Source organism: Kribbella qitaiheensis (assembly GCF_014217565.1).
Lineage (GTDB): Bacteria > Actinomycetota > Actinomycetes > Propionibacteriales > Kribbellaceae > Kribbella > Kribbella qitaiheensis_A.
Map to the genome: position 1 here is coordinate 5,553,634 of NZ_CP043661.1, position 224,817 is coordinate 5,778,450.

Sequence of the window (224,817 nt, forward strand, 5' to 3'; positions counted from 1 at the left end):
ACAAGAACAAGCAAGGTCACGCAACGGTCCCGATCTGCAGGGAAGAGTGAGATGAGCCTTGACTTTAGCTGCCAGGTGAGAAAAGTTCTGTCCAGCAAACCGCAAACTTGCGCACTTGTCGGCACCAGGTGTGTCGCGGCGAACACATTAGTCGAGGGGTAGGGCCTCTGATGGCCAGCACGGAAGACGGCAGCACGAGCGTCGACGGGGCAAACCCGGGCGTGAGTGCGCAGTCCTATGTTCATGCGCTGACGCCGATCCTGGCGGCCGTGACCGAACTGGCCGACGGTCCGATCCAGGCCGCGGCCGACCTGTTCACCGCCTCGCTGCGGGCCAACGGCGTCATCCAGGCCTTCGGCTCCGGCCACTCCGAGGCACTCGCGATGGAGATCGCCGGCCGCGCCGGTGGCCTGATCGCGACGAACCGGATCGCACTGCGCGATCTGGTCCTGCTCGGCGGTGAATCGCCCGAGTTGCTGCGTGGCGGCGAACTCGAGCGCGACCCGTCGTACTCCCGCAAGCTTTACGAACTGTCGGCCGCCCGCCCCGGCGACCTGTTCGTGATCGCTTCGAACTCCGGCGTGAACGGCTCGATCGTCGAGCTGGCCACGGTGGTGAAGGAAAAAGGACACCCGCTGATCGCGATCACGTCGCTGCAGCACACCAGTGGGGTGGAGTCGCGGCACCCGTCCGGCAAAAAACTGATCGACTTCGCCGACGTGGTGCTCGACAACCAGGCGCCGTACGGCGATTCTGTGCTCGACCTCCCCGACGGTGGAAAGGTCTGCGCCGTGTCGTCGATCACTGCTGCGCTGATCGCGCAGATGCTGGTAGCCGAGGTACTGCGCCGGTTCACGGAGGCCGGCGAGACGCCGCCGGTCTACCTGTCCGCGAACATCGCTGGTGGCGACGACCACAACCACGCCCTTGAAGCCCAGTACGCCGGCCGGATCCGTCGTACTGCTTGAAACACTCCTTGGAAGGCGGGACCAATGACCACTCCCAACAATCTGTCGCGGCGCCTGTTCCTGCAGCGCGCGGCGGTCGGCACCTTGCTGGCCACCGGCGGCAGCACGCTCCTCGCGGCCTGCGCCAGCAGCGGCGGCGACGACAAGAGTTCCGGCGGTGGGGGCGCCGACAAGACCGCCGACAACCCGTTCGGGATGGCGGCCAAGGCGACCGTCGACGCGGTGATCTTCAATGGTGGGTACGGCTACGACTACGTGTCGTTCGCGGCCGACATCGCGCAGAAAAAGCAGGCGGGCTCGACCTTCAAGGTTGCTCCGTCGACCCAGATCGCCCAGCAGTTGCAGCCGCGCTTCGTCGGTGGCAACCCGCCGGACCTGATCGACAACTCCGGCGCGAACCAGATCGGCTTCAACACGATCCTGGATCAGTTGGCGCCGCTGGACGACGTCTTCGAGGCCAACAACTACGAGGGTACGAAGATCGCCGACACCCTGTACCCCGGCGCCAAGCTCCCCGGCACCTTCGACGGCAAGTTCGTCGCGATGAACTACGTGCTCACCCTCTACGGCCTGTGGTACTCCGAGGCCATGTTCAAGGAGAACGGCTGGGAGCCGCCGAAGACCTACGACGCGCTGCTCGACCTCGGCGCCAAGGCCAAGGCGAAGGGCAAGTACCTGTTCGTCTGGGGCAAGGAAGCCGCGACCTATTACCACACCCTGGCCGTCGACTCCGCGATCAAGGAGGGTGGCGACGAGGTCCGGCTGGCGCTGGAGAACCTGAAGGAGAAGTGCTGGTCGCTGCCGCAACTCCAGGGCGTCTTCAAGGCCATGGAGACCATGGTCAAGAACGGGTACTTCGTCCCGGGCGGCGCCGGCACCCAGTTCACCGCCGCGCAGGCGAAGTGGAGCAACGACCAGCAGGCCATCCTCTACCCCTCGGGCTCGTGGATCGAGAATGAGATGAAGAAGGCCACCAAGAGCGGGTTCCAGATGAAGGGCATCCCCGAGCCCACGCTGACCGACAGCCCGAAGCTGCCGTACGAGTCGCTGCGCAGCGCGGCCGGTGAGCCGTTCGTCGTCCCGGCCAAGGGCAAGAACGTTGCCGGCGGCAAGGAACTCCTGCGGGCCATGCTGTCCAAGGAGGCGGCGACCAACTTCGCCAAGACGCGGCTGGCGCCGACGATCGTCAAGGGTCTTGTTCCCGCGGACGGTTTCGGTTCGACCGCGCTGCAGTCGCAGACCGCGATGCTGGACGCCGCCGGCACGAACATCTTCGACTACCAGGTCTTCGGCCTGTACGGCATGAACACGGACCAGCTCGTGGTCTGGAACTCGTTCCTGTCCGGCCAGCTCGACGCGGCCGGCCTGACGAAGGGCCTGCAGCAGATCACGGACAAGGTGCGGAACGACAGTTCCGTCAAGAAGATCCCGGTCACCAAGTGACCATGACGCCAGATGTCGTGCCGGGCGGCGGACCCAAGCGGTCCGCCGTCCGGCGGCGCCGGCCACTGACGTTCGACCGGGTCAGCTTCATGGTCGTGTTCCTCGGCCTGCCGCTGGCGGTCTTCGTGATCTTCGTGGTCTCGCCGTTCGTGCAAGCGCTGTGGTACTCGCTGACCGACTGGTCAGGCTTCAGTTCGAAGATGAACTTCGTCGGCTTCGACAACTACGTCAAGCTGTTCCACGACGACATCTTCCTGAAGGCCGTGCGCAACAACGTCGAGCTGGCGATCTTCGTGCCGATCGTGACGATCGTGCTGGCGCTGACGCTGGCCACGCTGGTGACGATCGGCGGCTCGGGAACCGGGACCGTTCGCGGACTGCGCAACTCCGGCTTCTACCGGATCGTCTCGTTCTTCCCGTACGTGATCCCCGCGATCGTGATCGGCCTGATCTGGGCCCAGGTGTTCACGCCGAGCTCGGGCGTGCTGGACGCGCTGCTGTCGAAGATCGGGCTGCACCAGTTCGAGAACTACGCATGGCTCGGTGACGCCCGGACCGCGATGCCGGTCTCGATGTTCGTGATGATCTGGGGCTTCGTCGGCTTCTACATGGTGCTGTTCATCGCTGCCATCCGGGGCATCGACCCCGAGGTGTTCGAGGCGGCCCGGATCGACGGCGCCGGCCGGTTCCGGACCGCGACGTACCTGACGCTGCCGCTGATCCGCGACAACGTGCAGACGGCGTACATCTACCTCGGCATCGCCGCCCTGGACGCGTTCGTCTACATGCAGGCGCTGAACCCCGGCGGTGGCCCGCAGAACTCGACCCTCGTCATGCCCCAGCAACTGTTCACCACGGCTTTCGCCAAGGGGCAGTTCGGTTACTCGACGGCGATGGGCGTGGTCCTGGCCGCTGTGACGATGCTGTTCGCGCTGCTGGTCTTCACAGTGAACGCCCTGACCGGCGGACGTGCGCCGAGAGTGAAGGTAGGCCGATGACTACCACCATCGACCGGGTCGAACTGGCCACCCCGTCCCCTTCACCCGGCAAGGGGTCCCGGGAGGGCAAGGGCGTCGCGACGACCGCCCACATCGCGCTGATCCTGTGGTCGCTGCTGGTGATCCTGCCGCTGGTGTGGACGGTGCTGTCCTCGTTCAAGTCGACGCAGGAGGTGCTGGGCAACCCGCTGGCGCTGCCGGGCAAGCTGCGATTCGGCAACTACGCCACCGCCTGGACGACAGCCGGCATCGGTCGCTACTTCACGAACACGGTGATCGTCGTGACCTCCGCGCTGGTCCTGGTGATGATCCTGGGCGCCATGTGCGCGTACGTGCTGGCCAGGTTCACATTCCGCGGCAACCGGCTGATCTACTACTCCATGCTGGCCGGGCTGACGTTCCCGGTCTTCCTGGCGATCGTGCCGCTGTTCTTCGTGCTGAAGAACCTCTCGCTGCTGAACACCCTGCCAGGGTTGATCATCACGTACGTCGCGTTCGCGCTGCCGTTCACCGTCTTCTTCCTGCACAGCTTCTTCAAGGCGCTGCCGGGCGAGATCTACGAGGCGGCGCAGATCGACGGGGCGGGTGAGTGGCGCACGTTCTTCTCGGTGATGTTGCCGATGGCGCGGCCGGGAATGGCGTCGGTCGCCATCTTCAACTTCCTGGGGTTGTGGAACCAGTTCCTGCTACCCGTTGCCCTGAACACCAACTCGGACAACTACGTGCTCTCGCAGGGCATGGCCTCGTTCGCATCGCAAGCCGGCTACGCGGTGGACTTCGGTGCCTTGTTCGCGGCCGTGGTGATCACAGTGGCGCCGGTGCTGGTCGTCTACATCATCTTCCAGCGTCAGCTACAGGTCTCCGTTACCGCCGGAGGCGTGAAGTAGCCACGACTGCAGCTCGCTAGCCCTCGTCACGTTCACCGTGGCGGGGGCTAGTCTGCGTGGATGCTTAGACGGCGGACTCTGTTGCAAGGGGTGGTGGCGAGTGCCCTGGTGACTGGGTGCTCAGGGGGAAAGCCGGCGACGGGACCGGTGGTGTCGGCCGGGAACCCGTTCGGGGTGAATGGGGAGCGGCCGCTCGAGGTGGTGGTGGCCGAGGAGTGGGGTGGGTTCGGCGCCCCGCAGTACCGGAAGAAGTATGCGAAGGCGGTCGTGACGACCACGCCGACCAAGCAGCTCAAGGATCTGCTCGAGTCCAGGTTCGCCGCGGGGAGTCCGCCCGACGTGGTGCTGAACGTAGGCGACAAGGCGCTCCCGGTCGCGCATCTGGTGGCGGAGGACCAGCTGTGGGACCTCGGTGAGTTGCTGAAGGCACCCTCCTGGAGTGGTGAGAACGCCACGGTCCAAGACGCTTTCCTGCCCGGCCTTCTCGAGGCCGGCCGGTACGACGGCACGCTGCGCACGATCAACTACGTCGCAACCGTCTACGGGCTTTGGTATTCGACCCAGTTGTTCCAGAAGCACGACTGGGACGTCCCGCGGACCTGGGCCGAGTTGCTTGCCCTAGGCATCGAGATGAAAGCGGCCGGCGTCGGCCCGTTCGCCTACGCGGGAGTCCATCCGTACTACGTGTTCGAAGCCGTGCTGACCCTCGCTGCCAAGACCGGCGGCCATGACGTGGTGAAGCGGATCGACAACCTCGAGGACGGCGCCTGGAAGGACGAGAGCATCACCCGGGCGATCACCGCGTTCGGCGAGCTGACCCGGCGCGGGTTGCTCGCGAAGGGGACTACCGAGCTGGACCACCTCGCTTCGCAGACGCAGCTGATGAAGTCGAAGGCCGGCCTGCTGCCGTGCGGGAACTGGCTGGAGAACGAGATGAAGGCGGCCACGCCGGCCAACTTCGGGCTGAGCATGTTCGGGATCCCGCCGCTGGACACGTCGGCTGCGTTGCCGCGCGGGCTGCATGTGGCGCCCACCGCCCCGCTGGTGGTGCCGAAGAAGGCCAAGAATCGCGAAGGTGGGGTCGACTACCTCCGCGCGATGCTGTCCAAGGAGGTCGCCGCTCAGGTGACCGCCGAGAGCAACCAGCTGACCGTAGTACGAGGTTCTGCGGACGGGCTGGAGATCAGTACCGCGCTCCGCTCGGCGCGCGATCTGCTCACGGCCGCGGGGGATCAGGCGATCACCTGGTACTTCGCCGATTGGTACCCGGAGCTCGGCAGGACGGCCGGCGAGCTGACCGGGCAGTTCCTCGCCGGTGGGATCCGGGCGGACGAGTGGACAGGCCGGATCCAGGCGGCCGCGGACAAGGTGAAACAGGACCATGGAGTGACCAAGTACCGGCGCAACTGACAGTCTGAGTTAGGTTAGGGATACCTAACTACGACTGTGAGGTCCCTCCATGCGCTCCAGCCTCCGGCCGCTCGCGCTGCTGGTCGCTCTGCCGTTGCTCGCGCTCACCGCGTGTAGCGGAAACGATCAGAAGGACGCCGCCACCCCCCAGGCGTCTTCCGAAGCCGACGCCTTCCCGGTGTCGATCAAGAACAAGTTCGGCGACACCGTCATCAAGGAAGCCCCGAAGCGGATCGTGCTGGTCGGCCTCGTCGAGCAGGACGCCCTGCTGGCGCTCGGCGTGACGCCGAGCGCGACCACCGAGTGGTTCGGCGACAAGCCGGGAGCGCTGTTCCCGTGGTCGAAGGCGAAACTCGGTGAGGGCGCGGTGCCGCAGGTGCTCAGCGACAAGGACGGGATCCAGTTCGAGAAGGTCGCCGCGCTGCGGCCGGACCTGATCATCGGCCTGTATGCCGGGATCACGGCCGACGACTACAAGAAGCTGACCGCGATCGCGCCGACCGTGGCTCAGTTGCCGGGGGCACCGGATTACGGCGTCGGCTGGCAGGACGTCACTCGCACCGTGGGCAAGGCCGTCGGGAAGCCGAAGGAGGCCGACGAACTGGTGAAGGGGGTCGAGGATCGCTTCGCCGAGGTGCGGGAGGCGCACCCCGAGTTCAAGGGCAAGACGGCGCTGATGGCCTCGCCGTACGAGGGCTACTTCATCTACGGCAGCCAGGACCCGCGCTCGCGGCTGCTGACCGACCTCGGCTTCAGTCTGCCGACCGGGCTGGACAAGGTGATCGGGGACAAGTTCGGCGCCAACCTCAGTGCCGAGAAGGTGTCGCTGCTCGACGTCGGCGCGCTGGTCTGGTTCCCGGAGAAGGGCGGCACGGCGAAGCTGAAGGCCGACCCGCTACTGAAGAGCCAGCCGGTGCTGACGCAGGGCCGCAGCGTCTACATCGAAGAGAACTACGACGACGAGCTGTACGGCGCCACCAGCTTCGTCTCCGTCCTCAGCCTGCCGATCGTCCTCGACAACCTGGTCCCCAAGCTGGCCGCCGCCGTCGACGGCAACCCCTAGGCCCAGACCACCTGGTCCAGGAAGTCCTCGACGGCCGTCGCGGTCTGCCCGAGTACCGCGGCAGAGGCGGCGAGCCGGCCGGGGACGTACATGCCGTGATCGGCTCCGTCGACCTCCAGCACGTACGGCGTGAGCTCCCGAGCCAGCCCGGAATCCCACAACTCGTCCGCGGTCCCGCCCACCAGCAGGAACGGCGCGGTCGATCGCCGCAGCGCGTCGACCACGAACTCACTGGTCAACACCGGTGTCAACCAGACCGCCGGGAGCTCGCGCTCGGCTGCGACGACAGCCACATGCGTCCCCAGCGACTTCGCGATCAGCAACGCGCCCGCCGGTACGTCGGGGACCGCTCGCTCGAACTGGTCGAGCACCCAGGGTCCCCGTCCCTCCGGGGTGAGCCGCCACGGCCCCTCCGGGTCGTCCCACGAGATGTGGCGGATCGTGGCACCCCGCCGCTCGGCCGCGTCGGCGGCGTACATCAGCAGCGGAGCGTGTGGCCCGTACATGCCGCCGGGGAGGACGATCGCGTCGCGTGCAGTCATAGTCCACACCCTATGACCGGGCCGGAAACCGCCCCGGTGTGGCGCAGACCCGGGTCGCTGGCAGAATCGGGGCTATGTCAGCAGCCGTCCCCGACGACACCCCTGCGCCGGCTCCGACGAATGCCGAGGCGCCCTCACGCCGCCCGCGCGTTCTGTCCGGAATCCAGCCGACCGCCGATTCCTTCCATTTCGGCAACTACCTCGGTGCGGTCCGCCAGTGGGTAGCGCTGCAGGAGGACCACGACGCTTTCTACTGCGTGGTGGACCTGCACGCGATCACCGTCGAGTACGACCCGAAGGTGCTGCGGGCCCGCACCCGCAGGTCAGTCGCGCAGCTCCTGGCGGCTGGGATCGACCCCGACCGGTCCACCCTGTTCGTCCAGTCGCACGTTCCCGAGCACTCGCAGCTGAGCTGGGTGCTGGGCTGCATCACCGGCTTCGGCGAGGCCAGCCGGATGACGCAGTTCAAGGACAAGTCCGCCAAGGGCGGCGCCGACCGGGCCACGGTCGGCCTGTTCACGTACCCGATCCTGCAGGCCGCGGACATCCTGATCTACCAGGCCGACCGCGTCCCGGTCGGTGAGGACCAGCGCCAGCACCTGGAGCTGACCCGGGACCTGGCGCAGCGGTTCAACCACCGCTTCGGCAAGACCTTCCGGCTGCCCGAGCCGTACATCGTCAAGGAGACGGCGAAGATCGGCGACCTGCAGGACCCGACCTCGAAGATGAGCAAGTCGGCCTCGTCGCCGGCCGGCATCATCGAACTGCTGGACGACCCGAAGGTGAGCGCGAAGAAGATCCGCTCCGCCGTCACCGACTCCGGCCGCGACGTGATCTTCGACCCGGAGAACAAGCCCGGGGTCGCGAACCTGCTGACCATCTTCACCGCCCTGACCGGCCGCAAGATCAGCGAACTCGAGGACGAGTACGCCGGTCGCGGCTACGGCGACTTCAAGAAGGACCTGGCCGAGGTCGTGGTCGAGTTCGTCACCCCGTTCCGGGAGAAGACGCTCGCCTTCCTGGACGACCCGGCGCAGCTCGACGCGATCCTGGCCAGTGGGGCCGAGCGTGCTCGTGCGGTGACGGAGCCGACGCTGGAGCGGGTCTACGACCGGCTCGGCTTCGTGCCCTTCGCCGGCGGCGCCGCCGGGCCGGGCCGGTAGGCGCCGGATGACGACTATCGGCGTCGCGATCCCGATCGCGGAACCCTACGGCACCGAGCTGCAGAAGTACCGGGCCGAGTTCGGCGATCCGATGGCTTCGTCGATCCCGACCCACGTGACCATGCTGCCGCCGACCGAGGTGCCCGACGCGGACCTGGCCGAGATCGACGACCACCTGCTCGAGGTGGCCGCGCGGTTCCCGAGCTTCCGGATCCGGCTGCGCGGTACGGCGACCTTCCGGCCGATCTCGCCGGTGGTGTTCGTCCCACTGGTCGAGGGGATCTCGTCCTGCGAGCTACTCCAGTCGCAGGTGCGCTCCGGGCCGCTGGCGGTCGACCTGCGCTTCCCCTACCACCCGCACGTCACGGTGGCCCATGACCTCGACAAAGAGGCTCTGGATCGCGCGTACGACGCCCTGACGGCGTACGACTGCTCCTTCGTGGCGGCGGAGTTCAGCCGGTACGAGCACGGCGCCGACGGCGTGTGGCGGCCGCAACGTTCGTTCCCCCTGGCAGGCTGAATCTCTCGCAGCGGGGTACGGGAGAGTCATGGGGATCAAGCAACGAGCCAAAGCGGTCTGGGCGCGGTTCAGTCGTACGCAGCTGTGGCGGGCCTGGAAGCGGTACGGCGATCGCCGGGGTAACCGGCTGGCCGGCGCGACCAGCTTCTTCGGCTTCCTGTCGATGTTCCCGCTGATCGTGCTGACGGCGGCCATCACCGGCAAGCTGCTGAACGACGGCGCGGTCAGTGACCTCAAGAACGCGCTGAAGACGAACCTGCCCGGGATCGGCGACCAGATCGATCTGGACTCGCTGATCAGCAACGCGGGCACGATCGGCCTGATCTCCGGCGTCTCGTTGCTGCTCACCGGACTCGGCTGGATCGACTCGTTGCGCGCCTCGATCCGGTCGATGCACGAGCTGGACGACCAGCCCGGCAATGCGGTCAAGCTCAAGGTCGCCGATCTCGGTGCCCTGGTCGGGCTGGGCGTGATCGGCCTGATCGCCACCGGCGCCTCGTCGATCCTGACCGGCCTGTCGAAGAAGATCGCCGGCTGGACCGGCCTGGAAGGGACCTGGTTCGCGAACTGGGGGCTCGACCTGATCAGCATCGTCGTCGGGATCGCGGCGGGCGCGGTGCTCTTCCTGTACCTGCAGACCGCGCTGCCGCGGATCATCCTGCCCCGCAAGGTCGCTCTCATCGCGGCGCTGGCCGGTGGGATCGTGTTCTACCTGGCTCAGAAGCTGGGCAACAGCTACGTCAAGAACGTGATCGGCAACAACGCTGCGTACGGGACGCTGGCTCTGCCGCTGGCGCTGCTGGTGTGGATCTACCTGATGACCAGGGTGATCATGCTGATCGCCGCGTGGACCAAGGAAGCGGCGCTGGACTACCGGTGGCACACGGGCGAGGCAGAGGAGGCCGCTAGGGAGGCTATGCCGTTCGAGCGGGAGTCGGCCGTGCCTGCCTGGCGTCGTACGGACGCTGCTGCGCTAGATGCTGATGACGACGGGTACTTGCCGGGGCCGCCCGGGAAGAAGTTCAAGGTGGTGCCGATTCCCGAGCGGAAGGCTGACACGGTCGCAGTGGCGGCCGGAGCTGTCCTAGGGGCGACTGCGACGGCCCTGGCAGTGCAGTTGGCTCGCGCAGCCCGCTCCATCCGCCGGTGACCCGTACTGCGGGTTACCGGCGCGCGTAGTACGTCGTACTGGCTTAGTGGCGGCGGGCTTTGAGGCGGCGGGCCTGGGTGCGGAGTGCGCGCGGGCGGCGGAGAAAAAGCGGCAGCAGGAGGATCGGCGGCGCCGCGTAGAGCCAGACGGGGATGCGGAACGCCATCGACTGGACCGCCTGGCCGTGCTCGAGGACGGCCAGGCTGCGCTTCGGCAGTGGTATCCGGGTCGAGGACTTCTTGGACGTGTTCGGCCCGTCGCCCGTCTTCGTCTCCGCGGTGACCGGCTTGATCAGGGTGCCGACCGGTGTGAGCGCCGCGTAGTTCTTGAAGGCCCAGTCGAGCAGGCCGGACGCGTCCTCGGTGACGCCGTGCGGCGAGTTCATCATCGTCACCACGACCCGGTGACCGTCGCGCTGCGCCGCACCGATGAACGTGTTGCGCGCCAGCGTCGTGTAGCCGGTCTTCACGCCGAGCGCGCCGGTGTAGTTGAAGAGCAGATGGTTCTGGTTGGCGACCTGGTACGTCCCCGGCTTCTTCACCAGCGGGTAGCTCGTGTACTTCGTCGACGCGTACCGCGCGAAGTCGTCGCGCTCCAGACCTGCTCTGGCGAACAACGCCAGGTCGTACGCCGACGAGTACTGCCCGTCCGCGTCGAGGCCGGTCGGGTCGGTGACATGTGTGTCAAGCGCACCGATCTGGGAGGCGAGCTTGTTCATCCGGTCGATCGTCGCAGGGACTCCACCCTGGTCGTGTGATGCCAGTGCGTGCACGGCGTCGTTACCGGAGGCCAGGAACATCCCCTGGAACAGTAGGTCGACCGTGTAGCGGCAGCCGGGGTAGATCCCGACCTTGCTGCCCTCGATCCCGGCGTCCTGGTCCGTACCGAGCACCTGGTCGGCCTTGTTGAGCCGCGGTAGCAGTACGAGCGCGGTGAGCGTCTTGAGTGTGCTGGCGGGCCGGAGCTTGGCGTGCGGCGCCTTGGCCGCAAGCACCGCGCCGGTATCCAAGTCGGCGAGCAAGAAGGCAGACGCGTGTACCGCCGGCGGCGTCGCTCCCTGTGCGACTACCGTCGGCTCCGTAGTCAGCTGCGCACCGCCGACCGGGCTCTGCTGAGCCTGGTCGGCGGCGTTCGCAGCTAGCGGACCTGAGACCACCAGTGCGGTGGTCGCGCAGGCCGTTAGGAGGACACGCATCGGCGGCACTCTAGACGCCCGCTGGTCCATCAGTCACACGGACCTCTGTCTACGGTCACGCGCGGTAGGCGGTACCGGCCACGATCATGGCCAGAACCTTGGGACGGGTGATGAGAGATCGCATGAAAGCGCTCCTCGAATCATTGGCCGCGGGGCGGGCGGCCGGATCAGCCGATTTTGAGCGCCATCCCGCCAACTGAAAAGCCATTCCCTGTCCGTCTGGTGCCTTGGCAGTACTACGCCCCTCTACCGCGAGGGGTGTGTCCCGAGCGACAGGTAGTGGGTGGCTGCTGGCCCGGGTGTCACGCTCAGCCGGGTGGAGCCGGGGCCGGATTCGAGGACCATTACCTGTCGCTCGGGACACCGGAGGGGTCTGGTTGTGGCTAGCTGGAAACTTTCTATCGGTATAGGCAAGTTTGTTTCCGCCAGGCCGGGGATCGGCCCGGTTCGGGCCGATTGAGGGTGTGGTCGGACGCCCAGGCAGGCAGTGGTGGAGCTGGGCGGGGGTGGTCGGGGCCTACTGGGGTGGAGGTGGCGCTCAGGCTGGTGGTCGGCGGGGGATGGTTTGGGTGGGTGGTGGGGGTGCACTGCCTGGCTGGCGGTACGGCGCGCTGACTTCGGCGAGATGCGGGTCGGCGTACCGGGTGTGTTGACACTGGTGTGGAACGCGCGCCTACGATGGGGGTTAATGGACTGGCCGTAGACCAATAGAATGCATCGGGAGCGATCGTGGCCTCTGAACGTGGGAAGTTGACTGTGCAGCAGCTGCGCGATCTGGTGGCGTCCGGTGTGATCGATACGGTGCTGGTCGCGATCACGGATATGCAGGGACGGTTGCAGGGGAAGCGGTGTGGGGCTCGGTACTTCCTGGAGGAGGTGCTGCGGCACGGGACCGAGGGGTGCAACTACCTGCTCGCGGTCGACGTCGACATGAACACGGTCGGCGGGTACGAGATGTCCTCCTGGGAACGCGGGTACGGCGACCTGCTGATGGCTCCCGATCTCGACACGCTCCGGCTCCTGCCTTGGCTGGAGGGCACCGCGCTCGTGTTGTGCGACGTGCAGTGGCTGGACGGCAAGCCGATGCCTGCCTCGCCGCGGCAGATTCTCAAGGCGCAGCTCGATCGGCTCGCCGAACTCGGCATGAAGGCATACGTCGGGACCGAGCTCGAGTTCATCGTCTTCAACGACACGTTCGAAGCCGCCTGGGACAAGAAATATCGCGGGCTCGACCCCGCCAATCAGTACAACGTGGACTACTCCCTGCTCGGCACCTCCCGGATCGAGCCGCTGCTCCGCGACATCCGCAACTCGATGGAAGGCGCCGGCCTGTACGTCGAGTCGGCCAAGGGCGAATGCAATCTCGGCCAGCAGGAGATCGCCTTCCGGTACGACGAGGCGCTGGCGACCTGCGACAACCACTCGATCTACAAGACCGGGTCGAAGGAGATCGCGGCCAAGCACGGCAAGAGCCTGACCTTCATGGCGAAGTACGACGAGCGCGAGGGCAACTCGTGCCACATCCATCTGAGCTTCCGCTCCACCGACGGTGACGCCGTACTGGCGGGTGAGCGCGAGCACGGATTCTCCGAGCTGATGGAGCACTTCATCGCCGGCCAGCTCGCCTGCCTGCCCGAACTCACCTACCTGCTCGCCCCGAACATCAACTCGTACAAGCGATTCGTGCCTGGCAGCTTCGCGCCGACCGCCGTCGCCTGGGGCCTCGACAACCGCACCTGCGCCCTGAGAGTGGTCGGCCACGGCGAGTCTCTCCGCGTCGAGAACCGCCTCCCCGGCGGAGACGTGAACCCGTACCTCGCGGTCGCCGCGCTGATCGCAGCAGGTCTGCACGGCATCGAGAACCTGCTCGAGCTGGAGCCCAGCTTCGAGGGCAACGCGTACGACTCCGAGAAGCCGCACGTGCCGACCACCTTGCGCGAGGCGGCCGCCTTGTTCACCGGGTCGAAGATCGCGCGGGAGGCGTTCGGCGACGAGATGGTGGACCACTACTCGAATGCCGCGCGGGTCGAGCTCGACGCGTACGACGCGGCCGTCACCGACTGGGAGCTGACCCGTGGCTTCGAACGCCTCTGAACAGGACGCTGCACCAGTGCGGCCGAGGATCGGCATCACCACCTACCTGGAGCCGACGATCTGGGGTGTCTGGGAACGCGAAGCCTCCCTGCTCCCGCGTGTTTACCTCGACGCCGTGCACGCGGCAGGCGGCGTACCGCTCCTGCTCCCACCCGTCGGCACCGACCCGACCGTCCTGGATCTCCTCGACGGCCTGATCATCGCCGGCGGCTGCGACGTCGATCCAACCTCGTACGACGCTCAGCCGCACCCGGAAACCACCGATACCCGCCCCGGCCGTGACGACCATGAAGCCATCCTGATCAAAGCGGCCCTCGATCGCGACCTGCCCCTGCTCGCGATCTGCCGCGGCCTCCAGATGCTCAACGTCACGCTGGGCGGAACGCTGGAGCAGCACCTTCCGGACGTGGTCGCTCACGACGAGCATCGCCCGTCGCCGGCCGTGTTCGGCCAGACCGAGGTCAAGGTCGAGCCAGAATCCCTGACCGGCAGATTGTTCGGCGAACAGACCACCGTCCACTGCTACCACCACCAGGCCCTCGGCATCGTCGCCCCGGACCTGAGAGTGACCGCAAGAGCGGGCGACGGAACGGTAGAGGCCGCCGAGGTCAACGGCCACGATTTCGCCCTCGGCGTCCAATGGCATCCCGAGGAGAATCCCGAAGACCTCCGGCTGTTCACCGCTTTGGTTGCTGAAGGCAAGAAAAGGAGGGCGTCCCGGTGACGCACGACGTGATCAACCCCGCCACAGAGAAGGTGGTCCGGACGATCGAGCTCGCCTCGGTCGAGCAGACCGACGCGGCGATCGACAGAGCCTCCGCCGCGTACGCCGGATGGCGGGCCGTGTCGCCGGCCGATCGGGGCAGGCTGCTGCGCCGGTTCGCCGACGCGGTGGACGCGGACCTGGAAACGCTGGCCGCATTGGAGGTCGAGAACGCGGGCCACACCATCTCCAACGCGCGCTGGGAAGCCGGCAACGTCCGCGACGTCCTCAACTACTACTCTGCTGCCCCGGAGCGCCTGTTCGGCAAGCAGATTCCCGTTGCCGGCGGCATCGACCTCACCTTCGCCGAACCGCTCGGCGTGGTCGGCATCATCGTGCCGTGGAACTTCCCGATGCCGATCGCCGGCTGGGGATTCGCCCCGGCGCTCGCGGCCGGCAACACGGTCGTACTGAAGCCCGCCGAGCTGACTCCGCTGACCGCCATCCGGCTGGGCGAACTCGCCCTTGAGGCAGGGATCCCGCCAGGAGTCCTGGAGATCGTGCCCGGCGCCGGGACCGTGGTGGGACAGCGATTCGTCACCCATCCCGCAGTACGGAAGGTGGTCTTCACCGGGTCCACCGGAGTCGGCAAGCAGATCATGGCGGGCTGCGCGGACCAGGTGAAGCGGGTGACCCTGGAGCTCGGCGGCAAGTCCGCGAACATCGTCTTCGCCGATTCCGACCTGGCAAAGGCGGCGGCCCAGGCCCCGTACGGCGTGTTCGACAACGCGGGCCAGGATTGCTGTGCGCGTTCGCGGATCCTGGTCGAGCGCTCGGCGTACGAGAAGTTCATGGAGTTGTTCGAGCCCGCCGTGAAGGGTGTGAAGGTCGGCGACCCCGGCGACCCGGCGACCGAGATGGGTCCGCTGATCTCGGCCAAGCAACTGGAGCGCGTCGCAGGCTACGTACCCGAAGACGCGCCCGTCGCCTTCCGCGGCAGTGCGCCGAGCGGCCCTGGTTATTGGTTCCCGCCGACCGTCCTCGCACCGGTTGCGCCGAGCGACCGCGCGGCGCAGGAGGAGATCTTCGGGCCGGTCGTCGCCGTGATCCCGTTCGAGGACGAGGCGGACGCGATCCGGATCGCCAACGACTCGCAGTACGGGCTGTCGGGGTCGATCTGGACCCGCGACGTCGGCCGGGCGCTGCGGGTCGGGCGTGGCGTCGAAGCCGGGAACCTGTCGATCAACTCGCACTCGTCGGTGCGGTACTCGACACCGTTCGGTGGTTACAAACAGTCCGGGCTCGGCCGCGAGCTCGGGCCGGACGCGCTCGACGCGTTCACCGAGACCAAGAACATCTTCATTTCTGAGATCTGAAACGGGAGGACTGATGACAGACGTGAAGGCCAGCCGCCTGGAAGGCCGCGTGGCCGTGGTGACCGGCGGTGCCAGCGGGATCGGCCTGGCCAGCGTACGGCGGCTCGCGGCCGAGGGCGCGAAGGTCGTCGTCGGCGACCTCGACCCGGCCGCGGGCAAGGCCGCCGCGGACGAGGTCGGCGGGCTGTTCGTGTCGACGGACGTCACCAGCGAACCGGACGTGGAGAACCTGTTCCAGCAGGCGTACGACACGTTCGGCAGCGTCGACATCGCCTTCAACAACGCAGGCATCTCGCCGCCCGACGACGGTTCGATCCTGGAGACCGGCCTGGACGCTTGGCGCAAGGTGCAGGAGGTCAACCTCACCTCGGTCTACTTCTGCTGCAAGCACGTCATCCCGCACATGCAGCGCCAGGGCAAGGGCTCCATCATCAACACCGCATCCTTCGTCGCGGTGATGGGCGCTGCCACCTCACAGATCTCGTACTCCGCGTCGAAGGGCGGCGTGCTCGCGATGAGCCGTGAGCTCGGTGTCGAGTTCGCCCGGCAAGGCATCCGCGTCAACGCGCTCTGCCCCGGCCCGGTGAACACCCCGCTGCTGAAGGAGCTTTTCGCCAAGGACGCCGAACGAGCGAACCGCAGACTGGTGCACGTCCCGATGGGTCGTTTCGGCGAGCCCGAGGAGATCGCCGCGGCGGTCGCGTTCCTGGCCAGCGACGACTCGTCCTTCATCACCGCCAACACCTTCCTGGTCGACGGCGGGATCTCGGGCGCGTACGTGACCCCGCTCTGACCTGCCCTACGCTGAAGGCTTCAACGGGGAGAAGGTTGGCATGGCAGATGGTGCGGTCAGCCGGGCGGACGAGGCGGTGTTCCGTCCGGTCCGGGCCGGGAACCCGTTCGAGGAGACGGTCGAGCGGTTGCTGCAGGCAATCAAACTCGGCGTGGTCGGGCCAGGGGAGCGGCTGCCTTCCGAACGCGACCTGGCCGCCCGGCTGAACGTCAGCCGGGTCACCCTCCGCGAGGCCATCCGCGCGCTCACCGAGGCCGGGTACGTCGAGTCCCGCCGCGGCCGGTACGGCGGAACCTTCGTCAACTCCCAGCTCCCCAAGCCGCGCCGGCTGAGCGCCAAACAGCTCACCCGCGAACTCGGCGCCGGGGTGGACGACGCCCTCGTACTGCGGGCCGCCCTCGAAACCGGAGCGGCAGAAGCAGCCGCGAGCCGCGAACTCACCGACGCCGAGGCAGAGCACCTGAAACATTGCCTGGCCGAGACGTCATCGGCATCGCTGGCCGACTACCGCCGGATGGACTCCCGGCTACACCTGGCGATCGCGGAAGTCAGTGGCTCACCGTCGCTGACGTCCGCCACCGCCGACGTACGGATGCGCCTGAACGAACTCCTCGACGCGATCCCCTTGCTGGCGGTCAACCTCGACCACTCGAACCGCCAGCACGAGGTGATCATCGAGGCGATCCTGGCCGGCGACCCGACCGCCGCCCGCCTCGCCATGCAGGAACATCTCTCCGGCACGGCGGCCCTCCTCCGCGGCTTCCTGACCTGATTGCTTGACAGCGTCTGGGTCTGGTGTCTCAATTGAGGCCTTAAAGGTCTGTTGGAAGACCATTGGTTCGATTGCGCCGTCACTCCGCCAGCAGGACCGAGGAGGCCCTCGTGAGTACCGACAAGACCGACGGAAGCGCGGGCAGCCCCGCGCTGAGTGAGGACGAGAAGCGCCTGCACCAGCTGGGGTACGCGCAGGAGCTGTCCCGGACGATGTCCGGCTTCTCGAACTTCGCCGTCTCGTTCACCATCATCTCGATCCTGTCCGGCTGCCTGACCCTGTACGGCTTCGGCCTGAACACCGGCGGCCCGGTGATGATCGTCTGGGGCTGGCCGTTCGTCGGCCTGATGACGTTGCTGGTCGGCCTGGCGATGGCCGAGGTCTGCTCCAGCTTCCCGACCGCGGGCGGCCTGTACTACTGGTCGGCCAAACTCGCGCCGTCGAACGGAGCGGCCTGGTCCTGGTTCACCGGCTGGTTCAACTTCCTCGGCCAGGTGGCGGTCACGGCCGGCATCGACTTCGGTGCGGCCTTCTTCCTGAACGCCCTGCTGGACCTGCAGTTCGGTTTCTCCGCGACGCCCGGACATACGATCCTGCTGTTCGGCCTGATCCTGCTGGTGCACGCGCTGCTGAACTCGGTCGGCGTGAAACTCGTTGCCAGGCTCAATGACATCAGCGTCTGGTGGCACATCGTCGGCGTCGCTTTCATCGTCATCGTGCTGGCCTTCGTGCCCGATCATCACCAGTCGGCCGGCTTCGTCTTCGGGCACTTCGTCAACAACACCGGCTGGGGCTCGTCCTTCTACGTCGCGATGCTCGGGCTGCTGCTCGCGCAGTACACGTTCACCGGGTACGACGCGTCGGCGCACATGACCGAGGAGACCCACGACGCGGCCCGGTCCGGCCCGCGCGGCATCGTGATGTCGATCATCGTCTCGCTGGTGGCCGGCTGGGTGCTGCTGATCGGCCTCACCTTCGCGATCCAGAGCTACGAGGGCGCGACCGGCACCGACACCGGCGTACCGCCCGCGCAGATCTTCATCGACGCGGTGGGCGCCTCGCTCGGCAAGATCCTGCTGCTCGTCGTGGTCGGCGCCCAGCTGTTCTGCGGGATGTCGTCGGTGACGGCGAACTCGCGGATGATCTACGCGTTCTCCCGCGACGGCGCGCTGCCGGCCTCGTCGTTCTGGCACAAGATCAACCCGAAGACGCGGACACCGACCAACGCCATCTGGCTCGCCGCTGCCGGCGCGTTCCTGCTCGGCCTGCCGTACCTGTGGAACGCGACGGCCTACTACGCGGTGACCTCGATCGCCGTGATCGGGCTCTACATCGCCTACGTGATCCCGACCCTGCTGCGGCTGCTGCAGGGCGACAACTTCCAGCCGGGACCGTGGAACCTGGGCCGGTGGAGCAAGCCGATCGGCGTGGTCGCGATCGTCTGGGTCGTCTTCATCACGATCCTGTTCATGCTCCCGCAGGTCAGCCCGGTCACCGGGAGCACCTTCAACTACACCCCGATCGCCGTCCTGGCCGTGCTCGGCTTCGCCGGCATCTGGTGGCTGGCGTCGGCCCGGAAGTGGTTCACCGGTCCGAAGGTCCAGGGCTCCGAAGCGGAACTGGCCGCCATCGAACGCGACCTCGAGTCGATCTGACCGATCGTCGGCCCGGATACTTTCAACAGCTCGTTTCGCGCAATCCGCCCGCCCCGCACCGCCGTCCTACGGTGGGGGGCGGGCGATTTCGGCGTGGTTCCGGGCGACACGCCGGGTCGACGCGCACCCGCGCGCGATTACGTGCAGGAACAGATAGGTAACGAGGTGGTGGCTGTTGTGTCTCTATATGTGACACTCGCCGTGTCCACTAGCACTCGACTGTGATGTCGGCGAATGTAATCCTTCGGGGAGAATGTTGATCGATGACTGACGACGAGCTGGTCGGGCGCGCCGGACTGGTCGAGCGTGCGAAGAAGCAGCTCGAGACCAGTGGCTCCGTGCTGCTCTACGGCCCCACGGGGATCGGGAAGTCCGCAGCCGGCCGAGCGCTGGTCGCTGAGCGGACCAGGGCCGGCTGCCGGATACTGAGCGCCGCCCCGTCCCAGAGCGAAGCCGGCCCTGCCGTACGTCACTCTCCTGGATCTCCTGTCGAACCAGCTCGAGCTCGCCTGGCAGGTGCTGCCCGACCACCTGCGGCAACCGCTGGAGGTCGCGCTGCTCAAGGCCAGCGCTCCTGACACCGTGCGAGACGAGCTGGCCGTCCGGCTGGCGGTGCTGCACGTGCTGCGGCGCCTAGCGGCCTCTGGACCGGTATTGCTCGTCGTGGACGACATCCAGTGGGTCGACCAGTCCAGCCTCGAGGTGCTCACCTTCTGCGCGCGCCGGCTGACGGAAGGCGTGCACATGCTCGCCACGGAGCAGGTGGCCGACGGGGACCTCCCGACCATGGCCGAGGCCTGCCCCGAGCCGGTGCTGCAGCTCGAAGTGCCGCCGCTGGTCGAGGCCGACGTGCTGTCGCTGCTGCGCCAACGACTGTCCAGCCCGCTCCCGGTTCGTACTGCTCGACGGATCTTCACCGCCAGCGCGGGCAACCCGTTCATGGCGCTGGAGCTGGGCCGCGCCGTACTGCGCCACCCGCAGGGCGTCTCGCCGAACGACCCGCTACCGGTGTCGAGCCGCCTGAAGACCCTGCTGGGGGACCGGCTCGCCGACCTCAGCCCCGCGACACACGAAGTACTGCTGCACGCAGCGTCGTCGCCACGCCCGACCACGACCCAGCTCAGCCAGTCGCTGGGCCGTCCTGTCGACGCCGAGCTCACCGAGGCGGAGGGACTTGGGCTGATCGACATCGCCGAGCAGCGACTGCGATTCGCCCACCCACTGCTCAGAGAGTTCGTGTACGCCGAGGCGACGTCCGCCGCGCGACGACAGGCCCACGCCCGGTTGGCCGCTGTGGTGGACGAGCCGGTGGAGAACGCCACGCACCGGGCCCTGGCGACGCAGGAGGCCAACGCCGACCTGGCGAGCACCATCGAGGAGGCAGCTGCCGTTGCAGGCGGTCGTGGTGCCCTTGGAGCCGCTGCGACCCTCTGGCGGCTCGCGGCCGAACGTACGCCGATGGAGCACCAGGACGACCGGGCCCGACGCCTCACCCGAGCTGCGGACGACGCTGCTGCCGCTGGTCACCTGGTCGAGTCTGCCGAGATGGCGCGCCTCGCAGTACAGGCTGCTACTCGGCCAGAGACGAAGGTGACCGCGCTACTGCTCCTGGTGGACGCTGCGTGGCCGGAGATGGACCAGCGGCTCGAGTTGCTCGCTGAGGCATTCGAGGCGGCCGGTGGTGACGACCGACTCGAGGCGCGGGTGCGGATCGCCCGCAGTACGAGCGCGTACTTCGACCGGCGCTTCGACGAGGCGCGCGAGGACGCCCAGGTGGCAGAGCGGCTTGCTCGGGCCTGTGGCGACATCGAGGCGGTCGTGGACGCGCTGAGCGCGGCCAGCTCCGTGCAGATCGCCGCTGGTGGTGAGTCGACCTCGGACGAGTTGCTGGAGCAGGCAGCAGAGCTGTCGGTCGGCCTGCCGTTGACGAAGACCGTCCTCGGTGCGCGGCAGATGGCGGCCATGCGGGAGCTGTTCCGCGGTCGCAACCAGGAAGCGATCACCGCGATCACCGCGCTGGTGGACGAGGTTCGCGCGGGTGGTGCGGTTCGCTGGCTGGCCACCGCGTTGCTGTCGGCCACCGCGATCTACGAACGCAGTGGGCGAGGCGCCGAAGCGCTTGCCGCCGGCCACGAGTGCTACCAGCTGCTGCAGGACATCGGCGACGAGCCGGAGGTCGGCCTGGTCATCGCCAGCCGCGCGGAGTGTGCCGGCGGGACGGTGACGATGGCGCGCGAGCTCGCCGAGGCGGCGCTCGAAGGTGTCCGGGTGGTCGGCAACGACGAATGGACCGGTCCGGCGCTGGCCGGGCTCGGGCACGTCGCCCTACTGGCCGGCGACCCCCAGCGCGCGGTCGAGGCGTTCGACGCGATCGCCGACTGTGGCGAGGGCGCGATGCCGTTCGACCCGGTGGTGATCCCCTGGCACGCGGACTACGCCGAGGCCCTGGTCGCCGCCGGACGGTTGGAGGATGCGGCCCGGCTGATCGCGGAGATCCGCGAGCGCGCCGAGACGCTCGACCGTGGTGTGATCCGGATCGGGCTGGCCCGGTCCGAGGCGCTGCTGATCGCCAAGCAGGGCGACCCGGCGGCCGCACTCGACCTGCTGGAGAAGACCGTGGTCACCGCGGGAGACCGGGTCTACCCGCTCGACATCGCCCGCTGCGAACTGACCCGCGGCCGGGTCGCCCGGCAAGCACGTCGCCGATCGGTCGCCCGTACGGCGTTCCTGGATGCGATCGAGCAGTTCGAGGCGTACGGCGCTCCGGCGTGGCGAGAGGTGGCGGAGACCGAACTAGCCCGCCTGGACGTCCCCAGCCGCAGCCGCCAACCCTCCGAGTTGACCGACAACGAGCAGCAGATCGTAGCCATGGTCCGAGACGGCTCCACCAACCGCGAGATCGCGGCCGCTCTCTACCTCAGCGTCAAGGCCGTCGAATCCCAGCTGACCCGCCTCTACCGCCGCTTCGGCGTAGCCAACCGCACCCAACTCCTCCGCACAGTAGACCGAGGCGGCTCCGACCTAGCTCCCCGCTGAGGTCGTCTAACCCACGCCGCCGGCTCTGCGGCTCCACAGCCGGTTGGCGTCCAGCGCGTACCGCGCCAGGCGCCTCGGGCTCCCGAGACCGAGGGGGTGCGGCCCAGGAGTGAGGATGCGTTGGGTCCAGACGCGCATGCACTTCACCCGTTACCCGTCGGTAGCTTGTCGTTGGCGTATTGAAACCCGGATACGTTCTGGCAACGCCGTCTTGCCTTGACTGAAGGCATGGCCTACAGCGAATCACCACGGACGGCGGCCCGTCGCACTCGATCGCAGGCGTCCTGGTTCTCCTCGGTCGTCCCCGAAATCGGCATCACGGTTTATGGATGCGGTCCGGACGAGGCTGCCTTGTTCCGAGAGTTGGCGCCCCGCTTCGGCGTGATGCCAGCAATCACAGCAGCGGCGGTATCCGAAGCCAATATTGACCTGGCCTCTGGAAGCCGTTGCGTCAGTGTCGGCCACAAGGCCCGGATCACAAATCCTACTGTTCTCGCGCTCGCCGAAGCCGGCATAACGTATATCTCCACGCGAAGCATCGGGTACAACCATATCGAGGTGAAGTACGCGGAGAGCGTCGGTATCTCGGTCGAGAACGTCGCCTATTCACCCGACAGCGTGGCTGACTACACCTTGATGTTGATGCTGATGGCAGTGCGGAACGCAAAGGCCATGATCAGACGTGCAGATGTTCACGATTACCGGTTGAATGAAATGCGCGCTCGGGAGTTGCGCGATCTGACCGTCGGGGTGATTGGTACGGGGCGCATCGGCGCCGCCGTCATGGATCGGCTGCGAGGTTTCGGGTGCCGGATATTGGCCCATGACAATCGCCCTAAGGCCAACGCCGACTACGTTCCGCTGGATGAATTGCTGCAGCGGAGCGACATTGTGACGCTCCATGCACCACTCACGGCGGATACGCACCATCTCGTCAGTCGTGAACGGATCGAGCGGATGAAGCAAGGCGCGTTCGTCATCAACACGGGACGCGGTGCGCTTCTTGATACCGAGGCGCTTGCCCAAGCCCTGGAAAGCGGCGGATTGGCCGGTGCGGCGCTGGATGTCATCGAGGGAGAAGAAGGAATCTTCTACTCCGACTGCAGCGATAAACGCATCGAAAGCCGCCAGCTACTGCGGCTGCAGGAATTGCCGAACGTGATCATCAGTCCGCACACCGCCTACTACACGGATCACGCTCTGCGTGATGCCGTTGAAAACTCGATCGTCAACTGTCGCAAGTATGAGAGCAGAAAGCAGCAATGGATATGAGAATCGGAATTCTGTTCGGGGGTTCTTGTGAAGAGCATCCCATCTCCGTCAAGTCTGCCCGAGAGGTCGCGAAAAACCTCAATCCCAAGAAGTATGAACCGTTCTACATCGGGATCACGAAGAGCGGTTCCTGGAAGCTCTGTGACGGTCCTGAGGAAAATTGGGAGGACGGCAACTGCCGACCGGCTGTGCTGTCGCCGGACACAAGCGTCCACGGATTGCTTGTTCTGGAGCAGGGGCAATACGAGACGATCAGGCTGGACGTGGTGCTGCCTGTACTGCACGGCAGGCTTGGCGAAGATGGTGCGATTCAAGGTCTGCTGGAGCTCTCCGGCATCCCTTACGTAGGCTGCGATGTCCAAAGTTCCGCCCTGTGTATGGACAAGTCTCTCACCTACGTCGTCGCCGGCAGCGCGGGAATCGCTACGCCGAACTTCTGGACCGTCACAGCGAACGACAAGGTCGATGCCAGCCGGTTCAGCTACCCCGTCTTCGTCAAACCGGCCCGCTCGGGGTCATCCTTCGGCGTCACCAAGGTGTTTCGAAGCGAAGAGCTGCAAGCGGCGGTGGAGCTCGCCAGACAGTACGACTCGAAGGTGTTGATCGAAGCGGCTGTCGTCGGCAGCGAGGTGGGCTGCGCGATCTTGGCGGACGATCTGGATCTGATCGCCGGCGAGGTGGATCGGATCCAACTGTCCTCCGGCTTCTTCAGAATCCATCAGGAGAGCACGCCTGAGAGCGGTTCGGAAAACTCGATCCCGATCGTCCCCGCTGACATCTCGGCAGCGTCCCGTTCGCTCGTTCGGGAGACCGCGAAGGAGATCTACCGCGCCCTGGGGTGCAGGGGACTGGCGCGGGTGGACATGTTTCTCAAGGAGGATGGCGAGGTGGTCCTCAACGAGGTCAACACTCTGCCCGGCATGACCTCCTACAGCCGCTATCCGAGAATGATGGCGGCAGCCGGCATCCCGCTCGCCGAAGTGATCGACCGGATGGTGGCGTCGGCCTTGGCGGGGAACAGTCGATGAAAGGAGACTTTGTCTTTGTGGACGAGTTCGTGCCCGGGCTGCGGTGGGATGCCAAGTACGCCACCTGGGACAACTTCGTCGGCAAGCCGGTGGACGGGTATGTGGCCAATCGGACCGTCGGTACGAGGGCCTTGTGTGCAGCCCTGGAGCAAGCGCGAGAGAAGGCCGAGCCGCTTGGTTTCGGCTTGCTTCTCTGGGACGGCTATCGCCCCCAGCGCGCCGTTGATTGCTTCCTGCGGTGGTCAGCGCAGCCCGAGGACGGCCGGACGAAACTGCGGCACTATCCGAATATCGACAGAGCCGAGATGTTCGGCAAGGGATATGTGTCCGCCAAGTCGGGCCACAGCCGGGGCAGCACGGTCGACTTGACGCTCTATCACCTGACGACCGGCGAACTGGCCCCGATGGGCGGTGACCATGACCTGATGGATCCGATCTCACATCATGGCGCCGACGGAATCACTCCGGACGAAGCCAGGAACCGTGAGTACCTTTGCTCGATCATGGAGGACTGTGGTTTCGATCGGTACGACAGCGAGTGGTGGCACTACACATTGAAGAACGAACCGTATCCAGATACCTACTTCGATTTTCCCATCGCCTAAGAGGCTGCCTGCAGATCCGGCCGGCACACCCCACCGACGCCGCAACCGGCAACGTTCGAGCGCGGTTACGGCTTGACGGCGCGGGTGGCGAAGTAGCCAGGCATGTACTGGGCGGTGGCATCCGCGTGGTGCGGGGCTTCGTCCAAGTGGGTCAGGGTAAAGCCTGCCGCGAGCTGGCCGCCGATCTGCCCGGCGAGTGAGTGGCTGTATTCGATCGGCCCGGTCCCGTACGAGCGCTGCCGCTCCGCGTCTGTGAGATCAAGGCTGCTGAACGGGAGCTGGTGGCGCACTATGAGCTCACCCCGCTCCTCCAACGCCGTGATGTCGAAAATGAAAATGTCAGGGTTCAGGAATCCGGCCATCAAGATTCCGCCCGGGCGCAGCACACGGAACGACTCCCGCCAGACCGGTGCAAGATCGGGGCAGAACACGTTGGACACCGGGTTGAAGACGACATCGAAGCTGGCATCGGGGAACACGCTCAGGTCGCGCATGTCGCCGAGCACGGTACGGACGGCCAGTCCCTCGCGGGTGGCGACCTCCCGGTCGCGGTCCAGTTGCCGCGGCGAGTTGTCCAGTACCGTCACGGCCGCGCCCGCTGCCGAGAGCACGGGCCCCTGCTGCCCTCCGCCGGAAGCCAGGCACAGCACCTCGGCGCCGACCAGTTCAGCCGGAAACCAGTCGCGCGGCACTGCCTGGTAGCCGATCAGGACGACGGACCAATCGCCGGTCCGTGCCCGGGCGATGACCTCCGGCCCGGCCGGCTGGGTCCATTCGTTACTGTTCTCCACCTCGCGGTCCCAGGCGGCACGGTTGTACGCCACAGGATCAAAGCTGTCCGTCACAACGGCAAAGCTTAGAGGGCCGGCACAAGGGCACCCGATGCGGGCTGGGTACCCGCGGACGGCTGGCGAAGCCCATCATGAAGATCGAGCATCGAGCGATGGTGCGGCGGGAAGTTGCACCGTGACGCAGAGGCCGCCGGCGGGGCGGCGGGTGAGGGTCAGTCTTCCGTCGTGTGCCCGGGTGATGCTCTTGACGATCGCCAGGCCGAGGCCGACACCTGCATGATCGGTGCGGATGCGTCCGGTGCCGCGCTGAAACGGTTCGGTGAGCGTCAAGAGCAACTGTGGGCTGAGCGTCTCACCGGTGTTCTCGACAGTGAGCACCACGGCTCTGGGGCGGATGCTGGTCTTGACCCACACCGTGCCCTGCTCCTGCAGATTGTGGACGATCGCGTTGTGCACGAGGTTCGTCGTCAGCTGCAACAGCAGCGGGTGGGAACCGATGGTGGGGGTCAGGTCACCGGAGGTCTCGATGGTGAGGCCGCGCTTCTCGGCGAGGGGGAGGAGCGTTTCGGCGGCTTCTTCCGCAATCAGGGACAGATCGACTTGTTCCCGGGCGAAGGATCGCTGGTCGGAGCGGCTGAGCAGGAGCAATGCTTCGGTGAGATCGATCGCCCGGGTGTTGACGTAGTGGAGGCGCTCGACGAGTTCGCCGGTGTCGCGGGTGAGATCGTTGCGGGCTACGTCGAGAAGGGTCTGCGTGATCGCCAGCGGGGTGCGCAGTTCGTGGGAGGCGTTCGCGGCGAACCGCTGCTGTTCGGCGTCGTGTGCTTCGAGCCGCGCGAGCATGGTGTCGAAGGTGTCGGCGAGCTCGCGGAACTCGTCGTTGCGGCCTTCCAGATGAATCCGGTGGGACAGCGATCCGTCCGCCGCCAGGCGGGCGGCATTCTTGATGCGAACCAGGGGCGCGAGCATTGCGCCGGAGAGAATCCAGCCACCCACGAGACCGAACAGCAGCAGGAGGAGCAGCATCGCGCCTGCCTTCGGGCCGAAGGCGGCCACGAGGTCGGAGCGGTCGGGGATGGAGATCGCCGAGGGGGCGAGATAGTCCGGTACGTACCGCAGCAGGAACAGCCAGACGACCGCGAGCAGCATGACACCTGCCACCATCAGGAACGCGGCATAGCTGAGCGTGAGTTTGAGGCGAACGCTCAAACCCGGCTGCCTATCCACGGTCCGCTGCCTCACGTCCGATGTCGGGTGCGGTGTCGATGCGGTAGCCGGCCCCCGGCCACGGTGGCGATGATCCAGGGTTCTCCGAGCCGTTTGCGCAAGGCCGAGACCGTGATCCGTACGGCGTTGGTGAACGGGTCGGCGTTCTCGTCCCAGGCCCGTTCCAATAGCTCTTCGGCGCTGATCACACCGCCTTCGGCAGCGACGAGGACTTCGAGAACGGCGAACTGCTTCCTGGTCAGCGCGACGTACCGGTTGTCGCGGTAGACCTCACGGCGGAACGGATCCAGCCGCAGGCCCGCGATCTCCCGCACGGGCGGCCGGTTGTGAGCACGCCTGCGGTCGAGTGCTCTGAGCCGGAGCACGAGCTCCCGGAGTTCGAACGGCTTGGTGAGGTAGTCGTCGGCGCCGAGTTCGAACCCGGTGGCCTTGTCGTCGAGACGGTCTGCAGCGGTGAGCATGAGGATCGGCATACCGTTGCCGGAGGCGACGATGCGTTTGGCGATCTGGTCGCCCGAGGGCCCGGGGATGTCGCGGTCGAGGACGGCGATGTCGTAGCTGTTGATGCCCAGCAACTCCAGAGCGGTGTCGCCGTCACCCGCGATGTCTGCCGCTATCGCTTCCAGGCGCAACCCATCGCGGATTGCCTCCGCCATCAGCGGCTCGTCCTCCACGACCAGTACACGCACACTCTCCATGCTACGAGCCGCCTCATATCGGCGGCGTATCAAAAACCACATACGCGCCGGCCACATCACGCTGCCTTGACTGGCAGAGTGACTGGAACCCCATCAACCGCGCGACCAACGATCCGCCGGATCCGCTGGCTCTTCGCCATCGGCCTGGTAGTTGTCATAGCAAGGATCCCCACCGCCCTCGGCTACCAACTGCCGGACCCCTGGTCGTCCACGACCTCTCGCAGTGAGCACCACGAGGGGCTCGACGAGACCGACGGCATCGTCCCCGACGGCACGACGGTCTTCGCGGACGACCTTCCGGCCGTGGCCAACCTCGATCCAGCTCTCCTCAAATCCCTCCGCCGGGCCGCGACGGAGGCCGCGAACGACAAAGTCGGGTTCTACGTCAACAGCGGCTGGCGTTCCCCGGCGTACCAGAATCAGCTCCTCCGCGAGGCGATCACCATGTACGGCTCCGAAGCCGAGGCCGCCCGCTGGGTCGCCACACCCGCGAAGTCCCCTCACGTGTCAGGAGAAGCGGTCGACATCGGCCGCCCCGAGGCGGCGACCTGGCTGTCCGAACACGGCGCCAAGTACGGCCTCTGCCAGATCTACCGCAACGAACCCTGGCACTACGAACTGCGCACCACCGCGATCGACGACGGTTGCCCACGGCCCTACGCCGACCCCACCGATGACCCCAGAACGCAAGAATAATTCGATTGTGCGGTCTTGTTAGATTTTCAAGATGCCTTCCCAGCGCGCCCTATTGCCGCGATCGACCCCTGCCGCCTCGGGGATGTCGTCCCGCGCGGTCGCCACCTTGCTGGACCAGCTCGAAGCGCAATCCATCGAATGTCACTCCTTCATGGTCGTGCACCACGGTCACGTCGTGGCCGAAGGCTGGTGGGCACCGTACTCCGCCGAACGCCCGCACCTCCTTTACTCGCTGACCAAATCGTTCACCTCGGTCGCTGTGGGGCTCGTGATCGCCGACGGGCTGCTCTCGCTGGACGACCGGGTGGTTGACGTGTTGCCCGACCACGTTCCGGCCGGCATCTCGGAGCAGGGACGCCGAATCACCGTTCACCACTTGCTGTCCATGACGGCCGGACACGGCACGGACAGCCTCGACGAGGCCTGGCAACGGGAGCCGGGCGACCTGGTCAAGGGCTTCCTGAGCGTGCCGTTCTCCGAGCCTGAGGGAACCCGGCACACCTACGACAATTCGACCACCTTCATCCTGGCCCGGATGGTGGAACGGGTCACGGGCCAGGGCCTCCCGGAGCTGCTCGACGAGCGCCTCTTCCAGCCGATGGGCGTCGAGGGTGCCGAATGGGACCGGGTGGCGAGCGGTGCCGCCTTCGGATTTCACGGGCTGCACCTGACGACCGAGGCCGTCGCCGCCTTCGGCGAACTGCTGCTGCGCGGAGGCCGTTGGGGCGACCGCCAGCTCGTCCCGCGCGAGTGGCTGGAACTCGCGACCAGCCGGCACAGCGAGACCCTGCCCCTCCCGGGCTGGTCGCAGAACCCCGACTTTCTTTGCGGGTACGGCTACCAGTTCTGGATCTCGCGGCACGGCTACCACGGTCACGGCGCCTTCGGCCAGTACTGCGTGGTCGTCCCGTCGCACGATCTCGTGGTCGTCGTGACCGCCGCCATCGATCAGACAGACGCGGTGCCCGGCGTGTTCTGGGACTATCTGTTGCCCGGCCTGGACAACCCGGGAAGCGCTCAGGACGACGAGATCCTCGCCGACCGGCTGCGGCGGCTGTCCTTCGCGCCGGTACCGGGCTCGGCCGCCCCGGAGCGTTCCGTCAAAGCGAAAGTCGACGCCTCCGCCGAGGATTCGGCCCTTCCCGACGGAACGAAGGTGGTCGTCGAACCGGTGGACGGCGGCTGGCTCCTGCGGCTCGGGTCCTCCATCGAGGTCGCGATCGGCCACGGGGACTGGCGGGAAAGCTCGCCGCTCGGCCGCCCTGTCGTCGCGACCGGCGCCTGGCAGGGTGACACGTTCGTCGCCGAGCTTTTCGTCATCACCACCCCGCACCGGGTCCGCCTGGTGGTCGACGCCGACGCGGGCACAGCTGCGGCGACATGGAGCACCGTGCCCCTGACCACCCCCAACCTGGAGCTGCATCTGCGGTCGCCGCTGATGACCCGACCCGACGTCGCGTAGGCGATTGGCCCACTGCGTAGCCTGGCGGGGTGAAACTTGAGCGGAAGCATGCGTTGGTGCTGATCGGGATCGCGGTCTGGAATCTCGTCACGTACGTGACGTTCATCAAGAATCTGGCCGGGACCGAGGGACGGCCGACGGGGTACTACGTGGCGCACACCGTCTTGATCATCGTGAATCTGCTGATCGCGGGTGTGCTCGGCAGCTGGGGATTCCGGGCGTACAAGGCGTCGCGGCGTACCGACGTCAAGGTTTGACGAACTGGCCCGGGGTGACGCCGAGCATCTTGCGGAAGTGGCGGGTCAGGTGGGACTGGTCGTAGAAGCCTGCCAGGGTGGCGACTTCGGTGGCCGGGCGTCCGTCCAGGAGGTAACGCCTGGCGAGGTCGACCCGTCGTCCGGTCAGGTAGCGGTGCGGTGGCATGCCGTACTCGCGGCTGAACGCCCGGACCAGATGCGTCGGATGCGCGTGCACCAGCTCGGCTGCTTCGTCGAGGGTGAGCCCGGCAGGCAGATGCCCGTCCAGTACTTCGCGTAGGCGGCGCGCGACTCCCGCGTCCCGGCGGTCTGGTGGATCGATGACCCGCCTGCGCAGGTGTTGCTCCAGCCGTTCCTCGATCAGCGCGAGCCGACTCTGCGCCTCCAGGTCTTCCTGACCGTCAGCCAGTACGCCGTGCAACTGGTGGATGCGGTGCCTCAGAACGGGATCCACCAACTCGGGCTGATCCACCGCCGCGCCGACCAGGCCGGCGCCGAGCCGATCGGGCTCCAGGTACAGCACCCGCTTGCGGAAGCCCTCGGGGCGCACCGACCGGCCGTCGTGCGGCACATTCGGGGGCAACAGAGAGACCTGAGCCTGCGCCAAGCCGTGTTCGCGGTGGTCCAGGTCGTACCGCACGACGCCTTCGTCCACGATCAGCACGGTCCAGGCGTCGTGGGTGTGGCTCGGGTACGCGTGCGACGGGAAATAGGCGTGCAGCACCTCGACGACCCCGCCGATCCCGGGTCGCCAGGCCTTGACCTGCGCACTGCCACTCATGGTGGAGAACATACTCTCGACCTCGGGCCGCGGCGAACTCCTCGGCGGTGGGTGGGTCGTCCAGGGCGCCGATCTGCAGAGAGGCTGAGCGAGGTTGAAGGTCTACATCAGTGCGGACATGGAAGGCATCACCGGGCTGGTCGACGCGGAGGACGCCAGGACGGGTCAGCGGTTGAGCAGGAGGCGTACGGCGGTGGGCAGTTCGAGGCCGAGGCTCAGGCGTTGCCAGGCCTGGGAGAAGGAAGAGGCGGTTCTGCTGGTCTGAAACTGGTCACGCACGGCCAGGGCGGCGATCATGATCAGGACCTGGCCGATCGCGAAGAAGACGATGCCCACGGTCAGCTGCGGCACCGAACCAGCCGTGAACTGGTTGTACAGAATCCAGACGACGCCGATCAGCCAAGCCACAAAGCCCACCACGTACGCCGTAGCGAGCAGCCGCGCGTTCGTCTCTTTCGTCCAGTCCATGCCCGCAAGTATGCGGTCTGTGGGTCCGGAGGACGTCAAGAACGTACAAGACCCAGACGGCTCCGCTCGGGGAGAGTCGGTGCTGTGGAGAACGAGACTGAGCCGATTCGGTTCGATACGAAGATCGCGGTGTTGTTGCGGGACGATCTGCCGACCTGGCAGCGGTTGAACGTGACCGCGTTCCTGGTGAGCGGGATCGCGGCAGTTCATCCGGAGACCATCGGAGACCCGTACGAGGACGCCGACGGTACGCCGTACCTGCCGATGTTCCGCCAGCCGGTGCTGGTGTTCGAGGGTTCCAAGGAGTTCATGGCGACGGCGCACGGTCGCGCCCTCAGCCGCGAGATCCCGCACTCCGTCTTCACCCAGGATCTCTTTGCCACCGGCAACGACCGCGACAACCGCGCCGCCGTCCGGGCGGTCCGCCAAGGCGAGCTCGACCTGGTCGGCCTCGCCTTGTACGGCCCCAAGAACGCCGTTGACAAGATCCTCAAGGGCGCCCGGATGCACCCGTAGAAACCCTTGAGACAAAGGGCTCTCAGCGTGGCTCGAAGCTCTCCCAGGTCTTGCCTCGGTCGGTGCTGGTGGCGACCGTCGTCGCGTGCGGTGACTCGAGCTGGATGCCGTACAGCAGCTTCCCGTCGCCGGCGAGGTCGTCCATCCGGTCGGGCACACCGTTGAGCAGCTTCGCCCTGCCACCGCTGAGGCCGTAGAGCGATGGGCTCGGGTGGTCGGTCCTCAAACCGAGCATCACCGCCGTACCGTCGTCGAAGGCGACCGGACCGCCACCGCGGGCCCACGGTTGGTTGGTCACCGTGGTCCAGTGTTCACGCGGTCCGTCGACATCCTCAGCAGGCCGATCGCCTCCAAAGTGGCGCCATCGAGCCACGAGCTAGCCACGATCGTGCGGCCGTTCTGGCTGACCGAGATCTTGGCGGCCGGGTTGTCCGGGTCCAGGAGCGCGTTGTTCCACGTCCTGCCGCCGTTGTCGGTCCAGGCGATGTCACTGCGCGAACCGCTCTCGGACTTCCCGGTGACGACCCACCAGCGCCCGGTACCGTCCCGAACTGGTGAACGCGCACCTTCCAGCCCGGCCGGTTGGAGCTCGCGCAGGGTCGAGTCCCGCACGTTCAGGACCCGCAACTCCCCGCTCGGTCCGACCTGGTCGGTCAGGATCTCATCCGGCTCGAAGGTCTTTCCCGGTCTCGCGTAGCTCAGGGCGGTCCGCAGCGTACCGTTCGCGGTCAGCCGGAGAAGCACTGTCTGCTTCCAGCTCGGGTCTTCGGCCGTGAGCGTCTCCCCGGTCGGTCCCGAGACAGCGATCGCCTCGTCACCGACCCGCAGGCCGGCGTACTGGGATCGAACCGGCCCGGCGACGCTCTTGCCGTCCCGCTTCACCACTGCGGCGTACCGGCAAGGATTCGAACTGCAGTCTGCCCAGGTCGACGACCACCGCGTAGGCGTCGCCACGAGGATAGAACGGACCTCGGCCGCCTTGCCGTGGATCAGCGCCTCGGCTTCCTTCTCGCCGACCGGTACGCCGTCCACCTGCGTCTTTGTGGGCCCCGGAGCGACCGGGATCTCCTGGCCCCGACGCTGCCGCCCAGTGGCAGCAGAACGGCCAGTACTGCGGTTGCGGTAGCCACTGCGGTCCCCGCTCCGATGAGCACCTGACGACGACGGCGGCGCCGTATGCCGCGGCGCTGCAGGTCCTCGAACGGCATCGGCTCGACGGATTCCTGGACCGACCAGGCGAGATCCTTCAGTTCAGACATGGTCGACCTCCTGGGCGTCGTCGGCGAACTCTTGGACGAGCGGTGCGAGCCGAGCACGTACGCGGCTGAGTCGCGCCTTGACGGTGCCCTCCGCTACGCCGAGCTGTACTGCGATCTCGCGGACCGGCAGGTCGACGATGTGGTGCAAGGCGATCGCTTCGCGCTGTTCGTACGGCAACTGCCGCAAGGCCTCGACCAGGGCGACATGGTCGGGCGACAACGCCGGCACGGAGCCCGGCGGAGGTATGGCCTTGGCGAGCAGCGAGAACTGCCGGCCCTGTCGCCGGAACCTGCTGCGGACGACGTTGAGCGCGACGACCCGTAACCAGGCCTCCGGGTTGTCCACCGCCGCGAACCGGCGAGGCTTCTCCACCGCCCGGACGAACGCCTCCTGGACCGCGTCCTCGGCTTCGGAAAGGCTCCCGCAGATCGCGAACAACTGGCCGACGAGGCGGCGGTAACAGCCGTCGTACAGGTCGCGCAGGCTCTCGCCCATCAGCCCTCCCGAGTGGTCATCTACTACCACGACTCCCGGGAGGACCGGTTGGTTGCACTCAGACGCGGCGGAAGATCAGGGCTCGTTTGACTTCCTGGATGGCCTTGGTGACCTCGATGCCGCGGGGGCAGGCCTCGGTGCAGTTGAAGGTGGTCCGGCAGCGCCAGACGCCTTCCTTGTCGTTCAGGATCTCCAGCCGCTGCTCGGTGCCCTCGTCGCGGCTGTCGAAGATGAACCGGTGCGCGCCGACGATCGCCTGCGGGCCGAAGTACTGGCCGTCGGACCAGAAGACCGGGCAGGACGTCGTGCAGGCGGCGCAGAGGATGCACTTGGTGGTGTCGTCGAAGCGTTCCCGGTCAGACTGCGACTGGATCCGCTCCCGGGTCGGCTCGTGGCCGCTCGTGACCAGGAACGGCATGATGGAGCGGTACGCGTCGAAGAACGGCTCCATGTCGACGACCAGGTCCTTGAGCACCGGCAGGCCCTTGATGGGCTCGACGGTGATCTCCTTGTCCGGGTTCAGGTCCTTGATCAGCGTCTTGCAGGCCAGCCGGTTGCGGCCGTTGATCCGCATCGCGTCCGAGCCGCAGACGCCGTGCGCGCAGGACCGGCGGAAGGTCAACGTGCCGTCCTGCTCCCACTTGATCTTGTGCAGCGCGTCCAGCACCCGGTCGCCGGGCAGCAGGGTGACCGAGTAGGTCTTCCACTCGGACTCGTCCAGCACCTCGGGGTTGTACCGAAGGATCTTGACCTTGACATCCATCAGTACTTCCGCTCCATCGGCTTGTAGCGAGTCTGAACGACCGGTTTGTAGTCCAGCCGGATATTCACGGTGCCTTCGGCATCGACAGACCGGTAGGCCATCGTGTGCCGCATGAAGTTCACGTCGTCACGCTTGTCGTAGTCCTCACGGAAGTGCCCGCCCCGGGACTCCTTGCGAGCCAGCGCGGAAACCACCAGCACTTCGGCCAGATCGAGCAGGAAGCCCAGCTCGACGGCCTCCAGCAGGTCGGTGTTGAACCGCTTGCCCTTGTCCTGCACGGAAACCTGGGCGAATCGTTGCTTCAGGCCCTCGATATCGGTCAGAGCCTGCTTCAGCGAGCCCTCGGTCCGGTAGACCTGCGCGTTGATGTCCATCGTGGCCTGCAGGTCGGTCCGGATCGCCGCCACCCGCTCGGTGCCGTCGGCGCTGCGCATGCCCTCGATCAGCTCGACCACAAAGGCCTCGGGCTCGGCGGGCAGCTCTTCGAAGTCAGCGGTCGACGCGTACTCCGCGGCCGCGATCCCGGCTCGCCGCCCGAACACGTTGATGTCCAGCAGCGAGTTCGTGCCGAGCCGGTTCGCACCGTGCACGGAGACGCAGGCGACCTCGCCCGCGGCGTACAGGCCGGGGATGACGTCGTCGTTGTTGGCCAGCGCCTCGCCCTGGATGTTGGTCGGGATGCCGCCCATCGCGTAGTGCGCGGTCGGGAAGACCGGGATCTGCTCGGTGTACGGCTCGACGCCGAGATAGGTGCGGGCGAACTCGGTGATGTCCGGCAGCTTCGCGTCGATGTGTGCGGGCTCCAGGTGGGTCAGGTCGAGCATCACGTACGCGCCGTCGGGGCCACAGCCACGGCCTTCGCGTACTTCGTTCGCCATCGCCCGGGCGACCATGTCGCGCGGCGCGAGGTCCTTCACGGTCGGCGCGTACCGCTCCATGAAGCGCTCGTTGTCCTTGTTGCGCAGGATTCCGCCCTCACCGCGAGCGGCCTCAGACAGCAGCACACCGAGGCCCGCGAGGCCGGTCGGGTGGAACTGGAAGAACTCCATGTCCTCCAGCGGCAGGCCCTTGCGCCAGACGATGCCCATCCCGTCGCCGGTCAGCGTGTGCGCGTTCGAGGTTGTCCGGAAGACCTTGCCGAAGCCGCCCGAGGCGAACACGATCGACTTGGCCGAGAAGATGTGCAGCTCACCGGTGGCCAGTTCGTAGGCCACCACACCGGTCGCGCGACCGCCGACCATCAGCAGGTCCAGTACGTAGAACTCGTTGAAGAACTCGACGTTCTGCTTGATGCACTGCTGGTACAGCGTCTGCAGGATCATATGGCCGGTACGGTCGGCCGCGAAGCAGGACCGGCGGACGACGGCCTCACCGTGGTTGCGGGTGTGCCCACCGAAGAAGCGCTGGTCGATCTTGCCCTCGGCCGTCCGGTTGAACGGCAGGCCCATCTTCTCCAGGTCCAGGACGGCGTCGACGGCCTCGCGGCACATCACCTCGGCCGCGTCCTGGTCGACCAGGAAGTCGCCGCCCTTGACCGTGTCGAAGGTGTGCCACTCCCAGTTGTCCTCCTCGACATTGGCGAGGGCGGCGCACATCCCACCCTGTGCGGCGCCGGTGTGGGACCGGGTCGGGTAGAGCTTGGTGAGCACCGCGGTCCGGGTCCGCTTGCTGGACTCCAGGGCGGCGCGCATTCCCGCTCCGCCCGCGCCGACGATGACGACGTCGTACTGGTGGCGCTGCATGAGAAGACTGTCCTTACTTGCAGACCGACAGCGTGGAGCTGGGGTCTAGGCAGGGATCGAAGGTGAAGATGACCAGGGTGCCGAGGACGACGATCACGATCGCCGCGGTGATCAGCAGAGCCTTCAGCCAGAACCTGGTCTGGTCCTTCTCGGCGTAGTCGTTGACGATCGTGCGCATCCCGTTGGTGCCGTGCAGCATCGCCAGCCACAGCATCAGCAGGTCCCAGACCTGCCAGAGCGGGTTGGCCCACTTGCCGGCCACGAACCCGAAGTCGAGCGCGGTGATCCCGCCGCCGAGCATCAGGTTGACGAACAGGTGTCCGAGCACGAGCACGATCAGGGCGAGCCCGGACAGCCGCATGAACAGCCAACTGTACAACTCGAAGTTGGTCTGACCGGAGCGGTTGCGGCCGCCGCCCTTCAGCGAGCGGGACCGGGTGGAGGAACGCGGGGTGGCGATCTCGGACATCTCAGCCTCCGAAGACGTGGCTCAGGTGCCGGATCACGAACGGCACGAACAACACGACCCAGATGATCCCGACGCCGATCATCAGCTTGCGCTGGTTCCGCGGGCCCTTGGCCCAGAAGTCCACCAGGATCAGCCGGATGCCGTTGAAGGCGTGGAACAGGATGGCCCCGACCAGGCCGACCTCCATCAGGCCGACGATCGGGTTCTTGTAGGTCCCGATCACCTCGTTGTAGGCCTCCGGGGAAACCCTGACCAAAGCGGTGTCGAGTACATGGACCAGGAGGAAGAAGAAGATCCCGACCCCGGTGATCCGGTGCGCGACCCACGACCACATGCCTTCGTGGCCGCGATACAGCGTGCCGGGGGAATGATGCGCGGTTTGCTGGGCAAACCGATCCTCCGATCGGACGACAGACCAGAGCCGGGGACCGCGGCGACTCCGGGGCGTCCAGATGGCAAAGGGGCCGCAGTCGGCTCGACCCGGCAGGTGACCAGGGCCGTTCTTGATGCTATCGCTGCGCCGCACCGGTTCTGGCCCACCCGCGTGTGACTTCGCTCTCTGAAGTCAGCACAAAGTCTCCCGGGGCAGTTCAGCGGACTCGTTTGCCGATCCGGCCCGGTGCTGGATGATGGCGGGAAGTGACCGGCCGGTCACCGCTGGAACGGCCTGCGACCGGGGTGGTGGGGTGGGGGTCGAATCAACACAGTGGGGTAGGGCCTTGGAAGAGTCTTCACCGCTCAAGAGAGACCTCCCGCAGGAAGTCGGAGGGTTCACCGGTCGCGCCACCGAGCTGGCTGCCCTCGGCAAGCTCAACCGCATCACTGTCGTGTCCGGCACTGCCGGGGTGGGCAAGAGTGCGTTGGTGGTCCGCTGGGCTCGCACTGTGCGTGACCAGTTCCCAGACGGCCTGCTCTTCGTCGATCTGCGCGGCTTCGACCCGGAGCGGCAGCTGCGACCGGCAGAGGCGCTCGACCAGCTCCTGCAGGCCCTACTTGGCCCCAAGGCCGTCCTGCCGACGGACTACGCCGAGCGGGTCGACCGGTATCGCTCACTGACGGCAGCGAAGCGCCTGCTGGTGATCCTGGACAACGCCGCCGGCGTGGAGCAAGTGACGGACCTACTGCCCGGCGGCGACAGTAGTTGCACGGTGATCACCAGCAGACGCGACCTGGCCGGCCTGGTCGTCCGGTACGGCGCGGCGCGGGTCGAGGCCGGCCTGCTGCCGCTCGAGGACGCGGTGGCCTTGTTCAACAAGCTGGTCGGAGCACGCGCCAAGTCAGATCCGGCGGGTGTGATCGCCATGGTGGATCGTTGCGCCCGCCTGCCGCTCGCAGTACGGGTGGCTGCGGAGCTTGCGACGACCCGGCCGCAGGTGCCGTTGGCCGGGCTGGTCGCCGAGCTGGATCGCCAAGGGCTGGACAGCTTGTCCGCAGACGGAGACCCCCGTACTGCGGTCCGCTCGGTGCTGTCGTGGTCCTTGAAACACCTACCCGACGCAGCGCGGCAGACCTTCGTACTGGCGGGCCTCGCTCCCGGACACGAGTTCTGTTTCGCCGCTGTGCGAGCCATGATCGCTCCGGTCGATGCGGTGGCCGCTGTCACCGATCTGGTTCGGGCGAACCTCTGGAAGGAGGTTGCTGCCAACCGGTTCGGCCAGCACGACCTGCTGCGCGCGTACGCCGTTGAGCAGGCCGCTGCGCTTCCCCTGGAGCGAAGGCAGCAGGCGACCGTCCGGATCCTCCGGCACTACCTGGACGGCGCGGCAGACGCCATGGACCTACTGCATCCGGCGGACCGGCACCGGCGGCCACGGTCCAGGACCAGTACGGGCCCTGACTTCATCGGCATCGCCCACGCGAAGGACTGGCTGGACACCGAGGAGGCCAACCTGCTGGGCTGCGTCGAGCTCGCTGCGACCGGCGGCTGGCCTGTCCTGGCCCGGGACCTCACCAGGACCATCGCCCGACACCTGGAGATGGGCGGACACTACGACCGGAGCAGGGAGATGCTGCAGTACGCCCAGCAGGCCTGTCTGGAGCTGGGGGATCGCCGGGGCGAGGCGTTCATGCTCGGCGGGCTCGGCATCTCGTCGTACCGGCTGGGGCGGTACGACGAAGCGTGTGACGAGCACGAGCAGGCGCTGCGGATCCGGCAGGAGATCGGCGATCGGGCCGGCGAGAGCGCGACGCTGAGCAACCTCGGCCTCGTGCACGAGCGGCTCGGCAGCTACGCCTCCGCGGCGAACCTCTTCGGCGCCTCGCTGACGATCAGCCGCGAACTGGGCGACCGGCACGGCAACGCGCACTCGCTGAACAACCTGGGCAACATGCGGCTGCGCACCGGCAAGCCGGCCGCCGCGATCCGCAACTATCGCGAGGCGTTGACCGAGTTCACCGAGATCGGCGACGGGTACGGCAGGGGACTCACGCTGGACAATCTCGGACTCGCGCTGCTCCGGCTCGGGCGGCTCGACGTCGCGATGAACCATCACCGCGAGGCGCTCGCGATCAGGACCGAGCTCGGCGATCGCGACGGTGAGGGCAGCTCACTGACCGGGATCGGCCTGGTGCTGGAGGCGCTCGGCCGGTCTGCGGAGGCGATCAGCTGGTACCAGCAGGCGCTGGACGTGTTCATCGAGATCGGCGACAGCGCCGGCGAAGGCTGGGTGCTCACCGCGCTCGCTGTCAGTTGCCGCTCGGCCGGGCGCGATCGTGAGGCGCTGGAGCACCACCGGCGTTCGCTGGGGCTGGTCCTCGGCACCGACCACCGGGTGGAGGCGGAGGCTTACAACGCGTACGGCGACACGCTGGCCCTGCTCGGCCGCCATCTCGAGGCGGCCGATGCGTACCGGTCCGCGCTCGACCTGGTGGCCACGATCGGTGACCGGTACGAGCACGGCCGGGCTCTGCAGGGGCTCGGTGCCGTCGCGGCCGCGACCGGGAATCTGCCGGAAGCCCGGGCCCGATGGACCTCCGCGCGACGTATCTTCGCGGAGTTGGAGGTCCCCGAGGCGGACGAGGTGGGCAAGGCACTGGCAGCGGTTGACTTCAACCGCCCTTGAAGCCGGAAGCTGAAGTGGCCCGCCCCGGCAGGGCCCGAATGGACCTGGTCGCGGGGGCCGGCCGGACCTAGCGTTGGTCCGGCGACGACACGGGCCCGGCGGTCGCCGGGAGAAGAGGGGACGAGAGTGAGTTTCTGGATCTGTGAGACCTGCGCGGTCGAGCACTCCGAGCAGGTCGAGGTGTGCGCGATCTGCGCCGATGAACGGCAGTGGGTGCCCGCCGACGGGCAGCACTGGACGACGCTCGAGCAGCTGGCCGCCGCCGGCTACAAGGTCGAGGTCAAGGACGTCGAGCCCGGCCTGTACGGCGTGACCTCGACCCCCAGCGCCGGGATCGGCCAGCAGTCGATGGTGGTCCAGACGGTCGAGGGCAATCTGCTCTGGGACCCGATCGGCTACCTCGACGACGACGCGGTCGAGAAGGTCCGCGCGCTCGGTGAGGTGAAGGCGATCATCGCGAGCCACCCGCACATGTACGGCGTACAGGTCGAGTGGAGCCGCCGGCTCGGCGGCGTGCCGGTCTATGTGTCAGAGGCCGACGCCGAGTGGGTCGCCAGGCAGGACCCGGCGATCAAGACCTGGTCCGGCACGCTGGACCTACTCCCCGGCGTCACGCTGATCCAGCCGGGCGGGCACTTCCCGGGCAGCGCGGTGGTGCACTGGGCAGAAGGTGCCGAGGGCAAGGGAGTGATCCTGGCCGGCGACACCCTCTTCGCCAACCCGGACCGCACCTCGGTCAGCTTCATGCGCAGCTACCCGAACAGGATCCCGCTGTCGGGCGCCGTCGTCGACCGGGTCGCCAAGGCGCTGGACGCGTTCTCCTACGACCGCCTCTACGGCAACTTCGGCGCCTCGATCCCGACCGACGCCCGCAACGTCGTCCGCCGCTCGGCCGACCGCCACGCAGCCTGGGCCCGAGGCGACTTCGACCACCTGACCTAAGCGTTCCGATAGGGGGCGCTAAGCCGCGAGCTTTACCGCCAATCGGGTGTGCAGGTTGAGCATGTGCTGCACGCAGGAATCCCAGTCGTAGAGCTCGGCCCGGCTTCGGGCCGCGGCTCTACGCCCTGGCTGCTGCGCGAGTTCCAGTACTGCGTCCGCCAGCAGGTCGGCCTTCGCCGGAGCCCATCGGCCGCAGCTGGAGTCGACCAACTCTCTTGCCCCGCCGGTGTTCGCCGTGACCACCGGCGTACCGGCGGCCAGTGCCTCCAGAACTGCGAGGCCGAACGTCTCGCCAGGGCAGACCGACAGGGCCACGTCCGCCTCCGCGAGGTGCCGCGCCAGCGCGACCCGGCCATCGACGTACCCGTGGAAGATGATCGGCGCGCTGCCCGCGATCGCGAGCAGTTCGTCCAGGTGCGGGCCCGAGCCATAGACGTCCAGCCGCGTCGGTACGCCGCGTCGGTGCAACTCGACCGCTGTCGCGACGGCGAGGTCTGGGCTCTTCTCGCGGGACAACCTGCCCGCGTGAACGAGCTTGAGGATCCCGTCGTCGGCAGGGCTGCCGAGTGACGGGTGGAAGGTGTCCAGATCGACGCCGAGCGGGATCCGGACCAGTGGCGTGGTGACCTCGTCGAACTCGGCCGCCGCATAGCGGGAGGTGACCACCACCGCGTCGTACGTGCGGCTCAGCAACTTGTAGAGCGCGCCGACGCCGGCCGCGACCCCGAGTTGGCGGCCGGTCCGCAGCGAGAGCATCGCGTCGAGCCGTTCGTGGCTGAAGAGGACCGAACCGATGCCCTGCCGGCGGGCCCACCTTGCTACCGGCAACAAAGTGGACTTGTCCGAGATCTCCACCGTCGTAGGGCCGAACCGCTCCAGCGCCTCGATCACCTTCCAGGGATCGGTGATGAGCCGGTACCCGCCGCCGACCTTCGGCGCCTTCATCCGGACGATCGTGCCTACCTCGGTGTCGGTGACGCTGTCCCGCTCGCCGGGCGTGATCAGGATGCGATCGGCACCGGCCTCGCAGTACCCCTGACCGAGATGCTCGATCGCGGTCCGCATCCCACCGGAGGTCGGGCCGACGAAGTTCGCGAGCTGGGCGATCCGTAACGTCATGCGGCCCGCCGTACTGTCGCGATCCCGGCGAGTACTTCGGCGTAGTGGCGGTCGACCAGATCGTCTACAACGGCCGGCCAGGTTCGGGTCTGGACTCTGCGACGGCCGGCCGCGGCCATCGCAGTACGGAGGTCGGGGTTGTCCAGCAGGTGTGAGACGGCTTGGCGTAGTGAATCTGCCTTGCCTGGTTCGAAGAGCAGGCCGGTCTCGCCCGGGCGGATCAGGTCGAGCGGTCCGCCCGCGGCCGGTCCGACGGTGGCGACGCCCGAGGCCTGTGCCTCCTGGATCGTCTGGCAGAAGGTTTCGTGTTCGCCGGTGTGCACGAAGAGGTCCAGGCCGGCGAAGATCGAGGCGAGGTCGGTGCCCCGGCGCATCCCGAGGAAAGTTGCGTTCGGCAACAAGGTCTCCAGGGAGGCGCGATCTGGGCCGTCGCCGACCACCACCAGGTGGCAGTCGAGTTCGCTCAGCTCGGCCAGCCGCTTCACCTTCTTCTCCGCGGCCAGCCTCCCGACGTACCCGACGATCGGCTTGCCGTCGGGGGAAATCTCCCGGCGCCAGGCCTCGAGCCGGTGCGACGGGTCGAACAGGTCGAGGTTCACGCCGCGGCCCCAGTGGTGCACCCGCGGTACGCCCTCCTGGACCAGTTGCGCCACCGCGGACGACGATGGCGCGAGGGTGCGGTCGCAGCGCGAGTGGATCCGGCGGATCCAGGCCCAACAGCCGCGGTCGGCCTTGGCGAACCACGGATACTGCCGGGCGAAACCGGCCAGGTCCGTCTGGAACACCGCGACAGTCGGTACTCCGAGCCGCCGCGCGCTCCGCAGTCCGTAGGCGCCGAGCACGAAGGGAGCCGCGAGATGAACGAGATCCGGCTTGAACTCGGCCATCGCGCGTTCGATCGCGGGATCGGGCAGGCCGACCGGGATCTCTTTGTAGCCAGGGATCCCGAAGCTACGGGCCCGGAGTACCCGTACTCCGTTGTAAGTGTCCGGGCCGGGGCCGGCCGCTATGATCAGCAGCTCGTGCCCGCGGGCCAGTAACCGGTCGGCGACGTGGCGAACCGTGTTCGCCACGCCATTGATCTGCGGCAGGAAGCACTCGGCAACCATCACTATGCGCACAACCCGAAGGTTCCCGTCCCCGCATGAACCCTCGGCGACGCTCTCGTGACCCGGTGTCGATTCCCTGGCAACACATCCACGGCCGTTGGATGGCCAGGCAGTGACCAGCAAGCAGTACTTCAACCAACCCGCGGGTACGACGAAAAGCACCCGCTCCGCGCCCTCCTGCTAGCCGAGTTGGTCGCGGCGGCGGGTTAGGTAGGCGGTTTCGGCGGTGTTGCCGGCTAGGGCGATGGCTTTGTCGTATGCCGCGCGGGACTCCTGGCTGCGGCCTAGTCGGCGGAGGAGGTCGGCGCGGGTTGCGTGGTAGGCGTGGTAGCCGGCGAGTTTGTCCTCGAGGCGGTCGACAGCCGCGATCGCTACCTCCGGGCCGTCGAGCTCCGCGACTGCGATGGCCTGGTTGAGGGCGACGATCGGGGAGGGGTCGAGCCGGGCCAGCTGGTTGTACAGGGCAACGATTTGCGACCAGTCGGTGTTGCGGACGTCGCGGGCGGAGGTGTGGACGGCGTTGATCGCGGCGAGGATCTGGTAGCGCCCTGGAGCTATCCGGGTGGCCAGGCGCTCGCGAACGAGCCGATGACCCTCGACGACCAGCGCTGTGTCCCAGGAGCCACGGTCCTGCTCTTCGAGGGAGACCAGTTCGCCGGTTGCCGAGACTCGGGCCGTACGGCGGGCCTCGGTGAGGAGCATCAGTGCCAGCAGCCCGGCCACCTCGCCGTCGGTCGGTAGCAGCGCACGGATCAGGCGGGTGAGCCGGATCGCCTCGGCGGTCAGCTCGTGCCGGACGGGATCGGTGTCGGCGCCGGTCGCCAGGTAGCCCTCGTTGAACACGAGGAAGAGGACGGCGAGCACGCCGGTGACGCGTCCCGGGAGGTCCTCCGCGGCCGGCACCCGATACGGGATCCGGGTCGCCTTGATCTTGGCCTTCGCGCGGGTGATCCGCTGGCCCATCGCGGTCTCCTGCACCAGGAAGGCCCGGGCGATCTCGGGCACGGTCAGACCGCCGACCATCCGCAGCGTCAGCGCCATCCGGGTCTCCATCGCGAGCGCCGGGTGGCAGCAGGTGAAGATCAGCCGGAGCCGCTCGTCCTCGATGGCGCCAAGAGGCTCGGGCGGGTCGTCTTCGGACAGCATCTGAGCCTCCTTGTGCTTGTCGTCGCGTTTGTTCTCGCGCCGGAGCCGGTCGATCGCCTTGTGGTTGGCGGTGGTGGTCAGCCAGGCGCCGGGATTCGGCGGTACGCCGTCGGCCGGCCACCGCTCGACGGCCGTCGCGAAGGCCTCGGCCGCGGCTTCCTCGGCGATGCCGAGGTCACCGAACCGTCGGGTCAGGGCGGCGACCACCCGCGCCCACTCCTCATGGTGGGCCTGGGTGATCGCCTCCTGGGCAGCGGTCTCGTTCACAGGAACGGCCGCACCTCGACCTTCCGGTTGCAGGCCTTCGATCCCTCGGTGGCGAGTTTGAGTGCCACGTCGAGGTCGGGGGCCTCGATGATCCAGACGCCGGCCATCAGCTCCTTCGTCTCCACGAACGGCCCGTCCGTGAACACCGCCTCGCCGTCCCGGTTGTCGATGACGGTGGCCGTGGTGGGGGAGTCGAGACCCCCGGCGAAGACCCAGTAGCCCTCGGCCACGAGCTTGTCGTTGAACACGTCGATCGCGTCCTGCTCCTCCGGCGTACCGGAGTTGGTCTTGTCGTGGATCACGGAAAGCAGGTACTGCATGTCAGCTCATCTCCTGTGCTTTCGAAGGTGCCCTTTCACCCGTACTACGAACGCCGCTGCCCCGATCCGACACCGCCGGCCGGACCTCTTTCAAGAATCTTCCGGTACGCCGGGGCCCAGCGGCTCGGCGGCGCCACCCGGCTTCGCCTCCGGTTTCGTGTGCAGCACATCGCGGACCTGCTCCGCGGCGCGCAGGATGCTCTCGCTGATGAACTCGCTGAAGCGAGCGATGTTCTCCAACCGGGCAGCAGCCGGCGTTCCGCGGCCGAGAACCCCGACACCCCGCCGCGCGATCTCGGCGAGATGCGCCGTACGCCGGGCGCTGGCGATCGTCGACTGGTACCAGACCTCGTCGTCGACGAAGTAGCGCTCGCGGCGGCGTTCGTCGCGTTCCCGCCGGATCAGGCCCTGGACCTCGAGAAACCCGATCGCCTTGGAGACGGACGCCGGGCTGACCTGGAGGTGCTGGACGAGTTGGGCGGCGGTAACGCTGCCCTCGTCGGCGACGAAGAGGCAGGTCAGCACGCTCGCCGTCATCTTGGGCAGGCCCTGCTCCATCATCAGGGTGGTGAACGCCTCCTCGTACTCACGGACGGCGCCGTCGTCGCGCCCATGGCCCTGCGCCAGCGCGATCTGCCCGCGGGGTACGACGGGTTTGCTTCGGCGGACGCGGTGTTCGGTCGCGCGGTGGGCCAGATCGGCCCGGTACGCCGCGGGGCCGCCGTTCCGCATCACCTCACGCGTGATCGTCGAGGTGGGACGGTCGAGCCGCCGGGCGATCTCGGCGTAGGCGAGCCCGTCGGCCAGTCCGAGCGCGATCCGCTGACGTTCCTGCTGGTTGAGCCTGCCTCCCGGCACCGCGTTCTCCCTTCATGCCTGAGTCGCCAGGATAGCGTTCACTTCTCATCCAACGCAACGAAGCGATAACTGCTCGTTGCGTTAAGATTAGAGCTGTTGCAACGATATTCGTGCTCTGACCTGCGTAAATGTCTTTTCTACGCAACAAATTAGTTGCCTAATCCATGAACGCAACGTAGCGTTTGCGATATCAGAAACGACGAAACGCACACCAGGGAGAACCTCATGCAGAACTTCGCCACCACCGCCGCGATCACCACCGTCCTGGACATCCCCGCCGGGCGGATCCAGATCATCGCCACCGACCGGACCGACACCACCGTCGAGGTCCTGCCCGCCAACGCCGCCAAGAGCCGCGACGTGAAGGCCGCCGAGCAGCTCACGGTCGCCTTCGCCGACGGTGTCCTGCGGATCAACGGCCCGGTGGCGAAGAGTCAGCTCCTCGGCACGCTCGGATCGGTCGAGGTGACCGTCCAACTGCCGGCCGGTTCGAGCGTCGAGGCGAAGGCGGGCCGCCGCCGAGTTCCGGGGCGTCGGACGGCTCGGGGACGTCGCCTTCGAGGGTGCGCACGGTGCGGTCAAGATCGACGAGGCCGCGAGCGTCCGGGTCACCGCCCACGCCGCTGACATCACCGTCGGCCGCCTGACCGGCCCCGCCGAGATCAGCACCCAGAAGGGCGACATCACCATCACGGAGGCCACCACCGGCACCGTCGTACTGCGCACCCAGCTGGGCAACCTGACGGTCGGCGCCGCCCCCGAGGCCTCCGCCTCCCTGGACGCCGGCACCGGCAGCGGCCGGATCCAGAACACCCTGAAGAACACCGAGGGTTCCGCGGCCGGCCTGCAGATCCAGGCAACCACGCAGTGCGGCGACATCACCGCCCGCAGCCTCTGACCGACGACCTGACACCCACACCCAGGGGCCTGCGTCCACACCAGCAGGCCCCTGGAGAGGTGCGTGGGGAGACTCCGGTCACAGAGGGTGCTGGATGTCACCGTGATGGGTGGTGTGGGGCAGACCGGATCGGGCCTACGGTTGGCAGATGAGCCACCAGACCGAGTCGGGGTGGGACTTCGAACCTGTCTACGGTCCCGACAAACTTGCGGAGTTCGACCCGGCGGAGAAGTTGGGTACGCCGGGGCAGTACCCGTTCACCCGCGGGGTCTACCCGACCATGTACACCCAGCGGCCCTGGACTATGCGCCAGTACGCCGGGTTCGGGACCGCCGCCGAGTCGAACCAGCGGTACCACCAGCTGATCGACGCCGGCACGATGGGCCTGTCGGTCGCGTTCGACCTGCCCACCCAGATGGGCTACGACTCCGACGCGGAGATCGCGTCCGGCGAGGTCGGCAAGGTCGGGGTGGCGATCGACTCGATCGACGACATGCGGATCCTGTTCGACCGGATCCCGCTGGACCAGGTGTCCACGTCGATGACGATCAACGCGCCTGGCTCGGTGCTGTTGCTGCTCTACCAACTCGTCGCCGAGGAGCAGGGCGTCAGCGGTGACAAGCTGACCGGCACGATCCAGAACGACGTGCTCAAGGAGTACATCGCCCGCGGCACCTACATCTATCCGCCGAAGGAGTCGCTCCGGCTGATCAGCGACATCTTCGCGTACTGCCAGACCGAGCTGCCGCGATGGAACACGATCTCGATCTCCGGCTACCACATGGCCGAGGCCGGTGCCACGCCCGCGCAGGAGATCGCCTTCACTCTTGCCGACGGCATCGAATACGTCCGGACCGCGGTCGCGGCCGGCCTCGACGTGGACACCTTCGCGCCGCGGCTCTCCTTCTTCTTCGTCTCCAGGACGACCCTGCTGGAAGAGGTGGCGAAGTTCCGCGCCGCCCGCCGGATCTGGGCGCAGGTGATGCGCGACGAGTTCGGCGCGAAGAACCCGAAGTCGCTGATGCTCCGCTTCCACACCCAGACGGCCGGGGTCCAGCTGACCGCCCAGCAGCCCGAGGTGAACCTGGTCCGCGTCGCGATCCAGGGCCTCGCCGCCGTGCTCGGTGGCACCCAGTCGTTGCACACCAACTCCTACGACGAGGCGATCGCGCTGCCGACGGAGAAGGCGGCCCGGCTCGCGCTCCGCACCCAGCAGGTGCTCGCGTACGAGACCGACATCACCGCGACCGTCGACCCCTTCGCCGGCTCGTACGTCGTGGAGTCGCTCACCGATGAGGTCGAGGCCGCCGCGCGTGAGCTGATGGAGCAGGTCGAGGAGTTCGGCGGTGCCGTCGCCGCGATCGAGAAAGGCTTCCAGAAGCAGGAGATCGAGCGTTCGGCGTACCGGATCGCGCAGGAGATCGACTCCGCCGAGCGGGTCGTCGTCGGCCTGAACAAGTACAAGGTCGCCGAGGAAGAGCCGTACGAGCCGCTCCGGGTCGACCCGGCGATCGAGGCCCAGCAGGTCGCGCGGCTCGCCAAGCTTCGCGCCGAGCGGGATCAAGCGGCCGTCGACAAGGCGCTTGCCGACTTGCGGAACGCTGCTCGGGGAAACGACAACTGCCTCTACCCGATGAAGGAAGCCCTCAAGGCCCGCGCCACCGTCGGCGAGGTCAGCGACGCCCTCCGCGCAATCTGGGGCGTCTACGTCCCGGCCGACACCTTCTGACCGACCGCTTCCTCGCTGACGTCCGAAGAACCGGAGGGACGTGCCACTCACTTCTTCGGACGTCAGCGAGGAAGGGGTGGTCAGTCGAGGAGGGCTGTGGCTACCAGGACTGAGGTGCCGATGGTGATCGCATCTTCGGAGGGGTTGAAGCCGGGGGTGTGGAGGTCAGCGGCGGTATCGGTGTCGGTGCCGGCCGGGCGTACGCCGAGGCGGACCATCGCGCCCGGGACGTGCTCCAGGTACCAGGCGTAGTCCTCGCCGCCGAGGCTCTGGTCGGTGGGTGCGACCGCGGCCGAGCCGAGCGTCTGCTCCACCGCAGTACGGAACACCTCGATCGCGCCCGGGTCGTTCATCACCGGCGGGACACCATGGGTGACCTCGGTGTCCACCTCCACGCCGTACGGCGACGCCAACTGCGTCGCCAGGGCCGGGATCAGTTCCTCCGCGAGCCGCCAGGCGTTCGCGTCGAGGCAGCGCAGCGTCCCTTCCGCCTCGCCCCGCGCCGGGATCGCGTTCGCCGCGGAGCCGGAGGTGATCCGCCCCCAGACCAGCGACATCCCCGCCCGCGGATCGACCCGCCGGGACAGAGCGGCCGGGAGCTCGGTCACCAGCGTGGCCAAGGCGTAGACGAGATCGGCGGTCAGATGCGGTCGGGAGGTGTGCCCGCCCGGCCCGGTGAGCCGAACCAGGATCCGGTCGGCAGCAGCTGTCAGCGCGCCGACTCGCAGACCGATCTGGCCCACCTGCAGCCGCGGATCACAGTGCAACCCGTAGATACGCCGTACGCCGTCCAGCCCACCCGCGGCGATCACCCCGAGCGCGCCACCGGGCATGACCTCCTCGGCCGGCTGGAAGATCACCCGCACCCGACGGTCCAGTAGCCCGTCCCGCGCCATCCCGGCGAGGACCAGCGCGGCTCCGAGCAGAGCAGCAGTGTGGACGTCGTGCCCACACGCGTGGGCGACACCGTCGACGGTCGACCGGTGCGGAGTCTGTACGGCGTCCGGCACGGGGAGTGCGTCGATGTCGGCCCGCAGCGCGACGCAGGTGTCGCCGGAGCCGATGTCGCAGATCAGGCCGGTCCCGGTCGGCAGTACTCGCGGGGACAGCCCGGCCTCGGTCAGGCGCTGACGCAGTACTTCGGTGGTCCGGACCTCGTTCCAGCCGAGCTCCGGGTGCGCGTGCAGGTCACGGCGGAGTGCGATCGCGGCGTCGCGGACCTCGTCGACACGCGTTTTCGAGTCGGCGAGCAGCAGCTCCAGCGAAGTCGTCATCCGGCGATTCTGTCACCCGATCGACCCCGAGCCGGGCCACGCCCGGCCGATCTCACCGTCCGTGAGGTGAACTGGCAGTGAGCAAACCGCCGGTCCGGCGGCTGGAATCCTGCGGTGGGTGACGCCGGTCGTGCGGAACGTAGCCGTACCGGAGGAGTTACGTCACAATGCTTCGCGCGCCGGTCACTTTCCGGTATCGAGGCTCTCGCGCCGTTCAAAGAAGGCCGGACTGGCCCCTATAGTCTGCGGATGCGGCACGCTGGGGAAGGTGTGCCCAGGGCAGACAAACTGGTTCGACGAAGGAGACATCCGGTGAAGAAGTACGTGCGGGGACTGGCGATCGTGAGCGCACTGACGCTCGCCGTTGCCGCTTGTGGCAGCAAGCCGACTGACGACGCGTCCAGCGGCAGCGCCAACAAGGACTTCAAGGCGTGCATGGTCTCCGACTCGGGTGGCTTCGACGACAAGTCGTTCAACCAGACCTCGTATGAGGGTTTCCAGGCTGCCATCAAGGCGAAGGGCCTGACCGAGGTCAAGGCCGAGTCGAAGTCGGACAACGACTACCCGACCAACATGACCGCGATGGTCAACGCCAAGTGCAAGGTGATCGTCGCCGTCGGCTTCAAGCTCGAGGACGCCACCGACAAGGCCGCGAACGCGAACGCCGACATCAAGTTCGCCATCGTCGACTCGGCTCCGGCCAAGCCGATCGCGAACGTCAAGCCGCTGCTGTTCAACACCGCGCAGGCTGCCTTCCAGGCGGGCTACCTGGCCGCCGGGATGACCCAGAGCGGCAAGGTCGGCACCTTCGGCGGCATCAAGATCCCGCCGGTGACGATCTACATGGACGGCTTCGCCGAGGGCGTGCGCTACTACAACAAGCAGAAGAGCAAGAACGTCCAGGTGCTCGGCTGGGACGACGCGAAGCAGGCCGGTCTGTTCACCGGTGACTTCGAGGACAAGGCGAAGGGCCAGAACACCGGCCAGAACCTGATCACCCAGGGCGCCGACATCATCTTCCCGGTGGCCGGCCCGTCCGGTCTGGGCGGTCTGCAGGCGGCCAAGGCCAGCAACGGCAAGGTCAACGCGATCTGGGTCGACACCGACGGCTGCGTGAGCGCCGCGGAGTACTGCTCGGTGCTGATCAGCTCGGTGAACAAGGGCATGGACGTCGCCGTCCAGGACGCGGTCACCTCGGTGGTCGACAGCAAGTACGACAGCAAGCAGTTCATCGGCACGCTGGAGAACGGCGGCACCTCGCTGGCCCCGTTCCACGACTTCGACGGCAAGGTTCCGGCCGACATGAAGACCGAGCTGGACCAGATCAAGGCGGACATCATCTCCGGCAAGATCACGATCGCCTCGAAGGCACAGCCGGCAGCGTCCTGATCCAGGACATCAGCACGTAGTACGGTGCGAGCCAGGAAGGTACGGCCCTCACGGGTTGACCTTCCTGGCTCGCCGTCTGACAGGAAGGCTGCCGCATGCATCTCGAGCTCTCGGGGCTGACCAAGAGCTTCGGCTCGCTGGTCGCCAACGACCACATCGACCTGGTCATCGAACCGGGCGAGATCCACTGCCTGCTCGGCGAGAACGGGGCCGGCAAGAGCACCCTGATGAACATGCTCTACGGGCTGCTGCAGCCTGACTCCGGCGAGATCGTGATCGACGGCGAGAAGGTCGCGATCACCTCGCCCAGCGACGCGATCAAGCACGGCATCGGGATGGTGCACCAGCACTTCATGCTGGTGCCGGTGTTCAGCGTCGCGGAGAACATCATGCTCGGCCGGGAGAACACCTACCCCGGCGGCATCCTGGACCGGAAGAAGGCCCACGCTCTCGTCGCCGAGCTGTCCGAGCGGTTCGGGTTCGAGGTGAACCCCGAGGCGCTGGTCGAGGACATCCCGGTCGGCGTCCAGCAGCGGGTGGAGATCATCAAGGCGCTCACCAACGACGCCAAGGTGCTGATCCTCGACGAGCCGACCGCCGTACTCACCCCGGCCGAGATCGACGAGCTGATCACCGTGATGCGGCGGCTGAAGGAGACCGGCACCTCGATCGTCTTCATCACCCACAAGCTCAAAGAGGTCAAGGCGATCGCGGACAAGATCACCGTGATCCGCCGCGGCAAGGTGGTCGGCCAGGCCGAGCCGAGCCAGTCCGAGGAAAGCCTGGCCGAGATGATGGTCGGCCGCGCGGTCGACCTGGTGGTGGACAAGACCCCGGCCCAGCCGGGTCAGCCGGTGCTGCAGATCAAGGGTCTGACGGTGATCGACGAGCGTGGCTTCACCGCCGTCGACGGGGTCGACCTGGAGGTCCGGGCCGGCGAGATCCTCGCCGTGGCCGGTGTCCAGGGCAACGGTCAGACCGAGCTCGCCGAGGCGTTGCTGGGCCTCACCCCGATCGCGGCCGGCAGCATCTCGCTGGACGGCAAGGACCTGACCGGGGTGTCCACCCGGCAGCGGCTCGACGCCGGGATCGGCTACGTGCCGGAGGACCGCGGTCACGACGGCTTCGTCGGCCCCTTCACGGTCGCCGAGAACCTCGTACTCGACCTCTTCCGCCGCAAGCCGTTCGGTGACGGCCTGGTGCTGCACACGGACGAGATCGACAAGAACGCCCAGCAGCGGATCGACGAGTTCGACATCCGCACCCAGGGCATCGACCAGCCGGTCTCGTCGCTGTCCGGCGGCAACCAGCAGAAGGTGGTGCTGGCCCGCGAGCTGTCCCGGCCGCTGAAACTGCTGGTGGCGTCGCAGCCGACCCGCGGGGTGGACGTCGGCTCCATCGAGTTCCTGCATGAGCGGATCGTGCAGGAGCGCGACAACGGGACCGCGGTCCTGATCGTGTCCACAGAACTGGACGAGATCGCGGCCCTGTCCGACCGGGTCGCGGTGATGTACCGCGGCAAGGTGGTCGGCGTCGTACCGTCCGACACGCCCCGCGACGAGCTCGGCCTGATGATGGCCGGAGCCTCGAGGACCGAGGCCCACGAAGTCGCGATCGAGAACCCCACCACGTTGGGAACCATCTAGATGAGCACTGATACAACGACGGAGCCCGAGAAGGCCGCGCCGGATCCGGTTCCGGCCGGCGAGCCGCAGCGGTCCGGGCTGCCCAGCTGGGCGGTCCAGAGCCTCGTCTCGCTGAGCGCGATCGTGCTGGCGCTGATCGTCGGCGCGATCCTGATCATCATCGGCGACGACCAGGTGAAGGCAGCCCTCGGCTACTTCGGGGCCGCGCCGATGGACACCTTCTCGGCCGCCTTCAGCGCGGTCGGCGAGGCGTACAAGGCACTCGCGGTCGGCGCGCTCGGCGGCGTCACCCCGATCACCGAGTCGCTGACGCAGGCGACGCCGCTGATCTGCGGCGGACTGGCCGTCTCGCTGGCGTTCCGGACCGGACTGTTCAACATCGGCGCCCAGGGGCAGCTGATCATGGGCGCGATCCTGGCCGCCTGGGTCGGGTTCGCCTGGCACCTGCCGCCGGGTCTGCACCTGATCGTCGCGGTCGTCGCCGGCCTGGTCGGTGGCGCGATCTGGGGCGGGGTGGTCGGCCTGCTGAAGGCCCGTACCGGCGCTCATGAGGTGATCGTCACGATCATGCTCAACTACGTGGCGATCTACCTGCTCCAGTGGTTGCTCACGACAACGACTTTCAAGCGTCCCGGCCGCGAGGACCCGATCAGCCCGATCGTGGATGCCAACGCGCAGTACCCGCAGTTCGGCAGTACCAGGTTGCACGTGGGCTTCCTGCTCGCGCTGGTGGCCGCCGCCTTCGTCTGGTGGTTGCTGAACCGCTCGACCGTCGGCTTCGAACTCCGAGCCGTCGGCGCGAACGCGGACGCTTCCCGGACGGCGGGAATGAGCGTCGGCAAGGCGTACTTCATCGCCATGCTGGTCGCCGGCGCCCTGGCCGGTCTGGCGGGCACGCAGCAGGTACTCGGTACCGATCTGCCGCTCACCGATGGTGTCGCGGCCTCTGTCGGGTTCGACGCGATCACGGTCGCGCTGCTCGGCCGCGGTACGCCGCTGGGCACCGTGCTGGCGGGCCTGCTCTTCGGCGCCCTGAACGCCGGTGGCCTGCAGATGCAGTTGGAGACGCAGACCCCGCTGACGCTGACCACCGTCCTGCAGGCCGTGATCGTGCTGTTCGTCGCCGCACCGGCCCTGGTGCGCTCGGTCTTCCGGTTCCTGCCCAAGGAACGCGGCCTCGGCGCCGTCCTCGCGAAAGGCTGGAACGGATGAGCGAGTCGACAACGACGGCCGACACCGTCAAGGTCCCGGCCCCGGCCACGATCGAGGCACCGGCCGAGCGGACCCGCCGGTTGCGGGTCGGCGGCCTGATGCTGGTGTTCGCCTTGATCGGGCTCGGTCTGGCCATTGGGACCAAGAGCGGCAAGGCGACCTTCCAGCTCACCTCGGGCGACCTGAAGAACAACCTGCTCCACCTGCCCGCACAACCGGTCGGCATCCTGCTCGGCATCCTCGGTGTGCTCGCCGCGGTGGCGTATGTACTCCGCCGGATCCCGCAGCGGTACGCCGGCTGGCTCGCCGCAGTACTGGGGATCTGTTTCATCGGGGCGTTCCTGTGCTGGGCCGCGGCGGGCAAGACCTTCCCGCTGGCCAACCAGTTCCAGGGCACGCTGAACTTCGCCACGCCGCTGATCCTGGGTGCGCTGGCCGGTGTGCTGTGTGAGCGCGCTGGCGTCATCAACATCGCGATCGAAGGCCAGTTCCTGGTCGGCGCCTTCACCGCCGCCGTGGTCTCCAGTACTACGCACAACGCGGCTGCGGCGCTCATCGCCGCGGCGGTGACCGGTGTGCTGATGGCCTGGCTGCTGGCGGTCTTCTCGATCAAGTACCTGGTCAACCAAGTGGTGCTGGGTGTTGTCCTGGTGGTGTTCGCATCGGGTATCACCGGCTATCTGTTCGATCAGTTCCTGCAGGAGGACGCGGCGAAGCTGAACACGCCGAGCGTGCTCTCCGCGGTGAAGATCCCGCTGCTGGGAGACATCCCGTTCTTCGGACCGATCCTGTTCAACCAGACGGTGCTGGTCTACCTCACCTACATCGCGGTCGCCGTGGTCACCTTCGTGCTCTTCCAGACCCGCTGGGGTCTTCGGGTCCGGGCCGTCGGTGAGCACCCGAAGGCGGCCGACACGGTTGGCATCAGGGTCAAGCGGGTCCGGTACTCCGCGGTCCTGGCGGCCGGCATCCTCGCCGGTCTCGGCGGCTCCTTCTTCACCGTCGGATACGCCGGGTCGTTCAGCAAGGAGATGACCGCGGGCAACGGGTTCATCGCCCTGGCCGCGCTGATCATGGGACGCTGGCACCCGATCGGCGCGATGGTCGCGGCCCTGTTCTTCGGCTTCGCGACCCAGTTGCAGTCGCAGTTGCAGATCATCCAGACCCCGATCCCCGGCGAACTGTTGCTGATGGCTCCTTACCTGGCCACGATCATCGCGGTCGCGGGTCTGGTCGGCAGGGTGAGAGCCCCCAAGGCGGACGGTGAGCCCTACGTCACCGAGTAAGCCCGAGACCGCTGCGTCCGAAGAGGCGAGGGGCAGGACCCTCGCCGATTCGGACGCTGGTGGTGGGTTTGATTGGGTGGCGCTGCGGGCGGTGGCGGTGGAGGCGATGCACCGGGCCTACGCGCCGTACTCCGGGTTCCCGGTCGGCGCCGCGGCGTACGTGGACGACGGGCGGATTGTTGCCGGGTGCAACGTGGAGAACGCGTCGTACGGGCTGACTTTGTGTGCCGAATGCGGGCTGGTCTCCGAGCTGCACCGGACCGGTGGCGGACGGCTGGTCGCCTTCACCTGCGTGGACCACGACGAGGAACTCCTGACACCGTGCGGACGGTGCCGCCAGTTGCTGTACGAGCACGGCGGCCCGTCCTTGCAGGTGGAGACCGCCGGTGGCAGCCGGCCGATGAGCGACCTACTGCCCGACGCGTTCGGGCCCGAACGGATGGGGGAGTAAGTGTCAGGCTTCGACGCGGTCGATGTGATCCGGACCAAGCGGGACAAGGGTGAGCTGAGCGACGGGCAGATCGACTGGGTGATCGACGCTTACACCAAGGGCGACGTCGCCGACGAGCAGATGTCGTCGCTGGCGATGGCGATTCTCCTGAACGGGATGAACCGGCGCGAGATCGCCCGCTGGACGGCCGCGATGATCGCCTCCGGTGAGCGGATGGACTTCGCCAAGCTGTCCCGGCCGACCGCCGACAAGCACTCCACCGGCGGCGTCGGCGACAAGATCACCCTGCCCCTCGCGCCGCTGGTCGCCGCTTGCGGAGTCGCCGTACCGCAGCTGTCCGGTCGCGGTCTCGGCCACACCGGCGGCACGCTGGACAAGCTGGAGTCGATCCCGGGCTGGCGGGCGGCGCTGTCGAACGACGAAATGATGAACCAGCTCGAGGATGTCGGCGCAGTGATCTGCGCGGCGGGCGACGGCCTTGCCCCGGCGGACAAGAAGCTCTACGCGCTTCGCGACGTCACCGGTACGGTCGAGGCGATCCCGTTGATCGCCAGCTCGATCATGAGCAAGAAGATCGCCGAGGGCACCGGTGCGCTGGTGCTCGACGTCAAGGTCGGGTCCGGCGCGTTCATGAAGGACATCGCGAACGCCCGTGAGCTGGCCGAGACGATGGTTGCACTGGGCACCGATGCCGGTGTGAAGACGGTCGCGCTGCTGACCGACATGTCGACGCCACTCGGGCTGACGGCCGGAAACGCCTTGGAGGTCAGGGAATCCGTCGAGGTGCTGGCCGGTGGTGGCCCGGCCGACGTGGTCGAGCTGACGGTCGCGCTGGCCGTCGAGATGCTGGCCGCGGCCGGCGTGACGGACATCGACCCGGCGGAGAAGCTTCGCGACGGTACGGCGATGGACGCCTGGCGCCGGATGATCTCCGCGCAGGGTGGCGACGCTTCGGCCGAGCTCCCGGTGGCTCCGGAACAGCACGTGGTGAAGGCATCGTCCAGCGGCGTACTGACCGGCCTGGACGCGTTGGCCGTCGGGGTTGCCGCTTGGCGTCTCGGCGCGGGCCGGGCGCGGAAGGAAGACCCGGTCTCTGCCGTCGCCGGTGTCGAGTTGCACGCTAAGCCAGGCGACTCCGTGACCGAGGGCCAGGCGCTGCTGACGTTGCATGCCGACGACACCACCCGCTTCGATCGCGCACTCGAGTCGCTCGCGGACGCAGTACAGATCTCAGCAGACGGAACCTACGAGGCCACTCCGCTGGTGATCGACCGCATCACCGCCTGACCTCGATCGCCGCGGATCGCCTGGCACAGCTTGGCCTTTCAGCCGGACTTGCGGCTGAGGGATTGCCTTTGCTGCTTGGTGATCGCGGCGACGAGGGCGGTGTCCGGAGTGAGGTCGGCGGTCAGATCTCCGGACTGGCTGACGCTGATCTCGGTGACCAGGCTGCCGACCACGAAGCTCGACTCGGCGACCGCCTCGGTCCGGCCGACCGAGGTGGCGACGACGATCCGGGCGTCGGTCAGCGCGCCCGGGACCCCTGGTACGGCGAAGGCGCGGCTGTGCGTCTCCTGCGCCCAGAACCCGCGCCGCAGTATGTCCGCCTGGGCCTTGGAGCCGACCCGGAAAATCTTCACGGTGTAGTGCTTCTTCCGGTCCGCGCTGGTCCGGTAGGCCTGGTAGCCCTCGGCGAAGTGGGCGTTCAGCAGCAAGGCGCGGTCCTCGGACGGTGAGGCCGACAGCGTGTTCAGGTACGACTCCCTGCTGAACGGGCCACTCTGCTCGCCCGGATCCGTGGTGTCGCCGGTCAGATAGCCCTTCGGTACGACGACCAGCCCCGCAAGGCCGCTCACCGCGGTCTTGGCCACCGGGGGAGCCGACGGTGCCGGAGCGGCCGCACCTGTCTCGGGTTCGCTGGTCGTCACGGCGCCGGCACTGTTCCCGCAGCCGGACACGCTCATCACGACCAGGGCGCTCAGTACGACGGCGACGCCCGGGGCAGCACGCCTCACGATTCCTCCGCCTGTCAGGGATCTCGAGCCTCGATCGGATCAGACGAAGGTGAACGCCGGGCGAATACCAAGGCTGCAGAACGTGCTACACGGCGGTACGGAGGGCCGCGGCGACGACTTCTACCGCAGGCGTCCGGGTCGCGCGAGTCAGCAGGAAGACCTCGCGGGTGAGATCGCCCTCGGCCAGGGAACGAACCGCGACGCCTGGTACGCCGTAACCGAGGACGAGGTCGGGGAGGAGGGCGCAGGCGCCCGTGGTACGGACCATTTCGACGAGGATCAGGAAGTCGTCGGAGGCATACCGCAGGTCGGGCTCGAAGCCGCCGAGCTCGCGGCAGGCACGGATCTGCATCTCGCGATGGCCGGTGCCCGGTTGGCAGGCGGCCCATCGGGCGCCGGACAGTTGCGCCATTCGTACCCGCTCGGTGGCCGCCGGCGGATGGGTTTCGGGTAGCACCAGGCGCACCTGCTCGCGGACCAACGGCTCCCGGGTCAGGTCGTCGTGGATGGGCCGTGGTTGGCCGGCGTACTCGTCTCCCACCAATGCGTCGAGTTGGCGCAGGCGAAGGGCCGGTATCGCCTCCTCGACTTCGGCCTCGGTGACCTCGATCCGGATGCCGGGATGACTGGCGGCCACTGCGGCGACGGCGGGCGCCACGATCCGCAGGAAGGCGGACTGGAAAGCGGCCACCCGGACGACGCCGGCCGGGTGGCCCGCGGTGAGGGCGGCCACCTCAGCCTCGGCGGCCTCCATCCCGTCGAGCAGGGTGGCTGCATGCCGAACCAGGACCTGGCCCGCGTCGGTGAGCCGCACGTTCCGGCCGGTGCGTTCGAGCAGCTTGGCACCCGCCTCGCGTTCGAGGACCGCGAGCTGCTGGGAGATCGCGCTCGGAGTGTAGCCGAGCGCCCGGGCGGCGCCGTGAACGGTTCCGCGGGCGTCGAGTTCGCGCAGGAGGCGCAGGCGGCGGAGATCGAGCATCGTGCACAAATGCTACTGGGTTTTGTGCACAAAGAGGAGATAGACGTGAATAGTTGACGATGTCAGCATCGGTGCGTGGGTGCCCTCCTCTGCCTCTTGTCAGCTGCCTGTTTCGGCGCGATGGCGATCTTCGGGAAGTACGCGTACGACGCCCGGGTCGACGTCGGTGATCTCCTCCTGCTGCGCTTCGTGATCGCGGCCGTCCTGCTGCTCGTCGTCGCCCGGGTGACCGGTGCTCTCCGCGGCCTGCCGCGACACTCGATCCCGGCCGGGCTCGCGATGGGCGGGATCGGCTACGCGACCCAGGCCGGCCTCTTCTTCGGTGCCCTCCAGCGGATGGACGCGTCGCTGCTCGCGCTGATCCTGTACGCCTACCCGGCCCTCGTGACGCTCGGTGCGATCGCCCTCGGCCGCGAACGGGCCACCGTACGCCGGGTCGTCGCGCTGCTGGTCGCCTCCGCAGGGACGGTCCTCGTCCTCGGCGCTGCGGCCGCGGGCGGCCTGGATGCCCTCGGTACGGCGATGGGCTTCGGTGCGGCCCTCGCGTACACGGTCTACATCCTGGTAGGGGACCGGATCGGTCCCGCGATCCCGCCACTGGCGCTGGCCGCACTCGTCTGTACCGGCGCCGCCGGAACCTTCGCGGTGGTCAGCGCGGTCCGCGGCGGTCCCCAGTTCGACTTCGATGCCGCCGGTTGGGGATGGGTTACGGCGATCGCCGTCGTCAGTACGGTGGCGGCGATCGTCTTGTTCTTCGCGGGCGTCGCCCGCGTCGGTCCGTCGGCCGCTTCCATCCTGTCGACGCTGGAACCAGTGGTCACGGTCGGGCTTGCGGCAGTCGTGTTCGGCGAGTCGCTCGGTGCCGTGCAGTTGGCCGGCGGTGCCTTGGTGCTCAGCGCGGCGGTCGTGATCCGGCCGGCCGAAGCCCGTCGGAGAGCCGCCGAGGATCGGCTAGTGCCCGGCGGCTTGGAGCAGTTGGGTGATGCGGCGCCGCGCGGCCTTCGGGTGCAGGGGTTCACAGCCCGCGTCGAGGCAACGGCGTACGACGCGGGGGTCGTCGCGCAGCAGCAGGAATCCCCGGCGGAGCAGGGTGAAAGGGGGCTTGCGGTGCTCGCGGAGGTCTCGCTGGAATCGACGGGCGAAGGTGACCAGGCGGTGGTGGCGGACGCAGATCGCAGCCGCCAGTAGTCCGCGATCCTTCAGCGCGCTGACGATCTGGTCCGCGAAGATGCCCTCGGCAATCACCAGTGGCGAGCCCTCGGTCGAGACCGGCCGGTGTCCGACTGTGCCGTCGGCGGAGATCTCGTAGATCGGCATGTCCGCGCTCCCCGTCGTACAGAGCGTCTCCAGTGCGGCCACGGCGCGCTCGCCGTCCCAGGAGGCGGGATCGTCCCAGTCGACGATGCCGAGGGGCGAGCGCGGCATCGCCTCGTCGTCGCCGTCGCGGTAGAAGTCGTCGAGCCGCACCACGGGCAGCCCTGTCAACTCCGCTTGATGGGATTTCCCGGTCCCGGACGGTCCCGCCAGCAACACCACACGCGCACTCACCCGGGCATTCTCCGCCATCGCAACCAGCACCCCTACCTATGGGTACTGCACAAAGCTGCAACGGGGAGCCGATCGGCGTAACGCTGCGTCCAGCAGGGGCGATATCCGAGCGACTTCAACTAGTGGTGGGGATGGGCGATGAGGCTGACCGTAGGCGGGGTTCTGGTGTACGCCGGGATCGTGGTGCTGCTGGTCGTCCAGACGGTGCGGCTGATCCAAATGGACCAACTCTGGGCCGATGGGATTGCCTTCACGCCGGTGTGTCTCGTGGCGGTCGTGGCTGCAACCGCGTTGATGTTCCTGGTGGGAGCGGTGGCTCGGCAGCCGTTGATCGACGGCGACGGTCCTTGGTTCAGCACCCTGGGGTGGGCAGTGGTGATCGGTCTGACGGGTGTTGGGATGGCGATCACTGCGCTGGCTTCCTACGGCAACGAGGCGGGGGTCTGGGTGACCGGGCCGGCGGTGTTCGTGCCGTTCTGGGTCCGGAAGCTGGAGGAGTCGTACCGCGAGGGTGTCGAGGAAGGCCTCCGCGAGCGGTCCTGATCCGCCGGCGTCCTGCGTTGGAGACACTAGTGCTCAGTTGAGCATTGGTGTGCTCGGATGTTGTGCGAGGTCTTGACGCATCCGCCCGCCATCGGGTTCACTCATGTTTGAGCAACGGGGTGCTCATATGAGCGAGTGAGGCTGAGTCTTGCAACGGCCGGTTAGGTGATGTCGACGGCGAAGGAGCAACTCGTGGTGGCACAGCGGAAGCGGATCGGGGGTGTGGCCGTCGCACTGCTCCTGGTGAGCGCAGTCGGTGGCTGCGCCGGCTGGGGTGGCGGCGGTGGAGGTGGCGGCGGCGACGCCGTCAACGTGCTGATGGTGAACAACCCGCAGATGGTGGATCTGCAGAAGCTCACGGCGGACAACTTCACCAAGCAGACCGGGATCAAGGTCAACTACACCGTCCTGCCGGAGAACGACGTCCGGGACAAGATCAGCCAGGAGTTCTCCAGCCAGGCCGGCCAGTACGACGTGGCCTCGCTGAGCAACTTCGAGATCCCGATCTACGCGACCAGCAAGTGGATCGCGCCGCTGTCGGACTACATCGCCAAGGACCCGACCTTCAACCAGGACGACGTGCTGAAGCCGATGACGACCTCGCTCAGCGGGGCGGACGGCAAGATCTACGGCGAACCGTTCTACGGCGAGTCGTCGTTCCTGATGTACCGCAAGGACGTGCTGGCCGCGAAGGGCATCACGATGCCGGCCAAGCCGACCTGGCAGGAGGTCGCCGATATCGCGGCCAAGGTGGACAACGCCCAGCCCGGGATGCGCGGCATCTGCCTGCGCGGCCAGCCCGGCTGGGGACAGCTGTTCGCGCCGCTGACCACGGTGGTGAACACCTTCGGCGGCACCTGGTTCACCGACGACTGGAAGGCCCAGGTCAGCTCGCCCGAGTTCACCGAGGCGACCAAGTTCTACGTCGACCTGGTCCGCGCGCACGGCGAGCTCGGCGCACCGCAGGCCGGCTTCACCGAGTGCCTCAACAACCTCGTCCAGGGCAACACGGCGATGTGGTACGACGCGACGTCGGCCGCCGGCTCGCTGGAAGCGCCGGACTCCCCGGTCAAGGGCAAGATCGGCTACGCCCCGGCGCCGGTCGTCAAGACCGACAGCTCCGGCTGGCTCTACACCTGGTCCTGGAGCATCCAGGAAGCCAGCAAGAAGAAGGACAACGCCTGGAAGTTCATCTCCTGGGCGTCCAGCAAGCAGTACGAGGAGCTCGTCGGTCAGCAGCTCGGCTGGTCCCGCGTCCCGGCCGGCAAGCGCGCCTCGACATACGAGAACCCGGACTATCTGAAGGAAGCCGCCGCGTTCGCCGAGCCGACCAAGCAGGCGATCGAGAGGGCCGACCCGGCCAACCCCGGCGTGCAGAAGCGGCCGGCGATCGGGATCCAGTTCATCGACATCCCGGAGTTCCCGGATCTCGGCACCCAGGTCAGCCAGGACGTCAGTTCGGCGATCGCCGGCCGGATGAGTGTCGAGAAGGCCCTGAAACAAGGGCAGACGCTCGCCGACGACGTGGCCGAGCGGTACCGGTCCAGAGAAGCGAAGTGAGGAACCGCCATGACTGTTGATACCGAGGTTCGCCCGGGCCGTCATGCCGCGGTCCCGCCCGGATCATCCGGCTCGCTGCTGCGCAGTACCGGCGACTGGGCCCGGCGGGCGCCGCTGATGCCCGCGCTGGTCTTCATGATCATCGTCACCCAGTTGCCGTTCGTGGTCACGATCATCGCCTCGTTCATGAACTGGAACGCCTACTACCCCGACGAGCGCGGCTTCGCCGGGATCGACAACTTCCGCCGGGTGGTCACCGATGTGAACACCCGGCACGCCATCCTGGTGACGATCCTGCTCACCGCCGGCGTCGTGCTGATCAGCCTGGTGTTCGGGCTGTGCGTCGCGCTGCTGCTGGACCGGAAGTTCCGCGGCCGTGGCCTGGTCCGGACGATGATGATCACGCCGTTCCTGATCGTGCCGGTGGCGGCCGCGCTGCTGTGGAAGCACGCGCTCTACAACCCGGAGTACGGGCTGTTCAACGGCCTGCTGAAGGGGATCTTCGGCGACAGCGCGCCGCAGCCGGACTGGATCAGCAACCAGCCGTTGTGGGCGGTGATCTTCGCGCTGGTCTGGCAGTGGACGCCGTTCATGATGCTGATCCTGCTGGCCGGGCTGCAGAGCCGCCCGCTCGACGTGATCGAGGCGGCCGGGATCGACGGCGCGAGCAAGTGGGCCATCTTCCGCTACATGACGATGCCGCACCTGCGGCAGTACCTCGAACTGAGCGCGCTGCTCGGCTCGATCTACGTGGTGCAGAACTTCGACGCCGTCTTCACCATCACCTCGGGCGGTTTGGGTACGGCGAACCTGCCGTACACGATCTACCAGACCTTCTACACCGCTCACGACTACGGCCGGGCCTCGGCCGCCGGCGTCATCGTGGTGATCGGCACGATCATCATCGCGACCTTCGCCCTGCGTTCGGTGTCCACACTGTTCAAGGAGGAGGGACGATGACCGGCCAGGTGATGATGGTGACGGGGAAGAAGAACCGGGGTGGCGGCTGGGCTCTGAGCGGGCTGGCCTGGGTAGTCGGTCTGCTGTTCGTCCTTCCGGTGCTGTGGATGGCGCTGACCTCGTTCCACGGCGAGAACGACGCGGCGAAGAACCCGCCCGACCTGACCGCGCCGCTGACCCTCGACGGGTTCCGGTCGTTCTTCGACACCGGCCCCTGGCCGTCGATCGCGAACTCACTGACCGCGAGCATCCTGTCCACGGTGCTGGTGATCCTGCTCGCCTTCCCGGCGGCGTACGCGCTGTCCATCAAGCCGGTGAAGAAGTGGACGGACGTGATGTTCTTCTTCCTGTCCACCAAGATGCTGCCGGTGGTCGCCGGGCTGCTGCCGATCTATCTGTTCGCCCAGTTCGCCGGGCTGCTGGACAACATCTGGTTGCTGATCGTGTTGTACACCTCGATGAACCTGCCGATCGCGGTCTGGATGCTGCGCAGCTTCCTGGCCGAGGTGCCGGTCGAGATCCTCGAGGCGGCCTCGGTCGACGGCGCCGGGCTGATCAGGACGCTGCGCTCGGTGGTCGCGCCGGTGGTCACTCCGGGGATCGCGTCGGCGGGGTTGATCTGCTTCATCTTCAGCTGGAACGAACTGCTGTTCGCCCGGGTGCTGACGGGTACGGTGGCACAGACCGCGCCGGTCTTCCTGACCGGGTTCGTCACCAGCCAGGGCCTGTTCCTGGCAAAGGTCTGCGCCGCCTCGCTGGTGGTGTCGCTGCCGGTGCTGATCGCGGGATTCGCTGCCCAGGACAAGCTGGTCCAGGGCCTGTCGCTCGGGGCGGTCAAGTGACACAGCTGGGAACGGCCACGATGGGTGCCCTCGGCAACGAGGTCGGCGGCCCGGAGTACGACCGTACCGCGGTACGCGCCGGCATCGTGCACTTCGGGGTCGGCGGGTTCCACCGGGCTCATCAGGCGATGTACCTCGATCGGCTGATGAACGACGGCAAGGCCCTCGACTGGGGGATCTGCGGGATCGGCGTACTGCCGCAGGACCGCCGGATGGCTGACGTGATGGAGGCGCAGGACGGCCTCTACACACTGGTGGTGAAGTACGCGGACGGCACCTTGGAGCCGCGGGTGATCGGCTCGATCGTGGACTACCTGTTCGCGCCGGACGATCCGGCGGCGGTGCTGGCGCGGATGACGGATCCGGCCACCCGGATCGTCTCGCTGACGATCACCGAGGGCGGCTACCACGTGAATCAGGTGACCGGGGAGCTGGACGCGTCCGATCCCGGTCTCACCGCCGACCTCGGGCCGGGTGCCACGCCGGTCAGCGTCTTCGGGTTCGTGATCGAGGCGCTGGCCCGCCGGCGTACGGAGGGAACCCCGCCGTTCACGGTGATGTCGTGCGACAACATCCCGGGTAACGGGCACGTCGCTCGGAAGATGCTGACGTCCTTCGCGAGGCTGAAGGATCCGGAGCTGGCGGACTGGATCGAGCGCGAGGTGCGCTTCCCGAATTCGATGGTGGACCGGATCACGCCGGTCACGACCGATACGGACAAGGCGGCACTGGCGGAGAAGTTCGGCATCGAGGACGGCTGGCCGGTGGTCTGCGAGCCGTTCACGCAGTGGGTGCTCGAGGACGACTTCGGCGGCGAGCGGCCGCAGTACGAGGAAGTGGGGGTGCAGTTGGTCGCGGACGTCGAGCCGTACGAGCTGATGAAGCTGCGGCTGCTGAACGCGAGCCACCAGGCGCTCTGCTACCTCGGCTATCTGGCCGGCTACCGGTATGCGCACGAGGTCTGCCAGGACAAGTTGTTCGTCGACTTCCTGCTCGGCTACATGGATGAAGAGGGCGCGCCGACGCTGCCGCCGGTGCCGGGCGTCGACCTCGACGGGTACAAGCGGGAGCTGATCGAGCGGTTCGCCAACCCGGAGGTCCGGGACACGCTCGCCCGGCTCTGCGCCGAGAGCTCGGACCGGATCCCGAAGTGGCTGGTGCCGGTCATCCGCGAGCAGCTGGCCGCCGGGCGCGAGATCAAGCGGTCCGCGCTGGTGGTGGCCGCCTGGGCCCGGTACGCCGAGGGGACCGACGAGCAGGGCGAGCCGATCGAGGTGGTCGACCGGCTGCGCGACAAGCTGGTCGAGCGCGCGCAGCACAACCGGGACGAGCCATTGCTCTTCGTGTCCGATCGAGATCTTTTCGGTGATCTGGTCGACGACGAGCGGTTCGTCCAGGCCTACACGTCGGCATTGAGGTCGCTGCACGAGCGAGGAGCGCGAGCAACACTCGAGGAACTGGCTGGGTGAGGGTGTCGTTGTCACTGATGATGACAACTGAGCACTGGCCGCGGCGAACCCCTGAAACAGCTACGGTGCCGCACGGACACGGATAGGGGGCAGGGCGGACGTGAACAACCAGGCGCTCGGTGACGGCGACGATGACGACGAACTGCTGGCGGACGTCGCCCGTCGGTACTACCTGGACAACACGTCCAAGGTCGATATCGCCAAGGACCTGAACCTGAGCCGGTTCAAGGTCGCCCGGTTGCTCGAGGACGCGCGGGCCCGCGGGATCGTGCAGATCCAGATCAAGAGCCCCAGTCCGATCGACCGGGCGCTCGCGGATCAGCTCGCCGAGGCGCTCGACGTACCGCGCTGTGTGGTCACGCATACGTCGGGATCGCCGGACCAGGTCCGCGACCAGGTCGCCGAGGCGGCGGCGCGGACCGTGGCGCCGCTGGTCCACGACGGCGACCTGCTCGGCCTCACCTGGAGCCGGGCCGTCGACGCGATGGTCGACCACTTCGACACGTTGCCCGCCTGCACGGTCGTGCAGATGGCCGGTTCGCTGCATTCGCCTTCGGGCGGCGGCAGCACGATGGACCTGGCCCGTCGCGCGGCCGCGCTCGCGGGCGGCACGGCGCACGCCGTACATGCTCCGCTTGTCGTCGACGACATCGCGGCGGTGACCGCGTTGCGCCGTCAGCCCGGCATCGCCGACACGCTCGCGCTCGCCGATGGGCTGGATATCTCGGTGGTCGCGATCGGGGCCTGGCGGTCCGGTTGTTCCACCGTGTGGGACGCGGTGTCGGAGGAGATCCGGGACGAGGGGCTGGCAAGAGGGGCAATCGCTGAGATCAGCGGGCATCTTCTCGATTCTGACGGCAAACTGGTCGAGTCACCGTTGGAGCAGATGATCATCGCGGTGTCGATGGACCAGTTGCGCCGGCCGGCCGAACGGGTAGCGCTGGCTGCCGGCGTGCACCGCGCTCCGGCGGTGATCGCCGCGGTGCGGGCCGGCCTGGTCAGCACCCTGGTGACCACGACCGACCTTGCCCGCGAAGTACTGCGGCAACTCGCCGCCCTCGAGAGGACCTGATCGATGACTGATCCCAGGCTGGTTGCCGGTGTGGACTGTTCCACCCAGGCGACCAAGGTCGTGGTGTGCGACGCGGCCACCGGGGAGGTGCTCCGCGAAGGGCGGGCGCCGCATCCCGACGCGACCCAGGTCGATCCGGCCGAGTGGCTCCGGGCCTGGGAGATCGCCTCCGACGGTCTGCTGGACGGCGTCGAGGCGATCTCGGTCGGCGGTCAGCAGCACGGGATGGTGCTGCTGGACGGAGCCGGTGAGGTCGTCCACCCGGCGGTGTTGTGGAACGACACGAGTTCGGCCGACGCGACGCTGGAGCTGGTCTCGGAGCTGGGTGGGGCCGATGCGTGGGCTGCCGCTGTGGGATCTGTGCCGGTGTCTTCGTTTACGGTGACCAAGTTGCGATGGGTCCGGAGCGCGGCGCCTGATGCGGCCGCGCGGGCCGAGGCCGTGGTGTTGCCGCACGACTGGCTGACCCACAAGCTGGCCGCCGATCGTGGCGGGATCGAGGACCTGACCACCGATCGCGGCGACGCGTCCGGGACCGGGTGGTGGTCGCCGATCGCCAACTCGTACCGGCCGGATCTGGTGGAGTTGGCGTTCGGTCGCGCTCTTTCGTTGCCGCGCGTAGCTGGTCCTTCTGAGGTCGTCGGCCATACCGCTGCGGGTGCTGCGCTGGCCGCTGGGACGGGCGACAACATGGCCGCCGCGCTGGGGCTGGAGTTGCAGCCTGGCGATGTGGCGGTCTCGCTGGGAACCTCCGGTACTGCGTTCGCGACCAGCGCGTCGCCCACTGCCGACCCGAGTGGCTTCGTGGCCGGGTTCGCGGATGCGACCGGGGGTTATCTGCCGCTCGTGTGCACCTTGAACGCAGCCCGGGTGATGTCCGCGACGGCCGCATTGCTCGGAATGGACCTGGCTGCCTTGGACGAGGCGGCTTTGGGATCCTCCGGCAGTGGTGGCCTCGTGATGCTCCCGTACCTGGACGGCGAACGCACTCCGGACCTGCCGCACTCGACCGGCTTGGTCTACGGCCTCACCCGGGCGACCGCACAACCGGCGACGATGGCCCGCGCCGCCGTCGAAGGAATGCTGTGCGGCCTGGCGGATGCGGTCGACGCACTGCGCGCCCAGGGTCTGCCGGTTGAGCGGGTGCTGCTGCTGGGCGGAGCGGCCCGCTCCCGCGCAGTACAGGCTCTGGCTCCTGCTCTGCTCGGGGCTCCGGTCGTTCTGCCCGAGCCCGGCGAGTACGTTGCCCTCGGCGCGGCCCGCCAGGCAGCATGGGCCGTCTCCGGCGCCGACGCCCCACCCCGCTGGGAGACCGCGGTCAGCAAGCCCGAGCCCTCGGTCATGACCGACTCCGAAGCCGCCCAAGTCCGCAACCTCTACGCCTCTGTCCTCACCGGCACCCGCCCCCTCCTCGCCGCGGCCAAGGACTGGCCCGCCAAGCGCTGACGGGTTCAGCCGACCACCCCCTCGCTCACCGCATGGCGATGCCGCCGCCCGCTGGTGTGGGGGTTAGCTCCGCGTGTGGGGGTTCGCTCCGCGTGTGGGGGTTCGCTCCGCGTCTGGGGGTTCGCTCCGCGTGTGGGGGTTAGCTCCGCGTCTGGGGGTTAGCCCACTCGCATACCAGTGGGCTAACCCCCACTGGAGGAGGGAACCCCTAGGCGGGGGAGGGAACCACCGCTCCCGGCCGGTGGTTCGAGGCCGGGGTGGAGGTGGGGTACTTAGTTGATCAGGGTCTTGACGATGGTGGTCATTCGGTCGACGGGGATGGCGAAGCCGATGCCGATGTTGCCGGCGCGGGAGCTGGAGCCGAGGGTGGCGATGGCGGTGTTGACGCCGACGACCTGACCGGCGGCGTTGACGAGTGGGCCGCCGGACGGGCGTGGCTGACAGCCACGCAGGCCCTCGCCTGTGGTGCTTGAGTGAGGGCCTGCGTCGGGTTGGTGGTTACTTGACTGTGGTGGTGATGACTGGGGAGAGGCCGCCGGTGTGTTGGGTGGTGGGGGCTCGGTAGACGCGGATTCCCCAGGCGCCCGCGGTCGGGAAGGCGTAGGTCATCCGGGCGATGCGGGTGGTGGGGACTGCGACGCTGCGGACCGTGGTCCACGTCGTCGTACCGGGCTTGCGGACCTGGAGGTGGGCCACGTTGCCGGCGTCGTACGGCGAGGCGGTGACCTCGTATGCCGCGGTGACGTTGCGGGTCGCCGTACCTGGTGCGCTTCGCCAGCCGACGGTGGCGACCGAGGACGCCGCGATGGCCGGGGTGAGCACGGTCTCGCCCGGGACGGACGAAGCCAGCACGGCCCGGAAGTTGCCGTTGATCGAGCTGGTGAACGGGACCGAGGCGATTCCGCCGGTCACGGTCTTCGCCGCGCCGATCGTCACCCACGCTGTGGTGCCGACGTTCTGCCGTTGCAGGGTGACGTTGATCCCCGCGGCTGCGCCAGACCAGAGATACCGGTGCCCCGGCCTCATCATAGAGATTTCCGGGTTCTGGTCCAGACCGTCTACAGAGGGTCTACAGACTCAGCGCAGTACGCCGGAGACCGGCGCCGGCCCCGGGTCTTCTTCGGCGTGCCGGATCACCCAGTCGTCGAGGTCCTCGGCGGCTTCGTAGGGATCGTTCAGCAGCCTCGCACGCCAGCTCGATTGATCGGGTCCGGCCGAAGCGAGCAGCTCGGCGATCGCCGGCCAGGGCATCCCGTCAGCCTGCGCGGCCAGCAGAGTAGCGGCGAGAAAACGCTGTGCTGCTTGAAGAATTCGGCCTGCTTCGGCGACAGCCTCCGTCGTACTGCGGTCCGTCGGTACTGCGTGCCGGGCGAGTTCGGACAGCTCGCAAGCCTCGTAGGACAAGGCGATCCGGGCGATGGCCGGTGTCATCGGGAAGCCTTGACGAAGTAGACGACGGTCATCGCGATCGCCAACGTCAGCACAAGCGCTCGCAGTACGGAGGGCGAGAGTCGGCGGGCGACCGTGGCGCCGCTGAAGCCGCCCGCCACCGCGCCGGCGATCAGCGCCGCGAGGGTGGTCGGGCGATCCGCGACGTCGGAGGCGAGCAGGAAGATGACCGTGGCCGTGAAGTAGATCGCCGCGAGCTGGGCGACCCGGGGCGGATTGCCGCGGGCGGGATCGAGGCCGAGCCCGATGCTCCAGAAGGCGACCATCATCAGGCCGACCGCGCCGCCGAAGTACCCGCCGTACAGAGCGAGCACGAACTGGCCGCCGAGGATCGTGGGCTGGTTGAGCGCGCCCGTCTTGAGAGCGGCGGCGACCCGTCGCCCGAAGGCGAGGATGAGAGTGGCGCAAGCCAGCAACCACGGAACGACGGCGTCGAAGGAGTCCGACGGAAGGGAGAGCAGCAGTACTGCGCCAAGCCCGCCGCCGACCACGCTGGTCGCGGTCAGGGTCCTCGTCGAGGTCCCGGCAAGCGGCTGCAGCTCGCGCCGATAGACCCAGAGGCTGGCCAAGCCGCCGGGCAACAGAGCAACCGTGGTTGCGGCGTTCGCTGTGACCGGCGCGAGGCCGGCGGCCACCAGAACCGGGAACGCCACGAAGCTGCCGCCGCCTCCGACCGAGTTCAGCGCGCCGGAGACGAGACCGGCGAGCAGAACGATCAGGAGTTGGGCCACACCTCCGAGGATCATGCCTGCGGGCAGACCTTCACAATGCGCGATTGACGCAGCCAGCCTAAGGTGTGGACATAGGCTGGTCTCATGCGTTACGACCTGGATGACCTGCGGCTGTTCGTACACGTCGTTGCAGAAGGCTCGATCACGGCCGGCGCCGGTCTCATGCATCTGAGCCTGCCTTCAGCCAGCGCGCGGGTCAGAGCGCTCGAAGGGCAGGCGGGAGTGCCGCTGCTGATTCGCGAACGACGTGGCGTCCGGCCGACCCCCGCCGGTACGACGTTGGCTCGCCACGCGCGCGAAGTACTGGCTCGTACGGCGCAGCTCGACAGCGCGGTCGCGAGCTATACCGCGGCCCGAGCCAGACCGCTCGTGATCGTGGCGGGGACATCGGGACTGCATCGCGTCGTACCGGAGGCGCTGGCGACGTTCCTGCGCGAGTATCCGGAGTACGACGTGACTGTCTCCGAGCAGCGCACGCCGCAGAGCCTCCGAATGCTTGCCGAAGGCAACGCCGATCTGGGCGTGGTCGTCGACGAGCAGCCAACGGATCTCTTCACGGAATTCCTGACCGACGACTCGCTCGTGGTGATCGGCTCGGCCGACGGCATCCTCGCGGACCGTACTGCGATGACGTACGCCGAGGCCGCCGAACACCCGATGGTCGGCCTGCACCCGTCGACCGCCCTTCGCCGCTGGATCGACAAGGCGCACGGCCCGCACGCCCCGGTCCCGCGCTACCGGACCCTCGCGCCGAACCTCCACACCGTCATCGCCCTGGCCGCAGCCGGCGCCGGCCTCGCCATCGTCCCCCGTCGCACGGTGGACCCGGCCTTGTCGCAGGCCGGTCGGCAGACTCCTCTACTGGTCCTGCGCCCGCTCCGCGACGCCTGGGCGACCCGCCGCCACCTGCTCTGCTACTCCACCCGCGATCCCAGCCCCGCCACGAAGGCGCTGGCCCGCCACCTGCACCTCGCCGCCAAGCCGGACTAAGGTCAGGGGATGGTGGTATTCGGTGGGCTACTTGCGGTGATGGGTCTGGCGACCCTGATCTTTCGGGACAGTGATGTCGTCGGGGTGTCGCCGGCCGGCATCGGAGTCGTGCTGCTGGTGCTGGGCGCGGCGATCGCGGGTCTAGGCGTCGTACGCCGGGTGGTCGGCCGCCGTCGGCGGGCTGCGCGGGGTGAGCCGGAGCCGGTGGGGAACGTGATCGAGCGCGCGCAGGCGTTGCCGCGATTGGTGCGGGCCGCCCGGAGCGGCGCCTATCCAGGGTTGCCCAAGAGCAGGCTGGCTCTGTGGGGGTTCGCGCTGCTCTACCTGGTTTCGCCGATCGACGTTCTCCCGGACTTGCTGCCGATCATCGGGGTCGCCGACGACGCCGGGGTCGCCGTCTGGCTGTTCAGCAGCGTCTCCACAGCGGCAGGCCTGTACCTCCGCCACGAACGCGACCGCACCAAGCGCCCGCCGTACCTCTAAAAGCCCCGCCGTACCTCTAAAAGCTAGGCGGGGCGGCGGGCGATCGCGAGCAGCGAGCCACCGGCCGGGAAGTTCAGCCCGGCGCGGATCATCGCGCCTTCCAGCCGCATCGCCGCGTAGCAGGCCTTGTTGATCGGGGCCGCCATGTCGAGCTCTTCCTCGACGTTCCCCGCGTCCTTCTTCAGCAGCCGCGACGCCATCATCGCCGGCAGCAGCACGGACACGAACGACGCGATCCGGACCACCTCGAAGCCGGCCGCGGTGATCTCGGCCCTCAGCTCCTTCTTGGTGTACCGCTTGACGTGGTGCGCCGCGACGTCCGCCTCGCTCCACAGCCACTTGTGCTGCGGCACCGTGATCAGCAGGCCGCCACCGGGCTTGACCGCCCGGAACATACCGGCCAGTACCTCGGGCGCGGGCTCGATGTGCTCGATCACGTCGAACGCGCCGACCACGTCGAACTCGGCGTCGTACGGGACCTGGGTGGCGTCCATCTGCCGGAGCTCGACGCCCGCGGGCATCCGGATCCGGGCCTTGTCGAGGCCCTCTTCGAACAGTTCGGTACCGACCAGTCGCCAATCCGGATGGATCTGCCGGACCCGGTCGACGACGTACCCCGTGCCGCAGCCCAGCTCCAGGAACGATCTGGCCGCCGGGAACTGCTTGTCGAGTGCCCAGTTGATGAGATCACTGCGGCCTTTGAACCAGAAACTGGCCGCCTCGACCTGGAAGAGCTGCTCGAAATGCCGCGGGTCGTAGCCGCCTGTTGGACCTGCCGAAGTCATCGCCCGAGCATAGGGGGCGGGTCCATCCCAGCAAAACCCATGGTCGCTGAGAACTTCCCGGTAATTTGCAATTCACCGACCGGAAAGAAACCATCCGCCGGCCCCTGCCAGCACAAGCAAAACCGGCAACATCAGCAACACCGCCCACCGGCGTCGCCTTGGGCCGGCCAAGGGTGCGGTGGTCGTTTCGTCATCGGCCGCGACGAGTTCGGGCAGCGGCGTTTCCTGCTCGACCCGGTACGCCTCCCCTTCGAACCGTTCGGCCAGCGAATCCGCCCGCTGCCAGCGCTCGTCGACGCGGTAGGCGAGCGTCCGGGCCAGGATGGCATCGATATCGCCGACCGAATCCCCCAGCCACGGTCGCAGGCTGGGTGGGTCGGCGTCGGGGTCGCGGGTGATCACGTCGGTGATCGACGACGCGACGTAGGGCGGATGTCCGGTCAGCAGCGCATAGGTCACCGCACCGATCGCGTACACGTCGGCCCGTTCGTCGAAGCCGCCCGACTCGCGGCCCTGCTCCGGCGCCATGTACGACGGGGTGCCGACGGCCTGGGTCAGCCCGGACGCCTCCGCGACGCGTTTCGCCAGCCCCAGATCGGCCAGCACGATCCGGTGCGTACCGCCGCCCGTCTGGTCCGCCCGCGTCGGCCGGAGCAGCAGGTTCGCCGGGGTGATGTCGCGGTGGACGACACCCTCGTCGTGCAGCGCCGCCACCGCCCTGGCCAGGTCCGCGCCCCACCAGAGCGCGTCCGCGGCCGGGATCGGTCCCTGCCTGATGATGTCGGCCAGCGACCCGCCGCCGACGTGGTCCATCACGAAGTACGGCCTGCCGTCGGGCAGTTCGCCGAGATCGAACACCCGGACCACCCGATCGCTGGCGATCCGGCGCATCAGCCGCGCCTCGGCCAGGAACCGCTCACGGACATCGACCCGCGACGCCCAGTTGTCGGCCAGCACCTTGACCGCGACGTCGATGTCGAGGTCGTCGTCGTACCCGCGCCAGACGGTGGCGAAAGCACCCGCGCCGATTTTCGACTGCAGCCGGTAACGTCCGATGCCACCCATACTATTGTCGGTCATCCCGGCTATTGTCGGTGACAGAAAGGATCAAAGCGAACACGGGGCTGTGCAGTAGCTGGGGGAGTATGAACGAGGAGCTGGAACAGCTTGCGGTACGGGCGTCGGCCGGCGACGAGGCGGCGCTCGCCGAGATCCTGCAGCTGATCCGCCCGCAGGTGCAGCGCCGGGTGGCCAAATTCCTGCCGCACCGTGAAGACGCCGAGGAAGCCGTCCAGGACGCGCTGATGACGGTGGCGACCAAGATCCACACCTTCAAGGGCAGCGGTACGTTCGCCGGCTGGATGACGGTGGTCGCGACCAACTGTGCCCGGCAGACCTACCGATCGCTGAAGCGCCGCTCCGTCGAGCAGTCCGCCGAGGTCCTGCCCGAGGCGGTCGACCCGCGAACCACCTCGGTGATCGCCGGCTCCCGCCTCGACCTGCTGGAAGCGCTCGAATCGCTCGAGGCGCACCACCCCCAGCTCGTCCAGCCGCTCGTACTGCGGGATCTCGGCGCGATGACCTACGCGGAGATCGCCACCGAGCTGTCCGTCCCACTGGGGACCGTGAAGGCCCGGATCCACCAGGCCCGCAAGGCCGTCGCCGAACGCCTCACCGCGCGCTGATCAGCTGCGCGCCCGGGCCGGGCTCGAACTTGCCGAACGCGAGTTGCGTCAGCCGAAGGTACGCCGTACGGCGAGGGCGCGGCGCAGGTCGTCGGTAGCGTCCGCCACGCTCCGGCCGATGCTCGGGGCAACGTTGTCGTCGGCAATCACTTGCCCGGCGAGTTCGACCGTCCGCTCGCCGACCGCGAACCGCGGGAAGATCCGGGAGGTCGCCAGCGGCAACGCCATCCCGAACCGGAGCGCGGCGGTGCCGGCGATCTCGCTGAAGTACCGCTCGACATATGGCGCGGTCAGCTCGGCCTGCGCCGGATGCCAGAACCCCTCGGCGACGGCGAACAACTCGTTCACGCCGACCTCGGCATCGGCCATCAGCCGGGCCCAGGCCTCCTCCTTGCCGGCAGGCAATGCGGCCCGGCACTTCGCGGCCGCGGCGACGCCTTCGGTAGAGCGGTCCCGAGCCAGTTCGGCGCCGATCTCCACCGCGCCGAAGACGTCCAGCCGGACCAGGCGTAGGACGAGGGACCATCGCAGGTCGGTATCGATCTGGAGGCCGTCCGGGACCTCTTCGCCGTCGAGCCAGTGCTGAAGCAGATCGGCGTCGTCGGAGGTGCCGATCAGGGCGCGAGTGATCGCCAACTGGCGGCTGCTCCCCGGCTGGGTCTGGGCGAGGGTGGCGGTGAGCACCTCGGCGAGCCGGCGGCGGTACGGCTCGTACGGGAGGTAAAGGCCGAGTAGGCGCTCCTCTGCCCACCGCAGCAGCGAGCCGATGGCGATGTCGCTGTCCTCGTGCGGGATCGCGCTGAGCAGCACCTCGAACGCCACGCGCGGATCCAGCTCCGCATCGGCGGTTGCGTCGCGCAGGCTGTTCCAGATCACGGCGCGCGTCCTACCGTCCTCGATCTTCGGCAGCACAGTGGCCAGGTTGGTCAGGCTCGTGTCGTCGAGGCGCACTTTGGCCCAGGTGTCGTCCTTGGCATCCGGTACGACGACCCGCCCCGGCTGCAGCGCGATCTCGACCGAGTCCCGGTCGAGCAGTACCTCCGCGTACGTCGGGCGGCCGTCCTCGTCGTACGAGCCGACCGTCAACCGGTGCGGCCGATCAGCCGGGTACTGCGCGGGAGTCTCACGCTGCAAGGTGATCCCGGTGCTGCTGCGATGGGCGCGGATCGTGTCCAGGCCGGACGTCCGCAACCATTGCTCGGTCCAGTTCTGCAGATCTTCGGCGCCGGCCCTCGGTGAGGGTGTCGATGAACTCGCGCAGGTCCGCGTTGCCGAACTCGTGCGCGTCGATGTGTGCGTTGACGCCCTCGAGGAATACCTCATCACCCAAGTAGGTGACCAGCTGTTTGAGCACGGCCGCACCCTTGGCGTACGAGATCCCGTCGAAGTCGTCCAGCGACTCGCGAGCGTCCTTGACCGCGTCGGGGGCAACCGCGTGCGTCGAGCTGCGCTGGTCGGCCTGCAGCCCCCACCACTTGCGGACGAAGGCGAAATCCGTCCAATGGCCGACATGTTCGGTCACGTTCGACACCCGGTGGGCCATGTACTCCGCGAACGACTCGTTCAGCCACAGATCGTTCCACCACTTCATCGTGACCGCGTCGCCGAACCACATGTGCGCCATCTCGTGCACGACGATCCGGGCTCTCGTACTGCGTTCGGCGGCCGTCACCTGGGACCGGAAGACCATCGAGTCCGCGAACGTCACGCAGCCCGGGTTCTCCATCGCACCGAGATTGAAGTCGGGCACGAAGACTTGGTGGTACTCCCCGAACGGGTACCGGTACCCGAACAGCCGGTGGTACTCGTCGAAAGCCTGCGCGGTGACGGTGAACAGGTCGTCCTTGTCCCGCTCGAGATGCTCCTTGAGGCTCTGCCGGCAGGCCAGTCCCAGTGGAATCCCGTCGTGCTCGCCGGAGATCTGGTGATACGGCCCGGCCACCAGCGTCACGAAGTACGTCGAGAGCGGTTTCGTCTCGGCGATCTCCCACTCACCCGGCTTCACCCGGGTCGCGGGCCCGTTGCCGAGCACGATCCAGTCCTCGGGGCACTTCACGCTCAACTGGTACTGCGCTTTGAGGTCCGGCTGGTCGAAGCAAGCGAAGTACCGGGGTGCGGACTCGAGCGAGGACATTCCGTACAGATAGACGCGATCGTCAGCCGCGTCGACGGTCCGCTGCAGTCCTTCCCCATCGTGCGAGTACTGCATCCGCGCCTCGACCACGAGCTCGTTCTCGGCCCGCAACCCGCTCAACGGCAACCGCCCGTCATCCAGCGCGTCGACGCCGACCAGCTCACCGTTGAACGTCACCTTCAGGAGCTCGTCCGGCTTCACATCGACGAACGTGCTGTCCGCCGAGGCCGAGAAGCCGATCGTGCTGACAGCAAGGAAGGTCTCCGCACCCACCGTCAGGTCGAACCCGAGGTGGTAGGAGTGAACGTCGACGGCGGCGGCCCGGATTCGGGCGTCTTCCACGGTGAGAGCAGGCATACCCGGACGCTACCCGCCTCAGAAAGGGGCGACATCTGGAGCGTTGTCTCTTAGGGTAATCAGATGACTACTCATTGCAGTTGGCTGCGGAAGTCATCGATTCTGGGCCTGGTACTCACCCTCACGGCTGTTCCAGCGGTGGCCGGGCCGGTGGCGGTCAGCTATGCCTGTCAGGCCGACACCAAGTTCGGGCATCAGCATTTCTCGCTTCGGCAAGGGGTGGGAGCGTCGGCTCCGGCTGTGGTGAAGCCTGGCGCGACCTTCGATGTCGTGGTCAACGCCGACTCGGGGGCGCTGCCCGGCGAGGTCAAAGGGTTCAAGGTCAAGGAAGTCCGGGAGCTGTCGCTGCGGGTGCCGATCCCGGCCAACTCCAGCTATGTCGGTGCGACTCTCAGCGGTGGCTCCGGGCTCGGCTCGACGCCTTCGGTGGAGGCTGCGGGTGGCGTCGTCACCATCAAGGTCGCCGGGCCGATCCCGGGTGGTGCCGGGTACCAACTGCCCTCGTTGACCGTGCAGCTCCGGGCCGGGCGGTCCGGGGCGATCGAGACCAGCCTGCAGGGCACCAGCTTCGACAACCCCGGCCTCACGCTGCAGGCGACCATCAAGTGGAAGTTCGTCACCATCAAGTCCGCGGTCGCTTGCTACCCCGACCCCAACAGTCCGCTGACCCACACGGACATCCGCGCGACTCAGTAAGTGACGGTGATGCGGTGGTTCGCCGGATCGAGCTCAGCGTGGCCGCCGTACGGGAGGACAAACTGCGGGTCTGTGTGGCCGAAATCGAGGCCGGTGACGAGGAGGGCCTTCTCGTTGTACTCCGCCAGGGTGCGGCGCACGACGGCGTACTGCTCCTCGACGTAGGTGGCGCTGTCCTCGGGGGAGAGCTGGCTGTCGATCGCCCGGGACTTCGGGCGGGCCCAGAGGACGGCCTCGAAGCGTTCCAGCAGGCCGCGTTCGCCCAGGTTGCGGAGGGTCCGGTAGACGTGGGTGGCGCTCGGGAGTTCCTCGTCGGTCTCGAGGAAGAGGATGCCGGCGTACTCCGACTGGGGGAGCATCCAGCGGTTGGCGGCGAGTTGCCAGCCGATGATGTCCAGGTTGCCGCCCCAGAGGTTCCCGCTGACCGGTGCGTCGCCGTACCAGCTCCATTCGGTCGGCTCGAACAGGTCCGGTTCGGTTTCCAGCAGGGTCGGGTCGGACCAGTCGCGATCGTCGTCGGTCCAGCCGCTGCCGGGGGTCAGCTCGAACTCGCCGGAGGTGAACAGAGCTGCCCGGAGTGACCGCTCGGTCTCTGGGTGCATCGCGCCACCGCGGCCGAACTGGACCATCACGGTACCGCCGTGGAAGGCTGGAATCCCTTGGCTGTAAAGGAAATTGAGCAGGTTGGTGTTGTCGCTGTAGCCGAAGAAGGGCTTCGGATCGGCCCGGAACACGGCCGGCATGCCGCCACGCTATGCGAGAGGCGCCGTCCCCGGCTATCGGGTTACGGCGCCTCCTCCGCGCAGGCTCAGATTCCGATCGGGTGCCAGACCGTCTTCAGTTCGAGGTACTGCGTCAGGCGGGACAGGCCCGGTGACTCGGTCCAGTCCTCGACGGCGGGACGGCGGACCCGCTTGAGGTTCTCCGCGGCGGCGGCCTCCATCGCCGTCGCCTCGTCGTGGTCCTCGACGCCGGCCAGGTCGATCGCGTTGACATCCAGGTGACCGGCCAGCCAGGGCCCGATCTCCGTAGCCGACCCGGTCAGGATGTTCACCACTCCACCCGGCACGTCGGACGTCGCCATCACCTCGCCCAGCGTCACCGCAGGCAGCGGGCGCTCGAACGACGTGACCACCACAGCGGTGTTGCCGGACACGATCACCGGCGCGATCACGCTGGTCAGGCCGAGCAGGCTCGAGTCCTGCGGGGCCAGCACCGCCACCACACCGGTTGCCTCAGGCAACGAGAAGTCGAAGTACGGGCCGGCCACCGGGTTGCTCGAGCCGACCACCTGGGCCAGCTTGTCGGCCCAGCCGGCGTACCAGACCCAGCGGTCGATCGAGGCGTCGACGGCCGCGCGGGCCTTGCTGATCGAGAGTCCCTCGGAGGCCGCGACCTCGGCGCTGAACTGCTCGTGCCGGCCCTCCATCACCTCGGCGATCCGGTACAGCACCTGGCCGCGGTTGTACGCCGTCTTGGCGGACCAGCCGCCGAACGCCTTGCGGGCCGCGACGACCGCGTCCCGGCCGTCCTTGCGGGAGGCCTGCGACGCGTTCGCGAGGAACTTGCCCCTGGCATCGTTCACGACGTACGAACGGCCCGATTCGCTGCGCGGGAAGGCGCCGCCGACGTACAGCTTGTAGGTCTTGCGCACATCCAGCCGGGCCGGATCGGACTTAGTGGGCAAGGTAGGCCTCCAGACCATGACGGCCGCCCTCGCGACCGTAGCCCGACTCCTTGTAACCGCCGAACGGCGAGGTCGGGTCGAAGCGGTTGAACGTGTTGGCCCAGACGACGCCGGCGCGCAGCTGGTTCGCCATCCAGAGGATCCGGGAGCCCTTGTCGGTCCAGACCCCGGCGGACAGCCCGAAGGGGGTGTTGTTCGCCTTCTCGACCGCCTCGGCCGGAGTACGGAACGTCAGCACCGAGAGCACCGGGCCGAAGATCTCCTCGCGGGCGATCCGGTGGGCCTGCGAGACGCCGGTGAAGACGGTCGGCGGGAACCAGAAACCCTGCGTGGGCAGCTCGCACTCGGGCGACCAGCGCTCGGAGCCCTCGTCCTCGCCGATCTGGGACAGCTCGCGGATCCGGGCCAGCTGCTCGGCGGAGTTGATCGCGCCGATGTCGGTGTTCTTGTCCAGCGGGTCGCCGATCCGCAGCGACGACATCCGGCGCTTGAGCCGCGCCAGTACCTCGTCGTACACGCTCTCCTGGACCAGCAGCCGCGAACCCGCGCAGCAGACGTGGCCCTGGTTGAAGAAGATGCCGTTGACGATGCCCTCGATGGTCTGGTCGATCGGCGCGTCCTCGAAGACGATGTTCGCCGCCTTGCCACCGAGCTCCAGGGTGACCTTCTTGTCCGTGCCCGCGACCGATTTCGCGATCGCGCGGCCGACCGCGGTGGAGCCGGTGAACGCGACCTTGTCGACGCCCTCGTGCTCGACCAGCGCCTGCCCGGTCCGGCCGGCGCCGGTGATGATGTTCACCACGCCCGGCGGCAGATCGGCCTGCTGGCAGATCTCGGCGAACGCGAGCGCCGTCAGCGGCGTGGTCTCGGCGGGCTTGAGTACGACGGTGTTGCCGGCCGCGAGCGCCGGGGCGATCTTCCAGGCCAGCATCATCAGCGGGAAGTTCCACGGGATGATCTGCGCGGCGACACCGAGCGGCTGCGGGTTCACGCCGGCGCCGGCGTACTCGAGCTTGTCCGCCCAGCCCGCGTAGTAGAAGAAATGCGCCGCTACCAGCGGCAGGTCGACGTCACGCGACTCGCGGATCGGCTTGCCGTTGTCGAGCGACTCCAGCACGGCCAGCTCGCGTGAACGCTCCTGGATCAAGCGGGCGATGCGGTACAGGTACTTCGCGCGGTCGCGACCCGGCATCGGGCCCCAGACCTTGTCGTAGGCCTTGCGGGCCGCCTTCACCGCCTTGTCGACATCGGCCTCGCCGGCCTCGCTGATCTCCGCCAGCACCTCCTCCGACGCCGGGCTGATCGTCTTGAACGGCTTGCCGTCGGTCGCCTCGGTGAAGACACCGTTGATGAACAACCCGTACGACGACTTGATGTCGACGATCGCGCGCGATTCCGGCGCGGGTGCGTACTCGAATCTGCTCATGCCTCAGTCCAGCGTGAAGTAGTCGGGGCCGGGGTAGTTCCCGGTGGCCAGCTTGGTGCGTTGCATCAGCAGGTCGTTCAGCAGACTGGAGGCGCCGAAGCGGAACAGCTCCGGGTCCAGCCAATCCGGTCCGGCCGTCTCGTTGACGGTGACCAGGTACTTGATCGCGTCCTTCGCGGTCCGGATCCCGCCGGCGGGCTTGACGCCGATGTGCAGGCCGGTCGCCTCGTGGTAGTCGCGGACCGCTTCCAGCATCACCAGGGTCACGGGAAGCGTCGCGGCCGGGGAGACCTTGCCGGTCGAAGTCTTGATGAAGTCCGCGCCGGCCAGCATCGCCAGCCACGACGCACGCCGTACGTTGTCGTAGGTGACCAGCTCGCCGGTCTCCAGAATCACCTTCAGGTGCGCGTCGCCGGCGGCCTCACGGATCGCGGCGATCTCGTCGAAGACCAGCCCGTACCGGCCGGACAGGAACGCACCTCGGTCGATCACCATGTCGACCTCGTCGGCACCGGCCGCGACCGCGTCCCGGGTGTCCTGCTGCTTGATGGCCAAGCTGGAACGCCCACTGGGGAAGGCGGTTGCGACACTCGCCACGTTGATCCCCGACCCGCGCAGCTCGAACTTCGCCGTCGCCACCAGGTCCGGATAGACACAGACCGCGGCCACTTGCGGGGCGGTCGGGTCGGCCGGATCGGGGCGTTTCGCCTTCGCACAAAGGGCCCGCACCTTGCCAGGGGTGTCCGAGCCCTCGAGCGTGGTCAGGTCGATCATCTGAATCGCCAGGTCCAGCGCGTAGGCCTTGGCGGTGGTCTTGATCGACCGGGTGCTCAGGGTGGCGGCCCGGGCTTCGGCGCCGACCTGGTCGACGCCCGGCAGGCCCAGCAGGAACCGGCGCAGCCGGTCCTCGGACGAGGTCACGTCGGCGAGACTGTCGACGCCAGTGTCGGTAGTGGTCACCCGCACCACTCTACTGCGATTCCAGCCACGCCCATTCTTCGCGTCAACCCGCCAAAACCCGGCCCGGCACGGCTATCGATCGGCCAGCCGCGACACGATCAGAGCGACCTGTTCGGCGTACTTACCGGCGAAACCCGGCGCGGCCGGATCCAGTCCGAGCGCCTGCGCGATCTGCGGGAAAGTTACCGGTGCCGCGGACAAGGCGAACATCGCGAGGCCGACGTACGCCGGATCCAGGTCCGCGGCGAGCTCACCTTGTTTCTGGCGCGCGCGGAAGTCGGCGAGCATGCCCTGGAACCGGGCCTGCTGCCCCTCCCGATCGGCCTCGGTCGCTTCCTGGTCGACACCCTGGCGGATCAGCAGCCGGGCCAGATCGGGCTCGGCGAGGCTGGCCCGGGCGTACGCCGCGACGACCTCCGGCAGCGTAGTCGCGCCCTCGGTGACGGTCTGCTCGCCGTCGCGCCAGCGCTCGCTCACGGCCTGGTAGAGGCCGAGTTTGCCGCCGAAGTAGTACGAGATCAGCTGTTTGTTGACGCCCGCCCGGTCGGCGATGTCACTCACCCGCGCGCCGCCAAAACCGCGAGAGGCGAACTCGGTCACCGCCGCGGCCAGCAGTTGCTGCTTGCTCCGCTCCGCGTCGCGCTGACGCTCGCCGGGCCCTGGCGCTCTGTGCATACGGGCCACTCTAGCGGACCGCTCACCCGTTCTGCTAACTTAATCAACCAGATGGCTAATTGAGTTGAGTTCAGGGATGATTGGAGGAAGGATCATGCAGGTGGCGATCATCGGGGCCGGTATCGGTGGGCTGGCGCTGGCCCAGGGGCTGAAGCAGGCAGGGGTCGAGGTGCGGCTCTTCGAGCGCGCCCGTCGGCGCGCTTCCGCAAGCAGGGGTATCGGATCCACATCAGCGAGGTGGGGGAGGAGGCGCTGGCCGCGGTGCTGCCGGCGGCTGTCCGGCGCCGGGTGATCGACACCGCGACGCATCCGGGTGACCTGCTGGGCGGGTTCGACAGCTCATTGACGCCGACCTTCGAGCAGTCCTTCCCCGGCGCCGGCCCGGACAAGGTCAGCGCGATCGACCGGTACGCGTTCCGCCGCGCGCTGATGACCGGGCTCGACGAAGTGCTTGCCTTTGGCAAGCACTTCACCTCGTACGCCGAGACCGGCGATGGCCGCGTCGAGATTCAGTTCGCGGATGGCAGTACCGAGACGGCAGACGTTCTGGTGGGTGCTGACGGGGTCGGTTCGCGCGTGCGGGCGCTCTCTTCAGCCTCGACCTCAGCGCTTGAATTGGGTGAGCCGGCCCTGGCCCGCGGGGTCTGGGTAGGTGGATGGTCACTGTGCGGAGTCGTCGTGGCCTAACTGGTATGTGAGGTGTGAGGCGAATTCTGGTTCGGGTCGGGGTGGGCGGTTACCTTGTCCCGGTGAAGTCCAAGACCAGTGAGAACGAGCAGTACCTGTCGGCGTCCAACCGGATCACCGGTGTGGTGGTGATGGTGATCGGCGTGGTCGGGCTGGTCGACATCATGCTGGAGTGGCGGACCGCGGGTGGACTGATGGTCGCGGGGCTGATCGGGATCCTGATGGTCCTCGCGTATGCCGGGTTGGTGCGGCCGTCGATCAACCTGGCCGCCGAGGGGCTGTTGATCCGCAACCATCTGCGTGATTTCCAGGTGCCGTGGAACAAGATCACCGACGTCGATGTGACCGACATCCTGCGAGTGCACACCGAGGCCGGCAAGATCCGCTGCCCCGCGGTCCAGCTGGTGATGCGCGACATGCGCAAGCAGCGCGTCGGAGGCCGCAAGCTGAAGGCGGACAGCTCGGTCTCCAAGGCGGACTTCGTGGTCAACCGTCTCGAGACCCACATGGACCAGTACGGCCCCACGGCCGAAGGCGAGGTCGTCACCACCTGGGCCCGCCCCGAACTCTCCATCATCGCGGTACTGGCGGTAGTCGCCATCCTCGGCGAGTTCCTCCGCTGAGGTCCCGCCGCGCCTTCCTGATCACCGCAGCCGGAGCCGCCGGCGCCGTCGCCGGTGCGGCAGGCCTGGTCGAGGCAGGGGTGATCCCAGGCCGCGCCCGAGCGCACGAAGTACTGGGTCTGACCGGCGAGGACGGCGTCGTCCCGGAGGTACCGGCGGGTGCGGTGGACTCCGGCACCTTCAAGTCAGCAGCGCGCCGTACGACGGTCGGCTGGTCGGTCATCTATCCGGATCGGCAGCGGGCCGAACTGCCGGTGGTGCTGGTGCTTCATGGCCGAGGCGCTGACCACACCTCGGCGATCAACGAGCTCGGCATGGACCACTTCCTCGCCGCCGCGGTGTCGGCCGGGGTGCCACCGTTCGCGTTGGCGACCGTTGACGGAGGGCCCGACAACTATTGGCACAAGCGCGCGAGCGGCGACGATCCGCAGCGCATGTTGATCGAGGAATTCCTTCCCCTGCTGGCGAAACGCGGCCTGCGGACGAGCCGGTTCGGCGTTCTCGGCTGGTCGATGGGCGGGTACGGCGCGTTGCTGCTGGCCGCCGACGTCAAGGCGCCGCGGGTGGTCGCGGCCGGGGCGATGAGCCCGGCTCTGTGGCACCACGCGAAGGACACGACGCCCGGCTCGTACGACGGCCCCGCCGACTTCGAGCAGCATCGACTCTTCGGCCGCGCCGCCGACCTCGAGGACATCGCACTACGGATCGACTGCGGTCGCGACGATCCGTTCGCCGGCGCCACCGAGGACCTGCGGGCCGAGGTGCGAGCCGATGGTGGACTGCAGGCCGGGCTACACACCGCTGGTTACTGGCGGCGCATGCTTCCTGACCAACTGCGGTTCTTTGGCCGGAAACTGTCAGTTTGAGTGGAACTTCACAGCAACTGATTGCGTCGGAGCCCATGTCCACCCCGGATGAACCTTTCGGTGATCCAGGATGGCTCCGTTAGTCCCCAAGTACTCGAGAGTGGAGCGTATGTACAACCTCTCCAGCAAGAAGCTGCGCGGGCTGGTGGGCGCCATCGCCCTGGCCAGTTGCGCTGCCCTCGCCATCCCGAGCGCCCAGGCCACCCCGGCCGGCGCCACGGAACAGCCGATCCCGATCGCGGGCGCGGCAGTGAAGCCGCCGACGACGTCCGGCACGCGCGGCATCGAAGCGACGTCCGGCTGGAACGCGTCCAGTTCCTACAACGCGGTCGCCAACAACGCGCTGTACAACACGCCGTACATCCCGGCCTCGGGCTGCAAGCGCCCGAACGTCGCCCTGAACACGGAGTACCGGGTCCGGTACTTCGAGCAGGAGATGGTCCGTTGCATGTACGCCGCGTGGAGGCCGATCATCTGGCGCGCCCACGGCCGCTATGACGTCAAGCCCGGCCTGGTCGTGCACGGCTACAACACCATCAACACCCAGTGCGGCTCGGTCACCGGACCGACGTCGTTCTACTGCTCGGCGGGATCCGGCACGATCTACATCCCGTGGCGCCAGATCGTGAACTACTACGCGCAGAACCCGACGTTCGCCGTCGCGTACGCGACCAACACGATCGCGCACGAGTACGGACACCACGTGCAGTCGATGAATAGCATCCTGACCGCGTCGTGGTGGCGCCAGCAGCACATGAGCGGCGACGCGGCCCTGGCCGAGAGCCGTCGGCGTGAGCTGCAGGCCTCCTGCCTCGGTTCGGCCTACATCAGCGCGAACAAGAAGGCCTACCCGATGTCGGGTGGACTGCTGACCCAGTGGAAGTACGTCGTCTCGCACTCCGGTGACATGCCGGGCTACCCGCGTGACCACGGCTCGTGGACCAACCACAACTTCTGGTCGCTGGCCGGCTACAACGGTGACGGCAAGGGGCAGCACGCAGGTAGCTGCCGGACCTTCACCGCGGCCGGTACCCGCATCTCCTGATCGACCCGGCGGGTGGAGTCTGATGCAGTTCGGTAACACTGCACGGCAACCACGGCCGACCGTGTAACCAAGGCGCCCGGAATGCGTTCTGCATTCCGGGCGCCTTCGCGTTTTGCCGACACGTACACGATCTGCGATCGTGTGGTTACTGTGTTTCGGGTCCGCACGCCTTACAGTCTTGTGTCGAACGACGAACGGCAGGAGTCAAGGGATCGTGAACTACGACGAGTTCAACACCGAGTACACGCGGGTGCTGGACAAGATCAAGAGTGGTACCTGTAGCTGGTCCGAGCTGTCCGGGCATGTCACCCGGCTGCGCAAGGCCACCGCGGGACTGACAAAACCGGTCGAGCGGAACCAGGTGGACAGCGATCTGGCCGCACTCGGCCAGATGGTCGACCTGTCCCGCCGTACGAACGACCGCGAGGACGTCTGGACGATCACGTCCGAGGCGGTTCGCCGGGCCAGCAGCGGTGAAGGCACGGTCGCCGACCGGATCGGCCGGATCGAGGCGAGCATCAACGAGATCACCGACCTCGCGAACCGGAACTCCGACGAGCGAGAGGCGCTGATGCAGTCCACCAGCACCCTGCGGATCCTGCACTCCTCGCTGCAGAGTTCACTACGCGCCGAGCAGGCCGAGCAGCAAAAGGCCGGCGTCCGCTGACCTCAGCTTGGTCAGGGGCCCCTCTCACCAGGGGCCCCTGCTTTTCGCCGGCGCTTGCGTCCGAAGGGGTGAGGGGCAGACCCCTCGCTAGTTCGGACGCAAGCGGGTGTTTCAGATGCCTGCGGCGGCGGCCAGGTCCTTCTTGATGGCGGCCAGTTCATCCGCCGCCTGGGCGCGGGCGGCCGCGACGTCGTCACCGGCCACCGGGATCACGACTTCCAGGTAGCACTTCAGCTTGGGCTCGGTCCCTGACGGTCGTACGACGACCCGCGCACCCTCGGACAGGTGGTAGCGCAACCCATCGGTCGGCGGCAGCGTCTCGGTGCCTTCGTTCAGGTCGTCGACCTGCTCGACCGCGTGTCCGCCGAGCGAGGTCGGGGGCGTCGCCCTCAACCGGTCCATCGCTGCCCCGATCAGGCTCAGGTCCTCCACCCGCGCGGACAACTGGTCCGTCGCGTGCAGCCCGTACTTCTTCGCCAGGTCGTCCAGCAGATCCAGCAAAGTCCGCCCCTCGGCCTTGGCCTGCGCAGCGAACTGCAACACCCGCACCAGCGTCGAGATGCCGTCCTTGTCCTTCACGGCCGACGGATCGACGCAGTACCCGAGCGCCTCCTCGTAGCCGAACACCAGCTCCGGCACCCGTCCGATCCACTTGAACCCGGTGAGCGTGTCGACGTACCGCACTCCGTACGCCGTCGCGATCTTGCTCAGCAGCGACGACGACACGATCGAGCAGGCGGCGACCCCGTCCGGCCCGGACGACAACAGGAACTCGCCGAGCAGCCCGCCCAGCTCGTCCCCGCGCAGCATCCGCCAGCCACCGGCAGCAGCAGGATCCGGTACTGCGACAGCGCATCGGTCCGCATCGGGATCGTTCGCGACAGCGATGTCGGAGCCTTGGGCGCGAGCCAGCTCCAGCGCGGCGTCGATCGCGCCCGGCTCCTCCGGGTTCGGGAACGACACCGTCGGGAAGTCCGGGTCCGGATCCGCCTGCGAAGCAACCACAGCCGGTTCTGCGAACCCCGCACGCGCCACGGCCTGCTCGACCAGAGCCCGCCCGACACCGTGCAACGGCGTGTAGGCCACGTTCAGGTCGCGCGGAGCGTCCGCCGGGACCAGCGTCGCGATGCGGTCCAGGTAGGCGCCCAGCAGGTCGTCCCCGGCCATCTGCCAGCCTTCACCCCGTGGCACGGATGCCAGCGGGCCGACCGCGTCGATGGCGGCGGCGATCTCGCTGTCGGCCGGCGGCACGATCTGCGAGCCGTCACCGAGGTAGACCTTGTACCCGTTGTCCTGCGGCGGGTTGTGCGACGCCGTGACGACGACACCGGCGACCGCCTTGAGGTGCTGGATCCCGAAGGCGACCACGGGCGTCGGGGCCGGGCGGTCCAGCAGTACGGCGTCCAGCCCGGCGCCGCGGACCACAGCGGCCGTGTCCTGCGCGAAGATGTCCGACTTGTGCCGCGCGTCGTACCCGATCAGGACGGGTCCGTCGGTGAGCCCGTTCGCCTTGAGGTAGGCGCAGAGGCCGGCCGCGGCACGGATCACCACCACCCGGTTCATCCGGTTCGGCCCGGCGCCGACAGCGCCCCGCAACCCCGCAGTACCGAACTCCAGCTTCCCGCTGAACCGGTCGGCCAGTGCATCCCCGGCGTCGGTCTCCAGCAACTGCTGCAGCTCGGCCCGGGTATCGGGATCAGGGTCCTCGCTCAGCCAGGCTTCGGCGGCGGCACGAACATCTTCATTGACGGTCACCACCGCACGATATCGCCCGTCTCCACCCCTTGCGTCCGAAGCGGCGAGGGGCCTGCCCCGCAGTTCTTCGGACGCAACGTGTCAGTGGCCGGAGGACTGGCAGGGGCGGGCGCGGAGGTCGGCCACGTAGTCGTCCGGGGCGCCGGCGGCCTCGGCCGCCTCGGCGAGGATGCCGAGGTAGCGAGCCGAGGGGAGACCGCCCTCGTAGGCGTTCAGGACGTACATCCAGGCCAGTTGCTCACCGTCGAGGGTGGCTACCCGGACCTGGATCTTGCGGTAGACGCCCTGGTCGATCCACTCCCACTCGTCCAGCCGCTCGATGTCCTGCGGGCTGATGTCGTAGAGCGCGACGAAGACCTGGTTGCCCGGATCGGCGGGATCCTCGACGACGGTCGCCATCGAGCCCTCCCAGCCGAGCTCCTCGCCACCGAAGGTGAGGCGCCAGCCGACGATCCACCCGGTCCCGCGCAAGGGCGAGAACGGGCACCGCTCGGCCATCAGATTCGGGTCCAGATTCGACGCAAACGCGGCGTACAGGGTCACGAGATCACAGGATACGGAACAATGGCCTCTCGTGGCGCGAGTTGTGATCATCGGTGGCGGTCCTGGCGGGTACGAAGCGGCGAGTGCGGCCGCCCAATTAGGGGCGGAGGTGACAGTCGTCGACTCCGACGGGATCGGCGGGTCGTGCGTGCTCACGGACTGCGTTCCGAGCAAGACCCTGATCGCCACCGCGGAGGTGATGACGGAGGTCGAGGAAGCCGGCCAGCTCGGCGTACGGCTCGAGGATGGAGACGACGATCCGGCGAACTCCGTGCGTGTCGATCTCTCCGTCGTCAACAAGCGGGTCAAGGCGCTCGCGGCGGCCCAGTCCGAGGGGATCTCGCGGCGACTCGCCGACGACAAGATCCGGGTGATCCACGGCCGCGGCCGGCTCGACGGGCCGGAGACGGTCGTGGTCGGTGACGAGCGGCTCGAGGCCGACGTGGTCCTGATCGCCACCGGGGCAAGGCCGCGCATCCTGGCCGGCTCCGAACCGGACGGCGAGCGGATCCTGACCTGGGAGCAGGTCTACGAGCTCGAAGAGCTCCCCGAGCGGCTGATTGTTGTCGGGTCAGGCGTTACGGGCGCGGAGTTCGCCAGCGCGTACGACGCGCTCGGCAGCGACGTGGTGCTGGTCTCCTCGCGGGACCGGGTCCTGCCAGGCGAGGACCAGGACGCGGCCGAGGTGCTCGAGGACGTCTTCAAGCGGCGCGGTATGACCGTGCTCGGCAAGTCCCGGGCCGAGTCGGTACGCCGGCAGGGCGACGGGGTCATCGTGACGCTCACGGATGGCCGGACGGTCGAGGGCTCGTACGCGTTGCTGGCGGTCGGGTCCCTCCCGAACACCGAAGACATGGGGCTCGTCGAGTCGGGCGTGTCGCTCGGCGACGGCGGCTTCATCACCGTCGACCGGGTCTCCCGTACGTCGGCGCGCGGGGTGTACGCGGCGGGCGACTGCACCGGCGTACTGATGCTCGCCTCGGTAGCCGCGATGCAGGGCCGGATCGCGATGTCCCACGCCCTCGGTGACGCGGTCGCCCCGCTGAACCAGTCGACCGTGTCCTCGAACGTCTTCACCGCGCCCGAGATCGCGACGGTCGGGCTGACCCAGGCCGTGCTGGATGCGGGTGGCAGTACTGCGATGGTCGTCAAGGTGCCGCTCGCGGACAACGCCCGGGCGAAGATGCAGGGTGTGCGCGATGGCTTCATCAAACTCTTCTGCCTGCCGAACACGGGGATCATCGTGGGCGGGGTGGTGGTGGCTCCGCGGGCTAGCGAGCTGATCCACCCGATTTCGCTCGCGGTCGGCGCCCGGCTGACGGTCGACCAGATGGCCCAGTCGTTCACCGTCTACCCGTCCGTCTCCGGCTCGATCGCCGAGGCAGCCCGAAGGCTCCACCTGCGCTCCTGAGCCTTCCCACGCTGCTCCTATGTCGCCGCTCCCACCCGCCTGTGGGTCGCGGCTCCTGCGTCGCCGCTCGACGACTGCGGTCGGGCGATGAAGGTGGATGGGTGAATCCCACGCAGCTCCTATGTCGCCGCTCCCACCCGCCTGTGGGTCGCGGCTCCTGCGTCGCCGCTCGGCCACGTCGGTGCGCGGAACCTGATTGGGGCTCGGGGCAGCCGGGCGAGCGTGGATTGCCCAGGTGGTGGTTGCGTGGGGGCCTGGGGAGGCCCCGCCCCCGGCCCCGTTGCCTGCGGCAGGGATGTCTTTGTGCATCGGATGAGTGTTCCGGGCCGATCGCATACTCAGGCCGCGCACAAAGGCGCGGAACGCCCGCATCGGTTGCCTGCCTTTGTGCATCCGGTGAGCGTTTTCCGGGGGCGGAGTGCTCAGGCTGGTGCACAAAGACGTCCGTCCTGCGGGGGCGATGGAGGGGCCGCGATCCCTGGGCGGGTGAAAGCAGCGACGCAGGAGCGGCGTGGGAGCAGCGACGCGCGAGCGGCGTGGGGAGTACTCGCTCTAGACTCGAGTTCTGAGTCGGGAGGTGGGCGTGAAGTTTCTGGTGATCTGGCAGATGGAGCTGAGTTTGCTCTCGCCGGAGATGGCTCGTGCGGTGGGATCGATGCCGGAGTACGGCGAACGCCTGCAGCGGGAGGGGAAGGTGCTGTCCCGATACCACGTTGTCGGATCGCATGGTGGGGCGTGGATCTACGACGTCGACTCGCATGAGGAGTTCGAGCGGCTCCTCGGGCGGGCGCCGGTGTTCAACTTCGCTCGGTACACCGTGCATGCGCTTGCGGAGATGGACCGCTGAGTCTGGGTGATTGACGGACTCTCCGGCCCGGAGGATGGTGGCAGGGACGGGAGGGGGCCGCATGTTCAGTGACAAGGACGACCTGTACGTCGACCGGCACCTGATCGTCTCGCATCGCCTGCGGATCCGTCGCCTGCAGTTGGGGCTGACCCAGAAGCAGGTCGTCACCAGGCTTGGCCGGCGGGGGATCCGGACGACCAACAAGACTCTGAGCAGCTTCGAGCACGGCGCTGGTGTGGATGTCGTCCGGCTGCCCGAGTTGGCGGCGGCGCTCGACTGCACCGTCACGTACCTGCTCGGCCTCACCGAGGAGCCGACCCACTGGGAGCCGGATCACCTCAACGCCCACCGCAGCACGACCCAGCGCCCCGCGATCGCGACTGGCAACTGGATCCTCGGCCCCGACGTACCAGCCCGAGCCCCGCAACGCCGCTAAACCAGGTCGAGCACCGCCGGTAAACGAGGGTGAGGCGCCGCCGGTAAACGAGGGTGAGGCGCCGCCGGTAAACGAGGGTGAGGCGCCGCCGGTAAACGAGGGTGAGGCGCCGCCGGTAAACGAGGGTGAGGCGCCGCCGGTAAACGAGGGTGAGGCGCCGCCGGTAAACGAGGGTGAGGCGCCGCCGGTAAACGAGGGCGAGGCGCCGCCGCTAAACCAGGTCGAGCACCGCCGGTAAACGAGGGCGAGGCGCCGCCGGTAAACGAGGGTGAGGCGCCGCCGGTAAACAAGGGTGAGGCGCCGCCGGTAAACGAGGGCGAGGCGCTCCGCTAGACCAGAGCGAGGCGCTCCGCTAAACCAGGGCGAGGCGGTTGTTGGTGATTTCCAGGTGGTACGCCGAATAGTCGCGTAGGGCGGTCAGGCGGGGGAGGTCGAGGCGGTCGCAGATCCATTGCCAGTGCAGGGAGACCCAGTCGCCGGGCTGTAGTCGGCCGAGGAGGTCGATGCCGTCGGCGGAGCGGATCACCGTTTCCTGGCGGAGCACACCAAGGGCCAGGAGCTGGCCGTTCCAGGTCAACGGGCGGGATTCGACGACGACCTGGTCGCCGGTGTCGGCGATGACCCGGCCCCAGCGAATCCGGCACTGGTCGAGGACATGCAAAGCCTGGCCCGTACTGCGTTCGTCCGCGAGCAGGTCGGCCCACGGGTAGACCGAGAACACCTGGTAGCTGTGATGCGGCATCCCGCCCGCCTTGAACGGTTTGCCGACGTCCTCCAGCAGGGGATTGCCGACCCAGTACGCCTCCACCACCCGCGCGTCGAGCGGGTCGCGGATCCCGGTCGCGCGGGCGATCAGCTCCAGATAAGGCCAGGCCCCCTCGAACTGCCGCGCCAACTCCCGCAGTACGGCGACAGCCTCCCCGTTGGAGGCGGTCGCCCCCCGAGCACTCGCCTCTCTCGAACCACCCGCAGAACCACCCGCAGAACCAGGCGCAGATCCACCCGCAGAACCAGCCGCAGAACCACCCGCAGAACCACCCGCAGAACCAGGCGCAGAACCACCCGCAGAACCACCCGCAGATCCACCCGCAGAACCACCCGCAGAACCAGGCGCAGATCCAGCCGCTGAGCCCGCGGCGAGCAGTGCGGCGCTGTCCGCAGGGCCGCAATACCCCAGGCGGTTCGGGGCAAGTGCGTACCGGGCGAACAACACCGGACCGGTCGTCATCAGTCGCCGCCGAAGAACGCCAGGGCGTCCGCCGCCCGCTCCGGGCTCATGCGTTCGAGCGCGAAGCCGCTGTGGATCAAGATGTACTCACCCTCGACGAACGGTCCGTCCAGCAGGGCGAGGTTGATCTCGCGCACCACGCCGGCGACCTCGACCTGACCGAGGTCGAGGCCCGGGGTGGTGGCGACGATGCGTCCCGGGATGCCCAGACACATAGGCCGCTACATGTTCCGGAGCCGGAGATACCGCAGCGTGTCGGGGACGACCCCGTAGCCGACTCCGAGCACGACTGCGACGACGATTCCGAGGAATACCCAGCGCATCACGACTTCCCTTCTGTCGCCCCCACCGGCGCCTGGGCCGATGTGGTGGCATGGCCGATGACCAGGTCGGTCACCAGTTGTGCGGCGGTCTCGACAGCACCCTCGACCGCGGGGGTGAGTCCGATCCCGGTTCCCAGCTCGGCCGGTTCGCAGCCGACCACGACCACCGTTCCCAAGGTCCCACCAAGTCGCGGAACAAGCGAGAGCACGGCGTCGGGCGCCAGATCGTGCGCGTCCATGCTGACGTCGGGGCCGGGCTCGGCCGGCGGCTCGGCCTCGACGACGTACAGGGTGCCGGGCGGTCCGTCCCGATGGACGGCGTCGACGAGTACGACGAGGTCGTACGGCTCGAGCAGTTGGTACGCCAGGTGGATCCCGCGGATGCCGAAGTCTCGTACTTCGACGCCTACCGGCCATTCCTGCCCGGCGAGCTTCTCCACCACCGAGACCCCGAAGGCGTCGTCGGAGCAGAACACGTTGCCGAGGCCGGCCACCAGGATCCTCATCGCGTACTCACCAGCGGCTCGATCTCGTCCGGGCTGAAGTAGAGGTACCGGCCGTGTGAGCGTTGCACCTCGCCCTCCTCGCCATCGAGTGCGACGGCGATATGCGTCTCACCGTCGACGTCCGACAAAACGGCGACCACGGTGCCGACCCGGTCCGCCAGGAACATGTCCTGCGCGTCGGCCCGCCGGATGCCGGGCCGCAACCGGACCCGTACTCCGTTGCCGACAGCAACGTCGCCGACCATCACCGTGTCGGTCTCGGGGGATACCGAGGCGTCGTTGCCGGGATCCCACCAGGGCGCGTCGGCAGGGGCCGGTTCGGGGGTGGTGACATTGCGAAGGTAGCGAACCGTGCCGTGCAGCCGGTCCAGGATCTCCTGCGGCATCGAGTCGACCCTCTCCAGCATCGCCGCGGCGCGCGGATCGGTACCACGGACCTCACGTTTCTCCTCCTCGGTCAGGGTCATCGTCCGCAGGCTGAGGATCTCGTCGATCTCGGTCGCGTCGAACAGGTCTCCCTGCGACTCCGGCGCGATCTGCGGGTGGTCGTAGAGGATGATCGGCGACGACAACAGCAGGTCGCCGGCCAGTACCGGGAAGATCCCGAGGTTCTCGCAGTCGGCCACGTAGCCGCTCGCCCACTCCGGCGGTTCGAGCAACGAGATGAAGCGGCACCCCTCGGCAGCGACGAGCAGGTGATGCGCGATCAACGCCTGCCGCAGCGCCCCGATGCGGTCGGCGTCGTCGCCGGTACTACGGTTCTCCACCCGCAGCCGTAACCGGTTGACGCCGTACGGTCCGGGCAGCTCTTCCTTGCTCAGGGCAAGTACTCCGGCAAGTGGCTGTCTGGTCCGTCGCAACGACCCGACCGCACCGATCACTTCGTCCTCGACCCCACCGGGGATCTCGAAGTCGCGCTCACACGGCAGGTCGCCCAGCGACACCGAAATGTCGACGTATCGCTCCACCGCCTCGTCCCACGGCACGTACGACGCGTCCTCGGTCTGCAAGGAGTCGACCTCGCCCCCGGCAGCGTCCAGCACCGTACGCCGTTGCGCCTGCAGGAAGCGGATCCGCACGGTGAGCTCAGCGTCTCCACCATCGAGCAAGCAGTCGGTCTGCGACCAGGTGCGTTCTGATGGGTCGACGAGTCCATAGGCAGGCGGCATCAGTACGCCGAACTGCCAGCGCACCCGGTTCTTCCCGTCGGACGCCCGATACGGGTAGAGCACGTACCCCTCGAACAGCAAGGCATCCGCGATCTGCTGAACACTCTCAAAAGAAGAAGTCTGAGCCCCTTCGATGGAAGAACTCATTCCAGCTTCTCCTTCAGCAGCCGTTCGATCGCGTCATCCCAACCAGGCAAGGCCTCGCGGGCCCGGTAGTCGTAGAGCTTGTCGAACGTCTCCCGCCGCAGCCTCAGCCAGGCCGCACCGGGGAAGTGCAGATCCATCGCCTCCCGCCAGACCGGCACCGGCAGGGCGTACGACGTCTCCTTCTCCCACGCCACCGGAGTCACCGAGAGAGTTCCGGGCTTGCCGGTAAAGATCGTGCCGTTGAAAAGCAGCAGTAGGGGCGCGCCGCCATCGCGGAGTGCGTAGAGATACTTGTGCGCGGCGACATCGAAGTCGTAGCTGCACGGCAGGTGCAGATCCACCTCGGTCGTTCCGGTGAAGCCGGGCACCATCTGGGTGACGAAGGCCAGTTGCAGCGGTTTCACCGTCTCACCCCAGCGGGCCCGATCGCCGAAAAGGTCGGCGAGGGCGGCGCCTTCCTCGTCGTCGTAGCGGCGCCGGATCGGCTCGATCCGGATCTGGCAGCGCAACGCGAGCGCGTGCACCGGCGTACCAGTCGTCTCGGTGATGCGCAGGTGCAGCAGGACGTTCGGCGTCGCGGCGTACCGGTCGGCGTCCGCGCCGGTGCAGGTGAAGTCGAGATCAACCACGGCAACGCTCCTTCACGCTCGCGAAGAATTCGTCGATCCGTCCCCAGACCTCCTCACCGCCCGCGAAACCCTCCCAGTACTGCCGGACGATCCCGACCAGCTCGTAGCATGAGTCGATCGGCACCAGGTAGCACTCGAACCCGTCGTCCAGCCGGCGCAGCAGTACTGCCTCGACATCCGTGATCAGGCCGTCCAGCACGGGATCCGCGGCGACCACCTCGTCCCAGCTGGCCAGGTCGAGCAGCGATTCGGTGGCGCCACCCGGGCTTGGATAGAACGCGACGTGCTTGTCCTGGTCGGTCTGGTGGAACATGAACGCCAGGTTCACCGGGATCCCGAGCGCCTCCCACTGCGCCGACGTCATCGAGAAGTCCGCGTTGAAGCGATAATTCTCCGGTACTGCGCGGTAATGGCCGCGGGAGGCCGATTCCACGTTGAAGAGCAGGTAGCACGGCCGGCACGTGCACAGCAGCCGGTGATCCGGTACGTCGGCGATGTGCTGGTGCTGCGGCCCGATCGGTACGGCGCACATCTCGCACTGCTCACCGGGCGCCAACTGCTGCCGTACCCCACCCGTGAACCCGCGCAGCACCGCGACCGGGTCGATGTCCTGCGGTGCTGGGCCCGGGCGTGCGAGCGGTTTGTCCCGCGCTAACGCCCGCAGCGTCGACGAAGGCCTCACGCGGGCTGCCTCCCCGGGATCGCGACCTTCCAGCCGGTACCGTCCGGCAACAGCGGCAATGCTTCGAGGGCAGGTGCTCCGACGGGTGCCAGCGCTCGGCCGGCCAGGCGTACGTCGTACTCGGCAGTGCAGCGCGGACAGGTGAGCTGATCGCCGTCCAGCTTGCCGTGCTGCAGGACCGACGAGCAGACCGGGCAGCTGTTGCGATAAGCAACGAAAGTGCCGTCGAGGTTGGCGATCAGCAGCTCCAGGTCGGCGACCATCAGCTTCTGCAGCTGTCCCGGTGCGGTGACCAGGTCCACCCGATGCCAGCCCTCGCTGTCCTGGCTGCCGCGACCATCCGGCCTGGTCGAGTAGGGCTCGATCGTCAACAGCGTCTGCTTTTTCGCCGCGACCATCCCTTCGACATCGACGGCAACCGCCTCAGGAGCGGCATCCAGTACTGCGTTCTCGACGGTCAGGCGCACCGTCGCGGTCGATCCCGGACAGCCTTCACAGCTGCCCTGCAACCGCAGGTGGACGATGCCGTCGTCGTCGATGCCGAGGTAGTCGATCCCGCCGGCGTGCGAGCCCAGGTAGGGCCGAACGCTGTCCAGCGCGCCTTGAATCCTGGTAGCCACGTCATCCGGATGCAGGTCGTGCAGGAGCAGCATGCCGGTGACCAGGTCATCGGTCAGTAGATCGCGGACCTGGGCCTGGTCCAGCCGGGCGAGCAGCTGTTCGAGGCCCGCGCCGTGCAGGGACAACACGGCGCGGACCAGCTCCTCGACCTTCTCGGTGACCGCCGGCTCGGCGCGCCGCTGAACTTCGTCCAGCAGCACGTCGATCCGTTCGCTCAGCGCTTGCGCGTCGCGTCGGTCCATCTCAGTAAGGCTTCACCGCGAGTGTTGGCGAATGGAGATGCGTTTTCTCTCTCCCGTTGCCGACGTACATGTGCACGCCACACGGCAGGCAGGGGTCGAAACTACGGACCGCCCGCATGATGTCGATGCCCTTGAACCGATCCGGTGGATTCTCCTCGAAGATCGGCGTGTTCTGGACCGCGTCCTCGTATGGACCGGGTGTCCCGTAGCTGTCCCGCACGCTGCCGTTCCACGGGGTCGGCGGATACGGGTGGTAGTTCGCGATCTTGCCGTCGCGGATCACCATGTGGTGCGAGAGCACGCCGCGGACGGCTTCGGTGAAGCCGCACGAGATCGCGTTGTCCGGCACCTTGAACGGCGTCCAGGTCTCGGTCCGGCCGGCCCTGACCTCGGCCATCGCCTTCTCGCAGAAGTGCAGCGCGAGCGCGGCGGCGTACGCCTGGAAGTAGGTCCGCGCCCGGTTCCGCTCGAGCGCGTTGCTCCAGCGCGGGATCTTCCATTCGTACTCCGTGGCCGGCTTGAGCGCCGTCCGGGGGAGCTGGATCTTGACGCTGTGACCGGTGGCCTGGATGTAATCGGTGTTGACCAGTCCGGACAGCGCGGTCGACCAGAGGCGGGCGATCGGACCGCCGCCGGTGTCGAGCGCGAGGTGGTCCTTGCCGTCGAACCAGCGCGGCGACATCGTCCAGCTGTACGCGTTCGCGAAGTCGCGCTTCTGCGGCTTCGGGATGGTGTGCTGGTTCCACGGGTGCCGGACGTCGACCGGGTTGCCCAGCGGGTCCCTGTCGACGAACTTCTCGTGGTCGCCGCCGGCCCAGTCGTCGTAGAACGAGCTGCCGAGCAGGATCCGGATCCCGAGGTTGATGTCCACCAGGTTGTTGGTGACCAGCTTGCCGTCCACGATGACGCCGGGGGTGACGAACATCCGCTTGCCCCAGGCATCCATGTTCTCGTACTTGAAGTCACAGATCGCCGGGTCGTTCAGGCTGCCCCAGCAGCCGAGCAGGATGCGCCGCTCGCCTACGTGCTCGTAGCCGGGCAAAGCCTCGTAGAAGAAGTCGAACAGGTCGTCGTGCAGCGGCACGACCTTCTTCATGAACTCGATGTAGCGCATCAGCCGGGTCAGGTAGTCGGTGAACAGCTGGATCGTCGCGACCGTGCCGACGCCGCCCGGGTAGAGCGTCGACGGGTGGACGTGGCGTCCCTCCATCAGGCAGAACATCTCCCGGGTGTAGCGGCTGACGTGCAGCGCCTCGCGGTAGAAGTCGCCCTCGAGCGGGTTCAGCGAGCGCATGATGTCGCCGATGGTCTTGTAGCCGTGGTCGCCGGCGTGCGGCGCCTCGGTCCGGTTCGCCAGCTCCAGCACGCCGGGGTTGGTCTCCTTGACCATCCGCTCGCAGTAGTCCACCCCGACCAGGTTCTCCTGGAAGATGTTGTGGTCGAACATGTACTCCGCGGCTTCGCCGAGGTTGACGATCCACTCTCCGAGGTGTGGCGGCGCGACGCCGTACGCCATGTTCTGGGCGTAGACCGAGCAGGTCGCGTGGTTGTCGCCGCAGATGCCGCAGATCCGGCTGGTGATGAAGTGCGCGTCGCGCGGATCCTTGCCCTTCATGAAGATGCTGTAGCCGCGGAAGATCGACGAGGTGCTGTGACACTCCTCGACCGTCTTGTTCTTGAAGTTCACCTTGGCGTAGATACCCAGGCTGCCGACGATCCTGGTGATCGGGTCCCAGGCCATCTCGACGACGTCGGAATCCTTGCCCGCATCGGGCTCGAGGTGCTGGCCGACCTTCGGTTCGGTGGTGGTCATTGCTTACCAGACCTTCTTGTAGCCGGTAGCGAGCTCCGAGCCCTTGTGGCGCCATTTGGGCTCTTTGTTCGCGGTGTTCTGGGTGATCTTGCGGAGCCGGCGGATGACCGTGCCGTAGACCGTGCTGGCCGCGACGGACACCTTGCTGCCCGGTGGTTCGTCCATGAAGGGCATGAACTTGTCGGGGAAGCCCGGCATCGTGCAGGCGATGCAGATACCGCCCACGTTGGGGCAGCCGCCGACGCCGTTGATCCAGCCGCGCTTGGGCACGTTGCAGTTCACCACCGGCCCCCAGCAGCCGAGTTTCACCAGGCACTTCGGCGAGCCGTACTCCTTGGCGAAGTCGCCCTGCTCGTAGTAGCCGGCCCGGTCACAGCCCTCGTGCACGGTCCGGCCGAACAGCCATTGCGGTCGCAGTTCGGCATCGAGCGGGATCATCGGGGCCTGGCCGGCCACCTGGTAGAGCAGGTAGACGAGCGTCTCGGACAGGTTGTCGGGGTGGATCGGGCAGCCCGGCACGCAGACGATCGGCAGTCCGGCCTTCGACTTCCAGCTCCAGCCGAGGTAGTCGGGCACGCCCATCGCGCCGGTCGGGTTGCCCGCCATCGCGTGGATCCCGCCGTACGCCGCGCAGGTGCCGACGGCAACCACCGCGGTCGCCTTCGGGGCCAGCCGGTCGAGCCACTCGGAGGTCTTCATCGGCTGCCCGGTCGCCGGGTTGTTGCCGAACCCGGCCCAGTAACCCTCAGACTTGATCGCCTCGTTCGGGATCGAGCCCTCGACCACCAGGACGAACGGTTCGAGTTCACCGCGGTCGGCCTTGTGCCACCACTCGATGAAGTTGTCGGCACCCGTCTCGGGGCCGCACTCGAAGTCGATCAGCGGCCAGTGCACCGCGATCTTGGGTAGGCCCGGCAGCGCGCCGAGCACGATCTCTTCGATACTCGGCTGGGTGGCCGCGGTGAGTGCGACGGAGTCTCCGTCACAGCTGAGTCCGCCGTTCATCCAGAGGATGTGAACAACACCCTCGTCGGCTGTTTCTTGCGCCTGCTCCGGTTCCAGGGTCATCGACATCGCACGTAGCCTCCTCGGGGAGTTCCTTCGACGCTACGTCCGGAATCCGCACGGGGACAGACACTTGTGTCGGGTATTAATGGCAGGTTCGGGAAATCCGGGATTCCGGGATTCCGCGACAATGTCCAGCGCTCCGGCACCCTGACGCGAGGCATTTCCGGCTGAATTGTCAACCTGTCGACGGGGCGCGGGCAGGCGGCTACCGTTGACTACCGACGCATCCTCCGAGAGCCCGTGCTGAGATGTCCGACGATCCCCTGCCGGGCGGCGACTTCGGCCTGCTCGTCTCGCCGGTGGTCGTCGTCGCCCACACCTTCCCGGCTCGGCCGGGCTCGCTGCCGGACGCCGAGATCTTCGTCCGCGAGGCACTTGAGCCCATGATGCTGGAGCCGGCCGAGGGTGCGGCGCTTTACCACGCCATCACCGACGCCATGCTGGCTGCGGCCGGACCGGACAACGGCGCCTTCGACGTGACGGTTCGGATCTTCCCTGATGGCGTCGAGGTAGAGGTCCTGCACGGCGCCGGCCGGACCACGAGTCCGCGGGTCGGGGACGAGCCGTTCGCCGCCTGGCTCAACGCAGTACTCGGTCGCCAAGGCCTCTCCCAGGAGGCGGCCGCGAGCCGGATCGGTGTCTCGGTCCGGACCATCAGCCGCTGGCTGCGCGGCGACACCGAACCACGACTGCGCGACCTGCGCCGGGTGCACGCCATCTTCGGGCCACCGACAACCGGTTGAAAGAGAAAAGTTTTCAGCTCTTCCCCGAAATCTCTGCCGATCTGGTGTGGGCTGGTTATCGGGTCTACGCTGCGAAAGAATCCGTTGATGACCGAATTCGCCATTGCGAGCGGCCTGATCCGAACATCGAGCTGACAATTCCAGTCTGGGTGGTGGGTCCCACGAGCGATGAAACTGTCCGCGTCCGTGCCCGGATCACCGTCTCCGGCGCGGTTCAGGGCGTCGGTTTCCGTCCGTTCGTCTATGCGCTGGCCAGGGAGCTCGGGCTGTCCGGTGAGGTCGCCAACAATTCGTCCGGCGTCGTCGTCGAGATCGAAGGCGCCCGGGTGGCTGTCGAGCGCTTCACCGCGCGCTTGAGCACGGACGCACCACCGCTGGCCGTGGTCGAGCGGGTGCTGTCGACCGAGCTCGCCGTGGTGGGCGGAACGGCCTTCGTGATCCGGAGTTCGGCGACCGGCCCGGGACGGACCCTGGTCTCACCAGATGTTGCCACCTGCAACGACTGCTTGGCCGAATTCGCGGATCCGGGCGACCGGCGGTACCGCCATCCCTTCATCACCTGTACGAACTGCGGGCCGCGCTTCACCATCATCACCGGCCTGCCCTACGACCGGCCGACCACCACGATGGCGTCGTTCGAGCTGTGCCCGGACTGCGCCCACGAGTACGCCGATCCGGCCGACCGCAGGTTCCATGCCCAGCCGATCGCGTGCCCGAACTGCGGCCCCAGGCTGGAGCTGGCCGCGCCTGGTGAAGATCCGCGGTACGACGAGGACGCGTTGGCCGGCGCGCATCGGCTGCTCGACGCCGGCTCGATCCTTGCCGTGAAAGGCCTGGGTGGGTTCCACCTCGCCTGCGACGCGTCCGACCCGGCCGCCGTCGAGACCCTGCGCAAGCGCAAGGATCGCGGGGACAAGCCGTTCGCCGTGATGGCTGCGGATCTGGACACCGCGCGGCGGCTCGCGTTCGTCGACGAGGACGAGGCGCGACTGCTCACCGACCACCGGCGGCCGATCGTGCTGGTTCGCCGCCGGCCGGGGACCTGCCTGGCCGACCAGGTGGCGCCGGGCAATCCGGATCTCGGCATCATGCTTCCGTACACGCCGTTGCATCGCCTGCTGTTCGACCAGCCAGGGCCGTGTGTGCTGGTGCTGACCAGCGGCAACCTCTCCGGCGAGCCGATCGTGACCTCCGACGAAGAGGCGTGGGATCGCCTTGGGCTGCTGGCGGATGCGTGGCTCGGCCACGACCGGCCGATCCACGTGCCCTGTGACGACTCGGTGGTGCGGATGGTCGACGGCGTCGAGCTGCCGATCCGCCGGTCGCGGGGCTACGCGCCGTTCCCGATCGCGTTGCCGGTGCCGGTCCGGCCCACGTTGGCGGTAGGTGGGGATCTGAAGAACACGTTCTGCCTGGGAGACGACCGCTACGCGTGGCTTTCGGCGCACGTGGGCGACATGGATGATCTGTCGACCCTGCAGGCCTTCGAGCGCGCCGAGCAGCATCTCGAGGAGTTGACCGGGGTGCGGCCCGAGGTGCTCGTGACCGACAAGCACCCGTCGTACAGGTCTCGGCAGTGGGCCGAGCTGCACGCCGATGGGCGGCCGGTGGTCGGCGTACAGCATCACCATGCGCACATCGCGTCGGTGCTGGCTGAGCACGGGTACGACGGGGCCCGGGTGATCGGGTTCGCGTTCGACGGGACCGGATACGGCGACGACGGGGCGGTCTGGGGCGGCGAGGTGCTGCTGGCGGACTACGAGGGGTTCGAGCGGTACGCGCATCTGAAGTATGTGCAGTTGCCGGGTGGCGACGCCGGCGTACTGAATCCCTGCCGGATGGCGTTGTCGCATCTCCGGGCGGCTGGTCTGCCGTGGGATGCGCGGCTGCCGGCTGTTCGCGCTTGCACCGAGCAGGAGTTGTTGCGGGTGCAGCTGGAGCGCGATATCGCCTGTGCGCCGACGTCGAGTATGGGTCGGTTGTTCGACGCCGTGTCGTCACTGGCCGGTGTGTGTCATCGGGTCGGGTACGAGGCTCAGGCGGCGATCGAGCTGGAGGGGTTGGCTGTCGATCATCGGGACGAGCCGGGGTACGAGTTCGCGGTCGGGGCCGGGGTCATCGATCCGGCGCCGGTGCTGGCGGCCGTAGTACGGGACGTTCTGGACGGAGTGGAGGCCGGCGTGATCGGGGCGCGCTTCCATCGGGCCGTCGCGGACGTGATGGTGACGATCGCCGACCAGGTCAGGTCGGTGTCCGGGCTGGACACCGTCGCGTTGTCGGGTGGAGTGTTCGTCAACCGGTTGTTGCTGTCAGCAAGTAACAGGGCATTGTCGAGGGCAGGTTTCAAGGTATTGCGGCCGTGCCGGGTGCCGCCTACTGATGCAGGTCTCGCACTCGGGCAGCTGGCCGTCGCGGCCCGCGTCCCGCCACGGAAGGAGGAAGCAGCATGTGTCTAGCAGTCCCGGGAAGAGTGGTGGAGATCCGCGATCAGGACGACACCCGGATGGGCAAGGTCGACTTCGGCGGGGTGATCAAGGACGTCTGCCTGGCGTATCTGCCCGACCTACAGGTCGGTGAGTACACGATCGTGCACGTCGGCTTCGCCCTGCAGCGGCTGGACGAGGAGTCGGCGATGCAGTCGCTGGACCTCTACCGGTCGCTGGGCGCCCTGGAGGAGGAGTTCGGCGATCACTGGGGGATCGCCGCGCAGCAGGCCGGAGAACGCCGGCCACCCGGCACGGAGTACTCGAAGGAGGAAACGGCATGAAGTATCTGGCGGAGTTCAGCGATCCGGCGCTGGCCAAGCGGCTGGTCGACCAGATCCACGCGACCGTCACCCAGCCGTGGGCGATGATGGAAGTCTGCGGCGGTCAGACGCACACGATCGTGCGGCATGGCATCGACCAGTTGCTGCCGGACGGGGTCGAGATGATCCACGGGCCGGGCTGTCCGGTGTGTGTGACGCCGTTGGAGATCATCGACAAGGCGCTGGAGATCGCGTCCCAGCCCGGCGTCATCTTCTGTTCCTTCGGTGACATGCTGCGGGTGCCGGGCAGTGGGCGGGACCTGTTCCGGATCAAGAGTGAGGGCGGCGACGTCCGGGTGGTGTACTCGCCGCTGGACGCGCTGAACCTGGCCCGGGAGAACCCGGACAAGCAGGTGGTGTTCTTCGGGATCGGGTTCGAGACGACCGCGCCGCCGAACGCGATGACGGTGTACCAGGCGAAGAAGCTCGGCATCGAGAATTTCAGCCTGCTGGTGTCGCACGTGCGGGTGCCACCGGCGATCGAGGCGATCATGCAGTCGCCGAACTGCCGGGTGCAGGCGTTTCTCGCGGCCGGGCACGTGTGCAGCGTGATGGGAGTGGAGGAGTATCCGGAGCTGGCCGAGAAGTACAAGGTGCCGATCGTCGTCACCGGCTTCGAGCCGTTGGACATCCTGGCCGGGATCCTGCGCACGGTGATCCAGCTGGAGAAGGGCGAACACACGCTGGAGAACGCTTATCGCAGGGCGGTTCGCGACGAGGGCAACCCGGCGGCGAAGGCGATGCTGGCGGACGTGTTCGAGACCACCGACAGAGCCTGGCGGGGGATCGGGATGATCCCGCAGAGCGGCTGGCGGCTGTCCGAGCGCTATCGCGAGTACGACGCGGAGTACAGGTTCCAGGTTCGCGACATCAAGACCGAGGAGTCGACCGTCTGCCGCAGCGGCGAGGTCCTCCAGGGCCACATCAAACCGCACGAGTGCGAAGCCTTCGGCACGCTCTGCACCCCCCGAAACCCCCTCGGCGCCACCATGGTCTCCTCCGAAGGCGCCTGCGCCGCCTACTACCTCTACCGCCGCCTGCAAACCCCAACTCCTGCACCCACCGCGATGGGTGACAACTCTCTGGCCGGTGCGACCTCGCCGTCTGCTACCTCTCCGGCCGCATCGCAGCAGACCTCCGCCGACAACAAAGAGGTGAGTTCTGTTGGCTGAGCAAGTAATGCTTCCGGACCCAGCAATGCCTGAGCTCCAGCCGCCGAATTTCGACGGATGGACCTGTCCGCTGCCGCTTCGTGATCACCCGCGGGTGGTGATGGGGCACGGGGGCGGCGGACAGATGTCGGGGGAGTTGATCGAGCACCTGTTCGTACCGGCGTTCTCGAATCCGTTGCTGGAGGGGTTGACGGATTCGGCGGTGGTCACGCTGGGCGGCGCCCGGCTGGCGTTCTCGACCGACTCGTTCGTGGTCCAGCCGCTCTTCTTCCCGGGCGGCAGCATCGGTGACCTCGCGGTCAACGGGACCGTGAACGATCTCGCCATGTCGGGCGCCCAGCCGGCGTACCTGTCCTGCGGGTTCATCCTCGAAGAAGGCGTCGAGCTCTCCGTCGTCGGCCGGATCGCGAAGGACCTCGGGCAGGCGGCCGAGCGGGGCCGGCGTGATCATCGCGACCGGCGACACCAAGGTCGTCGACTCCGGACATGGCGACGGCGTCTACATCAACACCGCCGGCATCGGCCTGGTTCGCGAGGGCGTCGACATCCGCCCGCAGCGGGCCGCACCGGGTGACGTCGTGATCATCAGCGGCATGATCGGTGTCCACGGCATCGCCATCATGAGCGTCCGCGAAGGCATCTCGTTCGGCACCGAGGTCGTCTCCGACTGCGCCCCTCTCAACGGCCTGGTCGCGGCGATGCTCGACACCACCCCCGACCTGCACGTACTGCGCGACCCGACCCGCGGTGGCGTCGCCACCTCGCTCAACGAGATCGCCAAAGCGGCCGGAGTCGGCATCGAGCTGACCGAAAGCGACCTGCCCATCCCCGAAACCGTCGCCAACGCCTGCTCGTTCCTCGGCCTGGACCCGCTGTACGTCGCCAACGAGGGCAAGCTGCTCGCGATCGTCGCCCGCGACCAGGCCGACGAGTTGCTCGCCACCATGCGCGCCCATCCACTGGGCGCCGACGCCGCCGTCATCGGCGAATGCGTCACGGACCATCCCGGCATGGTCGTCACCAAGACCACCTTCGGCGCCACCCGCGTCGTGGACACCCCGATCGGAGAACAACTCCCCAGAATCTGCTGAAGCTGCAATGCGCTGGCGGGTTGTTCGGCCACTGACAGGTTTCTCGCCCGATAGCGGACTTATTGGGCGCCATCGGGCGAACATCGCGTCAGCGGGTCGGGGCGAACGGCGCTGAGACCCTGGCTCGGCCGCGGGTCCTGGTGTGGTGGCCTCCCCACCGTGCCAGGATTCCTGCTGTGCGGACCAAACTGAGGTGGGCGGCGGCCTTAGCGATCTGTGTTGCCGCCGGCATCATTCTGCCGATGCTCTGGCAGCACTCGCTGGTCGACCTGAAGGTGTACCGCCTCGGCGGCCGAACCCTCCTTGACGACGCTTCGACCTTGTACGACGCGCGGCTGGCGGGGCTGCCGTTCACCTATCCGCCGTTCGCCGCTGTCGTGATGGTCCCGTTCGCGTTGCTGCCCTGGCCTTTTGCGGTCGCTCTGTGGACGGTCGGCACCGTGGTCAGCCTCGTCTTCGTGTGGCGGCTGTCACTGGGACGCGGCATTCCTTCCGCGCTGCTGCTGGCGGTCGTCGCCGGCTCGCTGCTGCTCGAGCCGGTCCGCGAGACGCTCGGATTCGGCCAGGTCAATCTGATGCTCTGCGCGTTGATCCTGTACGACGTACTCGAGCTCAAGCACTCCCGTCGCGGGATCTGGATCGGGCTGGCGGCCGGGGTGAAGCTGACCCCGCTCGTCTTCCTCGGGCTGCTGGTCTTCACCCGGCAATGGAAGGCGCTGCTGTACGCCGGGGGCTCGTTCGCCGCCACGGTCCTTGTCGGCTTCCTGGTCTCGCCGCACTCGGCCACGGAGTACTGGACTTCGCTGGTCTCCGACACCACCCGGATCGGCGGGCTCGCGTTCTCCAGCAACCAGTCGTGGAACGCCTTCCTGATCAGGTTGACCGGCGATCTCGACGGCGGCGGCCTGGTCTGGCTGGCGCTGGTCGGGCTGACCGTGCTCGGTGGGCTCTGGTTCTCGCGGCTGCTGTGGCTGCGCGGCGACCGGCTCGCCTCGGTCTCCATCTGCGCGCTGGTCGGCCTGCTCTGCTCGCCCGTCTCCTGGAGCCACCACTGGGTCTGGGCGCTGCCGCTCGGCGTGTCGCTGATCCGCGTCGTCCAGGGTCGCCGGCGTCTCGTGGTCGGGACCCTTTGGTGCGGGCTGTTCGCAGTGGCGCCGATCTGGTGGCCGCCGAACCATGACAATCGCGAGCTGACCTGGGCTTTTGGAGACCAACTCCTCGGCAACGCTTACCTGATCGGGGCGCTGGCGGCCGTAGTACTGCTGGCTGTCGCTGACCGTCGCGAGACCGGGTCGGACGCGGTCCGCGACACGCCCGGGCGGAAGCTGCCAGCGGCCTAGGCCAGTTCTGCACCCTTCGGCTGTCACTCTGAGTTGGTGATCACGGGGTTCCTGGGGGATCCGGCGAAGCGGCGTTGGGTGCTGGCAGCCGGGATATGTGCAATCGTCGGCCTGCTGCTGCCGTTCGTGTGGGCGCACACCGGTGCCGACCTGAAGGTCTACCGGCTCGGTGGCGCGTCGATTCTGGCCGACCCGTCGGGCCTGTACGACGCCCGGCTGAAGTACATCTCGATGCCGTTCACCTATCCGCTGTTCGGCGCCCTGGTGATGGTGCCGGTCTCGTTGCTGCCCTGGCCGCTCGCCTACGGCGGGTCGGTCCTGGTGTCGCTGATCGCACTCGTCGCGATCTGGCGACTGAGCCTGCGAAGTCACCTCGACGTCCTGCGCAAGTACTTCGGCCACCCGCACCCCGCCGTACTGGTGGCTCTGGTGGCCGGGTCCGTGCTGCTCGAACCGGTCCGCGAGACCTTGTCGTACGGCCAGATCAACCTGATCCTCTGCGCGGTCGTCCTGTACGACGTACTCACCATGAAGCGCTCGCGCCGCGGGATCTGGATCGGCGTGGCGGCCGGGATCAAGCTGACCCCGTTGGTCTTCTTCGGCCTGCTGCTGGTGACGAAGCAATGGCGGGCCCTCGCGCACGCGTCGGCCGCGTTCCTCGGCACCATGGTGATCGGATTCCTGCTGGCGCCGCGGACGGCGATGGACTACTGGACCCAGATGGTGTCGGACACAGGACGGATCGGCGGCCTGGCGTACTCCGGGAACCAGTCGTGGAACGGCTATCTGATCCGGGTCACCGGCGATCTCGCCGGCGGCGGCCGACTCTGGCAGGTCGCGGTCCTGCTGACCGTGCTCGCCGGCCTTTGGCTGACCCGAGTGCTGTGGCTCCGCGGCGAGCACCTTGCCTCGGTGTCGGTATGCGCGCTGATCGGGCTGTTCTGCTCGCCAGTGTCGTGGAGCCACCACTGGGTCTGGTGCCTCCCCCTCGGCATCTCCTTGCTAACAGCAACCAAGCTCGGGCGCCGTCATCCCGTGGCCTTTTCGACTGTTTGGTTCGGGTTGTTCATCCTGGCGCCGATCTGGTGGCCCCCACGCCGAGGCAACCTCGAACTCACGTGGAACCTCCCCCAGCAGGTCGCCGGCAACGCCTACCTCTGGCTCTCCCTAACCGCAGCCGTCCTGTTAGCCATCGGCACCCGCTCCAAGAAGCGTGCGGTAGAGCTGGACGATGCCATCGTCAGCTGATTCGAGCTCGATGAAGCCGGTGTTCGCTGGTTAGAGCTTGGCAAGCCAGTCGTACCAGGCGTCCATGCCGTCGCCCTTGGTCGCGGAGACCTGAAGGATCTTCGCATCCGGCTTGATCCGGGCGATCAGACTCAGACACAGCTCCACGTCAAAATCGACGTACGGCAGCAGATCGATCTTGTTCAGCAGAACGAGATCCGCAGTACGGAACATGTACGGATACTTGGCCGGCTTATCCGCGCCCTCCGTCACCGAGATGATCACCACCCGGGCAGCCTCACCGAGATCGAACAACGCCGGACAGACCAGATTCCCGACGTTCTCCACGAACACGAGCGACCCATCCGGCGGATCAAGCTCAGCCAGCCCTGAACTCATCATCTGCGCATCCAGATGACATCCGGCCCCCGTATTGATCTGCACCACCTTGCTACCAGTAGCCCGAATCCGCTCAGCGTCGTACAGAGTCTCCTGATCCCCCTCGATCACCAGCGCCTGCCGCCGATCCCCAACCGCCCGAATCGTGTGCTCGAGCAGGGTTGTCTTCCCGGACCCCGGCGAACTCATCAGATTCACCGCACTAATCCCACGCTCCACCAAACTATGCCGATTAGCCGCCGCCAACCCGTCATTCTTAGCCAAAATCTCCTGCTCCAGCAGGACGGTCCGCGTCTCCGGCTCAGCAATAACCTTCTCCACACCATGCCCGCGGCCATGCTCGTGCGCGGCACCAGCCTCATGCCCATGCCCATGACCTGAGCCGTCCTCGTGTCCATGCCCGTGGCCATGGCCCGCGGCGTGCTCGTGATCGTCGTGACTGTGCTCATGATCGTGGCCGTGGACAACGGTCAGCCGGGTCCCAGCCCCATCAGGCTGCCCACATCCGCACGTGCTGCACATCTCTCAGACCACCTCCACCGAGATAATCCTCAACTGCTGGCCACTGAGCACTTCGAGATCGGCACTGCCACAAGGGCACAACATGATCGGGTCATCGAGTTCGAACTCGTCACCGCACGTTCGACAGTACGCCCGCCCAGACGGCTCGTCGATGTCCAACCGCGCATCCTGCAACCCGGTCCCATTCACCACAACCTCAAAACAAAACCGCAGCGAATCAGCAACCACCCCGGACAACCGCCCGATCTCCACCCGCACCGCGACCACCGCCCCATCCCCGACCTTGTCGACGACGGCCCCCACCACACTCTCGGCGATAGCCAACTCATGCACCCACCCGACGCTACGCCGCCCCCACGCCCCAAACCACCCTTCACCAACCCACCAACTGCCCCACGCACCTCCTTCGTCGGCGCTCCCACCCGCCCGGATTCGCCGCTCCTAATGGTGGGGGTCACCGGGTCGCCTTCGGGCAGACTCGGGGCTGGTAAGCCGCTGGCGGGTGAACACTGGTCGTCCGCTGACGCGATGTTCGGCCGATAGCGCGCGATAAGTCCGGCAGCGGACGAAAGACCCGGTAGCCGTCGACCCGAACCCGCCCTCGCCGAGCAGGCTAAGCAGCGTTCGGCCAGTAGCACCTGACACAACGCGAACACCGGGGGCCTTGAGCACCAGATGAGCACGGCCACCGCGGGGAATGCTCAACCGGTGCTCAAAGACGCCGAATCGGGGGCCGATCGGTCGGGGGCACCCCCGGACCGGGGCCGGTCTCACGAAGGCCGGCACGAACCGGGCAGTCCCACCAAGGCCGGCCTCGCCGACCACACCGGCGGGTCACCGAGCCGCGACGAAGGAGCGGCGATCTGCGGTGTGTGGGGTCGAGCGCTGACGGAGGAAGCGCGAAGCGGGGCGGAGTACAAGCCGGAAAGGCAGAAACCGCCAGGGAGATCCCTGGCGGTTCCGTTGCTGTGTGGGGCTAGAAGTCGAAGCCGCCGCCGTCGAAGCCTCCGCCGTCGCCGCCGCCGAAGTCCCAGCCACCGGAGTCGCCGCCGCCCGAGTCGCCGCCGGAGTCCTGGCTGAAGTCGAAGCCACCGCCGTCACCGCCGTCGCCACCACCGTCGCCACCGCCATCTCCGCCGTCATAGCCGCCGCCGTCGAAACCGCCGCCGGCGAAGTCGCCGTAGCCGCCGCCGGAGAACATGCCGCCGAGCATGGTGCCGACGAACATGCCGGTCATCACGCCGCCGAGGCCGCCGAACATGCCTTGTGCGTAAGGGGAGTAGGCCGGTCCGGCCTCCCAGTACGGCACGCGCTGCGGGCCGACCATGACCTTGCGGACGTCCGGCTCGGCACCGGCGCGGACGCGCTCGGCGTCAGCGGCGCAGGCGGGAACCTCACGCGGCGCGCCGTTCGGCGGGGACCACGTCACGTCGGCAACGGACGGGCCGTGCTGCGGGTTGAAGAAGCAGGACGGGCGGCGCTGCGGGAGCGGCTCGTCGTTCACCCGGGCGCGGACGCAAGCCATCGCGTACCGGCCGTCCTCGAGGATCTCGATGACGTGCTTGATCTGCTCGGCCGCCGTCACCTTGCCGACCGCTTCCTTGGCTGCCTCGTAGGAGTCGAGGGCGCGCTGGTAGTCCTGCCGGGCGCCGTCGCCGAGGTCCTTGCCGACCATGTCCAGGTCGAGGTCCTGCAGCTCTTCGCCGAACTTGGTGATGTCCTCGTCGGCGGTGCGCTTGACGGATTCGAGCTCGGCCGACGAAATCTCGTCACGCTTCTTGGTCTGCAGCTGCGTACGACGGTACGAGCGATAGGCCAGCACGGCGATCACAACGACCGCGATCAGCAGGATGTATTCCATGACAGCCTTCCTCAACGGGTAGTGCGTCGAGCCTACCGGGCAGCCCAATCGCGCCGAAATGCCGAGCGAGGCATCCCGCCACGCAGAGTGATCGCAATGCCACCGATTCCAGTCGCGCTATGCACATAATCAACTACCGCCGCCCTAGCACGCTGCCCAGGCACGGGGGTGCCCCATGAGAAATACCCGACTCGCGGTGACTGCGGTGACCGGCCTCGCGCTGTTCGTCCCCAATCTCCCGCAGAGCTCCGCCGAAGCAACCAAGCCACCCGAAGCCACCAAGGCCGAAGCCACCAGGGCCCAAGAAGCAACCGACCCGTCGTACCAGGAACTGCCGCTGCGGCAAGGTCTCAGTACTACGTCCGCGACCGCGACGAAGCCGTTCGGAATGGTCGGCGTCACCTGGCCCAGCCGACCCGACTCGCACGAGCTCGTGGTCAAGGTCAGGGTTCAACGCAACGGGGTGTGGTCGGACTGGGAACAGCTTCCGGTCGAGGAGGACCACGGCCCCGACCCGGCGATCCTCGAGGGCCGGGAACGCTCCGGCACCGATCCGTTCTGGGTCGGTGACGCGAACGGCGTCGACGCTTCCCTGACCACGCAGGACGGTACGGCGGTAAGCGGCGCGAAGGTCGTCCTGATCCAGCCGGGCACCCTCGCCACCGACGCGAATCCGCCGAGCACCTTCGCCGCCGACCGCACCGACGCCCGCGCGCCCTACCCGGTCCCGGCGATCATCGGGCGACCTGGCTGGGGAGCCGACGAGCGGTTGCGCAGCCACAACGGCGCGGCTTGTGCGAGACCGAAGTACACAAGCACTGTGCAGGCGGCATTCGTGCACCACACGGCCGATCGCAACAACTACACCCGCGCGCAGGTCCCGGCGATGATCCGCGCGATGTACGCGTACCACGTGAAGAGCCGTGGCTGGTGCGACCTCGGGTACAACTTCCTGGTCGACAAGTTCGGTCGCGCCTTCGAGGGCCGGTACGGCGGGATGCAGTTGCCCGTACTCGGTGCGCACACCGGCGCATTCAACGGCAACTCGTTCGGCGTCTCGCTGATCGGCAACTTCGAGAAGGTGAAGCCCACCCGGGCGATGCTGGAGGCAACGGCCCGGATCATCGCCTGGAAGCTGGACGCGAACTATCGCTCGCCGCAAGCCACCGTTGTACTGGGCGGCAGCAAGCTGCACACCGTCTCCGGCCATCGCGACACCAAGGCGACCGCGTGCCCGGGCAACAACCTCTACTCGCAACTCGGTTGGCTGAAGCAACGAGCCGACGCGTTGATGGGCAAGAGTGTGTCCACCGAGATCTACCGCTTCGCCCAGCAGCTAGGCGGCTATCGCAAGATCGGTCAGCCGTTCTGGGGAGAGCATCCGACCCGGACCGGCCGTGCCACGTACTTCGGCGCAAGGGATCTCTTCTGGTCCCGGGCGACCGGCGCGCACAGCGTCCAAGGTGGTTTCCGCGGTCGCTTCCGGATGTACGGCCCGGACGGCCTGCTCGGAATGCCGACGGCGGAACAGCGCGACGGAAGGCCGTCCGGCAGTCGGGTCCAGGCCTTCCACTACGGCGCGATCTACTGGTCGAGACGCACCGGTATGCACGCCGTCAACGGCCTGATCTCTCGCAAATACGGGGCTCTCGGCTCCGATCGGTCCCGCCTGGGCCTGCCCGTCTCGGAGCCGTTCAAGGTCGCCGGCGGCGTACAGCAGAAGTTCCAGCACGGCCGGCTCACCCTCAGCTTCCGCACCCAGAAGGTCTACGTCACATGAAGCGCGCCATCTTTGTCGTCCTCGTCGTCGCCACGCTGCCGAGCGGTCTGGCCGTCGCCCGCGAGGTCGATCCGCCACAGGTCGAAGCGACCACCACGATCAGTGGTCGCGGCTTCGGTCACGGCCGGGGCATGTCGCAGTACGGCGCTCAGGGTGCTGCTATAGCAGGCAAATCGGCCAAGCAGATCCTGGACTTCTACTACCCCGGTACCGCGGTCGGCAAGGCGACCGGGAACGTCCGGATCCGGCTGACGGCCGACACCACCGATGGCGTCCGGGTGGTTGCCATCAACAACCTCAAGGTGCGCGACCTGAAGGCCAACAAGCTCTACATGTTGCCAAAGGCATCGACCAGGAACCAGTGGTCGATCGACCCGTACGGCGACCACGGCACCAAGGTCAGTTCGTTCGACGCGAAGAAGCGGACCTGGACACTGTGGCGGACGCTCAAGGGGATGGCCCAGTTCGAAGGGCCGGGAGTCACCGCGCTGATCCTGCCGAGCGGTAGCCAGGTCGGCTATCGCGGCACCCTCCGGGCGACGGACGTCGCCGGGACCCATTTGGACACGGTCAACGTGCTCTCGCTGGAGACCTACCTGAAAGGCGTGGTTCCCAGGGAGGCCTTGTTCACCTGGCGCCCAGCCGCTCTCCAGGCGCAAGCGGTGGCGGCGCGCACCTATGCGGCGTACCACCGGAAGCGGTCGACGAATCGCGCGTACGACCTGTGCGACACGATCCTCTGCCAGGTGTACGGCGGCTACGGCTCGGAGCAGTACTCCACCAACTCCGCGATCGCGGCGACCGCCGGCCAGATCAGGCTCTACAAGAATTCGCCGATCATCGCGGAGTTCTCCTCGTCGAACGGCGGCGCGACCACGCCCGGCGATCTGGCCTACCAGGTGCAGAAGGTGGACGGCTGGGACGCCTACCCGGGGAACCGGAACCCGAACGCGAGCTGGACGGTCACCCGGCCGACCTCGCGGATACAGGCGGCCTTCGGCGTCGGCGTACTGCGGAGCCTCAAGGTGACAGCCCGAACCGGTGTCGGGCCGGGCGGCGGCCGCGTACTGCGGGTCGAGGCCGTCGGCACCAATGGGCAGAAGAAGGCGATGACAGGCGACCAGTTGCGGTCGAAACTCAGCCTCCGGTCGGCCTGGTTCAGCTTCGTTCCGCCGAGTCCGACCATCCTTGATATACCAACCGATCAGGAAACCCGCTGACCCTGAGCCATTGACGCCGAATCCCCGCGCCGGTTAGAACATGACATCGATGTCAATCGCAGCCGCCCAGGAGGAGCAAGTCGATGCGCAGGAAATTTGGTATATCAACCAGGGTCGCCGGTGGAGTGCTGGCAGTCTCGATGCTCGCTGTGCTGCACGCCCCCGCGGCCGGTGCGGCCACCGCCGATCAGGCGGGCCATTTGCCTAGCCCGGCCGCCCGGGCCACGGCGTCGTACCAGGCCCTGACCAAGTACTTCGAGACCGGCCAGGACAATCTCCTGCTGGAGGAGTACCCCAATACCCAGACGAACCCCTACTCGTACGTCTGGCCCTACTCGCAGGCAGCGGTCGCCGCCGAGAATCTGGCCGGCATCCCGGGCTCGGGCCGTAAGGCGTCGGCGGAGGCCCAGCGCAGGCTGGACGGCTACCAGCCGTACTGGAACGCGACCACCACGCCCACGGGCTACGACTCCTACGTGCGCCCGCCGCTCGGCGGTGGTGGCGACAAGTTCTACGACGACAACGAGTGGATCGGGCTGAACCTGATCCAGCACTACCAGCGGACTGGTGACCGCTCGTCGCTCGCCCGCGCGAAGGAGATCTTCGCGCTCGTCGTCCACGGCTGGGACACCGACCCGGCGCACCCGTGCGCGGGTGGCGTCTACTGGACCCAGGCACCCTGGAGCCAGGACCGCAACACCATCTCCAACGGCCCCGGCGCCGAGCTCGGCGCGCATCTCTACCTGCTCACCCGGGACAAGTCGTACCTGACCTGGGCGAAGAAGATGTACGGCTGGGCGCAGCAGTGCATGCTGGCCGAGAACGGCCTGTACAACGACCACATCGACCTCGCCGGAAACGTCGAGAAGACCCAGTGGAGCTACAACCAGGGCGTCATGCTCGGCGCCGGAACCCTGCTCTACAAGGCGACTAACGACCGCAAGTACCTCAACGACGCCAAGTCCCTGGCGAAGGCGTCGCTGGCCTTCTACGGCGCCGAGGACCGGCTCTGGAAGCAGCCGACCCGGTTCAACGCGATCTACTTCAAGAACCTGCTGATCCTCGACTCGGTCTCGCATGACTCGAGCTACAAGGCGACCATGCAGGCTTACACCGACCGGGCCTGGAAAGAGGTCCGCGATCCGGCGACGGGCCTCTTCCACTTCGCCGACGGACCGGTCGTCCTGCTCGAGCAGGCGGGCATGGTCCAGATCGACGCCCTGCTGGCCTGGCCGCGTTCCCGGTACGACGAACTGGCCTGACCTGTAACGCAGAAGCGGCCCGCCCCCATCGCAGGGGCGGGCCGCTTCACTGTCTGTGGATCAGGTCGCCGCGGTGGCCGTCTTGATCTCGACCGGGGTGGCGGGCCGGCCGTCGGTCGGGCCACCCGCCGGGATGACACCGGCGTTGGCGACCTTGTCGATGGCCGTCAGCCCGGCCGCGTCGATGGTGCCGAAGGCCGTGTACGCCGGGGTCAGCGCCGACGCGTCGCCGTACACGATGAAGAACTGGCTGCCGTTCGTGTTCGGGCCGGCGTTCGCCATCGCCAGGATGCCGCGGCCGTACTTCAGTTGCGGATAGACCTCGTCGTTGAAGCTGTACCCCGGGCCGCCGCTGCCCTGCTTGGCGGGATCGGCGGTCGGGTCGCCGCACTGCAGCACCTGCAGGCCGGCGCCGACGGTGAGCCGGTGGCAGTTGGTGTTGTCGAAGTACTTCTGGCCGACCAGGCTGAGGAAGCTCTTCACCGTGCAAGGTGCCAGGGCACTGTCCAGGGTCAGGTTCAGGTCACCGATCGAGGTGCCGAGGGTGACCTTCGACGTACCGCTCGCCTTCACCTTGCCGTTGGCCGGTGCGTTCACCTGCTTGCTGGCGGGCTCGGCCGACTTCTTGTAGGTGCAGTCCACCTCGGATGCCAGCGGCGTGGTCCGCTTCGGGGCGGCCGCGATCGCGGTCGGGATCGACTTCGGCTTGTTGTCCGGGCCGGCGGTCGACGGCAGCGCGGTGGGGGCCGACGGCGACGGGGTGTCGCCGGCGGCCGGGGTGTCCTTGCCGTTGTTCCCCAGCACCACGAAGAGACCGACAATCACGACGACCACCGCGACGATGGCCGTGATGGTCACACTCAGCGTCCGTCGCTGGCGACGGCGTTCAGCGTCTCGTTCGGCCTGACGCACGGCCTTGCGTTGCGCGAGCTGATGCTGATGGGTCTTCTTGGACATGCAGAGTTCTCCCTCACCCAAGCGCGGCAATTGCGTGGCGAACCTACAGTGTTTCCCTGAGAACTCGCTGTGTGGTGGCCGAGAAAGTTGTCAGTCCTTGATCTCGCAGATGGCGGCGCCCGCGGCGACGGTGGCGCCGACCTCGGCGGACAGCCCCGTCACGGTGCCGGCCTTGTGGGCGTTCAGCGGCTGCTCCATCTTCATCGCTTCCAGGACCACGATCAGGTCGCCCTCGGCAACCGTCGCGCCTTCCTCGACGGCGATTTTCACGATGGTGCCCTGCATCGGCGAGGTGAGCGAGTCACCCGAAGCGGCCGCCTTGCCGCTGCCGCCGGCGCGCTTGGCCGGCTTCTTCTTCGCCGTACCGGCTGCCGCCGCCGAGGCGCCCAGACCCGCCGGGAGCACCACCTCGAGGCGCTTGCCGCCGACCTCGACCGTGACCTTCTCGCGCTCGTCCGGCTCGGCGCCTTCGGCGATCCCGTCGTACGGCGGGATCTGGTTGTCGAACTCGGTCTCGATCCAGCGGGTGTGCACCTTGAAGCCGTCGGCGCCGACGAAGGCCGGGTCGCTGACGACGGCCGCGTGGAACGGCACCGCGCTCGGCATTCCCTCGACGACGAACTCCTTCAGCGCGCGGCGGGACCGCTCCAGCGCCTGCGTCCGGTCGCGGCCGGAGACGATCAGCTTCGCCACCAGCGAGTCGAACGAGCCAGGCACGGTCTCGCCCTGGTCGTAACCGCCGTCCAGCCGGATGCCCGGTCCGGACGGTGCGTGCCACTTGGTCAAGGTGCCCGGCGCGGGCAGGAAGCCACGGCCCGGGTCCTCGGCATTGATCCGGAACTCGATCGAGTGTCCGCTCACGACGGGATCGTCGTACCCGAGCTCCTCGCCGTCGGCGATCCGGAACATCTCCCGGACCAGGTCGATCCCGGTCACCTCTTCGCTGACCGGGTGCTCGACCTGCAAGCGGGTGTTCACCTCGAGGAACGAGATCAGGCCGTCCTGGCCGATCAGGAACTCACACGTGCCGGCGCCGACGTACCCGGCCTCGCGCAGGATCGCCTTGGAGGACGTGTAGAGCGTCTCGAGCTGCTCCGGCGTGATGAACGGCGCCGGTGCCTCCTCGACGAGCTTCTGGTAGCGGCGCTGCAGTGAGCAGTCGCGGGTGGAGATCACCACGACGTTGCCGTGGGCATCGGCCAGGCACTGGGTCTCGACGTGCCGCGGCTTGTCCAGGTACCGCTCGACGAAGCACTCGCCGCGACCGAAGGCGCTGACTGCCTCGCGGGTCGCCGACTCGAACAGCTCCGGCACCTCTTCCAGCGTCCGGGCGACCTTCATACCGCGGCCGCCGCCGCCGTACGCGGCCTTGATCGCGATCGGCAGCCCGTACTCCGTGGCGAACGCGACCACCTCGTCCGCGTCCGCGACCGGGTTCGGCGTACCGGGGACCTGCGGCGCGCCGACCTTCTCGGCGATGTGCCGGGCCTTCACCTTGTCGCCGAGGGAGTCGATGGCGCTGGGCGGCGGGCCGATCCAGATCAGCCCGGCGTCGATGACAGCCTGGGCGAAGTCGGCGTTCTCGGCCAGGAAGCCGTAGCCGGGGTGCACCGCGTCCGCGCCGGAGCGGGCCGCGACGTCGAGGATCTTGGCGATGTTCAGATAGGAGTCAGCCGGCGTCGCGCCGTCCAACGAGTACGCCTCGTCGGCGAGCCGGACGAACAATGCGTCCCGGTCGGGTTCGGCGTACACGGCGACGCTGCCAAGCCCGGCGTCGGCGGCGGCACGGACGACCCGGACGGCGATCTCGCCCCGGTTCGCGACCAGTACCTTGGTGATGCGCTTGCTGTCAGACACAGCTGATCTCCCTTCGGCGAGCCCGAGTCTAGGGTGAAGCAAGCTTCAGAAGTGACAGGTTGTTGGTCACATCACCGACGGGGCCCGCTCGAAGCAGGACGCCAGCACGACGACTGTCTGAGTGCTGGTCACGCCGTCCACCTGGTGGAGTGATCGCAAGGTCGACTGCAGCGCCTCGGTGCTGGTGGTGCGCACTTTCACCAGCACGGACGCCGGTCCGGCGATGATGTGCGCCTCCTCGACCGCGGGGATCTCCCCGAGTGCCTGCCGGGTCGCCTCGTCGCCCATCCAGGTGTCGGTGTCGAGCAGCACATAGGCCAGTACGCCGCTGCCGAGCGCGGCCGGATCCACCTCGATCGTGGTCCGGCGGATCACTCCGGCGGCCTTCAGCTTGCGGACCCGCTCGTGGGCCGCGCCGGCGGACAGACCGACCGCCTGGCCGAGTACGGCGTACGACTGGGTCGCGTCCTGCTGCAGTTCGGCGAGTAGTCGACGGTCCACTTCATCTACGGTCATATGCACCTCTTGCTGAATACTGTTCTGTGAAATAGAACTATAGCAAGATGAGATTCGGAGAAACGCATGACTGTCACAGTTGCTGAACCCCCGGTCCGGCTCAAGGCCGACCTGATCACGCTCGACGAGCGGTTCGCTCTGGTTGCCCGCGGCGACGACTACCTGGAACGCCTGTACGACGGTGGCCGCTGGTTGGAAGGCCCCGTCTACTCGCCCGCGTGGCGGTGCCTGCTGTTCAGCGACATCCCCAACGACCGGATGCTCCGCTGGGACGAGGTGTCCGGCCAGGTCACCGTCTTCCGGCAGCCCGCCGGGTACGCCAACGGGCACACCCTGGACGGGCAGGGCCGGCTGATCAGCTGCGAGCAGGGCAATCGCCGGGTCACCCGGACCGAGTTCGACGGTTCGATCACGGTGCTCGTGTCCCATCTGGACGGGCGTCGGCTGAACAGCCCGAACGACGTGGTGGTGAAGCGGGACGGCTCGATCTGGTTCACCGACCCGCCGTACGGAATCACCTCCAACTACGAGGGTCACGCCGCGGAGCAGGAGCTCGACGGCTGTCACGTCTACCGGATCTCACCCGATGGCGACCTGACCGTGGTCGCCGACGACTTCGTCCGGCCGAACGGCCTGGCCTTCTCCTTGGACGAATCCCAGCTGTACGTCGTCGACACCCCGCAGCGGCACATCCGCCGCTTCGACGTGAAGGACGACGGGCGACTGGCCGGCGGAGAGGTGTTCGCGCCCTGCGAGGCGGGGGTGTTCGACGGGATCCGGCTAGACGCGGCCGGCCGGATCTGGGCCGCGACGCACGAGGGCGTGCACTGCTTCGACCCGGACGGCACCTTGATCGGCAAACTGCTCATCCCGGACGTGGTCTCGAACCTGTGCTTCGGCGGTCCGAAGCGGAACCGGTTGTTCATCACGGCAACGACGTCGGTCTACTCGTGGCTGCTCACGACGGACGGAGCGCCACCGCCGTACGATCACGGGTGACAACGTCGGTCTAGTGCCCCTGGAGTGCCGGATGACCTTGCTCGAGCCGTTGGCCGGAACCGTCCCCGCGGTCTGGCAGAGGCTGGACGATCGCTTCGCCGGGATCCGCGGTGATTCCCACCTCGAGCGGTTGTGGACCGGTGGGCGCTGGCTCGAAGGACCGGTGTACTCGCCGGCCGGGCGGTATGTGCTGTTCAGCGACATCCCGAGCGACCGGATCCTGCGCTGGGACGAGACGTCGTATCAGGTCTCGGAGTACCGGCATCCGGCCGGCAACACGAACGGGCACACGCTGGACGCTGAAGGCCGGCTGGTGAGCTGCGAGCACGGCAACCGCCGGGTGACCCGGACCCACCACGACGGGTCGATCCGGGTACTGGCCGAAAACCTGGACTCCCAGCGGCTGAACAGCCCGAACGACGTGGTCGCAGCGGCCGACGGCTCGGTCTGGTTCACCGACCCGGCGTACGGGATCGACAGCGATTACGAAGGTTTCAAGGGCGAGATCGAGACGGGCGGCTGCCACGTCTACCGGATCTCGCCCGACGGCCAACTGACCGTGGTCGCGGACGACTTCAATCGCCCCAACGGCCTGGCGTTCTCCAACGACGGCTCTCTGCTCTACATCACTGACACCGAAGAGGCGACCATCCGTGTCTTCACGGTGAACGGTGACACGCTGTCCGGCGGCGAGCTCTTCGCCGAGTGCGGCAACGGCGCCTTCGACGGCATCCGCCTCGACTCCGAAGGTCGCGTCTGGGGCGCCGCGGCGGACGGCGTCCACATCTATCACCCGGACGGGACGCTGCTCGGCAAACTGCTGGTCCCGGAGACCGTCTCGAATCTCTGCTTCGGCGGCGCCAAACGCAACCGTCTCTTCCTCACTGCAACTACGTCTCTTTATTCGCTCTACACGACAGTGAATGGCGGCACCCAGCCCTACGATCACCAGTAGTCGGTGCCGGGTTCGCCCTTGAAGGGGCCGACTACCCGGGAGGTGATCCAGCCGCCATAGAAGTTGCCAGGCTGCGGTTCGACCTGTTCGCCGTCGACGGTGCAGGTGTCCATCGCGGCTGGGTAGAAGGCCACATGATCGATCAGAGCGGCGTACTGCGTGCTGGGCTCGGGGTAGTACCAGGCCTGGCGGGCCGCGAGCTGGTTGCCGCCGACAACGTCCAGGTAGGACGCGAGGCCCTTCCATTCGCAGTACGACGTGCCGTCGGCGGGGCGGAGGCTGCCGGCGGTGAAGGCTGCGCGCGGGAGGTAGTACGTCGGGGGATGGCTGGTCTCCAGGATCCGCCAGGAGGCTCGCGTCTCGGCGACGAGCCGGCCGCCGAGGACGACGACGATGTGTTCGGTGCCGGCGACGATCGCGGGTGGTCGTGGGTAGTCCCAGACCGATTCCTGGCCAGGGCCGGCTGGGGTGCGCTTCACAGCTTCTTGACCTGGTCGATGACGGTGAAGACGGCGAGGAAGCCGAAGGCCAGGAACGAGAAGACCATGACGGCGGTGCGGAGGCGGGTGATCCGGATGGCCCGGGGGAGGGCGCGGGAGTTCATCCACCAGAGCAGGCCGGAGTACACGAACATCATCGTGCCCGCGGTACAGGCCGAGATGACCAGCAGGACCAGTGGCTGGGTCAGGCCGGCCAGCAGGACGATGATGCCGAAGGCAACCAATCCCCAGACCAGCCAGAAGTAGAGCTTCGACTCGGTCACCTTCGAGGTACGCAGGTAGCGGGCCTTGATCATGTCGGCAGCCAGTCGGGATGTGTAGTCGACGATCCCGGCCGCCGCCGCGAACAGCGAGAACGCGCCGATCGCCCAGAACAGGTAGCCGAACCAGCCGCCGACCAGGGACTGCAGCGTGACGCCCTCGATCTTGAGGAAGCTGATCTTGTTCTCCACCGCGGGATTCCCGAACAGGGTCGCGTGGGCAAGCATCGAGGTGAAGATGATCGTGATCACGGTGATGCCGACGAAGGTCGATGCCTGCTCGACGTTCGCGAACTTCCACCAGCGCCGCCAGCGGGCAAGGTTCGGCTGGTCGGGTGGGAAGGTGTAGCCGTTCGCGGTCGGCTCGGCTTCTTCCTCTCCGGTGACTGGTGAGGTCAGGCGGGGGACGTGGACGCCCATGCCGAAGCCCTTGTCGCGGATCCAGTTGCTCTGGCAGAGGTTCTGCCCGCCGCCGGCCCCGGCGTACGCGATCGCACCCATCATCAGCGCGAAGCCGAGCTGGTTGACCGGGAACTCCGGGTGGGTGACGGCGTGGCCGAGCGCGCCGTACGTCTTGCCGCGGATGGCGAAGATCAACGCCAGTACCACGAGCAGCGCGACGGCCGCGATCTTGACGAAGATGAGGCGCTCGAGCATCACGTAAACGACTGGCGCGAGGGTCAGGATCGCACCGATCACCAGCAGGATGCCGATCGCGATCCAGCGTGGATCGCCGGCGCCGAAGAGGTAGGTGAGCATCGAGGCGGAGCTGGTGGCCCAGCCCGGCCAGAGGTTCGCGAAGTACGTCATGAGCGCGAAGAACAAACCCCAGTGCTTGCCGTACCGGTTGAAGCCGGTCAACGCTGTCTCACCAGTTGCCAGCGTGTACCGCTCGATCTCCATGTTCAGGAACCACTGGATGACGATGCCGACGACGGCGCCCCAGAGAAACACGAGGCCGACCTGCGAGGAGATATACGGCCACAGAATGAACTCTCCGGAGGCCAACCCAACACCGGCCCCCACCATCCCGGGCCCGACGATCCGCCACGTCTGACTGGGCGGCTCAGGCAAATCCCGCACCTGTGGCGCGGGAAGATTCTTGGTCAGCAGATTGAACTGCTCACCACGGTCTCTGGGTTTGGTCTCCGCCATGGGCTCCTCATTCCCTCGACCCCCCACCCCCGGACCCTAACCAACCCAACCCGTACAGGCGACCCGACACAGGCCCCGCGGTGGCTGGAAAGGGAAGGAAGGCGAGAGGGGTAGCGACCCGACACGAGCGCCGCGGTGGCTGGGGTTGGGGGAGGCGGGAGCGGCGGCTGGTCTACGGACTCCGCCCGCCGGCGCTGAACGGGCTCGGGCTGGTCGGGGCTCTTCGCGAGTACGCCGCGATGGTGTCGCACCGCGCCGACGGGAGCCGCTCGCGGCCCCTGCCCAGCCTCGCGGGTGGACCTCCGGCTGGCAGACTCCGGGGTGTGGATGGGGCTATGGGCGGGACCGTGACGGTGCTGGTGGTGTCGTATGCCCCCGATGCTGGCGCGGTCACAGCGCCGGCGTACGTGCGTTTGGACGAGCTGGCCGACGGTCTCGCAGGCCACCGGCTGGTACTACGGAATGCCGCGTGGCCGGTCGTGCTCTTCGACGACCCAGCCGATGCGATCGCCGCAGCGCGAGTACTGCGTGAGCAGGCGGCCGGGATTCCCGCGGGACAGCTGCTTCGGATCGCGCTCCACAGCGGTGTCTCGCAGACAGCAGTCGTCCGTCACGCCGAACGCCTGAACGACGTCACCAACCCGGGCCAAACCTTGCTGACAGCCCTCACCGCCGAGGGGGCACCGCCCGCGGCCGAGCTGGTGGACCTCGGCATCCACAGGCTCCGCGACCTTGGAGCCGGCGAACGCTTGTTCGCCCTTCAAAGTGGTGCTGCTGGGGAGTCGGCGGTGCCACGGTCGTTGGTGGCAGTCGCCAACAACCTGCCGGTGATGTTCACCTCGTTCATCGGGCGCCGGGCCGAGTTGGGCGCGATCAAGACCCAGCTCGCCGCGAGCCGGCTGATGACCTTGAGCGGTCCGGGTGGCAGCGGGAAGACCCGGCTGGCGGCTCAGGTCGCGGCCGAGTCGGCGGAGCGATGGCCGGACGGCGTGTGGTGGATCGACCTGGCCTCGGTCACCGACGGCGGGCAGGTGCCTGAGTTGGTGGCGTCGACCGTCGGCGTACCGGCCGGTGACGCTCGCCTGTTGACCCGACAGTTGCGGGATCGGAAGCTCCTGCTCTGCTTGGACAATTGCGAGCATCTGCTCGATCCGGTCGCCGAGTTGGTGGTCGCGCTGCAGAGCACCTGTCCGGAGATCACCGTGCTGACGACCAGCCGGGAGCCGTTGGACATCCCGGGTGAGTCGGTACGCCGGGTGCCGCCGCTGACGGTCAGCGAAGGGCCGGAGCTGTTCGTGGAGCGCGCCGGGTTCGTCCCGGCTGAGGGGGACGCGGAAGCGATTCGGTCGATCTGCCGCCGCCTGGACGGGATCCCGCTGGCGATCGAGTTGGCCGCCTCCTGGCTGCGCACCTTGACGCCGGGGCAGATCGAGGCTGGGCTGGACGATCGGTTCGCGCTACTGGTGCGGAACACGCGAGGTGTCGCGGCCCGGCAGCAGACGCTGGCGGCTTCGATCGATTGGAGCTACGACCTGCTCGAGGCCGGTGAGCGGGCGGTCTTCCGGCGGCTGGCGGTGTTCTCGGGCGGGTTCACGCTCGACGCGACCAGGGCGGTCTGCGAGGACCCCGCCGTACTGGAAACGCTCGGGCGATTAGTGGACAAGTCCCTCGTCGTCGCGGAGGAGGCGCGGTACCGGCTGCTGGAGACGATCCGTGAGTACGCCGGTACGCGGCTGGCCGAGGCCGGTGAGACGGAACAGGTGCGGGAGCTTCACCTGGCCTACTTCCTGAGCGTCGCGGAGAACGCCGTACCACTGCTCGACCAGAACCGAGATGCGTGGCGCGCGGTGATCGAGCCGGATCGCGACAATTTCCGCGCAGCTCTGGACCACGGCCTATCAGCAGCGGAAGTCTCCGGAAGACGGCTGGCTGCTGCCCTGCCGTGGCTGTGGAACCTGGGCGCTACTGGACAGGAAGGAATCGGCTACCTGCGCAGCGCGATCGCATTGGCGCCCGATGATCGATCATTGCTGCAGGCAAGATTGTTGTACGGGTATGCGACGGTCGCCGACACCGCCAGCCCGTTCGACTTCGACGCAGCCGAGCGCGGCCTCGAGCTCGCCACCGAACTCGGCGACGACCGGCTGCGAGCCCACTGCCTCGCTTTGGTTGCTGTTGGCAAGTTCTCCACCGACTTCGATGCCGCGTGGGAGCTGTGTGCCGAAGGCCGGCTGCTGGCCGAGTCGATCGAGGACGTCGGTGCCCGCGATGCCAATCTCGCCTTGCAGTGCGTGTTTCTGGTGCTGCGAGACCGGCATGAGGAGGCGCGTCCCTTGCTCGGACTTGTTGCCGGCGGCCTGATCTCCCGCGGCGAACGCGGGATCGCGACCACCGTCGTCTCCTTACTCGCCTCGAGCCTCGCCTCGACCGGTGAGCTGGCCGAGGCGGTGAAGACCGCGGAGCGGGCGCTGGCGATCGCTGAGCCGCTCGGCGACTTCCATCGGGTCGGCGTGGCCCGTGGCCAGCTCGCGCAGTTGCTCGCGAAGTCCGGCGAGGTGGAGGCCGCACTGGAGTCGATGCGCCCGTTCCTCGAACTCGTCGCGGGCTCGCCGGTTCCTGGTCTCGGTCAGGTGATGGGCGACCTCTACCGCCGGTCAGGGGACCTCGACCGCGCGATCGACTGGTTGCGACAGGCCACCCCGACCGAAGGTCCGGCCGCCGATTCGTACTGGCCGGCGATGACCATGCCGTTGCTGGGCACGGCACTTCGGGAGGCGGGACAGGTCGACGAGGCCGCCGCGATACTCGACCGCGCCGTCGTCCTCGCCCGTCGCTACAAGCTGCCGAAGATCCTCGCCGACGCGCTGGAGCAGCAGGGCTATCTAGCGATGGACCAGGACCCGGACAAAGCCGCGGACCTCTTCCACGAGTCCTTGACCATCCGCGTCGACCACGGCCTCCGCCTCTACTGGCCGGACAGCCTTGCAGCGTTGACGAAACTGGCCAAGCACACCAACCGCCCCCTCGACACCACCCGGCTGGCCGAGCTGAGCCTCGACGAAGCGGTTGCCTACGTACGCCGTACGCGCGGCACCCGCGGCCGCCCATCTACCGGCTGGCCAAGCCTCACTCCCACCGAACGCCAGGTGGTCGCCCTGGCCGTCGAGGGCCTCAGCAACCCCGAGATCGGCACCCGCCTCTACATGAGCCGAGGCACGGTCAAAACCCACCTGGCCCACGTCTACACCAAACTCAACGTAGCCAACCGCACCGAACTGGCCGCCCTCGCGGCAACTATCGCCCGCTAGCCGCGGCCTGCCACCGTTGGCCCTTCTGGTCGGGCTGTTCGGCCTTGGCGAGCTTGCTCGGCCACCAGATGTGGCGGCCGACGTCGTGGGAGAGGGCGGGGACGAGCAGGGAGCGGACGACCGTGGTGTCGAGCAGTACGCCGAAGCCGACCATGAACGCGATCTGGGCCAGGAACAGGATCGGTACTACGCCCAGCGCGGAGAAGGTGGCTGCGAGGACGACACCGGCGGAGGTGATCACGCCGCCGGTGACCGCCAGCCCGGTCAGGATGCCCGGCCGGGTGCCCTGCTCGATCGACTCCTCGCGGACCCTGGTCATCAGGAAGATCGAATAGTCGATGCCCAGGGCAACCAGGAAGACGAACGCGTAGAGCGGGATCGACGCGTCCGCGCCGGGGAAGTCGAAGACGTGGTTGAAGACCAGCGCGCTGATCCCGACCGTCGCGCCGAACGAGAGCACGTTGCAGATCACCAGCAGGATCGCCGCGACGACCGACCGGAGCAGCAGCATCAGGACCACGAAGATGACCGCGAGGATGGTCGGGATGATCACCTTGAGGTCGCGGTTGCTCGCATCCATCACGTCGAGGTTGATCGCGGTGTTACCGCCGACCAGGATGTCCGGGCTGACCGTGTCCAGCTCGGTCCGCAGGTGTTTGACCACCTTGGTCGCGTCGGGGGAGTCGGCCGCGACCTTGAGCGTCGCCTGCACCAGCACCTTGCCGTCGACCACCTTCGGCGGGGTGCCCGGTCTGATCGACGCCGAGGCGGCCGCCACGCCGTCGACCTTGGTGGCGGTCTGGACCACCTGATCGGCCAGCGCGACCGGCGTGAGGATCTGCACCGGCGTACCGGCACCCGCGTCGAAGTGCTTGGCGAGCTCCTCCTGGCCGGTGACGGACTCGACCTTGTTCAGGAAGAGGTCCTCCTGCGAGATGCCCGAGGCCTTGAAGGTGGGCAGGAAGAGGCCGCAGGCGATCAGGGCCAGCGCGCTGATCGCCCAGACCTTGCGCGGGCTGCGGCCGACCAGGCCGGAGACGCGTCCCCACAGCTTGCGGCCGCCGACCTGGTCCTTGGCGTGCACGTGGTCGAGGCGGGGAGTGGCCGGCCAGAAGATCCGGCGGCCGAAGGCGAGCAGGATCGCGGGCAGGAAGGTCATCGAGGAGATCAGCGCGCCGGCGATACCGATGGCGCCGACCGGGCCGAGACCCTTCGTGCTCCCGAGTTGGGACAGCAGCAGGCAGAGCAGACCGAGGATGACGGTCGCCGCGCTTGCGGCGATCGGCTCGACCGCTGCCCGCCAGGCGACGCGCATCGCCTGGTATTTGCTCTCGTAGTCGTGCAGCTCTTCCTTGTATCGCGAGACGAGCAGCAACGAATAGTCCGTGGCGGCGCCGACGACGAGGATGAAGAGGATGCCCTGACTCTGGCCGTTCAGCCCGATCACGTCGTTCTTGGCCAGCGGATAGACCACCAAGGCCGCCAGCGCGAGCCCGAAGACGGCGGTCAGCAGTACTGCGATGGGCAGGACCGGGCTGCGGTAGACGATCAGCAGGATCACGAAGACGACGGCGAGAGCGACGCCGAGCAGGATCCCGTCGATCCCACCGAAGGCGGTGACGAAGTCGGCGAACACGCCACCCGGTCCGGTCACGTAGACCTTCAGGCCGGTCGGGGTGAGCGTCTGCTTGATCTCGCCGCGCATCTGGTCGGCGACCGCGAACAGGGCGGTCTCGCCGTTCTTGACCACGTCGTCGAGGTTGTCGCCGTTCAGCTCGAGGGTGATCAGCAATGCCTTCTTGTCGGCCGACGGGATGATCGTCTTCGCCGGCGCGGTGAGGTACTGGCCGATCGTCTTGCCGGCACCGAGGTCGATCGACGGCACCTTGGCGAGGAAGGCGTTCGCCTTGGTGACGTCGTCGGCGGTGATCCCGCTGTCGCGCTCGATCAGGACGAAGTACGGCAGCGCCTTGGAATCGACGAACTTGGCCGACTCGTTGTTGACCAGGGTCGACTCGGCCTGTTTGGGCAGGAAGTTCGCGTTGTCGTTCTCCTGGACCTCGCTCAGCCGGCCGACCGTCGGCCCGCCGATCGCGCCCAGCACCAGCCAGCCGATCAGTACCGCCGCGATTCCCGCCCGCCATGCCCAGCGCCGGTTGTTCCGCACCCGCGTCCCCTATCCCTCGGTTGACGGCACAGTACCCAGTTGCGTCGACAGCGCCCGGCACCGGCTGGGCGACCCCGGTGCGGCGACTTCTCTCAGTCGCCCGCGACCGGTGTGCGGGAGCCGTTTCGACGGCGTAACAACGAGATGACCGCTCGGAAACACCCCGGTCATAGCGTCCTGGCCTAATCAGTGAGGTCGGATGATCGGAGACAGGAATGACGCTCGAGGCAGGGACTGAGGTCGTAACTCCGCGCGAGCGGACCGGTGCGATAGGTACGGTCGAGGCGCCCCGGCGGGGCCGCTGGATCGACGTCTGGGACCCCGAGGACGCCGGTTTCTGGGCCGAGAAGGGTCGCCGGGTGGCCCGGCGCAACCTGTGGCCGTCGATCTTCGCCGAGTTCCTCGGCTTCTCGGTCTGGCAGCTGTGGAGCATCGTCGTGGTGTCGCTGCCGGCGGCGGGCTTCGCCTACAGCACCGACCAGATGTTCTGGCTGGTCGCGCTGCCGAGCCTGGTCGGCGCCACCCTCCGGCTGCCGTACACGTTCGCCGTACCCAAGTTCGGTGGTCGCAACTGGACGATGGTGTCCGCGCTGCTGCTGCTGATCCCGACCACCGGCCTGGCGTTCTTCGTCAGCCGCCCGGATACCCCGTTCTGGCTGATGGCCCTGGTCGCGGCCACCGCGGGCGTCGGCGGCGGCAACTTCGCCAGCAGTATGACGAACATCTCCTTCTTCTTCCCCGAGCGGGACAAGGGCTTCGCGCTCGGGATCAACGCGGCCGGCGGCAACCTCGGCGTGGCCGTGGTCCAGCTGCTGGTGCCGATCGTGATCGTCGCGGGAGCCGGGCTCACGCTCGGCCGGGCCGGCCTGATGTGGCTGCCGCTGATCCTGCTGGCCGTCGTACTGGCCTGGCGCCTGATGGACAACCTGTCCGCGGCGACCTCGTCGTTCCGGGCCTCGATCGCGGCGGCGAAGCGGCCGCACACCTGGGTGATCTCCTTCCTCTACATCGGCACGTTCGGCTCGTTCATCGGCTTCTCGGCTGCCTTCCCGCTGCTGATCAAGACGACCTTCCCGCACATCACGGTGGCCCACATCGCCTTCCTCGGCGCACTGGTCGGCTCGGTCTCGCGGCCGTTCGGCGGCAAACTGGCCGACCGGATCGGCGGCGCCAAGGTGACGGTGGCGGCCTTCCTGGTGATGGGTCTCGGCATCCTGGCCGCGATCACCGCGCTGAACGCGGGCAGCTTCACCGGGTTCCTGCTCAGCTTCCTGGTGCTGTTCGTGGCCAGCGGCGCCGGCAACGGTTCGACGTACCGGATGATCCCGGCGGTCTTCCGCCAGACCACTCTTGACCTGGACGGCAAGCCGGAGCCGATCCGGGCCCGGCGGGAGGCGGCCGCCTGTATCGGGATCGCTTCGGCCATCGGTGCGTACGGCGGCTTCCTGGTACCGCGCGGCTTCGCGATGTCCACCGGGCACTTCGGCTCGCTGGTCCCGGCCCTGTACAGCTTCTGCGGCTTCTACGTCGTGTGTCTGGCAGTCACCTACTTCTGCTACCTGCGTCGCGGTGGCCCGCTCAGTAAGGAGCGTGTGTGAACATGACCAGGCACTTGGTGATCGTCGGTGGCGGCATGGTCGCCCACCGGCTGGTGGAGGCCCTGCGCTCCCGCGATACGGCGGCGGCCTGGCGGATCACCGTCCTGGCCGAAGAGCCGCGGATGCCCTACGACCGGGTCGCACTGACCAGCTACTTCTCCGGCCGTGATCCGCAGGACCTCTCCCTCGGCGATCCGGAACTCTGGAACGACCCGGCTGTCACCTTGCGCAAGGGCGTCACCGTGGCCGCCATGGATGTCGAGGCCAAGACGGTCCGGACGACGCGGGACGAAGTGATCGCGTACGACGAACTGGTGTTGGCCACCGGCTCGTACGCGTTCGTCCCGCCGGTGAAGAACAGCGAGGCGAACGGCTGCTTCGTCTACCGGACAGTCGACGATGTCGCGGCTCTGCGGGTGTACGTCGAACGGTTGCGGGCCGAGGGCAAGGAAGTCAGCGGCGTCGTGGTCGGTGGTGGTCTGCTCGGCCTCGAGGCGGCAGGTGCGCTGCGGGCGCTGGGTGCGACGACGAAGGTCGTCGAATTCGCGCCCAGGTTGATGGCATTGCAGGTCGACGAAGGCGGTGGCAGCGCGCTTGCCCGGCTGATCCGCACCCTCGACATCGAGGTACTCACGTCGTCTCAGGTGACCCGGGTGAAGACGACCTCGCAGGGTGCTGCCCGCGCGATGGCCGTTGCCGACGGTCCTGATCTCCCCGCGGACGTGGTGGTCTTCGCCACCGGCGTACGGCCGCGGGACGAGCTCGGCCGCGCGAGCGGTCTGGAGATCGGCGAACGCGGTGGCGTCGTGGTCGACGACAGTTGCCGTACGTCGGTACCGGGCGTCTGGGCGATCGGCGAGGTGGCCTGCATCGAGGGCAGGGTCTGGGGCCTGGTCGCTCCTGGCTACGCGATGGCCGAGATCGTCGCCGACCGCTTGCTCGAGGGCGAGGCGACCTTCCCCGGTGCCGATTCCTCCACCAAGCTGAAGCTTCTCGGCGTCGACGTGGCCAGCTTCGGAGACGCGTTCGGCGTCACCGAGGGCGCCCTCGACATCGTGTACGCCGACCCGGTCGCGGGCGTCTACAAGAAGCTGGTGCTGTCCGACGACGCGCGCACGCTGCTCGGCGGGATCCTGGTCGGCGACGCCTCGGCGTACTCCGGTCTGCGTCCGATGGTCGGTCGGCAACTGGGGGCCGACCCGGCGTCGTACCTGCTACCGGAGGGGTCGCAGCCGGTCCAGTTGGACCTGCCAGACGACGCGCCGGTCTGCTCCTGCAACAACGTCTCGGCCGGAACGATTCGGTGCGCGGTCCGCGAGGAGGGTTGCGGCGAGCTCAAATCGCTGTGTGGCAAGACCAAAGCGGGAACGAGCTGTGGGTCTTGTCTGCCGATCGTGAAGCGGCTGCTGAACACCGAACTGGCCGCGGCCGGTGTCGAGGTCAGCAAGGCGCTGTGCGAGCACTTCGCGCTGTCCCGCGCGGAGTTGTTCGACGTAGTACGGGTGACGGAACTGCGGACCTTCAGCGAGATCGTCGAGCGGCACGGCAACGGTCGCGGGTGTGACATCTGCAAGCCTGTGGTGGCGTCGATCCTGGCCAGTCTGGACCCGGCCGGGCACGTGCTCGACGGCGAGCGCGCCACGCTGCAGGACACGAACGACCACGTGATGGCCAACATCCAGAAGGACGGCACTTACTCCGTCGTACCGCGGATCCCCGGCGGCGAGGTGACGCCGGAGGGTTTGATCACGATCGGTGAGGTGGCTCGCGATTTCGGGCTCTACACCAAGATCACCGGCGGTCAGCGGGTCGACCTGTTCGGCGCCCGGATCGAGCAGTTGCCGGCGATCTGGAAGCGATTGGTGGACGCCGGATTCGAGTCGGGGCACGCCTACGGCAAATCGCTGCGGACGGTGAAGTCCTGCGTCGGCTCCACCTGGTGCCGGTACGGCGTACAGGATTCCGTCGGGATGGCGATCGCGCTGGAACTGCGGTACCGCGGGCTTCGGTCGCCGCACAAGCTCAAGCTCGGCGTCTCCGGCTGTGCCCGCGAGTGTGCCGAGGCGCGCGGCAAGGACGTCGGCATCATCGCGACCGAGAACGGCTGGAACCTGTACGTCGGCGGCAACGGCGGGATGACGCCCCGGCACGCGCAGTTGCTCGCCTCCGATCTGTCCGACGAACAGTTGCTGCAGGCAATCGATCGGTTCCTGATGTACTACATCCGTACGGGCGACCGCCTGCAGCGGACCGCCGTCTGGGTCAACGAGATCGAAGGCGGCCTCGATCACGTGCGCGACGTCGTACTGAACGACAGCCTCGGCATCGCGGCCGATCTCGATGCGGCGATGGCCGGCCACATCGACTCGTACGTCGACGAGTGGCAGGCCACCTTGCAGGACCCGGAGAAGCTGGCCCGGTTCGTCTCGTTCGTCAACGCCCCGGATCAACCCGACGCCGACCTGCGCTACGTGGTCGAACGCAACCAGCCGCGGCCGGCCACCCCGGCGGAACGCGGACAGATGGAGCCGGTCCTGCTGTCCGGGCCCCGACTGGAGGTACGCAGATGAACACCATCACCGCTGTGGCGGTCTGCTCGTACGACGTGCTGCTGCCCGAGCGAGGCGTCGCGGCCCTGATCGGGCAGCGGCAGATCGCGCTGTTCCGGACCCACGACGGCACGGTCTACGCGCTGGACAACCACGATCCGGTCAGCGGCGCGAACGTGATGTCGCGCGGGATCGTGGGCAGCCGTGGCGACGTACCGACCGTGGCGTCGCCGATGTTCAAGGAGGTGTACGACCTGCGGACAGGGCAGTGTCTGGACGATCCTGACGTGACGATCCCGGCGTACGGCGTACAGGTCGTCGACGGACAGGTCCTGGTGAGTGCCGGTGATGAATAGGCCGGGGCCGTTGAGCGGCTGCACGCTGGCAGTCACCGCTCATCGCCGGGCCGACGACCTGATCGCCTCGTTCGAACGGCGGGGCGCGAAGGTGCTGCACGCGCCGACCCTGCAGATCGTGCCGGCGCCGGACGACCACGCGCTGATCGAGGCGACGCGGCGGGTGATCGCGAATCCGCCCGACGACGTGGTCGTCACGACCGCGGTCGGTTTCCGTGGCTGGGTGGAGGCGGCGGACACTGCTGGGCTGGCGGCGGATCTGCTGAGCACGCTGGAGCAGTCGCGGTTGCTGGCGCGCGGACCCAAGGCGCGCGGCGCGATCCGCGCGGCCGGGCTGGTGGAGCATTGGTCGGCGCGATCGGAGACGACCACGGAGGTTGTGGAGTGGTTGCGGGACCAAGGGGTCGTCGGGCGGAAGATCGTTGTTCAGTTGCACGGGCTGTCTGATCCGGCGTTGATGGATGCGTTGCGGTCAGCGGGTGCTTCCGTGCGTGGGTTGCAGGTTTATCGCTGGGGGCCGGCACCGGATCCGGCCGCGGTGGAGCGGGTGATCGGGCAGATCTGCGCGGGGACTGTCGATGCGGTGGTGCATACGTCCGCACCTGGTGCGCAGGCGTTGCTCGATGCGGCTGTTCTTGCCGGCCAGTACGACGCGTTGGTGGCGACGCTTCGGACCGGGCGGGTTCTCAATGCGTGTGTGGGGCCGGTGACTGCTCAGCCGTTCCAGGCGTTGGGGCTGGAGCCGTTGGTGCCGGATCGCTACCGGCTTGGGGCACTGATCCGGATCGTCACGGATCGGTTGACGGATGACAACGCGCGATCGATCGAGACGGCCTTCGGGCAGTTGGTGATCCGGGGTGGCGCTGCGGTTCTTGATGGCGAAGTGCTGCCGCTCGGACCCGGTCCCCGCGCAGTACTGGCTGCTTTGGTGGCGGCCGGTGGCGATGTGGTGTCGCGGCCGGACCTGCTGGCGGTGCTGCCTGGTGCGGAAGATGTTCATGCCGTTGAGGTGACCGTCAACAGACTTCGTACCGCGGTTGGCCGGCCGGAGCTGGTGCGGACTGTCGTACGCCGCGGCTACCGCCTCGCCGTCGAACCAGTGGGGATGACGACATGACCTTTGATCTGGTGGCGGCGGCGCATGGGACGGCGGATCCTCGGGGTATCCGCGCCGTGCACGCGCTCGTCCGCGAAATGGGCCGGCTGTGCCCGGAGGTCCCGATCTCCCTCGGCTTCGTCGACGTCGACGTACCGGCTCTGCCTTCTTTGGTCGACCGAGTGATTGCCGACAGCAACCAGGCCGTCATCGTGCCGTTGCTGTTGAGCAGTGGCTACCACGTCGCGGTGGACATCCTCGGCCAAGCCTCCCGCCTACCCGGCCAGGTAACCACCGCCGCCGCTCTCGGCCCAGACCCCGTCCTGGCCGAAATCCTCGCCGACCGCCTAAAGGAATGCTTGGGCGACCGCCCCAGTGGCGGGGCCGGAGCGGATGTCGCCGGAGTCGGTGCCGGTAGTCGAACTGGTGGCTTCGGCGCTGTCGACCGAGTGGTGCTGGCGGCTGCGGGCTCGTCCAGTCGCCGCGCCCTCCTCGACTGCTCAGCCACCGCCGCCCTCCTCTCCGAACGCATCGACCGCCCGGTCGAGGTCGGCTACGTCTCCGGCGCAGGCGAACGCCTCGCCCCGGTCCTCGCCCGCACCCCGGGCCGCGTAGCCGTCGCCACCTACCTCCTCGCCCCCGGCGCCTTCGCCGACCACATCCACCGCCTCGCCGCCCCCCACCCCGTCAGCGCCCCCCCTAGGCCCCGACCCCCGCCTAGCCGCCCTCGCGCTCGCCCGGTACGACGCCGCGCGGAAACTGGTCGCGGTGGGATAGTTCTTGTAACCCTGTGGGGTCTCCCGCCTGACCGGTGCCCCCGGCGAGGAGCTCGACGAGCTCCGCGGCGCCTGGCTCGGCCTCGCGCCGAAGCTGACCGCGAACGATCGGCTCCGTCATCCCGATGCTGTCGTCTCGTTCCGCTCGGCGGCCCGTGTCGCCGGGCTCGGAGATCTCGAGGCGGATCGGCATGAGTTCACGGTCGATCGGCGTCGCACCTCGCGCCGAACCGACATCAGATTCCATCGCGGGCACCTTGCCGACCGTGACTGGCGGCCGGTCAATGGTCTGCCGACGACCACCATCACAAAGACGGTCGCCGACCTGGCGTCCGTGAACACCGACGGCGGCCATCTTGCCGGGGTGGTTCGGGACGCGATCACAGCGAAGGGCATCGATGCGGACGTGGTCGCGGAGGTACTTCGGCCGTACGCGCACCGGTACGGCGTGAAGCTCGGCGACGGGACGGGTCTGGTTGCGAGGTTCCTTGAAGAGGCTGGTATCCCGAAGGCAACTCGCCAGGCCGTTGACCTCGTCAGTACGGATGGTGCCGGACAAATGATGTACGGGAGCGCCAAGGTCCGCGCTGATCTGATCGAGCAACTTGCGCAAAGGATGGCGCCGGCCATGGCCGAGATGATGATCGCGCAACTGGCGCCGGTCACTGACGGGTTCACGCAGTCCGTCGCTCGCGAATTGCAGCCGACGATTGGGGCGGCCTGGGAGGCCATCGCCCGGAAGCTCCTCGCCGCGCCGACGTCCGTGACGAGTGACGGTTTGTCTAGTGGAGAAGACCAAATTGACGCCGACAGTCTCGTCACCACCGACGGTGCCGAGACGGCTCAACCGACAGCCGAGGCCCCCCAGTGGAACAGCCCTACCCCACCGCGCAGTCGTTTCGGGCCGGAGTCAGCGATCAGCTGAAAAACGTTGCTCAGAAGTCCGGGCGCGCCATCGGCGAGGTCCGGCGGGAGTTCCTGTTCGATCGCTTCCTGTTCCGCCTCTTCGCCGAACCGGGCGACCGTGGCTGGTGAAAGGTGGCACCAACCTGCTGATCCGCCTGCCGGCTGCACGATTCAGCATGGACATCGATCTGCTGTACCGCGGCGATGCCACCGACGACGTCGATGAGGCGGTCGACGAGCTGCGCCGCCTGGTGGCCAACGGCGAAGACGGGGATCACATCCGATTCGAGATCGGCGACCCCAAACCGATTGCCGGCCAGACCGAGCATCAGCCTGGAGCCAATATCAAGGTGGACGGCTTCGTCGGATCTCGCCTGTTCGGCACCTTCCCCATCGACCTGTCGATGAAGCTGAGGCCGATCGCCTGCGCCGACCTGGTCCAACTCGACCCGATCATCACTCTTCCCGGTGACCCTGAGCCGCCGGAGGTCTCGCTCTACCCGCTGCCGGACCAGATCGCCGACAAGGTCTGCGCCATGTACGGCACCTACCGCACGACGAACGAGGTCTCTTCGCGCTACCACGACCTGGTTGATCTCGTCCCGATCATCACCACCACCGCCCTGGATGGTGCTGAAACCATGCTCGCGCTCCATGAAGAGGCAGCTCGCCGGACTGGGCTCAAGTTGCCCGGCCGCATGACCTCACCAGGACCTACCTGGGAGGCCGGCTACCGCAACACCGCACGACAGTCACCGCTCGATCCTCGGGATGCATGACATCCACGAAGCCCTAGCCCTGGTCGGTTGCTGCCTTGATCCGCTACTCGCACACCAACCGGTGACGACATGGGATCCAATGTCAGCCGCGTGGGGACACTGATCGGAGTTCCTGATCGTCGCCACTGATGCCCAGCGGCGTAGGGCTCCGGGCCAAATCTGCTTGATCTCTCCAGGCCGAAGCACTCGCCCAACTAGGCGCGCGCTTCGCCGATGCGGCGCGTCGGTGACCGCGAGGCGCTCCGCCGAGGCGCTCCGTCGAGGCGAAGCGCTCGGCGGCCGTGACCTGCTCCGCCGAGACGACGCGCGCGAAGAACGCGACCCGCTCCGCCCTTGGTTCAGCCGTGACGTAGGAGCGGCGTCCTGGGGGTTGGTGGGTCGAGCGGCCGACGTAGGAGGTGCGAAGCGGGGCTACTTGGAGAGGGCGTTGGTCAGGAGGGCTGCTAGGGCTTCGAGTTGGAAGTCTGCGGAGGAGCCGACTTCTTCGTCGGAGCCGTCCAGGGCTCGGGCGGCTAGGCCGGCTTTGGCGTCGATCAGGTCGGCGATTCTGGTGTCGATGGTTTGGGCCGCGATGATTCGCCAGGCGGTGACTGGCTCTTCCTGGCCGATGCGGTGGACGCGGTCGATCGCCTGGGTCTGTTCGGCGTTCGTCCAGGAGAGCTCGGCGAGGACCACGTTGGAGGCGACCTGGAGGTTGATGCCTACGCCTGCGGTCAGCAGGGAGCAGACGACGATCGAGACCTCGGGGTCGTTCACGAACGCGTCGATGTTCGCCTGCCGCTTGCGAGCGGTCTGGTCGCCGCGGATCGAGGCGAAGCGGATGCCGCGTTCGGTGAAGAGGCGCTCGGCGACGTCCATCACCTCGATGTGCCGGGCGAAGAAGACGACCTTGCCGACGTTGTGCGCGAGTTGCGCGGCGTAGTCGGCGGCCAGGCCGGCCTTGGCGTTGCCGATCCGGTTGAGCAGGCTGAACACGTTCTCGCCGGTCTTCGCCGGGTCCTTGTCGGACCGTTCCCAGGCCGCCACCTGGCGGACGAGGTCGTGGTCGATGCCGTCCACGACGGTGCCGGACTTCCGGGTCGCGAGTGCGTTCTCGTACCGCTCGACCAGGCGGTCGGCGAGTTCACGCTCGGCCTTCCGGATGGAGTGGCCGACGGCGCCGTCGAGCTCGACGGGAAGGTCGGCGATGCGGCGCGCGGGGATGTCCGCGGCCACGTCCACCTTCCGTCGCCGGACGATCCCCTGGTTGATCACACAGGCCCGTGCGGCCGCGTAGAAACCGGGATCGGCCGGGGTCAGGTCGGTCTCCTCGAGCGCCTCCATCAGGACGGCGCCCGGACCCTTCTCGTCGATCCAGCCGAGGAACTGCCAGATCGCGGTGAAGTCCTCGATGTCGTTGATCAGCGGCGTACCGGTCAGTGCCATCAGCAACGGCCGTACGGTGCGGGTGCGGAGTCGCTCGGACAGCTGCAGGACGTTCCGCGAGCGCTGCGACTTCTTGTTCTTGATGAAGTGCGCCTCGTCGACGACCATGCCGCGGAAACCGAGGTCACCGAGCCAGCCGACGTGCCGGTCGAGCACCTCGTAGTTGACGATCACGATGTCGGCGAAGCCGTCGATGCTGTCGCCGTCGCCGTGGATCACGGTGGCCTTGCGCTGCGGCGTCCAGATCGCGGCCTCGCGGGCCCAGTTGGTCTTGACGACGTTCGGTACGACGACGAGCAGCGGGTAGGCGTCAGCCGCATGCGCCGCGAGCAACGCCTGAGCTGTCTTGCCCAGGCCCGGCTCGTCGGCGAGCAGGAAGGTCCGCTCACCGGCGGCCGCGGCGGCGACCAGTTGTCCCTGGTGCCGCATCAACTCGAGGCCGGGACTGAGGCGTACGAAGCCTGGGTCGGGCAGCGCCTTGCTAGCGGACGCGGCGGCGAACTCGAAGGACTTGAGCAGGGGAGTGATCAGCTCCCACCCGGCCAGACGGCGGGCTCGCACCTTGGGCGGCGGAGCGGCCGAGAAGTCCGGCGCGAGGAAGGGGTTGGCCAACTGGCGCTGGACGACCGATTGCGGGACCACCCGGCGTACGGAGGTGACCGGGGTGTCGGTCGGCTCGGGGGCCGGTGGCTCCTCGACGGTCGGCTCTTCGCCGGCGGCGACCTGCATCTCACGCTTGAGGGTGACGGCCGCCGGTGCCATCACGGCGTCCTCGGCGAGCAGTACGAGGAGCGTGGTGTCGCGGGCTGCCGACTTGGCGAGGATCGTCGCGATCCCGTCCAGGCGCCTGAGCTGCTCGTCGCGATAGGCGTCGCCCGATGCGATGTCGGCGTTCACCCGGGTGCGCTCTTCGCGCACCAGCAGAGCGACCACCTGGAACTTGGTGCGAATCGAAGGTCGCACGTTGCCACGCTCGACGGCGGCCTCGACCTCCCGGACGGCTTTGGCCAGGACCGGGATGAGGCCGTCGGAGTCGGTACTGCGGCCACGACGCTTGCGGCGGGAGGCAGTACCGGTAGCGCCGGACTGGCGCTGGCCTTGACGGGCCAAAGAATCTCCTCTGGAAGGCCACGGCACGAATGCCATGGCGGAACGGCAGCACCGCGCGCCACACTCGACCGGCGAGTCGTCGTCCGGAGGGGTCCCAGCGGTCGCAACGACCACTCGGGAACGCAGCTCAGCCCCACCGCTTCTGCGAGCAAAACAACGAGCCGGCTTCCGACTCGATCCGACGACCCCGAATTGCCGGCCGTCAGCGCCGACCACCACGTACAAACCGCCGCTGGGCGGCCGACGTCGCCAGGGGGATCATGCCAACGCTTGGTGCTGCACCAATACTAGCGCCTCACCAGGCGACCGAGCACTCATGACCCCCACACAACGCACTTGTTGCCCCGACCCAACGCACTAATGGGTACGGAGGGCCTCGAGGTCCGTCTGGCAGCGATGCTCCACCTCGGCCAGTTCGCGCAGGGTCTCGTCGATGTCGCGGCGGCGTTGTTCGAGCTCGGCGCGCCGGGTGGTGATCTGGTTCAGCAGGTAGACGAGCTGGCCTTCCTCGCCCGGCTCCGCGTCGTACATGTCGACGATGGTGGCGATCTCGTCGAGGCTGAAACCGAGCCGTTTGCCGCGCAGGATCAGGCCGAGGCGGACCCGGTCGCGGGAGTGGTAGACCCGGACTGTGCCGCGACGCTCGGGGGTGAGCAGGTCGCGGTCCTCGTAGAAGCGAATCGTGCGCAGGGTGACGTCGTACTCGGCCGCCAGTTCGGCGATCGACCAGGTCCGCGCATCGAGAGTCACGGGGTCCGCCGTTTGGTCATTGTGCACATACCCGACCATGCCTTACGTTTACGTAAGCGTCAATCACAACCCGGGAGTGGTCATGTCGTACGAGCTGTCCGAAGAGCACCGCGAGTTCCGCCACAGCGTGCGCGACTTCGCCCAGGCCGAGATCGCTCCGCACGCGGCGGAGTGGGACCGCAAGCACTACTTCCCGGTCGAGGTGGTCCAGAAGATGGGCGCGCTCGGCCTGTTCGGACTGACCGCCCCTGAGCAGTACGGCGGGTCCGACGGCGACTTCACCAGCCTCTGCGTCGCGATCGAGGAGATCTCCAAGGTCGATCAGTCGATGGGTATCACGCTCGAGGCGGCGGTCGGGCTCGGGATCAACCCACTGCTCACCTACGGCACGGACGCGCAGAAGGAGCAGTGGCTGCCTGACCTGGTCTCGGGTCAGCGGCTGGCCGGCTTCGGTCTGACCGAGCCCGAGTCGGGTTCCGACGCGGGCGCGACCAAGACCCGCGCAGTACTGGACGGCGGCGAGTGGGTGATCGACGGCTCGAAGCAGTTCATCACCAACTCGGGCTCCTCGATCACGTCGCTGGTCACAGTGACCGCACGGACCGGCGAGAAGGCCGACGGCCGGCCCGAGATCTCCACGATCATCGTCCCGACCGGTACGCCGGGCTTCGTGGCGGAGGCGGCGTACGACAAGCTCGGCTGGCACGCGAGTGACACCCACCCGCTGTCGTTCAGCGGCTGCCGGGTCCCCGAGGAGAACCTGCTCGGTCAGCGCGGCAAGGGCTTCGGCCAGTTCCTCGCGACCCTCGACGACGGCCGGGTCGCGATCGGCGCGGTGGCGCTCGGCTGCATCAAGGCGTGCCTGGAGATGTCGGTCCAGTACGCCGGCGAGCGGAAGACGTTCGGCGTACCGATCGGGCAGAAGCAGGGCGTCGCGTTCCAGATCTCCGACCTGAAGGTGATGGCCGACGCGGCTGAGCTGCTCGTCTACCGGGCGGCGGCGCTGAAGGACGCGGGCGCGCCGATGGCGGAGTTCAAGCAGGCGGCGGCGGTCGCCAAGCTGTACTCGACCGAGGCCGCCGTGACCGCGACCCGGATCGCCACCCAGGTCTTCGGCGGCTACGGCTTCATGGAGGAGTACCCGGTGACCCGGTTCTACCGGGACGCCAAGATCCTCGAGATCGGCGAAGGCACCTCCGAAGTACAGCGGATGCTGATCGCCCGCGGCCTCGGCCTCCCCGTCGAGTGAAGGCCTTACGTCCGAAGAACTGTTGACGACGTCCCTCCGCTTCTTCGGACGTAAGCAAGGTAGAAAGGGCGTTATGAGTCGGGATCACTGGACCGAGGTCAAGGTCGCGCGCGAGGCGACGCTGGGACCGCCGGAGAAGGCGGCGGCCAAGCTGGCCTCGCAGAACAAGCTGTACGTCCGGGACCGGATCGCGCTGCTCGTCGACGAGGGCAGCTTCGTCGAGGACGCCCAGCTGGCGAACGCGCTGAACCCGGGCCTGCCCGCGGACGGCGTCGTCACCGGCCGGGCGCTGGTCGACGGCCGGCCGGCGCTGCTGGTCGCCAACGACCCGACCGTCAAGGCCGGCTCGTGGGGTGCCCGGACGGTCGAGAAGATCGTCCGGATGACCGAGGTCGCGCTCCGCGACGAGCTGCCGATCTTCTGGCTGATCGACTCCGCCGGCGCCCGGATCACCGACCAGGTCGACCTCTTCCCCGGTCGGCGTGGCGCGGGACGGATCTTCCACAACCAGGTCGCGCTGTCCGGCAAGGTGCCGCAGATCTGCTGCCTGTTCGGCCCGTCGGCGGCGGGTGGCGCGTACATCCCGGCCTTCTGCGACCTGGTGATCATGGTCGACGGCAACGCGTCCATGTACCTGGGCTCGCCGCGGATGGCCGAGATGGTGGTCGGCGAGAAGGTGACCCTGGAGGAGATGGGCGGCGCCCGGATGCACACCACCGTGTCCGGCTGCGGCGACCTGCTCGCCGCCGACGACGCCGAGGCGATCGAGCTGGCCAAACAGTACTTCTCCTACCTGCCCGGCTCGTGGCAGAACCGGCCCCCGTCGTACGACGCGTCGGAGGCGGGCCGTCCCTTCACCCGGGACCTGGTGCCGGTCGAGGAGAGTGTCGGCTTCGACATCCACGACGTGATCGACGCGTTGCTGGACTCGGACACGTTCTTCGAGCTGAAGCCGGCGTACGCGCCGGAGCTCGTCACCGGGTTCGGCCTGCTCGCGGGCCAGGTGGTGGGCATCGTGGCGAACCAGCCGGCCGTCAAGGGTGGCGTGCTGTTCGTCGACTCGGCGGACAAGGCGGCCCGGTTCATCTGGTTGTGCGACGCGTTCAACGTGCCGCTGATCTATCTGTGCGACGTACCGGGCTTCATGATCGGCTCCGAGGTCGAGCGGGCCGGGATCATCCGGCACGGCGCGAAGATGATCACCGCGGTGTCGGAGGCGACCGTGCCGACGGTGTCGGTGATCGTCCGGAAGGCTTATGGGGCAGGCCTTTACGCGATGTGCGGGCCTGGGTTCTCGCCGGACGCGTGTATCGCGTTGCCGACGGCGAAGATCGCGGTGATGGGTCCGGAGGCGGCGATCAATGCCGTCTACTACAACAAGATCCAGGAGATCGCGGACGAGGGCGAGCGGGTCGAGTACGTCTCCAAGCTGCGCGAGGAGTACGAGACCGACATCGACATCCTCCGGCTCGCGGCCGACCTGGTCATCGACGCGATCGTCGAGCCGGAGAACCTCCGCGACGAACTGATCGCCCGCCTGGCCGCCGCCCAGACCAAGGACCGCCACTTCTCCACCAAGAGGCATGGCGTCCCGCCGGTCTGACGCGCCTACGTCCGAAGGGGTGAGGGGCCTGACCTCGGGTTCTTCGGACGTTGAGCGGTGGGGGCGGGGTGGTACTTGCTTGGCTTCGGCTGGGCGACGGGTCTACGTTCGTCGTATGAGGGCGCCGGAGCGAGGGGCACTGCCGTTGGGGCTGGCTGCGACTTTGGGCCGGACCTATGGGCGGTTGACGGAAACCGTGCAGGGGTTGACGGATGAGGATTTCGGTCGGGCGACCCGGTGTGAGGGGATGGCGGTTGGGCCGTTGCTCGTGCATCTGCTGTACGACGCGGAGCGGGCGCTGATCGCGTTCGCGACGCCTTCGACCGCGGAGCCGGATCGCGATTTCGTCAGCTATTGGGCGGACTTCCCGGCCGGGACGGGGGCGGACTCCAGCTTCGCGCGGACGGTCGCGTCGGCGTACCAGAGTCCGTCGCAGAAGCTCGTCGGGCATTGGCGGCAGGTGTCCGAAGCCGCCGTACGGGCTGCGGCCGTGGCTGTGGCCGACAAACATCATCTGGTCGAGACGCAGGGGCACGTACTGCGGGTTGGTGATTTCGTGGCGACGCTGGTGATGGAGGCGACCGTTCATCATCTCGACCTGACGCTGGAGTTGCCCGATGTGCCCGAGCCTGATGCGGAGGGTCTGCAGGTGACAGCGCGGACTCTGGACGGGTTGTTCGGGCCTGAGGCATGGGACGACATCGGCTGGGACACGACGACTTACGTGCTCAAGGCAACGGGCCGGCTGCCGCTCGACGATCACGACCTGGACAGGTTGGGCGACCATGCGTCCCGGCTACCGCTGATCGGGTAGAACGGGTGGATGAACACCATAGGGTTCGCGGATCGGCTTCGTGCTCGTGAGTCGCTCGTCGGTTACTGGGTGACGCTGGATGCGCCTCCCGCGACCGAACGGATCGCGAGAGTCGGGTACGACTATGTGGTCCTCGACGGGCAACACGGGTTGCTCAGTACTACGGGTCTGCTGAACGGGCTGATCGCGATCGAGGCCGGTGGTTCGGGGACGGTCGGGCTGGTCCGGGTGGAGGCGAACAACGCGACGCCGATCGGGCGGGCGTTGGACGCCGGCGCCGCGGGCGTGATCGTGCCGCTGATCGACACGGCGCAGGACGCGGCGGACGCCGTACGGGCCGCTCGTTATCCACCGAGCGGGATCCGGTCGTACGGGCCGACGCGAGCTGGGCTGCGGATCGGGCCGGTGCCCGCCGAGGCGGACGCGGCGACCGTCGTACTGGCGATGATCGAAACGCGGCAAGGCTTGGCCAATGTCGTGGAGATCTGTGCGACGCCTGGGCTCGACGGGATCTATGTCGGGCCCTCGGATCTCTGCCTTGCAGTCGGTGGGAGGTATCCGGGCGATCCGGAGGTCGCCGAGCCGTTCGATGCGGCGGTGGCGCTGATCGCGGAAACCGCTGCCGCGGCGGGGATCGCGGCCGGGATTCACACCCCGACTGGTGAGGTCGCCCGGCGCAGACTTGCCGAGGGCTACACGTTTGCCACGGTCTCCTCCGACCTCGACCACCTACAGGCGGCCGTCGAGGCGCACCTCGACGCGACCGGACTGCGCCAAGGCTGACGGACTAGCGCGTAAGGGCGCTTAGAGGACGCCGGCGAAAGGGTCGTCGAGGGCTTGCCAGTCGAGGGTGGCGAGCTCTGACTCGGTGAGCAGGCAGGCGTCGAGGATCGCTTGAAGCCTGGCCGGATCGAGGCCGACGCCAGTGGCGACGACCGTGCACTCGGCCAGGTGCTCGGTGTCGGCCCACTCGCCCAGCGTGCCGAGGGAAGCGCTGTAGCCGGCCGACTCCCAGCGGACCCGCTGCGTCGGCCGGTTGGCCAGCCAGACCACGCCCCGGCTGCGGACGACTCCGTTGACGATGTCTTCGAGCGCGTCGTTCAAGCGAGCCGGGTGCAGCGGCCGGGTCGACCGCCAGAGCACCGTGGTGACGCCGTCACCGCTGGGCTGCAGTCGATCCTCCGCTGCCAGGTCGCCCGCCCACGCTTCGGCGGCCGCGAAGTCGAACAACCCCGTTCTCGCCACTGGCTTCGCCGGTACGCCTGCTGGATCCGTATCGACGACGGTGGTCCGCGGGTTGAGGTGCGATAGCAGGTTGTGCAGGCGCTCAGGGGTCGCGTTGCGGTGGACGTTCGCGAGTACGCAGACGTCGGCGTACTCGATCTGTCGCGCGGTCAGCTCAGCCACGTTCCGCCGATCGGGCAGCCCGAGCGCTAGACCGCGTTCGTCCAGCAACTCGTCGCCGGAGAGTTGCTCCACGACCAGTACCGCGTCGACCACACAGGTGACGGTGTCCAGCTCGACCTCGGGAAGTGTAGCCACGAGCGCATTGGTCAACGACCGCGCTTCCATCGCAGGCGGCGCGGCCAGTACTACGTGTTGCCAGTGCTCGCGGGCGATCAGCGTCTCCAGCAGGGGGAGCAGCGACTCGATCAGTTGGCAGGAGCCGCAGTCGTCGTCCACCGTGAACTCGCCGGCGTCGATCGGCCCGGACGCGTCGAGGACGCGCCACAACAGCACACCGCGCTCCGCGAGCTCGTCCTGATCCACCACGACAGCCACGGTGCCGACATCGATCATCGAGGCCAGAACGGGTTCACGAAGCGTCGTCGAGAGTCCGACGAGCAGGGTCAACGGGGTCTTGCGCTGGGCGGCCATATCCCTACTATATGAAAATCGTTTTCATCAGTCCAGAGCTGGGGGTCCACCAGCTTTCCCGCCAGACCGGGAATTTCCCACCCTGGCGCGATATAGGGAGTCTCCTTCCATCGCGGCCCGGCGGTGCCCTCCCGTCTTTCCACTTCGGCGTCGCCCGCCGTAGCGTCTGGGGCGCGGCGGACCGCCAGCCAGGCAGTGGTGTCGTAGCCGGCGGGGTTCCGCGGCTGGCTGTGCGGGACGGCCTCCTCCGTCGGTGACCACTGCCTGGCTGGCGGTGCGCGGTGTTAACTGTTAAGCGGGTTGTGTCTTCTCCGAGTGGTGGGTGGGTCATTAGGGTCGCGGGTGGGGCTACTAGGCGGGAGGCGCGGTATGCCGGAGCCGTTGGAGCAGGCGGACAGTGAGTTCGCGGTCGTGCTGCGCGCGGCGATCCGGGCGCGTGGGCTGGGGCTGGAGCGGATCCGGGATCGGTTGCGCGCGCAGGGGGTCTCGGTCAGTCTGGCGACGCTCAGCTACTGGCAGTCGGGGCGATCGCGGCCGGAGCGGCGGGAGTCGATGACGGCGGTCGAGTTGCTGGAAGGCGTGCTGGAGTTGCCGGCCGGGAGGTTGATCGCATCGCTGGGCCCGCCGCGGCGGCGCGGGCGGTGGTTGAGCACTGTGCCTGTTTCACCTGAGGTGGCGGCGTTCTGGCCGCGCCCTGATGCGGTGGAGGATGCGGTCAGTGAGGTCGACATCCGATGGGACGAGCGACTGACCAGGATCAGTCAGCACGACCGGGTGTTCGTCAGTGCGGATGGCGGCGAGCGGTCCTATCACTCGCGCCAGGTGCTGCGGGCCGAGGCGGACGGCCCGGATCGCTGGGTGGTGATCATGCACCTCGACGAGCACGACCGTCCATTGCCGACGATCAGACCGCTCCGGCACTGCCGGCTGGGCCGGACCGTACTGCGGCCCGCCGACGGTCTCCTGGTCGCCGAATTGATGTTCGACCGGCCGCTGCGAAAAGGCGAGACGGTGATCACCGAACACGAACTGGAGAATTCCGCACCTTATCCACCGGCGGACAACTACGAGCGGAAATTCCGGCTCCCGGTCCGCGAATTCGTGCTGGAAATCTGTTTCGACCCGGCCAGGCTGCCGGTCAGCTGTGTGCGGTACTCCCGGCTGGACGCGGCCGACGAGATCGCCCAGCAGGTAGAGCCTTCCGGGTCGGTGCACGGCGTCGCGCTGAACTTCGGCCCCGGCCGGTACGGCTTCCGCTGGGACTGGCAGAAGTGAACTGTTGATCCCGGCAACTTAACTGTGAAAGGCAAGCGACTGATTTCGGTCTCTTGAATTCGTTTCTAGGGTCTGGCTTACCCCTCCCCGAAGAATTCAAGGAGAACCGTGATGAAATGGCGCAGAAAGCCCGCCACGATGATCGGTGGAGCCGCCGTCGTGGCGACCATCGCCTGTCTGGCCCCACTCGGCGGTGTCGCCCTGGCGGCGGAGTCGTCGCCCTCGCCGCAGGCTCTGGCCTCGCACTCTGTGGCCCAGTCTCAGCAGGTCGCGCTGCACCGTCTTTCTGACGGTCTCGCGTCGACCTCGGCCCAGGCCGGGCGCTGGATCGAGAACGGCCAGTTGATGGTTGCCGTGGTCAACGATCCGGAAGCGGCCCGGGTCCGGAAGGAGGGCGCTACGCCGAAGCTGGTCAAGCGCACGATGACCGACCTGCAACTGCTCCTCGCCAAGGTGGACAAGGCCGCCCGACAAGAACGCGGTACGGGCCTGCAGAGCTGGGGAATCGACCCGGTCACCAACAAGGTCGTGGTCCGGGCGCGAGCTTCGTTCCAGCAACGCGGTGCGTACGGCGCCATCCGCGGACTCGGCGACGGCGTACAGGTCGTCACGGTGACCACGAACCTCCAGCAGCAGTCCGGTGAGGTGAATCCGGGCGACCCGTGGTGGCCGGGCAGCGAGAGCAACTGTTCGGTCGGCTTCCCCGCGACCGACGCCCAGGGTGGCAAGCACTTCGTCACTGCAGGCCACTGCACCAACGACGCCAACCAGGCGGCGTACGGGCAGAGTGGACAGGCCAACAAGCTCGGTACGTCGAACGTCGGTGGGACGCACAGCATCAATGCCCGCGAAGGCGACATGGGTGTGGTCGACGTGACCGAGGCCGGCTGGACCATCTCGCCGGCGGTGAACACGTGGGGCCAGCCGGCCGTCACGGTGACCGGTTCGGCCGACGCGATCGTCGGCGACGCGGTCTGCCACTCAGGCAACACCGCGCCGAACTGGGAGTGCGGCACCGTCACGGCTGTCAACCAGTCGATCGACTACGGCAGCGTGGTGATCGACGGTCTGTCCACGACCAACGCCTGCTCGGAGGGCGGCGACTCAGGCGGGGCGTGGGTGCGTGGCGACAAGGCGGTCGGCCTTCACTCGGGCGGCAACAGCAGCTGTGTCGCCAACGACCCGGGCAACTCGGTCTTCCAGCCGGTCAACGAGGCCCTGGCCAAGTGGAACCTGACTCTCCTCGTCGGCGACGGCGGTCCTGGTGACCCGACCGACACTCAGGCGCCGACCGTTCCCGGCAACCTGCGTTCGACCGGTACTACGAGCGACAGCGCCTCGCTGGCCTGGGACGCTTCGACGGACAACACCGGCGTCACGGGGTACGACGTCTACAACGGCGCCACCCTTGCGACCACGGTTACCGGTACAACGGCCACCGTCAGCGGGCTGTCCGCGGACACGAGCTACTCCTTCACCGTGGTGGCGAAAGATGCTGCGGGCAACAAGTCGAAGGCGAGCGCGGCGGTGACGGCGCGAACCCAACCGGGCGGCGGCGATCCCGGTGGGCGGACCTTCAGCAATGGCACCGACTACCCGATCCGGGACTATCAGACCGCGGTGAGCGCGATCCGCTCCACCGCTACTGGTCCCGCGAACAGCCCGATCAAGGTGACGGTCGAGGGCAACCACACCTGTCTGGAAGACCTGAACATCAGCCTGGTCTCACCGAGCGGTCGCTGGTACTACCTACAGCGGTACGGCGGTACTTCGTGCCACCCGCTGCCGGCCAGCAAGACCTACAGCGTCACCAGCACCGAGAACGCGGCGGGCACGTGGACCCTCCGCATCGGCGACAACGGCCCCGGCGACACCGGGACCCTGACCAACTGGTCCATCACCCTCTAGTCCATCACCCCTGGCCGCAGGACGAGCTCTACTGACAGGGAGCTCCGGCAGCGGGCCGAGGCGCCGATCTCCGCAGGGCGGGAGGTCGGCGCCTCAAGCTGTTTTCAGCTATTGCAACGAGTGTTTCGAAAGAATACTTTCGATTCCATGGTGAAGTCTTCTCAGCGGCGGATCTCCGATGCGCGGTCGCTCAGGGCGATGGCGCATTCGGTGCGGATAGCGATCATCGAGCAGTTGGCTGTGAACGGGGCGATGACGGCGACCGAGCTCGGGGATCGGCTGGGCGAGACGCCGGCCAACTGTTCGTGGCACCTGCGGAAGTTGGCGGAGTACGGGTTCGTCGAGGAGGCCGCCGGCGGTACCGGGCGGCAGCGGCCGTGGCAGGTGACGCATCTCGGGATGACCTGGGGCGACGAGGACGACGGTCCGGTCGAGCTGGAGGTTCAGCTCGCGGGGCGGGCGCTGACCGACGTACTGGTCGCGCGCGAGGTCGACCGGCTGCGGGAGAGCCAGGTCCGGCAGGCCGACGAGCCGGCTGAGTGGCGGGCGGCATCGGGGCAGTCGCAGTCGATGCTGTGGCTGACGGCCGAGGAACTGGAGGCTGCCAACAACGCGGTACGGGATGTTCTGATGGACAAGTTCGATCGGCACGCTGATCCCGCGCTGCGGCCGGAGGGGTCGCGGTTGTGCGCGTTCGTGGCTTGGGGTGTGCCGACGTACGGGATCGCGGAGCCGACGCCTCCTGCTGCTGAACTGACTGCGAGTGGGGGTGAGAGCTGATGCGCGCGATGTTCTCGCAGCCCGGGTTCCGGCGGTTGTTCGCCGGGATGGCGACGTCGATGTTCGGCGACTCGGTGATGCTGCTGGTGCTGAGCATGTGGGTCAAGAGCCTGACCGGCTCCAACGCCCAGGCAGGCTTGACGTTCTTCTGGATGGTGGTGCCCACTTTCATCGCGCCGCTGTTCGGGTTGATGGTCGACCGGCTGCGGCCGAAGCTCGTGCTGGCGTGGGGGAGCCTGGCGTCGGCGATCGCCGTACTGCCGTTGACGTTGGTGCGCGACGCGGGTGACGTTTGGATCATCTGGGGCGTCGCGTTCCTGTACGGGATCTCGATGATCGTGTTGCCGGCCGCGCTGAACGGGCTGCTCAAGGAGACCGTCAGCGATGAGCAACTGGTGCAGGCGAACGCGTCGCTGCAGACCGTCAAGGAGGGCTTCCGGCTGATCGGGCCGATCATCGGCGCCGGGTTGTTCGCGTGGATCGGGGGCTGGGCGGTCGCAGTACTGGATGCCGCGACGTTCGTCGCCGCGGCGGTGATCATCGGGTCGATGTCGTTGCAGGACAAGCGTCCGGACCGCTCCGAGGGGAACTGGCTGACCGAGATGGGTGGTGGGATCAGGCATCTGTGGTCCGACCGGATCCTGCGCCACACGCTGGTCGGACTCGGCCTGATCCTGCTCGTGCTCGGCTTCAGCGAGGCTTCGATCTACGCGATCATCGACGTGTTCGACAAGCCGGTCGAGTTCGTCAGTGTCATCGTGACCGTGCAGGGCGTCGGCGCGCTGGCCGGTGGGCTGACCGCCACCTGGTGGGTCCGCCGGATCGGCGAGGTGGGTGCGTTCGCGGTCGGCACGCTGGTTCTCGCGGTGTCGCTCGCGATCATCGCGGCGACGGAGAGTCTGCCGGTGCTGCTGATCGACGTACCGCTGCTCGGGTACAGCATCCCGCTGGTGATCGTCTCCTTCATGACCTTGATCCAGCGCCGTACTCCGGTGCGGTTGATGGGCCGCGCCTCGACGGCCGTCGAGACCGTCATGGGCACTCCGCAAGCCGCCAGTCTGGCCTTCGGATCCGTGCTCGTGTCGCTGGTCAGCTACCACGTGATCTTCACGGTGATGGCGATCGTCGTGGCCGGCTCGGTGTTCTATCTCTGCCTGACTTTACGAGGGCAGGTACTACGTCCCGTCGCCGCCTGGGCCGAGCCCGAGGACGGTCCGCTGGCACTCGCGGAAGAGGTCGTCGACGGGTCGGCCGGGTTCGAAGTACTCGGTGATGGCGGTCATGGTGACCGGGTGGGTGGCGGCGAAGGCATCCAGGTCGAAGTTCTCGAGCGCGGCGGCGTCGGGGCGGGGCGTCTGCTCCTCGAGGACGTAACTGACGGTGAAACCCAGCAGGGTCAAGACGATGATCTGAGCCTGCCGGAGCGCGATGCCACGGTCCAGGGTGCTGATCGAGAGCTCTGAGATCGCGGCCGTCCGGAGCGAGAGCTGGGTGGCTCGCCGGGTGCGGGCGTAGTACGGGGCCGGGAAATGGTGTCGGCCGCCTTCCTCGGCAACCGCCTTCCCTGGCTCGATACCGGCTTCTGATCACGCCCCCGGGCAGCGGCTACCCTTCCGGCATGCAGCCGAGACGCCGTGGTGCCGTGGCGGTGGTTGCCGTGGTGATGCTCGGCTTGGCGGCGATCGCACTCGTCGTACTGGCTTCGGCGGGCGGCAGCGTCCGGCCGGTCAGCGAGAGCACGCTCAGTTCGTCGCCGCGACCGCTGCCGACGAAGACGCAGAGCGCGCAGGTGACGGTTCCGACGCCTGGTGCTCCGCCGCCGGCAGCGCATCCACCCAAGCCGGTCAAGATCCCGGACTGGGTGAAGGCCCTCTGGCAGGCGCTGTTCTACACCGCCGCCATACTGGTCGTGCTGTTGCTCGGCAGGGTGCTCTACCGGCTGCTCCGCAAGGTGGAGCTGCCAGAGGCGGAGAACGAGGACAGCGACTGGGAGCGGATGAAGGTCGACCGCCTGGCCGAGGCGGTGGAGTCCGGCCTCGCGGCAGTCGACTCCGGTACTGCGACCGACGCGGTGATCGCGTGCTGGGTAGCGCTGGAGGATGCGGCCGCGTCAGCAGGAGTGGAGCGGGCCGCGTCGGAGACACCGGCCGAGTTCACCGTCCGGGTGCTCGGCGTCGGCGGAATCTCGGAGCCGGAACTGCTGCGACTCGGGCAGTTGTACCGCGAGGCGAGGTATTCGACGCATGGCTCGAGCGAGGAGGCCAGGAGTCAGGCGCGTGAAGCCTTGATCCGCCTCCGCGACGAGCTGGCAGCCGCGATGGCATCCCGCGCCGCCCGGGCGAAGGCGCGAGCGGAAGCCGAAGAGGCTGAGATAGCGGCTGCCCGATGAGGAAGATCTTGGGGCAGCATCTCGGGGTTGCGGTGCTCGTCAGTCTGCTGGCGATCGCCGCCTTCGGCCTGGCCGGGACCCAGCCGAAACCGCTCTGGTTCGTCGGTACGGGGCTCGCGTTCGGGTTCGTCTCGGTAGCGCTGCGACTGGTGGCTCCGCAAGTACTGGAGACGTCCTGGCCGTCGCGGCAGGACGAGAAGTTCGCCGAGTCGCGCTCGTCGGGCAACAGCGACAACCGCACCCAGTTCCTGGCGACCTGGGTGCAGGAGTCCGATCGCGAGCGGCGGGCCGGCGAGGGGTCGATGACATTCACCCGGCGGATCCGGCCGATGCTCCTCGAGCTGACCACGAGCCGGCTGGTGCACCGGCACGGGATCGACCCGGAGCTGGAGCCGGATCGCGCTCGTGAACTTCTCGGTGACCAGGTGTGGACCCTGATCACCGGCACCGAGGCACGGACCGCGTCGTTCGCGGAGATCGAACAGGCTGTACAGACCATCGAGAAGCTGTGAGGAACCGTGACTGATCGGGAACTAGGCCTCGGCCTTTCGGAGGTCTCGGCACTGAGCCGGAAGGTGCTGGACCGGGTCGGCGAGGCTGTGGTCGGCAAGGGTGAGGCGCTGGAGCTGGTGTTCGCGGGCATCCTCGCCGGCGGCCACGTGCTGCTGGAGGACTACCCGGGGCTGGCCAAGACGCTGGCCGCGCGGTCGTTCGCGCAGGCGCTCGGGCTGGAGTTCCGCCGGGTGCAGTTCACCCCTGACCTGCTGCCGTCCGACGTCACCGGCGCGTTCGTCTACGACCAGCGGAACTCGGAGTTCGTCTTCCGGCCCGGTCCGATCTTCACCGGGCTGTTGCTGGCCGACGAGATCAACCGGACGCCGCCGAAGACGCAGGCAGCGCTACTGGAGTCCATGCAGGAGCACCAGGTCACGGTAGAAGGCCAGACCTTCCCCCTGCCGGTGCCGTTCCACGTACTGGCAACAGCGAACCCGGTCGAGTACGAGGGCACCTACCCGTTGCCCGAAGCCCAGCTCGACCGCTTCATGCTCCGGATCGCCTTCGGTTACCCGAGTGCGGCCGAGGAGTGGGAGGTGCTGCAGCGCAGGATGAGCCGCCGCTCGGAGGACCAGGCCGTCGAGGCCGTCACCGACGCGGCCGGTCTGCGCGCTGCCCAGGCAGCAGTCGAGACTGTCACCGTCGACGACACAGTAGGCCGGTACTGCGTGGAGCTGGCTGCCGCGACCCGTCGTGACTCCCAGGTGCTGGTCGGCGCATCGCCGCGTGGTTCGCTGGCACTGCTGCTCACCGCAAGGGCGTACGCGGTGATCCAGGGCCGCGACTACGTAGTACCGGAAGACGTCAAGGCAGTCGCCATCCCCGCACTGGCGCACCGGATCACGGTCCGGCCCGAGCTGTGGCTGCACGAGGTGACCGGTGCGACGGTGGTTCGGACAGTGCTCGGCTCGGTCGCGGCCCGCCGACCGTCGTCAGCGCCCGGCAGTGACCGACGGGCCAGGTAGGCGACCGGTGAGTGAGGCGCCGCGATGAAGTGGCAGCCGACGCATGCGCAGGTCCGGGCGGTCGGGGTGTCGGCGGCGTTGCTCGTGATCGCCGTACTCGCCCGTCGGCCGGACCTGGCCGTGATGGGTCTCCCGCTGGCGCTCGTAGCCGTCTGGGGACGCTTCTTCCGGCCTAGTGAGCAGCCGGCCGTTCAGACCGAGATCGACGCGGACGTCCTGTTCGAGGGCCAGGCCACCACCTACCGCTTGCAGGTGGACCACCCGCTGGACCCGGACATCGACCTGATCGTCGCGGCTCTGCCACGGAGCCGCTGGTTCCGCTACGACCCGGTCTACGCGGCCGTAGCCGAGCCGGTCTCGCACGGAACCTTCACGCTGGAGGTCGGCGTACGGTCCGAGCGCTGGGGGATCCGGCAGCTCGAACGCCCGCAGGTGATCGCCACGTCGGTCCTCGGCGGCTACCGCATCCAGGTGCCGTCGACCAAGCCGCTGACTGTCAGTACGTTGCCGCTGCGCGACGGGTTCGAGGCGGTCGATTCCGTACCACGCCCTGCCGGGCTCGTCGGTCTGCATCGTTCTCGGCGACCAGGTGAAGGTACGGAGCTTGCCGGGGTCCGGCCGTTCCGTACCGGCGACCGGCTGCGCCGCATCAACTGGTCGGTGTCCGCACGGACCCGCGAACTGCACGTCACCTCAACCTGGTCCGACCGGGACACCGAGGTGGTCATCCTGCTCGACACCGGCGCCGAGGTGGGGATCAGCGAGGGAATCGACGGCCGGTCGAGCAGCCTGGACACCGCAGTACGAGCAGCAGGTTCCATCGCGGAGCACTACCTGCGTCACGGCGACCGGGTTCGGCTCGTCGACACCGGTAGTACGGTCCGCGGCGTACGGGCGGGCAGTGGTCGCGCGCACCTGCGCAGGATCCTCGATGTCCTGGTGCAGGCGAACCGCAGGGGGCGGCAGCAGGACGAGGAGCAGCTCGCCCGCAGGCACCGGGTTCGCTCGGACAGCTTGGTGCTGGTGCTGAGTCCGCTGCTGCGGCAGTCGATGCTCGGCTACATCGTCACCTTGGTCCACTCGGGCTGCACAGTGATCGCGGTCGACACACTGCCGCCCGACGTCGCCGACGTGATCGATCCCGAGCACCACGACACGAAGGCGTGGCCGCTGGCCTGGCGGTTGCGCCTGCTGGAGCGCCGTTCGGAGCTGGACCGGCTCGGCGACCTCGGCGTACCGACTGTGCGCTGGCGAGGCGCGGGCACGCTGGACGAAGTACTGCGGGATGCCAGCCGGCTGGCATCGGCCCCGAGGATGCGCTCATGACGGCCGCGGACAAGATCACCAACTGGCTGGCCCAGCTCCGGGCGTCGAGCATGGCGTCATTGTTGTCGCGACTGGTGATCGCGATCGCCGGCACCGTGGCGCTGGTCGTACCGACCGTGCAGTCGTGGGATCAGGCGGACCTGGTTCCGTTGCTCGGAGTGCCGCTGTTGCTGATCTGCCTGGTGCTGCCGGACTCGACCGCGGCTGCGCTGTTCCTGATCGTCGTGACCGCCGGCTGGCTCATGCGGGCTCCCAGTGAGCTCACCTTCAGCCTCGTTGTCACCGCGATCGCCTTGCTGGCGGTGCATCTGGCGTCGGCCTTCGCCGCTCAGATCCCGTCGTACGGGAAGGTGAGCCGGCGGGCGCTACGACGATGGTTGCTACCGGCAATGATTGCTGGACTGCTCGGTCCGGTGGTAGCGGTCGCGGCGGCTGTGGTCCGTGGGGCCGATGTGCCGGGGTCGCTGGTCGTGACGGTGGCCGCGCTGGCCGCCGCGACCGCGGCGGTCTGGTTCGCCGCGGGTCAGTCGGCTTCCGGCAACGGCTGATGGATCTTCATCGTCCCCAATAGCTCTTCCGCCCAGGGCAGCGGAATGCTGTCCGGGCCGGCGACCTGCATCGCGGTCATCACGGTGAGCAGCATGCCGGTCGCCACGAACTGGCGGGTCTCCTCGGCCGAGGCGCCGGTCAACTCCCGGACCAGGTCGTAGATCTTGCCGAAGCGCTCCCGGACGACGTCGCCGATCGCCGGGTCGGCGCTGGCAGCGAATCCGTGCAGCAGGACGACCAGTAGTTCCCGCTCGGCCATCAACCGCTCGTAGGCGCCCCCGAGGCTGTCCAGATCGGCCCGCTGCCCGGCCGCCTCCCGGAAGGCCTGCTCGACCCGGTCGCAGACGCGGTTGGCCGAGGCCAGGAAGAGTTGCTGCTTGGTTCCGAACAGGCGGATCACATACGGCTGTGAGACCCCGGCCAGCCGGGCGATCTCGTCGGTCTTGGTGCCCTGGTAGCCGGCCGCGCCGAACGCCACCACGGCCGCCTGCAGCACTTCCTCGCCGCGCTCGGCGGCGGTCAACCGGGTCCTCGTCATGAACTCTCCTTCGGTTTGTCCTTGACATGTTATCAGTCAATGCATACTTTGTGACGAGACCTAGTTATCAGTGAATAACAACAAGGAGAGTTCGATGACTTCGACCGCACTTGATCCGGGGCCGGAACGATCTGCCGTACGGCGTTCGCTGGGCACCGTGCTGGCCGTTGTGGGTATTCCGATGTTCATGGTCACGCTGGACAACCTGGTGGTGACGAACGCGCTGCCGGTGATCAAGTCCGAGCTCGGCGCCTCACTGTCGGACCTGCAGTGGTTCATCAACGCGTACACGCTGTCGTTCGCCGCGCTGCTGCTGACAGCGTCGGCGATTGGTGACCGGATCGGCCGGCGGCGGATGTTCCTGTTCGGGATCGCGCTGTTCACGCTCGCCTCGGCAGCCTGTGCGATCACGACCGAGCCGTGGATGCTGATCGGGGCCCGGGCGATCCAGGGCGTCGGCGCTGCCGCCGTGATGCCGCTGTCGCTCACCCTGCTGGCGGCCGCAGTACCGGCTCGTCAGCGCAGTGCGGCGATCGGGATCTGGGGCGGCATCTCCGGTCTTGGTGTCGCGGTCGGCCCGGTTGTCGGTGGAGCCGTCGTGGACGGGCTCAACTGGCAGTGGATCTTCTGGCTGAACGTGCCGATCGGTGTGTTGGTGCTGCCGTTCGCTGCGCGGGTCCTGCAGGAATCCTTCGGTGGTAGCAAGCGACTCGACCTGGTCGGGTTGGTGCTGTCCGCGGCGAGCGTGCTCAGCATCGTCTGGGGCGTCGTGCACGGTTCCGACGACGGCTGGGGCTCCGGCCGGGTCCTGACCGCGATCATCGGTGGGGTCGCGCTGCTGGTCGCCTTCCTGGTCTGGGAGAGCCGGACCGCCCACCCGATGCTGCCGCTACGGCTGTTCAAGTCGCGGTCCTTCAGTGTCATCAACCTGACCCTGTTCACCTTCTCGGTCGGCGTCTTCGGCTCGGTGTTCCTGCTCGCTCAGTTCTTCCAGGTCGTGCAGGGCTACACGCCGCTGCAGTCGGGGATCAGGACCTTGCCGTGGACGATGGCGCCGATGGTCGTGGCGCCGCTGGCCGGTCTGATCGTCGACCGGGTCGGTGCGCGGGTACTGGTCGCCACCGGGCAGGTCTTCCTCGCCACGGCACTGGCCTGGATGGCGCTGGTGACGAGCATCGACACCACTTTCGGTTCGTTCGTCGTACCGTTCGTGCTGGCCGGGGTCGGGATGGGCCTCACCTTCGCGCCGGCTTCGAGCGTGGTGATGCACAGCGCATCCGAGGCTGACCGCGGTGTTGCCTCCGGCACCAACAACACCATCCGCGAGGTAGGCGTAGCGATGGGCGTCGCCGTACTGGCCTCGGTCTTCGCCTCCGCCGGCTCCTACGAGTCACCCACCGAGTACGTCGACGGACTGGTCCCCGCTGTCTGGGTGGGCGCCGCCGTAGTCGCCGTCGGCGCAGTAGTCGCAGCAGTAGCCCTCCCGGGTCGCCCGCGCGCTGACTAAGGTTGGGGGGTGCTTGGGGTTGAGGATGTCCGGCGGGTCGCGTTGTCCTTCCCGCAGGCGACGGAGAAGGAGCGGTGGCGTCATCCGACCTTCGATGTCGCGGGGCGGATGTTCGTGACCGTGCCGGACGACCAGACGTCGTTCGCGGTGAGGTGCCCGCGGCTGGAGCGGGCGGAGTTGATCGCGGCCGAGCCGGAGAAGTTCTGGGTGCCGCCGCACGAAGCCGGGTCCAGCTGGGTCAGGGCCCGGCTGGAGGCGCTCGAGGACGCGGCCGAACTGCGGGACATTCTGCTCGACTCCTGGCGGCAGGCCGCGCCCGACGGGCTCGAGCACGAATAGGTTCGATCGGGCAGTGCCGCCCGGGTAGGGTCGGCCGGGTGACGGATTCAACCACACCGACCAGCCCGATCGACCAGATCTCCGAGCGGTTCCTGGAGGCCTATGTCGAGCTTTCGCCGACCGACGCCACCTTCATGGGGATCGCCGGGCACGACCACCGGCTGCCCGATTTCTCGCCGGCCGGGTTCGATGCGCTGGTCGAGCTGCATCGCCGGTCCGTCGCCGAGGCCGAGGCCGTCGAGCCCGGTACGCCGCGCGAGGAGGTCGCCAAGGACGCGTTCCTCGAGCGGCTCCGGCTCGAGCTGGAGACGTACGAGGCCGGCGTACCGCAGTACGAGCTGAATGCGATCGCCTCGATCCCCGCTGAGGTGCGCGGCGTGTTCGATCTGATGCCGACAGCGACCGAGAACGACTGGGAGATCATCGCGATCCGGCTCAACCAGGTCGGTACGGCGCTGGACGGCTTCCGCGACTCCCTGATCCAGCAGGCCGCCGCAGGCCGGGTGTCGGCCGTTCGTCAGGTGAACGATCTGGCCCACCGGATCGCCAGCTGGACCGGCGCGGACGGCGACGACTTCTTCGCCGGGCTAGCGGCGAAGGCTCCCGACAGCGGGATCAAGGCCACCGTCGAGGCGGCCGCAGCCGGTGCGCGGAAGGCGTACGAAGGGTTCGGTCAGTGGCTGCGGACCGACCTGGCGCCGCAGGCCCCGGCCCAGGACGCGGTCGGCCGCGAGCGGTACGAGCTGGCCTCGCGCAACCACCTCGGTGCCGCCGTCGACCTGGCGGAGACGTACGCCTGGGGCTGGCAGGAGCTGGCCCGGATCGAGGGCGAGATGCAGAAGATCGCGGCCGCGCTGAACGGCGGCGACCGCAGCATCGAGGCCGTCGCCGCGCTGCTCGACAACGACCCGGCCCGCAAGATCCACGGCAAGGAGAAGTTCCGCGACTGGATGCAGCAGCTCGCCGACACCGCCGTGCAGGATCTGGCCGGCACCCATTTCGACATCCCGGACGAGATCAAGCGGATCGAGTGCATGATCGCGCCGACCTCGGACGGGTCGATCTACTACACCGCGCCGAGCGAGGACCTGACCACCCGGCCGGGCCGGATGTGGTGGGCCGTGCCGGCCGGCGTCGAGGATTTCGCCACCTGGCGCGAGGTCACCACCGTTTACCACGAAGGCGTTCCAGGGCATCACCTCCAGGTCGCCCAGACGATGCTCCGCGGCGACCAGCTGAACCGCTGGCAGCGCATCGGCTGCTGGGTCTCAGGCCACGGCGAGGGCTGGGCCCTGTACGCCGAACGGCTGATGGAGGAGCTCGGGTATCTCGAAGAGCCCGGCGCGCGACTCGGCATGCTCGACGCGCAGGGATTCCGGTCGGCCCGGGTGATCGTCGACATCGGCATGCACCTGGAGCTGGAGATCCCGAAGGACAACCCGCTCGGGTTCCACCCGGGGGAGACCTGGAACGCCGAGCTCGGGTTCGAGTTCCTCCGGGCCTACTCGCGGATGGAGACGGAGTTCCTGAAGGCGGAGCTGAACCGGTACCTCGGCTGGCCCGGCCAGGCGCCGTCGTACAAGGTCGGCGAGCGGATCTGGCTGCAGGCCCGCGAAGAGGCCAAGGCGCGAGCCGGCTCCTCGTTCGACCTGCAGGCCTTCCACCGCGACGCGCTGAACCTGGGCTCGGTCGGCCTCGACCCGCTCCGCCGCGCACTCGCCAAGCTGTGATCGAGACCATGGATGATGCTGCTGTGAACCCTGCTGTGGAAGAGAAGCGGCGGCCGCGGTTCGTGCTGGCGTCGGCATCGCCCGCGCGGTTGCAGACGTTGCGCGACGCCGGGGTCGAGCCCGAGGTGATCGTCTCCGGGGTCGACGAGGACCACGTCACGGCCGAGTCGCCGGGTGAGCTGGCCCGCACGCTCGCGACCTTGAAGGCGCGCGCTGTGGTGGCGACCCTGGATGACCACGCGACCGTGCTCGGCTGCGACTCGGTGCTCGAGTTCGACGGTGTTGCTTATGGCAAACCCGGTACTGCGGACGTCGCGCGCGAGCGGCTTCGCTCGATGCGCGGCCGGTCCGGAATTCTGCACACCGGGCACTGCGTGTTCGACACCGCGACGCGGCGGGAGCTTCGCGAACTCGCTTCCACCACAGTGCATTTCGCCGACCTCACGGACGACGAGATCGACGCCTACGTGGAGACGGGGGAGCCGCTTGTCGTGGCGGGCTCGTTCACCGTCGACGGTCTCGGCGGCCCGTTCGTCACCGGTATCGAAGGTGACTACCACAACGTCGTCGGCGTCTCTTTGCCCTTGCTGCGAAGGATGTTGGCCGAGATCGGCATCCCGTGGCCGGCTCTGTGGCAGCAGGCTGCTCCGTTCAAGTACGACGACGCGGAGGCGGCCCGGTACGACGAGACGCGCGGCGGTACCGAGCGCGCTCAAGCAGCGGCCGCTGCTGTCCAATCTCTGCTCCCCGTTGGTGGCCGGGTAGTTGAGCTTGCCGTCGGCACCGGAATCGTCGCCGCCGAACTGGTTGCTCTCGGCAACCTCGTGCACGGCGTCGACCTGTCGACCGCGATGCTCCGGCACGCCAAGGTCCGGCTGCCCGGCCACGTTTTGGCCGCAGACGCCACCCAATTGCCCTTCGCGGACTACCGCTGCGACGCGGTCGTCGCCGTCTGGCTCCTCCACCTGCTGGACGACAGCGACCCGGTCCTGGCCGAGGTTGCCCGCGTACTACGGCCCGGCGGCGTCTTCATCACCACCACGGAGAAGTCCGAGACCAGCCGCTACGCCGCCGGCCGTACTCCAGCCGACCACCGCTCCCAGGATGCCCTACCCCACCTGATCGCCCGCGCCGCGCAGTACGGCCTGGCCCTCGACGGCGCAACCACGTTCCCCGGCCCGCCGAAGGGCACCGTCCCGCCGGCGACCTACCCGCTGATCCGCTTCCGGCGGTCGCTCAGCTGATTCCGGCCTTGGCGTCCAGGGCCTGGAGTAGGTCGTGGGCGGCGAGTTCGACGTCTTTGTGGCGCCACTCGGAGGCGCGGTAGACGCAGGCGATCAGGGCTGTGCGGTGGATGCGGCGGAAGTCGCCGAAGACGAAGGCGTGCCGGGCCTTTGTCTCTTCGGAGGCACCGTCGGTCAGGCCGAGATGCCAGGCACCGTATTCGGCCCAGGAATGCTTCTCCAGGAAGGCGTTCTGATCGTCCGCGTGCGGCTGCACGGCACCCCAGTCGCTGTCCAGCACATACTGCTTGCCGTTGATCAGCTTCCGGGCGTACTCAACTGCTTCGTCGTTGACCGCATATTTGGCCATGCGAGCGATTGTGCCAGCACGACCAGTTCCTGCTTCTGAATGCGGCCAAGAACGGCCGACTTGTGTCCCGAGCGACAGGTAATGGCCGCCTCAACGGCCCCGGACATCGTCTGGCTGAGCGTGGCACCTGGGCGCGGGAGCGCCTATTACCTGTCGCTCGGGACAAAAGCCTTCCGTGATTGCCCCAAGGGGCAGGGTGAGCTACGGGTGGGCGCTGGCGCGCCAGCGGCCGGGGGCCGGGGCGGAAGGGGGAGCGGGCGTTGCGCCAGTAGGTGGCCCAGTTGCCGGCGCGGGTGGTGTCGGCGGCGGGCGGCGGGGCGGTGGCGCGGGCGGAGACGACGGCGATCAGGGCGGCGAGCTCCTCGGGAGTCGGGTCGCCCTTGACGACGCGAAGGACGGGCTTTGCTGCCTCGTCGGGTTCGCTCATCGGGTCCTCCAAGCTGGTTGCGTCCGAAGAGGTGAGGGGTCTGCCCCACCGTCGTTCGGACGTAAGGGGTGGTTACAGCGGGATGTTGCCGTGCTTCTTGGGGGGCAGGGTGTCGCGCTTGGTGCGGAGGAGGCGGAGGGCCCGGATGATCTCGGAGCGGGTCTCGCTGGGCTTCACGACCGCGTCGATGTAGCCGCGCTCGGCCGCGATGTACGGGTTGGCGAGATGGTCCTCGTACTCCGTGATGAGCTGCTGGCGGCGGGTCTCGGTGTCGTCACCGGCGTCTGCCAACTCGCGCCGGTGCAGGATGTTGACCGCGCCCTGGGCGCCCATCACGGCGATCTGCGCGGTCGGCCAGGCGAGGTTGATGTCGGCACCGAGGTGCTTCGACCCCATCACGTCGTACGCGCCGCCGTAGGCCTTCCGGGTGATCACGGTGATCATCGGGACGGTCGCCTCGGCGTACGCGTAGATCAGCTTGGCGCCGCGGCGGATGATGCCGTTCCACTCCTGGTCGGTGCCGGGCAGGAAGCCCGGTACATCGACGAAAGTGAGGATCGGGACGTTGAACGCGTCGCAGGTCCGGACGAACCGGGCCGCCTTCTCGGACGCGTCGATGTCCAGCGTGCCGGCGAACTGCATCGGCTGGTTCGCGACGACGCCGACCGGGCGGCCTTCGACCCGGCCGAAGCCGATCAGGATGTTCGGCGCGAACAGGGCCTGTACTTCGAGGAACTCACCGTCGTCGACGACCGACTCGATCACCGTGTGCATGTCGTACGGCTGGTTCGGCGAGTCCGGGATCAGGGTGTCCAGGGCGAGATCGGTCTCGTTCGGCTCGAGGTCGGCCGGCTCGTCGTACGCGGGCGGGTCCTCGAGGTTGTTCTGCGGCAGATGCGAGACCAGGGCCTTGACCCAGTCGATCGCGTCCTCCTCGTCGCTGCCCAGGTAGTGGGCGTTTCCGGACTTGGTGTTGTGCGTCCGGGCGCCGCCGAGCTCTTCCTGACTGACGTCCTCGCCGGTGACGGTCTTGATCACGTCCGGGCCGGTGATGAACATGTACGACGACTCGTCGACCATCACGGTGAAGTCGGTCACGGCCGGGGAGTAGACCGCGCCACCCGCGCAGGGGCCCATGATGAGGGAGATCTGCGGGATCACCCCGGATGCGCGGACGTTGCGGCGGAAGATCTCGCCATAAAGGCCGAGTGAGACCACGCCTTCCTGGATCCGGGCGCCGCCGGAGTCGTTGATGCCGATCAGCGGGCAGCCGATCTTCATCGCCAGATCCATCACCTTGACGATCTTCTCGCCGAACACCTCACCGAGGCTGCCGCCGAAGACGGTGAAGTCCTGCGCGAACACGCACACCTGGCGGCCGTCGATGGTGCCGAAGCCGGTCACCACGCCATCGCCGTACGGGCGGGTCGCGTCCAGGCCGAAGGAGGTGGAGCGATGCCGGGCGAACTCGTCCAGCTCGGAGAAGGAGCCCTCGTCCAGCAGCATCGCGATCCGCTCGCGGGCGGTTTTCTTGCCCCGGGCATGCTGCTTCTCCACCGCACGCTCGGACCCGGCGTGGACGGCCTCGTCCAGCTTGTGCTCCAGGTCCGCGATCTTCCCGGCGGTGGTGTGGATGTTCACGGTCTCTCCCATAACCGGGCAGCCTAACTTCCCGGAGGGGGTTCGTGTGCTGTGACGTCTGCCGCAACGTTACTGCGCAGTACCGCGTCTCAGGGCGGGCCGACGACGAAGAGTTTGGTGAGGCGGGCGGCGAGGGCCAGGTCGCCGCGGACGGAGAGGCGTTGTTTGAGGACCGCGGTGACCGGGTCCTCGTTGCCGGTGACGATCTTGAGCAGCGTCGCCGGGTCGGTGCGAACCGAGATCTCGGGCTGAGCAGCGTGCCCGTTGAGTACGTCGCAGCGCCCGTGGTGCACGCGGATCAGGTACTCGTCGACGCCACCACCGCCGGCCCCCGTGATCTGCCAGGCGATGACGGCCTCGAACCCGGTCGCCCGGGCGGGGCGAAGGTACTCCGGCATCCGGCGAAAGATCTCGCGCAACGCGACCTCTCGCACACCCCCGATGAGCCGATGCCGGAGCTCCCGCTCCGAGGTGCGGTCGACCAGCCTGGACAACTCGCCCAGTTCCAGGGTGGCGAGATCACCCGCCTCCAACCACCGAGCAGTGCCTCGTTCGGCCACCCAGACCTCCCCGGCGGTGAGCGGGAAACCCGTTCCGGACCTGATGAACGAGTTCCTACCAGACCGTAGGAATTTCCTACGACCTGGTAGCTTTGTCAAGTGGTCAGCCCCGAAGAGCCGGTTGCGGAATCTCCGCGCCGCCGGGCCGCGCACCTGGGCCCGGAGCGCCGGCGCCCGCTGATCCTGGACGCCGCCCTGGAAGTGTTCTCCGAGCGCGGCTACGCCGGTACGACGATGCAGGCGGTCGCGGACGCGGCCCGGAGTGACGAAGCCGGTGGTCTACGCCTCCTTCTCCAACCGCGACGAGCTCCTGCTGGCGCTGCTGGCCCGCGAGGAGCAGCACCTGGTGGTCTCGATCGTCGCCGCGCTGCCGGCCGATCCGAGTGTCGGTACGCCGGCGGAGCACGTGCTCGAAGGTCTGACCGCCTTCCTCGAGTCCGTCGCCAAGTCGCCGCAGTCCTGGCGGATCGTCTTCGGCGCGCAGTACGGCGCGGCGCCGGTGGTGTCCAACCGGGTCCGGGCCGCCCGTGCCTTCCTGGTCGAAGGGCTCCGCCTGACCTTGGTCAAATCGTTGCCCGAGGTCACCGCGCCGGACGCGAACCTGCCGGTGCTGGCCGAGATGCTCGCCTCGATGACCGAGAGCTGCGCCCGGCTGCTCGTCGTCGACGGCACCGACCGCACCCCGGCCGAGCTGGCCGCCACTGTCTCCCAGATCGTCGCCGGTGGCTTCGGTTCCGTTTAGTGCTGTGACGTGAACGCCCTGTGACGATCTGCGCCCATACTTCGGACCAGCGGGCAAGATACCGTCCCCACAGATATCGTGGGCGAACGTGACCGAGACCGGCAGTCAGGCTAACGCCCGTACCCGTACCCGCGCACGCTTCGAAGTCCCCGAGGAGCTGCGCGCCGACGTGCGCCTGCTCGGCGAGCTCCTGGGCCGAGTTCTGGTCGAGTACGCCGGCCAGCCGCTGCTCGACGACGTGGAGAAGCTGCGCGAACTCACCATCGCGGGTGACGGCGCGGCTGCCGAGGAGCTGGTCGCCTCCTGGCCGCACGAGCGGGCCGAGGACGTCGCCCGAGCCTTCACCTGCTACTTCCATCTGACGAACCTGAGCGAGGAGCTGCACCGCGCCCGCGTACTCCGGGAGCGCGACCGCTCGTCGGACGCGCCGGCCGTGTCGGAGCTGGCCCAGGCGGTCGAGCAGATCGCCAAGGACAGCGGTGAGCAGCAGGCTCGCGCGCTGCTCAACGGGCTGGAGTTCCGCCCGGTGCTGACCGCGCACCCGACCGAGGCCCGGCGCCGCGCCGTACTGGCGACCATCCGGCGGATCTCGTCGCTGCTGGAAGAGCGCAGCGACCCGCGCGCCGGTGACAGCGAGCTGTCCGAGAACCAGCGCCGGCTCGTGGAGCAGGTCGACATCCTCTGGCGTACTTCGCAGCTACGCACCAGCCGCCCGACTCCGCTGGACGAGGTCCGCTCGGCGATGGCCGTGTTCGAGGAGACGCTGTTCGATGTCGTCGGCAACGTCTACCGGCGGCTCGACGACGCACTGGCGGGTACGGAAGCCGGGATCAAGCAGCCGGTGGTCGCGCCGTTCGTCCGGCTCGGCTCCTGGATCGGCGGCGACCGCGACGGCAACCCCAACGTCACCGCGGCGATCACCCGCGAAGCCATGCAGATCCAGGCCGACCACGTACTCCGTGCGCTCGAGCGCGCCACTGACGAGCTGGGCCGCGCACTCACCCTGGACGCGTCGACCACACCGCCGTCGGCGCCGGTCCGGCGGATCCTGGAGGACGCGAGGGCGGCCAATCCCGACCTGATCGCGGACATCGAGACCAGGTCTCCTTCTGAGCCGCACCGCCAGCTGCTGCTCCTCGCTGCGCGCAGGCTGGCCGCTACTCGCGCCAGGGACGCCGACTTCGGCTACCCGCGCGCCGCTGACCTCCTGCACGAGCTGAAGGCGCTGCAGGACTCGCTGGTGTCCGCAGGCGCGCCGAGGCAGGCGTACGGCCAGCTGCAGCAGCTGATCTGGCAGGTGAGCTCGTTCGGGTTCCACCTGGCCGAGCTGGAGGTGCGGCAGCACTCGTCGGTGCACGCCAAGGCGCTGGAAGAAGTACTGGGAGGTGGCGAGCTCTCCGACCAGACCGAGGAGGTGCTGGCGACGCTGCGGGTGATCGGGCAGATCCAGCAGCGCTTCGGCCCGGAGGCCTGCCGTCGGTACGTGGTGTCGTTCACCCGCAACGCCGGCGACCTCGCTGCCGTCTACGAGCTGGCCGACGCCGCGATGGACGGCCGGCCGATCGAGCTGGACGTAGTACCGCTGTTCGAGACCGGCGAGGACCTGCAGAACTCCGTGGAGGTGCTGGACAACGCGATCCAGCTCACCCGGGTCCGGCACCGCCTCACTGCGAACGATCGCCGCTTCGAGGTGATGCTGGGCTACTCCGACTCCGCCAAGGACGTCGGCCCGGTCTCGGCGACCCTCGCCCTGTACGACGCGCAGGCACGCATCACCGCCTGGGCCCAACGCAACGCGATCCGGCTGACCCTGTTCCACGGTCGCGGTGGAGCCCTGGGACGTGGTGGAGGCCCCGCGAACCGTGCGGTCCTCGCCCAGGCGCCGGGGTCGGTCGCAGGCCGGTTCAAGCTCACCGAGCAGGGCGAGGCGATCCCGGCTCGCTACGGCAACGCGGCGATCGCCCAGCGCCACATCGAGCAGGTCACGGCCGCGACGCTGCTGGCGTCGACTCCTGCCATCGAGGAGCGCGCCATGGCCGCGGCGGACCGGTTCGCCGTCGTAGAGAAGACCCTCGACGAGGCAGCGCGTACGGCGTACCACCGGCTGGTCAAGGCGCCCGGGTTCGCGGAGTGGTTCGGCCGGGTGACCCCGCTGGAGGAGCTCGGCCAGTTGCCGCTCGGTTCGCGGCCGGCGCGCCGCGGTGTCGCCGTCTCCTCGCTGGAGGACCTGCGGGCGATCCCGTGGGTGTTCGCCTGGTCGCAGGCGCGAGTGAACGCGCCGGGCTGGTACGGCTTGGGCTCGGCGCTGTCGGCGGTCGGCGACGTCGCGGTACTGCAGGATGCGAACAAGAACTGGCCGCTGTTCCAGGTGATGCTGGAGAACGCGGAGATGTCGCTGGCGAAGACGGACCGACGCATCCTCGGGCGGTACCTGGAGCTGGGCGACCGGGAGGACCTGACCCAGCAGATGCTGGACGAGCACGAGCTCACCACCGAGTGGGTGCTGAAGGTGCTCGACGGCGACCGGCTGCTTGCCGGACGCCGGGTGCTGGGCCGTGCGGTCGAGCTGCGCAACCCGTACGTCGACGCGCTGAGCTACCTGCAGTTGCGGGCGCTCCGGACCCTTCGGACGGACGACTCCCTGGACGAGGCGCAGATCGTCAGGACCCGGCGGTTGCTGCTGCTGACCGTCTCGGGCGTTGCCGCCGGCCTGCAGAACACCGGCTGATGTTCGACGACCTGGAACGGCCCCCGCTGGACGCACGATTCCTGCAGGGGCGTCTGGTCCGCCCTGGCGCGTTGTGGACGCGCATCGACGTACTGACCGAGACGGTGTCCACCAACGCTGTCGTGGCCGACGCAGCGCGCTCTGGAGCGCCTGAGGGGCTCGTAGTTGTGGCGGAGTACCAGTCGTCCGGTCGGGGCCGTCTGGGTCGCACGTGGACCACTCCGCCACGCTCTGCCGTGCTGATGTCGGCCCTGCTCCGCCCCGCGGCGGTCCCGGCCGGTCGGTGGCCGTGGCTGGGGCTACTGGTGCCCCTGGCAGTCGCAGCCGCCGTACGGCGAGTTGGTGAGATTCCGGCTCAGGTGAAGTGGCCCAACGACGTACAGGTCGATGACCGCAAGCTGGCGGGGATTCTCCTCGAGCGGGTGGAGACACCGGACGGGCCTGCTGCCGTTGTGGGCATGGGGCTGAACGTGACGCTCAAGGCGGACGAGCGGCCGACGGACGTAGCGACCTCACTGGCTCTGGAGGGCGCTGCGACCACGGACCGGGCCACTGTGATGGCGGCGGTGCTTAGGGAGTTGGCCGGGCGCTACCAGACCTGGGTGGACGCAGCGGGAGACCCCGAGACGATCCTGCCGGACTACCGGAAGCTGTCGGCGACCTTCGGGCGATCAGTACGCGTGGAGTTGCCGGACGGCTCGTTCCTGGAAGGCGTCGCGTCGGACCTGGACGCCGACGGTCGCCTGGTGGTCCTCACCGCCGACGGCCCGCATCAGCTGGCCGCCGGCGATGTGACGCATCTGCGTACTACTTATTAAAGAACTTCATTATTCTACTACTCAGTGAAGATCTTCACTGCGGTGATCAGCGTTTCGATGATGCCGTAGCCGAGCAGGACGGCGACCAGTAGCCAGGAGATGACGAGTCGAGGAGTCTGGTTCATTTGGCTGCCTCCTTCGCTTCCGCGGTGGTGGATTTCTCGTGGAACCGTTCCGCGACCGGGCGGATCAGCAGGTTGGCGATGAAGCCGACCGCCAGGACGCCGACCATCGTGAACAGCGCCGGCCGGTACGCCGCGGCGGTCAGGGTGCCCGGTTTGCCTTCCCGGTCGAGGAATCCGTTCACGATCAAGGGTCCGGCGATCCCTGCCGCCGACCAGGCGGTCAGCAGCCGGCCGTGGATCGCGCCGACCTGGTAACCGCCGAACAGGTCCCGCAGGTACGCCGGCACGGTCGCGAAACCGCCGCCGTAGAAAGAGATGATGAAGGCCGCGAGCAGGACGAAGATCGCCGTACTGTTGTGGCCGACGGTGGCCAGCAGCGCGTACAGGACGATGCCGACGCCCAGGTACATCGCGTAGATCGGCTTGCGGCCGATGTAGTCGGAGGTTGTCGACCAGGCGAACCGGCCGGCCATGTTGAAGATCGACAGCAGGCCGACGAACCCGGAGGCGGCCGCGACCGCGACGGTGGACTTGCCGTCGGCAGCGCGGAAGAAGTCCTGGATCATCGGGCTGGCCTGCTCCAGGATGCCGATGCCGGCCGTGACGTTACAGGCCAGCACGATCCAGAGCAGCCAGAACTGCGGCGTCTTGATCGCGTTCGCCGCCGACACGTCCGAGGTGGTGACGAGTGCCTTCGACTTGACCGTCGACGGGTCGAAACCGGTCGGCTTCCAGCCCTCGGCGGGGACCCGGATGTTGATCACGCCGAACATCATCACCACGAAGTAGCCGATCCCCAGCGTGAGGAACAGCGCCACCAGCGCACCGCCGCCGGCCACCGAGCCCGACTTGTTCGGGTCGTAGCCGTCGTCGTACAGGCCGAGCAGTTGGCGCGACAGCGGGCTGGCGACCAGCGCACCGCCACCGAAGCCCATGATCGCCAGGCCGGTGGCCAGTCCCGGCCGGTCCGGGAACCACTTGATCAGGGTCGAGACCGGCGAGATGTAGCCGATGCCCAGCCCGATGCCGCCGATCACGCCGTAGCCCAGGTAGACCAGCCAGAGCTGGCCGGTACCGATGCCGAGGGCACCGACTCCGAAGCCGGTGGCCCAGAAGCAGGCGGCCACGAACATCGATTTGCGCGGCCCGTTGCGCTCGACCCAGGTGCCGCCGATCGCGGCGGACAGGCCGAGCATGACGATCGCGATGCTGAAGATCACCCCGATCGCGGTCTGGCTGGCGTCGAAGTGTTTGATCAGCGAGGTCTTGTAGACACTGGTCGCATATGCCTGCCCGATACACAGGTGAACAGCCAGCGCGGCCGGCGGGATCAGCCAGCGGCTGTATCCCGGGGGCGCGATGGTGTGCTCCCGGTCGAGTACCGACAAGATGCCCATCACGGCTCCTAAGTCGTCGAGCCCCCCAGAACTACCCCCTCGCGCATCCTGACGGAACTGTATGCACTTTGTGAAGTCTTCAACCACCGTGTCGCGGCAGCTCTGCCCGTCCGGACCGTCCGGCGGCACGGCCGGACGTGTCGACGGGCGACAGCGGCCCCGGGAACTGTGAGACTGGGCCCATGGCGATCTCGGCGAAGTTGTTGGGTGAGGACGAGTACGTCGTCGTCAGCACCCGGACACACTGGAAGGCACTGATCTTCCCGGTCTTCCTGCTCCTGGTGGTGGCGGCCGGTGGCGGCTTCCTGGCCGCGATCGTGCCGGCCGGCGGCATGCAGACCCCGGCCCGGATCGCGATCGGGGTGGTCGGGTTGGCGATCCTGATCGTGTTCGGCGCGAAGCCGTTCCTGAACTGGTTCTTCTCGACCTACACCCTGACCAACCGGCGACTCATCACCCGGCACGGCATCCTGACCCGGACCGGCCGGGACATCCCGCTGATGCGGATCAACGACGTCTCCTACGAACACGGCCTGATCGACCGGATGCTCGGCTGCGGCACGCTGCAGATCGAGTCGGCCGGCGAGCGCGGCCAGGTGGTCCTGCCGGACGTCCCGCACGTCGAGCACATGCACCTGCAGATGTCGGACCTGCTCTTCGGCGGCCCCGAGGGCAAGCCGGGCGACGGCATCCTGGACGACGAGGCCCCGCCGGAACACCAACGCCGCCGCGAGCCCGGTACTGCGGAAGAACCCGAGTCCCAGACCCTCTTCAACTCCGAGGACAACGACCGCCGCTGAGCCTTCCTGGGAGCGCGAGCTCAGCCGTGCGGGGTCAGCGGATCGCGGGGAGGTCGCCGGTGTTGTCGGCGTCCAGGTCGGCGTGCTGGTGCTCGGCCTCGTCGAGGGCGATTTCTTCCTTGAAGACGAACCGGCGGTAGGACCAGAAGCGGAACAGGGTGCCGAGACCCAGGCCGATCACGTTCGCGGAGATGTTGTCGGCGAGCGCGTTGTGCTGATCCAGCACGTAGCGGGAGAAGCTCAGGCAGCCCGCCGCGATCAGCAGGCCGATGCCGTTCAGGACGAAGAAGAGCACGTACTCGCGGTGCAGCCCGGTGCGCTCACGGTGCCGCCAGGTCCAGTGCCGGTTCCCCAGGTACGTCGCGACGGTGGCGACCGTGACCGAGATGAACTTCGCCGTGACCGGACGGTGGTGCAGCATGCCGTCGCCCGGCGTACCGAAGACGAGCGGGTTGTCGAACACCAGCCAGTTGTAGATCGGCAGGTCCACGACCATGCCGAGCAACCCGACCAGACCGAACTTGGCCACTTCGTGCACCAGATGCTCGACCTGGCGGTACAGCGTTGTGACGATTTTCAACGGACCGGAGTGCTCTCTGTGATCGCGGGGCGCGGCGGGCAGCTTCCCACGGTACCCGCCGACCGGGCCGCCGCCGAAATCCGGGCGGCCCAGCGCAGGACCGCTCAGGTCAGCACATTAGGCTCCGGCTGTGAAGTTCGAGCGTAAAGACCTGCCGGTCGGGACCCCTGTGGTCGGGATGATCGGCGGCGGACAGCTGGCCCGGATGACCCAGGAGACGGCGATCGCGCTGGGCGTCCAGCTGCGCGTGCTGGCGGAGGGTCCGGCGGTTTCCGCCGCCCAGGCCGTCGCCGACGCGCCGGTCGGCGACTACCGCGACCCCGAGACCGTACGCCGGTTCGCAGCCGAGGCGGATGTGGTCACCTTCGACCACGAGCACGTCCCCACCGACCTGCTGCACGAGCTGGAAGCCGCCGGGATCAAGGTGTACCCCGGTCCGGACGCCCTCGTGCACGCCCAGGACAAGGCGGTGATGCGGCAGCGGCTGGACGCATTCGACGCGCCCGCACCCGCGCACCAGGTGGTCGCGAGCCGCGACGAGATCGCCGACTTCGCCAAGCGGATCGGAGGTTTCCCGATCATCCTGAAGACCACCCGCGGCGGGTACGACGGCAAGGGCGTCTGGGTCGCCGAGAGCTCCGAGGACCCGGTCGTGGACGAAGCGTTCGCGGCGAACGTCCCGATCCTGGCCGAGGAGAAGGTCGACTTCGTCCGCGAGCTGTCCGCCATCGTGGCCCGCTCCCCGCACGGCCAGGCCGTCGCCTACCCGATCGTGGAATCCGTGCAGGTGAACGGGATCTGCGTCGAGGTGACCGCCCCGGCGCCCGACCTCGCGCCCGAGCAGGCCGCGAAGGCGCAGCAGACCGCGCTGCGGATCGCCAAGGAGCTCGGGGTCGTCGGGATCCTCGCAGTCGAGATGTTCGAGGCCCGCGACGGCCGGCTGCTGGTCAACGAACTCGCGATGCGCCCGCACAACACCGGGCACTGGTCGATCGACGGCGCGGTCACCTCGCAGTTCGAGAACCACCTGCGCGCAGTACTGGATCTGCCGCTCGGATCGCCGGCCGCGCGAGCGCCGTACACCGTGATGGTGAATGTGCTCGGCGGTGATGACGAAAGCACAGCGGACATGCATTATGCACTCCTTCACTGCCTGGCAAGGGATCCGGGGCTGAAGGTCCACTTCTACGGCAAGTCCGTGAAGCCCGGCCGCAAGGTCGGCCACGTCACGGCGTACGGCGACGACCTGGACGACGTCCGCGAGCGCGCACGGCACGCGGCGGCGTACCTGACCGGCACGATCGACGAGTAGGGACCAGCAATGAGCGTGGGAATCGTGATGGGCTCGGACTCGGACTGGCCGACGATGAAGGCGGCCGCCGAGGTCTGCGTCGAGTTCGGCGTGCCCTTCGAGGCAGATGTGATCTCCGCGCACCGGATGCCGGTGGAGATGATCGATTACGGCCGGTCGGCACACGACCGGGGTCTGAAGGTGCTGATCGCCGGAGCCGGTGGCGCCGCGCATCTGCCGGGCATGCTCGCGGCCGTGACGCCGCTGCCGGTGATCGGCGTACCGGTGCCGTTGAAGTACCTGGACGGGATGGATTCGCTGCTGTCGATCGTGCAGATGCCGGCCGGGGTTCCGGTCGCCACCGTCTCGATCGGGAACGCGCGCAACGCGGGCCTGCTCGCGGTCCGCATCCTGGCGGCCTTCGACGAGAAACTGCGGGACCGGATGACCGCTTTCCAGGCGGAGCTGGCAGACCTGGCGAAGGCGAAGGGGAGCACCGTCCGTGAGGGCGCGGCAGAGCTGCGTAAATCCTGAACCACCGCGGTTTCCACAGGCTGTGGGCGGGTAGCCGTGTGATCCCGTCCAATGTCGTCTAAGGTCGTCGATCGTGACTCCGCCCGCAGAACCGGACACACAGCGCATCCCGGTCCGTTACTGGATCTGGTTGTTCGGCGCCGCTGTGTCCCTCCTCGGCGACCTGACGATGACTTTTGCCATCGGATGGTCCGCCAGCCAGCACGGCGGCCGCGTCGCCGGGCTCGTACTTCTCCTGGCCGCGGCGCCTCGCGCTGCCCTGCTGCTGATCGGCGGCGCTGTTGGCGACCGCTTCGGCGCGGGCCGGGTGCTGCTCGTGAGCTGTGTGGCGATGTTCGTCATCACCACCGCGCTCGTCCCGATCACCTTGGCCGTCGGTGAGCCGGTCGCGTTGCTACTCATCACGGCGCTGGTGGTGGGCGTGATCGACGCGTTCTTCCTGCCCTCGTCCCGTTCGATGCCGAGGCTGCTGGTGCCACCGGCTCAGGTGCCCCGCGCGCTGGCCAGCTTCCAGGTCACCGGGGTCGTCTTCGCGATCACCGGTACGGCGGTCGGCGGCGTACTGGTGAACTGGTCGGGACTGACCTCGGCCGCCGGTTTCGATGCCCTGACGTTCGCCGTGATGATCGCCGTACTGCTGCTCCTGCGCGGTACGACGGCGTCGCCCACGCGGGTCACGACGGGAATGTTCCGGTCGATCGCGGACGGCATGAAGATGGCCTTCGGGCGGCCGCTGACCCGGTCCCTGCTGATCATGATGACGGCCGCGGCCGGGCTGCTGATGCCGTTGGACATCCTGCTGCTGCCGTTGCTGGCCAGAGATCATCACTGGAACGCGGCGACGGCCGGTCTGCTGGTGGCCAGCCGCAGTCTCGGTGTCGGCCTCATCGCGCTGCGGATCCTGGCCAAGGGTGCGTTCCCCCGGCCGGGCATGGTCGCCGCGTTCGGGCTGCTGCTGGCCGGCGTCGGGCTGTTCGGGTTGTCGGCGCTGAATCCGATGCCGCTGGTGATCGTCGCGGGCGTGGTGAGCGGTGTCGGCGTCGGGACCTTCACCGGTCACGTGCTGCCGCTGTTGATGAACTCGGTGGACCGGGAGTACCAGTCCAGGCTGCAGTCGGTCGTGGTGCTGTGCCAGAACCTCGCACTCGTCGTGATGAACCCGGTGCTGGGGACGCTCACGGACCTGAACGGAGTGGGCATCACCGGCGTCTGCCTGGGCATCGGCGTCGCCTCGGCCCTGATCGGCGTCGTCGCGCTCACCCGCCCGGTACTGCGGAACGCGGCCGTCGCCTGACAGCCTGACGGCCGCCGACCCTGCTCTTCCACAGGACCAGCGGCCGTCGTTGCCTTACAGCTCGTACTACGGCCTGCCGGGCGCGCGGTAGATCCAGCCCGCGTCGCGCCACTTCTGGGCATCCAGCGACAGCCGGGCGTCCACGATCACCGGATTCGTCACCGCGCCGCGAAGGGCGGCAGGGTCCAGCTCACGGAACTCGGGCCACTCGGTCAGGTGCAGCACCAGGTGCGCGCCCTCGCAGGCCTCGGCCGCGGACGAGGCGTACCGCAGCGTCGGGCGGACCCGGCGCGCGTTCTCCATCGCCTCCGGGTCGAACACGGTGACAGTCGCACCGTGCAACTGGATCCGGCCGGCCACGTCGAGCGCGGGCGAGTCCCGTACGTCGTCGGTGCCCGCTTTGAACGCCGCACCGAGGACGGTGACGTTGCGGCCGACCCACTCGGCGCCGAGCAGTTCGTGGGTGACGTTCACGACCCGCGCGCGCCGGTGCTGGTTGATGTCGTCGACCTCACGGAGCAGCGTGATGACCTCTTCGACGCCGAGCTCACCGGCCCTTGCCATGAAGGCGCGCAGGTCCTTCGGCAGGCAGCCGCCGCCGTACCCGGGCCCGGCGTTCAGCATGCCGCGGCCGATCCGCTTGTCGTGGCCGAGCGCGTCCGCGAGCAGGGTGACGTCCGCGCCGGTCGCGTCGCACATCTCCGCGAGCGCGTTGATGAAGGAGATCTTCGTGGCCAGGAACGCGTTCGCGCCGCCCTTGACCAGCTCGGCGGTCGGCAGGTTGCAGATGACGACCGGGCTGCCCTCGTCGATCGGGCTGGCGAACACCTGCCGCAGGGTGGCTTCGGCGGCCTCGGACTGTACGCCGAACACCAGGCGATCCGGGTGCAGCGTGTCGTCGACACCGTGTGCCTCGCGCAGGAACTCCGGCTGCCAGGCGATCTCGATCGACTCGCCGGCAGGGGCCTCGGTGTGGAAGCGCTTCTCGACCAGCTTCGACGTCCCGACCGGGACGGTGGACCGGCCGACCACCAGGCACGGCTGGGTCAGCAGCGGTGCCAGCATGTCGACCACCGAGTTGATCTGGGCCAGGTCGGCGGCGTCGCTGCTTTCCTGCTGCGGCGTACCCACGCAGATGAAGTGCACATCGGCCCAGTCGGCGACCTGGCGATAGTCGTCGGTGAACCGCAGCCGGCCGGAGTCGGTGTGCTGCTTCAGCAGCGGATCCAGACCCGGCTCGTAAAGCGGGGCCTTGCCGTCGTTCAGGAGCTTCAGCCGGTGCTCGTCGATCTCGACGCCGATCACGTCGAAGCCGAACTCGGCCATCCCCGCGGCGGTGTTCGCGCCGAGGTAGTTGGTACCGATCACCGAGATCCGCAGCGGTCGCTCGCTGGTGGTGGGCGTGCCTTCAGTCATGCGGGCGACTCTACCGATCACGGATACCACCTCGTGACCGGCTCATGGCCAAGCGTTTGCATGTAGTGCGCTTTTGATCACTTTCCGGCTCGCCCGGATCGCCGTACGGGTCGATCCGTCGTAGATTGTGACTCGTGAGTAACTCATTCGATCTGTACGCGCTGTCCGAGGAGCACCAGGCGATCCGGGCCGCCGTTCGCGCTGTCTGCGACGCCAAGGTGGCCCCGAACGCCGGTGACGTGGACGAACTCGCCGAGTTCCCGAAGGCGTCGTACGACGCGCTCAAGGCGTCCGACTTCCATGCCCCGCACATCCCCGAGCAGTACGGCGGGGCCGGGGCGGACGCGCTCGCCACCGTGATCGTGATCGAGGAGGTGGCCCGCGCCTGCGCGTCCACCTCGCTGATCCCCGCGGTGAACAAGCTCGGCTCGCTGCCGTTGCTGATCTCCGCGTCGGAAGAGGTCAAGACGCGTTACCTGCCGCCGGTGGCCGCGGGCGACGCGATGTTCTCGTACTGCCTGTCGGAGCCCGAAGCCGGCTCGGACGCCGTCTCGATGAAGACCCGCGCGGTCGCCGACGGGGATTCCTTTGTGCTCAACGGTGTGAAGCGCTGGATCACCAACGCCGGCGTGAGCGATTACTACACGGTCTTCGCGGTGACGGACCCGGACGCCCGGTCGAAGGGCATCAGCGCCTTCGTGGTGGAGAAGGCCGATGACGGCGTCTCGTTCGGCGCCCCGGAGAAGAAGCTCGGCATCAAGGGCTCACCGACCCGCGAGGTCTACTTCGACAACGTCCGGATCCCTGCCGGGCGGATGATCGGCGACCCGGGCACCGGCTTCGGTACTGCGATGGCGACGCTCGACCACACCCGCGTGACGATCGCGGCGCAGGCACTCGGGATCGCCCAGGGCGCCCTCGACTACGCGCTCGGGTACGTCAAGGAGCGCAAGCAGTTCGGCAAGGCGCTGGCGGAGTTCCAGGGCCTGCAGTTCATGCTCGCCGACATGGGCATGAAGATCGAAGCCGCCCGCCAGCTCACGTACGCCGCGGCAGCCCGCTCCGAACGCGGCGACAGCGACCTCACCTACTTCGGCGCAGCCGCCAAGTGCTTCGCCTCCGACGTAGCGATGGCCGTCACCACCGACGCCGTCCAACTCCTCGGCGGCTACGGCTACACCCACGACTACCCGGTAGAACGCATGATGCGCGACGCCAAAATCACCCAGATCTACGAAGGCACCAACCAGGTCCAGCGCATAGTCATGGCCCGCCAACTCCTCAAAGGCCTTAGCTGAGGGGGTTTCTCGCAGGTCGGAGACTGATTTCAGGCGGCTTTGGGGGTCGCGATGCCGAAGATGGTCGTGGAGGCAGGCGTCGCTCACCGGCCGTCGAGTTGCTCGCGTAGCGGAGCGGCGATGCGGGCGAGCACGGCGCCGAGGTGGCGTTGCTGTGCAGCGCTGAGTGGGTCGAACACCAGTTGTCTGACCCGCTCGACGTGAGCCGGGGCGCTGTCCTCGACCTTCCGCAGACCCGCGTCGGTCAGGGTCGCGAGGGTGTACCGGCCGTTGTCCGAGTCAGGGCACCGGGTGATCCACCCCTGCTGCTCGAAACGGATCATCAGCTTGGACAGCCGTGGTTGCGTGCTGTTGCACTGCGCGGCCAACTCGCTGAGCCGCATCGTGCGCGTCTCGGTCATGGACAGCCGGGCCATCACGCTGTACTCGAAGTTCGAGATGCCCTCGTCCCGCTGCAACTGACGGTCCAGCAGCGTGGGCAGCGCGATGACCACGGTGCGCAGATCCTGCCACAGCTTCTGCTGCTCGTCGTCGAGCCAATGGGGGGAGCCGCTCATGCGCCCAGCTTACTTGACTGGGCAACTTGGCATCCAGTGGCGTCTTCGCTGCCAAGGAGCAGGTACTGAGCCGGCCGGGTTCTGCGATGGTGTATCTCTTGACTTGCCTAGGCAAGTCAGGCACACTCTTTCACGGTTGCCCAGGCAAGTGCGGCGGCGTCCCCGGCGACTCGCCCTGAAGAGATCGGCACCATCACCATGACGAGTAGTCCGATGTCCTTTCCCGGCCGAGCCGGGGCCCTACGACACGCGCCATCGACCGGATGGTGGCCGGCAGCTCGACCCGGTCGGTGCAGATGAGCCGAGTGCTCGCGCCGCTCGAGGTACGGGCGGGTGGAGATGGCGACCACCGGTCCGGAGACTCCCCCGTTCGCCACGGATCCGACACCACGAAACCCCAGAGGAGAGCGCCGTGAAGGCGATTCGCTACCACGAGTTCGGCACCGCCGAGGTCCTACGCCAGGAGGAGGTGGAGCGTCCGGTCCCCGGTGCCGGCCAGGTGCTGGTGAAGGTGGCAGCCACCTCGTTCAACCCCGTCGACGACCACATCCGGCTGGGTGTCCTCGCTGAGATGATCCCCACCTCGCTGCCGATCACCCCCGGCCTCGACGTCGCCGGCACCGTTGCCGAGCTCGGCGACGGAGTCAGCGGACTGCAGGTCGGCGACCCGATCATCGCCATGTTCCCGATGGACGAGCACGGCGGGGCCGCCGAGTACGCGGTCGTCGCGGCCGACCTGGTGACCGCGGCGCCTCGCAGCATCAATCTGACCGACGCCGCATCACTGCCCCTGACCGGGCTGGCCGCTCGCCAGGCCGCAGTCGAGCTCGCCGGGATCAAGGCCGGCCAGACCGTTCTCGTCAACGGGGCAGGCGGTGCGGTGGGAAGCATCGTGGTCCAGCTCGCCGTCGATGCCGGTGCGAAGGTGACCGCCGTCGACGGCCCCCAGCACGCCAACCGCCTGAACGGCTACGGTGGGGAGAAGGTCGTCGGCCCGCTGGACCTCGACGCAGGCCCGGCCGCCGTCGGTGGTCCCTTCGACGTGGTGGTGAACCACGTCCGGCTGGCTCCCGAGGACCTCGCGAAGTTGACCCCCTACGTGGCCGACGGCGGCATCGTCGTCAGCTCCGCCGGCCCGGTGCCGGCCGACGAGGCACGCTCGGTACGCACGGCGGGCGTATGGGTCGGCCCCGACGCCTCCCACCTGGCCGACCTCGTCTCCCGCGTCGACAACGGCGTACTCAAGCTGCACATCGCCGACCGCCGGCCGCTGGAGGAACTGCCGACCGTCCACCAGGATGCGAGCAACGGCAAACTGCTCGGCAAAACGGTCATCGTCGTCGCCTGACGCCACGCCGCGTCCACCGTCGAAGCCCTTCTACGGTGGACGCGGACGTACGCGGGGCGTCACGGCGTAGCTCTGGCGGTGGCCGGCCGGAGCCGCAGCCCGCTCGGCGCCGTTTCGTGATCGTCCCTGGCGCGGTGTTAGCGGCCGGCCCGATGGCCGGCGCTCCGTCTTTCTCGTTCGGCGGGCTGCCGTTGATGACCGCGGAAGTCGACGTTCAAGTCTGGGCGTGGTCGACGGCGGAAGCGGAGGTCGTTCGGCGCGACGGGATCGCGGGCTGAGCCGGTCGGGGACCGAGCTTGCACCGGTACACCAGATCCGCGCGTCGCCGTTCCGCCGCACAGTAATCGAGCGGTTGGTTGACTGAACCCACCGCACCCGGGTGCGCTCGGGGCGGTCGGTGGGGCGGGGTCATAGCTCGTCGGAGACAAACGATTGATGGGTTTCCAGTCTGAATCGCAACCTGGAATCTTGCCCGTATCCCCTTGCACTGAAGGGCTTTCGTCTCTAACTTCGACCTACCGCCCGCCCACCTGAGGAGTCCCTGGTGAAACGTCGTATCGCCTTGCTGATTGCCGCCGTCGCCGCGTCGATCGGCGTACTGGTCCCGATCAGCTCCGCCACCGCCGTCCCGATCTACAGCATCGGCCCGTACGCCACACAGGCGGACTGCAACGATGCCCGCACGAGCACTCGCGATCAGTTGGACCCGTGGTACCTCAGCGCGTGCAACCACCGCACCGACGGCTGGTACTTCATGATGTCGGGTAACTAGCGTCCCGCGTCGGAAGAAGTCAGTTGTAGGTCTGTCCGTGCGTCGCAACCTGCGCTGCCTTCAGTTCGCCAGCGAGTTCCGCTCCCTCCTGTTCTAGTGCCGCGACAAGAGACGTTGAGGTCGGAATCGGTGGTCAGCCCTGCTGGACCAGTGCGCCGCCCAGCCGGCCTCAGCCTCGCTCCCACCCGCAGCCAGCCATCCGGAGCGCGACCTTGTGCACCGGCTGAGCAGATACCGCCCGCAGAATCCCGGATCCGGTGCACACAGTCGCAGCCCGCCGAATCCGGGACGTGCTGCCGGGACCTGGAACACCTGCCGGGGCTGGGACACCGTGCCGGGGGCTGCGACACGAACCGGGGGCTTGGACACGAAAGCGGGGGCTTGGACACGAACCGGGGGCTTGGACACGAACCGGGGGGCTTGGACACGAAATAGCTTGTCCGAGCCCCCGACATCCTGTCCAAGGTCCCGCCACCAGCCCGGCCAGGCCACACCCATCACCGTCACACCCCCCACCGCACCGCGCGATCCGCGCGATCCGCGCGATCCGCGCGATCCGCGCGATCCGCGCGATCCGCGCGATCCGCGCGATCCGCGCGATCCGCGCGATCCGCGCGATCCGCGCGATCCGCGCGATCGCCAAGACGCGAGCAGAACCCAGGGGCGGCGATCACCACCCCGACGTTGCTTGACGAGGCATTGGCTTTGCCGTCTGCCGCCCAACTGTGCGGCATCGGGCATGTGGTGAGACCAGGCCGCGGCAGCGCCACTCATTCGTTGCCGCGGCGACTCTGGCCGCAGGACAAGGTGATCGCCTCGCCGGCTGGTGAGGTCTGCCCCGAGCGAGCTGAGTTCGGACCGGCAGCGGGAGGCGGTATTGGCGCGGTGCCGTTCGGCGCGGATGCAGCACGGTGACGAGTCGCGACAAATGCCGCCGGATGTCGCCGGACTCAGGAAACGAGTTCCGCTAGCGGGTGCTGGAAGTCGCCATCGACGGGTATCAGCGGTTCCCCGGCGCGGAGAAGGTCGCCGCGAAACATCTCTCGAAGAACAGTGACGACCCCGAACTCGCAGTCGACACCGTGATCGAGCAGCACATCCGGCTGGCCGGCCTTTAAGGTCGGCGAGCCGCCCGGGCGACGATGTGGCGCGGCCCAGTCGGCGAACCGCCTCGTGAACCCGTCCGGCCACGCGGTGGGTAGGGCGCCTGAATACAACGGCGAGGACACCCGCCGCGGCAATCGCCCTACCGGAGTGAAATATGGGCCCAGTTCGGGTCCGCAGTTGGCGCACCGGCGATGAGTGATGAACCGCAGGCCGGAGGGCATCAGCTGAAAATCACCCCCGCGCACCTCCTGTCACGGGAGTTCGTAGATCAGGGCGTCGGGGGTCTTGTAGCGGAGGGTGGCGTAGGTGGTGAGTTTGGGGGAGACGATGGTTTGGGTGGGGTCGGCGTAGAGCCAGTGGACGCCGTATTTGGTTTTCAGGAGGCGCAGGTTGTCTCGGGTCGGGGTGGTGAAGGCTCGGTCGTTGTCTTCTAGTTTTTGTTCGTCCCAGAAGGGGAGGCCGTTCGAGCTGAGGCCGGTGGTGGCTACCAGTTCGTTGATGGTGTTGGTGTAGCCCCAGCCTTCGACCAGGACGTGGCGTTCGCTCAGGGCGGCGATCCAGAAGTGCCGGGAGTCGCAGCCGGCGGCGTTCTTCGTGGTGCAGTGGGCGTTGGTCGCGATCAGCTCGTTGGGGGCGGTGTGGTCGCGCAGCCAGGTGGCAGCGGCGGCTTGGGTGCTTGAAGGGCCGAGGGGGCCTTTGTCGGCCAGCGGGCCAAGGTCGACCACGGGGGTGTGGGTCATCGCCTGGACCGGAAGGAAGAACCCTGCGCCCATCGCGGCGAGAACGAACGATGCCATCGCGATCCGGGTCGGCCGACCTCGGCGCTTGGCCAATTTCCACAGCACGGTGATCAAGGCCGTGACGGCGAGCAGGAAGCCGATCGTCCATACCCACGGGGTGATCAGGCCGGTCAGGTGGCCGTCGGGGGTCAGGAACGGTCTGCCCTCGCCCGGGTTGGCCTTGGTGATCGCCCGGGCCGCGGCGGTCGCACCGACCCCGCCGAGCAGCGAAACGAACACCAGCAGCCCGGAGCGCCGGTCGGCGAACCAGAACACCAGCATCCACGTTCCCGCGACAGCGAGCGCAGCGATGATCGGTATCGCGGTCCGGTGGAAGTAGAGCTGGCTCCCGCCCGGCTGGTCGGTCAGTACCGAGGCGCCGAAGCCCGCGATCGCGATCCCGACCAGGAAGATCATCCCCGGATCGCGGAACCAGCGTCCCGTCGTACCGAGCAGCACCAGCAGCCCGGCCGAGCCGAGGAGCAGGCCGAGGCACATGGTGATCCCGCTGAACCACATCGCGGTGTGGTCGAGCGTGCTGGCATCGGTCTGCTGGGAGATGAGCGGGTAGATGCCGAACTTGGCGAAGGTGATCCAGGGCCGGACCGCGAGACCTGAGGACTTGTTGCCGAAGACGACCACTACCGCAGCCATGAACAGGCCGGCCAGCATCACCGCGATCAGCAGCGCGCCCTTGGCGAAGCGGCCGTACAGGAGCCGGATCACCAGCACCAGCCCGGCGCCGCAGATGATCAGCGGCAGCACGGTCGCCTTCGAACCGGACGCCGCCGCGGCGATCACGAGGAAGAGGATCCAGGTGCCAGGTCCGCTTCGTCCGCGCAGCAGATCGATCCCGATCAGTGCCAGCAAGGTGATCAGGGCGCCGCCGAGGTTCTGCGTCGGGCTGCCCCAGTCGTAGTTGATCAGGCTCTCGGCGGGTAGCCGGACGGCCGGATACGCGTCGACCGTTCCTGCGATCGACGCGATGGCAATGGCGAGCGGGCCGGCCCAGCGTGAGCCCGGTGCGACGCGGTCGGTGAGGGCGTAGATGAGAGCGCAGCCGGCGAGCAGTAGCGGGATCCAGCCGATGTTGTAGATCAGGTCGGTCAGGTCCACGCCGGTCGCCCAAGAGGTCGCGGCGGTGAACTGGTGCCAGAAGTAGTGGTAGTCCATCCGCTCGCCGTTGACGTACGGCGCTTGCAGCGGCACGTCGTACTTCGCGCTGGCGGCCAGTGCCTGGTGGAACGCCATATCCGGCACGTTCGAGCGAGCATCGGTGTAGGGCGCGGGGTTGGCGATGCGGTAGCGCCCTATGTGGAACAGGGGCGCCGCGCAGGCGATGGCGACCAGCCAGGCGGTCAACGGCGAGACCGGCCGCTCGACCCGGCTCAGGCAGCGTCGGCGCCAGGTCGGCACGACGGCCACCACGATCAGCACAGGAGCGGCCCAGAGCCAGGCCCATCGCTGGCCGCCGAGTGGGGCGACGGCGAGGTAGACCAGGATCAGCACGGATACGCCGACCAGCGATCCGGCCGCGAAGTCCTCGATCAGGTTGTGCCGGAACGGGCTGGCCAGGCGCCAGAGCAGGGTGCCGGGCAGCGTGATGCCGAAGATCCAGAACCGCAGCAGACTGACGATGTCGTGGCTGGACGAGTGCGCCGCCATCAGCCAGATCACCAACCAGGCAAGAGCGACCCCGGCGGCCGCCTTCACCACGGTGCTCCCGATCGGCCTCCAGGGCAGGCGTTCGACCGACCATGACGGCCGGGCGACCGCAGTCTCCGTAGCCGGGTGGCTACGGGGCGCGACGTCCGTCGTCAATGGCACAAAGAGAGCTTAGGCGGCACGCAGCCACCAGTGCGTCGCCTGCGGTCCGGCCGCGCCGTGGTACCGGCGGCCCTTCTCGGATTTCTCGATTCTGAAACCGGCGTCGGTGAAGATCTGCCGGCAGATCTCGTCGGTGAGGATCAGCGGATGCATGGCGTCCGGCTGGTCGTGCATGTCGAAGCTCAGCAACGCGAGGCCGTCGGGCTTCAGGTACTTGCGGATGTGGCGCGCGCCCTCGGCGAAGTCGAAGCCGTGGTCGAGCGCGTTGATCGACACGATGAGATCGCCGCGGCCCTCGAGCTCGGGGACGAACTGCTCGGCGGGCACCGAGTACATTTCGTCGGCCTTGTCCAGATCGTGCCACGCGACATCGGTCATGTACCGGTCCGCGAGCGGCTCCAGTACGACGAGGGTGGCACCTTCGAAGTACAGGCTGCGCAGTTTGCTGCCGGCGCCGACGTCGATGATGGTCTTGCCCTCCCAACCGGTCGGTTTGAGACCGAGAGCAGCCCAGTCGCGCTGCACGTGGGTCCACCAGACTTCCTGTTCGGCGCGGAAGTTGTGCCGCTTGTGGAAGCCCAGCTCGCCCTCCTGCGCCGCCGACGCCCAGGCGTCCCGATCGATGCTGGCGCGCCCGACGGCCTTCTCGGCGGGCCGCGCGGGCCCCTGGTTGGTCTTCGCGGGCAGCTTGAACATCCGCCGCAAACGCCGCTTGACCCGCTTCGTGAATGTGACCATGCGGCAGTTTAGAGGCGAATGAAGCTCTGGCCGGATGTTAAAAGCAGCAATTTCACAAACCTTGAAATGGGGGAATGATGCAACCTTTCCGGACCCACCGGCATCCGCGAGGCAAAAGTGCAGAAAGTAGTCGCTCGGACACCGATCAACAGATCGAGGTGTTTCCGGGAATGCCGCGGGCACGGATGTCAGGATGGCTGGATGTCGTTCAGCGAGGTTGTCCGGGTCAGTACGCCAATGCTCGAGGTCGCCTATCAGGAGGCAGGTGATCCGGGTGGGTTGCCGGTGGTGTTGCTGCACGGATTCCCGTACGACGTGCGGGCGTACGACGGAGTGGAGCCGACGCTTGCGGACGCCGGATTGCGGGTGATCGCGCCCTACCTGCGGGGATATGGGGAGACGAGGTTCAGGGACCCGGAGGCCGTCCGGTCCGGCCAGCAGGCCGCGTTGGGTCAGGATCTGCTGGAGTTGATGGACGCACTCGAGATCGAGCGGGCGATCGTCGCGGGCTACGACTGGGGTGGTCGCGCCGCGTGTATCGCGGCGGCGCTCTGGCCGGAGCGAGTGCATGGCTTGGTGACGGTCGACGGCTACAACATGCAGGACATCGCGCACTCGGGGGAGCCCACGAAGCCGGAGTGGGAGGCCACGTACTGGTACCAGTACTACTTCCACAGCGAGCGGGGCCGTGAGGGGCTTGAGCGCAACAGGGACGAACTGTGTGAGTACTTATGGCGCACCTGGTCACCGGAGTGGGCCGATGCGGCAGCCGCCTTCCCGGCCAGCGCTGCCAGCCTGCACAATCCGGACTTCGTCGATGTCGTGATCCACTCCTACCGGCACCGATTCGGGCTCGTCGCCGGCGATCCGCGGTACGACGCGGTCGAGGCGCGGATCGCTCAGCAGCCCGTGATCAGCGTGCCGACCGTGGTGCTGGAGGGTGGAGCCGATGGTGTCGGTGGGCCGCGCGGAGCCGATGACCCGGAGGAGCGTGCACTCTTCACCGGCGCGTATCAGCACCGCGTCCTGCCGGGGATCGGGCACAACGTGCCGCAGGAGGCACCCGCTGACTTCGCCGCCGCCGTACTCGAGCTGGTCTGAGGGGCAGCCGTGCGGATTCTCTTTGTCGGGAACAGTTTTACGGGTAGGAACAACCTGCGAGGGTTGCTGGCCGGGTTGGCCAAGGAGCGCGGGGTGGAGGTCGAGTCTCGGCTGATCTCGGCCGGAGGCGCCTCGCTACGGCAGCACCTCAATGCTGGAACGGCGCTCGCGGCGATCGCCGACGGCGGGTTCGACACCGTAGTACTGCAGGAGCAGAGCACGTTGCCGGCCAAGAGTCCCGCGCGGATGCATGACAGCGTCCGGGACTTCCATGCGGCAATCGAGGAAGCCGGCGCCCGTACTGCGTTGTACATGACCTGGGCTCGCCAGAACGGTCCGCAGCAGCCGATCACCACCGCCTATGCCGGCATCGCCACAGAGCTCGGCGCCACGCTTGTTCCCGTCGGCATGGTGTGGGAACGCTTCCTGCGCACCCACGACGAACCATCTCTGCACGACAAGGACGGCAGCCACCCCGCTCTCGCGGGCAGCTACCTCGCCGCTTGTGTCTTTCTGATCGCCTTGCTGGAAGAGGATCCGGTCGGGATCGATGCCCCCGTGAAAGGCTTGGCCGATGACGCCGCCGCCTTGCTCCGCGAGCAGGCCTGGTCCATCTGCGAATCGCTGGCAGGCGGCAACTGAGCAGCCGCCGGTACGACGAAGTTGAGCAGACTCCCGTCGCGTTCCACGGCCACGGCCGGCCAGCGGCGGCGGATCATCCGGGCAACCCGGTCGTTGGCCGCGTTCACGACGAAAAGGAGCCGGGTGGCTCCGGCCTCGAAAGCATGGCCGGCGGCGATCCCGAGCAGTTGGATCCCGAGGCCGCGATTCTGCTCCGGTTCGCTGATCACGACCGCGAGTTCGGCGGTCGGCACGGTGCTTGCCGCTGCCCAGGCCCACATCGCATGCCCGACGATCTCGTCGTCGCGGGTCGCCACCCAGGCCGCACCGGCTGGCCGGAGCAGCCGTAGTAGCAGGGACTCGCGCGGCGGACGGCCGACCGCGGTCTGGAAACGCATGTAGAGACTGAAATCGGTCAGCCCGGTCAGCATCGCCGCCAGGTCGTCGGTGTCCGCTTCGCCGGCGGTACGGATCCGCGGCGCGTCCATCTGAGTCTGGTTCACGGATTCAGGGTCGCCGGGTTGGCTGAGTCTGTCAAGAAGACTTATCCTCGGAGGCATGATCGAGCAACAGGCCAGGCCCGAGGCGATGCACTGGTCCACCGAGAACTGCACGATCTCCCGGACGATGGACATCCTGGGGGAGAAGTGGATGTTCCACGTCCTGCGCGAGGTCTTCGTCGGCGTCCGCCGGTTCGAGGACATGCGGGCCCGGGCGGAGATCCCGCGCCAGGTGCTGACCGATCGGCTCGCCGCGCTGATCGAGCGCGGACTGCTCCGCCGCGTGCCGTACCGGGTGGCCGGCCAGCGCGAGCGGTACGAATACCGCCTCACGAAGGCCGGCCTCGACCTCTACCCGGTGCTCGTCGCGCTGGTCCAATGGGGCGACCAGTACCTGCCGCTCGACGACGGTCCGCCGCTGCTCCCCGAGCACCGCGACTGCGGCGAAAAAGTCAGCGTCGTACTACGGTGCGAGGCCGGGCACGAACCGGCGCCGCGCGAGGTCGCCCTCCGCCCCGGTCCGGGCGCCCGGCCCCGCATCAAGGAAGAGCTTGCCTAAGGCATCAATTGCTGTAGCCCTGGTGGGGTTGACCAGAACAACCGTACGCCGCTGCTCGGCCATCACCCGGTCGTACTCGTCCCAGTCGTCGTGAGCAAGGCCTGCCGCTTCCGTGAGTGTGGCCATCAGCCCTGGCGGGCCTTCTGGCGGGGGTCCAGCCGGTTGATCACGTAGACGCGACCGCGGCGGCGGACCACCTGCGAGCCCCGCTTCGCCTTCAGCGCCTTCAACGAACGTCGTACCTTCATGACGGTTCCTCTCTGTCGTCCCACCTAACGCAAACCGGCCCGAAGAACTTCCCGACCGGTTTGTCGATCCAGCCGTGGCTGGTTCGACGCTTGGGCAGAGGCAGGGATGCTGCCGCCGGGAAGAGGAGTGCGAGATGTCGTTTCAGGCCTACCTGGACAAGATCGAGGAGAAGACCGGGCTGACTCCGCGGCAGTTGGTGGAGATCGCCAAGGAGAAGGGGTTCGACGCGCCGCAGACCAAGGCCGGCACGGTCGCCGACTGGCTGAAGGCGGACTACGACCTCGGCCGCGGCCACGCGATGGCGTTGTTCCACGTGATCAAGAACGGAGTGAAGATCGGCGGCAAGCACGTGAACTCGGGCGGGACCCACAGCGATCCGTCCGACACCCTGTGGCTGGACGGCAAGGCGACCAACCCGCAGCGGTGAGCTCAGTCGAGCGCCTTGATGGCCTCGCGGAGGAGTTCCTCGGTTTGACGTGGGCGGAGCGCGGTGATCGCCAGCGAGTCCATCGTGACGACGTACTCGTCGAGGTCCTCGCGCTTGTCCAGGTAGACGGCGCTGGTGAGGTGCTCGATGTAGACGACGTCGGGCAGGTCCGCCTCGCCGAATCGCAGGATGCTGAACGCGCCGCCGGTGGCCGTGTAGCCGCCGCGGCTGAACGGGATGATCTGCAGCGTCACGTTGTGCCGCTGGGAGGCCTCGAGCAGGTACTCCAGTTGCGCCCGGAACACCTGCGTCCCACCGATCGGGCGCCGTAGTACGGCTTCGTCGATCACTGCCCAGAGGCGGGCGGATCGCTTCCTGGTCAGCACTTGCTGGCGGCCGGTGCGCAGCGCGACCAGGCGTTCGACCTCGATCTCGGGCAACGGGCGATCGCGTCCGAGTTGCACTACGGCGCGGGCGTAGTCCGGGGTCTGCAGCAGTCCCGGCACGAACTGGAGCTCGAAGGTACGGATCAGTTCGGCCGCCATCTCGAGGCCGAGATAGGAGTGGAACCAGCTCGGCGTCACGTCGTCCCAGCGCTGCCACCAGCCGGGGTTGTTGGCCTCCTTGGCCAGATCCAGCAGGCGGTCGCGTTCGGCCTGGTCGTCCACTTTGTAAAGCGTCAGCAGGTCGTCGACGTCGCGGACCTTGAAGCCGACCCGGCCCAGTTCGAGCCGGCTGATCTTGGACTCCGAACCGCGGATCGCCCAGCCCGCGTCGGACCGGCTGATCCCTGATTCCTCACGCAACCGGCGCAAGTGGGCGCCGAGCATGATCCGCAGGGCGGTCGGCCCGCCGTACGCATCCAGCTCTGTCACGGAGTCTCTCCACCTTTTCGCCTCGTCCCGCCGGAGGATCATTTCACGACTTCCGGCGAATCGGCTCCAGTCGGCGCGCTCACGGCGCTGAAAGGCGCCGCGACTGCTAGTAGGGTCGAGCTCGACAGGCCACTCAATCAAGAACGAAGGTCGCTGATGCCCGACGCCGCCAAATCCCCCAGTTCCGTTCCCGTTGGCATCGATACCAGCCGGGCCAGCATCGCCCGCGTCTACGACGCGTTCTTGGGTGGTAAGGACAACTTCGAGATCGATCGCGAGGTGCTGCGGCAGGTGGCCACGGTTGCCCCGCAGGTGACCGACCTCGCCTGGTCGAACCGGAACTTCCTGGTCCGCGCCTGCAGGTTCCTGGCCGGCCAGGCGGGCATCACGCAGTACCTCGACTGTGGCTCCGGTCTGCCGACCGCGGAGAACACCCACCAGATCGTGCAGCGGCTGCAGCCGGACGCGAAGGTGCTGTACATCGACAACGACCCGGTGGTGCTCGCGCACGGCCGCGCGCTGCTGGAGGAGAACGAGAACACGCTCTTCATCAGTGCCGACATCTTCGAGCCCGAGAAGGTGCTCGCCCTCCCGGAGGTGCGGAAGTTCCTCGACTTCTCCCAGCCGATCGCGCTGATCCAGAACGGCACCCTGCACCACTACCTGGGCGACGACGCCCCCGAGTTGATGCAGACCTACACCGACGCCCTGGCCCCCGGCTCGTACGTCGTGATCTCGCATTTCCTCGACCCGGAGACGCCCGAGCACGCCAAGACCGCCCGGGCGCTGGAGGAGCGGTTCACGCACAGCCCGATGGGGTCCGGCCTGTTCCGTCCGTACGACCAGATCAAGGCGATGTTCAACGACCTCGAAATGGTCACCCCTGGTCTGGTGCTGTGCGACGAATGGTGGCCGGACGGCCCCCGCATCGCGCCGCTCAGCCAGATCGAGGAGTGCATCGCCGGCGGAATCGGCCGCAAAGCCTGATCCCCACCAGAAGCCGCGACCAACACCTGTTGGTCGCGGCTTTCAGCTGTACTGCGAGAGCAGGACGGCGGTGGTGTTCTCCTCCAGGGCCTGGAAGACGTGGGCGATGTCGCCGGGATAGGCGATGTAGTCGCCTGGATGGAGCTCTACCGGATCTTCTGCCGGGCCGACCAGGGCGCGGCCGGTGCTGAGCACGACGTGCTCCACGATTCCCGGCATGTGCGGGTCGGACTCCCGGCCGGGGGCCGGGCGCAACGACGATCCGGTAGACGTCGCGGCGCGCGTTGGGCGGGCAGGACGCGACCAGGGTCGCGCTGTAGTCGCCGTGTTCGGAGTACACGGCCGGCCCTTCGTCGGCGCGGATCACGTGCACCCGGGGCTTCGGCGGATCGACCAACTGGCCGAACTGGATGTCGAGAGCAACGCAGAGCGCCCACAGGGTCTCCACGCTCGGGTTCCCGGTGCCGGACTCCAGTTGCGACAGCGTGGACTTGGCGACGCCCGCGCGTTTCGCCACCTCGGTCAGGGACAGGCCGGTCCGGGCCCGTTCGCGGCGTAGCGATGAGGCGATCACGTCCAGTGGTGCCTTCGTGTCCATCGGCGTTCGCTCCATCGGTCCATCCGTTCGACTTGACGAACAAGTCGCTGAGTGTTCATCATAAAACCCATGCGTTCGATATGGCGAACCCTTCAGCAGAGTCTCGACAAGGGACTGGCGCGAGACATCGCGCTGGTCTGCCTGGCCGATGGTGTGGTCGGCCTTTCGTACGGCGCGATCAGCGTCGGTGGGGGACTCGACCTCTGGGTTCCGGTACTGCTGTCCGTGGTCGTGTTCGCCGGGGCGTCGCAGTTCCTGTTCGTCGGGATCGTCGCCGCCGGCGGCAGCCCGATCGCGGCCACCATCGCGGGCCTGCTGGTGAACAGCCGGCACGTGGCCTTCGGGTTGGCCGTCAGCGACGTGATCGGGGCCGGCTGGAAACGGCTCCCGGGCAGTCATCTGATGACGGACGAGAACGTTGCCTTCGCCCTCGGCCAGGATGAGCTGAAGCGGAAGCGCGCTGCCTACTGGATCTGCGGAATCGGCATCTTCATCTGCTGGAACCTAGGCGTCCTGGCCGGCGGTCAGATCGGCTCGGTGATCACCGACACGGACGTGTTCGGCCTCGACGCCGCCTTCCCCGCAGTACTGCTCGCCCTTGTTCTTCCTTCCCTGCGGGACAAATCGACCCGTACCGCGGCGGTGGCGGGCGTCGTCGTCGCGCTCGCGGTGACGCCGTTCCTCCCGGCTGGTCTACCGGTGTTGCTGGCCCTGGTGGGCCTGGTGTTCTACCGAACCGAGCAGTCCCCGAAGAAGTTGCCTGAGGCAAAGGTGGTCGTGTGAGCAATCCCGGGTTGGTGCTGATCGGCGTACTGGTCCTTGCGGTTGGGACCTTCTCGCTGCGGATCGCTGGGCCGCTGCTGCGCACGCGGTTCGAGCTGCCGGCGCGGATGGAGAAGGTGATGGCGGCTGCGGCCGTGGTACTGCTAGCAGCGCTGGTCGCGACGGCCGCATTGACCGATGGACATGGCGCCGCGGGGATCGCGCGGCCGGCCGGTGTACTGGTCGGCGGAGTGCTTGCCTTGCGCAAGGTTCCGTTCATTCTGGTGGTCGTCGCCGCGGCTGCGACCGCGGCCGGGTTACGACTCGTCGGCGTACGGTGATTTCTCGTCAAAGCAAAACGGACCGGCGCGAGAGGCAGTCTCGAGCCGGTCCGTTTTTTGGATCTAGCTGGTTGCGCCGGCCGCTGTCTTCGGTCGGAGCAGGAAGGCGCCGAGGTACAGCACGGCGGCGATGATCAGCAGCCCGTGGAAGCCGATCAGCAGGCCGGCGTACTCAAGGCAGCCGCCCAGCATCGCGCCGAGCAGGTTGGCGCCGAAGCTGGCGGTGCCGTCCGCGGTGTCGGTGAACCGCTTCGCGAAGATCACGTTCGCGGCGAAGATCGGGGTGAACGCGATCAGCACCGCGACCAGGACCCGCAATCCGACCGGCATCGAGAGCAGCCAGCTGTCCGGGAAGACCCAGCTCAGCAGCAATCCCGCGAACAGGACGACGAACATCACTTTGATCGGTGGTGTCTTGAACCGTCTCGTGACTTCGACGGCCGCTAGCACCGCCACCAGCACGCCAGCGAAGACGATTGCGTTCACCACCCAGGTAGTACCGAACAGCAGGGCGAACCCGGTGATGCTCTTCGTCTCCAGCAGCATGAAGCCCGCGCCGAGCAGGAACAGGTCGGTGTAGGGCTGCATCCGCCGGTACGACGAACCGCCGCCCGCGATGCCGACGCCGATCAGTCCGGCGAGCAGCACCAGCCCGATCGTGACCAGGTACAGCGATGGGATCCGGTCGGTGAACAGGTACAGGAACGGCCGGTTGTCGGTGGCCGGCGGCGGGGTGATCGCGGTCGGCCCGGCCCAGACGGTCTCACAGGTCTGGTCAGCCTCGGTGAGACCGACCGTGACCACGGCCTGCTGCAGGCCGTCGCCGACCTTGTCCACGCACGGCTTGTGTCCGAAGGCCTCCTGCGCCGTCGAGGCGAGCCGGTCGATCAGCCAGGTCTCGCGGTAGTAGTTGTACATCGCGAACGCGCCACCCGGTTTCAGGTGCTTGCGGGCGCTCTCGAAGGCCTGCTGGGTGAACAGGTAGCTCTCCAGCCGCAGCGAGCTCGCGCCGTTCACCAGCGTCAGCGAGTCCGGCAGCGCCAGCAGGATCAGGTCGTACTTCTTGTCGGTCCGGGACAGGAACGCCCGGCCGTCGTCGATGTGCGAGCTCACCCGCGGGTCCTGGTACGGGTGGTCCGGGTTCTTCGCCTTGCCGATGTCGCGGATCCGCGGGTCGATCTCGACCGCGTCCACGTGCTCGGCGCCCTTCTTCAGCGCGATCGCGACGTCCGAGCCCGAGCCGGCGCCGATGATCAGGACGTTTTTCGGTGCCTTGCCCGCGTTCGCACGGTCATAGGGCAGTCCGTACTGCGGCTCCCACTGCAACCGGGCATCGGCCGGGATCGCCTGCTGATGCGGTACGCCGTTCACCGTGATCGTGAGAAGCGGCACGCCCTTCCACTCGAACCCGGCGGTCTGCACCTTGTAGTACGGCGACCAACTGTTGTCCGGCTTCGTCGACTCGTGGAACAGCACGCCCACCATCACCAGCATCGGGGCGAGTACGAGCGCGGCGCTCAGCACCGTCGCGGTCATCTTCCGCTGGCCACCAGCGGTCGGCACCATCAGCGCCACGAACATCACCGTGACGATCGCGCCCCACCAGATCGGCGGTGCGCCGAGGAACGACAGCGCGGTGAAGCTGATGATCCCGATCAGGCTGCCGATCAGATCGAACCGGTACGCCGTGAGGCGCGGCAGGTCGGCGAAGCACCGGCCGACCAACTCAGCGGGCCCGGCCAGCACCACGGCCGCGGCGATGAAGATGATCGGCAGGATCACCCAGACCGGCGGGCCGGTGGTGTTCAGGCTGGTGAAGTAGATGACGCTGGACGAGCTGCCCCGGTTGACCGTCACCGGCTTCCACGCGATCACCGCGACCAGCAGGCCGAGCATCAGCGGGGAGTAGTACGGCAGCCGCTTCGCCCGGCCGGACCGCAGGATCCCGATCCCGATGCCGAGGAACGAGCCGAGCAGCACGAAGTTCGAGAAGTAGCTCAGGTGCACGACATTGGAGCCGGTCCAGCGGATCAGCGCGAGCTCGAGGAAGAGCATCAGCGCGCTGGCCGCGACCAGGCGGGGTTTCACCCCCAGCGGGTGCTGCCACTTGTCAGGGGTTGCTTGGCGGGGCGTGGAAGAGTCGACTGCCATGGGCGGGGACGTTACCTGATTCGGTGTGTCAGGCATCACCCCAGCACGGAATCCAGCGCCTTCGTCACCCGGCGTACGCAGTACGGCCTGTGCACGAGCCGCCACCGAGAGCTTACGTCCGAAGAAGTGGAGGGACGTGCACTCCACTTCTTCGGACGTAACGGAGCGGCGCGGACGGCGGGGGCGGTCGCCGTTCGTGCCGGTGTCGGTCAGCGCCGGGCGGGCTTGACCAGTTGGCAGCCGGACTTGTTCAGGTCGATCGTGCGGGTGGCGGTCAGGCAGGTGTAGAACCACCAGGTCTGCTCGCCGTACGCCGCGCCCTGGTCGACGGTGACGTTGCCGTTCGCATCGACCTCACACGGGTTGTTCACCGTGCAGCGCTCGCCGTCCTCGTTACCGGTGTTGTTGATGCCGATCACCTCGCCGTTGCTGGTGCTGACGATCGGCGAGCCCGAGGTGCCGCCGATGGTCTCGCAGCCCGGCTGCAGGTACTTGATCGAGTTCTGCCAGGTCCAGTTGCCCTCCCGCAGTCGCGGGATGGTGGCCTGCACCGAGCAGGTGTAGATCCGCTTCCAGTAGCCGGAGACGACGGCCATCCCGGCGCCGTCGGCCGGGCCCTGCTTGGCCAGCGTGAGCGGGGTGACGTTCAGCCGGGACTTGATCGAGGCGTAGGACTCGTTCACCTCGTACAGGATGACGTCGGTCTTGGTCATCGTGCCGTAGAGGATCCGGGTCGCGCGGACCGTGCCGGCGTTGCTGGAGCTCGGCCGCAGCAGGGTGATCTGCCGGGTGGAGGACTTGTTCACCAGGACCTGGCCGGGGCTCAGGAACCCGTTTTCGTAGCAGTGGCCGTTGGTGAGTACGAGTGCCTTGTCGGTCGACACCGATTCGGCGTACCGGACTAGCGAAGCGGAGCAGTTGCTGAGGGCGGCGATACCGGTGAAGTCGGCGCCTGGTGCGGCGAGCCGGGGTGCTGCTGTCTTCGGCGCGGCCGCGGTAGCAGCCTGCATGGCGAACGCCTGGCTGCCACAGAGCAGCAGGGCACTGACCGCGACGGTGGTCGCAGCAACGGAACGGAACAGTCTCATGGGCGGTTTCCTGTCCTCACGGCGGAGCTTGCAAAGGGGGCGGAGCAAGCAGGGCGTAATCACCCCAGGACTCTTCGTATCGGACAACCGGCCCGCGGAGCATCACAACTGGATGAAAATCTGCTGGAATCAGCAGAGTGAAGGGTTAACCTGCGCTTCCGGCGAGCAGGCCCTGCGTGCTGTCGGTGGGTGCTCGTCCTGTTACTGTTCGTTTCCGAACCCGCCCGCCTCGAACCATGCCACCGCCCGGTACGTCGTACCTGATGACCGGTGGGTACAAGAGGCAGGGCGGCGCGCCTGATTTCGGCGACCGTCCGGCCATGGCCATACTGAACGGCGCGCGACGTGCGGCTACGGGGGCCGTCCCGGTCGAGGATCGGCAGCCGCGCCGTACGGAGAACGGAAGGACGACATGCCGCAGGAGAAGCCAGACCTGCGCAACCTCGCCGAACCGGTGCGATTCAAACGCGCTTTGACGTTGTTGCTGATGACCTTGATCGTGCCCGGATCCGCGCAGATCGCGGCCGGCAGCAAACGAGCCGGGCGCTGGGCCTGGCGGGTGATCTTCGGCATCGTCGCGATCATCGTCTTCCTGCTCGTGCTGTCGCTGGTCTGGCGGTCGGGCACGATCAACCTGCTGGTCTCACCGAAGACGCTGCGGCTGGTCCAGGTGCTGCTGATCCTGCTGGCGATCGGCTGGGCGGCGTTGTTCGTCGACGCGTACCGGCTCGGCCGGCCGCTGACGCTGGAGAAGAACCATCGGCTGACCGCGAGCATCATCGACGGCGTACTGGTGGTGCTGGTGATGAGCGTGCTGATCTACGGCAGCACGATCGTGTCGGCGCAGCGGGACTTCGTCGCGAGCGTGTTCGGCAACGGGGTGAAGTCGAAGGCGGACAAGGGCCGCTACAACATCCTGCTGCTCGGCGGCGACTCCGGCGCTGACCGGATCGGCACCCGGCCGGACAGCATCACGATGGCGTCGGTGGATGCCGATACCGGCCGGACCGTGCTGATCGGCCTGCCGCGGAACATGGCGAAGATCCCGTTCCCGGCCGGCACCGAGATGGCCAAGCAGTTCCCGCACGGCTTCGAATGGAAGAACTGCGGCCACGACTGCTATCTGAACGGCGTCTACACCTGGGCGATGGGCCACAAGCAGTTCTTCCCGGGCGTCAAGGAGCCCGGCCTGCTCGCCACCTCGCAGGCGGCCGAGGGCATCACCGGGATGAAGGTCAACTACTACGTACTGATCGACATCGCCGGTTTCCAGCACCTGCTGGACGCGGTCGGCGGGGTCACCGTCGACGTCGGCAAGAAGGTTCCGATCGGCGGGATCGGCGGGCCGATCAAGGGATACATCCAGCCGGGGAAGAACCAGCATCTGGACGGGTACCATGCCATGTGGTTCGCGCGGTCCCGGGCGGGGGCCAGCGACTACGAACGGATGACCCGGCAGAAATGCGTGATGACGGCGATGCTGAACCAGTTGTCACCCCAGAAGGTGCTGACCAAGTTCCAGGCGATCGCCTCGGCCAGCAAACAGGTGGTGCAGACGAACATTCCGGCCGGTGAGCTCGGTACCTTCACCGATCTCGCGCTGGACTCGAAGAAGCTGCCGGTGTCAAGCTTCTCGCCGGTCCCGCCGCTGATCCACACCGGCGATCCGGACTTCGACCTGGTGCGTACGAAGGTCGCCGAGGCGATCAGTAAGTCCGAAGCGCTGGACAAGGCGGCCTCGGACGGCAACGGTAAGAAGGCGAACACTCCGAGTAAGGCACCATCGAAACCCAGTACGCCGGCCAAACCCTCCGGCAGCCCGTCCAAACCCAGCACCGACGTCGACGACGTCGCTTCGATCTGTAAGGCCTGACCTGACCATGGCTTTGTCCCACTGGCCCGCGGTGTCCGTCGTGATGCCGGTCCTGAACGAGGAACGTCACCTCGAGGAAGCGGTCGGCCGCGTCCTCGACCAGGAGTATCCCGGCGAGCTGGAGGTGGTACTGGCGATCGGTCCGAGCAAGGACCGGACCGAGGAGATCGCCGACCGGCTGGCTGATGCCGACAAGCGCATCACGATCGTGCCGAATCCGACCGGCAAGACGCCCGCCGGGCTGAACACCGGGATCTCCCACGCCCGCCACGACATCGTCGTACGGGTCGACGGCCACGGCGTCCTGACCCAGGGCTACATCACCCGGGCCGTCGAGGTGCTCACCGAGAGCGGAGCCGACAACGTCGGCGGCGTGATGGCGGCCGAAGGCCGGACGTCGTTCGAGATGGCCGTCGCCTGCGCCTACCGGTCGCGGCTCGGCCTGGGCGCGTCGACCTTCCACCAGGGCGGCAAGGCCGGTCCTGCGGACACGGTCTACCTGGGTGTCTTCCGCCGTACCGCGCTGGAGCGCGTCGGTGGCTTCGACGAGTCGATGCACCGGGCCCAGGACTGGGAGCTGAACTACCGGATCCGCAAGACGGGCGGGCTGATCTGGTTCAGCCCCGACCTGTCGGTGACGTACCGGCCGCGCTCCTCGCTGGCCGAGGTGGCGAGGCAGTTCTTCCACACCGGCCAGTGGCGCCGCGAGGTGATCCGCAGGCACCCGGAGACCGCCAACAAGCGCTACCTGGCCCCACCGGTCGCAGTCGGCCTGCTCGCCCTCGGCACTGTGCTGGGCATTATCGGGCTGGCGACAGGGGTGAGCTGGCTCGACGTCGGCTTCCTGGCGCCGCTCGGCTACGCGCTCCTACTCCTGGCAGGCTCCGCTATGGAAGGCCGCTACCTGCCCTGGAAGGCCCTTTTCTGGCTGCCCTTGGTCTGCGCCACCATGCATGTCGCCTGGGGCCTCGGCTTCATCATCGGCCTCCAGGAACGCCCCGCCGGCCCAGCGGTCGCTTCCCCCGGAACGGCCTAGCGGTCACCAGCGGAGGCGTACCCCGTCCATCGGCCAACCTCCGAGGCTAGGCCAGCCAAGCCCTCCGTACTACGCCAACCAGCGTCCCGCAGTACGGGCCGGGCGAGCGCTCAGGCTGTGGTGGGTTCCCAGGTGAAGCCGTCGGGGTCGGTGAAGGGGGTGGCGTCGGTGCTGAGGGCGAGCCGGTGCGAGCCGGTGCCTTCGGGGGAGACGCCGGCGTCCTTGGCGAGCGCGCGGTGACGGTAGAGGGCCAGTTTGATGCCCTTGGGCGGCGCGGCGAACTCGATGTACTTGTGCCCGAAACTGCGCGCCACGGTCAGCCCGTGCTCAACATAGAACTGCTTGCTGGCAGCAACATCAGCGGCACCCAGCAGCAACACGATGTCGTCCACCTCCCGAGTCGCCGGCCCAACCTCCTTCTTTTCCGACGTAGCAACCTTCCAGATCGCCCCGTCCGGAGCCTGTACGACGCCGCCGTACCCCCACATCCCTTTCTTGGCAGGCTTCAGCGTCTCGGCGCCGCCTTCGATGGCAGTCCCGAGCAGACTGTCGACCGTGGACGGTTGGGAGACGACGAGCGACAGCGTGTACGCCCGGAAGCCGGTCGTCTCCGCCTCGGAAGCCCGAACCCGCAGGCGATCACCCAGCCCGAACGCCGCGTCATAGAACGCCTTGGTGGCGGCTGGGTCTTGGGATTCGAGGGTGATGGAGGCGATGGAAGTCTCGGTGAGGTTCATGCCGACAACGCTAGGCGCGCAGCATCACCTGGTGCTTCTCGATTCCTGACCACCTTGCCCTCGTCCAGCGCCTGGTGGAAGACTCAGGGGAGGCGGACTTCCAGGCCATCAGTACTGCGGGTCGCCGCCCCCCGCCGCGCTCACCACCGGGGTCGCCGCCCCGAGATTGCGGCCCATTGATGGCCTGGCGATCCGCAACACGCAGCTCTGTCAGCGCACCGTCGCTTCTACCTCGACCAGCAGGCGCGAGGAGTCGTCCATTACCGACCATGGACAAGCGAAAGCCGCCCAGTCCGGGGGGCTGGGCGGCTTGAGGCGGGCTCAGCGTTTGCCGGTGGCTTCCAGGTTGTAGGCCTCGACTACTTCCTTGACGTCGCCGTCCATGCGAAGAACACCCTTGTCGAGCCAGATGGCGCGGTTGCAGGTGTCCAGGACGACGTCGAGGCTGTGGCTGACCAGGAAGACGCAGCCGGCCGAGGTGCGGAGTTCCTTGATCTTCTTCTCGGAGCGGATCCGGAACTCGGCGTCGCCGGTGGCCAGGGGCCTCGTCGACGAGCAGGATGTCGTGGGTCTTGGCCGAGGCGATCGCGAACTTGAGCCGCGCCGACATGCCGGAGGAGTAAGTCGACATCGGCAGGTCGATGAAGTCACCGATCCCGGAGAACTCGACGATGTCGCCGTAGCGTTCCTCGATCTCGGCCAGCGACATCCCCATCGCCAGGCAGCCCAGGACCACGTTGCGGTCGCCGGTCAGGTCGTTCATCATCGCCGCGTTGACGCCGAGCAGCGACGGCTGGCCGCCGGTGTAGATGGCGCCCGACGCGGGCGGCAGCAGACCGGCGATGGCGCGCAGCAGCGTCGACTTGCCGGAGCCGTTGCGGCCGATCAGACCGATCGCGTCGCCCTTGTACGCCGTGAAGCTGACGTTCTTGACCGCGTGCACCTCACGGATCGTGGGCCGGTCCTGGCGCTTGAGGATCCGCCGGAACGCGCTCGCGGCCGTGCCCTTGCCACCCGAGCCGGCGGTGACCTTGTAGATGATGTTGACGTTGTCGGCGATCACCGTCGGGACAGCATCCGACGCCGCGGCCCATGCCGCCGCCTTCGGAGCTGTCGTCTCAGCCACGGCCATACCTGTCCTCCGCACGCCAGAAGTAGATGAATCCGCCGACCAGCGAGATGCCGGCCCAGATGATCGAGATCTCCCACGCGTGCGGGAGCTGGTTCTTCACGTGCTCTTCCAGCACCGCGCGGCGAGCGATGTCGATGTACGCCGAGATCGGGTTCAGCGACAGCACCTGGATCACCCAGCCGGGGGCGTTCAGGCCCTCGAGCTTGGCCGGGATGGAGAAGAAGATGCCGGACGCGTACAGCCAGGTGCGGGTGATGAACGGCAGCAGCTGGCTGATGTCGGTCAGGAAGGCGCCGAGCCGGGAGAAGACCAGGGTGGCGCCGATGTTGAACAGGGTCTGCAGGAACAGCGCGGGGATCAGCAGCAGCCAGTGCCAGTTGGGTCCGGTGGTGAAACCGACCATCAGGAACAGGATGCCCATCGAGAGGAACATCTGGTTCAGCTCGTTCACCACGTACGCGAGTGGCAGCGTCGCGCGCGGGAAGTGCAGGGTGCGGATCAGCGACATGTTCGCCGAGATCGCCCGCGATCCCTCGGTCATCGACCGCTGCGTGTAGCTGAACACGAACATGCCGCAGATCAGGAAAGACGCATAGTTCGGGATGCCGTTCTTGGTCCCGAGCAGTACGCCGAACGCGAGGTAGTACACCCCGGCGTTGAGTAGCGGGGTGAGGACCTGCCAGATCGATCCGAGCCGGGCCCCGGCATAGACCGCATAGGTCCTGGCCCGGGCGTAGCTCACGATGAACTGACGACGGCCCCACAGTTCACGGAGGTAGGTCCGGAGCGTCGGTCGTGCCGAGCTCCTGGACAACCCATAACGCTCAGCCATCGCCGCAAGTTCTGCGGTCTTGGCCGACTCAGCGGCGGTTGACATGCGGGCCAATCTACTGGGCTCGGGACGCGAATATGACATCGGAGCCCTCTGAACCGTCTCAGGCGCGTCGTGGCGGGCACACTGGGTCATCGGATTCACACGGTGACACAGCGATGGCGGCCTGTTCGAGGCCCTTCGGGGGCGGCTCGGACAACGGTGTCAGGCGACCAATCGAGAGCGCAGTACGCCGAGGTGGGCCGTCGTCAGCCCGCCATGCCGCAGATAGGCCTCCGGCCCTCCATACGCCGTGTCGAGGTGCGCCAGGATCGCGATGATCGACTCGGCCCGGGTGTCGCGGAACTCGATCATCTCCGCGTGCAGCGACTCGTCCGGCTCGGCCGCGAGCTGCGCCGCCATCGCGGTCGCAAACCGTTGCCTGGTGAGGAAGTAGTCCGCGATGATCTCGTCCACGGGTACGCCGGCCACCGAGAGAGCGAGCGCGACGACCATCCCGGTCCGGTCCTTGCCGCCATGGCAATGCACGACGACCGCGCCGGGCGGGGCCTCGGCGATCGCCAGCACCGCTTCGGCGAACCGATCGGGTCGCAGGTCGAGCATGTCGATGCAGACCTTGACGATGGTGTCCATGCCAGACCTGGGAACAGCCGGATCCTGAACCGCCACCCGATACCCGAGGGCGTCGTCGGTGAACGGTGTCGGGGCCGCGTCGATCTCCGCCGGCGACCGCAGATCCAGCACCCGGCTCACGTCGGCCCGGCGTACGGCGTCGACGCCCGCCTGGGACAGGTATTGCAGGCCGTCGGCACGGATCAGCGCGCCCGGGCGGATCCTGCCGCCGTCAGAGGTCGGCAGGCCGCCCAGGTCACGCACGTTGCGGCAGTCCGGCCAGTGCAGGTGACGGCTCACGGATCCTCCAGAAGATCGTCGTACTCCGATCTTCGCCCACCCGGCCCGGACTTCGCGGTGCGCCTAGTTCTTGACCTCGCGGAGGCGGCCGGTCTCGACCTCGTAGACGAAGCCGCGGACCGAGTCCTTGACGGGGATGAACGGGTCGGCGGCGATCCGCTGCAGGGACTGGCGGACGTCCTCGTCGAGGTCACTGAAGGCCTCGGCCGACCAGTCCGGCTTCTGCCCGGTCTCCTCCTGGATGCTCGCCTTGAAGCTGTCGTCGGTGAAGGTCAGCATGCCGCAGTCGGTGTGGTGGATCAGGATGATCTCCTTGGTGCCGAGCAGGCGCTGGCTGATCGCCAGACTGCGCCGCTCGTCGGCCGTGATCACGCCACCGGCGTTGCGGATCACGTGCGCGTCGCCCTCTGACAGCCCCAGCAGGCCGTACGGATTGAGGCGCGCGTCCATGCAGGCGACGATCGCGACGTGCTTGCCGGGAGGCAGCGGCAGGTCACCTTTGTCAAAGGTCGCCGCATATTGCTCGGCGTTGGCGAGCAGCTCGTCGGTCACGCTCATGGTGGGTCCTCTCGGGCAAGTCGGCTAAGTCGATAGACAAAGCTAACTTTTTCCCGCCCCCACCGGAACAGATCCCATCAGGTGGACACTTCCGGCAACACGTGATCGCAGAGCGTGCCGATCCAGCCGCGTGCGACGTCCTCAGTCCAGTACGACGCCCTCCGGCGTCACCGCGCCGTCCGAGGAGCTGATCCGGGCCTGGACGTGGTCGTTGAACGCCGCGACCTGCTCCGAGATCCGGGACGGAGTCAGGCCGGACTCCTCCAGGATCGTGATCCGCCCGGGGCGGGTCTGCGGGGCGTACTCGACGATTCCGTTGAACTCCTCGAGCGTGAACCCGAGGTCCGACGGCCGGACCGGCAGCGCATGCCTCTGCAGACAGTCGACGGTCGCGTGGAAGCGATCCAGATCCCCGCGCAGGAACCACGCGAACGCAGCCCCGAGCCCGACCTGCTCGCCGTGATACCCACGCCGTTGCGGATGCAGCAGGTCGATCGAGTGCGAGATCTCGTGGCACGCTCCCGACGACGGCCGCGACGTACCGGCGACCACCATCGAGATCCCGGACAGCACCAAACCCTCGGCCAGCGTGACCAGGAAGTCGTCGTCCGCCACCGTGCCCGGGTGGTTCAGCACAGCCTGCGCGGCGGTCCGGGCCAGCGACACCGCGAGCCCGTCGATCTCCTCACCGTGCTGGCGATTGGCGGCCTCCCAGTCGGCGATCGCGGACAGGTTCGACAGGATCTCGCCGATCCCGGATCGGATCGACCGTTCCGGCGCCTGGTCGATCAGGTCGAGGTCGACGAGGACAGCGAGCGGCGCCGGTACGCCGTACGAGCCGCGGCCGGCGTCGTTGTCCAGGGTGCTGATCGGCGAGGCGATGCCGTCGTGCGCCAGGTTGGTGGCCACCGCGACCATCGGCAGCCCGAGCCGCGCGGCCGCGAACTTGGTCACGTCCAGCACGGTCCCGCCGCCGACGCCCACGATCGCGTCGTACCGCTTCGTCCGCACCTGCTCGACCAGCCGGACAGCGGCGTTGATCGTGCCACCCTCGACGGAGTACCAGTCGGCGCCGGCCAGGCCGCCCTCGAACGCCTTCTGCACGGTCGGCCCGTACGTCGAACCGACCGCGATCGCGACCCGCCCGGAGGTCGAGATCCGCCGGTCGGCCAGGATCGTGCCCAGCTCGGCGAGAGCACCGCGGCGTACGTCGACGACCAGCGGCGCGGTGATCATCCGGGCTAGGAGGGGCATACGATCTCCCGCGCCCGGGCCAGGTCGTCGTGGTTGTCGATCTCGACCCACTCGACGGTGCCGATCGGGGCGACATCGACCCGTTGGCCGCGATTGGCCATCTCCTGGTAGCCGTCCTCGTAGTACAGGTTGGGGTCGCGCTCCCAGGTGGTCTTCAGCGCGTCGGCCAGATCCTCGGCGGCGGACGGCTCGATCAGGGTGAGGCCGATGTACTCACCGGTCGCATCGGCCGGCTCCATCAGCTTCGTGATCCGCTCGACGCCCTTCTCCTGCGACCAGATCACCTTCATCTCCTCGTCCGCGAGTGACTTCACGGTGTCGAGGGCGAGGATGATCCGCTGGTCGCCGCCGCGTGCCCCGAGCAACGTGTGCTCGACCGAGACCGGGTGGACGGTATCGCCGTTCGCGAGCACCATGCCCTGGTTGAACAGGTCACGGGCACACCACAGCGAGTAGGCGTTGTTCCACTCCTCGGCCTTGTCGTTGTAGACCAGCTCCAGCGTCACGCCGTACCGGCTCTCCATCTCCTTCTGCCGGTCGGCGATCGCCTGCGCGGCGTACCCGACGACGATCGCGACGTCGGTCAGCCCGACCTCGGCGAAGTTGGCCAGCGTCAGGTCGAGCACGCTCGTCTCCGCGTCGATGGGCACCAGTGCCTTGGGCAGGGTGTCGGTGTAGGGGCGCAGGCGGCGCCCGGCTCCGGCGGCAAGAACGAGTCCGATCATTCGAGGATGCTACTGCCCAGCGCCTCTGTTGACCGTGGATGAGAGGATGCCGGGCATGACATGGCTCGTGACTGGTGGTGCCGGGTACATCGGATCGCACGTGGTGCGCGCGTTCGCCGCGGACGGGATCGACGTCGTCGTGATCGACGACCTGTCCAGCGGGAAACCCGAGTTCCTGGTGGAGGGTGTCCCGTTCGTCGAGGCGAACCTGCTCGACTCCGCGGCGACCCGCAAGGCGCTCGAAGGCGTCAGCGGCGTGGTGCACCTGGCGGGCTACAAGTACGCCGGGGTCTCGGTCGAGAAGCCGATGCACACCTACACCCAGAACATCTCGGCGATGGTCTCGCTGCTGAACGAGATGGCGGCCGCAGGGGTTGCGAACATCGTGTTCTCCTCCAGCGCGGGCGTCTACGGCACTCCGAAGGACGAGGTCGTCACCGAGCAGACGGCGCCGGACCCGCAGAGCCCGTACGGCGAGACGAAGCAGGTCGGCGAGTGGCTCCTCGCGGACCAGGCCAAGGCCGTCCCGCTGAACTACACCGCGCTGCGGTACTTCAACGTGGTCGGCTCCGGCGACCCGAAGGTCTACGACGCGAGCCCGTACAACTTGTTCCCGATCGTCTGCAACCTGCTGACCCAGGGCAAGATCCCGCAGATCTACGGCACCGACCACCCGACGCCGGACGGCACCTCGATCAAGGATTACGTGCACGTGGCCGACCTGGCCCGGGCGCACGTGGCCGCGGCGCGGGCGCTGGACTCGGGCAAGACTCTCGAGCCGGTCTACAACCTGGGCAGCGGCACCGGTACGTCGGTCCGCGAGATTATGGATGCGGCCCGACGGGTCACCGGCATCGACTTCACCCCGACCGAGGGCCCGCGCCGCCCGGGCGACCCGTCCCGCGTGGTCGCGTCCGGCGAACTGGCCGCCCGCGACCTGGAGTGGAAGAACACCCACACCGTCGACGAGATGTTCGCATCGGCTTGGGAAGCCTGGCCGAAGGGCTAGCAGCCCGTACTGCGGGCGCCAGCACGGCTTGTGCTGCGGGTGCCTTCGCGGTTTCAGGACGGCTTCGTGGCCTCGAAGCAGGCGGCTGGGACGGTGAGTGAGACTTCGCCGCGCTGGTTGAGTTCGTGCTCGACGGCGTCGAGGGCTTCCTGGCCGGCGATCGCCAGCCAGCCGTCGAGGAAGCCGAGCCGGATGAAGTAGTGGTTCAGCAACGCAGTGCCGTCGGCGAACCGCATCCGGAACTCGCTGGTGGCCGCGACGCTCGCGCTGAAGCCTGCCTGCTCCAGTCCCTCGATGGTGCCGTCGATCGTGGCTCGATGCGCGATGCGCCGGTCCAGTGCTTCCACGTTGTCGCCGAGCACCTCGCGGAGTACGGCGTAGAACTCGGCCATGTGACCGACCAGATTGGTGCTGAGCAGCAGGCGACCACCTGGCCGGAGTACGCGATGGCACTCGGCGAGAACCGTGGCGGCGTTGTCGAAGTTGTTGATGCCGAGGTTGGAGACGACGAGATCGACCGACCCGTCCGGCAGGTCGAGGGCGGCGGCGTCGGCAACTACGAGCTCCACGTTGCCGAGCTTCAGGTAGTCGACCTTGCGGCGCAGTACGGCGATGGCCTCGGCCCAAGGGTCGACCGCGATCACCCGGGCGGCGCCGCTGCGCTGAGCCAGTTCGACGGTGAGGAAACCGGTCCCGGCGCCGATGTCGACGATCGTCTGACCTCGCCGAAGCGGCACGTGCTCAAGGATCAACTGCCCGAAAGGCGCCGACCACAACGGCAATTCGTCGTAGTTGGCAGCCATCTCGGCCGCGGTGTCCGCCGCCGACGCCGCGGCCTGGGCTGCCTCGCCGGTGGTGGGCTCGATGGCGTGGATGTTCGGGAGTTCCTCCGGGTCGGCCTCGGCGACGGCTAGGAAGGCGCGCACGCACTCGACCGCGACGTCGGGAGACAGCCGTTTGAGGCTGAGGGCAACGATATTCGCGTCGTTCCAGCGGCGGGCGTTCTCGGCGGTCCAGGCGTCAGCGACCGTGGCCGCGCGGGCTCCGGGGACCTTGTTGGCGGCGATTGCCGTGCCGGTGCCGGTCCAGCACATCAGTACGCCGAAGTCGGCGTCACCGTTGACCACCTGCTCGGCCACGGCTCGCGACATACTCGGCCATCTGGTCGGGTCGGTGACGACCACCTCGTGCTCGGAGCGCAGGTGATCGAGCACGGCTCGGACGCATTCGTTCTCGTCATCGGCCGCGAAGGCGACCTTCCAGCGGCGTTGGGTTTCCACCCGTTGGAGATTACGCGCTGAGCGTGTCCGTGATCAGGGTGCCGACCTGGTCCAGCTCGATCAGGAAGCCGTCGTGGGGACTTGATCAGCTGCACCGGGCGGGCAACACCGCCCTGCCAGGCCGGCTGACAGGTTATTCGTTGGGTGGCGCGGAAATAGCCCGCCAGCGGACGAAGAACGCGCCAATGGTCGAACAAGCCGCTACCGGGCCCGGTCGCGGCGGGATCTAGGCGAGTGGGTGGGTCGGGAGGGCTACTGATCTTTGCGGAACGGGCCTGTCGGGGTCAGGTCGAGCATGACCGGGCCGGTGAGGACGCCGCCTTCTACGGGGAGGGTGTGGCCGGTGATCCAGGCTGCGTCTTCGGAGCCGAGGAAGGCTACGGCGGCGGCGATGTCTTCTGGCTCGCCTACTCGGCCGAGGGGGTACATCTTGGCGAGGCTGTCCAAGGTGCCGGGTTGGCTGTCCCAGTTCGGCGTACGGATGGTGCCGGGGGCGACGACGTTGAAGCGGACGCCGCTGGTGCCGTAGCGGGCGGCGAAGTTCTGCGTCATCGCGATCTGGCCGGCCTTCGCCGCGGAGTACTCGATGTTCCCGAAGGCCGCGAGGCCGTTCACCGAGCTGATCGTGACGACGTTGCCGCGCGTCTTCAGCAGCTCCGGGATCGCGGCCTGGATGCACTGGGCGGCGCTGACCAGGGTGAGGTCGAGTTGGCGGTGCCAGTCCTCGATGGTGGTGTCCTCGGGGACTGAGGTGACGATGCAGGCGCCGGCATTGTTGACCAGCAGGTCCAGCCGGCCGAACCGTTCGACGCCGGCCCGCGACCGCCGCGTCGATGTCGGCCCGCGAGGTGACGTCGACTCGTACTGCGAGGGCGCGCTCGCCGATCTCGGCCGCGACCTCGGCGATCTTGTCCTCCTGCAGGTCGGTGATGATCACCGAACCACCTTCGGCCGCGATCCTGCGCGCGACCGCCGATCCGATTCCCTGCGCCCCGGCCGTAACCAGCGCGACCCGCCCCTCGAACCGCTGCATCAGTTCTCCTCCAACACTCGGTCGACCTTCTCGTCGGCGATTCGCCGGTCCAGCTTCGCTTCGTCCAGGTTGCGGCAGAGCACGATCGAGCCGCCGCCCGCGATCACTCCGACCAGGGTGCCGACGCCGTCCGGCGTCACCAGGCTGGTCGTGGTCAGGACCCGCTCGGCGATCGGCTTCGCGGCGGCGATCAGGTCCGCGTGCGTGCTTTCGCCGTACGCCGGGGAGTCGGCCGCGGGCGCGTCGAAGGGGACGAAGACGTCGGGATGGTTGTAGACCTCGGCGCCATAGTCGTGCACGCCCGCCGGAATCGGCTCACGAAACCGGCCGCCGAGCGGAAGCAGCGCCGAGGCGATCGTCTCCCGGCCGCCGCGGGTGCCGAAGTCGGGCCCGACAATCGCGAGATCGCCGGCACCGGTGGTCAGGCTCGCGCCCGCCGACCAGGTGGACAGCGCCCAGACGACGCCGAGCCAGTGCGGTGGCAGCCCGATCGCGACGGTCTCGCCGGATTCCAGGTCGTACTCGTCGACCAGCAGGTTCGCCGTTTTCGCCACCCAGTTCGCGGTGGTGACGGCGCTCAACTCGATCCGCTCGCCGGACACGTCGTCGTAGTACGTGAGGAATGGACTGGCGCCGTCGCGGCGGACCGCGGCGCTGAAAAGTTCGGGAAGCGTTCCGGCCATGGTCGCAACCCTATGTCCTGCCTGGTCGGGCGGGCGCGGGGTTCAGCCCCGGCGTACCTTGGACTGGGGTTCGAGAAAGGGGGACTGTCATGCCTGCTCTGCTGGCGCTGCCCGAAGGCGGCGAGTGGATTGTCATCCTGGTGATCGTGGTGCTGGTCTTCGGCGCGAACAAGCTGCCCGACCTGACCCGCAACGCGGCGAAAGCAATGGTCGAATTCAAAAAAGATCACCAGCAAGACCGACGACCCGGCTGAGAAGACCGCGACCGCTGACACAGCCGGTACTGCGGAAGTCGCAGCCGATGACGAGGCGGCGAAGCCGAAGCAGGACAGTCCGCCTGTATGACGGATCGCGCTGCAGCAGAGCGCGATGGGCAACTCCTGCGAGGGCACCGGCGAGGGCGGGGCACCTCGACGTCAGCCGGTGGTAACCGTGGCGCGGAGTGCGTCTGCGAGATGGGTTGTGGGTGGGGGGAGGGGGCCGGGGAGGTGGGCGAGGGCTATTCGGCGGAGTTCTTGGGGGCCGCCGTGGACGGGGAGGATTCGGACGCCGGGAGGGGCGGCGGCTTCGAGGGAGGGGCTGACTGTGGTGATGCCGGCGCCGGCGGCGACCAGGTGGAGTTTGGCCAGCCAGTCGCGGGCGGTGTGGGCGATCTCGGGGCGCTCGTCCAGGCCCGGCCAGACGCCCATCAGTTTGTCTTCGCCGGAGGCGGGGCCTGCGATCCAGCGTTGGCCGCGTAGGTCGGCGAAGGCGATCGAGTCGCCGGCCGCGAGCGGATGGCCGGCTGGTACGGCTAGGCACAGGGCTCGCTCGATCAGGACCTGGACGTCGAGTGCGGGCGACTCGGCATCCGGCGGGCGGAACGGCGGAGCCGAGGCGAGAAGGGCTAGGTCCACGCTGCCGGCCCGTAGAGCGCGCACCAACGCTGGTGTCGATCCCTCCCGCGTCGTCACCGTGATCGCCGGATGACTTCGCCGTAGGGCAGCGATTGCCTTGGGCACCAGGACTGCACCCGCGCTGGGGAACCAGCCGAGGCGGACCGTGCCACCGTCCGCGGGCAGCCCGGCTAGTTCGCGCGCGGTCGTATCGAGTTGGTCGAGGATGCGCGCCGCGTTCCGTAGTACGACCTGACCGGCCGGTGTCAGCCGGACGCCCTCGCGGCGGCGTTCCAACAAGGGGGCCTGGGCGGCCCGTTCGATCGAGGCGATCTGCCGGGAGACCGCCGACTGGGTGTAGCCGAGGGCGGTGGCCGCGGCCGTGAACGTGCCACGCTCGGCGACCTCGCGGAACACTCGCAGCGCGACCAGGGAGACATTGGTGAAGTCCATGATTTTTACGCATGCTACCTGTGCCGAAGTCTCGTTGGAATCATGGCCCAGCCGTTCCTAGGGTGGACCGCATGAGACGCATCGCAGTAGTCACCGGCGCGAACCAGGGCATCGGCTTCGCCCTCGTCGAAGGTCTCGCCGCCCGGATGAACCCCGAGGATCTGATCCTTCTGACCAGCAGAAATTCCGCCCGGGTGGCCGAGGCGGCGGACCGCGTGAAGGGGGTCGCGCAGGTCGAAGGGCGAGTGCTCGACGTCAGCGACGCCGCCGCGGTCGCGGAATTGGCGGCCGACCTGCAAGCGCAGTACGGGGGTGTCGACATCGTCATCTCCAATGCCGTCGCCCCGCTCAGTCCGGACCGGTCGCAGGCCGAACAGGCCGACCAGTTCATCGCCGTCGCGAACGGCGGCACGCAGTCCGTACTGCGTTCCTTCGGTCCCGTACTCCGGCCAGGCGGGCGGTTGATCGTGGTCGCGAGCTCGCTCGGCACCTTGGACCAGTTGGACCCGAAGTTGCACCCGTTGTTCGACGGGCCGTCCTTCGAGCAGATCGAGCAGACCGTCGAGGAATGGCGGCTGGCGATCCACGCCGGCACGGCCGCGGACGAAGGCTGGCCGGAGTGGGTCAACACGCCGTCGAAGGTCGGTCAGGTCGCGGCGGTCCGCGCGGTGGCGGCGCGGCGTCGTGAGGCGGATCTGCCGCAGAACACGTTGATCGCATCGGTCTGCCCCGGCCTCGTCGACACCCGTGCGTCGCGCCCGTGGTTCGACGACTTCAGCCAGGCGAGGACACCCGAGCAGGCCGCGGTACCGATCCTCGATCTCGTCCTCGCCGACCGGGTCGACCCCGCGACGTACGGCGAACTGGTCCGCGACGGCGCGGTCCTCCCGTGGCGAGGCAATCAGTCGAGTGAGGAGAAGGCCTTGGCATGATCGAGACGGCCTTTGGGTTCAGCAGTACTGCCGCTGACGTCGTCCGCGGGGTGGAGCTTGGCGGGCGGCGGGCTGTGGTTACTGGTGGGGCTTCGGGGATCGGGGTGGAGACAGCGCGTGCCCTGGCATCGGCCGGGGCCGAGGTGACCCTCGCCGTACGGGATGTGAGTGCGGGCGAAAGGACAGCGAAGGACATCGCCGCGACCACGGGCAACGAGAAGGTGTTTGTGGCGGAGCTCGACCTGACCGACCTGGCGTCGGTCCGGGGCTTCGCGGCCGGCTGGCAAGGGGCGCTGGACATCTTGGTGAACAACGCGGGAGTGATGGCGAGCCCGGAGGAGTACACCGAGCAGGGCTGGGAGCTGCAGTTCGCGACCAACCATCTCGGACACTTCGCGCTCGCGACCGGTCTGCATGATGCATTGGTTGCTGCAGGCAATGCCAGGGTCGTCGTTGTCAGTTCGTCGGGGCATCAGCTCTCGCCGGTGGTGTTCGACGATCTGAACTTCGCGTTCCGTCCGTACGACCGGTGGCTGGCCTACGGTCAGTCGAAGACCGCGAACGTGTTGTTCGCCGTGGAAGCGAGTCGCCGCTGGGCCGCGGACGGGATCACCGCGAACGCCCTGATGCCCGGCGCGATCTACACCAACCTGCAGCGGCACACCGAGGGCCGCGGCAGCGGGAAGACGCCGCCCGAGCTGATCAAGACCGTCGAGCAGGGGGCCGCGACTTCCGTGTTGCTCGCGGTTTCCCCCGCACTGGAAGGGATCGGCGGTCGGTACTGCGCCGACTGCAACGAGGCCGAGGTGCTCGATCGGCGCAGCGGCACCCTGTCCGGCGTGGCGCGGTATGCGCTCGATCGGGACAACGCCGAGCGGCTGTGGACGGTGTCGGAAGGTCTACTCGCGGAAGGCTGACGTACAACCACGGGTTGAGGGGAAGGCCAACCTGAGGGCGATGTGGGGAGGGCGGCAACTGAGCCCTCGAAGCTGAACTCGATCGCGCACGGCCGCCTGGTCAGCACGCTCCGGACCGGCTCGAGCACCACCCGGGTGTTCCGCGAGGACCGCAAGCTGGCTACCGAGTTGATGCAGATCGGCGTCGGCCCGTTCACCGTGCTGCACCGCAAGGGCCCGCACGGCATGGACCTCCGGTACGCCGTACCGACGGCGCAGCTGGCCGCGATCGAGCCGCAACTGAAGTCGTTCGACCAGTCGGTCAGGTTCCTGGAGCAGCGCCTCGGCAGGTTCCCGGTGTGGTCCTACATGAGGTCTCACACGAGTGGTTCGGCAACTCGGTCTCGCCTGAGCGCTGGGCCGATCTCTGGCTGAACGAAGGCCATGCCGTCTTCTACGAGGACCAGTGGATCGAGGCGAAGCACCTCTCGACGCAGACCGAGTCGATGCGACACAGCTATGAGGAGCTGGGGAACAAACTCCTCGCGAACGGCCCGATCGCGGCTCCGGATCCGGCCACCTGGCCCGGCGACAAGGGGCCGCTGCGCCCGTACAGCTCGGCGGCCTACCAGGGTGGCGCGCTGACGCTGTTCGCGCTCCAGCAGCTGATCGGCGACAAGACCTTCAACGCCATCGAGCGTGCCTGGGTCCGGCGCCACAACAACAGCACCGCCAGTACGGAGGACTTCATCGCCCTCGCCTCCCAGGTCGCTCACCGTGACCTGAAGCCATTCCTGAGCAGCTGGCTGTACTCGACGCGTTTGCCGGCCATGCCCAAGCACCCGGACTGGAAGGCGGGCCCGGCGTAGTACTCACGGCTTGATGTCACGGACCCCGCGATCCCGCGGATCCTGGAGCTCTCGTAAGGTCGGCGCATGTTGATCGTGGTCGGTCTGGCGCTCATCCTGGCGTTGACCGTCGCCACCGGGTACTTCGTGGCCCAGGAATTCTCCTACGTCGCCGTCGACCGGAACCGGCTGCAGAGCCGTGCCGAGGCGGGTGACGCCGCCGCAGTACGGGCTCTGAAGGTCACCTCGCGGCTCTCGTTCGTGCTGTCGGGCGCGCAGGTCGGGATCACCGTGACCGCCCTGCTCGCCGGGTACGTCGCCCAGCCGTACCTGGGCAAAGGCCTGGAGAACCTGCTCGGCTCGGCCGGCGTGCCCGAGAGCATGTCTCTGACCCTCTCCGTGATCGTCGCGTTGCTGCTGGCAACGATCATCCAGATGGTGCTGGGCGAGCTGGCGCCGAAGAACCTGGCGATCGCCCGGGCCGAGGCGCTGGCGCTGCGGCTGTCCCGGTCCACCCTGATCTACCTGACCGTGGCCGGCCCGCTGATCCACCTCTTCGACAGTGCGTCGAACCGGATCCTGCGCCGGGTCGGGATCGAGCCGGTCGAGGAGCTGCCGCAGGGTGCCACCGCGCAGGAGCTCGACCGGATCATCGCCGATTCGTACGAACAAGGCCTGCTCGACCAGGACACCACGCGGCTGCTCGATCGCGGCCTCGACTTCCGCGGCCGGATCGCCGGCGAGGTGATGATCCCGCGGGTCGACGTGATCACCGTGCACCAGGACGACCCGTTGACCCGGGTGGTCGAGCTGCTCGACTCCGGCCACAGCCGGTTCCCGGTGATCGCCGCGTCGGTCGACGAGGTGGTCGGCGTGATCGCGATCGGCGATGTCGTCGAGGTGGAGCCGGCTGACCGTTCGCACGTCACGATCGGGTCGATCGCGGCGCCGCCGGTCGTCGTACCGTTCACCCTCTCGATGCCCGGCGTCCTGGAACAACTCCGTACTACGCACCGCCAGCTCGCGATCGTCGTGGACGAGTTCGGCGGCTTCGCCGGGGTCGTGTCGCTGGAGGACATCGCCGAGGAACTGGTCGGCGAGATCCGCGACGAGGACGACCTGCCCGAGGCCGGGTTGCTCGCGAACGCCGACGGGACGTGGATTGTGCCCGGCCGCTGGCGGCTCGACCAGGTGGAGGAGTCGACCGGGATCGCGCTTCCGACCGATGACGACTACGACACCGTTTCCGGACTGGTGATGGCCCGGCTCGGGCGGATCCCGGTGGTCGGGGACGAGGCGTTCGTGGAGTTGCCGCAACGGTTCGACCACGATGGTCGGGCGGCGCCGCGTGAGCACGGCAAGCTCACAGTGCAGACCGTACTGCGGCACGTGCCGGGGCTGGTCATTCTGGAGAAGCTGACATGAGCACGACCGTTGCGCTGCTGATCTCGCTGCTCCTCCTGATCTGTAACGGATTTTTCGTGGCAGCCGAATTCGCGCTGGTCGCGTCCAAGCGGCATCGGCTCGAGCAGTTCGCGGCCGAAGGCAGCCGGTCTGCCCGGGCCGCGATCGCGGGAGTCAGCGAGTTGTCGCTGATGCTCGCGGGTGCTCAGCTCGGGATCACCTTGTGCACCTTGGGTCTCGGCTCGTTGTCCGAGCCGGCGGTCGCGCATCTGCTGCATCCGTTGTTCCACCTGATCCACGTACCGGAAGGCGTCGGCGAGGTGATCGCGCTGATCATCGCGGTCGCTGGGATCGGCCTGCTGCACGTGTTGCTGGGCGAGATGGCGCCGAAGTCGTGGGCGATCAGCGATCCCGAGCGGTCGGCGTTGCTGCTGGCATTGCCGTTCCGCGGGTTCACGTACGTCTTCCGACCGCTGCTCGTCGTACTGAACACACTGGCGAATGCGTGCCTGCGGTTGTTGAAAGTGACGCCGCAGAACGAGCTCGCGAACGCTCACGGTCCGGACGAGCTGCGGTTGCTGATCGAGTCGTCGGCCGAACACGGCACGCTGGCTGCGCCCGAGCACGATCTACTCACGGCGATGCTCGCGCTGCAGAACACCACGGTCGAACAGGTGATGACGCCGACTTCCCAGCTGTCGACAGTGCAGTCGACAGCGCTCGCACGTGAGGTGGAGTTGGTGAGCCGGCGGGAAGGGCGTTCGCGGCTCGCGGTGTGTTCCGGGATCACGATCTGCGGGATCGTCCACGTTCGCGACGCGGCTCGTGCGACGACGGGCGGCGGTCACACGTTGCGGGCCGCGGACCTGATGACCGAGCCGCTGCGCTTGCCGGCTGCCACTCCGGTCGCCGCCGCGATCCGGATCATGCGTGACGAACGCTCCCAGCTGGCCGTCGTCCAGCAGGGCTCGGAGCCGGTCGGCGTGGTTGCGCTCGAAGACCTGCTGGAAGAGGTCATCGGCGAGTTCGACGACGAGACCGACCCGATCATCAACGCCGCCCTCCACCCGCCGGCCGCCTCCTGAGTCCTTGCGTCCGAAGAGCCGTGGGGCAGGACCCTCTGCTGTTCGGACGTAAGGGGGCTCGGGCTCGGGCTGTGAGCTCGAGGGGGCAGGGGGTCCTGCACCTGTGGACGAGCGAACGGGGTGGCTGGACCTACGGACTACGGTTGTCGCAATTCGTCGGAGGAGTTCAACTGTGGCTGTCAGACGTCTCGGGCTCGTTGTTCATCAGGGTCGTCCGCTCGCTGTTCAGGCTGCCGAGGTGGTTCGGGAGTGGTGCCGGCGGCATGACATCGGCTGTACCGATATCGATGTCTGGAAGCAGCACGAACACCGCCGCGGTGGGATGGACGAGCTGCATCACGCGGGCAGTCCTGATCTCGTCGTCACGCTCGGTGGCGACGGCACGTTCCTGCGCGGCGCCCGGATCGCTGCGAAGAACGACGCCTCGGTGCTGGGCGTCGACCTCGGCAAGGTGGGCTTCCTGACCGAGGTGGCTTGCAGCGACGTCGAGGAGGCGTTGGAAGCGGTCCACCACGGCAGCGCGACGATCGAGGAGCGGATGACGCTCACCATGCGATCGTCACGCCCGCTGGAGATCCCGACCGGTATAGACGCATTGCTGCGATACGGACACGGCCCTGCGCTCCCACCGCCCTCAGTACGGCCGGAAACCGTCGAGGGAGACGGGTGGGGTGTGGCGCTGGACGTGACCGCCCTGAACGACGTGGTGGTGGAGAAGCTGGCCCGTGACCACCAGGTGAGCGTGGGCGTCTACCTCGCCGGGCGTCTGTTGGCGTCGTACTCGGCGGACGCTTTGATCGTGGCGACGCCGACCGGCAGTACGGCGTACAGCTTCGCGGCAGGCGGGCCCGGTGCTCTCGCCGAGCTTGGAGGCGGTCGTTTTCACCCCCGTTGCGCCTCACATGACGTTCAACCGGTCTGTCGTGGCGGCACCGGATGAGCCGCTGGGGCTGCGGGTGCTGCCGCATTCCGGGCAGGCGGCGGTCAGCATCGACGGCCAGCTGCGCGGGATTCTGGACCCGGGTGACTGGATCGGGGTCTACGGCTCAGTACGGCGGCTGCGGCTGGTCCGGCTCCGTCCCACCGACTTCTACGGGCGGCTGCGCGACCGCTTCCGCCTGACCGACGCCCCGGCGACCGGTATCGACGGCGAGTCCGAACGCTTCTGGGTCCCGGAAGGTCCCGTACCCGCCGACCTCGGTCACCTCCGCATCCCGCAGCCCGCCACCGAAGCCGACACCGCCGCCCGTTCGGCCCCCTGCCCGGTCAGCTCCGGCCCCAGTACGCATACGCCGCCGGCCGGGTAACCGCTGCCCAACAGCCTCAGCCCGTACTTCGGGCGCGGGCTCGGCGTTGATACCAGCTCAACACTGGTCGGTTCCGGCGATCGGTGACTGGGTTCGCCCGGTAAGGTTCGTCCTCATGCGAAACGTGGTGATTCTGGCCGGCGGTTCGGGGACGCGGCTGTGGCCGTTGTCCCGGGCCGACAAGCCCAAGCAGGTGCTGCCGCTGGCGGCGGGGAACTCGCTGCTGCGGGTGGCGTACAACCGGCTGCAAGGGCTGGTCGACCCGGCGAACGTCTACGTCTGCACGGTGGCTGCCCACACGGACCTGGTCCGCGAGGAGTTGCCCGAGCTCGGTGAGCACAACATCATCGGCGAACCGGTCGGCCGGGACACGGCGAACGCGGTCGGCCTGGCCTCGGCCGTCGTGGCCCGCAACGATCCCGACGCGGTGCTGGCGATCGTCGGGTCGGACCACTTGATCACGCCCGAGGCGGAGTTCCGGGCCGCGATCGAGAGCGGGTTCGAGCTGGTCGAGCAGCGGCCGCGGTCGCTGGTCACCTTCGGGATCGAGCCGACCCATCCGCATACCGGCCTCGGGTACGTCGAACGTGGTGACGCCATCGACGGCACTTCGGCGTACGTCGTGGACCGGTTCCGGGAGAAGCCGGATCGCGCGACGGCCGAGGAGTACCTGGCGACCGGGCGGTTCTGGTGGAACTCCGGCATGTTCGTCTGGCGCGCCGAGACCGTGCTGAGCGTGCTCGACGCGCTGCTGCCGGAGTCGGCCGCGCAGTTGCGTCAGGTCGCGGCGGTCTGGGACACCCCTGTGCGCGATGCCGAGCTGGGCGCGATCTACCCGGGGCTGCGCAAGATCAGCGTCGACTTCGCCGTGATGGAGCCGGCCTCGCAGGGCAAGGTCGACGCGGACGTCGTCGTCATCCCGATGCCGGTGCACTGGCTGGACGTCGGCTCCTGGGCCGCGCTGGCCGGCACCTACGAGGTCGATGCCGAGGGCAACCGTCACGACGGCACCGCAGTCAGCTGCCTGCTCGACTCCCACGACAACGTGATCGTCACCGACGACCCCGACCACCTGATCGCGGCAGTCGGCCTGACCGGCCACATCATCGTCCACACCCACGACGTAACCCTGGTCTGCCCACTGGCCGACGGCGAACGAGTCAAAGACCTGGTAGCCCAGGTCCAGTCCGACCACGCCACCCGCTACATCTAACCCGTACTCCGACCGAGGTCCGCGCGCGGCAGGCCTCCGTCCCACTCGGGGTTGCGAGGAGAGTACGGGCCGTTTCTGCAACTTGATGCAATTCGGGTAACGGCACGGCGCGAGGGCGCGATGTCATCCATGCTGGCCGCCCGGCGATTGTCCCAGTCGACGTGGTTGTCCTCCTTGGCCGGCGTGAGGCTGGTGTTGTCCCGTGTACAACTTGGACCGTAAGCGGTCTGTCCGTGGGCAGTGGTTCCCACGGCTCGTGGCCGTTGCCGTAACGTTCGCGCTCCTGGTTGCTGGTCTCGAGGCCAGACAACCGGCCGAGGCTGCTCCCTCAGCAGACCCGCCACCGCCCGCTGCAAAGGTTGCCTCGCGGCCGGATCTGGTATCGGCAATGGTGTCTGCGCGGTCGCAGGGCTCCAAGGTCGAGGTCGAAGCGATGCGGTCCGACACCGCGACGACCTGGGCGAATCCGGACGGCACTCTGACGACCGACGCGCACATGGCGCCGGTGCGGTACAAGAACGCGGCCGGGCAATGGCAATCGATCAATCTGGACCTCGCAAAGACCGCGGATGGCACCGTCGCGCCCAAGGGCCACAAGTTCGGAGTCAGGCTGGGCAAGCGCTCTGCTGCTGGTGGGGTGTTTGCGTCGGCGACTGCGGGAACGGGCCGGTCGGTGGAGTGGTTGGCGGCGTGGAAGTTGCCGGAGCCGACCATTGCTGGAACGAAGGCGACGTACGGCGAGGTGCAGCCGGGTGTGGATCTGACCCTGGATGCACGAAGGTCCGGTTTCGAGACCGATTTCGTGGTGAAGTCGCGCCCGGCCGCGGCGCCGGTGTGGCGGTTCCCGTTGCGTACGAAGGGCCTCACCGCGCGTATCGGTCACAGTGGCGTGATCGAGTTCGTCGATGCGAAGAACGTCGTACAGGGCCGGATTCCGGTGGCGTACATGTGGGATGCCGTGACGGATCCGGCGACCGGGGACCCGGTGAACAAGACTTTGGTGAACGTGTCCGTCGAGCAGGTGTCGCCGGGTAAGGCGACACTGGTGGTCGCGCCGGACAAGACGTGGTTCATGGACCCCAAGCGTGCGTTCCCGATCACAGTTGACCCGACGTATGTGGCCGCAACGGCGGCACCGTCTTTCGACACCTTCGTCCAGACCAGCGTTGACACCGACCTGTCCGCGTGGACCGAGTTGCGGGTCGGGAAGAACGGGACGCATCAGGAGCGAACGTTCTTCAACTTCGGGTCGGGTCCGTTCCAAGGCAAGGACATCGTGTCGGCGACGCTGTCGCTGTATCAGGACGGTGCGACCACCTGTACTCCGACGGCGGTGAACCTGTATGCGTCGTCGCCGGCGTCGACTGCGACGACCTGGGCCAACCAGCCGACGATCTCGCCGACGTTGTCGGGGACGGCGAGCCTCGCCAAGGGGTTCTCGAGTGCGTGTGCGGCGGGCCGGGTCGGGATCCCGATGACGAGTCTGGCGCGTTCCTGGTCGACGACTCCGGCGGGGACGGTCGGTGTTGCGTTGAAGGCGGCGAGTGAGTCGGATGCGGCGTACTGGAAGCGGTTCAGGTCGACCGAGTCGGCCACGGATCCGTTTGTGTCGTTCACGTGGAACCGGCCGCCGAACGCGCCGGCGACCGTCGAGCCGAGCGAAGCGGTCGCCTACGCCGCGCCCGGTGAAACCACCTCGTGGCTGTACTCGGCGTCGCTGCGCCCGTGGGTGCGGACCAAGGCGACCGACCCGGACGGGAACACGGTCAAGTACATCTTCGAGTTCTACACCGGCTCGGGCCCGACGCTGAGTGTGAAGGGAACCTGTACGTCGTCCGTCTACGCCTCGGGTACGACGGCCGGCTGCCGTCCGGCGGCCGACCTGCCGGACAACACGTTGCTGTACATCCGGGCGAAGGCGAACGACGGCCGGATCGACGGTCCGTGGGTCGGGTACAACCAGCGGCTGCGGATCGGTGCGCAGATTCCTGCGCAACCTGAGGTCACCTGTCCGGCGCCGTACGGGAACGGGACGTGGCAGGACACGGCGCCGACGGCGGATGTGAAATGCACGATCTCTGCGACCGGTACGGGGTACAACGCCCCGGGATATCTGCGGGTGATCATCGACGGGAAGCGTCCGGCGGCGGAGCCGGGCGGGGTTGAGGGCCAGATCAAGCTCAAGCCCTCGAGCGATCCGGCGGTGGCGAAATGGGACGTGACGTTCCCGCGGAACAAGGCTGGTCTGCACACGATCGTGACCCAGGCCGAGACCCCGGCCGGCAGGCTTTCGCCGAACAAGACCTACACCTTCGGCTGGGGCGGCACGGCGCTTACCTCGCCGCCTGCGAACCCGCGGATCACGACTGCCGACAACATCCGGATCACCGCCGCCGGTCCGCCCAGGGGCACCGCGTCGAGCGTGACCGCGCGGGTGAAGTGGCGGGTGGCGGGGTACGGCGGTTCCGACGACCTGGTCGGCTGGAACGAGGACTCCACCGAGCTTCCGGTCAGTGACAACGGTGCTGGTGGTGTCGCGGTCAACACGTTGTGGGACACCATGAAGGCCGTTTCGGACGCGAACCTGGACTTCGACCCCGATACCGCGGCGATCGAGCCGACCCCGTTGAATCCGCGAGTTCCGGTCAAGCTCGATGTCCAGGTCTGCTTCAAGTACGGCTCGATCGAGCAGTGCACCTGGTCGCAGACGCCGGACACGACAGTGCAGCGGTTGCCCCATGCTTTCGGCGACGGTTTCCCGACCTCCGGGGCCGGGCCTGGTCAGGTGGCGTTGTGGACGGGTGAGTTCAACCTTTCCGCGACCGACATCTCTGTCCCGGGGTACACCGCCGACTTGTCGATCTCGCGGTCGTTGATGACGTACGAGTCGCCGAACGACCAGATCACTGGCGCGTTCGGTCCGGGCTGGACCGCGCAGTTCGACGGTGCGGACGCGGGTGCGGCGGGTATGCAGGTGGTCGACTCGTCCCGGCTGGACGGCACGCTGGTGCTGGTCGATGGTGACGGGACGACGCTCAGCTACCAGCCCCCGTCCGGGAAGCGCCGTACGACGGCGGCTTTCGAGCAGGGTGCCTGGGTGCCGGTGGATGACGACACGAAGACTGACGGGTCGAAGCTGAAGGTGACCGGCAGCGGTACGAGCACGGTGTTGTCGTACGTCGAGGACGACGGTACCTTCACGACCTGGTTGCCTGCGGAGGCGCCAACGGCTACGGGTACGACGCTGTTCCGTGCGACCGGCGTGGCTGAACCTGGGGTTGCGTCCAAGACGACGTACTCCTATGACGGCAACGGCCGCGTCGTACGCATCCTTGCCCCGGCCGCGCCGGGGGTGACGTGTGGCGCTTACAACGCGCCATCTCCCTTGACCGGTATGAACCCCGGCTGCCGCGCACTGCGGTTCGTCTACACCACCATCGGGGGCAGCCGGGTCCGGTTGAGCGAGGGTTGGCTCGACATCTACAACCCGGACAAGGCCGGCGGCGCCGGCGTGGACTCGATCAAGGTCGTGGCGTACACCTACGACAGCAACGCGGATCTGATCAAGGTCACCGATCCCCGTTCGGGTCTGTCGACGGAGTACACCTACAACGCTGCCGGTGATCTCGCAACCCTCAAGCCGGCCGGTCAGGTCCCGTTCCACTTGAACTACGTGACCGTCGGCGATCGCCAGAAGCTCGACAGCGTGACCCGCGACCGTCCGGCCGGTGATCCGGCCGGTGGCACCGCAACACTCGGCAAGTACGTGTACGACGTACCGCTGTCAGGCGACGGTCTCCCGGACCTCACTGCGGCCTCCGTGGGCCGCTGGAACCAGAAGTCCGCACCGACCAACGGCTTCGCGGTCTTCGGCCCCGATCATCCGATCTCAGGTCTGCCGACGGCCGCCGACTGGCAGTACGCCGACCTGCAATACGCCGACGCGGCCGGCTACACGGTCAACACCGCGAAGTACGGTGCGGGGCAATGGCAGTACGCGGCGACCGACTACGACGAGCAAGGCAGCGCGATCCGCGAGCTCGACGAACGCGCCCTGCGTGCCGTCATCGACACCGCTGCGTCCGCCGACCAGTTGGCGACCATCACGGTCTACAACTCCGACATCATGAACGCCGCGGAGGACGCAGTACTGACCCCGGCCGGCACCCTGGCCACTGACACCTATGGCCCGGCTCGCTATGCCACGCTGAAGAACGGAACCGTCACCTGGGTTCGGCCGCACACTCACGCGGCGTACGACCAGGGAGCGCCGAACGGCGGCATCAACCCAGACACGTTGCTGCCTTACCGCCTGACCACATCGGAAACGTCGTACGCGCACGACCCAGGCACCGGCACCGACCTCGAGATCACTGGCCGGTCCTTGACCGACTACTCCGCCGCAGCGCAGGGCGACGCCGACGGCTGGGCGCTTGGCCTGGCAGGCAAGACGGTCACCGATGTCGACCTCGACGGCATCAACAGTGCCGGCGACATCGTGAAATTCACTCGCTACGACGCCGAAGGCAAGGCGATCGAATCCCGGCAGCCCGCGTCCAACGGCGCCGACGCCGGTACCACCAAAACCGTCTACTACACCACCGCTGCCAACAGCCAGTCACCGAGCTGCGGCGGCAAGCCGCAATGGGCCGGCTTGGAATGCAAGTCCTACCCGGCCGCCCAACCCACCACCGCCTCCGGCGGTACCACTCCGACGTTGCCGGCTGCCACCACGGTCGACTTCACCTACCTGCTCGCCCCGAAGACCGTCGTCGAATCCTCGGGCCCGGTCAGCCGCACGACTGCTATCACGTACTTGCCGGACGGGCGGATGAAGGGCAGCACGACCACCACTACAGGGCTGGCCAACTCTGTCCCAGCAACCAACAAGGACACGACGTATGACCCGGTAACAGGTCTGGCGACCGTCGCCACTGCGCTGAATGCCAACGGAACGACGGCTGGCTCAGCCACGACGGGCTACGACGGCTGGGGCCGTCCGGTCACCTACAAACTCAGCGGTGAGTCGGAGACCACCACGACCTACAACGCGGCCGGCGATGCCGCTCAGGTCGTCGACGGGAACGGAACGACCACCTACACCTATGGCGGAGTCGATGCGACCGGCGCAGTCGAGACCCGTCGACTGGTCACCAAGCTCGACGTCGCGACCGCAGGAAATACCTGGACCTCCACCGGCGCCTACGACCTGGATGGCGCGCTGACCGTGCAGAAACTGCCCGGTGGCGTCTCCGAGTACAACGACATCGACAGCTCCGGTCAGTCCACCGGCCTGCGGTACACCGGCCAGGTCACCACCATCGACCCCGACGGCTCTACCACTGTCGACCCCGACGGCCCCTGGCTGTCCTGGTCACTCGAAAACGACATCACCGGCCGCGTGACGCATGTCTGGACTCCCGACGGCAACGCCTTTACCGGCAGCTCCGGGGGAGGCACCCCCTACGACCGCCGCTACACCTACGACAACGCTGGCCGTCTCACCCAGGTCAACGACCGTTCGGCTGCCACCTCCGGTGTCGACGTCACCGACCCAGCACAGACACCCGCGTGTGTCACCCGCACCTACGGCTTCGACGCAAACGACAACCGCCAATCGAAGGCAACCGCCCTCCCGGCTGCCGACGGCTCCTGCACCACAGTCGGGGCAACCGTCGTTACTCGAGCCTTCGACACCGCAGATCGGCCCGTCACAGGCGCCAACGGAACCGGCACCTACGCCTATGACGCGTTGGGCCGCACCACCAACCTCCCGGCCGCAGACGCACCGCGGCCGGCGAGCGGTGACATCGCCCTCGCCTACTTCGACAACGACCTCGCCAGGTCGATCACCCAAGGGGGCACAACAACCAGTTACACCCTGGATGCACTCGATCGCCGAGCCACGGAAGCAACGACGACTGCCGGCACGACGACGGTTCTCAGCAGGCACTACACGAATACTTCCGACAATCCGACCTGGGTAACGCAAGGGGCGATCGCCAACCGATACGTCGATGTCGTCGGCGGAGACCTCGGCTTGATCGTCGATCAGGCAGGCGGCGGTCAGCTGACTTTGAACGACCCGCACGGGGACTCGGTGACAACAGTCGAGTGGGATGCCCCCACCCAATCAGCGGGTGGTATCAAAGGCTGGAGCAATTACGATGAATACGGCGTCGTCTCTGCCGGGAACAACATATCGACAGGGCTGGTAAATTACGGGTGGCTCGGCGCGCAGGAGCGGGCGACCTCAGGTGCCGGCCTGGTCCTGATGGGCTCGCGCGTTTACAACGCTGCGACCGCACTGTTCACGTCGACCGATCCAGTTCCCGGTGGCAACAGCAATGACTACACGTATCCCACGGATCCGGTTAATCAATACGACCTCGACGGTCACTGCATATGCCTGGTCTTCCTCATCGTTGTCGGCGGGTTCGTCGTCTACAGTGAAGTCCGCGGGAACAACAAAGCCACCCGCGCCGCCAAGAACGGCCGCGGCAAGACCTCGGGGGCGAGCTACTCCGGCCCCGGGCATCGAGATACCAAGCATCTCGACTACATTGCGGATCGTGTTGAGAAGGTTCACCGAAATAGCAAGAAATATAAGGGACGATCCATCGGATACACCATCTACTACCGGTACAAGAACAGGTGGCAGGTCTGGAAGTATGGTGTCTCATCCGCAGTGAACTACATGGCAAGGCCGAGAGGTCAGCTCAAGACCTGTAGGAGGATGATGAAGGCGGCACGGTGCGAGATCAGACGAGTTCTGTTCTTCGGTAGCAGAGCAAGGGCGCTGAATTGGGAGCATGGCATGGTGCAGGCCTATAAGGCCCGATACGGTGTATACCCGCCAGGTCAGTGGACGAGTGGCCGATGACTATACGCTGGTTGCAGTTGGTCGGCGGCTCGCATCATGGGACGTCTGGCCCGGACTTTTCCGGCGTGGCGCAGCACCGCGTTATCGAGGCTTGCTCGGGTGTTGAGGCTGAGGTGCTCGCGGAGTTCGACGGCGCGCGCTGGCTGCTTCAGAACGGCTACGAGCGGATCTCGATCGATTTCGAGTTCCGGGCCGAGAAGAAGGGACGTCGGCGCCAGTCCGTCGCCGAGACCGGCCGGCTGCTCACCGTGGATTATTCGGTGGTATGGCCGGAGCTCGCGAATGCGACTGTCCCCGAGATCCGTGCCTACCTGCAACCGCTCGTGCTGGAAGCCCTTCAGTTGGCGGGCGAACGGAAGGGACTCGGCTCGCCGGTGCCCGTAGGCGTGAAAGGTGAGCTGCCTGCGGTTCCGTTGAAGCCTCTCGTCGAGGACCCGATGCCCCGCCTGGAGGAGGAGGCGGACTGCTTCGTCATCAGCCGCGAGCTGCCATCGGGTCTGAGTTTGTCGGAGACCGCTGATGTCATCGCAAGGTACGACGATGATCTGCAGCGACTCCTCACGAAACGGGCGCTCAGCCGCATCGTTGACACCGAGACATCAGACCGCGGCGTGCGATGGGTGATCGAGGTGCCGAAGACGCGCCGCTGAACCGGTCCCGGATCGATGCCACCTCGTCGCGAGTGACGAGGTGGCATCGGGCCACGAGCTGCGAAAGCGGCGCCCGCGGGTTCCACCTGGATCGCGGGCGAGGACACAGTCGCCCGGGTCCCCGTCCGAACATGCCAATCGCTAGGCCTGGTACGACCCGCCGCGCACTCAACCTGCCTCGCGTTAGCGCAGGCCCTGGTACGACCCGCCGCGCACTCAACCCGCCAAGCGTTAGCGGAGGCCTGGTTCTTGGGTGTCTTTGGCCGGGTACTTGTTGATGAAGGTGGTGAGGGCTTCGCCGCTCACGTCGCCGCAGAATTGGCGGTGGCCCAGGGACTGGCCTTCGGGGCCGGCGCTCCAGTGGGTGAAGGCGATGTTCTTGCCGGCCGGCCAGGCGGCGCCGTCGGTGGCGTGGAAGGGGGCGGCGATGAAGAAGCCGCCGTCGGCCGCGTCGGGGAGCTTCGCCTTGGCGAGCTTCTCGATCGTGGCCAGCTTGTGCTTGTCCTTGGCGATCTCGTCGTTGTACCAGAGCAGGGTGTAGCCGTGCTCGAGGTTGTGCACCAGGTTCTCCACCGGCGGCCGGTCCTCGGCGGAGTAGAACTTCTTACTGAACGGCGCCCAGGTCTGGTAGTGCGGCCCGCTCGACGGCGGCGACACGGCGTACGCGATCTTCTCGCCGTCCGGCCGGTGGTCGGCGGACTTGCCGGCCGGGTCGTCGGTCGGAGCGTCGCAAGAGGCCGCGGCGGCCTTCGGCCCGATGTCGGCGATGGCCTGGCTCTTGGCCTTCGAGTCCTGGATCAGCTTGACCGCCGGCACCGCGATGATGCCGAGCCCGACCAGGATCGAGATGGAGACGATCAGCATGGTCCGGCGCTTGTCGGACCGTGCCTGGTCGCGCTGCATCTTCTCGATCAGCTCGCGCCGCGACTGCTCTACCTTGGCCATGCCACTCCCAGGATCGGTCCGCAAAGCCCGAAGACTAACGCAGACGGTGAAGCCTCAACTACTACGCGGCTCAGCACTACCGACCGGCTCAACTACTGAACCGGCTCAACTACTGACCGGCTCAGCCGCCGTTCGGCTCCTGCGCGTCGGTCGACGGGTACTTGGCCATGAAGTCGGCCAGCGCGGCACCGCTGACGGAGCCGCAGAACTGGCGGTGACCGAAGGCCGTCTTGCCGTCGGCCCCCATCCCGCTCCAGTGCGAGAACGCGATGTTCTTGCCGTCCGGCCAGGGCAGCTGCCCGTCGGACTCACGGAACGGCGCGGCGATGAACTTGCCGTTCGAGCTGTCCGGCAGCTTCGCCTTGGAGATCTTCTCGATCAGGGCGATCTGGTCCTTGTTCTTCGCGGTCGCTTCGTTGTACCAGAGGATCGTGTAGCCGTGCTCGAGGTTGTGCACCAGGTTCGGCACCGCCGGGCGGTCGTCGGCGGTGTAGAACTTCTTCCCGAACGGCGCCCAGACGGGGTAGTGCGGGCCGGACGACGGCGGCGAGACCGGGTACTGGATCACGGTCCCCTCGGGCTTGTGGTCCTGGGTGCCACTCGCCTTGTCGTCGGTGGGCTTGTCGCAGGAGGCGGAGCCGGCCGCCACACCGAGATCCGCGACAGCCAGGTTCTTCGTCTTCGAGTCCTGGATCAGCCGGACCGCCGGGTAGGCGATGATCGCGAGGCCGACCAGGATCGAGGCGGCCACGATGATCCAGGTACGGCGCTTGTCGGCCCGGGCCCTGGTCGCGCTGCATCTGCTCGATCAGCTCGCGGCGCGAGTGCTTCTGAGACTTACCCACAGTGAAAGGTCTTCCCTGATCAGGGCGGTCTCGGCGCCGCCGTGCACCGGAAGTGTACTGAGCGACCCTGAGAAGTTGCCTAGAAAGCTATCGCGTTCGTGAGCCGAACGTGACCGTTGCCTCACTCCCCGGACCGGTCCGGACGGCGACGCCGTACCCCTCGGCGTGCAGGAGGACCGCGAGCCGCTCGGCGATCACACCGACGGCCACCGGCTCGTCCCCGAAGACCGTGATCGCGCTGTCCAGCAGCTCGATATGGACATCTTCGTCGTCGACCAGCAGCCCGGCCCACAACGCCGGATCCACCTCCCGCGGCCCGGTCGGAGCCTTACGAGCCAGTACTGCGGCTCGCGCGGCCTCCCTCGTGCCCAGGCTGAAGAGGTCCATCTCGGCATCCCGGACCAGCGCCCGCGCCCCGGTCCCGTGCTCCCCGACGGGGAGAACGACGTCAGCCAGGCCCCGCAGTACGGCGACCGGTACGCCGTCGGCCTTGCCCTTCACGAGCTCACCCGCGCCCGCGATCTCGTCGGCGATGGCCGGCTCGGTGACGGCGAGGACGTTGCCGTGACTGTCGGTGCTGCCGCGGAGGTCCTCCAGCACCTGGATCCCGGCCGCGCCGATCGCCAGGTCCGTCTGGCCGTTCCGCCAGGGCCTACCGAGGGTGTCGGTGATGACGACGCCGACGTTCACGTCGTACCGCTTCTTCCAGGCGACGCGGAGAGCGCGCGCGGACAGATCCGGATCGACCGGCAGTAGCAGGACCGTGCCGGGCGCCGTGTTGGAGGTGTCGGTGCCGGCGGCGGCCATCACCAGGCCGTGCCGGGTCTGCACGATCCGGGTGTCGCCACGCTGGGCCACCACCCGGACCAGCTCGGCGTCGATCGCCTCGTCCCGGGTGCCGTGCGTGAGCCGGCCCTCGGCCTTGCTGATGATCTTCGACGTCACCGCGACGACGTCACCGTCGCGCAGATCGGCCAGCTCGCCGATCAGACCGGCCAGATCGCTGCCGGATCCGATCTCGGGCACGCCGATGACCGGGAAGACCTCGAGATGCTTCCTCATCGCCGCACTGCTTCCGCCAGGTTCACCGCTGCTGTGGCGATCGCGGCCGTCGTCGGCTCGTCGTTCATCCA

General features: G+C 67.7%; 217 protein-coding genes and 7 pseudogenes (1 of these 224 only partly in view). 127 read left to right on the top strand and 97 right to left on the bottom strand.

Translation table 11 applies throughout. The annotated features are described in order from the left end of the window. Window positions 1-170 precede the first annotated feature (170 nt). From F1D05_RS26445 to F1D05_RS26470, 6 genes are read left to right on the top strand one after another with little or no spacing between them, the layout of a single operon-like run. Window positions 171-968: a sugar isomerase domain-containing protein gene (locus F1D05_RS26445; protein WP_185443186.1), complete on the top strand. Its 798-nt coding sequence runs from the start codon at window positions 171-173 to the stop codon at window positions 966-968. A 24-nt stretch (window positions 969-992) separates the two neighbouring features. Further along, window positions 993-2,411, top strand: coding sequence for an N-acetylglucosamine/diacetylchitobiose ABC transporter substrate-binding protein (ngcE, locus tag F1D05_RS26450; RefSeq protein WP_185443187.1), 1,419 nt, complete (start codon window positions 993-995; stop codon window positions 2,409-2,411). A 2-nt stretch (window positions 2,412-2,413) separates the two neighbouring features. Beyond that, the gene (locus tag F1D05_RS26455; protein WP_185443188.1) at window positions 2,414-3,409 is read left to right on the top strand and encodes a carbohydrate ABC transporter permease; all 996 of its coding nucleotides are present in this window, start codon (window positions 2,414-2,416) and stop codon (window positions 3,407-3,409) included. Continuing rightward, on the top strand, window positions 3,406-4,296 hold the full coding sequence (locus F1D05_RS26460) for a carbohydrate ABC transporter permease (protein WP_185443189.1): 891 nt from the start codon (window positions 3,406-3,408) through the stop codon (window positions 4,294-4,296). Before F1D05_RS26455 ends, F1D05_RS26460 begins: the two co-directional genes overlap by 4 nt. Before the next feature lie 60 nt (window positions 4,297-4,356). Beyond that, window positions 4,357-5,706 (top strand): N-acetylglucosamine/diacetylchitobiose ABC transporter substrate-binding protein, encoded by a 1,350-nt coding sequence (ngcE, locus tag F1D05_RS26465; RefSeq protein ID WP_185443190.1) that lies wholly within the window; start codon window positions 4,357-4,359, stop codon window positions 5,704-5,706. 49 nt (window positions 5,707-5,755) lie between these two features. Then, entirely contained in the window at window positions 5,756-6,769 is a 1,014-nt protein-coding gene (locus F1D05_RS26470) for an iron-siderophore ABC transporter substrate-binding protein (RefSeq protein ID WP_185443191.1), read from the top strand. Here the strand turns inward: F1D05_RS26470 and F1D05_RS26475 are convergent. Continuing rightward, window positions 6,766-7,311 (bottom strand): alpha/beta hydrolase, encoded by a 546-nt coding sequence (locus F1D05_RS26475; protein ID WP_185443192.1) that lies wholly within the window; start codon window positions 7,309-7,311, stop codon window positions 6,766-6,768. The genes F1D05_RS26470 and F1D05_RS26475 overlap by 4 nt on opposite strands. Window positions 7,312-7,385: 74 nt before the next feature. Here F1D05_RS26475 and trpS point away from each other — a divergent pair, with 74 nt between their 5' ends. Genes trpS through F1D05_RS26490 form a run of 3 tightly spaced genes read left to right on the top strand, consistent with a single transcriptional unit; the run spans window position 7,386 to window position 10,144 of the window. Further along, a complete protein-coding gene (gene trpS / locus F1D05_RS26480) occupies window positions 7,386-8,474 on the top strand; it encodes a tryptophan--tRNA ligase (RefSeq protein ID WP_185443193.1) in 1,089 nt (362 codons plus the stop codon). Window positions 8,475-8,481: 7 nt separating this feature from the next. After that, complete coding sequence (locus tag F1D05_RS26485) at window positions 8,482-8,994, top strand: 2'-5' RNA ligase family protein (RefSeq protein WP_185443194.1); 513 nt, start codon at window positions 8,482-8,484, stop codon at window positions 8,992-8,994. Between the two features lie 28 nt (window positions 8,995-9,022). After that, window positions 9,023-10,144, top strand: coding sequence for a YihY/virulence factor BrkB family protein (locus F1D05_RS26490; RefSeq protein WP_185443195.1), 1,122 nt, complete (start codon window positions 9,023-9,025; stop codon window positions 10,142-10,144). 43 nt (window positions 10,145-10,187) lie between these two features. Here the strand turns inward: F1D05_RS26490 and F1D05_RS26495 are convergent, their stop codons facing one another. Further along, on the bottom strand, window positions 10,188-11,339 hold the full coding sequence (locus F1D05_RS26495) for a D-alanyl-D-alanine carboxypeptidase family protein (protein WP_185443196.1): 1,152 nt from the start codon (window positions 11,337-11,339) through the stop codon (window positions 10,188-10,190). A 756-nt stretch (window positions 11,340-12,095) separates the two neighbouring features. Between F1D05_RS26495 and F1D05_RS26500 the strand changes: the two genes are divergently transcribed. The 11 genes from F1D05_RS26500 to vanX all read left to right on the top strand — a co-directional run bounded on the left by F1D05_RS26500 (window position 12,096) and on the right by vanX (window position 24,673). After that, window positions 12,096-13,433: a glutamine synthetase family protein gene (locus tag F1D05_RS26500; RefSeq protein WP_281388991.1), complete on the top strand. Its 1,338-nt coding sequence runs from the start codon at window positions 12,096-12,098 to the stop codon at window positions 13,431-13,433. Between the two features lie 16 nt (window positions 13,434-13,449). Next, window positions 13,450-14,157 carry a gamma-glutamyl-gamma-aminobutyrate hydrolase family protein gene (locus tag F1D05_RS26505; RefSeq protein ID WP_246485986.1) on the top strand — a complete coding sequence of 236 codons (708 nt, stop codon included), beginning with the start codon at window positions 13,450-13,452 and terminating at the stop codon, window positions 14,155-14,157. Continuing rightward, window positions 14,154-15,512 (top strand): aldehyde dehydrogenase family protein, encoded by a 1,359-nt coding sequence (locus F1D05_RS26510; RefSeq protein WP_185443199.1) that lies wholly within the window; start codon window positions 14,154-14,156, stop codon window positions 15,510-15,512. Before F1D05_RS26505 ends, F1D05_RS26510 begins: the two co-directional genes overlap by 4 nt. Before the next feature lie 13 nt (window positions 15,513-15,525). Beyond that, window positions 15,526-16,305 (top strand): 3-oxoacyl-ACP reductase, encoded by a 780-nt coding sequence (locus F1D05_RS26515; protein ID WP_185443200.1) that lies wholly within the window; start codon window positions 15,526-15,528, stop codon window positions 16,303-16,305. 40 nt (window positions 16,306-16,345) lie between these two features. Continuing rightward, on the top strand, window positions 16,346-17,077 hold the full coding sequence (locus tag F1D05_RS26520) for a FadR/GntR family transcriptional regulator (protein WP_185443201.1): 732 nt from the start codon (window positions 16,346-16,348) through the stop codon (window positions 17,075-17,077). A gap of 110 nt (window positions 17,078-17,187) precedes the next feature. Further along, complete coding sequence (locus F1D05_RS26525) at window positions 17,188-18,732, top strand: amino acid permease (protein WP_206685836.1); 1,545 nt, start codon at window positions 17,188-17,190, stop codon at window positions 18,730-18,732. Between the two features lie 263 nt (window positions 18,733-18,995). After that, entirely contained in the window at window positions 18,996-19,310 is a 315-nt protein-coding gene (locus F1D05_RS40905; RefSeq protein ID WP_246485987.1) for a hypothetical protein, read from the top strand. Continuing rightward, entirely contained in the window at window positions 19,249-21,768 is a 2,520-nt protein-coding gene (locus F1D05_RS26530; protein WP_246485988.1) for a LuxR C-terminal-related transcriptional regulator, read from the top strand. Before F1D05_RS40905 ends, F1D05_RS26530 begins: the two co-directional genes overlap by 62 nt. A 228-nt stretch (window positions 21,769-21,996) precedes the next feature. Continuing rightward, window positions 21,997-23,040 (top strand): D-lactate dehydrogenase VanH, encoded by a 1,044-nt coding sequence (gene vanH, locus F1D05_RS26535; protein ID WP_185443202.1) that lies wholly within the window; start codon window positions 21,997-21,999, stop codon window positions 23,038-23,040. Beyond that, on the top strand, window positions 23,031-24,068 hold the full coding sequence (vanA, locus tag F1D05_RS26540; RefSeq protein ID WP_185443203.1) for a D-alanine--(R)-lactate ligase: 1,038 nt from the start codon (window positions 23,031-23,033) through the stop codon (window positions 24,066-24,068). Before vanH ends, vanA begins: the two co-directional genes overlap by 10 nt. Further along, a complete protein-coding gene (gene vanX / locus F1D05_RS26545) occupies window positions 24,065-24,673 on the top strand; it encodes a D-Ala-D-Ala dipeptidase VanX (protein ID WP_185443204.1) in 609 nt (202 codons plus the stop codon). The genes vanA and vanX overlap by 4 nt, the downstream gene beginning before the upstream one ends. A gap of 65 nt (window positions 24,674-24,738) precedes the next feature. On the opposite strand, the gene F1D05_RS26550 is transcribed toward vanX, so the two are convergent. The 3 genes and pseudogenes from F1D05_RS26550 to F1D05_RS26560 all read right to left on the bottom strand — a co-directional run bounded on the left by F1D05_RS26550 (window position 24,739) and on the right by F1D05_RS26560 (window position 27,380). After that, the gene (locus F1D05_RS26550; protein ID WP_185443205.1) at window positions 24,739-25,518 is read right to left on the bottom strand and encodes a class I SAM-dependent methyltransferase; all 780 of its coding nucleotides are present in this window, start codon (window positions 25,516-25,518) and stop codon (window positions 24,739-24,741) included. A gap of 75 nt (window positions 25,519-25,593) precedes the next feature. Further along, complete coding sequence (locus F1D05_RS26555) at window positions 25,594-26,691, bottom strand: sensor histidine kinase (protein WP_185443206.1); 1,098 nt, start codon at window positions 26,689-26,691, stop codon at window positions 25,594-25,596. After that, window positions 26,684-27,380: pseudogene (locus tag F1D05_RS26560) on the bottom strand (response regulator transcription factor). The gene F1D05_RS26555 and the pseudogene F1D05_RS26560 overlap by 8 nt, the downstream one beginning before the upstream one ends. 87 nt (window positions 27,381-27,467) lie before the next feature. Here F1D05_RS26560 and F1D05_RS26565 point away from each other — a divergent pair. The 3 genes from F1D05_RS26565 to F1D05_RS26575 are packed head-to-tail and all read left to right on the top strand — an operon-like array spanning window position 27,468 to window position 29,804. Next, a complete protein-coding gene (locus tag F1D05_RS26565) occupies window positions 27,468-28,085 on the top strand; it encodes a M15 family metallopeptidase (protein ID WP_185443207.1) in 618 nt (205 codons plus the stop codon). A 31-nt stretch (window positions 28,086-28,116) separates the two neighbouring features. Further along, window positions 28,117-29,547 carry a serine hydrolase domain-containing protein gene (locus F1D05_RS26570; RefSeq protein WP_185443208.1) on the top strand — a complete coding sequence of 477 codons (1,431 nt, stop codon included), beginning with the start codon at window positions 28,117-28,119 and terminating at the stop codon, window positions 29,545-29,547. Between the two features lie 29 nt (window positions 29,548-29,576). After that, complete coding sequence (locus F1D05_RS26575) at window positions 29,577-29,804, top strand: SCO4848 family membrane protein (protein WP_185443209.1); 228 nt, start codon at window positions 29,577-29,579, stop codon at window positions 29,802-29,804. Here F1D05_RS26575 and F1D05_RS26580 read toward each other — a convergent pair. Both F1D05_RS26580 and F1D05_RS26590 read right to left on the bottom strand, forming a co-directional pair. Then, the gene (locus F1D05_RS26580) at window positions 29,794-30,585 is read right to left on the bottom strand and encodes a helix-turn-helix transcriptional regulator (RefSeq protein WP_185443210.1); all 792 of its coding nucleotides are present in this window, start codon (window positions 30,583-30,585) and stop codon (window positions 29,794-29,796) included. The genes F1D05_RS26575 and F1D05_RS26580 overlap by 11 nt on opposite strands. Before the next feature lie 165 nt (window positions 30,586-30,750). Further along, window positions 30,751-31,053 (bottom strand): hypothetical protein, encoded by a 303-nt coding sequence (locus F1D05_RS26590; RefSeq protein WP_185449862.1) that lies wholly within the window; start codon window positions 31,051-31,053, stop codon window positions 30,751-30,753. Between the two features lie 84 nt (window positions 31,054-31,137). On the opposite strand from F1D05_RS26590, the gene F1D05_RS26595 reads away from it, so the two are divergent. Beyond that, window positions 31,138-31,569, top strand: a complete 432-nt coding sequence (locus F1D05_RS26595) for a DUF2000 domain-containing protein (protein WP_185443211.1) — start codon at window positions 31,138-31,140, stop codon at window positions 31,567-31,569. Between the two features lie 22 nt (window positions 31,570-31,591). Here F1D05_RS26595 and F1D05_RS26600 read toward each other — a convergent pair whose 3' ends face one another. The 8 genes from F1D05_RS26600 to sdhC are packed head-to-tail and all read right to left on the bottom strand — an operon-like array spanning window position 31,592 to window position 36,653. Further along, entirely contained in the window at window positions 31,592-31,867 is a 276-nt protein-coding gene (locus tag F1D05_RS26600) for a hypothetical protein (protein ID WP_185443212.1), read from the bottom strand. Then, window positions 31,864-32,601, bottom strand: coding sequence for a hypothetical protein (locus F1D05_RS26605; RefSeq protein WP_185443213.1), 738 nt, complete (start codon window positions 32,599-32,601; stop codon window positions 31,864-31,866). Before F1D05_RS26605 ends, F1D05_RS26600 begins: the two co-directional genes overlap by 4 nt. After that, a complete protein-coding gene (locus F1D05_RS26610; RefSeq protein WP_185443214.1) occupies window positions 32,559-32,828 on the bottom strand; it encodes a hypothetical protein in 270 nt (89 codons plus the stop codon). The genes F1D05_RS26605 and F1D05_RS26610 overlap by 43 nt, the downstream gene beginning before the upstream one ends. Next, window positions 32,821-33,324, bottom strand: a complete 504-nt coding sequence (locus F1D05_RS26615) for an RNA polymerase sigma factor (protein WP_185443215.1) — start codon at window positions 33,322-33,324, stop codon at window positions 32,821-32,823. The genes F1D05_RS26610 and F1D05_RS26615 overlap by 8 nt, the downstream gene beginning before the upstream one ends. 58 nt (window positions 33,325-33,382) lie before the next feature. Continuing rightward, window positions 33,383-34,087, bottom strand: coding sequence for a succinate dehydrogenase iron-sulfur subunit (locus F1D05_RS26620; RefSeq protein ID WP_185443216.1), 705 nt, complete (start codon window positions 34,085-34,087; stop codon window positions 33,383-33,385). Continuing rightward, a complete protein-coding gene (sdhA, locus tag F1D05_RS26625) occupies window positions 34,087-35,829 on the bottom strand; it encodes a succinate dehydrogenase flavoprotein subunit (RefSeq protein ID WP_185443217.1) in 1,743 nt (580 codons plus the stop codon). The genes F1D05_RS26620 and sdhA overlap by 1 nt, the downstream gene beginning before the upstream one ends. 13 nt (window positions 35,830-35,842) lie before the next feature. Further along, on the bottom strand, window positions 35,843-36,298 hold the full coding sequence (locus F1D05_RS26630) for a succinate dehydrogenase hydrophobic membrane anchor subunit (protein WP_185443218.1): 456 nt from the start codon (window positions 36,296-36,298) through the stop codon (window positions 35,843-35,845). 1 nt (window position 36,299) lies between these two features. Beyond that, entirely contained in the window at window positions 36,300-36,653 is a 354-nt protein-coding gene (gene sdhC / locus F1D05_RS26635; protein ID WP_185449482.1) for a succinate dehydrogenase, cytochrome b556 subunit, read from the bottom strand. Window positions 36,654-37,017: 364 nt separating this feature from the next. Between sdhC and F1D05_RS26640 the strand changes: the two genes are divergently transcribed. Both F1D05_RS26640 and F1D05_RS26645 read left to right on the top strand, forming a co-directional pair. After that, window positions 37,018-39,360 carry a tetratricopeptide repeat protein gene (locus F1D05_RS26640; RefSeq protein WP_185443219.1) on the top strand — a complete coding sequence of 781 codons (2,343 nt, stop codon included), beginning with the start codon at window positions 37,018-37,020 and terminating at the stop codon, window positions 39,358-39,360. Between the two features lie 126 nt (window positions 39,361-39,486). Further along, window positions 39,487-40,302 (top strand): MBL fold metallo-hydrolase, encoded by an 816-nt coding sequence (locus F1D05_RS26645; RefSeq protein WP_185443220.1) that lies wholly within the window; start codon window positions 39,487-39,489, stop codon window positions 40,300-40,302. Window positions 40,303-40,320: 18 nt separating this feature from the next. Here the strand turns inward: F1D05_RS26645 and F1D05_RS26650 are convergent, their stop codons facing one another. From F1D05_RS26650 to F1D05_RS26670, 5 genes are all read right to left on the bottom strand, one after another. Continuing rightward, a complete protein-coding gene (locus tag F1D05_RS26650; RefSeq protein ID WP_185443221.1) occupies window positions 40,321-41,421 on the bottom strand; it encodes a glycosyltransferase in 1,101 nt (366 codons plus the stop codon). Next, window positions 41,418-42,542: a glycosyltransferase family 4 protein gene (locus F1D05_RS26655; RefSeq protein ID WP_206685839.1), complete on the bottom strand. Its 1,125-nt coding sequence runs from the start codon at window positions 42,540-42,542 to the stop codon at window positions 41,418-41,420. The genes F1D05_RS26650 and F1D05_RS26655 overlap by 4 nt, the downstream gene beginning before the upstream one ends. A gap of 168 nt (window positions 42,543-42,710) precedes the next feature. Further along, the gene (locus tag F1D05_RS26660) at window positions 42,711-43,943 is read right to left on the bottom strand and encodes an RNA polymerase sigma factor (RefSeq protein ID WP_185443222.1); all 1,233 of its coding nucleotides are present in this window, start codon (window positions 43,941-43,943) and stop codon (window positions 42,711-42,713) included. Next, complete coding sequence (locus F1D05_RS26665; RefSeq protein ID WP_185443223.1) at window positions 43,940-44,263, bottom strand: YciI family protein; 324 nt, start codon at window positions 44,261-44,263, stop codon at window positions 43,940-43,942. The genes F1D05_RS26660 and F1D05_RS26665 overlap by 4 nt, the downstream gene beginning before the upstream one ends. A 90-nt stretch (window positions 44,264-44,353) precedes the next feature. Continuing rightward, a complete protein-coding gene (locus F1D05_RS26670) occupies window positions 44,354-45,121 on the bottom strand; it encodes a MarR family transcriptional regulator (RefSeq protein ID WP_185443224.1) in 768 nt (255 codons plus the stop codon). 225 nt (window positions 45,122-45,346) lie between these two features. Here F1D05_RS26670 and F1D05_RS40915 point away from each other — a divergent pair, with 225 nt between their 5' ends. The 3 genes from F1D05_RS40915 to F1D05_RS26680 all read left to right on the top strand — a co-directional run bounded on the left by F1D05_RS40915 (window position 45,347) and on the right by F1D05_RS26680 (window position 47,748). After that, window positions 45,347-45,748: a hypothetical protein gene (locus F1D05_RS40915; RefSeq protein WP_246485990.1), complete on the top strand. Its 402-nt coding sequence runs from the start codon at window positions 45,347-45,349 to the stop codon at window positions 45,746-45,748. Then, window positions 45,705-46,019: a DUF4097 family beta strand repeat-containing protein gene (locus F1D05_RS40920; protein ID WP_343066650.1), complete on the top strand. Its 315-nt coding sequence runs from the start codon at window positions 45,705-45,707 to the stop codon at window positions 46,017-46,019. Before F1D05_RS40915 ends, F1D05_RS40920 begins: the two co-directional genes overlap by 44 nt. Window positions 46,020-46,167: 148 nt before the next feature. Next, a complete protein-coding gene (locus F1D05_RS26680) occupies window positions 46,168-47,748 on the top strand; it encodes an acyl-CoA mutase large subunit family protein (protein ID WP_185443225.1) in 1,581 nt (526 codons plus the stop codon). Between the two features lie 80 nt (window positions 47,749-47,828). Here the strand turns inward: F1D05_RS26680 and F1D05_RS26685 are convergent, their stop codons facing one another. Continuing rightward, window positions 47,829-49,022: an amidohydrolase gene (locus tag F1D05_RS26685; RefSeq protein WP_185443226.1), complete on the bottom strand. Its 1,194-nt coding sequence runs from the start codon at window positions 49,020-49,022 to the stop codon at window positions 47,829-47,831. Window positions 49,023-49,334: 312 nt separating this feature from the next. Between F1D05_RS26685 and F1D05_RS26690 the strand changes: the two genes are divergently transcribed. The 6 genes from F1D05_RS26690 (at window position 49,335) to F1D05_RS26715 (ending at window position 56,293) form a co-directional block, all read left to right on the top strand. Further along, a complete protein-coding gene (locus tag F1D05_RS26690; protein ID WP_246485991.1) occupies window positions 49,335-50,411 on the top strand; it encodes a BMP family lipoprotein in 1,077 nt (358 codons plus the stop codon). A gap of 95 nt (window positions 50,412-50,506) precedes the next feature. Further along, entirely contained in the window at window positions 50,507-52,057 is a 1,551-nt protein-coding gene (locus F1D05_RS26695; protein WP_185443228.1) for an ABC transporter ATP-binding protein, read from the top strand. Then, window positions 52,058-53,269: an ABC transporter permease gene (locus tag F1D05_RS26700; protein WP_185443229.1), complete on the top strand. Its 1,212-nt coding sequence runs from the start codon at window positions 52,058-52,060 to the stop codon at window positions 53,267-53,269. Then, the gene (locus F1D05_RS26705; protein ID WP_185443230.1) at window positions 53,266-54,555 is read left to right on the top strand and encodes an ABC transporter permease; all 1,290 of its coding nucleotides are present in this window, start codon (window positions 53,266-53,268) and stop codon (window positions 54,553-54,555) included. Before F1D05_RS26700 ends, F1D05_RS26705 begins: the two co-directional genes overlap by 4 nt. Before the next feature lie 76 nt (window positions 54,556-54,631). Beyond that, window positions 54,632-55,006 (top strand): cytidine deaminase, encoded by a 375-nt coding sequence (locus tag F1D05_RS26710; protein WP_343066522.1) that lies wholly within the window; start codon window positions 54,632-54,634, stop codon window positions 55,004-55,006. Continuing rightward, window positions 55,007-56,293, top strand: a complete 1,287-nt coding sequence (locus tag F1D05_RS26715) for a thymidine phosphorylase (RefSeq protein WP_185443232.1) — start codon at window positions 55,007-55,009, stop codon at window positions 56,291-56,293. 38 nt (window positions 56,294-56,331) lie between these two features. Here the strand turns inward: F1D05_RS26715 and F1D05_RS26720 are convergent, their stop codons facing one another. Together F1D05_RS26720 and F1D05_RS26725 are read right to left on the bottom strand one after the other, a co-directional pair. Further along, window positions 56,332-57,021, bottom strand: coding sequence for a hypothetical protein (locus tag F1D05_RS26720; RefSeq protein WP_185443233.1), 690 nt, complete (start codon window positions 57,019-57,021; stop codon window positions 56,332-56,334). An 85-nt stretch (window positions 57,022-57,106) separates the two neighbouring features. Beyond that, window positions 57,107-58,000 carry a LysR family transcriptional regulator gene (locus F1D05_RS26725; protein WP_185443234.1) on the bottom strand — a complete coding sequence of 298 codons (894 nt, stop codon included), beginning with the start codon at window positions 57,998-58,000 and terminating at the stop codon, window positions 57,107-57,109. A gap of 75 nt (window positions 58,001-58,075) precedes the next feature. On the opposite strand from F1D05_RS26725, the gene F1D05_RS26730 reads away from it, so the two are divergent. Beyond that, window positions 58,076-59,188, top strand: coding sequence for a DMT family transporter (locus tag F1D05_RS26730; RefSeq protein ID WP_281388760.1), 1,113 nt, complete (start codon window positions 58,076-58,078; stop codon window positions 59,186-59,188). On the opposite strand, the pseudogene F1D05_RS40925 reads toward F1D05_RS26730, so the two are convergent. Further along, window positions 59,171-59,566 (bottom strand): annotated as a pseudogene (locus tag F1D05_RS40925) (uridine kinase family protein); the annotation flags it as partial. The gene F1D05_RS26730 and the pseudogene F1D05_RS40925 overlap by 18 nt on opposite strands. Window positions 59,567-59,686: 120 nt before the next feature. Between F1D05_RS40925 and F1D05_RS26740 the strand changes: the two are divergent. From F1D05_RS26740 to F1D05_RS26770, 7 genes are all read left to right on the top strand, one after another. Beyond that, a complete protein-coding gene (locus tag F1D05_RS26740; RefSeq protein ID WP_185443236.1) occupies window positions 59,687-60,091 on the top strand; it encodes a hypothetical protein in 405 nt (134 codons plus the stop codon). 168 nt (window positions 60,092-60,259) lie between these two features. Then, a complete protein-coding gene (locus F1D05_RS26745; protein ID WP_185443237.1) occupies window positions 60,260-61,651 on the top strand; it encodes an ABC transporter substrate-binding protein in 1,392 nt (463 codons plus the stop codon). Window positions 61,652-61,660: 9 nt separating this feature from the next. Further along, complete coding sequence (locus F1D05_RS26750) at window positions 61,661-62,611, top strand: carbohydrate ABC transporter permease (RefSeq protein ID WP_185443238.1); 951 nt, start codon at window positions 61,661-61,663, stop codon at window positions 62,609-62,611. Continuing rightward, the gene (locus F1D05_RS26755; protein ID WP_185443239.1) at window positions 62,608-63,453 is read left to right on the top strand and encodes a carbohydrate ABC transporter permease; all 846 of its coding nucleotides are present in this window, start codon (window positions 62,608-62,610) and stop codon (window positions 63,451-63,453) included. Before F1D05_RS26750 ends, F1D05_RS26755 begins: the two co-directional genes overlap by 4 nt. Continuing rightward, a complete protein-coding gene (locus F1D05_RS26760) occupies window positions 63,450-64,922 on the top strand; it encodes a mannitol dehydrogenase family protein (RefSeq protein ID WP_206685840.1) in 1,473 nt (490 codons plus the stop codon). Before F1D05_RS26755 ends, F1D05_RS26760 begins: the two co-directional genes overlap by 4 nt. 100 nt (window positions 64,923-65,022) lie before the next feature. Further along, window positions 65,023-65,994: a sugar-binding transcriptional regulator gene (locus F1D05_RS26765; RefSeq protein ID WP_185443240.1), complete on the top strand. Its 972-nt coding sequence runs from the start codon at window positions 65,023-65,025 to the stop codon at window positions 65,992-65,994. 3 nt (window positions 65,995-65,997) lie between these two features. Further along, complete coding sequence (locus F1D05_RS26770) at window positions 65,998-67,440, top strand: FGGY family carbohydrate kinase (protein ID WP_185443241.1); 1,443 nt, start codon at window positions 65,998-66,000, stop codon at window positions 67,438-67,440. Between the two features lie 498 nt (window positions 67,441-67,938). Here the strand turns inward: F1D05_RS26770 and F1D05_RS26780 are convergent, their stop codons facing one another. Genes F1D05_RS26780 through F1D05_RS26790 form a run of 3 tightly spaced genes read right to left on the bottom strand, consistent with a single transcriptional unit; the run spans window position 67,939 to window position 69,635 of the window. Next, window positions 67,939-68,466, bottom strand: a complete 528-nt coding sequence (locus F1D05_RS26780) for a hypothetical protein (RefSeq protein WP_206685841.1) — start codon at window positions 68,464-68,466, stop codon at window positions 67,939-67,941. Between the two features lie 51 nt (window positions 68,467-68,517). Next, window positions 68,518-68,871, bottom strand: coding sequence for a hypothetical protein (locus F1D05_RS26785; RefSeq protein WP_185443243.1), 354 nt, complete (start codon window positions 68,869-68,871; stop codon window positions 68,518-68,520). Next, window positions 68,868-69,635 (bottom strand): sulfite exporter TauE/SafE family protein, encoded by a 768-nt coding sequence (locus F1D05_RS26790; RefSeq protein WP_246485992.1) that lies wholly within the window; start codon window positions 69,633-69,635, stop codon window positions 68,868-68,870. Before F1D05_RS26790 ends, F1D05_RS26785 begins: the two co-directional genes overlap by 4 nt. A gap of 69 nt (window positions 69,636-69,704) precedes the next feature. Here F1D05_RS26790 and F1D05_RS26795 point away from each other — a divergent pair, with 69 nt between their 5' ends. Further along, window positions 69,705-70,610, top strand: coding sequence for a LysR family transcriptional regulator (locus F1D05_RS26795; RefSeq protein ID WP_185443244.1), 906 nt, complete (start codon window positions 69,705-69,707; stop codon window positions 70,608-70,610). A 9-nt stretch (window positions 70,611-70,619) separates the two neighbouring features. Then, entirely contained in the window at window positions 70,620-71,093 is a 474-nt protein-coding gene (locus F1D05_RS26800) for a YkvA family protein (RefSeq protein WP_185443245.1), read from the top strand. 23 nt (window positions 71,094-71,116) lie between these two features. Here the strand turns inward: F1D05_RS26800 and F1D05_RS26805 are convergent, their stop codons facing one another. Next, window positions 71,117-71,878, bottom strand: a complete 762-nt coding sequence (locus F1D05_RS26805; protein ID WP_185443246.1) for a class I SAM-dependent methyltransferase — start codon at window positions 71,876-71,878, stop codon at window positions 71,117-71,119. Between the two features lie 72 nt (window positions 71,879-71,950). Continuing rightward, window positions 71,951-72,958, bottom strand: a complete 1,008-nt coding sequence (locus F1D05_RS26810; protein ID WP_246485993.1) for a serine/threonine-protein kinase — start codon at window positions 72,956-72,958, stop codon at window positions 71,951-71,953. A gap of 65 nt (window positions 72,959-73,023) precedes the next feature. On the opposite strand from F1D05_RS26810, the gene F1D05_RS26815 reads away from it, so the two are divergent. Continuing rightward, entirely contained in the window at window positions 73,024-73,563 is a 540-nt protein-coding gene (locus F1D05_RS26815; protein ID WP_185443247.1) for an RNA polymerase sigma factor, read from the top strand. Window positions 73,564-73,611: 48 nt separating this feature from the next. Here F1D05_RS26815 and F1D05_RS40930 read toward each other — a convergent pair whose 3' ends face one another. Beyond that, window positions 73,612-74,754, bottom strand: coding sequence for an ERAP1-like C-terminal domain-containing protein (locus tag F1D05_RS40930; RefSeq protein WP_246485994.1), 1,143 nt, complete (start codon window positions 74,752-74,754; stop codon window positions 73,612-73,614). Next, entirely contained in the window at window positions 74,687-76,054 is a 1,368-nt protein-coding gene (locus tag F1D05_RS40935; RefSeq protein WP_246485995.1) for a M1 family metallopeptidase, read from the bottom strand. The genes F1D05_RS40930 and F1D05_RS40935 overlap by 68 nt, the downstream gene beginning before the upstream one ends. Window positions 76,055-76,117: 63 nt before the next feature. On the opposite strand from F1D05_RS40935, the gene F1D05_RS26825 reads away from it, so the two are divergent. Then, entirely contained in the window at window positions 76,118-76,750 is a 633-nt protein-coding gene (locus F1D05_RS26825) for a hypothetical protein (protein WP_185443248.1), read from the top strand. On the opposite strand, the gene F1D05_RS26830 is transcribed toward F1D05_RS26825, so the two are convergent. From F1D05_RS26830 to F1D05_RS26850, 5 genes are all read right to left on the bottom strand, one after another. Then, window positions 76,744-77,493 carry an LD-carboxypeptidase gene (locus F1D05_RS26830; RefSeq protein WP_185443249.1) on the bottom strand — a complete coding sequence of 250 codons (750 nt, stop codon included), beginning with the start codon at window positions 77,491-77,493 and terminating at the stop codon, window positions 76,744-76,746. The genes F1D05_RS26825 and F1D05_RS26830 overlap by 7 nt on opposite strands. Window positions 77,494-77,558: 65 nt before the next feature. After that, window positions 77,559-78,437, bottom strand: coding sequence for an aldehyde dehydrogenase family protein (locus tag F1D05_RS26835; protein WP_206685842.1), 879 nt, complete (start codon window positions 78,435-78,437; stop codon window positions 77,559-77,561). Then, window positions 78,427-79,863: an aldehyde dehydrogenase family protein gene (locus tag F1D05_RS26840; RefSeq protein WP_185443251.1), complete on the bottom strand. Its 1,437-nt coding sequence runs from the start codon at window positions 79,861-79,863 to the stop codon at window positions 78,427-78,429. Before F1D05_RS26840 ends, F1D05_RS26835 begins: the two co-directional genes overlap by 11 nt. Window positions 79,864-79,866: 3 nt before the next feature. Beyond that, window positions 79,867-80,823, bottom strand: coding sequence for a deoxyribose-phosphate aldolase (deoC, locus tag F1D05_RS26845; protein WP_185443252.1), 957 nt, complete (start codon window positions 80,821-80,823; stop codon window positions 79,867-79,869). A 72-nt stretch (window positions 80,824-80,895) separates the two neighbouring features. Next, window positions 80,896-81,498: a TetR/AcrR family transcriptional regulator gene (locus F1D05_RS26850; protein ID WP_185443253.1), complete on the bottom strand. Its 603-nt coding sequence runs from the start codon at window positions 81,496-81,498 to the stop codon at window positions 80,896-80,898. Between the two features lie 94 nt (window positions 81,499-81,592). Between F1D05_RS26850 and F1D05_RS43160 the strand changes: the two genes are divergently transcribed. From F1D05_RS43160 to F1D05_RS26880, 6 genes are all read left to right on the top strand, one after another. Further along, the gene (locus tag F1D05_RS43160) at window positions 81,593-81,790 is read left to right on the top strand and encodes an FAD-dependent monooxygenase (RefSeq protein ID WP_185443254.1); all 198 of its coding nucleotides are present in this window, start codon (window positions 81,593-81,595) and stop codon (window positions 81,788-81,790) included. Continuing rightward, window positions 81,736-82,185 (top strand): hypothetical protein, encoded by a 450-nt coding sequence (locus F1D05_RS26860; RefSeq protein ID WP_185443255.1) that lies wholly within the window; start codon window positions 81,736-81,738, stop codon window positions 82,183-82,185. Before F1D05_RS43160 ends, F1D05_RS26860 begins: the two co-directional genes overlap by 55 nt. 62 nt (window positions 82,186-82,247) lie before the next feature. Then, window positions 82,248-82,808, top strand: a complete 561-nt coding sequence (locus F1D05_RS26865) for a PH domain-containing protein (RefSeq protein WP_185443256.1) — start codon at window positions 82,248-82,250, stop codon at window positions 82,806-82,808. 80 nt (window positions 82,809-82,888) lie between these two features. Beyond that, complete coding sequence (locus F1D05_RS26870; RefSeq protein WP_246485996.1) at window positions 82,889-83,674, top strand: alpha/beta hydrolase; 786 nt, start codon at window positions 82,889-82,891, stop codon at window positions 83,672-83,674. Between the two features lie 109 nt (window positions 83,675-83,783). Next, window positions 83,784-84,719 carry a neutral zinc metallopeptidase gene (locus F1D05_RS26875; protein ID WP_185443257.1) on the top strand — a complete coding sequence of 312 codons (936 nt, stop codon included), beginning with the start codon at window positions 83,784-83,786 and terminating at the stop codon, window positions 84,717-84,719. Between the two features lie 214 nt (window positions 84,720-84,933). After that, window positions 84,934-85,386, top strand: coding sequence for a hypothetical protein (locus F1D05_RS26880; RefSeq protein WP_185443258.1), 453 nt, complete (start codon window positions 84,934-84,936; stop codon window positions 85,384-85,386). A 111-nt stretch (window positions 85,387-85,497) separates the two neighbouring features. Here the strand turns inward: F1D05_RS26880 and F1D05_RS26885 are convergent, their stop codons facing one another. Beyond that, window positions 85,498-87,144 (bottom strand): phospho-sugar mutase, encoded by a 1,647-nt coding sequence (locus F1D05_RS26885; RefSeq protein WP_185443259.1) that lies wholly within the window; start codon window positions 87,142-87,144, stop codon window positions 85,498-85,500. Window positions 87,145-87,222: 78 nt separating this feature from the next. After that, a complete protein-coding gene (locus F1D05_RS26890) occupies window positions 87,223-87,684 on the bottom strand; it encodes a gamma-glutamylcyclotransferase (RefSeq protein WP_185443260.1) in 462 nt (153 codons plus the stop codon). A 31-nt stretch (window positions 87,685-87,715) separates the two neighbouring features. On the opposite strand from F1D05_RS26890, the gene F1D05_RS26895 reads away from it, so the two are divergent. The 3 genes from F1D05_RS26895 to F1D05_RS26905 all read left to right on the top strand — a co-directional run bounded on the left by F1D05_RS26895 (window position 87,716) and on the right by F1D05_RS26905 (window position 90,378). After that, the gene (locus F1D05_RS26895; protein ID WP_185443261.1) at window positions 87,716-89,095 is read left to right on the top strand and encodes an NAD(P)H-quinone dehydrogenase; all 1,380 of its coding nucleotides are present in this window, start codon (window positions 87,716-87,718) and stop codon (window positions 89,093-89,095) included. A 583-nt stretch (window positions 89,096-89,678) separates the two neighbouring features. Further along, window positions 89,679-89,942, top strand: coding sequence for a muconolactone Delta-isomerase family protein (locus F1D05_RS26900; RefSeq protein WP_133978201.1), 264 nt, complete (start codon window positions 89,679-89,681; stop codon window positions 89,940-89,942). A 61-nt stretch (window positions 89,943-90,003) separates the two neighbouring features. Next, a complete protein-coding gene (locus F1D05_RS26905) occupies window positions 90,004-90,378 on the top strand; it encodes a helix-turn-helix domain-containing protein (RefSeq protein WP_185443262.1) in 375 nt (124 codons plus the stop codon). A gap of 352 nt (window positions 90,379-90,730) precedes the next feature. On the opposite strand, the gene F1D05_RS42210 is transcribed toward F1D05_RS26905, so the two are convergent. From F1D05_RS42210 to F1D05_RS26955, 10 genes are read right to left on the bottom strand one after another with little or no spacing between them, the layout of a single operon-like run. Then, window positions 90,731-91,606 carry a DUF6390 family protein gene (locus F1D05_RS42210; protein WP_219732967.1) on the bottom strand — a complete coding sequence of 292 codons (876 nt, stop codon included), beginning with the start codon at window positions 91,604-91,606 and terminating at the stop codon, window positions 90,731-90,733. Further along, window positions 91,606-91,821: a HypC/HybG/HupF family hydrogenase formation chaperone gene (locus F1D05_RS26920; protein ID WP_185443265.1), complete on the bottom strand. Its 216-nt coding sequence runs from the start codon at window positions 91,819-91,821 to the stop codon at window positions 91,606-91,608. Before F1D05_RS26920 ends, F1D05_RS42210 begins: the two co-directional genes overlap by 1 nt. A gap of 6 nt (window positions 91,822-91,827) precedes the next feature. Then, window positions 91,828-91,929: a DUF6893 family small protein gene (locus tag F1D05_RS43165; protein WP_428994972.1), complete on the bottom strand. Its 102-nt coding sequence runs from the start codon at window positions 91,927-91,929 to the stop codon at window positions 91,828-91,830. Continuing rightward, a complete protein-coding gene (locus tag F1D05_RS26925; protein WP_185443266.1) occupies window positions 91,929-92,435 on the bottom strand; it encodes a hydrogenase maturation protease in 507 nt (168 codons plus the stop codon). Before F1D05_RS26925 ends, F1D05_RS43165 begins: the two co-directional genes overlap by 1 nt. After that, entirely contained in the window at window positions 92,432-93,751 is a 1,320-nt protein-coding gene (locus F1D05_RS26930; RefSeq protein ID WP_185443267.1) for a hypothetical protein, read from the bottom strand. Before F1D05_RS26930 ends, F1D05_RS26925 begins: the two co-directional genes overlap by 4 nt. Continuing rightward, the gene (locus F1D05_RS26935) at window positions 93,748-94,380 is read right to left on the bottom strand and encodes a DUF6084 family protein (protein ID WP_185443268.1); all 633 of its coding nucleotides are present in this window, start codon (window positions 94,378-94,380) and stop codon (window positions 93,748-93,750) included. Before F1D05_RS26935 ends, F1D05_RS26930 begins: the two co-directional genes overlap by 4 nt. Then, the gene (locus F1D05_RS26940) at window positions 94,373-95,062 is read right to left on the bottom strand and encodes a DUF5947 family protein (RefSeq protein WP_206685844.1); all 690 of its coding nucleotides are present in this window, start codon (window positions 95,060-95,062) and stop codon (window positions 94,373-94,375) included. The genes F1D05_RS26935 and F1D05_RS26940 overlap by 8 nt, the downstream gene beginning before the upstream one ends. Then, the gene (locus F1D05_RS26945; protein ID WP_185443269.1) at window positions 95,059-95,925 is read right to left on the bottom strand and encodes a NifU family protein; all 867 of its coding nucleotides are present in this window, start codon (window positions 95,923-95,925) and stop codon (window positions 95,059-95,061) included. The genes F1D05_RS26940 and F1D05_RS26945 overlap by 4 nt, the downstream gene beginning before the upstream one ends. Window position 95,926: 1 nt before the next feature. Continuing rightward, window positions 95,927-97,738, bottom strand: a complete 1,812-nt coding sequence (locus tag F1D05_RS26950) for a nickel-dependent hydrogenase large subunit (RefSeq protein WP_185443270.1) — start codon at window positions 97,736-97,738, stop codon at window positions 95,927-95,929. A gap of 3 nt (window positions 97,739-97,741) precedes the next feature. Continuing rightward, window positions 97,742-98,812, bottom strand: a complete 1,071-nt coding sequence (locus tag F1D05_RS26955; protein ID WP_206685845.1) for a hypothetical protein — start codon at window positions 98,810-98,812, stop codon at window positions 97,742-97,744. A 242-nt stretch (window positions 98,813-99,054) separates the two neighbouring features. On the opposite strand from F1D05_RS26955, the gene F1D05_RS26960 reads away from it, so the two are divergent. The 8 genes and pseudogenes from F1D05_RS26960 to F1D05_RS26990 all read left to right on the top strand — a co-directional run bounded on the left by F1D05_RS26960 (window position 99,055) and on the right by F1D05_RS26990 (window position 107,206). Continuing rightward, entirely contained in the window at window positions 99,055-99,549 is a 495-nt protein-coding gene (locus F1D05_RS26960) for a helix-turn-helix domain-containing protein (protein WP_185443271.1), read from the top strand. Between the two features lie 152 nt (window positions 99,550-99,701). Next, complete coding sequence (gene hypF / locus F1D05_RS26965; RefSeq protein WP_206685846.1) at window positions 99,702-102,005, top strand: carbamoyltransferase HypF; 2,304 nt, start codon at window positions 99,702-99,704, stop codon at window positions 102,003-102,005. Then, window positions 101,996-102,316 (top strand): HypC/HybG/HupF family hydrogenase formation chaperone, encoded by a 321-nt coding sequence (locus F1D05_RS26970; protein WP_185443272.1) that lies wholly within the window; start codon window positions 101,996-101,998, stop codon window positions 102,314-102,316. Before hypF ends, F1D05_RS26970 begins: the two co-directional genes overlap by 10 nt. After that, window positions 102,313-103,527: a hydrogenase formation protein HypD gene (gene hypD, locus F1D05_RS26975; protein ID WP_185443273.1), complete on the top strand. Its 1,215-nt coding sequence runs from the start codon at window positions 102,313-102,315 to the stop codon at window positions 103,525-103,527. Before F1D05_RS26970 ends, hypD begins: the two co-directional genes overlap by 4 nt. Window positions 103,528-103,651: 124 nt before the next feature. Continuing rightward, a pseudogene (locus tag F1D05_RS40945) lies at window positions 103,652-103,948 on the top strand (AIR synthase related protein); the annotation flags it as partial. A 22-nt stretch (window positions 103,949-103,970) separates the two neighbouring features. After that, window positions 103,971-104,618: a hydrogenase expression/formation protein HypE gene (gene hypE, locus F1D05_RS40950; protein WP_246485997.1), complete on the top strand. Its 648-nt coding sequence runs from the start codon at window positions 103,971-103,973 to the stop codon at window positions 104,616-104,618. Window positions 104,619-104,794: 176 nt separating this feature from the next. After that, a complete protein-coding gene (locus tag F1D05_RS26985) occupies window positions 104,795-105,958 on the top strand; it encodes a glycosyltransferase 87 family protein (protein ID WP_246485998.1) in 1,164 nt (387 codons plus the stop codon). A gap of 36 nt (window positions 105,959-105,994) precedes the next feature. Then, on the top strand, window positions 105,995-107,206 hold the full coding sequence (locus F1D05_RS26990; RefSeq protein WP_185443274.1) for a glycosyltransferase 87 family protein: 1,212 nt from the start codon (window positions 105,995-105,997) through the stop codon (window positions 107,204-107,206). Window positions 107,207-107,236: 30 nt separating this feature from the next. Here the strand turns inward: F1D05_RS26990 and hypB are convergent, their stop codons facing one another. The 3 genes from hypB to F1D05_RS27005 form a co-directional block, all read right to left on the bottom strand. Then, window positions 107,237-108,106, bottom strand: coding sequence for a hydrogenase nickel incorporation protein HypB (hypB, locus tag F1D05_RS26995; protein WP_185443275.1), 870 nt, complete (start codon window positions 108,104-108,106; stop codon window positions 107,237-107,239). A gap of 3 nt (window positions 108,107-108,109) precedes the next feature. Then, complete coding sequence (locus F1D05_RS27000) at window positions 108,110-108,439, bottom strand: hydrogenase maturation nickel metallochaperone HypA (protein ID WP_185443276.1); 330 nt, start codon at window positions 108,437-108,439, stop codon at window positions 108,110-108,112. A gap of 643 nt (window positions 108,440-109,082) precedes the next feature. After that, window positions 109,083-109,967: a hypothetical protein gene (locus F1D05_RS27005; RefSeq protein ID WP_185443277.1), complete on the bottom strand. Its 885-nt coding sequence runs from the start codon at window positions 109,965-109,967 to the stop codon at window positions 109,083-109,085. A gap of 175 nt (window positions 109,968-110,142) precedes the next feature. Here F1D05_RS27005 and F1D05_RS27010 point away from each other — a divergent pair, with 175 nt between their 5' ends. The 3 genes from F1D05_RS27010 to F1D05_RS27020 all read left to right on the top strand — a co-directional run bounded on the left by F1D05_RS27010 (window position 110,143) and on the right by F1D05_RS27020 (window position 114,229). Continuing rightward, window positions 110,143-111,747: an N-acetylmuramoyl-L-alanine amidase gene (locus F1D05_RS27010; protein WP_185443278.1), complete on the top strand. Its 1,605-nt coding sequence runs from the start codon at window positions 110,143-110,145 to the stop codon at window positions 111,745-111,747. Next, window positions 111,744-112,967: a SpoIID/LytB domain-containing protein gene (locus tag F1D05_RS27015; protein ID WP_185443279.1), complete on the top strand. Its 1,224-nt coding sequence runs from the start codon at window positions 111,744-111,746 to the stop codon at window positions 112,965-112,967. The genes F1D05_RS27010 and F1D05_RS27015 overlap by 4 nt, the downstream gene beginning before the upstream one ends. A gap of 140 nt (window positions 112,968-113,107) precedes the next feature. After that, complete coding sequence (locus F1D05_RS27020; protein WP_246485999.1) at window positions 113,108-114,229, top strand: glycoside hydrolase family 76 protein; 1,122 nt, start codon at window positions 113,108-113,110, stop codon at window positions 114,227-114,229. Between the two features lie 60 nt (window positions 114,230-114,289). Here the strand turns inward: F1D05_RS27020 and F1D05_RS27025 are convergent, their stop codons facing one another. The 3 genes from F1D05_RS27025 to F1D05_RS27035 form a co-directional block, all read right to left on the bottom strand. After that, window positions 114,290-115,186, bottom strand: coding sequence for a peptidylprolyl isomerase (locus F1D05_RS27025; protein ID WP_185443281.1), 897 nt, complete (start codon window positions 115,184-115,186; stop codon window positions 114,290-114,292). 90 nt (window positions 115,187-115,276) lie between these two features. Then, window positions 115,277-117,043 carry an acetyl/propionyl/methylcrotonyl-CoA carboxylase subunit alpha gene (locus F1D05_RS27030; RefSeq protein WP_185443282.1) on the bottom strand — a complete coding sequence of 589 codons (1,767 nt, stop codon included), beginning with the start codon at window positions 117,041-117,043 and terminating at the stop codon, window positions 115,277-115,279. Window positions 117,044-117,109: 66 nt separating this feature from the next. Further along, complete coding sequence (locus F1D05_RS27035) at window positions 117,110-117,559, bottom strand: Lrp/AsnC family transcriptional regulator (protein ID WP_185443283.1); 450 nt, start codon at window positions 117,557-117,559, stop codon at window positions 117,110-117,112. Between the two features lie 66 nt (window positions 117,560-117,625). Here F1D05_RS27035 and F1D05_RS27040 point away from each other — a divergent pair, with 66 nt between their 5' ends. Both F1D05_RS27040 and F1D05_RS27045 read left to right on the top strand, forming a co-directional pair. After that, window positions 117,626-118,558, top strand: coding sequence for an SMP-30/gluconolactonase/LRE family protein (locus F1D05_RS27040; RefSeq protein ID WP_185443284.1), 933 nt, complete (start codon window positions 117,626-117,628; stop codon window positions 118,556-118,558). A 31-nt stretch (window positions 118,559-118,589) separates the two neighbouring features. Next, the gene (locus F1D05_RS27045) at window positions 118,590-119,513 is read left to right on the top strand and encodes an SMP-30/gluconolactonase/LRE family protein (protein WP_185443285.1); all 924 of its coding nucleotides are present in this window, start codon (window positions 118,590-118,592) and stop codon (window positions 119,511-119,513) included. Here the strand turns inward: F1D05_RS27045 and F1D05_RS27050 are convergent. Together F1D05_RS27050 and F1D05_RS27055 are read right to left on the bottom strand one after the other, a co-directional pair. Further along, window positions 119,504-119,992, bottom strand: a complete 489-nt coding sequence (locus F1D05_RS27050; RefSeq protein WP_185443286.1) for a DUF427 domain-containing protein — start codon at window positions 119,990-119,992, stop codon at window positions 119,504-119,506. The two genes, F1D05_RS27045 and F1D05_RS27050, sit on opposite strands and share 10 nt — an antisense overlap. Further along, on the bottom strand, window positions 119,989-121,428 hold the full coding sequence (locus F1D05_RS27055; RefSeq protein WP_185443287.1) for an Nramp family divalent metal transporter: 1,440 nt from the start codon (window positions 121,426-121,428) through the stop codon (window positions 119,989-119,991). The genes F1D05_RS27050 and F1D05_RS27055 overlap by 4 nt, the downstream gene beginning before the upstream one ends. A 335-nt stretch (window positions 121,429-121,763) precedes the next feature. On the opposite strand from F1D05_RS27055, the gene F1D05_RS39450 reads away from it, so the two are divergent. After that, window positions 121,764-124,736, top strand: coding sequence for a helix-turn-helix transcriptional regulator (locus F1D05_RS39450; protein ID WP_185443288.1), 2,973 nt, complete (start codon window positions 121,764-121,766; stop codon window positions 124,734-124,736). Here F1D05_RS39450 and F1D05_RS27065 read toward each other — a convergent pair. Continuing rightward, entirely contained in the window at window positions 124,723-126,903 is a 2,181-nt protein-coding gene (locus F1D05_RS27065; RefSeq protein ID WP_185443289.1) for an MMPL family transporter, read from the bottom strand. The two genes, F1D05_RS39450 and F1D05_RS27065, sit on opposite strands and share 14 nt — an antisense overlap. Window positions 126,904-127,118: 215 nt before the next feature. Here F1D05_RS27065 and F1D05_RS27070 point away from each other — a divergent pair, with 215 nt between their 5' ends. From F1D05_RS27070 to F1D05_RS43170, 5 genes and pseudogenes are all read left to right on the top strand, one after another. Beyond that, a complete protein-coding gene (locus F1D05_RS27070) occupies window positions 127,119-128,501 on the top strand; it encodes an MFS transporter (protein WP_185443290.1) in 1,383 nt (460 codons plus the stop codon). Window positions 128,502-128,503: 2 nt separating this feature from the next. After that, entirely contained in the window at window positions 128,504-131,071 is a 2,568-nt protein-coding gene (gene nirB, locus F1D05_RS27075; protein ID WP_185443291.1) for a nitrite reductase large subunit NirB, read from the top strand. After that, the gene (nirD, locus tag F1D05_RS27080; RefSeq protein ID WP_185443292.1) at window positions 131,068-131,406 is read left to right on the top strand and encodes a nitrite reductase small subunit NirD; all 339 of its coding nucleotides are present in this window, start codon (window positions 131,068-131,070) and stop codon (window positions 131,404-131,406) included. Before nirB ends, nirD begins: the two co-directional genes overlap by 4 nt. Next, entirely contained in the window at window positions 131,399-132,523 is a 1,125-nt protein-coding gene (locus tag F1D05_RS27085; RefSeq protein ID WP_185443293.1) for a uroporphyrinogen-III synthase, read from the top strand. Before nirD ends, F1D05_RS27085 begins: the two co-directional genes overlap by 8 nt. Before the next feature lie 77 nt (window positions 132,524-132,600). Further along, window positions 132,601-132,783 (top strand): annotated as a pseudogene (locus F1D05_RS43170) (CbiX/SirB N-terminal domain-containing protein); the annotation flags it as partial. Window positions 132,784-133,002: 219 nt separating this feature from the next. Here the strand turns inward: F1D05_RS43170 and F1D05_RS40955 are convergent. Both F1D05_RS40955 and F1D05_RS40960 read right to left on the bottom strand, forming a co-directional pair. Beyond that, a complete protein-coding gene (locus tag F1D05_RS40955) occupies window positions 133,003-133,185 on the bottom strand; it encodes a hypothetical protein (RefSeq protein ID WP_246486000.1) in 183 nt (60 codons plus the stop codon). A 34-nt stretch (window positions 133,186-133,219) separates the two neighbouring features. Further along, entirely contained in the window at window positions 133,220-133,525 is a 306-nt protein-coding gene (locus F1D05_RS40960; protein ID WP_246486001.1) for a hypothetical protein, read from the bottom strand. 201 nt (window positions 133,526-133,726) lie between these two features. Between F1D05_RS40960 and F1D05_RS27100 the strand changes: the two genes are divergently transcribed. Together F1D05_RS27100 and F1D05_RS27105 are read left to right on the top strand one after the other, a co-directional pair. Beyond that, window positions 133,727-134,203 (top strand): hypothetical protein, encoded by a 477-nt coding sequence (locus F1D05_RS27100; protein WP_185449863.1) that lies wholly within the window; start codon window positions 133,727-133,729, stop codon window positions 134,201-134,203. Between the two features lie 106 nt (window positions 134,204-134,309). Continuing rightward, on the top strand, window positions 134,310-134,963 hold the full coding sequence (locus F1D05_RS27105; protein ID WP_185443295.1) for a nucleotidyl transferase AbiEii/AbiGii toxin family protein: 654 nt from the start codon (window positions 134,310-134,312) through the stop codon (window positions 134,961-134,963). A 411-nt stretch (window positions 134,964-135,374) separates the two neighbouring features. On the opposite strand, the gene F1D05_RS27110 is transcribed toward F1D05_RS27105, so the two are convergent. Both F1D05_RS27110 and F1D05_RS27115 read right to left on the bottom strand, forming a co-directional pair. Continuing rightward, the gene (locus tag F1D05_RS27110) at window positions 135,375-137,498 is read right to left on the bottom strand and encodes a DEAD/DEAH box helicase (RefSeq protein WP_185443296.1); all 2,124 of its coding nucleotides are present in this window, start codon (window positions 137,496-137,498) and stop codon (window positions 135,375-135,377) included. Window positions 137,499-137,855: 357 nt separating this feature from the next. Next, window positions 137,856-138,248, bottom strand: coding sequence for a MerR family transcriptional regulator (locus F1D05_RS27115; protein ID WP_246486002.1), 393 nt, complete (start codon window positions 138,246-138,248; stop codon window positions 137,856-137,858). A gap of 82 nt (window positions 138,249-138,330) precedes the next feature. On the opposite strand from F1D05_RS27115, the gene F1D05_RS27120 reads away from it, so the two are divergent. The 4 genes from F1D05_RS27120 (at window position 138,331) to F1D05_RS27135 (ending at window position 142,697) form a co-directional block, all read left to right on the top strand. Then, window positions 138,331-139,497 carry an acyl-CoA dehydrogenase family protein gene (locus F1D05_RS27120; RefSeq protein ID WP_185443298.1) on the top strand — a complete coding sequence of 389 codons (1,167 nt, stop codon included), beginning with the start codon at window positions 138,331-138,333 and terminating at the stop codon, window positions 139,495-139,497. A gap of 73 nt (window positions 139,498-139,570) precedes the next feature. After that, window positions 139,571-141,100 carry an acyl-CoA carboxylase subunit beta gene (locus F1D05_RS27125; protein ID WP_185443299.1) on the top strand — a complete coding sequence of 510 codons (1,530 nt, stop codon included), beginning with the start codon at window positions 139,571-139,573 and terminating at the stop codon, window positions 141,098-141,100. Window positions 141,101-141,215: 115 nt separating this feature from the next. After that, window positions 141,216-141,914, top strand: coding sequence for a maleylpyruvate isomerase N-terminal domain-containing protein (locus F1D05_RS27130; RefSeq protein WP_185443300.1), 699 nt, complete (start codon window positions 141,216-141,218; stop codon window positions 141,912-141,914). A gap of 9 nt (window positions 141,915-141,923) precedes the next feature. Beyond that, window positions 141,924-142,697, top strand: coding sequence for an HpcH/HpaI aldolase family protein (locus F1D05_RS27135; RefSeq protein WP_185443301.1), 774 nt, complete (start codon window positions 141,924-141,926; stop codon window positions 142,695-142,697). Between the two features lie 21 nt (window positions 142,698-142,718). Here F1D05_RS27135 and F1D05_RS27140 read toward each other — a convergent pair whose 3' ends face one another. Next, entirely contained in the window at window positions 142,719-143,792 is a 1,074-nt protein-coding gene (locus tag F1D05_RS27140) for a CobW family GTP-binding protein (protein WP_185443302.1), read from the bottom strand. A gap of 369 nt (window positions 143,793-144,161) precedes the next feature. On the opposite strand from F1D05_RS27140, the gene F1D05_RS27145 reads away from it, so the two are divergent. From F1D05_RS27145 to F1D05_RS27185, 9 genes are all read left to right on the top strand, one after another. Then, the gene (locus F1D05_RS27145; protein WP_185443303.1) at window positions 144,162-145,067 is read left to right on the top strand and encodes an XRE family transcriptional regulator; all 906 of its coding nucleotides are present in this window, start codon (window positions 144,162-144,164) and stop codon (window positions 145,065-145,067) included. A 111-nt stretch (window positions 145,068-145,178) separates the two neighbouring features. Beyond that, window positions 145,179-146,975 carry a proprotein convertase P-domain-containing protein gene (locus F1D05_RS27150; RefSeq protein ID WP_246486003.1) on the top strand — a complete coding sequence of 599 codons (1,797 nt, stop codon included), beginning with the start codon at window positions 145,179-145,181 and terminating at the stop codon, window positions 146,973-146,975. Window positions 146,976-147,122: 147 nt separating this feature from the next. Continuing rightward, window positions 147,123-147,755 carry a winged helix-turn-helix domain-containing protein gene (locus F1D05_RS27155; protein WP_185443304.1) on the top strand — a complete coding sequence of 211 codons (633 nt, stop codon included), beginning with the start codon at window positions 147,123-147,125 and terminating at the stop codon, window positions 147,753-147,755. Then, window positions 147,755-149,218 carry an MFS transporter gene (locus tag F1D05_RS27160; protein WP_185443305.1) on the top strand — a complete coding sequence of 488 codons (1,464 nt, stop codon included), beginning with the start codon at window positions 147,755-147,757 and terminating at the stop codon, window positions 149,216-149,218. The genes F1D05_RS27155 and F1D05_RS27160 overlap by 1 nt, the downstream gene beginning before the upstream one ends. Before the next feature lie 155 nt (window positions 149,219-149,373). After that, window positions 149,374-150,144, top strand: coding sequence for a DUF4129 domain-containing protein (locus F1D05_RS27165; RefSeq protein ID WP_185443306.1), 771 nt, complete (start codon window positions 149,374-149,376; stop codon window positions 150,142-150,144). Continuing rightward, window positions 150,141-150,656, top strand: coding sequence for a hypothetical protein (locus tag F1D05_RS27170; protein ID WP_185443307.1), 516 nt, complete (start codon window positions 150,141-150,143; stop codon window positions 150,654-150,656). The genes F1D05_RS27165 and F1D05_RS27170 overlap by 4 nt, the downstream gene beginning before the upstream one ends. A gap of 6 nt (window positions 150,657-150,662) precedes the next feature. Then, on the top strand, window positions 150,663-151,664 hold the full coding sequence (locus F1D05_RS27175) for an AAA family ATPase (RefSeq protein WP_185443308.1): 1,002 nt from the start codon (window positions 150,663-150,665) through the stop codon (window positions 151,662-151,664). Between the two features lie 24 nt (window positions 151,665-151,688). Beyond that, window positions 151,689-152,990 carry a DUF58 domain-containing protein gene (locus F1D05_RS27180; RefSeq protein WP_185443309.1) on the top strand — a complete coding sequence of 434 codons (1,302 nt, stop codon included), beginning with the start codon at window positions 151,689-151,691 and terminating at the stop codon, window positions 152,988-152,990. After that, entirely contained in the window at window positions 152,987-153,538 is a 552-nt protein-coding gene (locus F1D05_RS27185) for a hypothetical protein (RefSeq protein WP_185443310.1), read from the top strand. Before F1D05_RS27180 ends, F1D05_RS27185 begins: the two co-directional genes overlap by 4 nt. On the opposite strand, the gene F1D05_RS27190 is transcribed toward F1D05_RS27185, so the two are convergent. Further along, a complete protein-coding gene (locus F1D05_RS27190) occupies window positions 153,514-154,077 on the bottom strand; it encodes a TetR/AcrR family transcriptional regulator (protein WP_185443311.1) in 564 nt (187 codons plus the stop codon). The two genes, F1D05_RS27185 and F1D05_RS27190, sit on opposite strands and share 25 nt — an antisense overlap. A 94-nt stretch (window positions 154,078-154,171) precedes the next feature. On the opposite strand from F1D05_RS27190, the gene F1D05_RS27195 reads away from it, so the two are divergent. The 4 genes from F1D05_RS27195 to F1D05_RS42615 are packed head-to-tail and all read left to right on the top strand — an operon-like array spanning window position 154,172 to window position 158,897. Continuing rightward, complete coding sequence (locus F1D05_RS27195; protein WP_185443312.1) at window positions 154,172-155,584, top strand: MFS transporter; 1,413 nt, start codon at window positions 154,172-154,174, stop codon at window positions 155,582-155,584. 9 nt (window positions 155,585-155,593) lie between these two features. Then, window positions 155,594-155,923, top strand: a complete 330-nt coding sequence (locus F1D05_RS27200) for an MmcQ/YjbR family DNA-binding protein (RefSeq protein ID WP_185443313.1) — start codon at window positions 155,594-155,596, stop codon at window positions 155,921-155,923. Between the two features lie 38 nt (window positions 155,924-155,961). Then, window positions 155,962-157,653 carry a DUF885 domain-containing protein gene (locus F1D05_RS27205; protein WP_246486004.1) on the top strand — a complete coding sequence of 564 codons (1,692 nt, stop codon included), beginning with the start codon at window positions 155,962-155,964 and terminating at the stop codon, window positions 157,651-157,653. A gap of 8 nt (window positions 157,654-157,661) precedes the next feature. Further along, window positions 157,662-158,897: a Maf family nucleotide pyrophosphatase gene (locus F1D05_RS42615; RefSeq protein ID WP_185443314.1), complete on the top strand. Its 1,236-nt coding sequence runs from the start codon at window positions 157,662-157,664 to the stop codon at window positions 158,895-158,897. Here F1D05_RS42615 and F1D05_RS27215 read toward each other — a convergent pair. From F1D05_RS27215 to F1D05_RS27230, 4 genes are all read right to left on the bottom strand, one after another. Continuing rightward, the gene (locus F1D05_RS27215) at window positions 158,890-159,246 is read right to left on the bottom strand and encodes a hypothetical protein (protein WP_185443315.1); all 357 of its coding nucleotides are present in this window, start codon (window positions 159,244-159,246) and stop codon (window positions 158,890-158,892) included. The two genes, F1D05_RS42615 and F1D05_RS27215, sit on opposite strands and share 8 nt — an antisense overlap. Beyond that, entirely contained in the window at window positions 159,212-159,673 is a 462-nt protein-coding gene (locus F1D05_RS27220) for an acyl-CoA carboxylase subunit epsilon (protein WP_185443316.1), read from the bottom strand. The genes F1D05_RS27215 and F1D05_RS27220 overlap by 35 nt, the downstream gene beginning before the upstream one ends. Before the next feature lie 72 nt (window positions 159,674-159,745). Beyond that, window positions 159,746-161,326, bottom strand: coding sequence for an acyl-CoA carboxylase subunit beta (locus F1D05_RS27225; protein WP_185443317.1), 1,581 nt, complete (start codon window positions 161,324-161,326; stop codon window positions 159,746-159,748). A gap of 77 nt (window positions 161,327-161,403) precedes the next feature. Beyond that, entirely contained in the window at window positions 161,404-161,874 is a 471-nt protein-coding gene (locus tag F1D05_RS27230) for an SCP2 sterol-binding domain-containing protein (RefSeq protein WP_185443318.1), read from the bottom strand. A gap of 99 nt (window positions 161,875-161,973) precedes the next feature. Here F1D05_RS27230 and F1D05_RS43175 point away from each other — a divergent pair. The 4 genes and pseudogenes from F1D05_RS43175 to F1D05_RS27245 form a co-directional block, all read left to right on the top strand. Beyond that, window positions 161,974-162,123 (top strand): annotated as a pseudogene (locus F1D05_RS43175) (helix-turn-helix domain-containing protein); the annotation flags it as partial. A 13-nt stretch (window positions 162,124-162,136) separates the two neighbouring features. Further along, window positions 162,137-162,616 carry a hypothetical protein gene (locus F1D05_RS27235; RefSeq protein WP_246486005.1) on the top strand — a complete coding sequence of 160 codons (480 nt, stop codon included), beginning with the start codon at window positions 162,137-162,139 and terminating at the stop codon, window positions 162,614-162,616. 88 nt (window positions 162,617-162,704) lie between these two features. Continuing rightward, window positions 162,705-165,344: a phosphoenolpyruvate carboxylase gene (locus F1D05_RS27240; RefSeq protein WP_185443320.1), complete on the top strand. Its 2,640-nt coding sequence runs from the start codon at window positions 162,705-162,707 to the stop codon at window positions 165,342-165,344. Continuing rightward, window positions 165,344-166,162 carry a biotin--[acetyl-CoA-carboxylase] ligase gene (locus F1D05_RS27245; protein WP_185443321.1) on the top strand — a complete coding sequence of 273 codons (819 nt, stop codon included), beginning with the start codon at window positions 165,344-165,346 and terminating at the stop codon, window positions 166,160-166,162. The genes F1D05_RS27240 and F1D05_RS27245 overlap by 1 nt, the downstream gene beginning before the upstream one ends. A gap of 17 nt (window positions 166,163-166,179) precedes the next feature. Here F1D05_RS27245 and F1D05_RS43180 read toward each other — a convergent pair whose 3' ends face one another. Continuing rightward, complete coding sequence (locus F1D05_RS43180) at window positions 166,180-166,287, bottom strand: MFS transporter small subunit (protein ID WP_428994973.1); 108 nt, start codon at window positions 166,285-166,287, stop codon at window positions 166,180-166,182. Beyond that, entirely contained in the window at window positions 166,284-167,684 is a 1,401-nt protein-coding gene (locus F1D05_RS27250; RefSeq protein ID WP_185443322.1) for an OFA family MFS transporter, read from the bottom strand. The genes F1D05_RS43180 and F1D05_RS27250 overlap by 4 nt, the downstream gene beginning before the upstream one ends. 182 nt (window positions 167,685-167,866) lie before the next feature. Here F1D05_RS27250 and F1D05_RS27255 point away from each other — a divergent pair, with 182 nt between their 5' ends. Continuing rightward, on the top strand, window positions 167,867-168,484 hold the full coding sequence (locus F1D05_RS27255) for a PH domain-containing protein (RefSeq protein WP_185443323.1): 618 nt from the start codon (window positions 167,867-167,869) through the stop codon (window positions 168,482-168,484). 34 nt (window positions 168,485-168,518) lie between these two features. Here the strand turns inward: F1D05_RS27255 and F1D05_RS27260 are convergent, their stop codons facing one another. Then, window positions 168,519-169,064 (bottom strand): GtrA family protein, encoded by a 546-nt coding sequence (locus F1D05_RS27260; RefSeq protein WP_185443324.1) that lies wholly within the window; start codon window positions 169,062-169,064, stop codon window positions 168,519-168,521. A 130-nt stretch (window positions 169,065-169,194) separates the two neighbouring features. On the opposite strand from F1D05_RS27260, the gene F1D05_RS27265 reads away from it, so the two are divergent. From F1D05_RS27265 to F1D05_RS27275, 3 genes are all read left to right on the top strand, one after another. After that, on the top strand, window positions 169,195-170,376 hold the full coding sequence (locus tag F1D05_RS27265; RefSeq protein WP_185443325.1) for a 5-(carboxyamino)imidazole ribonucleotide synthase: 1,182 nt from the start codon (window positions 169,195-169,197) through the stop codon (window positions 170,374-170,376). A gap of 9 nt (window positions 170,377-170,385) precedes the next feature. After that, window positions 170,386-170,889, top strand: a complete 504-nt coding sequence (gene purE, locus F1D05_RS27270) for a 5-(carboxyamino)imidazole ribonucleotide mutase (protein WP_185443326.1) — start codon at window positions 170,386-170,388, stop codon at window positions 170,887-170,889. Window positions 170,890-170,962: 73 nt separating this feature from the next. Further along, entirely contained in the window at window positions 170,963-172,183 is a 1,221-nt protein-coding gene (locus tag F1D05_RS27275; protein WP_185443327.1) for an MFS transporter, read from the top strand. A gap of 66 nt (window positions 172,184-172,249) precedes the next feature. Here the strand turns inward: F1D05_RS27275 and F1D05_RS27280 are convergent, their stop codons facing one another. Beyond that, a complete protein-coding gene (locus F1D05_RS27280) occupies window positions 172,250-173,599 on the bottom strand; it encodes a UDP-glucose dehydrogenase family protein (RefSeq protein WP_185443328.1) in 1,350 nt (449 codons plus the stop codon). 134 nt (window positions 173,600-173,733) lie between these two features. On the opposite strand from F1D05_RS27280, the gene F1D05_RS27285 reads away from it, so the two are divergent. Continuing rightward, window positions 173,734-174,897: an acyl-CoA dehydrogenase family protein gene (locus tag F1D05_RS27285; RefSeq protein ID WP_185443329.1), complete on the top strand. Its 1,164-nt coding sequence runs from the start codon at window positions 173,734-173,736 to the stop codon at window positions 174,895-174,897. Between the two features lie 83 nt (window positions 174,898-174,980). On the opposite strand, the gene F1D05_RS27290 is transcribed toward F1D05_RS27285, so the two are convergent. Further along, the gene (locus F1D05_RS27290) at window positions 174,981-175,454 is read right to left on the bottom strand and encodes a MarR family winged helix-turn-helix transcriptional regulator (protein WP_185443330.1); all 474 of its coding nucleotides are present in this window, start codon (window positions 175,452-175,454) and stop codon (window positions 174,981-174,983) included. 412 nt (window positions 175,455-175,866) lie between these two features. On the opposite strand from F1D05_RS27290, the gene F1D05_RS27295 reads away from it, so the two are divergent. The 3 genes from F1D05_RS27295 (at window position 175,867) to F1D05_RS27310 (ending at window position 178,692) form a co-directional block, all read left to right on the top strand. Beyond that, complete coding sequence (locus tag F1D05_RS27295) at window positions 175,867-176,802, top strand: NADP-dependent oxidoreductase (RefSeq protein WP_185443331.1); 936 nt, start codon at window positions 175,867-175,869, stop codon at window positions 176,800-176,802. Between the two features lie 544 nt (window positions 176,803-177,346). Further along, the gene (locus tag F1D05_RS27300) at window positions 177,347-177,574 is read left to right on the top strand and encodes a hypothetical protein (RefSeq protein ID WP_185443332.1); all 228 of its coding nucleotides are present in this window, start codon (window positions 177,347-177,349) and stop codon (window positions 177,572-177,574) included. Between the two features lie 974 nt (window positions 177,575-178,548). Continuing rightward, complete coding sequence (locus F1D05_RS27310) at window positions 178,549-178,692, top strand: hypothetical protein (RefSeq protein ID WP_185443334.1); 144 nt, start codon at window positions 178,549-178,551, stop codon at window positions 178,690-178,692. Between the two features lie 240 nt (window positions 178,693-178,932). Here the strand turns inward: F1D05_RS27310 and F1D05_RS27315 are convergent, their stop codons facing one another. Beyond that, complete coding sequence (locus F1D05_RS27315) at window positions 178,933-181,287, bottom strand: hypothetical protein (protein ID WP_246486006.1); 2,355 nt, start codon at window positions 181,285-181,287, stop codon at window positions 178,933-178,935. A 9-nt stretch (window positions 181,288-181,296) separates the two neighbouring features. After that, window positions 181,297-182,208 carry a methyltransferase domain-containing protein gene (locus F1D05_RS27320; RefSeq protein ID WP_185443335.1) on the bottom strand — a complete coding sequence of 304 codons (912 nt, stop codon included), beginning with the start codon at window positions 182,206-182,208 and terminating at the stop codon, window positions 181,297-181,299. A gap of 18 nt (window positions 182,209-182,226) precedes the next feature. Between F1D05_RS27320 and F1D05_RS27325 the strand changes: the two genes are divergently transcribed. Then, window positions 182,227-183,126 (top strand): alpha/beta fold hydrolase, encoded by a 900-nt coding sequence (locus F1D05_RS27325; RefSeq protein ID WP_185443336.1) that lies wholly within the window; start codon window positions 182,227-182,229, stop codon window positions 183,124-183,126. A gap of 491 nt (window positions 183,127-183,617) precedes the next feature. On the opposite strand, the gene F1D05_RS27330 is transcribed toward F1D05_RS27325, so the two are convergent. After that, a complete protein-coding gene (locus F1D05_RS27330) occupies window positions 183,618-184,250 on the bottom strand; it encodes a GNAT family N-acetyltransferase (RefSeq protein ID WP_246486007.1) in 633 nt (210 codons plus the stop codon). A 55-nt stretch (window positions 184,251-184,305) separates the two neighbouring features. On the opposite strand from F1D05_RS27330, the gene F1D05_RS27335 reads away from it, so the two are divergent. Further along, the gene (locus tag F1D05_RS27335; protein WP_185443337.1) at window positions 184,306-184,806 is read left to right on the top strand and encodes a winged helix-turn-helix transcriptional regulator; all 501 of its coding nucleotides are present in this window, start codon (window positions 184,306-184,308) and stop codon (window positions 184,804-184,806) included. A 125-nt stretch (window positions 184,807-184,931) separates the two neighbouring features. On the opposite strand, the gene rpmJ is transcribed toward F1D05_RS27335, so the two are convergent. Beyond that, a complete protein-coding gene (gene rpmJ / locus F1D05_RS27340) occupies window positions 184,932-185,054 on the bottom strand; it encodes a 50S ribosomal protein L36 (protein ID WP_185443338.1) in 123 nt (40 codons plus the stop codon). A 134-nt stretch (window positions 185,055-185,188) separates the two neighbouring features. Between rpmJ and F1D05_RS27345 the strand changes: the two genes are divergently transcribed. Beyond that, window positions 185,189-185,482, top strand: coding sequence for a DUF4287 domain-containing protein (locus tag F1D05_RS27345; protein WP_185443339.1), 294 nt, complete (start codon window positions 185,189-185,191; stop codon window positions 185,480-185,482). Between the two features lie 2 nt (window positions 185,483-185,484). Here F1D05_RS27345 and F1D05_RS27350 read toward each other — a convergent pair whose 3' ends face one another. Then, entirely contained in the window at window positions 185,485-186,312 is an 828-nt protein-coding gene (locus tag F1D05_RS27350) for a helix-turn-helix domain-containing protein (protein ID WP_185449509.1), read from the bottom strand. Between the two features lie 201 nt (window positions 186,313-186,513). On the opposite strand from F1D05_RS27350, the gene F1D05_RS27355 reads away from it, so the two are divergent. Beyond that, window positions 186,514-187,344, top strand: coding sequence for an SAM-dependent methyltransferase (locus F1D05_RS27355; protein WP_185443340.1), 831 nt, complete (start codon window positions 186,514-186,516; stop codon window positions 187,342-187,344). A gap of 42 nt (window positions 187,345-187,386) precedes the next feature. Here the strand turns inward: F1D05_RS27355 and F1D05_RS40975 are convergent, their stop codons facing one another. Together F1D05_RS40975 and F1D05_RS40980 are read right to left on the bottom strand one after the other, a co-directional pair. Continuing rightward, window positions 187,387-187,563 (bottom strand): hypothetical protein, encoded by a 177-nt coding sequence (locus tag F1D05_RS40975; protein WP_246486971.1) that lies wholly within the window; start codon window positions 187,561-187,563, stop codon window positions 187,387-187,389. 226 nt (window positions 187,564-187,789) lie between these two features. Then, a pseudogene (locus F1D05_RS40980) lies at window positions 187,790-187,957 on the bottom strand (helix-turn-helix domain-containing protein); the annotation flags it as partial. Window positions 187,958-188,011: 54 nt separating this feature from the next. Between F1D05_RS40980 and F1D05_RS27365 the strand changes: the two are divergent. Then, window positions 188,012-188,725, top strand: coding sequence for an AzlC family ABC transporter permease (locus tag F1D05_RS27365; RefSeq protein WP_185443341.1), 714 nt, complete (start codon window positions 188,012-188,014; stop codon window positions 188,723-188,725). After that, entirely contained in the window at window positions 188,722-189,045 is a 324-nt protein-coding gene (locus tag F1D05_RS27370; RefSeq protein WP_185443342.1) for an AzlD domain-containing protein, read from the top strand. The genes F1D05_RS27365 and F1D05_RS27370 overlap by 4 nt, the downstream gene beginning before the upstream one ends. A gap of 63 nt (window positions 189,046-189,108) precedes the next feature. Here the strand turns inward: F1D05_RS27370 and F1D05_RS27375 are convergent, their stop codons facing one another. Both F1D05_RS27375 and F1D05_RS27380 read right to left on the bottom strand, forming a co-directional pair. Next, window positions 189,109-191,196: a spermidine synthase gene (locus tag F1D05_RS27375; protein WP_185443343.1), complete on the bottom strand. Its 2,088-nt coding sequence runs from the start codon at window positions 191,194-191,196 to the stop codon at window positions 189,109-189,111. Window positions 191,197-191,405: 209 nt separating this feature from the next. Then, a complete protein-coding gene (locus tag F1D05_RS27380; RefSeq protein ID WP_185443344.1) occupies window positions 191,406-192,284 on the bottom strand; it encodes a S1 family peptidase in 879 nt (292 codons plus the stop codon). Between the two features lie 412 nt (window positions 192,285-192,696). On the opposite strand from F1D05_RS27380, the gene F1D05_RS27385 reads away from it, so the two are divergent. Beyond that, the gene (locus F1D05_RS27385) at window positions 192,697-194,157 is read left to right on the top strand and encodes an LCP family protein (protein ID WP_185443345.1); all 1,461 of its coding nucleotides are present in this window, start codon (window positions 192,697-192,699) and stop codon (window positions 194,155-194,157) included. A gap of 7 nt (window positions 194,158-194,164) precedes the next feature. Then, a complete protein-coding gene (locus tag F1D05_RS27390) occupies window positions 194,165-195,193 on the top strand; it encodes a glycosyltransferase family 2 protein (RefSeq protein ID WP_185443346.1) in 1,029 nt (342 codons plus the stop codon). A 110-nt stretch (window positions 195,194-195,303) separates the two neighbouring features. Here the strand turns inward: F1D05_RS27390 and F1D05_RS27395 are convergent, their stop codons facing one another. The 7 genes from F1D05_RS27395 to F1D05_RS27425 form a co-directional block, all read right to left on the bottom strand. Beyond that, window positions 195,304-195,930, bottom strand: coding sequence for a glyoxalase (locus F1D05_RS27395; RefSeq protein WP_185443347.1), 627 nt, complete (start codon window positions 195,928-195,930; stop codon window positions 195,304-195,306). Between the two features lie 10 nt (window positions 195,931-195,940). Beyond that, complete coding sequence (locus tag F1D05_RS27400; protein ID WP_246486008.1) at window positions 195,941-197,056, bottom strand: ABC transporter ATP-binding protein; 1,116 nt, start codon at window positions 197,054-197,056, stop codon at window positions 195,941-195,943. Then, on the bottom strand, window positions 197,049-197,939 hold the full coding sequence (locus F1D05_RS27405; RefSeq protein WP_185443348.1) for an ABC transporter permease: 891 nt from the start codon (window positions 197,937-197,939) through the stop codon (window positions 197,049-197,051). Before F1D05_RS27405 ends, F1D05_RS27400 begins: the two co-directional genes overlap by 8 nt. A gap of 159 nt (window positions 197,940-198,098) precedes the next feature. Beyond that, window positions 198,099-198,806 (bottom strand): tyrosine-protein phosphatase, encoded by a 708-nt coding sequence (locus F1D05_RS27410; protein ID WP_246486009.1) that lies wholly within the window; start codon window positions 198,804-198,806, stop codon window positions 198,099-198,101. Window positions 198,807-198,869: 63 nt separating this feature from the next. Then, window positions 198,870-199,364, bottom strand: coding sequence for a beta-class carbonic anhydrase (locus F1D05_RS27415; protein ID WP_185443349.1), 495 nt, complete (start codon window positions 199,362-199,364; stop codon window positions 198,870-198,872). A gap of 141 nt (window positions 199,365-199,505) precedes the next feature. After that, window positions 199,506-200,618, bottom strand: a complete 1,113-nt coding sequence (locus F1D05_RS27420; RefSeq protein WP_185443350.1) for an iron-containing alcohol dehydrogenase family protein — start codon at window positions 200,616-200,618, stop codon at window positions 199,506-199,508. Continuing rightward, a complete protein-coding gene (locus F1D05_RS27425; RefSeq protein ID WP_185443351.1) occupies window positions 200,606-201,343 on the bottom strand; it encodes a sugar phosphate nucleotidyltransferase in 738 nt (245 codons plus the stop codon). The genes F1D05_RS27420 and F1D05_RS27425 overlap by 13 nt, the downstream gene beginning before the upstream one ends. A gap of 55 nt (window positions 201,344-201,398) precedes the next feature. Here F1D05_RS27425 and galE point away from each other — a divergent pair, with 55 nt between their 5' ends. After that, the gene (galE, locus tag F1D05_RS27430; RefSeq protein WP_185443352.1) at window positions 201,399-202,352 is read left to right on the top strand and encodes a UDP-glucose 4-epimerase GalE; all 954 of its coding nucleotides are present in this window, start codon (window positions 201,399-201,401) and stop codon (window positions 202,350-202,352) included. A 53-nt stretch (window positions 202,353-202,405) separates the two neighbouring features. Here the strand turns inward: galE and F1D05_RS40985 are convergent, their stop codons facing one another. The 4 genes and pseudogenes from F1D05_RS40985 to F1D05_RS27450 form a co-directional block, all read right to left on the bottom strand. Continuing rightward, window positions 202,406-203,632, bottom strand: a complete 1,227-nt coding sequence (locus tag F1D05_RS40985) for an RpiB/LacA/LacB family sugar-phosphate isomerase (protein ID WP_246486010.1) — start codon at window positions 203,630-203,632, stop codon at window positions 202,406-202,408. A gap of 252 nt (window positions 203,633-203,884) precedes the next feature. Further along, complete coding sequence (locus tag F1D05_RS42215; protein WP_343066651.1) at window positions 203,885-204,424, bottom strand: SDR family NAD(P)-dependent oxidoreductase; 540 nt, start codon at window positions 204,422-204,424, stop codon at window positions 203,885-203,887. A gap of 82 nt (window positions 204,425-204,506) precedes the next feature. After that, window positions 204,507-204,665: pseudogene (locus F1D05_RS42220) on the bottom strand (SDR family NAD(P)-dependent oxidoreductase); the annotation flags it as partial. Further along, window positions 204,665-205,348 carry a TIGR03089 family protein gene (locus F1D05_RS27450; protein ID WP_185443353.1) on the bottom strand — a complete coding sequence of 228 codons (684 nt, stop codon included), beginning with the start codon at window positions 205,346-205,348 and terminating at the stop codon, window positions 204,665-204,667. The pseudogene F1D05_RS42220 and the gene F1D05_RS27450, both read right to left, overlap by 1 nt. Window positions 205,349-205,437: 89 nt before the next feature. Here F1D05_RS27450 and tatA point away from each other — a divergent pair, with 89 nt between their 5' ends. Next, on the top strand, window positions 205,438-205,602 hold the full coding sequence (gene tatA / locus F1D05_RS27455; RefSeq protein ID WP_185443354.1) for a twin-arginine translocase TatA/TatE family subunit: 165 nt from the start codon (window positions 205,438-205,440) through the stop codon (window positions 205,600-205,602). A gap of 162 nt (window positions 205,603-205,764) precedes the next feature. On the opposite strand, the gene F1D05_RS27460 is transcribed toward tatA, so the two are convergent. Continuing rightward, window positions 205,765-206,676, bottom strand: a complete 912-nt coding sequence (locus tag F1D05_RS27460; protein WP_185443355.1) for a LysR family transcriptional regulator — start codon at window positions 206,674-206,676, stop codon at window positions 205,765-205,767. 71 nt (window positions 206,677-206,747) lie between these two features. On the opposite strand from F1D05_RS27460, the gene F1D05_RS27465 reads away from it, so the two are divergent. The 11 genes from F1D05_RS27465 (at window position 206,748) to F1D05_RS27510 (ending at window position 221,894) form a co-directional block, all read left to right on the top strand. Continuing rightward, on the top strand, window positions 206,748-207,608 hold the full coding sequence (locus F1D05_RS27465) for an SDR family NAD(P)-dependent oxidoreductase (protein WP_185443356.1): 861 nt from the start codon (window positions 206,748-206,750) through the stop codon (window positions 207,606-207,608). Next, on the top strand, window positions 207,605-208,525 hold the full coding sequence (locus F1D05_RS27470) for an SDR family NAD(P)-dependent oxidoreductase (protein WP_185443357.1): 921 nt from the start codon (window positions 207,605-207,607) through the stop codon (window positions 208,523-208,525). The genes F1D05_RS27465 and F1D05_RS27470 overlap by 4 nt, the downstream gene beginning before the upstream one ends. A 42-nt stretch (window positions 208,526-208,567) precedes the next feature. Next, on the top strand, window positions 208,568-208,939 hold the full coding sequence (locus tag F1D05_RS27475) for a hypothetical protein (protein WP_185443358.1): 372 nt from the start codon (window positions 208,568-208,570) through the stop codon (window positions 208,937-208,939). Further along, the gene (locus tag F1D05_RS27480; RefSeq protein WP_185443359.1) at window positions 208,864-209,373 is read left to right on the top strand and encodes a M1 family aminopeptidase; all 510 of its coding nucleotides are present in this window, start codon (window positions 208,864-208,866) and stop codon (window positions 209,371-209,373) included. The genes F1D05_RS27475 and F1D05_RS27480 overlap by 76 nt, the downstream gene beginning before the upstream one ends. Window positions 209,374-209,439: 66 nt before the next feature. Continuing rightward, window positions 209,440-210,777 (top strand): hemolysin family protein, encoded by a 1,338-nt coding sequence (locus tag F1D05_RS27485; protein WP_185443360.1) that lies wholly within the window; start codon window positions 209,440-209,442, stop codon window positions 210,775-210,777. Next, window positions 210,774-211,841, top strand: coding sequence for a hemolysin family protein (locus tag F1D05_RS27490; RefSeq protein WP_185443361.1), 1,068 nt, complete (start codon window positions 210,774-210,776; stop codon window positions 211,839-211,841). The genes F1D05_RS27485 and F1D05_RS27490 overlap by 4 nt, the downstream gene beginning before the upstream one ends. 172 nt (window positions 211,842-212,013) lie before the next feature. After that, window positions 212,014-212,781, top strand: coding sequence for an NAD(+)/NADH kinase (locus tag F1D05_RS42225; protein ID WP_281388762.1), 768 nt, complete (start codon window positions 212,014-212,016; stop codon window positions 212,779-212,781). Next, on the top strand, window positions 212,744-213,148 hold the full coding sequence (locus F1D05_RS42230; protein WP_281388763.1) for a hypothetical protein: 405 nt from the start codon (window positions 212,744-212,746) through the stop codon (window positions 213,146-213,148). The genes F1D05_RS42225 and F1D05_RS42230 overlap by 38 nt, the downstream gene beginning before the upstream one ends. A 115-nt stretch (window positions 213,149-213,263) precedes the next feature. Then, window positions 213,264-214,361, top strand: coding sequence for a mannose-1-phosphate guanylyltransferase (locus F1D05_RS27500; RefSeq protein WP_185443362.1), 1,098 nt, complete (start codon window positions 213,264-213,266; stop codon window positions 214,359-214,361). Between the two features lie 388 nt (window positions 214,362-214,749). Beyond that, window positions 214,750-221,244 carry a DNRLRE domain-containing protein gene (locus F1D05_RS27505; protein ID WP_246486011.1) on the top strand — a complete coding sequence of 2,165 codons (6,495 nt, stop codon included), beginning with the start codon at window positions 214,750-214,752 and terminating at the stop codon, window positions 221,242-221,244. Next, window positions 221,241-221,894, top strand: a complete 654-nt coding sequence (locus tag F1D05_RS27510; protein WP_185443364.1) for a hypothetical protein — start codon at window positions 221,241-221,243, stop codon at window positions 221,892-221,894. Before F1D05_RS27505 ends, F1D05_RS27510 begins: the two co-directional genes overlap by 4 nt. A 231-nt stretch (window positions 221,895-222,125) precedes the next feature. Here the strand turns inward: F1D05_RS27510 and F1D05_RS27515 are convergent, their stop codons facing one another. The 4 genes from F1D05_RS27515 to cofD all read right to left on the bottom strand — a co-directional run. Then, window positions 222,126-222,839 carry a DUF3105 domain-containing protein gene (locus tag F1D05_RS27515; protein ID WP_185443365.1) on the bottom strand — a complete coding sequence of 238 codons (714 nt, stop codon included), beginning with the start codon at window positions 222,837-222,839 and terminating at the stop codon, window positions 222,126-222,128. A gap of 121 nt (window positions 222,840-222,960) precedes the next feature. Beyond that, window positions 222,961-223,590: a DUF3105 domain-containing protein gene (locus F1D05_RS27520; protein ID WP_246486012.1), complete on the bottom strand. Its 630-nt coding sequence runs from the start codon at window positions 223,588-223,590 to the stop codon at window positions 222,961-222,963. A gap of 181 nt (window positions 223,591-223,771) precedes the next feature. Next, on the bottom strand, window positions 223,772-224,746 hold the full coding sequence (locus tag F1D05_RS27525) for a coenzyme F420-0:L-glutamate ligase (RefSeq protein WP_185443366.1): 975 nt from the start codon (window positions 224,744-224,746) through the stop codon (window positions 223,772-223,774). Then, on the bottom strand, window positions 224,743-224,817 hold the end of the coding sequence (gene cofD, locus F1D05_RS27530) for a 2-phospho-L-lactate transferase (RefSeq protein WP_185443367.1). The gene runs 903 nt beyond the window's last position; 75 of the gene's 978 nt are visible here — the last part of the coding sequence; its start codon lies off the right edge, out of view; its stop codon occupies window positions 224,743-224,745. Before cofD ends, F1D05_RS27525 begins: the two co-directional genes overlap by 4 nt.

Excerpts from the sequence above, each read along its gene's own strand:
- F1D05_RS27355 (WP_185443340.1), top strand. The coding sequence starts at position 186,514 with ATGCCCGACGCCGCCAAATCCCCCAGTTCCGTTCCCGTTGGCATCGAT.
- F1D05_RS27335 (WP_185443337.1), top strand. The coding sequence starts at position 184,306 with ATGATCGAGCAACAGGCCAGGCCCGAGGCGATGCACTGGTCCACCGAG.
- F1D05_RS27510 (WP_185443364.1), top strand. The coding sequence starts at position 221,241 with ATGACTATACGCTGGTTGCAGTTGGTCGGCGGCTCGCATCATGGGACG.
- F1D05_RS27120 (WP_185443298.1), top strand. The coding sequence starts at position 138,331 with ATGTCGTACGAGCTGTCCGAAGAGCACCGCGAGTTCCGCCACAGCGTG.
- F1D05_RS27390 (WP_185443346.1), top strand. The coding sequence starts at position 194,165 with ATGGCTTTGTCCCACTGGCCCGCGGTGTCCGTCGTGATGCCGGTCCTG.
- F1D05_RS26695 (WP_185443228.1), top strand. The coding sequence starts at position 50,507 with ATGCATCTCGAGCTCTCGGGGCTGACCAAGAGCTTCGGCTCGCTGGTC.
- F1D05_RS40915 (WP_246485990.1), top strand. The coding sequence starts at position 45,347 with ATGCAGAACTTCGCCACCACCGCCGCGATCACCACCGTCCTGGACATC.
- F1D05_RS27005 (WP_185443277.1), bottom strand. The coding sequence starts at position 109,967 with ATGGAATACATCCTGCTGATCGCGGTCGTTGTGATCGCCGTGCTGGCC.
- F1D05_RS27280 (WP_185443328.1), bottom strand. The coding sequence starts at position 173,599 with ATGACTGAAGGCACGCCCACCACCAGCGAGCGACCGCTGCGGATCTCG.
- F1D05_RS40935 (WP_246485995.1), bottom strand. The coding sequence starts at position 76,054 with ATGCCTGCTCTCACCGTGGAAGACGCCCGAATCCGGGCCGCCGCCGTC.
- F1D05_RS27150 (WP_246486003.1), top strand. The coding sequence starts at position 145,179 with ATGAAATGGCGCAGAAAGCCCGCCACGATGATCGGTGGAGCCGCCGTC.
- F1D05_RS26475 (WP_185443192.1), bottom strand. The coding sequence starts at position 7,311 with ATGACTGCACGCGACGCGATCGTCCTCCCCGGCGGCATGTACGGGCCA.
- F1D05_RS27380 (WP_185443344.1), bottom strand. The coding sequence starts at position 192,284 with ATGAGACTGTTCCGTTCCGTTGCTGCGACCACCGTCGCGGTCAGTGCC.
- F1D05_RS26495 (WP_185443196.1), bottom strand. The coding sequence starts at position 11,339 with ATGCGTGTCCTCCTAACGGCCTGCGCGACCACCGCACTGGTGGTCTCA.
- F1D05_RS26615 (WP_185443215.1), bottom strand. The coding sequence starts at position 33,324 with ATGGGCGAGAGCCTGCGCGACCTGTACGACGGCTGTTACCGCCGCCTC.
- F1D05_RS40960 (WP_246486001.1), bottom strand. The coding sequence starts at position 133,525 with ATGGAATCTGATGTCGGTTCGGCGCGAGGTGCGACGCCGATCGACCGT.
- F1D05_RS27460 (WP_185443355.1), bottom strand. The coding sequence starts at position 206,676 with ATGGACTTCACCAATGTCTCCCTGGTCGCGCTGCGAGTGTTCCGCGAG.
- F1D05_RS27485 (WP_185443360.1), top strand. The coding sequence starts at position 209,440 with ATGTTGATCGTGGTCGGTCTGGCGCTCATCCTGGCGTTGACCGTCGCC.
- F1D05_RS26770 (WP_185443241.1), top strand. The coding sequence starts at position 65,998 with ATGACTGATCCCAGGCTGGTTGCCGGTGTGGACTGTTCCACCCAGGCG.
- F1D05_RS27220 (WP_185443316.1), bottom strand. The coding sequence starts at position 159,673 with ATGAGCGAACCCGACGAGGCAGCAAAGCCCGTCCTTCGCGTCGTCAAG.
- tatA (WP_185443354.1), top strand. The coding sequence starts at position 205,438 with ATGCCTGCTCTGCTGGCGCTGCCCGAAGGCGGCGAGTGGATTGTCATC.
- F1D05_RS27025 (WP_185443281.1), bottom strand. The coding sequence starts at position 115,186 with ATGTCCAAGAAGACCCATCAGCATCAGCTCGCGCAACGCAAGGCCGTG.
- F1D05_RS27035 (WP_185443283.1), bottom strand. The coding sequence starts at position 117,559 with ATGACCGTAGATGAAGTGGACCGTCGACTACTCGCCGAACTGCAGCAG.
- rpmJ (WP_185443338.1), bottom strand. The coding sequence starts at position 185,054 with ATGAAGGTACGACGTTCGTTGAAGGCGCTGAAGGCGAAGCGGGGCTCG.
- F1D05_RS27505 (WP_246486011.1), top strand. The coding sequence starts at position 214,750 with ATGGTGTCTGCGCGGTCGCAGGGCTCCAAGGTCGAGGTCGAAGCGATG.
- F1D05_RS26445 (WP_185443186.1), top strand. The coding sequence starts at position 171 with ATGGCCAGCACGGAAGACGGCAGCACGAGCGTCGACGGGGCAAACCCG.
- hypD (WP_185443273.1), top strand. The coding sequence starts at position 102,313 with ATGAAGTATCTGGCGGAGTTCAGCGATCCGGCGCTGGCCAAGCGGCTG.
- F1D05_RS26610 (WP_185443214.1), bottom strand. The coding sequence starts at position 32,828 with ATGTCTGAACTGAAGGATCTCGCCTGGTCGGTCCAGGAATCCGTCGAG.
- F1D05_RS26515 (WP_185443200.1), top strand. The coding sequence starts at position 15,526 with ATGACAGACGTGAAGGCCAGCCGCCTGGAAGGCCGCGTGGCCGTGGTG.
- F1D05_RS26780 (WP_206685841.1), bottom strand. The coding sequence starts at position 68,466 with ATGAGGCCGGGGCACCGGTATCTCTGGTCTGGCGCAGCCGCGGGGATC.
- F1D05_RS27040 (WP_185443284.1), top strand. The coding sequence starts at position 117,626 with ATGACTGTCACAGTTGCTGAACCCCCGGTCCGGCTCAAGGCCGACCTG.
- F1D05_RS27385 (WP_185443345.1), top strand. The coding sequence starts at position 192,697 with ATGCCGCAGGAGAAGCCAGACCTGCGCAACCTCGCCGAACCGGTGCGA.
- F1D05_RS39450 (WP_185443288.1), top strand. The coding sequence starts at position 121,764 with ATGGGCGGGACCGTGACGGTGCTGGTGGTGTCGTATGCCCCCGATGCT.
- F1D05_RS26665 (WP_185443223.1), bottom strand. The coding sequence starts at position 44,263 with ATGCAGTACCTGCTTTCCGTGATCCACGACAAGACCAACTCCGGTACG.
- F1D05_RS27010 (WP_185443278.1), top strand. The coding sequence starts at position 110,143 with ATGAGAAATACCCGACTCGCGGTGACTGCGGTGACCGGCCTCGCGCTG.
- hypB (WP_185443275.1), bottom strand. The coding sequence starts at position 108,106 with ATGTGCAGCACGTGCGGATGTGGGCAGCCTGATGGGGCTGGGACCCGG.
- F1D05_RS26490 (WP_185443195.1), top strand. The coding sequence starts at position 9,023 with ATGGGGATCAAGCAACGAGCCAAAGCGGTCTGGGCGCGGTTCAGTCGT.
- F1D05_RS27180 (WP_185443309.1), top strand. The coding sequence starts at position 151,689 with ATGAAGTGGCAGCCGACGCATGCGCAGGTCCGGGCGGTCGGGGTGTCG.
- F1D05_RS26460 (WP_185443189.1), top strand. The coding sequence starts at position 3,406 with ATGACTACCACCATCGACCGGGTCGAACTGGCCACCCCGTCCCCTTCA.
- F1D05_RS27015 (WP_185443279.1), top strand. The coding sequence starts at position 111,744 with ATGAAGCGCGCCATCTTTGTCGTCCTCGTCGTCGCCACGCTGCCGAGC.
- F1D05_RS27490 (WP_185443361.1), top strand. The coding sequence starts at position 210,774 with ATGAGCACGACCGTTGCGCTGCTGATCTCGCTGCTCCTCCTGATCTGT.
- F1D05_RS42230 (WP_281388763.1), top strand. The coding sequence starts at position 212,744 with ATGACGTTCAACCGGTCTGTCGTGGCGGCACCGGATGAGCCGCTGGGG.
- F1D05_RS26850 (WP_185443253.1), bottom strand. The coding sequence starts at position 81,498 with ATGCACAGAGCGCCAGGGCCCGGCGAGCGTCAGCGCGACGCGGAGCGG.
- vanX (WP_185443204.1), top strand. The coding sequence starts at position 24,065 with ATGAAAGGAGACTTTGTCTTTGTGGACGAGTTCGTGCCCGGGCTGCGG.
- F1D05_RS26590 (WP_185449862.1), bottom strand. The coding sequence starts at position 31,053 with ATGGACTGGACGAAAGAGACGAACGCGCGGCTGCTCGCTACGGCGTAC.
- F1D05_RS27415 (WP_185443349.1), bottom strand. The coding sequence starts at position 199,364 with ATGAGCGTGACCGACGAGCTGCTCGCCAACGCCGAGCAATATGCGGCG.
- F1D05_RS40905 (WP_246485987.1), top strand. The coding sequence starts at position 18,996 with ATGACTGACGACGAGCTGGTCGGGCGCGCCGGACTGGTCGAGCGTGCG.
- F1D05_RS27185 (WP_185443310.1), top strand. The coding sequence starts at position 152,987 with ATGACGGCCGCGGACAAGATCACCAACTGGCTGGCCCAGCTCCGGGCG.
- F1D05_RS26745 (WP_185443237.1), top strand. The coding sequence starts at position 60,260 with ATGTCGACGGCGAAGGAGCAACTCGTGGTGGCACAGCGGAAGCGGATC.
- F1D05_RS26815 (WP_185443247.1), top strand. The coding sequence starts at position 73,024 with ATGAACGAGGAGCTGGAACAGCTTGCGGTACGGGCGTCGGCCGGCGAC.
- F1D05_RS26970 (WP_185443272.1), top strand. The coding sequence starts at position 101,996 with ATGTGTCTAGCAGTCCCGGGAAGAGTGGTGGAGATCCGCGATCAGGAC.
- F1D05_RS26810 (WP_246485993.1), bottom strand. The coding sequence starts at position 72,958 with ATGACCGACAATAGTATGGGTGGCATCGGACGTTACCGGCTGCAGTCG.
- F1D05_RS26580 (WP_185443210.1), bottom strand. The coding sequence starts at position 30,585 with ATGAGTGGCAGTGCGCAGGTCAAGGCCTGGCGACCCGGGATCGGCGGG.
- F1D05_RS26570 (WP_185443208.1), top strand. The coding sequence starts at position 28,117 with ATGCCTTCCCAGCGCGCCCTATTGCCGCGATCGACCCCTGCCGCCTCG.
- F1D05_RS26790 (WP_246485992.1), bottom strand. The coding sequence starts at position 69,635 with ATGATCCTCGGAGGTGTGGCCCAACTCCTGATCGTTCTGCTCGCCGGT.
- F1D05_RS27465 (WP_185443356.1), top strand. The coding sequence starts at position 206,748 with ATGAGACGCATCGCAGTAGTCACCGGCGCGAACCAGGGCATCGGCTTC.
- F1D05_RS27395 (WP_185443347.1), bottom strand. The coding sequence starts at position 195,930 with ATGAACCTCACCGAGACTTCCATCGCCTCCATCACCCTCGAATCCCAA.
- F1D05_RS27450 (WP_185443353.1), bottom strand. The coding sequence starts at position 205,348 with ATGGCCGGAACGCTTCCCGAACTTTTCAGCGCCGCGGTCCGCCGCGAC.
- F1D05_RS27020 (WP_246485999.1), top strand. The coding sequence starts at position 113,108 with ATGCTCGCTGTGCTGCACGCCCCCGCGGCCGGTGCGGCCACCGCCGAT.
- F1D05_RS43180 (WP_428994973.1), bottom strand. The coding sequence starts at position 166,287 with ATGAACCAGACTCCTCGACTCGTCATCTCCTGGCTACTGGTCGCCGTC.
- F1D05_RS26700 (WP_185443229.1), top strand. The coding sequence starts at position 52,058 with ATGAGCACTGATACAACGACGGAGCCCGAGAAGGCCGCGCCGGATCCG.
- nirD (WP_185443292.1), top strand. The coding sequence starts at position 131,068 with ATGAACACCATCACCGCTGTGGCGGTCTGCTCGTACGACGTGCTGCTG.
- F1D05_RS27135 (WP_185443301.1), top strand. The coding sequence starts at position 141,924 with ATGAACACCATAGGGTTCGCGGATCGGCTTCGTGCTCGTGAGTCGCTC.
- F1D05_RS27145 (WP_185443303.1), top strand. The coding sequence starts at position 144,162 with ATGCCGGAGCCGTTGGAGCAGGCGGACAGTGAGTTCGCGGTCGTGCTG.
- F1D05_RS40975 (WP_246486971.1), bottom strand. The coding sequence starts at position 187,563 with ATGCCGGGAATCGTGGAGCACGTCGTGCTCAGCACCGGCCGCGCCCTG.
- F1D05_RS26685 (WP_185443226.1), bottom strand. The coding sequence starts at position 49,022 with ATGACGACTTCGCTGGAGCTGCTGCTCGCCGACTCGAAAACGCGTGTC.
- F1D05_RS26630 (WP_185443218.1), bottom strand. The coding sequence starts at position 36,298 with ATGTCCGAGATCGCCACCCCGCGTTCCTCCACCCGGTCCCGCTCGCTG.
- F1D05_RS27195 (WP_185443312.1), top strand. The coding sequence starts at position 154,172 with ATGACTTCGACCGCACTTGATCCGGGGCCGGAACGATCTGCCGTACGG.
- F1D05_RS27250 (WP_185443322.1), bottom strand. The coding sequence starts at position 167,684 with ATGGGCATCTTGTCGGTACTCGACCGGGAGCACACCATCGCGCCCCCG.
- F1D05_RS26825 (WP_185443248.1), top strand. The coding sequence starts at position 76,118 with ATGACTACTCATTGCAGTTGGCTGCGGAAGTCATCGATTCTGGGCCTG.
- F1D05_RS27245 (WP_185443321.1), top strand. The coding sequence starts at position 165,344 with ATGTTCGACGACCTGGAACGGCCCCCGCTGGACGCACGATTCCTGCAG.
- F1D05_RS26920 (WP_185443265.1), bottom strand. The coding sequence starts at position 91,821 with ATGTGTCTGGGCATCCCGGGACGCATCGTCGCCACCACCCCGGGCCTC.
- F1D05_RS26470 (WP_185443191.1), top strand. The coding sequence starts at position 5,756 with ATGCGCTCCAGCCTCCGGCCGCTCGCGCTGCTGGTCGCTCTGCCGTTG.
- F1D05_RS42615 (WP_185443314.1), top strand. The coding sequence starts at position 157,662 with ATGGATGATGCTGCTGTGAACCCTGCTGTGGAAGAGAAGCGGCGGCCG.
- F1D05_RS26485 (WP_185443194.1), top strand. The coding sequence starts at position 8,482 with ATGACGACTATCGGCGTCGCGATCCCGATCGCGGAACCCTACGGCACC.
- F1D05_RS26520 (WP_185443201.1), top strand. The coding sequence starts at position 16,346 with ATGGCAGATGGTGCGGTCAGCCGGGCGGACGAGGCGGTGTTCCGTCCG.
- F1D05_RS26925 (WP_185443266.1), bottom strand. The coding sequence starts at position 92,435 with ATGAGGATCCTGGTGGCCGGCCTCGGCAACGTGTTCTGCTCCGACGAC.
- F1D05_RS26950 (WP_185443270.1), bottom strand. The coding sequence starts at position 97,738 with ATGACCACCACCGAACCGAAGGTCGGCCAGCACCTCGAGCCCGATGCG.
- F1D05_RS43165 (WP_428994972.1), bottom strand. The coding sequence starts at position 91,929 with ATGCGCTGGGTATTCCTCGGAATCGTCGTCGCAGTCGTGCTCGGAGTC.
- F1D05_RS43160 (WP_185443254.1), top strand. The coding sequence starts at position 81,593 with ATGCAGGTGGCGATCATCGGGGCCGGTATCGGTGGGCTGGCGCTGGCC.
- nirB (WP_185443291.1), top strand. The coding sequence starts at position 128,504 with ATGACCAGGCACTTGGTGATCGTCGGTGGCGGCATGGTCGCCCACCGG.
- F1D05_RS27165 (WP_185443306.1), top strand. The coding sequence starts at position 149,374 with ATGCAGCCGAGACGCCGTGGTGCCGTGGCGGTGGTTGCCGTGGTGATG.
- F1D05_RS26840 (WP_185443251.1), bottom strand. The coding sequence starts at position 79,863 with ATGAGCAGATTCGAGTACGCACCCGCGCCGGAATCGCGCGCGATCGTC.
- F1D05_RS27425 (WP_185443351.1), bottom strand. The coding sequence starts at position 201,343 with ATGATCGGACTCGTTCTTGCCGCCGGAGCCGGGCGCCGCCTGCGCCCC.
- vanA (WP_185443203.1), top strand. The coding sequence starts at position 23,031 with ATGGATATGAGAATCGGAATTCTGTTCGGGGGTTCTTGTGAAGAGCAT.
- F1D05_RS27515 (WP_185443365.1), bottom strand. The coding sequence starts at position 222,839 with ATGGCCAAGGTAGAGCAGTCGCGGCGCGAGCTGATCGAGAAGATGCAG.
- F1D05_RS27055 (WP_185443287.1), bottom strand. The coding sequence starts at position 121,428 with ATGGCGGAGACCAAACCCAGAGACCGTGGTGAGCAGTTCAATCTGCTG.
- F1D05_RS26750 (WP_185443238.1), top strand. The coding sequence starts at position 61,661 with ATGACTGTTGATACCGAGGTTCGCCCGGGCCGTCATGCCGCGGTCCCG.
- F1D05_RS26955 (WP_206685845.1), bottom strand. The coding sequence starts at position 98,812 with ATGTCGATGACCCTGGAACCGGAGCAGGCGCAAGAAACAGCCGACGAG.
- F1D05_RS27345 (WP_185443339.1), top strand. The coding sequence starts at position 185,189 with ATGTCGTTTCAGGCCTACCTGGACAAGATCGAGGAGAAGACCGGGCTG.
- F1D05_RS26930 (WP_185443267.1), bottom strand. The coding sequence starts at position 93,751 with ATGAGTTCTTCCATCGAAGGGGCTCAGACTTCTTCTTTTGAGAGTGTT.
- F1D05_RS27140 (WP_185443302.1), bottom strand. The coding sequence starts at position 143,792 with ATGGCCGCCCAGCGCAAGACCCCGTTGACCCTGCTCGTCGGACTCTCG.
- sdhA (WP_185443217.1), bottom strand. The coding sequence starts at position 35,829 with ATGCAGCGCCACCAGTACGACGTCGTCATCGTCGGCGCGGGCGGAGCG.
- ngcE (WP_185443187.1), top strand. The coding sequence starts at position 993 with ATGACCACTCCCAACAATCTGTCGCGGCGCCTGTTCCTGCAGCGCGCG.
- F1D05_RS26805 (WP_185443246.1), bottom strand. The coding sequence starts at position 71,878 with ATGACTTCGGCAGGTCCAACAGGCGGCTACGACCCGCGGCATTTCGAG.
- F1D05_RS26905 (WP_185443262.1), top strand. The coding sequence starts at position 90,004 with ATGTTCAGTGACAAGGACGACCTGTACGTCGACCGGCACCTGATCGTC.
- F1D05_RS27405 (WP_185443348.1), bottom strand. The coding sequence starts at position 197,939 with ATGTCAACCGCCGCTGAGTCGGCCAAGACCGCAGAACTTGCGGCGATG.
- F1D05_RS26725 (WP_185443234.1), bottom strand. The coding sequence starts at position 58,000 with ATGCTCGATCTCCGCCGCCTGCGCCTCCTGCGCGAACTCGACGCCCGC.
- F1D05_RS26830 (WP_185443249.1), bottom strand. The coding sequence starts at position 77,493 with ATGCCGGCCGTGTTCCGGGCCGATCCGAAGCCCTTCTTCGGCTACAGC.
- F1D05_RS27255 (WP_185443323.1), top strand. The coding sequence starts at position 167,867 with ATGGCGATCTCGGCGAAGTTGTTGGGTGAGGACGAGTACGTCGTCGTC.
- F1D05_RS27160 (WP_185443305.1), top strand. The coding sequence starts at position 147,755 with ATGCGCGCGATGTTCTCGCAGCCCGGGTTCCGGCGGTTGTTCGCCGGG.
- F1D05_RS27045 (WP_185443285.1), top strand. The coding sequence starts at position 118,590 with ATGACCTTGCTCGAGCCGTTGGCCGGAACCGTCCCCGCGGTCTGGCAG.
- F1D05_RS26800 (WP_185443245.1), top strand. The coding sequence starts at position 70,620 with ATGGTGGTATTCGGTGGGCTACTTGCGGTGATGGGTCTGGCGACCCTG.
- F1D05_RS26620 (WP_185443216.1), bottom strand. The coding sequence starts at position 34,087 with ATGGATGTCAAGGTCAAGATCCTTCGGTACAACCCCGAGGTGCTGGAC.
- F1D05_RS26795 (WP_185443244.1), top strand. The coding sequence starts at position 69,705 with ATGCGTTACGACCTGGATGACCTGCGGCTGTTCGTACACGTCGTTGCA.
- F1D05_RS27290 (WP_185443330.1), bottom strand. The coding sequence starts at position 175,454 with ATGAGCGGCTCCCCCCATTGGCTCGACGACGAGCAGCAGAAGCTGTGG.
- F1D05_RS26960 (WP_185443271.1), top strand. The coding sequence starts at position 99,055 with ATGTCCGACGATCCCCTGCCGGGCGGCGACTTCGGCCTGCTCGTCTCG.
- F1D05_RS26740 (WP_185443236.1), top strand. The coding sequence starts at position 59,687 with ATGAGGCTGACCGTAGGCGGGGTTCTGGTGTACGCCGGGATCGTGGTG.
- F1D05_RS27375 (WP_185443343.1), bottom strand. The coding sequence starts at position 191,196 with ATGGCAGTCGACTCTTCCACGCCCCGCCAAGCAACCCCTGACAAGTGG.
- F1D05_RS26455 (WP_185443188.1), top strand. The coding sequence starts at position 2,414 with ATGACGCCAGATGTCGTGCCGGGCGGCGGACCCAAGCGGTCCGCCGTC.
- F1D05_RS27190 (WP_185443311.1), bottom strand. The coding sequence starts at position 154,077 with ATGACGAGGACCCGGTTGACCGCCGCCGAGCGCGGCGAGGAAGTGCTG.
- F1D05_RS26755 (WP_185443239.1), top strand. The coding sequence starts at position 62,608 with ATGACCGGCCAGGTGATGATGGTGACGGGGAAGAAGAACCGGGGTGGC.
- F1D05_RS27215 (WP_185443315.1), bottom strand. The coding sequence starts at position 159,246 with ATGGCCAAATATGCGGTCAACGACGAAGCAGTTGAGTACGCCCGGAAG.
- F1D05_RS26875 (WP_185443257.1), top strand. The coding sequence starts at position 83,784 with ATGTACAACCTCTCCAGCAAGAAGCTGCGCGGGCTGGTGGGCGCCATC.
- F1D05_RS27470 (WP_185443357.1), top strand. The coding sequence starts at position 207,605 with ATGATCGAGACGGCCTTTGGGTTCAGCAGTACTGCCGCTGACGTCGTC.
- F1D05_RS27170 (WP_185443307.1), top strand. The coding sequence starts at position 150,141 with ATGAGGAAGATCTTGGGGCAGCATCTCGGGGTTGCGGTGCTCGTCAGT.
- trpS (WP_185443193.1), top strand. The coding sequence starts at position 7,386 with ATGTCAGCAGCCGTCCCCGACGACACCCCTGCGCCGGCTCCGACGAAT.
- vanH (WP_185443202.1), top strand. The coding sequence starts at position 21,997 with ATGGCCTACAGCGAATCACCACGGACGGCGGCCCGTCGCACTCGATCG.
- F1D05_RS26680 (WP_185443225.1), top strand. The coding sequence starts at position 46,168 with ATGAGCCACCAGACCGAGTCGGGGTGGGACTTCGAACCTGTCTACGGT.
- F1D05_RS27325 (WP_185443336.1), top strand. The coding sequence starts at position 182,227 with ATGTCGTTCAGCGAGGTTGTCCGGGTCAGTACGCCAATGCTCGAGGTC.
- F1D05_RS26945 (WP_185443269.1), bottom strand. The coding sequence starts at position 95,925 with ATGGACCGACGCGACGCGCAAGCGCTGAGCGAACGGATCGACGTGCTG.
- F1D05_RS27525 (WP_185443366.1), bottom strand. The coding sequence starts at position 224,746 with ATGAGGAAGCATCTCGAGGTCTTCCCGGTCATCGGCGTGCCCGAGATC.
- F1D05_RS27350 (WP_185449509.1), bottom strand. The coding sequence starts at position 186,312 with ATGCTCGGCGCCCACTTGCGCCGGTTGCGTGAGGAATCAGGGATCAGC.
- F1D05_RS27085 (WP_185443293.1), top strand. The coding sequence starts at position 131,399 with ATGAATAGGCCGGGGCCGTTGAGCGGCTGCACGCTGGCAGTCACCGCT.
- ngcE (WP_185443190.1), top strand. The coding sequence starts at position 4,357 with ATGCTTAGACGGCGGACTCTGTTGCAAGGGGTGGTGGCGAGTGCCCTG.
- F1D05_RS27225 (WP_185443317.1), bottom strand. The coding sequence starts at position 161,326 with ATGGGAGAGACCGTGAACATCCACACCACCGCCGGGAAGATCGCGGAC.
- F1D05_RS27500 (WP_185443362.1), top strand. The coding sequence starts at position 213,264 with ATGCGAAACGTGGTGATTCTGGCCGGCGGTTCGGGGACGCGGCTGTGG.
- F1D05_RS27365 (WP_185443341.1), top strand. The coding sequence starts at position 188,012 with ATGCGTTCGATATGGCGAACCCTTCAGCAGAGTCTCGACAAGGGACTG.
- F1D05_RS42210 (WP_219732967.1), bottom strand. The coding sequence starts at position 91,606 with ATGACGACCGGTCCGGTGTTGTTCGCCCGGTACGCACTTGCCCCGAAC.
- F1D05_RS26705 (WP_185443230.1), top strand. The coding sequence starts at position 53,266 with ATGAGCGAGTCGACAACGACGGCCGACACCGTCAAGGTCCCGGCCCCG.
- F1D05_RS27155 (WP_185443304.1), top strand. The coding sequence starts at position 147,123 with ATGGTGAAGTCTTCTCAGCGGCGGATCTCCGATGCGCGGTCGCTCAGG.
- F1D05_RS26650 (WP_185443221.1), bottom strand. The coding sequence starts at position 41,421 with ATGACGTTACGGATCGCCCAGCTCGCGAACTTCGTCGGCCCGACCTCC.
- F1D05_RS27420 (WP_185443350.1), bottom strand. The coding sequence starts at position 200,618 with ATGCCCCTCCTAGCCCGGATGATCACCGCGCCGCTGGTCGTCGACGTA.
- purE (WP_185443326.1), top strand. The coding sequence starts at position 170,386 with ATGAGCGTGGGAATCGTGATGGGCTCGGACTCGGACTGGCCGACGATG.
- F1D05_RS27125 (WP_185443299.1), top strand. The coding sequence starts at position 139,571 with ATGAGTCGGGATCACTGGACCGAGGTCAAGGTCGCGCGCGAGGCGACG.
- F1D05_RS26785 (WP_185443243.1), bottom strand. The coding sequence starts at position 68,871 with ATGACACCGGCCATCGCCCGGATCGCCTTGTCCTACGAGGCTTGCGAG.
- galE (WP_185443352.1), top strand. The coding sequence starts at position 201,399 with ATGACATGGCTCGTGACTGGTGGTGCCGGGTACATCGGATCGCACGTG.
- F1D05_RS27130 (WP_185443300.1), top strand. The coding sequence starts at position 141,216 with ATGAGGGCGCCGGAGCGAGGGGCACTGCCGTTGGGGCTGGCTGCGACT.
- F1D05_RS27070 (WP_185443290.1), top strand. The coding sequence starts at position 127,119 with ATGACGCTCGAGGCAGGGACTGAGGTCGTAACTCCGCGCGAGCGGACC.